The following is a 230,686-nucleotide window of genomic DNA, read 5'->3' as shown; positions in this document are numbered from 1 at the left end:
TCGGTACTGGCAAACAGGTGCTGCATCAGCACTTCGTGGTCGACCCGGCTGTTGGTCGGGATGATCACGATGCGGCATGGGTTCTCGTGGTCGGACTCGTCACGCAGGTCAGCGACTTGCGGCAGTTTCGACGGTTTGGCCTGCATCAGCGCGGCGATCTGTTCCAGCACCTTGGCGCCGGACACCTGGTGCGGCAGCGCGGTGACAATAATGTCGCCGTCTTCGATGTGGTACACGGCGCGCATGCGCACCGAGCCCTTGCCGGTTTCGTACATCTTCAACAAGTCGGCGCGCGGCGTGATGATTTCCGCTTCGGTCGGGTAGTCCGGGCCCTGGATATGTTCGCAGAGCTGCTCGACCGTGGCCTTGGGTTCATCCAGCAAGCGTACGCAGGCGGTGGCCACTTCGCGCAGGTTATGCGGCGGCACGTCGGTGGCCATGCCGACCGCGATGCCGGTGGTGCCATTGAGCAGGATATTCGGCAAACGGGCCGGCAACACCAAGGGTTCGTCCAGGGTACCGTCGAAGTTCGGGCCCCAGTTCGCGGTACCCTGGCCCAACTCGCTGAGCAGCACTTCGGAGTAACGCGACAGGCGTGCCTCGGTGTATCGCATGGCGGCGAAGGACTTGGGATCATCCGGCGCACCCCAGTTACCCTGGCCGTCTACCAGCGTGTAGCGGTAGCTGAACGGCTGGGCCATCAGCACCATGGCTTCGTAGCACGCCGAGTCGCCGTGTGGGTGGAACTTGCCGAGCACGTCACCGACGGTACGCGCCGACTTCTTGTGCTTGGAATCAGCGTCCAGCCCCAACTCACTCATGGCGTAGATGATGCGCCGTTGTACCGGTTTCAGGCCGTCGCCGATATGCGGCAAGGCACGGTCCATGATCACGTACATGGAGTAGTTGAGGTAGGCATTTTCGGTGAAGTCAGCCAGCGACCGGCGTTCTACGCCATCTAAGCTGTCTGCGAGGATGTCACTCATGCGGGCCTCATCATTGTTTGGTCTGGCGCAGCAGCAATGTGCCGCTGCGCTGGGTAAATTCAAGTTGTTTCAATGCGCTCATGCCCAGCAGCACCTGTTCCCCGTCCAAGCCCGGCGCCACGATCGCGCGGACGTCCTGCAGGACGATATCGCCCAGCTTCAGGCGGTCGAGGTGGGTGCGGTAGCCCTGAACACGGCCGTTGGCGGTGCTCAAGGTCACCGGCAGGCCACGTTTAAGCCCGAGGCGGTCGGCCAATTCGGCCGGCACCGCCACATCGGTCGCGCCGGTATCGAGCATAAACTCCACCGGCTGACCATTGATCTGGCCACTGGCAACAAAATGCCCTTGGCCGTTGCCCAGCAATTTCACCTCGATGTACCCCGCGTGTTGCTGCGAGGTCACCACCGCATTGGGATTTTCCTGACGTGCTTCCCACTGCCCAAAAAACCGTGTGGCCAAAAACAGCCCGGCGCCCCATGCCACAAACATCAGCACACGTCCGGCGCGCTTGCCAGGCGGCTGCCCGCTCATGGCTGGGCGCTCCAGCCGCCGGCAGGCGCGGCGAAACGATAGACCACAGGGCGTTTTTCACCATCGGCACGCGGGCCAAAATTGTTGTCGATCCCAAGCCAGGCGCCGTCTGCATCCACCACCAGGGCTTCGGCCAGGCCGTAGGGCTGGGCATAGCGCCGTTTCGGCATCAGGGTTTCGTCGGCAAACGACCAGCACAGCTCGACTTTGGCGGTGACCGCATCGCGCCGGCAAATCTGGAACGCATTGCGCTCCAGGGTAAACAGCTTGCCGTCAAACAGCGCCAGGTCGGCAAAATCCTTGGACACAGCCTTGGCGTTGGTGAACTGCGCCGGTTGCACTTCCTGACCAGCCTCGCTCAACAACACACAGGGACCGTCACAGTCCCATACGCTCTGCCCGCGCTTGATCGAGATTAAGCCACGCCGCTCACGCTCGGCCGCCAGCCAAATCTGATTACCGGCAGGATTCACCGCCAGGCCTTCGAATAAAGCGTTGAAGTGCAGCAACATGCCACTGGCGCGGGCTTCACGCACCATGCCAGGGGCGATTTTCAACCATTCAGGGGCGCCCGCCATCGGCACTTGCAACACCGCAGCGTGGGCTTCGCTGACAATGTAGCGGTTGCCGGCGGCATCGCAGGTAATGCCTTCAAAATCCAGGTCGCCACCGCGGATGAACGACGCCGCCTTGGTGCGCGAGCGCAACCCCCAGGGCAACCCGGACTCGGGCACCGGCGGCACGTCAATTTTCACGGTTTCGGCCTGCCAGGTCTGCGCACTGATGTCGAGCCGGTAAATCTGGTCGTCATCGCGATCGGACACCGTCCACAGCTCCTGGCCACATACCGCCAGGCCCGAGAGGTTACCGCCGCGCATGCCGTCCACCGGATGCTCGGATATCAGCTTTAGCTCAGCCACGGGCTCGGCGACCACTTCGGCCGCCGCCAACCCGCTCAACATCAGGATCGCCAGGGCGAAACCTGTGCGCATCAGCCCAGAACCTCGGCCAGGTTGCCTTTGGACTCCAGCCAGGCCTTGCGATCCGGTGCACGTTTTTTCGCCAGCAACATGTCCATCATTTCCGAGGTGCCGGCGAAGTCTTCCAGGGTCAACTGCACCAGGCGCCGCGTGTTCGGGTCCATGGTGGTTTCGCGCAGCTGCGGTGGGTTCATTTCACCCAGGCCTTTGAATCGCGTGACCTGTGGCTTGCCGCGTTTCTTCTCGGCGACCAGGCGGTCGAGGATGCCATCGCGCTCGGCTTCGTCGAGCGCGTAGAAAATCTCCTTGCCCAAATCGATACGGTACAGCGGCGGCATGGCAACGTAGACGTGACCGGCATCCACCAATGGGCGGAAGTGCTGGACGAACAGCGCGCACAGCAGCGTGGCGATGTGCAAACCGTCGGAGTCGGCGTCGGCGAGGATACAGATCTTGCCGTAGCGCAGCTGGCTCATGTCTGCCGCGCCCGGGTCGACGCCGATGGCCACGGCGATGTTGTGCACCTCTTGGCTGGCGAGGACTTCGCTGCCATCGACTTCCCAGGTGTTGAGGATCTTGCCGCGCAACGGCAGGATCGCCTGGAACTCCTTGTCTCGCGCTTGCTTGGCAGAACCGCCGGCGGAGTCACCTTCGACCAGAAACAGCTCGGAACGCATCGGGTCTTGCCCGGCGCAGTCGGCCAGCTTGCCCGGCAGTGCCGGCCCTTGGGTAATGCGCTTGCGCTCGACCTTTTTGCTGGCCTTCAAACGGCGGCCGGCGTTATTGATCGCCAACTCCGCCAGGGCCAGGCCCAGCTCCGGGTGCTCGTTGAGCCACAGGCTGAACGCATCTTTGACCACGCCGGAGACAAACGCCGCCGCTTCACGCGACGACAGGCGTTCCTTGGTTTGACCGGAGAATTGCGGCTCCTGCATCTTCATCGACAGCACGAACGCGATGCGCTCCCACACGTCTTCCGGCGCCAGCTTCACGCCACGTGGCAACAGGCTGCGGTATTCGCAGAATTCGCGCATGGCGTCCAGCAAACCCTGGCGCAAACCGTTGACGTGGGTGCCGCCCTGGGCGGTGGGGATCAGGTTGACGTAGCTTTCCTGCACGCTGTCGCCGCCTTCAGGCAACCACAGCAGCGCCCAGTCAACGGCTTCTTTATTACCGGCCAGGCTGCCGCAGAACGGCTCGTTGGGCAGGCGTTCGAAGTCGCTGACAGAGTCTTCGAGGTAGGAACGCAGGCCGTCTTCGTAATGCCACTCGACCTTCTCGCCGGTGCCTTTGTCTTCAAAGCTGACCAGCAAACCGGGGCACAGAACGGCCTTGGCCTTGAGCACATGCTTGAGGCGGCTGATGGAGAACTTGGGTGAATCGAAGTATTTCGGGTCCGGCGCGAAGTACACGCTGGTGCCGGTGTTGCGCTTGCCAACGCTGCCGATCACTTCCAGGTCGGTGGCTTTGTAGCCATCGGCGAAGGTCATCTGGTACTCGTTACCGTCGCGCTTGACCTTGACCCTGACCTGCGTGGACAGGGCGTTGACCACGGAAATACCCACACCGTGCAAGCCACCGGAAAACTGGTAGTTCTTGTTGGAGAACTTGCCGCCGGCGTGCAGCTTGGTGAGGATCAGCTCGACGCCCGACACTCCCTCTTCGGGGTGGATGTCCACCGGCATGCCGCGACCATCGTCGGACACTTCCAGGGAATGGTCGGCGTGCAAGATGACTTGTACCGACTTGGCATGCCCGGCCAAGGCTTCGTCGACGCTGTTGTCGATGACTTCCTGGGCAAGGTGGTTCGGCCGGCTGGTGTCGGTGTACATGCCTGGGCGTTTACGCACCGGGTCGAGGCCCGAGAGGACTTCGATGGCGTCGGCGTTATAAGAGCTAGCGCTGGGAGTGGCCATGGGGTCTCGTCGTGAGTCGTTCGATTAAAAAGTAACCTGCGGCTTTACAGGGCTGCAAAGTCGAAGGATTGATACTGATCTGCACCAATACCGGCAAAGCTCAACATCGCCGGCAGTTGCTGGGCGAACCCTTGGTAGCCATGGTCGCCACCGGCCTGGATGCGCAAGGCACAGGCCCGGTAATACTGTTGGGCGAGGCGATAATCCAGGGTTTCATCCCCGGTCTGCAACCACACCTGATAACGCGCGGCGTCCTGCGGGGCTGGCACTTCCAGTTCGGCCAGGGCCGCGACGTGGTCGTGGGTCAGCTCCCAGGTTTCATCGGTGTAGAGGTTCTTCTGGGTCCCCAGGTAACCGTCAAACATCCGATGCGGGCTGACCGCCGGGTTGACCAGCAGCGCCTTGAGGCCATGGCGTTCGGCAAGATGGGTTGCATAGTAGCCGCCGAGTGAGCTGCCGACCAGCAGCGGCCGACCCAGCTGCGCAATCGCTTCTTCCAATTGAACAATTGCCTGGCGCGGGTGGTGATGCAGGGCCGGCACGCGCAATTGGTCGGCCAGGCCGAGGCTGTCCATCACGGTCATCAACTGACTGGCCTTGTTGGAGGCCGGCGCACTGTTGAAACCGTGGATATACAAGATCGAAGCAGACATGCCGGGCTCTCCGTGCGTCAGCCAAAGAGGCGCAGTTTACAGGGATCGGGGTGGTGTGTGAGGCCCTCTATCCAAAGGACACAGAAGATCCACTGTGGGAGCTGGCTTGCCTGCGATGACGGTGTATCAGTCACACATTTATCAACCGGTATACCGCTATCGCAGGCAAGCCAGCTCCCACACTTTTAACCAGCGTTTACAGCTTTTAGTAGCCGTTGCTGCCGTAATCGATGGTAAACGCGAAACCTTCGACCCGCTCTACGCCGGTCTCCAACCGCCCGTCGGCGTGCAGGCGCAGCCAGCGGTAACCCGGCGCTTGCTCGCTGACCTTGAAGTCTTCGCTGCCCGGCGCGAACTGAATGCAGGTAGACGGCGACGCCAGCAAGCGCACGCCGTTGCGATCACGGTCGATTTCCTGATGCACATGGCCCCAGAGCAGCGCCTTGACCTGTGGAAAGCGGTCGAGCACCGCAAACAAAGCCTCCGGGTTGCGCAGGCCGATGGGCTCCATCCACGCACAGCCAATGGGCACCGGATGATGGTGAAAACACACCAGATGATGACGGGAAGGCGCCTCGCTCAAGGCCTGGGCAAGCAATTGCAGTTGCTGATCTTGCAAGTAACCGGGCACCGAGCCTGGAACAGCCGAATCCAGCAAGGTGACGCGCCAGTTGCCGATGTCGACGACCGGCTCCAGCAAATCACTGTGTTCGGCGGCGTGGGCCATGATCTGCGGCTCGTCGTGATTGCCGGGAATCCAGCGCGCCGGAGCGTCGATCTGTCGGGTCAGGTCGCGAAACTGTTGATAGGACTCAAGCGTGCCGTCCTGGGACAGGTCGCCGGTGGCCAGCAGCAAATCGATCTGCGGCTGTTGCGAGCGCACCAACCCGATCACTCGCTGCAGGCTTTCGCGGGTGTTCATGCCCAGCAGCGCGCCGTCGGCCTCGGCATACAGGTGGCTGTCGGACAGCTGCACCAGCAGCGCTGGCGCATCAGGGTTCACGGTGGATACGCTCGGCAAGGCGCTCTCCCAAGGCAATCACAGAAAAGGACATGTGGGCGATTATGCTAGGGCAGGACGCAAAGAGGAAAGACGCAGTTCACATCTACCGCACGACTTCAAACTCATGGCCCAGGGCCAGGCAGTGGCTCAGCCATTCACCGAGGAACACATTGAGCTGTGCTTTCTCATCGGGTTGGTGCATGAACACGTTCGGGTAAGGATAGATGCTGCGAAAGCGTCGCGCATGTTCGGCGCTGATCACTTCGGCCATGCGCGCATCGTGGTACACCTGCACCTCCAGTTGCGGCACCGGCAGCCACGGCAGGCTGTGCTCCTGGCGCACGCGCAGGGTGGTGGTGTACGGGCAGTTGACGATGACTTCAAGGGTCAGCACGCCAAGCATCTGGTCGCCGTGGGTCACGGCAATACGCCGCGCCTCGGGGGTGTGACGCATGTCGGGCAGCAAGCGCATCAGCCGCGCATAGTTGGCCTCGCAGGCGGCTTGCAACCCGATCAGGTCAACGCGATATCGTTCCCGTGCCTTTACTGCCATAACCCCCTCACTTCCGCGCGATTAAGCGCAAGCCATTGCAGGGCGATAATGCTGGCTGCGTTGGAAATTTTGCCGTCACGCACCGCTTGCAAGGCATCTTCAAAGGCCCAGGTGGTGACGCGGATATCTTCTGCCTCTTCTTCCAGTCCATGGACGCCACCGGCCCCGGTGCTGTCGCAACGGCCCAGGTACAAGTGGACAAATTCGGTACTGCCACCGGGCGATGGGAAATATTGGGTGATTGGCCACAGCGCAGAGAATGTCAGCCCAGCTTCCTCCTCGGCTTCGCGGTGTGCAACCTCCTCCGGCGCTTCATCCTTGTCGATCAGGCCGGCAACCATTTCTATCAGCCACGGGTTGTCGGTACGGCCCATGGCGCCCACGCGGAACTGCTCGATCAGCACCACTTCATCGCGCTGCGGGTCATATGGCAACACGCACACCGCGTCGTGCCGAACAAAGACTTCACGGTTGATCACCCGGCTCATGCCGCCGTCGAATTTCTCGTGGCGCAGCTGCACGCGATCAAGCTTGTAGAAGCCCTTGTAGGCATTGTCGCGCTGAACAATTTCGATTTTGTTCGGCGTCGATTTGGCAATGTCCGTCATATTCTTCCTCGTTTACGCGGGTGCAATTCGCGCCATCCTAACGCGCCCTTGCCACTTGATGCAGCCCCTTTCCAGTTGCCGGGATAGACGGCGGAGGTCAAACTCACTCTAATCAGCTTAGTGGCGAACTGACGGCTCTGTTCGCAGTCGAAGCGCTACTCTTTTTCGCTTTCCATCGATTTCCGAAGGACGCACATGTCGCTTTTAAAAATCGCCTCCGTGGCTTGTATTGCCTTGACCCTGGGTGCCTGCCAGAGCCTGTTCCAGCCCAGCTACCTGAAGCCGCTGGACACTAAATCGGACGCCTCCGAACAGATCAAACCCGGCTGCGGCAGCCCTGACTGCCCGCTGGTGAACATTGACACCGTGCACTTCCCCAGCGAGCCGCAGCTCGACACGATTGTGGAGCAACGCCTGCTGCAAATGACCCGCACCACGCCCGGCGCCAGCGTGCCGCCGACGCTGAATGCCTACCGGGACAAGTTCCTGCGCGAATCGCCGGACCGCAACAGCATGTACTTGCAGGCCAAGGTACGTGACCAGCATGACGGACTGGTGATCATTGAAGTTTCGAGCTACCTGGACACCGGAGCCGCCCACGGTGAACCCGGCCGCGGCTTCATCAACTACTCACGCCTGCAGCACAAAGAGCTGAGCCTGACCGACATGCTGCTGCCGGGCCAGGAACAAGCGCTCTGGAACACCGCGAAAGTCGCCCACAACAGCTGGCTGATCAATTCGCAGATGGACCGCGATCCGGAGTTCGTCAAGAACTGGCCGTTCCAGAAAACCCCAAACGTGGCCTTGACCAGCGACGGCGTGGTGCTCAAGTACAACGTGGCCACCATCGGCCCTTACGCATTGGGGCTGATCGAAATGACCATCCCCTATGCGCGTCTGACGGGCGTGCTCAAGCCTGAACTGATGCCCGCGCGCCACTGAAGACCCGGCCCAATATCAACTGCAACAGCCCTGCCAGCACCAGTGCCGGCAGGGTCGCGCCGATATCCGGATACAGGTTGGCCAGCACGTGATACGTGGCGATGCCACCCAGCCAGGCCACCAGCGCCGTCCAGTGCAGGTTGCCAACTGAACCCTGACCACGGCGGCGCAGGATAAAGTGATCCACCAGCACCACGCCGAACAGCGGCGCGAACACCGAGCCGATCAGCAACAGGAAGTTCTGGTACTGCGCCAACGGCGCGAAGCAGGCGATCAGCGTGCAGATAACGCCGATGGCCAACGCCAGGTGTTCGACCTTCCAACGCAGCAAAATCCCGCTGGAGACTGCCGCCGAGTGAATATCGGCAAAGGCGTTTTCCGACTCGTCCAACAGGATCAGCAACAGCGGAATGCCCAGACCTGCACCGGCCAGCGCCAGCAACAGCGCATTCACCTCACCACTGGGCGCAAACGCCAGGGTATAGGCCACGCCCAAACTCATCAGCCAGAAATTGCCGATAAAAAAGCCCAGCGCCGTGCCGCCGAATACATTTTTTGCGCGTTTGCCGAAGCGCGAGTAATCGGCAATCAACGGCAGCCACGACAGCGGCATGGCGATGGCGATATCAAAACCCACCGCGAACGGCATCGAGCCGTCACCGGGTGTTGCCCACAACGCGGCGAGGTCGGCCTTGGCGAACAGGTTCCAGGTCAGCCACAGGCAGGCGGCCAGCAGCAGCCAGATGCCCCACTTGCGCAGGATCTGGCGCACAAAAGTCAGCGGGCCACTGACGGCCAGTAACGTCGCCAAACCACCGAAAAACAGCGTCCACAGCAAAGGATTCGCCAGCAGGCTACCCTCGCTGAATGCTCGCGTGCCCAGCAAACTGGCGGCATCGCGCATCACGATGATTTCGAATGAGCCCCAGCCGACCAGCTGCAGCAGGTTCAGCAATGCCGGCAGGCTGGCGCCCTTGGCGCCGAGGCTGAGTTTGAGCGCGGCCATGGCGGACAAGCCAGTGTCGCTGCCGATAACGCCGACGGCGGCCAGCAACAGCACGCCCACCAGCGTGCCGAGAAAAATCGCCAGCAGCGAACCGGACAAGCCCAGGCCCGGAGCGAGCAACGCGCCGGTTTGCAGGACCATCAGGCCGATGCCGAGGGAAAACCACAGGGAAAACAGGTCGCGGGCGCCGAAGACGCGTTTGTCGCTCGGCACCGCGATATCAGGGGAGTAGGTACTCGATTGAATGCTCAAGGGTGTTATCTCTGAGGGACATGTGTTGTTTGAGAGATTGCATTCGCGGGCAAGCCCGCTCCCACATTCGACCGCATTCCAAAGGCGGAACCCGATCAAATGTGGGAGCCGGGCTTGCCCGCGATGACGGCAGTGCAGTCACCACCGTCTCTGGATCAGACCTTTTTGTACAACTGACTACCTCCCACATTCGACCGCATTCCAAAGGTGAAACCCGATCAAATGTGGGAGCCGGGCTTGCCCGCGAAGAAGCCCTTACAGGCGCCCGCAATCCCGGATCAAACCTTGTTGTACAGCTGACTACCTCCCACATTCGACCGCACTCCAAAGGTGGAACCCGATCAAATGTGGGAGCGGGCTTGCCCGCGAAGAAGCCCTTACAGGCGCCCGCAATCCCGGATCAAACCTTGTTGTACAGCTGACTACCTCCCACATTCGACCGCACTCCAAAGGTGGAACCCGATCAAATGTGGGAGCGGGCTTGCCCGCGAAGAGGCCCTTACAGGCGCCCACAACCCCGGATCAGACCTTTTTTGTACAGCTGACCGCCTCCCACATCCGACCGCACTCCAAAGGTGGAACCCGATCAATGTAGGAGCGGGCTTGCCCGCGAAGAGGCCCTTACAGGCGCCCGCAATCCCGGATCAGACCTTTTTGTACAACTGACTACCTCCCACATCCGACCGCATTCCAAAGGTGAAACCCGATCAAATGTGGAAGCGGGCTTGCCCGCGAAGAGGCCCTTACAGGCGCCCGCAACCCCGGATCAGACCTTTTTGTACAACTGACTACCTCCCACATCCGACCGCATTCCAAAGGTGAAACCCGATCAATGTGGGAGCCGGGCTTGCCCGCGATGACGGCAGTGCAGGCACCACCGTCTCTGGATCAGACCTTTTTGTACAGCTGACTGCCTTCCTGCTTGAACCGCTCTGCCTGCTCGGCCAAGCCCTTGGCCACGTCCACATCCACCGCTTCAATGCGCTGGTTGGCGGCGTACTCACGCACTTCCTGGGTGATCTTCATCGAGCAGAATTTCGGCCCGCACATCGAGCAGAAGTGCGCGACCTTGGCCGAGTCTTTCGGCAAGGTTTCGTCGTGATACGAGCGCGCGGTGTCCGGGTCCAGGCCGAGGTTGAACTGGTCTTCCCAGCGGAACTCGAACCGCGCCTTGCTCAAGGCGTTATCGCGGATCTGCGCCCCCGGATGGCCCTTGGCCAAATCCGCAGCATGCGCCGCGATCTTGTAGGTGATGATCCCGGTCTTCACGTCATCCTTGTTCGGCAGCCCCAAGTGTTCCTTGGGCGTGACATAGCAAAGCATCGCGCAACCGAACCAGCCGATCATCGCCGCGCCGATGCCCGAGGTGATGTGGTCGTAGCCTGGCGCGATGTCTGTAGTCAGTGGGCCGAGGGTGTAGAACGGCGCCTCGTCGCAGCATTCGAGCTGCTTGTCCATGTTCTCTTTGATCAGTTGCATCGGCACGTGGCCGGGGCCTTCGATCATGGTTTGCACGTCGTGCTTCCAGGCGATCTTGGTCAGTTCGCCCAATGTCTCCAGCTCACCGAATTGCGCGGCGTCGTTGGCGTCGGCAATCGAGCCAGGACGCAGGCCGTCGCCAAGGGAGAAGCTGACGTCATAGGCCTTCATGATTTCGCAAATTTCATCGAAATGCGTGTAGGTGAAGTTCTCTTTGTGGTGCGCCAGGCACCACTTGGCCATGATCGAACCGCCACGCGAGACGATGCCGGTGACGCGCTTGGCCGTCAGCGGCACGTAGCGCAGCAGCACGCCGGCGTGGATGGTGAAGTAGTCGACGCCCTGCTCGGCCTGTTCGATCAGGGTGTCGCGGAACAGCTCCCAGGTCAGGTCTTCAGCAGCGCCGCCGACTTTTTCCAGGGCCTGGTAGATCGGCACGGTACCGATCGGCACCGGCGAGTTGCGGATGATCCATTCGCGGGTTTCGTGGATGTGTTTGCCGGTGGACAAGTCCATGACGGTGTCCGAACCCCAGCGAATGCCCCAGGTCAGTTTCGCCACTTCTTCTTCGATGGACGAACCCAAGGCGCTGTTGCCGATATTGCCGTTGATCTTCACCAGGAAGTTACGGCCGATGATCATCGGTTCCAGTTCGGTGTGGTTGATGTTGGCCGGGATGATCGCGCGGCCACGGGCGATTTCTTCGCGCACAAATTCGGGGGTGATGATTTTCGGCACGCTGGCGCCGAAGCTGTGGCCGGCGTGTTGCTGATCAAGCAGGCCGCTGGCGCGGGCTTCTTCAAGCTTCATGTTTTCGCGGATGGCGACGTATTCCATCTCGGCGGTGATGATGCCTTTGCGCGCGTAGTGCATCTGCGTGACGTTGGCGCCGGCCTTGGCGCGGCGCGGGTTTTTCACGTGGGCAAAACGCAGCGCGGTGAGTTCGGCGTCGCTCAGGCGCTGTTGGCCAAAGTGCGAGCTCAAGCCCGACAGACGCTCGGTGTCGCCACGCGACTCGATCCACGGCGAGCGCACATCGCCCAGGCCTTTGCGCACATCGATGATCACATTCGGGTCGGTGTACGGGCCGGAGGTGTCGTAGACCACCACGGGCGCGTTGATTTCGCCGCCGAAGTCGGTGGGGGTCACGTCCAGGCTGACCTCGCGCATCGGCACACGAATGTCCGGACGAGTGCCTTGCACGTAGATTTTTTGCGAGCGGGTAAACGGCTGCACGGAGCCGGAGTCGACCTTGGCCGATTCACTCAAGTGCACGGTGTTTTTCAGTTTTGTACTTTTTATGTCTGTGCTCATCACGGGCTCTCCAACTATCCAGGCGGTGGATTTTTGTCGGAGCGAACCTGTGACGGATGGACGCACTGAAACCAGTGCTGTGCAAGGCACGAGGGCTGTTCGATTGTCGAACAACATCCCGGACGAAGCACAAGAGGACTCGCCGGGTGACGAGAAATCTTGTTCCCTACGCAGGCGCTAACCTGATCAGGTTCAACGGGATCCGGTATTTACCGATCTCAGCCTTCCAACAAGGCACCCCGACAAGAACACGGCCAGTCTAGACCATGGCGTGGGCAAATTGCCAATGGCGGTGCATTCAGCGTGATGAATGGCGTGATTGCGGGATTGTTGCGCCGGGTCAGCAACACTACACTCGGTTGCCGCCACAATGGCTTGACGCCAGAAATGGCCAGCCTTAGCCTTGGGCGCTAAATTATCGCCGTAATATTCACACTAGGGATCGCCTCATGCTGCGCAAACTCTCACTGGCTCTTGCCGTGTCTTGTGCGACCAATGGAATGGTCTGGGCAGCTGAAGCGCCCTTGTCCGCCAAAACCGATTTGGTCAGCGTCTACCAGGAAGCGGTGAACAACAACGCCGACCTGGCCGCCGCCCGCGCCCAATACGGCGCGCAGAAAGAAGTGGTGCCCCAGGCCCGTGCCGGCTTGCTGCCGAACCTGTCGGCCGGTGCCGACAGCAATAACGTGCGCACCCAGATCGACCAGCCGGCGGCCACCGCCAACCGTGATGCGCACTCCTGGCGCGCAACCTTGAGTCAGCCGCTGTTCCGTGCCGACCGCTGGTTCCAGCTGCAAGCCGCCGAAGCCGTCAACGAGCAGGCCTCGCTGCAGCTCTCGGCCACCGAACAGAACCTGATCCTGCAAAGCGCCGAGAACTACTTCGCCGTGCTGCGCGCCCAGGACAACCTGGCGTCGACCAAGGCTGAAGAAAATGCCTTCAAGCGCCAGCTCGATCAGTCCAACGAACGCTTTGACGTGGGCCTGTCGGACAAGACCGACGTGCTGCAATCCCAGGCCAGCTACGACACCGCCCGCGCCAACCGCATCGTCGCCCAACGCCAGGTAGACGACGCCTTCGAAGCGCTGATCACCCTGACCAACCGTGAGTACAACGCCATCCAGGGCATCGTGCACACGCTGCCGGTGTTGCCACCGGCGCCGAATGACGCCAAGGCCTGGGTCGAAACCGCCGGCCGCCAAAACCTCAACCTGCTGGCCAGCAACTACGCGGTCACGGCCGCCGAAGAAACCCTGCGCCAGCGCAAGGCCGGCCACTTGCCGACCCTCGATGCCGTGGCGCAATACGAAAAGGGTGACAACGACGCGCTGGGTTTCAGCAACCCGAACCAACTGCCCATCCCTTACGGCGGTGATGTGTCGCAACGCACCATCGGCCTGCGCCTGAACATCCCGATCTACAGCGGCGGCCTCACCAGCTCGCAAGTGCGCGAATCCTATTCACGCCTCGACCAAAGCGAGCAACAACGCGAAGGCCTGCGCCGCCAAGTGGTGGAAAACACCCGCAACCTGCACCGCGCGGTGAACACCGACGTGGAACAGGTGCAGGCACGCCGCCAGTCGATCATCTCCAACCAGAGCGCGGTGGAAGCCACGGAAATCGGGTATCAGGTGGGCACGCGCAACATCGTCGACGTGCTGGATGCACAGCGCCAGCTCTACTCGTCCGTGCGCAACTACAACAACAGCCGCTACGACTACATCCTCGACAACCTGCGCTTGAAGCAGGCGGCGGGCACGCTCAGCCCCGGCGATTTGCAGGACCTGACGCGCTACCTCAAGGCTGACTACAACCCGGACAAGGACTTCCTGCCACCGGACCTGGCCAAGGCCGCTGCCGAACAGCTAAAGGCTCGCCCCGGTTACTGAGCACAGCACAAAACCACTGTGGGCGCTGGCTTGCCTGCGATAGCATCACCTCGGTCTACCTGATGGACCGAGGCGTTTGCATCGCAGGCAAGCCAGCTCACACCTTTGGATCAGCGTTGAATCAGTCTGTCCAACCCATCCAGCAGGCGCTTCAGTGCGCCCTGGTTGGCCTGCATCACTGCCAGCCCCGCCTGCGCCATCTTGCGCGCATCCTGCGGCAGCTCGAACAGCTGCCGCACCGCCTCGGCCAAGCCCTGGGCGTCATCCACCTCCCGCAACGCCCCGGCCTCGCGCATCATTGCGCTGATTTCGAGGAAGTTGAACAGGTGCGGCCCCATGATTACAGGCTTGGCCAGCGCTGCCGGCTCCAGCGGGTTATGCCCGCCCGTCGGCACCAGGCTGCCGCCGACAAACGCGCTGTCGGCCAGGGCGTAGAGAAACAGCAACTCGCCCATGGTGTCGCCGAGCAGTACCGACGTTTGCGTCGTCACAGGCTCGCCACTGGAGCGGCGCACCGTGGTGAATCCTTGCTGCCCGCACAGCTCGAACATCGGGCCGAAGCGCTCCTGATGACGCGGCACCAGAATCAACAATGCATTGGGATAACTTTCGAGCAGCTGGCGATGCGCAGCCAGGACCACGTCGTCTTCGCCTTCGTGGGTGCTGGCGGCGATCCACACCGGGCGTTCGCTGGCGCCCCATTGCTCGCGCAAGGCGGCAGCGCGCGCCGGCAGCTCGGGGTCAATGGTCAGGTCGAACTTGATCGAGCCGGTCACCTCGACGGTTTCCGGGCGCGCGCCCAGGCTCAGGAAGCGCTGGGCTTCGGTGTGTGTCTGCACGGCGAACAGGCTCATTTGCGCCAGCATCGGTGCGGTGAGCTTGGCGAATCGTGCATAGCCTTTGGCCGAACGTGCCGACAACCGCGCATTGGCCAGCGCCACCGGAATACCGCGTTGGGCGCAGGCGTGAATATGGTTGGGCCACAACTCGGTTTCCATGATCACGGCGAGCTTAGGCTGCACGCGATCTAGAAAACGCTTGGCCGCGCGCGGCAAGTCATACGGCAAGTAGCAATGCTGTACGCGCGGTTCATTGGCGAACAGCGCCTGGATGCGCTCGGAACCGGTGGGCGTCATGCAGGTGACGGTGATCGGCAGCGTCGGATGCCGCGCCATCAACCCGCGAATCATCGGCGCGGCGGCGATGCTTTCACCTACCGATACCGCATGCACCCAGATCCCGCCCGGCTGCATCACCGGCAGGCCATAGGAGAACCGCTCGCCGACGCGCTTGGCGTAGGCCGGCGCCTTGCGCGCACGCAGCCACAAACGTAAAGCCACCAACGGCAGCGCCAGGTAAAACAGACAGGTGTAGAGAGTTCTATTCATGGCGGCGGAGTTTATCGGCTTTTTCAGTCGATCGCCTGCAAGCACTCGGCAAATCGTGCGGCCAGGAAGCGCGCTGCGGGACCGAGGTGTTCGTCACGGCGCCAGACCAGTTCCACCACCAGCGCGGGCGGTGTCCATTCGCTGTCCAGCTCAACCATTTGTTGTTGATAAGTCGGGTACTGCACGATGTGCCGCGGCAGCCAGGCCCAGCCCAGGCCACTCATCAGCCATTCGGCCAACACGTAAAAGCTGTCGGCGCGCCACACCAGAGGGCTGGCGGCTTCACTGCCGGGGTAGACGCTGGTCTGGGTCGACATCAACAGTTGGCGAAACTGCGCCAGATGCTGGCAGGTCACGTACGGTTGCTTGGCCAGCGGATGATTCACACCGCACACGGTGACCATTTCCACACTGCCCACCACCCGCCGCTCAAGCGCCTCAGGGATTTGGTCGTGGTAAAATAACAGGCCCAGGTCGGCCTTGCGCTCCACCAACTTGCGCGCCACATCGCCTTGAGCGGCGCTGGAAAGCTGCACCTCCAGCTGCGGGTATTGCCCGGCCAGCGCCTCAAGGCTGTCGAGTACCGGCTGGAACAACATGGCCTCGTCCTGGGCCAGGCGCAGGCAGGCTTCCTCGCCACGCGTCAGTGACAGCGCGCGGCCATTGAGCCGTTCACACTGGCGCAATACCTCACGGGCTTCCTCCAGCAACACACTGCCGGCTTCGGTCAGGCGCGGCTGGCGGCCACTGCTACGCTCAAACAGGCTCAGCCCCAGGTCCGCTTCCAACAGGGCGATACCGTTGCTCACCGCCGATTGCGCCTTGCGCTGGTCGCGGGCCACCGCCGAAAACGAACGCTGTTCGGCAACGCTGACAAACAGGCGCATCTGGTCCAGGTTCCACTGCACGCTCATGGCTCAACCCATCTTGAATTCGGATAGGTAATGACTTTATCCCATCTGCCGAAGCGTTAGAATGCTGACCTTATTCAAGTACGTCACACACCGAGGATTACCCCATGAATGCCGCCTACCTCTACCTGGCCATCGCCATTTGCTCGGAAGTGATCGCAACCGTGTCCATGAAAGCCGTCAAGGGCTGGAGCACACCGCTTCCACTGGCGCTGGTCATCGTCGGCTACGGCATTGCGTTCTGGATGTTGACCCTGGTGGTGCGCACCGTGCCGGTGGGCGTGGCGTATGCGGTGTGGGCCGGCATGGGCATTGTGATGGTCAGTGTCGCCGCGCTGTTCATCTATGGGCAAAAGCTCGACCTGCCGGCGATGCTGGGCATGGGCCTGATTGTGCTGGGCGTGGTGGTGATTCAGCTGTTCTCGAAAACCGCCGGGCACTGACCGCCACTCAACAGCCTGTATACTGCGCCTCTTGTCTTGAACACTGAGGTCGCCGATGCCATCCGTTATTTCCACCGACGTTCTGATTGTCGGCGCCGGGGTTGCCGGCCTCTGGCTTAACGCGCGCCTGCGCCGCCAGGGGTTTTCCACGGTGTTGGTGGAAAGCGCCACGCTGGGCGGCGGGCAAAGCGTGAAGTCCCAGGGGATCATCCACGGCGGCGCGAAATACGCCCTGCACGGCTCGCTCACCGGCGCGTCCGAAGCGATTGCCGACATGCCGCGCCGCTGGCGCGAGGCGTTGGCGGGTGATGGCGAACTCGACCTGTCCGGCGTGCGCCTGCTGTCCGAAGCCCATTACCTGTGGTCGCCCGGCACACTCGCCGGCAACCTCACCAGCTTCTTCGCCAGCAAGGCCGTGCGTGGCCGTGTCGACCAGGTCAAGGGCGACGAATTGCCGCCGGCCCTGCAGGACCGTCGCTTCAAGGGCAAGGTCTACCGCCTGGCCGAGCTGGTGGTCGACGTGCCGAGCCTGATCGAGCGTCTGGCCCAACTGGCGGGTGACGGTTTGCTCGCCGGCCAGCACATCGAACCGCTGCGCGATGGCGATAGCCTGGTGGGTTTGAAGGTTGACGGCCGTGAGATTCGTGCCCAGCGCATCGTGCTCAGTGCCGGTGGCGGCACGGCTGATTTGCTCAGCGCCCTGGGCCTGAGCCAGCCCGCCATGCAAAAGCGCCCGCTGCATATGATCATCGCCAAGGGCCCGGGCTTGAAGCCGCTGTATGCGCACTGCCTGGGCGGCGGCACCAAGCCACGCCTGACCATCACCACTCACCCGGCCGCCGATGGCAACTGGGTGTGGTACATGGGCGGCGATATCGCCGAGGCCGATGGCGTGGCGCGCACACCTGAAGAACAGATCGCCACTGCGCAAAAAGAACTGGCGCAGTTGCTGCCGTGGATCGACATGAGCCAGACGCAATGGGCGACCTTGCGCGTGGACCGCGCCGAGCCGCTGCAATCGGGCCTGACCCGACCAGACAATGCGTTCCTTGCCGAAGAGGGCCGCCTGCTGGTGGGTTGGCCGACCAAACTGGCGCTGGCGCCAGACTTCGCTGACCGCGTACTCAACGCCCTGCAACGCGACGGTATCCAGCCGAGCACCAACAACGACGCCCTGCCCGAGCTGCCAAAACCAGCCCTCGGCCAACCTGCCTGGGAGCACCTGTTGCCATGAGCCTGCCCACCCTGCACGACCTGCATCGCCCCTTGGGCAGCACCGGCCTGCTGGTGTCGCCACTGGGTCTTGGCACAGTAAAACTGGGCCGCGACCAAGGGGTGAAATACCCCAACGGCTTCCAGATTCCTGATGATGACGAGGCGCGCATGCTGCTGCGCCAGGCACGCCAGCTGGGCATCAACCTGATCGACACCGCGCCGGCTTACGGCCGCAGCGAAGAACGCCTGGGGCCGCTATTACGCGGCCAACGCAATGACTGGGTGATTGTCAGCAAGGTGGGTGAAGAGTTTGCCGATGGCGTGTCGCAGCATGATTTCAGTGCGGCCCATACGCGGATGTCGATCGAGCGCAGCTTGAAACGACTTGAAACGGATTTTATCGACCTGGTGCTGGTGCACTCCGATGGCAATGACCTGCATATCCTCAATGATTGCGAGGTGTACCAGACCCTCGCAGCGCTGAAAAAAGAGGGCAAGATTCGCGGTTTCGGCTTCTCCGGCAAAACCGTCGAAGGCGGCGTGAAGGCTCTGGAACAAGGTGATTGCGCAATGGTCACCTACAATCTGAACGAACAGAGCGAGAAAACCGTCATTGATTACGCCGCTGCCCATGGCAAAGGCATCCTGGTGAAAAAAGCCCTGGCCAGCGGCCACGTGTGCCTGAAGCCTGGAATGGATCCAATTCACGCCAGTTTCATGTTGTTGTTTGCGCAAACGGGCGTCGCCAGTGCTATTGTCGGGACCATTAATCCGCTGCACCTGGCCCATAACGTGGCGACCGCTGCCAAGGTCATTCGTCAACTCTGATGCCGCCGACGCGGCCGACCCCGTCGCAAGAAGGAGCCGACATGCCGCGCACGCTTATTAGAAAAAACCCCAGCAACTTTAAAACACTGCCGCTGCACGTCGAAGCCACCCCCGAAGGCCTGAGTTACCAGAGCGTGGGCATGCCGCTCAACTTCGCCCAGACCCTGCAACGGCGCAAGCCGGTGGAGGTGGCGGACCCGGAGCGTTTCGCCCTGGAACTGGCGAATCTCGGTGTGTCGGTGCGACTGACCCTGCACTGGCAAAACAAGGATTACTGGGTATTGGTCCGCCAACGCCGCCAGGACCGTGGCGACGTGGTGCTCAAGCTGATCTCGGGCTATGTGCCGGCCCACGAACTGAACCTGCCGCTGCACACCGCCATCCAGGAAATTGCCGAAGAATGCCTGCTGGAGACGCCTGAAGGCTGGCTCGGCGGACGCTTCAACGACACCTGGCTGCCGGCGCCCTACTCCACCGCCCTGCATTACCGTGAAGCACTGCCATTTCGGTTGAGCCCTTTGTCGGGCGCCGCCCGCCCGGTGCGCTGCGCGACTACGCAATTGATCGAGCGCCCACGGGCCTACGTGCACCTGCCGACGGCGTCGCTGCAATTGATTTATGACTTGCGCCTTGAGGTGCCGAAGGAAGCCAAATCCCTCAGCCTGTTTCATGTGGATGAGCGACTTGAAGGCGACCAGTTGGTAGCCCGGCTGGACCGCAAGCGCCCGGATTTGTACCTGATGCCGCTCAAAGATGGCCAACCTGTAGCAGAGCTGTACACCGTCAAGAAAGACCAGCTGTATCCGGCCAGCACACGCGGTTTATACCTGGCCGAAAGCTTTGCTCAGCAAGACGGCTGGTTGGTACGTGATGAGCGGATTCGCTGGAAGGATTGGCTCAGGCAGCAAGGCCTGGCTCAGCCTGAAAAAGAGTCGAAACTGAAGCGATTGACCGGCAAGGCGCGGCAGATGCTGCGCAAGATTGTGCCGAAGAAAAAAGCCAAGGGGTGAAACCGCTCTGATCCGGGCGCTGGCTTGCCCGGCTCCCAGATAAAGCGGCTCCTACAGTTGACGGTTCAGCCCGTGAGCAACCGCTCCAGGCCCACCTTCAACGGCGTGGGCTCAGGCAGCGTGAAACTCGCCAACAGCCGCTGGTTATTGGCCCGCGAATGCCGAATATCCCCCGAGCGTGCCGGGCCGTAAGTGATCGTCGGCAACTGACCCACCACTTCTTCCAGCGCCTGCAACACCTGCTTGAGCGTGGTGGTGCGGTTCCAGCCTACGTTGATCGCACCCAGCGGCGCGTCGGGCGCTTCGATGGCCTGTACCAGCACATCGACCAAATCTTCCACGTACATGAAATCGCGGGTTTGCTCGCCATCACCAAACACGTTGATTGGCACACCCTGCTGCACACGCTCGCTGAAAATACTGATCACCCCGGAATACGGCGAGGACGGATCCTGGCGTGGCCCGAAGATGTTGAAGAAGCGGAAGATCACCGGCTCAAGGCCATGCTGGCGGCGGTAGAAATCGAAGTAATGCTCACCGGCCAATTTGTCCGAGGCATAAGGTGTCAGCGGCGCCTTGGTGGTCTCTTCGTCAATCGACGCGCCCTCACCATTGTTGCCATACACCGCCGCGCTGGACGCAAACACCACGCGCTTGACCCCGGCCTTGCGCATCGCTTCGCAGACATTCAGGGTACCGACGAAGTTGCTCTGGTGAGTGCTCACCGGATCATCCACCGACGCCTGCACCGAGGCCACCGCGGCCAGGTGCACCACGGCGCTCACGCCAACGGCGGCTTGCGCCACCAGCTCGGCATTGGCCACATCACCCTCAATCAGTTGCACACGCGGGTTGCCCAACGCCAGGTTGCTGCGCTTGCCGGTGGACAGGTCATCCAGCACCCGCACGGCATAGCCTTTGGCAAGCAACGCATCAACCAGATGCGAACCGATAAAACCGGCACCGCCGGTGATCAGGACCCACTTATCAGCGTTACTCATTGTTGCGGATCTTCTCGACAATGGCGGTGGTCGAGCTGTTCTCGACCAGGCCCAGCACCTTCACCGTGCCGCCGTAAGCGCCGACGATATCGGCACCCACGACCTGATCGACGGAGTAGTCGCCGCCCTTGACCAATACATCGGGCTTGACCTGGGCCAACAGGTTTTCCGGAGTGCCTTCAGAGAAGCTGATCACCCAGTCCACCGCGCCCAGACCGGCCAATACCGCCATGCGCCGATCAACACTGTTGATCGGACGGCCAGGGCCTTTCAGGCGGCTGACCGAAGCGTCGTCGTTGACCGCAACGATCAGGCGATCGCCTTGGGCTCGGGCCTGCTCAAGATAGGTCACGTGACCGGCGTGCAGGATGTCGAAACAGCCGTTGGTGAACACAATGCTTTCGTTGTGGGCCCGCGCATCGTCAATCGCCAGCAGCAATTGCTCGATGGTCAGCACACCGCGCTCGGAGCCTTCGGAGCGCTGGATAGCCCGGCGCAATTCTGGCGCGCTGATGGCCGCGGTGCCCAGCTTGCCGACCACAATGCCCGCCGCCAGATTGGCCAGGGCCACGGCGTGGGGCAATTCCTCACCGGCTGCAATCGAGGCAGCCAGGGTGGAGATCACGGTGTCGCCGGCGCCGGTAACGTCGAACACTTCACGCGCACGCGCCGGCAAGTGCATCGCCGGGTGGCCCGGACGCAGCAGCGTCATGCCATGCTCGCCACGGGTCACCAGCAAGGCGCCCAGGTCGAGGTCGGCCATCAACGTGGCGCCCTTGGTCACCAGCTCGTGCTCGTCGGCGCAACCGCCGACGATGGCTTCGAACTCGCTGAGGTTTGGCGTGATCAGGCTGGCGCCCCGATAAATCGAGAAGTCCTTGCCCTTGGGGTCGGCCAGTACCGGAATGTTGCGGGCCTTGGCGGCCTGGATCAGCATCTGGTGGTTCTTAAGGGCGCCTTTGCCGTAGTCGGACAAGACCAGCACCTTGATGCCTTCGAGCAGCGTGTCGACTTGCTCGCTCAGCGCCAAGGCGTCGGTGGCGAAGGGTTCTTCAAAATCAATACGCAGCAATTGCTGGTGACGGCTCATGACCCGCAGCTTGACGGTGGTCGGCTGATGGGCGATGCGCTGGAACAGTGCGCGCACGCCGGCACCGCGCAGGCTGTTGGCCAGGCTGTCGGCGGCTTCGTCGTCGCCGGTCACACCCACCAGGGAGGCCGGGGCGCCGAGCGCGGCAATATTGAGGGCAACGTTGGCAGCGCCACCTGGACGGTCTTCGATTTGCTCGACCTTGACTACCGGTACCGGTGCCTCAGGGGAAATCCGTGAGGTACCGCCATGCCAGTAACGGTCGAGCATGACATCGCCGACCACCAAGACAGGGGCTTGATCGAATCGCGGCATGGACAACTTCATGGAGCAACCCACATACAAAATGAACAGGGGCGCGATATTAGCACAGGGTTACAGGAGGCTTGTGGAGGGCGTGACAGAAGATGGTACGGGAGACGGAGAGCGAATCCGCTGATGAAACAAATATGGGAGCGGGCTTGCCCGCGAAGACGGCGTGTCAGTCGACATCTCTATGACTGATCTACCGCATTCGCGAGCAAGCCCGCTCCCACGCTGGGCCGGTGGCCCCTGACTCAGGTGATGTCGGCCGGTACCGGCGCATCCAGGCCCATGGCATGCAAGCGGGCGTAATAGCCGTTCTGGGCCAGCAGCTCGGCGTGAGTGCCGCGCTCGACAATCCGGCCGTCGTCCATCACCAGGATCAGGTCGGCCTTCTCAATGGTAGAGAGGCGATGCGCAATCACTAACGTCGTGCGGCCCTGCATGACTTTGTCCAGTGCGGCCTGGATGTGCCGCTCGGATTCGGTGTCGAGGGCCGAGGTGGCCTCGTCGAGAATCAGCAACGGCGCGTTCTTGAGCAACGCCCGCGCGATCGCCAGGCGCTGACGCTGGCCGCCGGACAACAGCACGCCGTTCTCGCCAACCTGGGTGTCGAAACCCTTCGGCAATTGGTCGATGAAGTCTTTGGCATAGGCATCCGCCGCCGCCGCTTCAACGTCCGCACGTGGCGCGCCGGCCAGGTCGCCGTAGGCGATGTTGTTGGTGACGGTGTCGCTGAACAAGGTCACATGCTGGGTCACCTGGGCGATGTGCCGGCGCAGGTTAAGCAGTTTGTAATCTTCGATCTCTACGCCGTCGAGCAGGATTTCACCGCTCTCGTGGTGGTAGAAACGCGGAATCAGGCTGGCCAGGGTCGACTTGCCGCTGCCGGAACGCCCCACCAGCGCGATCATCTGCCCAGGCTCGGCGGTGAAGCTGATGTCCTTGAGCACATGGCGCTCAGTGCCTGGGTAGGTGAAGTTCAGGTGACGCACTTCCAGGCGGCCGCTGACCTTGTCGCGCTCAACGGTGCCGCGGTCGATTTCCTGCTCTTCGTCCAACTGCTCGAAAATGCTCTCGGCGCCGGCCACACCTTTCTGGATGGTCGAGCTGACTTCCGACAATTGACGGATCGGCTTGGGCAACAGCCCGGCCAATGTGATGTAGGCCACCATGTCACCCGCCGACGCATCACCGCGAAGGTAAAGCACCAGGAACATCAGCACCGCCATGGCGGTGTAGATCACCAGTTGCAGCAACGGAGTGTAGATCGCCCCAGTGCGGGTCATGCGCAGTTGCTTGTCGGTGTTGCCCTGGCTGGCCTTGAGGAAACGCTTCTCCTCGTAGACTTCGCCGCCGAAGCTGCGCACCACACGGTAGCCCTGAATGGTTTCCGAGGCCACGTGGGTCACGTCACCCATGGCAACCTGGATCTTCTTGCTCTGCTTGCGGAATTTCTTGCTGGCCGTGCTGACCATCACCGCAATCAACGGCAGGATGGCGATCATCACCAGCGTCAGGCGCCAGTTCATGAACAGCAGCGAGGCGAACAGGAAGATCACCGTCATGCCTTCGCGGATCACCACTTTAATGGCATCGGTCGCCGCACCCGTGACCATGGTCACGTTAAAGGTGATGCGCGAAATCAGGTGCCCGGAGTTGTGGTTGTCGAAGTAGCGGTTGGGCAGCGTCAGCAGGTTGTTGAACAACTGCACGCGCAGGTCGTGGACCAGGCCCAGGGAAACCTTGGCCAACAGGTAGTTGCCCAGGAACGAACCCAGGCCCTGCCACGCTGCGATCAGAATGATCAACAACGGCACGGCTTGCAGCAATTGCAGGTCACGCAGGAACGGTACGCTGGGAAACAGCACCGCTTCAGGGTTGGACAAACCGTCGACGAAGTACTTGAGGATGTACCCCAGCATGGGCTGGGTCGACGCGAAAATCAGAAATCCGACAATACTCAACGCGAACAAGCCGGCGTAGGGCTTAACGTACATGAGCAGGCGGAAGTATATTTTCAAGCTCGAAGGGCTTGCGCTCGGACTGGAGTCGGTCATATCACGCGGCGTTTTGAAAAAGGAGGCTGACTTTAGCACAGCTTCTCTGTTGTACTTGCACCCGGTATGACCCTCGGCCTGGTTGGATCCAGCCGACGACATTATATAGCCACTACTTTAAGATGGTCGGCTTTCTCTATTCTGGAATGGCTTTTCTGTATGCACTCCAAGCGCCTTATTTATGGCTCAAATCGCGTTTTCGACTTCCTGGTCCTATGGATTTTGCCCATTGGCTTGTTGTTGCTTCTGAGTTCATTGTTCTACGTCACCAACCGCAACGTCATGCACCGTCTCTACTACGGCTTTTTCAGTGTGCCGACCTTGTTCCTGCTGTGCCTGCGCCCGCGGGAAATCAAAGAACTGCTGCGCGAACCTTTGATCATCGCGCTTCTGGCATTTTGCGCCTGGGCGCTGATCACCGTGCTGTGGAGCCCGCAACCCACCGGCGATTCCAACCTGTTCAAGGTGCCGCTGCAAACCTTCATGCTGTTTGCCGGCTGTGGGCTGTTGCTGCACTACCGCAGCGAGCTATTCAAACCGATCTTTTTCAGCGCCGCCGTGATTGCCCTGGTGGTGTGCCTGTTCAACCTGGCGGCGTTCGCCAAAGGCTTCGTGCCCGGCGTGAGCATGCGCATGATCGGCGGCCTGGGCGCTCTCGATAACCCGCTGCTCAGCTCCCATCTGTTCGGCTTTTTCTGCATCTATTGGCTGTATGTCTGCATCACCACCCAGCGCTTGCAGGTGTTGTTGTTCAGCGCGCCTGCGCTGGCGGTCATGACGCTCGCAGTCCTGGCCACCGGCTCTCGCACGCCACTGGTTGCGCTGACGCTGGCCGCCGTGTGGATCGCCTTCGTCAGCCGCAATCGCCGCTCAGCACTGATGATCGCGGCCCTGGTGCTTGGCGCTGCAGCGCTGCTGCTGTTTTATCCTGAAGCGATTACCGAGCGTGGCAGTTCGTACCGTTTTGAATTGTGGGGCATGACGCTGCAGCGTATCGCCGACCATCCGCTGATCGGCCACAGCTACGACTCCGAACTGTCCTTGATCGTGGACGGTTACGAACTGATGGAACCGCACAGCTTTGCCCTCGGCGTGCTCTATTACGTCGGCATCATCGGCTTTATCCCGTGGATCTTCATGCTCGGCTGGGGCCTGTACAAAGGTTTCAAAGAGCGCGCACAACCGCTGTTTCTGCTGGCGTCCGCCCTGCTGGCCTATGGCATCGGCGCCGGCCTGACTGAAGGCGGCGGGATCCTGTCGCGCCCTAAAGAGCATTGGTTCCTGCTGTGGATTCCGCTGGCGCTGATCGCCGGCCTGAGTATCGCCAAGCGCCGTCGCAGCCTGCTCGGCATGCGTGTGCAAACGCCCACACCGCTGGCGTTCGACGCCCTGCGTAAAGGCGCTGCCGTCATCGAGGAAGATGGTCTTGGGCCCAAGGTCCTGCGCCTTGAGGACGGCAGCTTCCTCAAGCTGTTCAGGGCGCGCCGCTGGTACACCTCCGGGGGTTTCAATCCGTATTCGGAACGCTTCGCCAGCAACAGCGAACACCTGCAGCAACTGGGTATCGCGTCACCGCGGATTCTGGATGTGTACAGCTTGCGCGATGGCAGCAGTGCCGTGCGCTATCAGCCCCTGCCCGGCCTGACCCTGCGCCAGGCGCTGCAGAGCCTGGACAGCAGCCTGCGAGAATCGCTGATCGAACGCTTTGGCAGGTTCATGGCCCAGCTGCATGAGCGCGGCGTGTACTTCCGCTCGCTGCACTTGGGCAACGTTCTGCTGATGGACGATGGTGAGTTCGGCCTGATCGACGTGGCCGACATGCGCATTTATCCGTCGCCGCTGCGCAACACGCTGCGCCAGCGCAACGTGAAGCACATGCAACGCTACACGCAGGACCGCAACTGGTTGTTCGAAGCTCACTTTGAACAGTTGGCCAGTGGCTATGCGTTGGTTGCGTCGCCGCAAGCCACGGTCAAACTCCGTGAGCACGTGCTGACCCTGGCACGCCCCGCCGCTTGAAACACGCCAAGTGCGCCCCGGCGAGGGGCGCACACTGGCGTGTTAGTCTTTTTCCAGCGGCGAAAAATACAGCCGCGCCAAACCCCGCCAGGTTTTCTTGTTCCAGGCCCGAAACGGGATCTGCGCCAACAACTCTCGCGCCAACGCGCGATTGCGGTTGGAGGTCTTGAGGAACATGGAGCTGAGAAACTTGTAACGCACCTCGTCATAGAGCGGGTGGTCACTGAACAACGCGTAAGAGCGCAGGATATTGTCGATCATGAATCGGTGGTTCTTGTACGAGTTGGTGGCGTGCTTGCGGTAGCGGGCCATGACCACGTTCAGACCATCGATGAAGTACCCGGCATGGGTGATCTTCAACTCGATCAACAAGTCTTCCAGGCGAATCTCGGGGTCAAACCCACCGACCTTTTCCAGCGCCTCACGCCGAATCATCAGCGTGGGTGCCGGCGGATAGGGTTTGCGCTCCAGGAACATGTCGTCGAAGTCCAGGCGCCGAAACGGCACGTCGCGGCGCTGGCGCTTCTCGGGAAGCAGTTCGCCTCGCGAATCGATCAGCTCGATGTTACCCGCACAGATACCCACTTCCGGCTTGCCGTCCATGTAAGCCACCTGAATCGCAATGCGCTCTGGCTTCATGATGTCGTCGGAGCCAAACGGCACGATCAGCGGGCCTTGGGAGCGTGCAATAGCGCCATTGAGCGTATTCGTCAGGCCTTGATTCTGCTGGACGCGAAAGTCGAAGGTGTGGCGCTCCTGCAGGCGGCGGATGCGCTCGACACTGTCGTCTGTCGAGCCGTCATCAATCACCAGCAGTTCGATGTTGGGGTAGGTTTGGTTCAGCACACTGAGGATGCTTTCCTCGATGTACGGGCCATGGTTGTACGAGGCAATGATCACCGTGACCAAGGGCTGACTTGGGTTCATACATTGTTCCTGCGTGCTTGGGCCAACCCGGATTCGATCAGCTCCAGGTATTGCTGGCGGAACACCTCAATGTCATGTTGCGCCTGAAGGTACTGGTAAGCCTGCTCGCCCTTTTGCGCGAGCGCTTCATCGGACAGCGCCAGATACGTGTCCAGCGCCTGGGTCAATGCGGGCACGTTGGCCGGCTCCACCGCCAGGCCACCGGCGCCTTCAATCAGTGGCAGCATGGCCGGCACACTGGAGGCGATCACCGGCAGGCGACCGCTCATGCCTTCGAGCAGCGCCAGGCCCAAGCCTTCTGCCAGCGAGGGCATGGCCCAGATATCGAAAGCGCGCACGTACTGCAGGGCGTTTTCCTTGAAGCCCAGCAAGTGCACCCGCCCATCAAGGCCAAGGCTGTGGATCTGCGCGGCCAGGTTGGCCTGCTCACGCCCCGCGCCAATGATGGCGAGTTGCGCCGCAGGGTATTTATCCTTGAGCGCTGCAAACGCCTGCAGCAAATAGGTGTGCCCCTTGACTGGAACCAGACGGCCCAGGGCGCCGATCAATCGCACCGAAGGGTCGATGCCCAGTAACTCACGCGCGCGTTCGCGCGAATGCTGCAAGCCTTCGGCCTGCTCGATGTCGATGGCGTTGGTAATCGCGTAGGTATTGCTGTCGGTAAACCCGCACTTGCAGTCCAGCAAGTACTGTTTGACCGCCGGCGACACCCCGACAAACCGCCAATGCTCGTCGATCCAGCGCTGCGCCTGTTTACGGCGGTAGAGACGGTCATACTCGCCAAAGCCGTGGGAGATCCCGATACACAGTGGAATCTTCAACCAGCGGTTGAGTTGCAACATCATGTTGACCGGCTTGAAGCGGTTGCACACCACCACGTCAAACTGTTCCTTGCGACAGAACTTATACATCTGCCACATGGCGCGCAGCCTCAAGCCCTTGAGCGCCTTGTCGGAGAAATCGAAGTAGACCGACGTTGCCGCCCGGCTGACCGGGTCCGCGGGCCCGGGTCGGCCACGCAAAAACGCGGCGGTGACTTCATAGCGGTCCGCAGGCAATGCCTTGACGATCTGTTCGGCCAGGTCGGCAAAATCATGGGATTTAACATTGTAGTCAGGCTGCAATTGCAGGACCTTGAAACGCCGACTCATAACTCTCCTCGATGGAAACCTGTGGCATCAACGACCCACGACGGTTCAGCCGCCAGCGCCTCGACGTACTCGCTGTCGGGCTCCGGTAACCGTGGCCACTGATTACGCTTCCAGCAGACAAAATGGAAATAGGGAAATTCGCGCTCGCCATCCCTGTCATTGGTCAGACGACCGTTATTCCAGAACCACTGATGCGGGAAGCGATCACTGCCGTCGTGCCATTTGATCACACCGCCCGGCGTACTGAACGCCTCGGTGAACTCACTGCGGCGGCGCCAGGGATTGAGCTTGCCGACCAACTCGAACAACGGTTTCGGAAAATTCTTGCGCCACAGGAAAATCCTGCTGAACGCGCCTTCATCCAGCGCATGATGCGCCTGATCAGTGAAACGCGCCTCCCAATCCTTGATCTGCATGAACACCTGGCGCTTTCTGGCCGTGTTGCGCATCAGGCACAAATGGCCGGCGACCCGTCGTTCGTGGGTCGAAAACAAATCATAGCCAGCCAGTCGATCGGGCGTGAAATAGCGGCGCAGGTTGCCGTAAATCAGGTCCAGGTCGCCAAACGCCCAGAAGTCGTAACCCTGGAGGCGATCAGCATGGATATGCCCCAGCGCAGGCTTGATGTCACACAACTTGTAAGCCGCTTGCGGGGCAAACGGGATGTTCAACCGTTGCGAAACCAACGCGCAGTAATCGGCGAAGGTAATGCTTTCAATCCTGACGTTGTCCGGCACGTTGCTCGGTATCGGGCAGTCGCTGAATAACAGCCAGTCAATATCGGCATTGTGTCGGCAGCTTTCGAGAAAAAACGGCATCCAGAATGGCCAGCGGCCAAAGTAAGGAATGAGGAAGAGGATGCGGGGGCACTGATTGATCAAAACGGACTCACTGTCATTTTTTGCGGGAGCGCACTGCGCCCCTCCACGTTACGTAACCTTACTTGTGCTTGATGAACCAAAAAAGTTCATGTCGCCTTACAGCCTTGCGGTAAAACTCATTTTCCCCCCAGAGTGAAATGGCCCTTGCGGCCAGCAACCGTTGGATCGCACGCCGCACGCGCCGCTTGAACGGCATCATGGGCTGCAAGTCATGCATCATGCCCAGCGACATGGCCTTGTCACGCTGTTGTTCGGCAGACAACGGCACGCAGAAAGGCTGCAAGGTGATGGTCGAATCAAAACAGGGCGGCAACGCGATGCCGTTGCCCGAATCGCCCATCGGCCAGCGGTCGTTGTCATGCAGGTGATTGGCATAGCCGAGCAGCGTGGTCGGCTGCCACTCCAGCCCTTGCAGGGCTTGCAGCACGGCGTGCTGTGCGCAGACATGGTCAGGGTGCGGGTCGAGCACCGGATGCGGCAGCACGATAACGTCAGGACGCGCCATCAGCAGCACCGCGCGCAGATCTGCCAGCAGATTGTTCCAGGTCGGCCGGCCATCGGCATCCGCAGGCAAGGGGAACGGGTTGAATTGGCGAAACACGCGAATGTCGCTCAACTCGGCTTCTCGTGACGCCACCGCGCGATCAGGCTCGGCCCTCATCGCCGCCAGCTGCAGGCAGAAGTACCCCAGCTGCACGCAATTTTCCTGCGGTACACCCGCCCAACGCGGCACGGCGATACTGTCCCAGGCGCGCAACCGGCCCTTGAGGCGTGCAGCCTCGGGCTTGCCCAGGCCCATCTGTTGATAATGCTCGGCTTCGATTTCGCCGGCCGTCAACGTCACGATCCAGGGCTGCGCCGCCTGACTGTACAGGCCAAAGGCGGCAAGCTCGGCATCATCGGCATGGGGCGCAATCACCATCACCCGCTGCTGACGCACGTCGGGCTGGCGAAATACCGACAACACCGGCGTGCCTTGCACACGGCAGAACCGGCCGCTCAGGCGCAGTTGCCCAGCGAGCAGCGCTTGCGCCTGGCCGGTGAGGTTCAAGTAGCGCACGCCGTTGACGCCGCGCTCGAACACCTGCCGATCGCCCTGTGGCAAGGCGATAAACGGATCAATAAAGCGCCCCGGCAAGCCGCTCTTGAGCCGCAGCGCAAGGATCAGCGTCTCGTCGCCCGACAGCTCCAGCGTCTGCTCCAGCAGCAATCGGCCGTTATCCAGAACAACCTTGGGTTGCTCGGTCTCCGCCGCAAAGGCGTACTGATAGTCGTCGCCGGGCGAGTAAAACAGATGGTCGGCAAACCAGGCTTCATGGGCCACCCAGGCCAAAACTGCCAGCAGCAGCGGCAGCCACCAGGCCACCGCCACGCCGACGCCGATCAACACCAGCAGACCGACCAGCAGCGCCATACGCTTGTTGCGGCGATGGCGCTTGAGCAGGGCTTGCTTGCGGCTGGGAGAATCACTCATACCTTGAACACCGGCACCGGGTTGCACCAACGGTCTTTGTACTCGCGGTCTGCCCGGCCAAACGAAAATCGCAGCGGCTTGCCGGCTTCCCGCGCCTGTTCCCAGGCACTTTGCGTGTTGAGGAAACTCAGCACGCTGCCGGGGCTGAACTCACGCGTCTGAGGGTCTACGCCGCCATTGACGTACTCGACGCTGACCCACTCTGGCGCTTCAACGCGGTAAACCAGCTGAATCGCGATCGGCGCATCGTTGAGGAAAATCACCGAACCGATCAACCATTCACGCAGCAGTTCGATCACCTGCGCCATGCGCTCGGCGCCGGTGGCGGGAAAGCCCCAGCGGCGTTGGAACAAATCACAGTAAATTGCCGCCAGCTCGGCACTGGTGAACGTATGGACCGCACGCACAACACCGCCCGCCTCTTCCAGCAGACGCAACTCGCGGCGCTGGTTATAGCGAAATTTCTTCGACAGTTCTTCCGGGGTACGCGCCATGGCCAACTGCTCGGTCTGCAGCTTGATGCCGGCAAAACGGCCTTCATTCAGCGCCGACAGGTAGCGCGCGCGATGACGCAAAGGGGCTTGAGCATCGGCGGCGGCCGGCAGAATCAACTCGGCATTGCCCAAGTCGAACAAGCCCTTCTTGCCTTTGCGCTTGAGCACATCCTTGGATAACGCCAAGTCCTGGCCCCAGGTCGCAATACAGGCCTTGAGTTCGCCGCCGTGTTCCCACGCCAGGTAGCGCACAGGAATCTCGGCCAGCCCGGCAAGACGCTCAACCACCTGCGGATGGGTGGCAACACTGCCACCGTAACGCTGCCAGGCGTCGCTGTAGGTGGACGCGTCAACGACGGACCAGCCACGCTCGCGCCAGCCTTGGAATCGATTGAGCATCACGCCCTCGCGGTCAGTTCAGTAACGTGCGGCAGCTGCCAGAAGGCAGCGCGAACCGCCTGGTCCGAGAACTGCTCGTGCAAGCGCTCCAGCATCATCTGGGCGCATTGCGCGTGCTGCTGACGATCCATTGCCGCCAGGTGCCGAAGCCCCTGGCCCAAGTGTTCGGCATCGCCGAAGGGAAACAGGATCCCCACGCCTTCGACCACTTCCCGGGCGCCACCACACGCTGTTGCCAACAGCGGCACGCCGGCGGCCATCGCCTCCAGCAGTACCATGCCGAAAGGCTCGTGATCGGAACTCAGGGCAAAGGCGTCGAAGGCTCGGAAGTAACGGCGCGCATCCGGCACCTGGCCGAGGAACAGCACCTGCTCGGCAATCCCAAGCTCACGGGCCAAGGCCTTGAGGTCTTTCTCCAAGCGGCCGGTGCCGAGGATGGCCAGACGACTTTGTGCCGGCAAATGCGGCAGCGCCAGGGCAAACCCTTTGAGCAAGGTCGCCTGGTCCTTGTCCGGGTGCAGGCGGCCAACGTTGCCGACCACCCACTCATCCGGCGACAGCCCCAGCGCATCACGTGCTGCTTCGGCCGGAACCTGCAGGGCCTGCATGGCGTCGACGTCAATGCGGTTGTACAGCGTTTGAATCCGCGCTGCCGGCCAGGCCGGCAAGCAACGGCGCATGTCGTCACGCACCGCATCGGACACACCAAGCAGGCTCAAACGCTTGCGGAAAATCGACGCAAACAGCTTGCGGCTGCGGCGCTGATAATCACCAAAAGCGTGATGCACACCGATCACCGGCAAGCGCGTGCCGAGCAAGGCGATATAGATCGGCTTGAACCGGTGAGCAATGCAGAAACTGAAATTGCGTGACGCCGCGATCTTGCGCAGCTCACCGATGGCGCCCAGCTTCAGGCCACGAATGGCCTTGGAGCTGAATTCCATGAACAACACTTCATCAGAGGCACAACCGGCCGCCACATCGGGGTCGGCGACCCCGGTGAGAAACACCGTGGTCACCTTGTAGCCCGAGCCTGCAAACAGGCTGGCATACTGCCGCGCGCAATCGAGGAACGGCCCGTCATAGCCGTGGCAGAACTGCAGGACGTGGCGATCAGCCGACCGAGTCATAAGGGTCCACGCCGTCTTTGACGACCAGGATGTCTTCCATGATCAGGTACTGCAGGTCGGAGCCGAAGAACATGTTCAGCGCGTCGGTCGGCGAGCAGATCATTGCTTCGCCACGACGGTTGAGCGAGGTGTTCAGGGACACGCCGTTGCCGGTCAGTACTTCCAGCTCTTTCATCATGTCGTAGTAACGCGGGTTGTATTCGCGCTTGAGCACCTGGGCACGGGAAGTGCCGTCTTCGTGCACCACTTCCGGCACACGGGTTTTCCATTCTTCCGACACTTCAAAGGTGAAGGTCATGAACGGCGCCGGGTGATCGACCTTGATCATCTGTGGCGCAACGGTGTCGAGCATCGACGGGCAGAAAGGCCTCCAGCGCTCGCGGAACTTGATCTGGTGGTTGATGCGATCCGCCACGCCGGTGGCGCTTGGGCAACCAATGATCGAACGACCGCCCAACGCGCGCGGGCCAAACTCCATGCGGCCCTGGAACCAGGCCACCGGGTTGCCGTCGACCATGATCTTGGCGATGCGCTTGGGCATGTTCTCGATCTTGCGCCACACCGGTTTGCTTGCGTGCTTGGCGCACGCGGCGATCACGTCTTCGTTGCTGTAGGACGGGCCGAGGTAGACGTGTTCCATCTTCTCGACCGGTACACCACGGGCGTGGGACACGTAGGCGGCGGCACCCACCGCGGTGCCGGCATCGCCGGACGCCGGCTGCACGAACAGCTCCTTGACGTCATCGCGGGCAATGATCTTCTGGTTCAGCTTGACGTTCAGCGCGCAGCCGCCGGCGAAGGCCAGCTTGCCGGTGTCTTTGAGGATGTCGCCCAGGTAGTGGTCGATCATCTGCAGGGCCAGCTTCTCGAACAGCGCTTGCATGCTGGCCGCGTAGTGGATGTACGGCTCGTCGGCGATATCGCCTTCGCGCTTGGGACCCAGCCACTCGATCAGTTTTGGCGAGAAGTAGAACCCCTTGCCCTTCTCTTTGTAGCGACGCAGGCCGATGACGTTGGCGTAGTCGGTGTTGATCACCAGCTCGCCGTTCTCAAACGAGGCCAGGCGCGAGAAATCGTACTTGCTGGCATCGCCATACGGCGCCATGCCCATGACCTTGAACTCGCCGTCGAGCATCTCGAAACCGAGGAACTCGGTGATCGCGCCATACAGGCCGCCGAGGGAGTCCGGGTCGTAGAATTCCTTGATCTTGTGGATCTTGCCGTTTTCGCCGTAGCCGAAAAAGGTGGTGGCGTACTCGCCCTTGCCGTCGATCCCGAGGATCGCGGTTTTCTCCTGGAAGCCGGAGCAGTGGTAAGCGCTGGAGGCGTGGGCCAGGTGGTGTTCAACCGGTTCGATCTTGATTTTCTTCGGATCGAAGCCCAGTTGCTCCAGGCACCAGACGATCTTGTTGCGGTAGCGCTTGTAGCGACGGTTGCCCATCAGGATCGCGTCAAGGGCGCGGTCCGGGGCGTACCAGTAACGCTTGGCATAGTGCCAGCGCGCCTCACCGAACAGGCTGATCGGGGCGAACGGAATCGCCACCACGTCAACGTCGGAAGGCTTGATACCGGCTTGTTCCAGGCAGAACTTCGCCGACTCGTAGGGCATGCGGTTCTTTGCATGTTTGTCGCGTACGAAGCGCTCTTCTTCGGCGGCCGCGATCAGCTTGCCGTCGATATACAAGGCTGCGGAAGGATCATGGCTAAGGGCGCCGGACAGGCCAAGAATCGTCAATGCCACAGGGGTCTAGCCTCTTTTAGTCTGCATGCAGGCGGGTTGCGCCTGAAAAAAGTGTGCCTCTCGCCTGGACGAGAAACAGCTAAAGGGCGGGATTATAGCGTAAACACGCCACGTGATGATCTAGGGAATGTGGCGACCGGTTGTCACTGCGCCTAGCGGTAGATCTCAATGCTGCCGTCCTTGTTCTGGCGGTAGATCGTGTAGGGCAGCACCAGCGTGTCCATTACACCGGAGGCAATCGCCTCAATGGCAATGACCGGGAACGCATTGCTTTCGCGCGGTGGAAAGGTTGGGTTGTTGATGCCTTTTTCAGGCTGGGGCTCGCTGTTCAAGTAACAAAACCCGTAGATCACGCCGCTGTAGATACGCGGCACGTTTTCGCAGTGGCTGTGCGCATCCTTGAGGCTCTGGCTGGCCACAGCGTCAGGGCGAAACACGGTATTGATGGTGCCGCAGCCGGTGAGCAGTGCGAGCGTCAGCATCCATGGAAGGGTGAAACCACGATTCATAGACAACTCCATTTGTCATGGCCAGCTTATGCACAGCCTCGTTCAAGAACCGCCAGGGCGCCAATAGACGCTGATGTTGCCGTCGTTTGCCTGGCGATAAATCGTGTAGGGCAACACAACGGTATCGGCAACGCCGGACGCTGCAATGTCCAGCAGCACGAAGGGTATCAGTATGCCGGTCGGATCGGGAGCCGCGTGCAGCGCGCAGAAATCAAAGGCCACGCCACTGTAAACGCGGGGTATGGACTGGCAGTACGTTTTGATAAGCCGCAGCTCACGCGCGGTGTCGCCGTCTTTGCGAATGACGCTGTTGACGGTCCCACAACCGCCCACCAGCAGTGCGGCAATACCCATTGCAGCCGTGATTTTCATTGTGATTGTCCTGTGATCGCCAACGGTCGGCCACGCTATCAGCGAAAGGTCGGATCCCCCACCCAAGCGCATCGCCAAATTGCGTGCGAAAAATCCGAAATGGCAAAAACTCAGCATTTCACTAAACTCGCGCCCTTTTGCGCGTTTATGTCTTATGCGCCACGGATTCTGGCTGCCCCATGAAAACCCTTGCTCGCCTCACCCTATTGCTGCCAAGCCTGTTCACCTTGTGCGACACCGTCCGGGCTGAAGACGCAGCCCTGATCCTCGACCCCAGCGTGGTAACCGGTTCACGCAGCGCCAGCCCAACGTTCGACCTTCCGTATTCGGTCGACAGCATCAGCCGCGAGCAGATCAGCGAGGGCCAACTCGGCATCAATGCCTCCGAAGCCCTGTCCCGCGTGCCTGGCCTGGTGGTGCAGAACCGTCAGAACTACGCGCAGGACCTGCAGATTTCCTCACGCGGCTTCGGTGCGCGCTCGGCGTTTGGCGTGCGCGGCATCAAGCTGATCGCCGACGGCATCCCCGCCAGCACTCCGGATGGCCAGGGCCAGGCCGCCACGTTCAACCTCGACACCGCCGAACGCATCGAAGTGCTGCGCGGCCCGGCCGCCACGTTGTATGGCAGCAATGCCGGCGGCGTGATCCAGATGTTCTCGCGCGATGGCGAAGGCCCGCCGCGCATCGGCGCCGAAACGCTGGTGGGCAGTGACGGCCTGAACAAGAACCACCTGACGGCCGAAGGCGCGGCGAATGGCGCCGGTTTTGTACTCGACGCCTCGCGCATGGACACCGACGGCTACCGCGACCACAGCAGCGCCCGTCGTGACCAGACCTTTGCCAAGCTGAATATCCAACCCGATGACGACAGCAAACTGGCGCTGATCTACAGCAGCCTGGAGCAAAACGGCACGCAAGACCCGCTGGGCCAGACCTGGGCCGCGTACAAGGCGGACCCGCGCTCGGTAGCGCCGGCCGCGCTGCAGTACAACACGCGAAAAAGTATTGATCATCAGCAATTGGGCCTGAATTACGAGCGCTATATCGGTGATGCCACGCTGCAGGTGAATGCGTATACAGGGCGGCGCAGTGTGATTCAGTACCTGTCGATCCCGGACAAGTTCGCCAGTGGCGCCCCCAACCCGGCCAATGCCCGCGGCGGCGTGGTGAACTTCGACCGCACATTCTACGGCGGCTCCGTCCACTGGTTGCAGCCGATCACCAGCGTTCCCGGCGACCTGACCCTGATCACCGGCCTCGACTACGACCGCAGCCAGGATGATCGCCAAGGCTACTCCAACACCCTCAACGGCGTGCACGGCGTCAAAGGCGCGCTGGGCCGCGACGAAATCGACACCGCCACCAGCCTCGACCCGTTCGTGCAGGCCAACTGGCTGCTGGGCGACTGGACCCTGCAAGCCGGCCTGCGTCACAGCACCATGAAGATGGACGTGGACGACCACTTCCTCAGCGACGGCGACGACAGCGGCAACAAGACCTACCAGAAGAACACCCCGTCAGTGAGCGTGATGTATGCGTTCACACCGGACCTGCATGGCTATGTAAGCGCAGGCAAAGGGTTTGAAACCCCGACCCAAGCGGAGTCGGCGTATTCCAGCAGCTCGAACGGCTTCAATTTCGCGCTCAAGCCGTCGGTCAGCAAGCAGTATGAAATGGGGCTCAAGGCCCGGATCGGCCAGGACACACGCGTGAATGCTGCGGTGTTCCAGATCACCACCGATGACGAACTGGTCGTGCAGCAATCCAGCGGCGGTCGCACCACCTACCAGAACGCCGGTCGCACCTTGCGCCGTGGTTTCGAACTGGGCCTGGAAAGCCAATTGACCGAACAGTGGAGCACCCACCTCGCCTACACCCGCCTGCAAGCCACCTATGACAGCGACTTCGTCAGCGGCACCAGCACGGCGGTCGACAAAGGCAACTACCTGCCCGGCGTCCCCCAGACCACGCTCTTCGCCGAGCTGAACTGGAAACCACGCGACTGGGTCAGCACGGCCCTCGAAGGCATGTACCGCAGCAAAGTCTACGTGGAAGACACCAACCAGCAACGCGCCGCGCCGGCCTACAGCGTGTTCAACTGGCGTGCGCGCTTCGAGCAGAAGGTCGAGCACTGGACCTTCCACCAGACCCTGCGCCTGGATAACTTGCTGGATCGCCAGTACGTGGGTTCGGTGATCGTCGGGGACGGCAACTTCCGCTATTACGAAGCGGCGCCGGGAAGGTCGTGGTACGCGGGGGCGGGGGCTGAATATCAGTTTTGATCAGCCAGCGCGGCGCCTGGGCGCCCGTCATCGCGGGCCAGCCCGCGCCCACATCAACCTGTAGGAGCGGGCTTGCCCGCGATAGAGCCGAAGGCCCGTCTTAACCGGCGGCGCCGATCGCTTTGGGCAAACGCTGATCGATCAGCTGGTACAGCGCGCTGCTCTCGGGCCAGTTGCGCATAAACCGCGCGCGGTCCTTGGCATACGCCGGCGCGAAGCTGGCGAGTGAACTGTGCTGACACATGGCGTCCAGGTCGATCAAGGCCCAGCGGTCTGCATGCCAGAACAGGTTATGGCCTTTGAAGTCACCATGACTGATGCGCTCACGAATCAGCTCGGCAAACAGATGATCCAGCGCCAGCAGCTCATTCTCTGGCGCATCACCGCGCTCAACGTACGGCGCAAAACGCTCGATGATGTCCGGCCCCGGCAAGTATTCAGTCACCAGGTACGCCCGGCTGCGCAGCCACAAAAACCGCTTCTCCAACACCGCCAGCGGCTTGGGCGTAGCAATCCCGAGAAACGCCAGACGGTTGCCTTCGCGCCACGAATGCCAGGCGCGGCTCGGGCGCCAGAAGCGCTTGAGCCAATGGGCAAAACCCTTGATGTTGTAGCGCTTGATCACCAGCGGCCGACCGCCCACCTCGACCTTGCCCACGCTGGCGGCCCCGCCGGTTTTGTACAGGTGGCCCTGATCCAGCAATGCATCGGCCTGCTCCAGCACCGGCAGCATGGCGGCCTCTTCCTCACGGCGAATGGCGCGCAAGGCAAAGGCGCCATGCACGACACTGAACAGCGTGCAGTCGCGGCCAACCTTGTTCAAAAAGTCCTTCAAGCGCCAGGCGCTGACCTTGCGCACCTGCTTTTCGAGCGCTTCCAGCGGCACGGCGTGCTCGCCATTGCTCAGCAGGTAATAGACCAATAATTCTTCGGTAAAGGGTTCGAGGCTTTTCGGCAACTGCGCAAAAAACACCCCGAGGTTTTCCAGTACCCGGTTGCGCGACAGCGGTTTGCCTGCGGCTTCGACACGAATGCCGGCGCCGTCAATCAGGTACAGCTTGCCGTCCTGACGCAGCAGGTTGTCCAGGTGCAGGTCTTCCTGCCACAGCCCTTTGGCATGCATGTGAGCAATCGCCCCCAGCGCCTCGGCGAGCACGGCTGTTTGTTCGTCCGCCAGCGGCGGCAAGCCTTCAACTGCTTGCCAGGCATCGGCGAGGCTCTGGGCGCCTTCAATGAAGTCGAACAGCAGCCAGCCGCCCTCGCCTTCCTGCAAGCCATCGGCCAACAGCTGCGGCGTGGTCAGGCCTTGCTGGGCGAGCAAGCGTACGCCGCCGAGTTCGCGCTGAAAATGCCGTGCCGCCTTGCTGCCCACCAATAACTTGGCCAGCACCGTACGCCCGCGCCAGACGCCGGCGCCCACATAACGCTCGCCCGGCAACACACGCAACAGACTGAGCAGTTGCAACTGCCCTGGGCCGGCGGCATCTGCCAGTTCGATGGTCAGCGGCAGGCTGGGCGTGCGGCCGGCTTTTTTCAGCTCGGACAAACGCATCAGCGGTTCTCCTTGTGGCTGCGACGCGCCGTCAGCCGTTCAAACCAGGCACCCACCTTTGCGCTGTTTTCAGGCTCTGCCAGGTAGGCCGCCAGCAACTGCCGCACTTGCGCGTCCGTCCACTGCGGCGCGCGGCGCAGCAGCGGCTCCAGGTCTTTGACCCGGTCACGCTGGCCGAACAACAGCGGGCGGGTTTTCTCCAGGTCGATCAGCTGCGCGGCGTAACCGTCGCCCAGGGTCTGCAGAAAAATATGCTTGGGATAAAAACAGCCATGTACCTGGCCTACGCTGTGCAGATGACGGGCCAATTGACCGCAGGCCAGCAGAATTGCGCGGTGCTGGGCGTCAGTCAGTTGCGACCACTGCTCCAGCAACGAATCCAGGTCGCTCCAACCGTCCAGGGCACGGGTCAGCAACATCGCGCGGTGCTCGCCGTTGACCTTGCGCTCACCGAAAAAAGCGGCCTGCAACGCCGGAATACCGAGTTTCTGATAACGGCTGATATTGCGAAATTCGCGCGCAAAGGTGGGCTCGCCAAACGGCCTGTGCAACGTGCGTGTCCGGTAGTTGCTCTGGCGCTTGAGGTAGTAACCCTGCCCTTCAAGCTCCAGGCGAAACACGCTGCTCCAGCCACCCTTGCTGGTATTGGGCTCATCCACCGCGTCCAGTTGCCTGGCCCACAGGGCGTCAAAGGTTGCCAGACCGTGGCGCTCCAGCAGAGCGCGGTCTTCGGCCGCCAGGAAATCACTCATTCGCGTCCCTCGAAAAACTTCACCACGTGGCGAATTCGCTGTTTGTCTGACGCCGTCAGGTGCGTGCGTTGGCGGTATTGCATGTAGAAGCGCAGGCGCTGCGTGGCCGACAAGTGATACTTGGCGACCTTGTCCAGGCAGGCCAGGTCCTTGGTAATTCGGTACTTGAGCCAGAAACCGCGCCAGAAATCACCGTTGGGGCAATCGATGAGGTACAGGGTCTGCTGGTCGTCGACCAGCAGGTTGCGCCACTTCAAATCGTTATGGGTGAAGCGGTGCTCATGCATGGTGCGCGTGTATTCGGCGAGCTGGCGACTGATCACGCTGACCCAGTTGGGGTCTTTCAAGCGCGGATCTTTGCGATCAGCCAGCACCGACAAGTCTTCAGTCTTGGGCAATTCGCGGGTGATCATCGCGCCCCGCGCGTAGGCCAGGCCTTTGCGTTCCAGCCCCCAGGCCACCACGTCGGCGGTGGGAATGCCCCACTTGGCGAAACGCTTGAGGTTCTGCCATTCGGACTTCACCCGAGGCTTGCCCAAGTAGCGGCGCAGCCCCTTGCCGGCACCGACGTAGCGCTTGACGTAGTAATTGATCCCGCCGCGCGCCACCCGAATCACTTCCGACAACGGGTCGCGGGTCAGGCGCTCGCCTTGCAGGGCGAAGACCGCTTCAAGGCTGCCGAAATCATCCGCCAGGGCGGCGTAAGCAGGTTCCAGGTTCCAACCCGCCATCAGAGCGCATCCCCGTAGCGTTGTTTACGTGCATACAGCTTGTCGGCCTTGGTTTGCAGCCACTGCAACAAGGCATTTTCTTCAGCCAGGATCTGGCGCAACGGCTGCTGGAAGTAGCCTTTGAGGAAGCGCAGCTTGTCACGACGCGTCAAGCCAATGTCCAGCGCCGAGAAGTACAACGCGGCCAGGTCTTTGTCGCGCCAGCGATGACTGATTTTGTCGCGGGTCTGGGCGCGGTGCAGGTCGATCACCGACAACTTGAAGGTGTCAGCCGTCACCGGCGTATCGGTGTGCAACAGGAAGTGGCAGATGTAGCAATCGCGATGGTTGACCCCACCGCGATGCATCATGCCGGTCATGCGCGCCACTTCGGCGATCAGCGCGTGCTTGAGGCGCGGCGCGGGCGGCTGCTTGAGCCAGTCGATGCTGAAATCTTCCAGGCTGACAGTCGGCGCCAGTTCTTCAGTGATGATGAACGAGTGCTGGTCGGCCGGGTTGCTGCCGCGCTCGCCGTACGCCACCGCGGTCATGGTCGGCACGCCGATCTCCTGCAAGCGCTGGATGGCCTGCCACTCCTGGCCCGCACCGAGCACCGGCAGCTTGGCGGTGACCAGATTCTTGACGATCTCGCCCCAGCCGATGCCACGGTGGATCTTCACGAAATAGCCACGCCCATCCACCTCGGTGCGCAAGGTGCGCCGGGCTTCAAGTTCGCGGTACACCTCGCCTTCCAGCCGCTCGACTTCGGCGAAGGCATCACGCCCGGCCCAGAGGGTCTTGAACGGTTCGGCAAGCATCAACTTCATCGTTTTGGCTCCGCCAGAATCACATCCGCCGCGTGCTGCGGCATGCTGTAGAGGTCGGCCGTCTCGGCGTACGCCAACCCATTGCGGCCCCAGGCCGCACGCTGTGCAGTGTCGGTAAGCATGCGTGTCAGGTAGTGGTTGAGCTGCGTTTGATCGAACGGCTCGTCCAGCACCAACCCACTGTCGGCCTCGCTGATGTAATGGGCGTAACCACACACCGCCGAGACCAGCACCGGCAACCCGGCCACCAGGGCTTCGAGCAACACGGTGCCGGTGTTTTCGTTGTACGCCGGGTGGATCAACAGGTCGGCGCCCAGCAGGAAACGCGGAATATCGCTGCGCCCTTTGAGGAACTGCACGTTATCGCCCAGCCCCAACGCAGCACTCTGCAATTGGAATACTTTGGGGTCGTCCTGGCCAATTACAAACAGACGCGTGCGTTTTTTCAGTTCCGCCGGTAAGGCGGCCAGGGCCTTGAGGCTGCGATCAACGCCCTTGGTCTTGAAGCCCGAACCGATTTGCACCAGCAGCAAGTCGTCGTCGGCGAGGTTGAATTCCTGGCGGAAACCTTCGCGGATTTCGGCGGCATTCGGCGGCGCGCGGCGGTCCTGGGCGATGCCCGGCGGCAGCAGGTGGAAACGTTCCAGCGGGGTGTCGTAATGCTTGATGAACAGCGGTTGCTGCACTTCAGAGATCATCAGGATTTCAGTCTTGGCGTCCCTGGCGAACACCGCGCGCTCGTACTCGGCAAAGTGGCGGTAACGGCCAAAGCTTTTGTACAGCGAATGACGCAGGTTTTGCGCCTTGTCTTCAAAGCAGCCATCGGCGGCGTAGTACACGTCCAGGCCGGGCATTTTGTTGAAGCCGATCAGACGGTCCACCGGGCGTTTGGCCAGGTCGGCTTCCATCCAGGCGCTGAGCTTTTCATTGCGCCGATGGTTGAAGAACGCCTTGACCGGCGCCACCAGCACTTCGAAGCCCGGCGGAATGTCGCCTTCCCAGATCAGCGTGTAGACACGAATCTGATGGCCGCGCTGCTGGCACTCCAGGGCGATGCGCATGAAGTCGCGCTGCAGGCCACCGAAGGGGAAATATTTGTACAGAACAAAAGCCAGTTGCATCAGTGCAGCTCCTCAGCCAGTAACAACGTGCTCAGTCGGCTTGCCACACGCTCAGGGTTCAGGCGCGTGAAGCACAGGGGCGACTCGCGCTTGATGTCGAACCGACGCAGGTCGTCGGCCGTTGGTTGATAGGTACAGTGTTTTTGCAGGCACGGCGCGCACGGGAAGTCGCTGGCCAGGTGAATCTGGCCCTTGCCATAGGCGCCGGTCAGGCCGGGGTTGGTGGGGCCGAACAGGGAAATGGTCGGCACGTCCAACGCAGCGGCCAGATGGCCAAGGCCAGTGTCCACCGCCACACAGGCGCGGGCGCCGGCCAGCACGCGGGCCACGCCGGCCAGGTTGAGCTTGGGCAGCACTTCGGCGTTTTGCAGGCCATGGGCCAGGCGCTCGGCACGGGCTTTTTCGTCAGCATTGCCCCACGGCAACTTCACGTCCACACCCAGGCGGCCCATGCGCTCGGCCAGCTCGCGCCAATAGGCTTCGGGCCAGTGCTTGGTGTCCCAGGTGGTGCCGTGCAGCAGCAGCACAAAGGGTTTTTTCGGCGGCAGGCCGAGCAGCTTGTCGGTGCTCAGGCCGTAGTCGCCCAACCCCTTGGGCAGGTCGTAGCCCAGCGCAACGGCGAACAGCTGGCGCAAACGCTCTACCGCATGCTGCCCACGGGCCACGGCCAGGCGGCGCGAGTAGAAACGCGCAGCGATGGGTTCGCGTGCAGAATGCTTGTCGAAACCCGCTACCGGAGCGCGCACGTAGCGCGTCAGCCAGGCACTTTTCAGCAGGCCTTGGGCGTCAATCACCAAGTCATATTTGGTTGACTGAACACGCTGCTTGAACCGTCGCCACTCGCCGCTCTTGATGGTTTGCCAGATGTTTTTGCGCCAGCGACGAATCGCCACCGGAATCACCTGGTCCACCGCCGGGTGCCAGGTGGGGATCTCGGCAAAGCCTTCTTCCACCACCCAGTCAAAGCGAATGCCGGGGATCGCCCGCGCCGCGTCGGTCAGTGCCGGCAAGGCGTGGATCACGTCGCCCAGGGATGAGGTCTTGACTACCAGTACTCGCAAACTAACGGACCTCGACCACAGAGCCTTGCAACCGCTGCAACGCGTCGCTGACCGGTTGCGGCAGCAGTTGGCGCAGGCAATTGTAGTGGCCGAAACGGCAGGTACGCTCAAAACACGGGCTGCAATCCAGGCCCAGGCGCACCACTTCGACCTTGTCGGCCAACGGCGGTGTGAAGCCAGGCGAGGTCGAGCCGTACACCGCCACGAGTGGGCGATTCAACGCGGCAGCCACGTGCATCAGGCCGGAGTCGTTGGACACCACCGAGTCGGCGCAGGACAGCAGGTCGATGGCTTCGGCCAGTGACGTGTCGCCGCTGAGGTTCACCGCTTCTTCGCGCAGCCCAGGGATCAGGCGCTGGCGGATGTCCTCGCCCACCGAGTGATCGTTTTTCGAACCGAACAACCACACTTGCCAGCCTTCGCGAATCTTCATCTCGGCGACTTTGGCGTAATGCTCCGACGGCCAGCGCTTGGACTCGCCAAACTCCGCGCCTGGGCACAGCGCCAGCACCGGACGGTCGAGCATCAGGCCGAACTTGGCCAGGGCCGCGTCACGGGTCACCGGGTCGATCTGCAAGCTGGGGCGCGGGTACGGCGTCGGCAGGTCGGCACCTGGCTCGTAGGCCAGGGCCATGAAGCGCTCGATCATCAGCGGGTAGCGTGCTTTGTCGAGGGTGCGCACATCGTTGAGCAAGACGTAGCGAAACTCGCCGCGCCAGCCGGTGCGTTTGGGGATGCCGGCGAAATACGGCACCAGCGCCGACTTGAGCGAGTTGGGCAACAGGATCGCCTGGTCGTACTGGCCAACCATGGATTTGCCGATGCGCCGGCGCGTCGCCAATTCGAGGGCACCGTGGCCGAGCGGGAAGCTCAAGGCCTTGCGCACCTGGGGCATGCGCTCGAGGATCGGCCGGCTCCACTCGGGGGCGAGCACGTCGATTTGGCAGTCGGGATGACGCTGTTTCAGGCACTGGAACAGTGTCTGCGCCATCACCATGTCACCGACCCAACTGGGCCCAACGATCAGAATATTCATGTAGTTTCCACAAACGATGCGGGGAGGCTTATGCCTCCCCGCATCGATAATTATCCCAGGTTGCGGTAGCCACGGAACCGCTTTGTGTGAGAGCGGGCTTGCTCGCGAAAGCATCACCGCGGTCCGCCAGACAGACCGCAGCGTCTGCTTCGCGAGCAAGCCCGCTCCCACACAAGGCTGGTTTCCACATTAGATTGGCATCGCTCAATTAATCGAGTATCAGCTTAACCCCAGCGCCTGCCAGATTCGCATCACCTGGCGCCGTTCGTCGGCGAACTGATCCCCGGCTACCGTGCCAGCCTCGTTTTGCAAGGCCTGGCGGTGCGCGGCGGAACGGTAGGCTTTATACACCTCGCGCAGCAGATGGGCATCGGCGGCGGGCATCAGCCCGACCTGCTCCAGGCCCTCCAGAATGCGGATATTGTCGGTGTAGCGCAGCAACGATGGATGTTGCGCAGACCACGCCAAAGCCGCGTATTGCACCATAAATTCAATATCGACGATACCTCCGGCGTCCTGCTTGAGGTCGAACACCACCGTGGGCTCAAAGGCATTGGCGCCGGTGCCGGCCGCCGTAGACCGGGTGCCCAGGTTGTCGCGCATCTTGGCGCGCATCTCGCTGACCTCCTGGCGCAGCTTGGCCAGGTCACGCTCACGCCCCAATACCCTGGCGCGTACGTGCTCGAACGCCTGGCCCACATCCTGACTGCCCACCAGCACCCGCGCGCGGATCAGCGCCTGATGTTCCCAGGTCCAGGCCTCATTTTGCTGATAGCGCTCGAAGGCTCCGAGTGAACTCACCAGCAAGCCGGACGCGCCGGATGGGCGCAGGCGCATGTCGACCTCATACAGCTGGCCGGAGTTGGTCTGGGTGGTCAGCAAGTGGATGATGCGCTGGCCCAGGCGCGTGAAGAACTGCGCGCCGTCGATCGGCTTGGCGCCGTCAGTCTCGGCCTGCGGGTCACCGTCGTGGATAAACACCAGGTCCAGGTCAGAACCATGCCCCAGCTCGATGCCGCCCACCTTGCCATAACCGACAATGATGAACCCCGGGTCGCACAGCGTACCGTCAAGCCGCTGCGGCGAGCCGTGGCGGGCCACGGTCTGGCGCCACGCCAGGGCCAGTACTTGTTCGAGAATGGCTTCGGCAAGCCAGGTCAGGTAGTCGCTGACTTTCATCAGCGGCAGGCTGCCGGCGATTTCCGAGGCAGCCACGCGCAGACGGTGAGCCAGCTTGAAGTGGCGCAGCGCCTCCATCTGCTGCTCAAGGTCATCCTCAGGGATGCGCGTGAGGCGCTCGCGCAGCTCGGCGGCGAGTTCCGGCGCCAACGGCGGTTTGAACAGGCGGCCTTCGTTAAGCAGTTCGTCGAGCAACAGCGGGAAGCGCGTGATCTGTTCGGCGATCCACGGGCTGGCGGCGCACAGCGTGAGCAGACGGCGCAAAGCGTCGGGGTTTTCCGTGAGCAGCACCAGATAAGCGGAACGGCGGGCGACGGCTTCGACCAGCGGCAGTACACGTTCAAGCACCAAATCCGGGTTGGCGTGTTCGACGGCCTGGGCCAGCAGACGCGGAATAAAGGCATCCAGCCGCTCCCGCCCCAGGCGCTGCATGGCACGCAATTGCGGGCTGCCGCGCAAGCCGGCCAGGGCTTTGAGGGCTTTGGGCGCGTCGGTAAAGCCACCTTCCTGCAACTGCAGGCGAGCGGCGTCTTCGTCCTGAGACTCTTCCCACAGTGGCAGCCACTCGCCGCCTACGACCAACTCACTCTCTGCGCCTTCTTCTTCGTCGGGGTCGGCGATGACCTGGCGGAAGTGCCAATCCACCCGACCACGCCAATACATCAGGCGCTCATGGAACGCGGACCAATCGGCAAAGCCCAGCATAAAGGCAATGCGCGCCTGATCTTGCGGGGTGTCCGGGAGCATTTGCGTCTGGCGGTCGGCGATCGCCTGGATCGCATGCTCGGTGTAACGCAAGAATTCGTAGCCGTTGCGTAACTCGGTAATCACTGTCGCAGGCAAATAACCCTGCCCTTCGAGCGTGCCGAGCACCTTGAGCAATGGCCGTTGTTGCAGGCTCAGGTCGCGGCCGCCGTGGATCAACTGGAACGCCTGGGCGATAAATTCCACTTCGCGGATGCCGCCCGAGCCCAGCTTGATGTTGTCGGCCATGCCTTTGCGCCGCACTTCCTGCTGGATCAGCTGCTTCATGGTGCGCAGCGCTTCGATGGCCGAAAAGTCCAGGTAACGCCGATAGACGAACGGGCGCAGCATATCCAGCAGTTGCGCACCGGCCACCTGGTCACCGGCAACCACGCGCGCCTTGATCATGGCGTAGCGTTCCCAATCACGGCCCTGGTCCTGGTAGTACTGTTCCAGCGCGTTGAAGCTGAGCACCAGGGCGCCAGCCGAACCGTAGGGACGCAGGCGCATGTCGACGCGGAACACAAACCCGTCGACCGTCATCGGGTCGAGCGCCTTGATCAGTTTTTGACCAAGCCGGATAAAAAACTCCTGGTTATCCAGCGCGCGCTTCACGCCCACCGTCTCGCCGCCTTCGGGGTAGGCGAAGATCAGGTCGATATCAGAGGACAGGTTCAGCTCCACGGCGCCGAGCTTGCCCATGCCGAGGATGACCATGTGCTGGGCTTCGCCGCTGCGTCGGCCGGTGGGTGTGCCAAATTGCACGCAATGGCGTTGGTACAGCCATTGGTAGGCTTGGTCGATGCTGGCGTCGGCCATGTCGGAAAGGTCGCGACAGGTTTGCACCAGGTCGGCCTGGCGCGTCAGGTCGCGCCAGATGATGCGCACTTGCTGGCGGGTGCGCTGGCGACGCAGCACGCGACCCAGCTCATCTTCTGTTTCTGCCTGTTGCACGGCGCCGGCGATCTGACCGCACAGCTCGCCGGGCGCAAAGCCGCGGTCCAGCTCGCCCCAGGCCACCAGCTCGAGCAACATCAAAGGGTCACGCAGGCTCTGTTCAATGACAAAATCACTGGCGGCGCACACGCGGGCGAAGTCAGCCCACCGTTGCGGCGTCCATGCAGAAAGTCCATGATCGTCGTCCAGCGCGGCCACTGCGTCACGAAATGACTGCTCGGCCCGCTGGGCAAAAGGCAAGAGAATGGCCGGTAATGGGGCCAGTGTTGGAAGGCTCATGGTCTATCCTTGATCGGCGCGTAAAAGGCTTGTTGCTGTGAACGCAAGAACCACGCTCGGTGAAGGACTGTCGAACAAAGGTTATAAATAGCTGAAATTAAATTAATCTTGGCAGGCAACATCAAACTTTCACCTTTTCTTGTTCGCAAAAGATCAACAATAACGATTATGCTCACCAGCCAGACCGAGCAATCCACTCGGTCTTGTGTAGTTTTACTACTCGTATATACATTCGAAAGGCTGAAATGGCCGACGATTTGTAGTAAAACTACAGGACGCCGAAGCAACCTTCGGCCATCCAAGAATTTATGTCGTCTGCCCACAAGGCCAGTCGCAAACTTCAGGCAACCGATTCTGGTAGCCTTTCCGCCCTGGAGCAAGCCATGCAAGACCTCGATCCCGTCGAAACCCAGGAATGGCTGGACGCCCTGGAATCGGTTCTCGACAAAGAAGGCGAAGACCGTGCTCACTACCTGATGACCCGTATGGGCGAACTCGCGACCCGCAGCGGCTCGCAATTGCCTTACGCCATCACCACGCCATACCGCAACACCATCCCCGTTACCCACGAAGCACGCATGCCTGGCGACCTGTTCATGGAACGCCGCATTCGCTCGCTGGTACGTTGGAACGCCATGGCGATGGTAATGCGCACGAACTTGAAAGATTCTGACCTGGGCGGTCACATCTCCAGCTTCGCTTCCAGCGCAACCCTGTATGACATCGGCTTCAACTACTTCTTCCAGGCCCCGACCGACGAACACGGCGGCGACCTGATCTACTTCCAGGGCCACACTTCTCCAGGCGTTTACGCCCGTGCGTTCATGGAAGGCCGCATCACCGAAGAACACATGAACAACTTCCGCCAGGAAGTGGACGGTAACGGCCTGTCGTCGTACCCGCACCCTTGGCTGATGCCTGATTTCTGGCAGTTCCCGACTGTGTCGATGGGCCTTGGCCCGATCCAGGCGATCTACCAGGCACGTTTCATGAAGTACCTGGAAGCGCGTGGCTTCATCCCTGAAGGCAAGCAGAAAGTCTGGTGCTTCCTGGGCGACGGCGAGTGTGACGAGCCGGAATCCCTGGGCGCCATCTCCCTGGCCGGCCGCGAGAAGCTCGACAACCTGATCTTCGTCATCAACTGCAACCTGCAGCGCCTCGACGGCCCGGTTCGCGGCAACGGCAAGATCATCCAGGAACTCGAAGGCGTGTTCCGCGGTGCTCAGTGGAACGTGACCAAAGTGATCTGGGGCCGTTTCTGGGACCCACTGCTGGCCAAAGACGTCGACGGTATCCTGCAACGTCGCATGGACGAAGTCATCGACGGCGAGTACCAGAACTACAAAGCCAAAGACGGCGCGTTCGTCCGTGAACATTTCTTCAACACGCCTGAACTCAAGGCAATGGTTGCAGACCTGTCCGACGACGAGATCTGGAAACTCAACCGTGGCGGCCACGACCCGTACAAGGTCTACGCGGCGTACCACGAAGCGGTCAACCACAAAGAACAACCGACCGTCATCCTGGCCAAGACCATCAAGGGTTATGGCACCGGTGCCGGCGAAGCGAAGAACACCGCGCACAACACCAAGAAGGTTGATGTTGAAAGCCTGAAGCTGTTCCGCGACCGCTTCGACATCCCGGTCAAGGACGAAGAGCTGGAGAACCTGCCGTTCTTCAAGCCGGAGCCAAACAGCGCCGAAGCCCGCTACCTCAGCGAGCGTCGCACTGCACTGGGCGGTTTCGTGCCACAGCGCCGCGCCAAGAGCTTCAACATTCCGACGCCGCCACTCGATACCCTCAAGGCTATCCTGGACGGCTCGGGCGACCGTGAAATCTCCACCACCATGGCCTTCGTGCGCATCCTGGCGCAGCTGGTCAAGGACAAGGAAATCGGTTCGCGTATCGTCCCGATCATCCCGGACGAAGCCCGTACCTTCGGTATGGAAGGCATGTTCCGTCAGTTGGGCATCTACTCCTCCGTCGGCCAGCTCTACGAGCCAGTCGATAAAGACCAGGTGATGTTCTACAAGGAAGACAAAAAGGGCCAGATCCTCGAAGAAGGCATCAACGAAGCGGGCGCCATGAGCTCCTTCATCGCTGCCGGTACCTCGTACTCCAGCCACAACCAGCCGATGCTGCCGTTCTACATCTTCTACTCGATGTTCGGCTTCCAGCGTATCGGCGACCTGGCGTGGGCAGCAGGCGACAGCCGTACCCGTGGCTTCCTGATCGGCGGTACTGCCGGGCGGACCACGCTGAACGGCGAAGGCCTGCAACACGAAGACGGTCACAGCCACATCCTGGCTGCCACCATCCCGAACTGCCGCACCTTTGATCCAACCTACGGCTATGAGCTGGCGGTGATCATCCAGGACGGCATGAAGAAGATGACCGAAGAGCAGCAGGACGTTTTCTACTACATCACCGTGATGAACGAGTCCTACCAGCAGCCAGCCATGCCGGCCGGTGTCGAGGAAGGCATCATCAAGGGCATGTACCTGCTCGAAGAAGACACCAAGGAAGCGGCGCACCACGTACAGCTGATGGGCTCCGGCACCATCCTGCGCGAAGTGCGTGAAGCGGCCAAGATCCTGCGTGAAGAGTTCAACGTCGGCGCTGACGTGTGGAGCGTTACCAGCTTCAACGAACTGCGTCGCGACGGCCTGGCAGTGGAGCGTAACAACCGCCTGCACCCAGGTCAGAAGCCAGCGAAAAGCTACGTCGAAGAGTGCCTGGCCGGCCGTAAAGGTCCAGTCATTGCCTCTACCGACTACATGAAGCTGTTTGCTGAACAGATTCGCCAGTGGGTCCCGTCCAAGGAATTCAAAGTCCTGGGCACCGACGGTTTCGGCCGCAGTGACAGCCGCAAGAAGCTGCGTCACTTCTTCGAAGTTGACCGTCACTTCGTGGTGTTGGCAGCCCTGGAAGCCTTGGCTGACCGTGGTGAGATCGAACCTAAGGTGGTGGCTGACGCTATCGTCAAGTTCGGGATCAACCCGGAAAAACGCAACCCACTGGACTGCTGAGGAGACTTTTTGTGAGCGAACTCATTCGCGTACCTGACATCGGCAGCGGTGAAGGTGAAGTAATCGAGCTGTTTGTGAAGGTCGGCGACACCGTCGAAGCCGACCAGAGCATCCTGACCCTGGAATCGGACAAGGCGAGCATGGAAATCCCTGCTCCCAAGGCCGGTGTGGTCAAGAGCCTGAAAGTGAAGCTGGGCGACCGCCTGAAAGAAGGCGACGAACTGCTGGAACTGGAAATCGAAGGTGCCGCTGACGCGGCCCCTGCGCCAGCGCCTGCTGCCGCTGCTGCACCCGCACCGGCTGCTGAAAAGCCTGCCGCCGCTGCCGAGGCGCCTGCAGCCCCGGCCGCTGCTCCGGCTGAGGCCTCTGTTCAGGACATTCACGTCCCGGACATCGGCTCGTCGGGCAAGGCCAAGATCATCGAGCTGCTGGTCAAGGTCGGCGACACCGTCGAAGCCGACCAGTCGCTGATCACCCTGGAGTCCGACAAGGCCTCCATGGAAATCCCATCGCCGGCGGCCGGCGTGGTGGAAAGCATCGCGGTCAAGCTCGAAGACGAAGTCGGCACTGGCGACTTCATCCTCAAGCTGAAAGTACAAGGCGCTGCGCCGGCTGCTGCTCCAGCACCGGCTGCGGCCGCTCCTGCTGCAAAAGCTGACGCGGCTCCGGCTCCGGCTGCTGCCGCCCCTGCACCTGCTGCAAAAGCCGAGGCCGCTCCGGCCCCTGCTGCTGCCGCACCTGCGCCAAGCGGTGCCAAGGTTCACGCCGGCCCAGCCGTGCGTCAGCTGGCCCGTGAGTTCGGCGTTGAGTTGAACGCTGTGTCGGCCACCGGCCCGCACGGTCGCGTGCTCAAGGAAGACGTGCAGGTTTACGTCAAGGCCATGATGCAGAAGGCCAAGGAAGCTCCGGCTGCCGGCGCTGCTACCGGTGGCGCTGGTATTCCGCCGATCCCGGTCGTGGACTTCAGCCGCTTCGGCGAAACCGAAGAAGTGCCGATGACTCGCCTGATGCAAATCGGCGCGTCGAGCCTGCACCGCAGCTGGCTGAACATTCCGCACGTGACCCAGTTCGACCAGGCCGACATCACCGACCTGGAAGCTTTCCGCGTTGCGCAGAAAGCCGTGGCCGAGAAAGCTGGCGTGAAACTGACCGTGCTGCCTCTGCTGCTCAAGGCCTGCGCGCACCTGCTCAAGGAACTGCCGGACTTCAACAGTTCGCTGGCGCCAAGCGGTAAAGCGATCATTCGCAAGAAATACGTGCACATCGGTTTTGCAGTTGATACCCCGGACGGCCTGCTGGTGCCTGTGATCAAGAACGTTGATCAGAAGAGCCTGCTGCAACTGGCTGCTGAAGCTGCTGCACTGGCCGCCAAGGCCCGTGACAAGAAGCTGACCGCAGACGATATGCAGGGCGCCTGCTTCACCATCTCCAGCCTCGGGCACATTGGCGGCACTGGCTTCACGCCAATCGTCAACGCGCCGGAAGTGGCGATCCTGGGTGTGTCCAAGGCCACTATCCAGCCTGTGTGGGACGGTAAAGCGTTCCAGCCGAAGCTGATGCTGCCGCTGTCGTTGTCCTACGATCACCGTGTGATCAACGGCGCCGCCGCTGCACGCTTCACGCAGCGTCTGAGCCAACTGCTGAACGACATCCGCACCATCCTGCTGTAAGCCTCAAACGGGCCTCCCTTTTACCGGGGAGGCCTGGCTGCACCGATTTCCGAGCGCCACGCTCGTACCTCAACCCCGCCAACTGGCGGGGCTTTTTTTGGCCTGCTTTTTTGTCGGGGCAAGGGCGTAGCGCCTGCGTCAATGCGCCACCCATCACCTGGATTGTAGAAACCGCTACCGCGGCCGATAACAGCCATATAGCACTTAGCCTTCATCCTCTCTTGTCAGTGCGTGCTGCATGATGCAACCTTGCCGCAGGCGACAGTAAAGAGGGCGTGAGCCCGGCGCCGTGCGCATTTTTCCAAGCGAGTTTCCCCATGAAAAGCCAACCCGATGTCGCCCGTATGGCGGCCGAGGTAGTGACGCAGTTACCGGTGCCTTCGCGCCTCGGCATGCTGCGTTTCGAACGGCTTAATGAGGCAAGCTGGGCGCTGCTGTACCTCGACCCCAATTGCGAGCGCCAATTTGGTCTGCCGGCAGTCGAGCTGTGCGCCCTGGTCGGCACGCCCTATGCCAGCCTGATGGAACCGCAGGCGCGCTACCAACTGCACGACGCCATCCAGCAACAACTGACCCAGAGCCCGCATTACCTGGTGCGCTACACCTTGCATACCAGCGACGGGCCTTTGAGCCTGCTGGAGATGGGCGAGGCCTACAAACAACACAATCGTCACCTGCTGCGCGGCTACCTGATGGTGGTTGACGGGCTGTTCAGCGAAATCCCCACTGCCGCCCCGACCGCAGACCTGGAAAACCAGAACAGCCGCCTGCAGATCGCCCTGGAACTCAACCAGCGTGCCCAGCAGGAACAGTTGCAGCATCTGGAGCGTGTGCGCGCCCAACAGGAGCTGATCCTGCTGCTGGCACGCCAGCGCTACACCACGCCCAACTCGCTGCAGGAAGCCGCCGAGCTGATCACCCGCAGCGCGTGCGACATCTACCAGATCGATTGCGCGAGCATCTGGAACCTTGAAGGCCAGCGCCTGGTGCCGATCTCGGCGTACCACCGCGACGACCAACAGCATCACTTGCCTGAAGCGATCGACGCCAGCGGCTTCCCGGACTACCTGGAAGCCTTGCACTCGAGCCGCGCCATCGACGCCACCCACGCGTTGCGCGACCCGCGCACCCGGGAGATGGCCGAAAGCCTGCGCGCCAAGGACGTGCACGCGATGCTCGACGCGAGCATCCGTGTGGACGGCCAAGTCATCGGCGTGTTGTGCCTGGAACAAAGCGGCAGCTCGCGTGCCTGGCAGGCGGATGAGATCGCCTTCGCCGGCGAGTTGGCGGACCAGTTCGCGCAAGTGATCAACAACCACAACCGGCGCACCGCCACCAGCGCGCTGCACTTGTTCCAGCGGGCTGTGGAGCAAAGCGCCAACGCGTTTCTGCTGGTCAATTGCGACGGCGTGGTCGAGTACGTCAACCCAAGCTTTACCGCGATCACCCAGTACAGCGCCGAAGAAGTCCACGGCCATCGACTGGCGCAGTTGCCAGCCCTGGAAAACCTCAGCGAGTTGCTCTTCGACGCACCGTCGAGCCTGGCCAAAAGCAACAGCTGGCAGGGTGAGTTCAAGAGCCGACGCAAAAACCTCGAACCCTACTGGGGCCAGCTGTCGATTTCCAAGGTGTATGGCGACAACCGTGAGTTGACGCACTACATCGGCATCTACGAAGACATCACCCAGACCAAGCTGGCCCAGCAGCGCATCGAGCGCCTGGCCTACACCGACAACCTGACCAACCTGGGCAACCGCCCGGCGTTTATCCGCAACCTGGATGAGCGCTTCGCGCGCGACAGCGACAGCCCGATCAGCCTGTTGCTGGTGGACATCGACAATTTCAAGCGGATCAACGACAGCCTCGGCCACCAGACCGGCGACAAGTTGCTGATCAGCTTGGCCCGGCGCCTGCGCAACAGCCTGAGTGCCAGTGGCAGCCTGGCGCGGTTTGCCAGTAACGAGTTCGCGGTGTTGCTCGACGACACCGACCTGGAGAGTGGCCAACAGGTTGCCAGCCAGTTGCTGGCAACCCTCGACAAACCGATGTTTGTCGACAACCAACTGATCAGCGTCACCGGCTCCGTGGGCCTGGCCTGTGCGCCGTTGCACGGTCGTGATCCGCAAACCCTGATGCGTAACGCCGGGCTGGCCCTGCACAAGGCCAAGGCCAACGGTAAACACCAGGTACAGGTGTTTACCGAGGCGCTGAACGCCGAGGCCAGTTACAAACTGTTCGTGGAAAACAACCTGCGCCGCGCCCTGACCCAAAACGAGCTGGACGTGTTCTACCAGCCCAAGCTGTGCCTGCGCAGCGGCCGGCTGTTGGGCATGGAAGCGCTGTTGCGCTGGAACCACCCGGAAAAGGGCATGATCCGTCCCGACCAGTTCATCAGCGTGGCGGAAGAAACCGGGCTGATCATCCCCATCGGCAAATGGATCGCGCGCCAGGCCTGCCGCATGAGCAAGCAATTGAGCGCCGCCGGCATGGGCAATTTGCAGGTGGCGATCAACCTGTCGCCCAAGCAATTCTCCGATCCGGACCTGGTGGCCTCGATTGCCACCATCCTCAAGGAAGAACAGTTGCCCGCGAACCTGCTGGAGCTGGAGCTGACCGAAGGTTTGCTGCTGGAAGCCACCGAAGACACGCGCCTTCAGCTGGACCAGCTGAAGAGCTTTGGCCTGACCCTGGCCATGGATGACTTCGGCACCGGCTATTCGTCGCTGAGCTACCTGAAGAAATTCCCCATCGACATCATCAAGATCGATCGCAGCTTTATCCACGAAATCCCGGACAACCAGGACGACATGGAAATCACCTCGGCAGTGATCGCCATGGCCCACAACCTCAAGCTCAAAGTGGTGGCCGAGGGCGTCGAAACCTCCGAGCAACTGGCCTTCCTGCGCCGGCATCGTTGCGATGTGGGCCAGGGCTATTTGTTCGACCGGCCGATCCCCGGTTCAGAGCTGCTCGAGAAGCTTAAACGGTACCCGCGCGGGCCAATCGCCTGACAGCGCTGTAACACTCGGGCACACTGGCTGTCTGAATCTTTACCGCTAACTCAACCTGACGAGAGGACTGATCATGGTCTTGCGCTCGGAAATTCTGGTGAACAAAAACGTGTTGCCCACTCAAGAACAAGCTTTGCCTGGCCGTGAAACCCCGATGGCGCTGCCAGAGACGCATTTCGTCAACGGCAACCCGCTGCTCGGCCCCTTTGTCGACAACGTCGAGTTCGCGATCTTCGGTCTCGGTTGTTTCTGGGGTGCCGAACGCCGGTTCTGGCAGCGCGACGGTGTGGTCAGCACCGTGGTCGGCTATGCCGGCGGCTACACGCCGAACCCAACTTACGAAGAAGTTTGCTCGGGCCTGACCGGCCATAGCGAAGTGGTACTGGTGGTGTTCGACCAAGACAAGATCAGCTACGAAGAGCTGCTGAAAATGTTCTGGGAGCTGCACAACCCGACCCAGGGCATGCGCCAGGGCAACGACATCGGCAGCCAGTACCGTTCGGTGATCTACGCGGTGAAGCCTGAGCACCTGGAAGCGGCCAAGGCCAGCGCCGAGGCGTATCAGGGCGAACTGACCAAGGCCGGCCTGGGCACCATCACCACAGAAATCGAAGAGGCACCGACGGTGTACTTCGCCGAGGCGTATCACCAGCAATACCTGGCGAAGAACCCGCAGGGCTATTGCGGGATCGGCGGCACAGGCGTGACCTGCCCGATCTAAGCACAACGCAGATCAAAAAATGTGGGAGCGGGCTTGCTCGCGAATGCGGTATATCAGTCGACATATCTGTTAACTGACACTCCGCTTTCGCGAGCAAGCCCGCTCCCACATTTAGTGTTGTGCTTGGCTTGAGATCTGATTACTCAGCGATGAGCCAATCCATCTGCCACCCACCCTGGGTCTGGCCAAGTTTCTTGGACAGCCACGGCAGCAGCTCACGCAACTCCTCTTCCAACCCCCACGGCGGGTTGGCAATCGCCAGGCCCGAGCCGGTCAGGGTGTTGGGCGTGTCCAGCGGATGCACCAGCAACTCCACCCGCAGCAACTTCGGCGCACCCGTGCCGGCCAGGTCCTGGTAGAAGCGGCGCAGCATGCGCTGGTCTTTCACCGGGTACCAGATCGCCGCAACGGTCTGGCGCATGCGGCTGACTGCTTCCTTGAGGGACGCTGCGCAGCGCTGCATCTCGTCGAGCTTTTCAAACGGCGGATCGATCAGCATCAACGCACGTTTTTCCGGCACCGGCAGCAAGGCTCGCGGCACATGCCAGCCTTCGCCCAAATGTACTTTGACGCGGCGATCGCCCTTCATGTTGTCTTTGAGCAGCACGCCGTCTTCCGGGTGTTTTTCATTCAGCAGCACACGGTCCTGAGGCCGCGTAAGGCGGCGCGCCAGCTCCGGCGAGCCCGGGTAGTAGCGCAACTGGCCATCCGGGTTCATCTCATGCAACACGCGCATGTAGTCGGCGGTCAGCGGCGGCAGGTCGCTCTCGCCCCACAGGCGCGCAATGCCTTCCAGGTATTCACCGGTACGGTTGGCCTGATCACCTTGCAGGTCGTACAGCCCGATCCCGGCGTGGGTGTCGAGGTAGGCGAACGGCTGCTCCTTGCGCGACATCAGGGCGATGAGGCGGGTCAAGGTCAGGTGTTTGAAGACATCGGCGTGGTTGCCGGCGTGAAAGGCGTGACGATAATTCATGGTTGCTCCTGCGCAGGGGGCGAAGTTTACCTTCTACAGGCGCAAAGGGGCAGAGTGTGGCGAACGGGCTCACCTCGCGTTGGGCTGCGCAGCAGCCCTGATACGTTCACCGCGTTCTTTTTTGCCAGAACTCATTGGCAGGTTTTGGGGCCACTACGCAGCCCGACGCAGGGCAAGCCTGCTCGCCACAACCACCCCTCACACCTATGACTGTTTCCAGCAGGCGCTGCGTCAACTCAACTCTGAGGCCAGATAGTCGGCAAGCGCCCCATGGCTGATATCCGCCCCGCGCGCAAAGCAGGCGACCTTGTGGCGCAAGATCGCAGGCGTGAAAGCGGTATGCAGGTCGGGGCGCTGCTCTTCGAGCCATTGCAGCAAGTTGTCGATCAGCACGTGGGGTGATTGCGCTGCCAGATGCTCCAGCAACGAGGCAGGCACTTGCCACCATGGGCTGGTGTTGGCGGCAGTGACCGGGCCAGTCGCAACCGTCAGCGGTTTGCCGTTGATCAGGTAACGCTGAAATACCGGCAACACCTTCCCCGCCTCATCGCCGATGTTTTGCACAATCGGCAGAAATTGACCGCCATCCCAGAAGCGCAAAAACACTTCCTGCCCCTCGGGCAACAGCACCTTGGTCAAGCTTTGCAGGTGCGCTACCACTGTTTCCAGTGGGCTGGACGATACCGCCAGCCAACCCCAGTCCGTAGACACGGTGGTTGCTATCCAGTCGAGGAATGGGCTGTCGGGCTCGATGATGGCGACATAAGGCATGACCTCAGTCCACTCAGCATAGGCCGTGCTTGCCCAGACGGGCTGGGGCGGCATGCCAGCTGCCATTTTTCGCCAGACATCTACCGGCTTCGCGTCGCTGGCGTTACTGAGAATGACGAACGCATTCTCAGTCGTCCGAAGGGGACAATGGGTTAACCAAGTTTTTGGTAACAACTGATTCGGCATTAGGTACATTCCATTCAAAGGAGGACGCAAGCAATGATTCGTTTTTCATAACAATTGCTGTCACAAACAAAGCGTCAACAATTTCATTTTGAAAAGCTCTCGCCTAATCTAGAACCAATCAACATCCTCCCATCCCACAAGCTCTCCTATTACAAGCAAAATAAAAATGCCAAGGACGGAGGCCACTGAACAGACACCTAGACCTTTCAAAATAAATTTGAGCATCTTCGGAAACTCAGCGTAGTCCTCAGCACTAAGACATCCGTGTTTTATAGAGTGTGCGGGAAAGGCGAAAGCACCGATCACAGCCCTTATCGCCCACGATCTACTTATAGGATCCCAACCGACACTTCCATCCGAACTTATAACATACCAACTACGCTTAAGTTCTTCCGTATCTTTTCCTTCTTAAAATAAGAAAGTTACAAAGCCCACACAGGAACAGTCACAATAAATAAAAAAACACGCAACCATTAAGCTTCAGCAAATAATTCTTGCACCTTCAAAGGACAAAGTTGAGGCAACAAAGCTAAACATGTCACAACCCCCCATGAGCCAATGTACAACCTCATAGATATTTTCGCCTAACTTTTCGCCCCCATTGCCAGACAATGCACTTACACTTGCCAACGCCTTTACGCACGAGAGGTCCGAGACAGTTATTCAATTGACTCAGTAAATTTTATCGCTACGCGATAAAATTTTAAGTACTCTAGGTAGGCCACCCTAGAAAATTAATTACCAAGGCCATCAGCACACCACCTAATGTGAGCACAATTGCTGCTGTCGCAGAGGATACAATCCAAAACTTTAAGGGCTTCGGAAACCGCCTATAGTCATCCGGGTCAAGTTCACCTCTTTCAATTGATTTTTTAGGAAAAACCAACACACCCGAGACACCACTTAGAATATGAAACTTACCGACCAGCCCAGCGTTCAAAAGCGAGCTCCTATTTTGAACAACTAATGATCGCCCCAAACATCCGACAATTTCTGACATTCTAAAAAAAACCATATAAAACCAAATACCAATAATAAAAATACCGGACAAAAACAAGCCTAAGGAGGACATCAAAAAAATGATTTCCGAGTCACTTATCATCGGACAACCTTATAAACAATTTCCCCAATAGTTTCACCCACTTTAGAAAATGCGTTACCCCCTACAGCAGATCCCAACCCCGCGACTACAACCGCGCAAACCGCTCCACCCACCCCGACGGTAGCAACGCCAATACCGACACATATGGCCCCACTTCCCATAGCACCAACCACCCCACCAGTTACCATTCCAACGAATGCCCCACTTTCGGTGAACTTGACCTGCTGACACTCATCCCTGCTTCCAACTCGACACGTTTCCTTCACCTTCAATGCGGACGCTGATCCCCCTGGCCCAATACCGATAAACCCGCCCACCGTCATATACTGACTCGCCCGCGCGACACTTTGAATATGCGTCGCATATCCAGGAATCCACCCCTGACACACCCGCTTTGCTCCAATGATGAACCAAACTACGACTGGAAATCCCCAATGCTTTTTTGAGCTTCGGGTGATCGGCAATGCTAACTCCTTTGCGTACCAGAGGCCCGAGGCTGTTATCCAGTTGAGTTAACAGCTTCTGACGTTTAGCGAAAAATTCTGCACCTTGCAAATTGCCATGAGCCTGGAAGGTTTTGACGTGCAACTTTTCAAGATCCACGAGGACGGACGTGGTCCGCGTTAAATGATTTTCCACCATGCTTGATCCCACCCCCAACGCCATCAACTCTGCGCCAAAAAAGCACCAACCTCTTGCTGGTGCTCAACCATAAACGCCGCCTCTTCATCGCTCATCGGCGTCAGTGCATCGTTCACTTCTTTCGCCGCCTCCATCAGCAATGCCTCTTCACGCGTGCATTGGCTGTTAAGCGGGTCGCTGAGGACGAGCATTTGCCCCGGCCTCGCGTACTGCGTGAGTTGTGGATTGAGGCTGCGAAACCGCTCCAGCACGATCGCACTGGGCGATTCGAACAGCGACTTTTCCAAGGCATCCCGAGACATTGCGCGCTGCACGATATGAAACCCCGGCTCGACGCCAGCAGCTTTCCCGGCAGAGGGTCCCGGACCTTTATTCCCATGCTGCGGGAGGTCGCACTGGCCGTTCTTGCAGCGCTCGCACTCTTCGCAAAAAGGTGCACTACGTTTCAGGCTGGCCACTTGCACGCGGCTTAACGGGGCAGGAACAACCGCCAGCAGCTTTTCCTTTATTCCCGGCATTAACGGCGCAGTCGCGGCAGCCGGCGCGCCGCCAAGCTGGATCGGCACGCTGCTGAAAATTCCACCCGCCGACAGCGTGATCGACTGCCCTCCGGCCTGGATTGTCACGCTCGCACCGGCGTCGATGACAATGCTCTGCCCCGCTCCGATCTGGATGGTGCGACCTGCACGCATCTGCTGCGAACCACCAACTGTCAGGTGGTCATCCTGCTTGAGTTCGGTGAGGCGATTGCCATGGGTAATGCGCTGCTCTTCGCCTTGCAGCTCGTGATGCGACTCGCCGCCCACCTTCACCCGGCGCCCGTTATCGACCTGCACCTGCTGGTCATTCAGCACGTGCTGGGTCCAGTCACGCTGGGCACGCAAGTAGATTTCCTCGGCGCCTTTGCGGTCCTCAATGCGTAGCTCGTTGTAGCCGCCACCGCCCGGGCTGCTCTGGCTGCGAAAGATACTGCGGGTCTTGTCCGCTGGCAGATCGAGGGGCACCGGCGTTGCCGCGTTGGGCAGGCAGCCCATCACCAGTGGCATGTCCAGGTCACCATTGGCGAATCCCACCAGCACTTCCATACCGACTCTGGGTATCAGCACCGAGCCGTAACGATCATGCGCCCAGCCACTGGCGACACGCAGCCAGCAGCTGGAGTGCTCGTTGTGTTGCCCGTCACGGTCCCAGGCCAGTTGCACCTTGACCCGGCCGTATTCATCGCAATGGATTTCACTGTCGGCAGGCCCGGTAACCACCGCGTGTTGATAACCGCCGATGCTCGGGCGCGGCAGTTCAGCCAAGGGTGGGCGGAAAATCACATCCCATGGCACGGCGATAAACGTGTTGTGATAACCCTGACGTAAACCCTCACCTGAAGCCTCGGTAACAGCCTCTTCCAGCACCTGGGGTTGTTTGCCCTCATGGGAAACCTGGGTGACCAGCCACAAATCATTCCAGCTTTCTCGCGGGTGCCCGCCAAGCCTGAGGAACCGACCACTGGCCAAGGCAGGATCATCGCCTTCACCCCGGGCGGCTCTCGAGTCTGTGCGCAGGCGCTCCAAGCCTCGCTGCGCAAGGTATTTGCCATGGGGGCGATCGGAAAAGTGGCCGGGATACTGCTGCATTTCAAGGCTCGGAAGCTGCTCGCCAGCCACGGCACTTTCCAGCGTCAGGCGCGGCTTGCGAAAATCATAATCGCGCAGGTTTATCCCTGTTGTGCGGGTTTCCAGTTGCATCGCAAAGCGCTTGATCGCCGGAGTCGCCGCCACCATCCCGGAGCCGGGGCTGTAGGGAGTGGGCTGTTCGGCCCGGGCGAACACGGTCTGGTCATCACCGAATACCAGCAGGTGCCCGTCGGGCGAATGCTGGAAGTGGTAGTGGATGCCCACCTCGGCGCACAGACGTTGAATGAACGCCAGATCAGTCTCGCCGAACTGCACGCAGTACTCGCGCAGTGGATAAGTACCGCTCAGGCGAAACTCAAAGCGGTCGCTCAGGATGCCTTGCCCGACCAACACCAGCGCCACAATCTGCGGCACACTCTTGTGCTGAAAAATACGCTGATGACTGCTGTGCGCCAGGTACTTCAGATGCGGCACAAGACGGATCTGATAACGCGTCAGGCGCCGCCCCGACTCGCCCTGCCCGACTCGATAGACCAGGCCATGCACACCATGCCCCTGCTCATCGAAACCCAGATAGGCCTGGCGATGCAGCAAGCTTTCCAAATCGAGATCGGGCTGTTCGCTGACCAGTTCAAGGTCGATACAGTAAGGCTGACTCAGCGCCTCCTCACCCTGGAAGCTGTAGACCTTGAGGTCGCTGGCAACCCCATCCAGGGTCAGGTTAAACGCACTTTGATTGGCAGGAGCGAACATCCGGTGTTTCTCTGCGAAGGGTAGGCGGCCGATTCTGCACTACGGGTGCGCCCTGCTGAGCACGCCCCAGACAAATCAGTAAATCCCTACACGCTCGCATCAGAATCTTCTTCGGACCAACCCGAATCACACGCAAAAAAAGGCCCGCCATCCGTAGGACGCGGGCCTTTTTCTAATTCAACGGGCGCTTATCACCCGACGAATTATTTGTTGAGGTTGTAGTCTTTTTCCGCCGCGTCAAAACGCTCGACCATACCGGCAGTCGGTGCGCCCAGCTTGCTGACGAAGTAGATCGCCAGGCTGGCGAAGATAAAGCCCGGAATGATTTCGTACAGGCCCAGCAGCTCGAAGTGCTTCCACACAATCACAGTGACCGCGCCGACCAGGATGCCGGCCAGTGCGCCGTTGCGCGTCATCTGTTTCCAGATCACCGAGATCAGCACCACAGGCCCGAACGCGGCGCCGAAACCGGCCCAGGCGTAGCTCACCAGGCCCAGTACGCGGTTGTTCGGGTTGGCTGCCATGGCAATCGCGATCAGGGCAACCAGCAGCACCATCGCGCGGCCGACCCACACCAGCTCAACCTGGGAGGCGTTTTTGCGCAGGAAGGTTTTGTAGAAGTCTTCAGTCAGCGCGCTCGAGCACACCAGCAGTTGGCAGCTCAGGGTGCTCATGACGGCAGCCAGAATGGCCGACAACAGCACGCCCGCGATCCATGGATTGAACAGCAGTTTGGCCAGTTCGATGAACACACGTTCGTGGTTCTCGTTGACCGGGCCGGCCACTTCCGGGTGCGCCGAGAAGTAAGCGATGCCGAAGAAGCCCACCGCCACGGTGCCGCCCAGGCACAGGATCATCCAGGTCATGGAGATGCGACGCGCCTTGGCAATCGACTTCACCGAATCCGCCGCCATGAACCGCGCGAGGATGTGCGGCTGGCCGAAGTAACCCAGGCCCCAGCCCATCAGCGAAATGATGCCGATAAAGGTGGTGTTTTTCAGCATGTTGAAGTTGTCAGGGTTCTTGGCTTCGATCGCCAGGAACGTGGTGTCGATACCTCCGGTGGCCAGCAACACGATGATCGGCGTCAGGATCAGCGCAAAGATCATCAGCGTGGCTTGTACGGTATCTGTCCAGCTGACCGCCAGGAAACCACCGACGAAGGTGTAGGCAATTGTCGCGGCAGCACCGGCCCACAGCGCGGTCTCGTAGGACATGCCGAAGGTGCTTTCAAACAGACGGGCGCCGGCCACGATGCCGGAAGCGCAATAAATGGTGAAGAACACCAGAATCACCACCGCAGAGATGATTCGCAGCAGGCCGCTTTTGTCTTCGAAACGGCTGGAGAAGTAATCCGGCAGCGTCAGGGCGTCGCCGTTGTGTTCGGTCTGCACCCGCAGGCGGCCGGCCACGAACAACCAATTCAGGTACGCGCCGACGATCAGGCCGATGGCGATCCAGCTTTCCGACAGACCGGACATATAGATGGCGCCCGGCAGGCCCATCAACAACCAGCCGCTCATATCGGAAGCACCGGCGGACAATGCGGTGACCACGCTGCCGAGGCTGCGACCGCCGAGGATGTAGTCAGAGAGGTTGTTGGTGGAGCGATAGGCCATGAAGCCGATCAACACCATTGCTGCGATGTAGATCACAAATGTGATCAGGGTGGGATTACTAACGCTCATAAGAGTGACGCCCTGGCTTTGTTTTTATGTAGCGACGGTCTGTGTCAGACGGCCACCCGTTGATAAGCGGATAGACGAGACTGCGTGCCGCGCATTTATGACTGACGTTTCCCCAGGAAAGCCGCCAGCCGATGAACCAAACCTTGCAGGCGGTTGCACCTTGGGCGCGAATGCTATTCAACAAAGCAAATAAGGTGCAACCAGTTTCTTGAGAATAAGTTGCACCTAGGCGTGTTTACGCCCAAACAAAGGCTTTTTGCTTCTTTTCGGAGCAAGAACGGCCGACCTCAGAAGCAAACACACCAAGGGAGAGCGGATTTTGTTGAAGGCCGGATTTTTTCCCGATCACGATCAAAAATTTCCTGGACAATTTGGGTTGCACCCGGTTGCACCTCTGCATGCGCAAAGCTAATCTTGCCGCCAGCAGATGCCACGCAGTAGTGGCACCCATGAGGATAAAAAGATGGCAACGACCACCCTTGGGGTCAAACTCGACGACCCGACCCGCGAACGCCTCAAGGCCGCCGCGACCTCCATTGATCGCACGCCGCACTGGCTGATCAAGCAGGCGATTTTCAATTACCTGGAGAAACTGGAGGGTGGTGCAACCCTGAACGAGATTAATGGCTTGGGCAGCAAGGACGCGGAGGACGCTGGAGAAATTCAGCCAGACCACGCCCACCAGTGCTTCCTGGAGTTCGCCGAAAGCATCCTGCCGCAGTCCGTACTGCGCGCCTCGATCACCGCCGCCTACCGCCGCCCGGAACCGGAAGTGGTGCCGATGCTGATCGAGCAGGCCCGCCTGCCGCAGCAGATGGCCGAAGCCACCAACAAGCTGGCCGCCTCGATTGCCGAGAAGTTGCGCAATCAAAAGAGCGCCGGCGGCCGTGCCGGTATTGTTCAAGGCCTGCTGCAAGAATTTTCCCTGTCGTCTCAGGAAGGCGTGGCCCTGATGTGCCTGGCCGAAGCGCTGCTGCGCATCCCGGACAAGGGCACGCGCGATGCACTGATCCGCGACAAAATCAGCACCGGCAACTGGCAGCCCCATCTGGGCAACAGCCCATCGCTGTTCGTCAACGCCGCCACCTGGGGCCTGCTGCTGACCGGCAAACTGGTCGCCACGCACAATGAAGCCGGCCTCACCTCGTCCCTGAGCCGCATCATCGGCAAGAGCGGCGAGCCGATGATCCGCAAGGGCGTCGACATGGCCATGCGCCTGATGGGCGAGCAGTTCGTCACCGGCGAAACCATCGCCGAAGCCCTGGCCAATGCGAGCAAGTTCGAAGCCAAGGGTTTCCGCTATTCCTACGACATGCTCGGCGAAGCCGCGCTGACCGAACACGACGCCCAGAAGTACCTGGCCTCGTACGAACAAGCCATTCACTCCATCGGCAAAGCCTCTCACGGCCGTGGGATTTATGAAGGCCCGGGCATTTCCATCAAGCTCTCGGCACTGCACCCGCGTTACAGCCGTGCGCAATACGAGCGTGTGATGGACGAGCTGTACCCGCGCCTGCTATCGCTGACCTTGCTGGCCAAGCAATACGACATCGGCCTGAACATCGACGCCGAAGAAGCCGACCGCCTGGAGCTGTCGCTCGACCTGCTCGAACGCCTGTGCTTCGAGCCGCAACTGACCGGTTGGAACGGCATCGGTTTCGTGATCCAGGCCTATCAGAAACGCTGCCCGTATGTGATCGACTACGTCATCGACCTGGCCCGCCGCAGCCGCCATCGTCTGATGATCCGCCTGGTAAAAGGCGCGTACTGGGACAGCGAGATCAAGCGCGCCCAAGTTGAAGGCCTGGAAGGCTACCCGGTGTACACCCGCAAGGTGTACACCGACGTTTCCTACATTGCCTGCGCACGCAAACTGCTGTCGGTGCCGGAAGCCATCTACCCGCAGTTCGCCACGCACAACGCCCACACCCTGTCGGCCATTTACCACATCGCCGGCCAGAACTATTACCCCGGCCAGTACGAGTTCCAATGCCTGCACGGCATGGGCGAGCCGCTGTACGAGCAGGTTGTAGGCAAAGTTTCCGAGGGCAAGCTGAACCGTCCGTGCCGCGTGTACGCCCCGGTCGGTACCCACGAAACATTGCTGGCTTACCTGGTGCGTCGCCTGCTGGAAAACGGCGCCAACACCTCGTTCGTCAACCGTATCGCCGACCACACTATTTCGATCCAGGAACTGGTGGCCGACCCAGTGGCCAGCATCGAGCAGATGGCCACGCTGGAAGGCGGCTTCGGCCTGCCGCACCCGCGTATTCCACTGCCGCGTGACCTGTATGGCAGCGACCGCGCCAACTCGGCCGGTATCGACCTGGCCAACGAACACCGCCTGGCGTCGCTGTCTTGCGCGCTGCTGGCCACCGCGCACAACGACTGGAAAGCCGCGCCGATGCTGGGCTGCGCCTCCAGCAATGAGCCGGCCGCACCTGTGCTGAACCCCTCCGACCTGCGTGACGTGGTCGGCCATGTACAGGAAGCCACCGTCGAAGACGTCGACAACGCCATTCAATGCGCGATCAATGCCGGCCCGATCTGGCAGGCCACCCCGCCCGCCGAGCGCGCCGCGATCCTGGAGCGTGCCGCCGACTTGATGGAAGGCGAGATCCAGCCGTTGATGGGCCTGCTGGCCCGCGAGGCCGGCAAGACCTTCGCCAACGCCATCGCCGAAGTGCGCGAAGCCGTGGACTTCCTGCGCTATTACGCGGTACAGGCCCGTAACGATTTCACCAACGACGCCCACCGCCCATTGGGCCCCGTGGTGTGCATCAGCCCGTGGAACTTCCCGCTGGCAATCTTCAGCGGTCAAGTGGCTGCGGCACTGGCTGCCGGTAACCCGGTATTGGCCAAGCCTGCCGAGCAAACCCCGCTGGTGGCGGCACAAGCCGTGCGCATGTTGCTCGAAGCCGGTATTCCGGAAGGCGTGCTGCAACTGCTGCCGGGCCAGGGCGAAAGCGTCGGTGCCCGCCTGGTGGGTGATGATCGCGTCAAAGGCGTGATGTTCACCGGTTCCACCGAAGTGGCGCGCCTGCTGCAACGCAGCGTCGCCGGTCGCCTGGATGCCCAGGGCCGCCCAATTCCGCTGATCGCCGAAACCGGTGGCCAGAACGCAATGATCGTCGACTCTTCGGCGCTGACCGAGCAAGTGGTCATCGACGTTGTGTCCTCGGCCTTCGACAGCGCCGGCCAGCGCTGCTCGGCGCTGCGCGTTCTGTGCCTGCAGGAAGATTCGGCAGACCGTGTGATCGAAATGCTCAAGGGCGCCATGGCTGAATGCCGTCTGGGCAACCCGGAGCGCCTGTCGGTAGACATCGGCCCGGTGATCGACGCCGAAGCCAAGGCTGGCATCGAAAAACACATCCAGGCCATGCGCGACAAAGGCCGCAATGTGTACCAAGTGGCGATTGCCGACGGCGAAGAGATCAAGCGCGGCACCTTCGTGATGCCCACCCTGATCGAACTCGAAAGCTTCGACGAACTGCAACGCGAGATCTTCGGCCCGGTGCTGCACGTGGTGCGTTACAAGCGTAAAGAGATCGACCAGCTCATTGCGCAGATCAATGCCTCCGGCTACGGCCTGACGCTGGGCGTGCACACCCGCATCGATGAGACCATCGCCAAGGTGATCGACAATGTTCACGCCGGTAACGTCTATGTGAACCGCAACATCGTGGGCGCCGTGGTTGGGGTGCAGCCCTTCGGCGGCGAAGGCCTGTCGGGCACTGGCCCGAAAGCCGGTGGGCCGCTGTACCTGTACCGTCTGCTGTCGACTCGTCCTACCGATGCGATCGAACAATCCTTCGTGCGCGGCGACAAGCTGACCGCGCCGGACGTGCGTCTGCGCGATGCCATGAGCCAACCGCTGACCGCCCTGAAAACCTGGGCCGACAGCAGCAAGTTCAGCGAACTGAGCGCCCTGTGCAGCCAGTTCGCCGCGCAGTCGCAAAGCGGTATTACCCGCCAACTGGCCGGCCCGACCGGCGAGCGCAACAGCTACGCAATCCTGCCCCGCGAGCACGTGCTGTGTCTGGCGGACGTGGAAGGTGATCTGCTGACGCAACTGGCGGCAATATTGGCCGTCGGCGGTTCGGCGGTATGGCCGGAAACTGACCTGACTAAAGCGGTGTTCCCACGCCTGCCGAGGGAAGTTCAGGCGAAGATCAAGCGCGTGGCTGACTGGACCAAGGATGACGTGGTATTCGACGCCGTCCTGCACCACGGTGATTCCGACCAATTGCGTGCGGTGTGCCAGCAAGTGGCGCAGCGTGGTGGTGCGATTGTCGGGGTGCATGGTTTGTCGCAAGGTGAGACGGCGATTGCGCTGGAGCGTCTGGTGATCGAGCGGGCGTTGAGTGTTAACACCGCTGCGGCGGGCGGTAACGCCAGCCTGATGACCATCGGTTAACTGGCTAAATGCAGTAAAAATGTGGGAGCTGGCTTGCCTGCGATAGCGGCGGGTCAGTGACAGAAATGTCGGCTGGCACCGCCTCATCGCAGGCAAGCCCGCTCCCACACTGACCGCACCCCACCTTCGGCCCTTGTTCTGCCCTTCCATCACGCAAATCAATCTTGCTATCCAGCCTCTATTGGCGCACTTAGACTCCGGCCATTCCCTTAACAGGTAAGCCGCCATGTCCGAGACGCTGCTCAGTTCCCGCAATCTGGCTTTCGAGCTGTACGAAGTCCTCGATGCCGAGGGCCTGACCCAGCGCGAGCGGTTTGCCGAGCACAACCGCGAAACGTTCGATGCCGCCATCAGCACCGCGCGCAGCATTGCCGAAAAGTACTTCGCGCCGCACAACCGCAAGAACGACGAAAACGAACCGCGCTATGAAGATGGCAAGGCGATCCTGATCCCGGACGTCAAACCTGCCGTGGACGCCTTCCTCGAAGCCGGCTTTCTGAACGCCGCACGCAGTTTCGACGCCGGCGGCATGCAGTTGCCGACCCTGCTGTCGCAAGCCTGCTTTGCGCACTTCCAGTCGGCCAACGCGGCCTCGACCTCCTACCCGTTCCTGACCATGGGCGCCGCCAACCTGATCGAAAGCTTCGGCACCGAGGCGCAGAAGCAGCGCTTCCTGCAGCCAATGATCGAGGGCCGCTTTTTCGGCACCATGGCACTGACCGAGCCGCATGCCGGTTCATCCCTGTCGGATATTCGTACGCGGGCAGAGCCAGCGGCTGACGGCAGTTATCGCCTCAAGGGCAACAAGATCTTTATCTCCGGGGGCGACCACCCGCTGTCGGAAAACATCGTGCACATGGTGCTGGCCAAGCTGCCGGACGCGCCGGCCGGGGTGAAGGGCATTTCACTGTTTATCGTGCCCAAGTTCCTGGTCAATGAGGATGGCAGCCTGGGCGCGCGCAACGATGTGCTGCTGGCCGGGTTGTTTCACAAGATGGGCTGGCGCGGCACCACGTCCACGGCGCTTAACTTCGGCGATAACGACAATTGCGTCGGCTATCTGGTAGGCAAGCCGCATCAGGGTCTGAGTTGCATGTTCCAGATGATGAACGAGGCGCGCATCGGCGTGGGCATGGGCGCAGTCATGCTCGGTTACGCCGGCTACCTCTACTCGCTGGAATACGCGCGCGAACGCCCGCAAGGTCGCCTGCCCGACAGCAAAGACCCAGGCACCGCGCCGGTTTCGATCATCCAGCACGCCGATATCAAGCGCATGCTGCTGACACAAAAAGCCTATGTCGAAGGCGCTTTCGACCTCGGCCTGTATGCCGCGCGACTGTTCGACGACACCACCACGCTGGAAACCGACACCGAGCGCAAGCAAGCCCACGAACTGCTCGACCTGCTCACGCCCATCGTCAAATCCTGGCCGTCGGAGTTCTGCCTCAAGGCCAACGAGCTGGCGATTCAGATTCTCGGCGGCCACGGCTACACCCGCGAATACCCGGTGGAGCAGTACTACCGCGACAACCGCCTGAACCCTATCCACGAAGGCACCCACGGCATCCAGTCCCTGGACCTGCTCGGGCGCAAGCTGGCGCAGAATGGCGGCGCGGGCCTCAAGCAACTGATCCGCCTGATCGCCGAGACGGGCGCTCGAGCACAGCAATACCCATCGCTGACCGCACTGCGAGAACCACTGGAAGAATTAGTGACCAACCTGCAGCGCGTCACACTCGGCCTGCTGACCGATCTCGCCCAAGGCAAGGTCAACAGCAGCCTGGCGAATTCGGCACTGTATTTGAAGGTGTTCGGGCACACGGTGATTGGCTGGCGCTGGCTGGAACAGGCAATTCGCGCCGAGGAAGGCCTGGCCAAGGGCAATGCGGCGGATGTTGCCTTCTATAAAGGCAAGCTCCAGGCCGCTCGGTACTTCCTGACCTGGGAAGTGCCGAGCTGCCATCATGAACTGGCGATTCTGGAGGCACGCGATGACACGTGCCTGGGGATGCAGGATGCGTGGTTCTAAGGCGTTCCGATCGCCTTGGAAATCACTTCGACCGTGGCGCTGACTTGCTCTTGGTAACGGTCGAGTTCCTGCTGGTGGTGCTTTTGCATTTCGATCTGCTCGGCGCACAGGTTCAGCGCAGCCAGTACCAATAATTTGTCACCGATTAACGTCGGGTACTTTTTCTTGGTGGTGGCCAGGGAGGCCTTGAGCATGGTCACGGCGTGCATCAGGGTTTGATCTTCCCCGTCCGGCGCCTTGATCGAGTAATCCTCTCCGAGAATCGAAACGACCTTTATGCCTTCATTCATGCGCCGACAGGACCTGCGCTCACACGCTCAACCAGGGCCTGGATGCGCGCGGCGGTTGCGCCGTGCTTTTCTTCCTGTTCCATCAGGTTCAGTTGCAGGCTGTCGTTTTCATCCTTGGCGCGGGCCAGTTCGGCCTTGAGGGATTCGTTGCTGCCCAGTAGGTCCTGATTTTGCTGTACCAGGTCGCTGACCAGTTGTTCGAGTTGGCTGAGGGATGCTTCTAACATTTTGATTTCTCGGGCTTTTTCAAAGGGCGGTGACGATAAAGAAAATTCACCTCGGATGCCAGGGTTATCCCAGGCGCGCAGCCCGATATTTAAGGGCCGGGCCGCACTTTCGAGCCTTAGTGACTGCATTTACCCCATCTGGTTCCTGAATCCGCCCAACCCCTCGTCTGATGCGACAAAAGCGCGCGCCCCCTTAAGACTTTAGTCGCATGGCCGATAGCTGATGCACACCCCGTCTCATGGCCGCACGGATCGCGCTTCTCCCCAGGACTTCAGCATGTCTCTTCGTAATATGAATATCGCGCCGCGCGCCTTTCTTGGCTTCGCGTTTATTGGTGCGCTCATGTTGTTTCTCGGTGTGTTCGCCTTGAACCAAATGAGCAAGATCCGTGCTGCCACCGAAGACATCACACTGTCCAGCGTACCGAGCATTCGCGCTCTCGACGAGTTCACCCAGCTGACCCTGCGCCTGCGGGTGTTGTCGTATCGCTTGCTGACCAACCGTGAGCCAGACGTGCAGCAAAAGACCCTGGAAGCCTTTGAACTGCGCAACCAGCAGATCCGCACCGCCCAGAGCGTCTACGAAAAACTCATCGAGAGTGGCGAAGAACGCTCGACCTACGACGAATACGTGCGCTTGCTCGGTCAGTACCGCCAGATCGAAGAGCGCATGAAGAGTTTGTCTCGCGCCAACCAGATCGACGACCTGCGCAACTTGCTCAACACCGAATTGCTGAGCAACTCCGAGCAAGTCAACGCGGTGCTGACGCGCCTGCTGGACATCAACAACAAGATGGCCAATGCCACCAATCAGCAAGCCAAAGACCAATACGACATGGCCTTTGACCTGGTGGTGGGCCTGCTGATCATTGCTACGGCGCTGACCCTGCTGTTTGCGTGGCTGCTGACCCGCAGCATCACCCTGCCAATCGCCCAGGCACTGGAAGCGGCCGAAGAAGTCGCCGAAGGCAACCTCACGCGCCCGATCAAGGTCGACGGCAACGACGAAGCCGGCCGCCTGCTGGCCGCCATGGCCAAGATGCAGGAAAAATTGCGCGACACGCTGCAACGCATCGCCGGTTCCGCCACGCAGCTGGCCTCCGCCGCCGAGGAGCTGAATGCCGTCACCGACGAAAGCGCCCGCGGTCTGACCCAGCAAAACAACGAAATCGAACAAGCCGCCACCGCCGTCAACGAGATGACCAGCGCCGTCGAAGAGGTGGCGCGCAATGCGGTCAGCACCTCCGAGGCCTCGCGCAATGCCACCACGTCAGCGGGTGACGGCCGTGACCTGGTGCAGGAAACCGTCAGCGCCATCGAGCGCATGAGCGGTGACGTACAGGCCACCGCCACACTGATTGGCGACCTGGCCAATGAATCGCGTGACATCGGCAAGGTGCTGGACGTGATTCGCGGCCTGGCCGACCAGACCAACCTGCTGGCGCTGAACGCCGCAATTGAAGCCGCACGCGCCGGTGAAGCCGGTCGCGGGTTTGCTGTGGTGGCTGATGAAGTGCGCGCTCTGGCCCATCGCACCCAGCAGTCGACCAGCGAGATCGAGCGGATGATTGGCAGCATTCAGGCCGGCACCGAACACGCAGTGGATTCGATGCGTAACAGCACCGAACGCGCGGAGTCGACACTCAACATCGCCAAAGGCGCGGGCCTGTCGCTGGATACCATCAACACCGCGATTGTCGAGATCAACGAACGCAACCTGGTGATCGCCAGCGCGGCAGAAGAGCAGGCGCAGGTGGCGCGGGAAGTGGACCGCAACCTGGTGAACATTCGTGATCTGTCGGTGCAGTCAGCCACCGGTGCCAGCCAGACCAGTGCGGCGAGTAGTGAGTTGTCGCGCCTGGCGGTGGATTTGAATGGGATGGTGGGGCGCTTCAGGCTGTAAGTCGATTCCTGTGGGAGCTGGCTTGCCTGCGATAGCATCTCCTCGGTGAACCTGACCCACCGAGTTGCCTGCATCGCAGGCAAGCCAGCTCCCACATTGGATTGATGTAGGCCGGCAAAAGCTTTTTGACAGCACAGCAATTCAACAGGTTAGAATCGCTGGCACGCAGACTGCATGGTCAGTTTGCGCCCTGTCTTCCCCGTTCTGGAGTACTGCCTTTGAATGCGACGACCATCAACAGCCTGTTCTTGATCGGCGCGTTGCTGGTGGGTGCGAGCATTCTGGTGAGTTCTCTTTCGTCCCGCCTGGGTATCCCGATTCTGGTGATCATCCTGGCCGTGGGCATGATCGCCGGCGTCGATGGCGGCGGCATCATCTTCGACAATTACCCGACCGCCTACCTGGTGGGCAACCTTGCCTTGGCAGTGATCCTGCTCGACGGCGGCTTGCGCACACGGGTGGCGAGTTTTCGCGTGGCACTCTGGCCGGCGTTGTCGCTGGCCACGGTGGGGGTGTTGATCACCACCGGCCTCACCGGCATGGCCGCAGCCTGGCTGTTCGACCTCAATATCATTCAAGGCTTGCTGATCGGCGCCATCGTCGGCTCCACGGATGCTGCGGCTGTGTTCTCGCTGCTCGGCGGCAAAGGCCTGAATGAGCGGGTTACCGCCAGTCTTGAAATCGAATCCGGCAGTAACGACCCAATGGCGGTGTTCCTCACCGTTACCCTGATCGACATGCTTGCCAGCGGCCAGACCGGCCTGCACTGGAGCTTGCTGACCCACCTGATCCGCGAATTCGGCATCGGCGGCATCGTCGGCCTGGGCGGCGGCTGGCTGATGCTGCAGATGGTCAACCGCATCAACCTGGCCACTGGCTTGTACCCGATCCTGGTGATCGCCGGTGGCCTGGTGGTGTTCGCCCTGACCAACGCCTTGCACGGCAGCGGCTTCCTCGCGGTGTACCTGTGCGGCCTGGTGATTGGCAACCGCCCGGTGCGCAGCCGTCATGGCATTTTGCATATGCTCGACGGCATGGCCTGGCTGGCGCAGATCGGCATGTTCCTGGTGCTGGGCCTGCTGGTCACGCCGCATGACTTGCTGCCCATCGCCCTGCCGGCACTGGGCCTGGCGCTGTGGATGATCCTGTTTGCACGGCCGCTGTCAGTCATGGTCGGCCTGCTGCCGTTCAAGGCGTTCCACGGGCGCGAAAAAGCCTTTATCGCCTGGGTCGGCCTGCGCGGTGCGGTACCGATCATTCTGGCGGTGTTCCCGCTGATGGCCGGCCTGCCTCACGCGCAGCTGTACTTCAACCTCGCGTTCTTTATCGTGCTGGTCTCGCTGCTGGTGCAGGGCACCAGCCTGCCATGGGTGGCCAAACTGCTCAAAGTCACCGTACCGCCGGACCCCGCGCCGATTTCCCGCGCGGCCCTGGAAGTGCACGTCACCAGCGAGTGGGAGCTGTTCGTTTACCGTCTGGGCGCGGAAAAATGGTGCATTGGCGCAGCCCTGCGCGAACTGAAAATGCCCGAGGGCACGCGGATCGCCGCGTTGTTCCGTGGCCAGCAACTGCTCCATCCGTCGGGTAGTACGGTGCTGGAAGTCGACGATCTGCTCTGCGTGATCGGCCACGAACACAACCTGCCGGCCCTCGGCAAATTGTTCAGCCAGGCGCCGCAACGTGGCCTCGACCTGCGTTTCTTCGGCGACTTCGTTCTCGAAGGCGACGCCCAGCTGGGTGCGGTGTCGGCCCTGTACGGCCTCAAGCTCGAAGGCATCGACCCGGATATGCCACTGAGCCGCTTCATTACCCAGAAGGTCGGCGGCGCGCCAGTGGTAGGCGACCAAGTGGAATGGAACAACACGTTGTGGACCGTCGCGGTCATGGACGGGAACAGAATCGGAAAAGTCGGCGTCAAATTCCCCGAAGGAAGTCGTCCAGGCCCTGGACTCTTCCTCTAAACTGCGGGGCTACGGCGCCACGCCCCCACCTTTTTTACCTTGCTCGACCGGTATCCATGACAACTCTGCGCACCTTTTTAGCCACTGCCCTGCTGGGCCTGACCCTCTGTGTCGGCAGCGTTTACGCCGCCGACCCGCCCAGCGCCGAGTCCATCCAGCAAACCCTGGACAAACTGCCCGACCGCAAGCTGCCTGACGCCGACATGAAGGCGCTGCAAACCATCCTGCAACAGACCCTGACCTACCTGGGCAACAAGCAGGATTACGAGCAGCGCCTTGTCGACCTCAAGCGCCAGCTCGAAGACGCCCCGCGCCAGACCACTGAAAACCAGCGCGAACTGGTACGGCTCAAGGCCACCAAAATCATCCCGGTGGCGCAGCGCTACGCCACCCTGCCGGTGCCGCAGCTTGAGCAGTTGCTGGTGCAACGCACCACCCAGCAAGGCGATCTGCAAAAAACCGTGGCCGACGCCAACAGCATGTCCGTTGCCGCCCAGACCCGTCCCGAACGCGCTCAGACCGAAATCAGCAACAGCCAGACCCGCATCCAGCAGATCAACTCGATCCTCAAGGCGGGCAAAGACAACGGCAAGACCCTCACCGGCGACCAGCGCAACCAACTGAATGCCGAACTGGCCGCCCTCAATGCCCTGATTCCACTGCGCCGCCAGGAACTGGCCGGCAACAGCCAACTGCAAGACCTGGGCAATAGCCAGCGCGACCTGGCAACCGAGAAAACCAGCCGCCTGGAGCAGGAAATCCAGGACCTGCAAACGCTGATCAACCAGAAACGCCTGGCCCAGTCCCAGCAGACCGTGACCCAACAGTCCATCGAAGCGCAGAAGGCCGGCGGCAGCAGCCTGCTGGCCTCGGAAAGCGCGGCCAACCTTAAACTGTCCGACTACCTGCTCAAGAGTACCGACCGCCTCAACGAGTTGACCCAGACCAACCTCAAGACCAAGCAGCAACTGGACGCAGTGACGCAAAGCGACTCGGCCCTGGACGAGCAAATCAACGTGCTCAAGGGCAGCCTGCTGCTCTCCAAGATCCTCTACAAGCAGAAACAGGCGCTGCCCCGTCTCACGGTCGACCGCGACCTGGCAGACGATATCGCCAACATCCGCCTGTACCAGTTCGAGATCAACCAGCAGCGTGAGCTGATCAACTCGCCCAGTGCGTATGTGGATAACTTGCTGGCCAACCAGCCGCCGGAAGACGTGACGCCGCAACTGCGCCGCACCTTGCTGGAGTTGGCGATCACCCGCAGCGACTTGCTTGAGCGCCTGAGCCGTGAGCTGAGTGCACTGCTGAACGAATCGATCACCCTGCAACTGAACCAGAAACAACTGCTCAGCACCGCCACCACCCTGCGCGCGACGCTGGACGAGCAAATGTTCTGGATCCCCAGCAACAAGCCGCTGGACACCGAGTGGCTGGAAACCGTACCGGCGCACCTGAACAAACAGATCACCACCCTGCCGTGGGCCTCAAGCGTCAGCGAACTCTACGACGGCCTGACCCAGCGCCCGCTGTTGTTCCTGCCACTGCTGCTGTTGATCGGTGCATTGTTGTGGCGCCGTAAAGCGCTGTACCAGCGCCTGAACAAGGTTCACCTGGACATCGGCCACTTCAAGCGCGACAGCCAGTGGCACACGCCGCAGGCCATCCTGATCAACATCCTGCTGGCGATGCCGGTGTCCCTGGGCCTGGCGCTGTGCGGCTACGCGCTGCAGATCGACGCCCGCGGGCAAAACGCCAACCTTGGCGATGCACTGCTGCAGATCGCCCAAGCGTGGCTGGTGTTCTACACCGCCTACCGCATCCTGGCGCCGGGCGGCGTGGCGGAACTGCACTTTCGCTGGGAGAAACCCCAGGTTGAATTCCTGCAAGGCTGGGTGCGCAAACTTGGCCTGGTAGTGCTGGCATTGGTGGCCGTAGTGGCCATCGCCGAGCACCAACCCGAGGCGCTGGCCGACGACGTGCTGGGCATCGGTGTGGTACTGACGTGCTACGCGCTGATGGCCTGGCTGCTGGGCCGCCTGCTGCTGAACAGCCCGACCCACGAGAAAGCTTCACTGTTTCGTAAAGCCGTGGGCCTGGTGTTCACCGCCCTGCCCGTCGCCCTGTTTCTGGCGGTGTGCTTTGGCTATTACTACACCGCGCTCAAACTCAGCGACCGCTTGATCAATACCCTGTACCTGCTGATGTTCTGGCTGGTGATCGAAGCCACCTTCGTGCGCGGCCTCGGCGTCGCCGCACGGCGCCTGGCCTACGCGCGTGCACTGGCCAAACGCCAGGCCGCCAAGGAAGCCGGTGATGGCGAAGCGGTGATCGAAGAACCGACCCTGGACATCGAACAGGTCAACGAACAGTCCATGCGCCTGATTCGCCTGGCCTTGCTCGGCGGCTTTATCGCGGCGCTGTACTGGGTGTGGAAAGACCTGATCACTGTGTTCTCCTACCTCGACAACATCACTCTGTACGAGTACACCAGCGGCACCGGCGCCAACATCAGCATGGTGCCGATCAGCTTCGGCGACTTGCTGGGTGCGTCGATCATCGTCGGCATCACCTTCGCCCTGGCGCGCAACTTGCCGGGTTTGCTGGAAGTGCTGGTGCTGTCCAAGCTGGACCTGGCTCAAGGCAGCGCCTACGCCACAACCACCTTGCTGTCTTATGTGATTGCCGGGGTCGGCTTCGTCTCCACCCTGTCCACGCTCGGCGTGAGCTGGGACAAGTTGCAATGGCTGGTGGCAGCGCTCTCGGTGGGGTTGGGCTTCGGGATGCAGGAGATCTTCGCCAACTTTATCTCCGGCATCATGATCCTGTTCGAACGCCCGGTGCGTATCGGCGACACCATCACCATCGGCAACCTGTCGGGCACCGTCAGCAAGATCCGCATCCGTGCGACGACCATTACCGACTTTGACCGCAAAGACATCATTGTCCCGAACAAGACGTTTATTACCGGGCAACTGATCAACTGGTCGCTGACCGACACCATCACCCGCGTCACGCTGAAACTGGGTGTGGACTACGGCTCCGACCTGGACCTGGTGAAGGAACTGCTGCTCAAGGCCGCGCGAGAAAACCCACGCGTGCTGAAAGAGCCGGAACCCCACGTGTACTTCCTCAACTTCGGCGAAAGCACCCTCGACCACGAATTGCGCATGCACGTGCGCGACCTCGGTGACCGCAACCCGGTGATCGACGAGGTGAACCGCTTTATCAACCGCGAGTTCAAGAACCACCACATCAACATCTCGTTCCGCCAGATGGAGGTTTACCTCAAGAACCTTCACGGCCAGGAATACAAACTGGTGGAAGTCGACACCCCGGCCAAACCCGCCAACGACGGCGGCGTGCAAGAACCACCGCCGAGCAAACTCGACTAACGCGTCTATCCCCAGCAGAATGCTCGGACATTCTGCTGGAGATGGCCGGTGAAAGCCCTCGACGAACTGACCTTCGACAACCGCTTCGCACGCCTGGGCGACGCGTTCTCAACCCACGTATTGCCTGAGCCGCTCGACGAGCCGCGCCTTGTGGTCGCAAGCAATGCCGCCATGGCCCTGCTCGACCTCGACCCGGCAGTGGCCGACACGCCGGTGTTTGCCGAGCTGTTCAGCGGGCACAAGCTGTGGGCCGAAGCGGAGCCGCGGGCGATGGTCTATTCCGGCCACCAGTTTGGTGGCTACACCCCACAACTGGGCGACGGCCGCGGGCTGCTGCTGGGCGAGGTGTACAACGAGGCCGGCGAACACTGGGACCTGCACCTCAAAGGCGCCGGGATGACGCCTTATTCGCGCATGGGCGACGGCCGCGCGGTGCTGCGCTCTTCGATCCGTGAGTTTCTCGCCTCCGAGGCGTTGCATGCGCTGGGCATCCCCAGCAGCCGCGCCTTGTGCGTGATTGGCTCCAGCACACCCGTGTGGCGCGAGAAACAGGAGCGCGGCGCCATGGTGCTGCGCCTTGCGCACAGCCATATCCGCTTCGGGCATTTCGAATATTTTTACTACACCAAAAAGCCCGAGCAGCAGGCTGAACTGGCCGAACACGTGTTGAACCTGCACTACCCCGAGTGCCGCGAGCAGCCCGAGCCGTACCTGGCGATGTTCCGCGAAATCGTCGAGCGCAATGCCGAGATGATCGCCAAATGGCAGGCCTACGGTTTCTGTCACGGCGTGATGAACACCGACAACATGTCGATCCTGGGCATCACCTTCGACTTCGGGCCGTTTGCGTTCCTCGATGACTTTGACGCGCACTTCATCTGCAACCACTCCGATCACGAAGGGCGCTATTCCTTCAGCAATCAGGTGCCCATTGGGCAGTGGAACCTCAGCGCGCTGGCCCAGGCGCTCACGCCGTTTATCAGCGTTGACGCCTTGAAAGAGGCGCTTGGCCTTTACCTACCGCTGTACCAGGCCCATTACCTGGACCTGATGCGCCGTCGGCTTGGGTTGACCACGGCTGAAGACGATGACCAAAAGCTGGTGGAGCAGTTGCTCAAGCTGATGCAAAACAGCGGCGTGGACTACACGCTGTTCTTCCGCCGCCTGGGTGATGAGCCCGCAGCGCAAGCTGTGGCGCGGCTGCGCGATGACTTCGTCGACCTTGCAGGGTTTGATGCCTGGGCCGAAGTGTACACAGCCCGAGTTGCGCGCGACGGGGACTACAGCGAAGCGCAGCGCCGTGAGCGCATGCACGCGGTAAACCCGCTGTACATCCTGCGCAACTATCTGGCACAAAACGCCATCGCCGCCGCCGAGTCAGGCGACTACAGCGAAGTACGTCGATTGCATGAAGTGCTGAGCAATCCGTTTGAAGAGCAGGCGGGGATGGAGCAATACGCCCAGCGGCCGCCGGATTGGGGCAAGCATTTGGAGATCAGTTGTTCGTCGTAAGTTCGCAAAAGCGATACGTTCACGGTGGCGAGCAGGCTTGCCCCGCACTGGGCTGCGCAGCAGCCGCAAAATCTGCAATGAAGATCCGCCTGATACAACTCGGTTACTTTACTGGGGGCTGCTCCGCAGCCCAACGTGGGGCAAGCCCGTTCGCCACAGTTATGTATTTGCCTTGATAAATAGCGGCGCTGGCTCCAGATAGAAACCATTGGCCATCTCCAGGAGCCCTCCATGTCCGAACCTCTCGTCATTCCCTGCCCCCATTGCAACGGCCTCAACCGCATCCCCGGCGAACGCCTGGGTGATGCGCCAAAGTGCGGGCGCTGTAAACAGCCGGTGTTGTTGAACAAGCCTTTTGAATTGAAACAGGGCGACTACTCAAGCCAGATAAAAGGCGACCTGCCTTTGTTGGTGGATGTGTGGGCTGAGTGGTGCGGGCCGTGCAAGTCGTTTGCGCCGGTGTTCGAGCAGGCGGCTGGGCAGTTGGAGGGCAAGTGCCGGTTGGCCAAGCTCGACAGCGAGGCCAATCAGCAGCTGTCGGCGCAATTGGGGATTCGCTCGATTCCCAGCCTGATTCTGTTCAAGAACGGCCGCGAAGTAGCGCGCCAGAGTGGGGCATTCCCGTTGCCGCAGTTGATGAGTTGGTTGCGTAGCCAAGGCGTGTAATCCAAACCCGATATCAACTCGGTCAAATGTGGGAGCTGGCTTGCCTGCGATGGCATCACCACGGCTTGCCTGACAGACCGAGTTGTCTGCATAGCAGGCAAGCCAGCTCCCACACTGACCGCGTTTCAGGCTTCGGCTACGGGAGTTTCGCGGTCCATCATCTGGCCTACGAGCTGTACGCCGAGTTCGCTTAATTGATGGATGGCCAGGGCGATGTCGCGGTGTTCGCCGGTGAGGTCGTTGGACAGCTTGAGTAATAGCGCGCGCACGGAAGAGAAGGTTTCGTAGCTGTTGAGCACGACGGTTTCGGTGGGGAGGTTGGGTGATACGCAGAACAGGTTGGTGGCGTTTGGCATAATCGACTTTTCCTGAATTTGGCTGCTATCACACCGCTACTAAACGGAGGGGTGGCAGCTGCACGCAGGTTAGTAGACCGGTGGAAAGCCGAAGACCGGCGCACCCGAGGGTGCCCTACGCACAGCCACCATCATGCTCAGACCAGAAGGTCCGATAGACGACACTTGTACGTTCGGCGATCACACTCGGGCTACTAAACCCGACCACTGAGAATTCAGCGGTCCGAGAACCTTAGAGACGCCCATCCAGACGCACAAGCCGGCGGATTCTGGCTTATCTGTAGGCAGCGAGACAAGGCGCAACCCCGCTTGCCAGACCCTTCCTACAGCCTCTGTGGGAACAATCCAATTCCCCCTGCAGCAATGCAAAACAAATGTGGGAGCTGGCTTGCCTGCGATGCAGGCAACTCGGTTTGCCAGTTAAACCGAGGTGATGCTATCGCAGGCAAGCCAGCTCCCACAGGGCTAAGCGGTGCCGGCAAGGATCACGCGCTTTCCAGCAAGTTATGCAACTCCACAAACTGCTGCGTTAGCTTGTGCCGTGGGTCCAGGTGGATCAGCGGCTTGCTCTCCTGGTGCGACTCGCGCATGCGCACGGAGCTGGCCAGGTACACCGGCAGCACCGGCAGGCCTTCGGCGATCAGCTCATCGAGCATCTGCTGCGGCAGGCTTGCGCGCGCCTGGAATTGGTTGACCACGATGCCTTCCACTTCCAGGCCTTCGTTGTGGTCTTCCTTCAATTCTTCGATTTCCGCCAGCAGGCCATACAGCGCCTGGCGTGAAAAACTGTCGCAATCGAACGGAATCAATACACGATCAGCGGCAATCAGCGCCGAAACCGCATAAAAATTCAGTGCCGGCGGCGTGTCCAGGTAGATCCGGTCGTAGTCCTCGCTCAGTTCATCGAGCAGCTTTCGCAGCTTGTTGATCTTGTGCTTGGCCTCAAGCTTGGGCTGCAGGTCGGCAAGCTCGGCCGTCGCGGTAATGACGTGCAGGTTGTCGAACGGCGTTTCGTAAATGTCTACGCGGTTTTTCTTGGAAAACGGCCCGGATGACAGGGTTTGCTTGAAGAATTCGGCGATGCCCATCGGGATATCGTCGCCGGTCAGCCCGGTGAGGTACTGAGTCGAGTTGGCTTGCGCATCGAGGTCCACCAACAGGGTTCGATAGCCTTCACTGGCGCTGACCGCCGCCAGGTTGCAGGCAATGCTGGACTTGCCAACGCCGCCTTTCTGATTGAACACCACACGCCGCATGGAAAAACCTCCGTGTATCAATGAATGTCCGAGTGTAGAGGGCAAAAGCGCCTGTTAGCTACCTCGTTCATCCATGCACTGGCGCATTGCGCGGCCGGATGCGCGATACCCGTAATCCAGCGCTCACAAACTAAAAGGAATACTCCGACAACCCCGCCAGTCCTCGGGTAAAGGACAATCTGCAAATCTTTCCCAGTAAATTGTAATCAGCCGTGAACAATTCTTTACCAAAGTTTGCTAGAAGCCCACAGCACCGGGATAATGCGCGCCATTCGGCCTGTGTTCCCTGTCCCGGTATTCGGGGCCAACGGCCGCACATGGAAGCCCGCAGGGGCGGGATAACTTCTCAGTGATCACTTTCAACATCGCCCAATGGCGCGCCTGGGCTCCCGGCCTGGAGAGTGCGCACGACTGGCACGCCTGGTGCCAGGCCCCAGTGGCGCTGCCTGGCAGCGATGCTTCGCCTGACGTGTCCTTTTTGCCTGCCATGCAGCGCCGACGCCTGAGTCGCCTGGCACGCATGGCGTTCAGTGTCGGTTGGCCCCTGGCCGAAGGCCTGCAAGACCTGCCGCTGGTGTTTATTTCCCGGCACGGCGAAACCCCGCGCACCCTCGACATCCTCAGTGATCTGGCCGATGGCCAACCCCTGTCGCCGACCCAGTTCAGCCTATCGGTGCATAACGCGGTGATCGGCCTGTGGTCGATCCTGCGCAATGAAACCAGCGAAATGACCGCACTCGCCGCCGCAGGCGACGGCCTGGAGCACGGCATGCTCGAAGCCGCTGCGCTGCTCAACGAAGGTGCCCCGGCGGTGTTGCTGGTGATCACCGAGGAGCAGCCCCCGGAAGCCTATGCTCGCTGGATTCATGACGTGCCCTTCCCTTACGCCCTCGGCCTGCTGCTGACACCGGGCGACGAGTGGCGATTGGAACTAAACAGCGGCGCTGTCCAACTCACTCAAACCCAGTGGCCCCACGCCCTGAACCTGCTACGCACCCTGCTCACCGAACAGGTTGCCTGCCAACATGCCTGGAAGAACCGTGTATGGAACTGGCAACGCAAGCCCTGACCGAAAAACCCCGGGACGCCTATTACTGGCGCCTGTTCGCCACCGCCGCGAGCTTTTTCTTCTTCGGCGTCGGCGGGTTGTGCCTTCGTTTGCTGGTGTTTCCGCTGCTCAGTTGCCTGCCAGGCAGCGCTGAAAAACACCAGCGCCGCGCCCGCCACACCATCAGCAAACTGTTCTGGTTCTTTATCCGCCTGATGCAGCGCGCCGGCGTGCTGACCTACAGCGTCGAAGGCGCAGAAAAACTCGGTCGCCCAGGCCAGATGATCATTGCCAACCACCCGTCGCTGATCGACGTAGTGTTCCTGATCGGCCTGATGCGCCAGACCAACTGCGTGGTCAAGCAGAGCCTGTTTCAAAACCCGTTCACCCGTGGGCCGGTGCGCGATGCAGGCTATATCAGCAATGACGGCAGCGCCGACATGCTCGACGCCGCCGCCGAGGCGTTGCGCCAGGGCCAGACCCTGATCATTTTCCCCGAGGGCACCCGCACCACACCCGGCGCGGCACCCGCCTTTCATCGCGGTGGCGCCGCCATCGCGCTGCGCGGTGCGACAATCATCACCCCCGTGGTGATCAAGGTCAGCCCCACGACGTTGACCAAGGCAGAACCCTGGTACCGCATTCCCAAACGTCGATTTCATTTCAGTTTGCGCGTGGGTGCCGATATAGAACCACACACCTTTGCCGCACTCGGGCCCGCGCCCCAGGCTTCACGCAAGCTCAACGATTACCTGCACCACTATTTCATTAAGGAGCTCGCCGAAGATGAGCGACCAACACCGCCTTGAGCACGACATAAAGATGCTGATCATCGAGGCCCTGGGCCTGGAAGACATCAGCGTCGACGACATCGGCAGCGAGCAGACCCTGTTCGGCGAAGGCCTGGGCCTGGATTCGGTAGACGCCCTGGAATTGGGCCTGGCGATCCAGAAAAAGTACGGCATCAAGATCGATGCCGACGCCAAAGACACGCGCAATCACTTCACCAACGTGGCCAGCCTTGCGGCGTTCGTCACGGCCAGACAGGCAGCTTGAGACCGGACCATGCAAACTCGTGACGATATTTTCAACACCCTGCGCGACGCCTTGGTGGAACTCTTTGAACTGGAGCCTTCGCGCGTCACCCTCGACGCCAACCTGTACCAGGACCTGGAAATCGACAGCATCGACGCCGTGGACTTGATCGATCACATCAAGCGCCAGACTGGCAAGAAGATCGCCGCCGAGGAATTCAAGGCAGTGCGCACCGTAAACGACGTGGTTGAGGCGGTGTACCGTCTGGTCGCACCTGCCGCATGAGCCGGCTGATCGGCCTTGGCCTGTTGCTGGCGGGGCTGTTGTACCCTTTTGCGGTGTATTACGGCACCGAGCACTTTGCGCCGTGGCAATTCGGCCTGCTGCTGGGCAGCCTGTGGTTGCTGCGCGCGCTGACCGGCGCACGCCGCCCGGGCAGCCGCTGGATGGCAATGGCGGTGATCGTGTTTTGCCTGCTGCTGGCCTGGTTCGACAACCCGCAGCTGCTGCGCTGGTACCCCAGCCTGGTCAGCGCATTCATGCTGGCGCTGTTCGGCTTGAGCCTGAAATACGGCCCGCCGATGGTCGAGCGCCTGGCACGCATCACTGAACCGCAACTGCCGCCCGAGGCCATCCGCTATACGCGCCAGGTCACCGTGGTGTGGAGTGTGTTTTTTCTGTGTAATGGCCTGCTCGCCGCCGCCCTCACCCTGTGGGCGCCGCTGAGCTGGTGGACGTTGTACAACGGCCTGATCGCCTATGGGCTGATGGGGTTGTTGTTTGCCGTGGAATGGCTGGTACGACAAAGGGTTCGAGGCCGCGTATGAATGGGTTGAAACTTGAGCACCTGCTGCTTGAGCCGCTGCAACAGCGCTTGGTCACCACCGAGCCTGAAATGAACCATGCCCAACTGTGGGCGCACGCCCTGAGCCTGGCGGCGGGCCTGCAAGCGCGCGGCATCCGGCGTTTGGCCGTGCACTTGGAAGACGCCGGCCTGCTGGCCATTGCCCTGCTGGGCGCCTGGCGGGCCGGGGTCAGCGTGCTGCTGCCGGCCGACCTGCAACCCCAGACCCGCCAGCGCTGGGACGACGCTGTAGATGCCTGGCTGGTGGAAGCCGCTGACCTCGACGCGCTGTACCAGGCGCCGTTGAGCGCTGCCGCACTCGACCTGGACGCCTGCCACTTGAGCCTGTGCACCTCCGGCTCCAGCGGCGAGCCCAAGCGCATCGACAAGACCCTGCGCCAACTTGCCAACGAAGTGGAAGCGCTGGAAGCCTTGTGGGGCGCGGACCTTAACGACGCCTGCATCATCGGCAGCGTCGCCACCCAGCACATCTACGGGTTGCTGTTTCGGGTGTTGTGGCCGCTGTGCGCCGGGCGCACGTTTGTACGCAAACAACTGGCCTTCCCCGAAGACCTGCAGCGCGCCAGCCGCGAACACTCAACATTTGCCTGGGTCGCCAGCCCCGCGCTGCTCAAACGCATGGGCGACAACCTCGACTGGCCCGCCCTGAGCCACGTGTCGCGGGTGTTTTCGTCCGGTGGCGCGCTGCCCATCGAGGCTGCCGGCAGCCTGTACGACCGCCTGCAGCAATGGCCGACCGAAATCCTTGGCAGCTCGGAAACCGGCGGCATTGCCTGGCGCCAGGGCGCGCAGCCGTGGCAGCCGTTTGCCGAGGTAGAACTGAGCCAGGATGCCGACGGCGCCCTGCGCATTGCCTCACCTTATCTACCGGCCGGACACATTGAACAGACCGCCGACGCTGCCCGCATCCACTCCGACGGGCGCTTCGAGCTGCTCGGCCGCCTGGACCGCATTGTCAAGCTGGAAGAGAAACGCATCTCTCTGCCGATGCTCGAACAGGCGCTGATGGCCCACGCCTGGGTCGCCGAAACCCGCCTGGGCGTGGTGCAGGAAAACCGCGCCTCGCTCGGCGCGCTGGTGGTGTTGAGCGCCGATGGCCTGCATGCCCTGCGCAATCAAGGCCGCCGCGCCGTCACCCAAACCCTGCGCCAGCATCTGAGCCAACATTGCGAAGCCCTGGCGCTGCCGCGGCGCTGGCGGTTGCTGCGCCAGTTGCCGCTGAATGCCCAGGGCAAACTGCCTCAAGCCGACGTCACAGCGCTGTTACTCGCCCCACGGCCCAAAGCGCCGGACGTGCTGGAGCAAGTGCAAGCCAACGGCGAATGGACCGTGCAACTGAGCATCCCGCCAGACCTGGCCTATTTCAGCGGCCACTTCCCTGTCACGCCCGTGTTGCCAGGCGTGGTGCAGGTCGAATGGGCCTTTAACCTCGGCCAGCAGTTGCTCGACCTGCCCGCGACCTTTGCCGGCATGGAAGTGCTCAAGTTCCAGCAACTGGTGCGCCCCGGCGATCAGGTTGAACTGCACCTGCGCTTCGACCAGGAACGCGGCAAGCTGTATTTTGCCTACCGCAATGGCGTCGCCGCCTGCTCCAGTGGCCGCATAGTGCTGGAGGCGCCAAGTGCATAACCGTCGATGGCCAGCGGGCCTGGTGTGTCGAGCGGGCTTCCTGTGGCGAGCGGGCTTGCCCCGCGTTGGGCTGCGCAGCAGCCCCAAAACCTGCCAACTCGGTATGCCTGAGACACCTCGGTTACCTTACGGGGGCCGCTTCGCAGCCCTACGCGGGGCAAGCCCGCTCGTCACAACAAGCGCGCTTACCACCGTAAGCCCGCTACCAGTCGGTTGGGTCAGCCATGCATAACCCCTGCGCCCTGATCCCGGTCTACAACCATGAAGCCGCCGTACCGGCCGTGGTTCACAGCCTGTTGAACAGCGGCTTGCCGTGCCTGCTGGTCGACGACGGCAGCAGCCCGGCTTGCGCGGCGGTGCTGGCGCAACTGGCGACACTCGACAACGTCACGCTGCTGACCTTGCCCAACAACCAAGGCAAAGGCGGCGCGGTCATGGCCGGTTTCCGCGAAGCCGCGCGCCGGGGCTTCACGCATGCCCTGCAAGTGGACGCCGACGGCCAGCACGACCTGCGCGAAGTCGAGGATTTTCTCGATACCTCACGCAGGCACCCCGACGCGGTGATCTGCGGCTACCCCGAATACGACGACAGCGTGCCCAAGGGCCGCTTGTACGCGCGCTACCTGACCCACGTGTGGGTGTGGATCAACACCCTGTCGCTGCAGATACGCGACTCGATGTGCGGCTTTCGCGTGTACCCGCTGGCGCCTACGCTAGCGCTGATGAACTCGGCCTACATCGGCACGCGCATGGATTTCGATTCCGACATCCTGGTGCGCCTGGCCTGGCGTAACCAGCCGATGCGCTGGCTGCCGACCCAGGTGCATTACCCCGCCGACGGCTTGTCGCACTTTCGCCTGTTTCGCGACAACGTGCGCATCTCGGCCATGCACACGCGGCTGTTTTTCGGCATGTTGGTGCGCGCGCCGATGATTCTGTGGCGACGGTGGCAGGCATGAGCGAGCGCACCAAACATTGGGCCGACCGCGAGGAGCGCGGCAGTTTCTGGCTGATGAAGCTCACTGCCGTCGCCGCCAGGGTCCTCGGCCGCCGCCTGCTGAGCCCGTTGCTGTACAGCATCGTGCTGTACTTCTTCCTGTTCGGCCGCACCGCCCGCCACAGCGCATGGGAATACCAACAGCGCCTGGCCGACTGGAGCGGGCGCGATGAGCTGCGGCCCACACATAAAAAAGTCTTCGGTCAGTTCATGGCGTTTGCCGACTCACTGCTCGACAAACTCGACGTGTGGAACGGCAAGCTGCGCCTGGAGCAGATCGAAATCAACGACCCGGCGCAATTGCGCGGGCAACTGCGCGGCGAGCGCGGGCAGATGCTGGTCGGCGCGCACCTGGGCAACCTCGAAGTGTGCCGCGCGCTGGCCGAGATCGGTGAACAAGTCACCATGAACGTGCTGGTGCACACCAAGCACGCCGAGCGTTTCAATCGCCTGCTGGGCGAAGCCGGGGCCACGCATCTGCGCCTGATCCAGGTCAGCGAACTGGACCCGGCGACCATGCTGCTGCTCAGCCAGCGCCTGGACGACGGCGAGTGGCTGGCGATTGCCGGCGACCGCGTGCCGTTGCACGGCGGGCGCAAGGTGCGCGTGGATTTCCTCGGCGTTGACGCGGCGTTCCCGCAGGGCCCGTGGCTGCTGGCCGGGCTGCTCAAATGCCCGGTCAACCTGCTGATGTGCCTGAAACACAACGGTCGCTATCGCCTGACCATCGAGCCGTTCGCGCAATTGATCGAATGGAAGCGCAGCACCCGCGAGCAGGTCATCGCCCTGTGGACCGCGCGCTACGCCGCACGCCTGGGCCAGTTCTGCCTGGAAGCGCCCCAACAATGGTTCAACTTTTACCCTTTCTGGAAAACCGATGACGACGCATCTTGAGCCAGTAACCTTTGGCGAACGCGCTTTGCGCATTGAAGACGTGCTGGCCTTGGCCAACCGTCAGGCGCCCACGCAGTTGCAGGGCGACGCAGCGTATCGCCAGCGCATAGCCAAAGGCGCGCAGTTCCTCGACTCGCTGCTGGACAAGGAAGGCGTGATCTACGGCGTGACCACCGGCTACGGCGACTCGTGCGTGGTGGCGGTGCCATTGCAGCACGTCGAGGCGCTGCCGCGTCACCTGTACACCTTCCACGGTTGCGGGCTGGGCAAGTTGCTTGACGCGCAAGCCACCCGCGCGGTGCTGGCGGCGCGTTTGCAGTCGCTGTGCCACGGCGTGTCCGGGGTGCGTGTGGAATTGCTCGAGCGCCTGCATGCGTTTCTGCAACACGATGTGCTGCCGCTGATTCCGGAAGAAGGCTCGGTAGGCGCCAGCGGTGATTTGACGCCGCTGTCCTACGTGGCCGCGACCTTGTCCGGCGAGCGTGAAGTGATGTTCCGTGGCGAGCGTCGCCAGGCGGCTGACGTGCACCGCGAACTCGGGTGGGAACCGCTGGTACTGCGCCCCAAAGAAGCCCTGGCCTTGATGAATGGCACTGCCGTAATGACCGGCCTGGCCTGCCTGGCCTTCGCCCGCGCCGACTACCTGCTGCAACTGGCCACGCGCATCACTGCAATGAACGTCGTGGCGCTGCAAGGCAACCCGGAACACTTCGACGAGCGCCTGTTCGCCGCCAAGCCGCACCCGGGGCAGATGCAAGTCGCTGCGTGGCTGCGCAAAGACCTTGCGATTGATGCGCCGACCGCGCCGCTGCACCGCCTGCAGGACCGCTACTCGCTGCGCTGCGCACCGCACGTACTTGGCGTGCTGGCCGACAGCCTGAACTGGCTGCGCTCGTTTATCGAAATCGAACTGAACAGCGCCAACGACAACCCGATCATCGACGCCGAAGAAGAGCGCGTGCTGCACGGCGGGCACTTCTACGGCGGGCACATCGCCTTTGCCATGGACAGCCTCAAGACCCTGGTGGCCAACGTCGCCGACCTGCTCGACCGCCAGCTCGCGCTGCTGGTGGACGTGCGTTACAACCACGGCCTGCCGAGCAACCTGTCCGGCGCGCCGGCCGACCGCGCGATGATCAACCACGGTTTCAAGGCCGTGCAGATCGGCACCAGCGCGTGGACCGCCGAAGCGTTGAAAAACACCATGCCGGCCAGCGTGTTCTCGCGCTCCACCGAGTGCCATAACCAGGACAAAGTCAGCATGGGCACCATTGCCGCACGTGATGCTATCCGCGTGCTGGAATTGACCGAACAAGTGGCGGCCGCCACGTTGCTCGCGGCCAACCAGGGTGTGTGGCTGCGCGCCCGGGCGGACGATGCGCGCCCCCTGCCACCGGCGCTGGCAGCCATGCATGAAGCGCTGGGTAAAGACTTCCCGCCGGTCATCGAAGACCGTGCGCTGGAGGGCGAGCTGCGCCTGTGCCTCAAGCGTATTGCCGAGCAACACTGGAGGCTGCATGCGTAGCCAGGGCGTGTTGCATTGCGACACTGAAATCCTCGTGCCGTTTTTCGACATCGACACCATGCACGTGGTGTGGCACGGGCATTACGTGAAGTACCTTGAAGTGGCGCGCTGCGCGCTGCTGGACAAGATCGGCCATAACTACACGGCGATGCTGGAGTCCGGCTACGCGTGGCCAGTGATCGACATGCAGCTGCGCTACGTACGCGGCGCGGTGTTCGGCCAGAGGATCAATGTGCGCGCCAGCTTGGTGGAGTGGGAGAACCGTTTGAAGGTCAATTACCTGATCACAGACCTCGCCAGCGGCGAACGCCTGACCCGCGCCAGCACCGTGCAAGTGGCGGTAGAAATCACCAGCCGCGAGATGCAGCTGGCCTCCCCCAACATCTTCACCGACGCCGTAGAAAGGGCCCTGAAATGCTGACCCCTGTGGGAGCGGGCTTGCCCGCGAAGGACGTTAACGATAACGCGAACCGCCTGACACTGCGCAGCGCCCTCAGGTTCTTCGCGGGCAAGCCCGCTACCACATTGATCGGGTTGTTGCTGAGCTTCAGCGCCCATGCTTTTGATCTGCAACAGCTCAGCGATCAGTTGGCCAAGCCCTCGGTGATCCACGGCAACTTCATCCAGGAAAAACACTTGCGCGCCCTGCCCCAACCCTTGGTCAGCAAAGGCACCTTCGTGCTCGCCAAAGACCACGGCCTGTTGTGGCTGTTGAAAACCCCGCTGCAGCAGGACTACCGCATCAGCGCCCAAGGCATTGCGCGCCGTGACGCCAATGGCTGGCAACTGCTGCCGAACAAGAGCGCCGGGGCCGAGCAGAACCGCCTGTTTCTCGCCGTACTCCAAGGCGACAGCAGCGGCCTGCAACGCGACTTCGAACTGCAGCTGCAAGGCGAAGCCAAGCAGTGGAAGCTGACGCTGATCCCGCGCTCATTGCTGCTCAAGCAGGTTTTCACCCAGATCAATATCGACGGCGGCGAATTGGTGCAGACCATCCAACTGCTGGAAACCCAAGGCGACAGCACCGTACTGCGCATGCAGGACAGCACCGCCGCCCAACCGTTAAGCGATGCGGAGCAACACGACTTTGCCCAGTGAGCGCCTGCTGCCGCGCCTGTTCCTGATCCTGCTGGTGGCCGTGCTGGCGCTGGCCGGCTGGCAGTGGCGCCATGGCGCGCCGCTGTCGGCCAACCTCATGGAGCTGGTGCCGGGCAGCACGCCGGATGCGCTTGAGCTAAAAGCCGAACAACGCATGCAGGAGCCGCTGAACCGCGAAATGCTGGTATTGGTCGGGCATGCGGATCGGCAAAAAGCCGTGGCGGTGGCGCAGCAATTGGGCGAGCGCTGGCAAGCCAGCGGGCTGTTCGAAAAAGTGCAGTGGAACCTGCAGGCCGACTTGCCGGCCCTGCGCGAGCAATTGCTGCGCGGGCGCCTGGCGATGCTCTCGGCCAGGGACCGCGAACAACTGATCGAGCACCCCGACGCGTTCATCCAACAACGCGTGCAAGCCCTGTTCGATCCCTTCACCGGGTTCAGCCTGGTGCCGAGCCAGGACGACTGGCTGGGCCTGACCGGGCGTATCCAGAACAGCCAGCCACAACACGGCTCGGTGCAATTGGATATCGGCAGCGGCGCCTTGATCGCCGATGCCGACGGCAAAAGCTGGGTGCTGCTGCGTGCGCGCACCACCGGCAATGCCTTTGATATGAAACTGCCGGTGCAAGTGGCGGATCTGCTCCAGGCCAGCCGCGCGCAGGCCGGCGAGCAAGGCGCGCAACTGCTCGCCGCCAGTGGCTTGCTCTACGCGGCCAATGGGCAGCAGCAGGCGACCCGTGAAATTACCTGGGTGGGCGGCGGCGCCACGCTGGGCATCCTGTTATTGCTGTTGCTCGCCTTCCGCCGCTGGCGTGTGCTGCTGGCCTTTGTGCCGGTGCTGGTGGGCATGTTGTTTGGCGCGGTGGCCTGTGTGGCGCTGTTCGGCCATATGCATGTGATGACCTTGGTGCTCGGCTCCAGCCTGATCGGCGTGGCGGTGGATTACCCGCTGCATTACCTGTCCAAAAGCTGGAGCCTGCAGCCGTGGCGCAGTTGGCCGGCGTTGCGCCTGACCCTGCCGGGGCTGAGCCTGAGCCTGGCGACCAGTTGCATCGGCTACCTGGCGCTGGCCTGGACGCCATTCCCGGCGCTCACCCAGATCGCGGTGTTCTCTGCCGCCGGTCTGGTCGGCGCCTACCTGTCAGCCGTGTGCCTGCTGCCCGCGCTGCTCCAAGGCGTGGACCTGCGCCCGGCGCAATGGCCGCTGCGCATCGCTGAAGGCCTGTGGGTGCTGCGGGCCACCTTGATCAAACACTTACCAAGCCCGCTGCTCCTGGCGCTGGTGCTGCTGTTTTGCGCCGGCGGCCTGTGGCACCTGAACAGCAAGAACGATCTGCGCCAATGGATCGGCGCCCCGCCGCAATTGCTGCAGGAAGCCCAGGCCGTGGCGCGCATCACCGGGTTCCAGCCCACCAGCCAGTTCTTTCTGGTGCGCGCCGACAATCAGCAGCAGTTGCTCGAACGTCAGGCAGCCCTGGGCCAGCGCCTGGATCAACTGGTGAACATGGACAAGCTGCAGGGCTACCTGGCGCTTAACCAACTGGTCAATTTGCCCGCCGAGCAGCAACGGCTGCGCGACGCGCTGAACCAATTGCCGCAACACTGGCAGCCGCTGTTGGACCTGGGCGTGCCCGCCAGCGCCCTGCACGCCGAAATCGCGCAACTGCAAGGCTTGCCCATCGAAGACATCGACGCGGCGCTGGTCGGCCCGCTCGCCGAGCCTTGGCGCACGCTGTGGCTGGGGCCGGTGGACGGCGGCGTCGCGGCGATGGTCAGCCTGCAAGGCCTGAACAACCCGGCGCTGCTACGGGTGCAGGCGCTGGACTTGCCTGGCGTACAGCTGGTGGATCGCCTGGGCGACTTGAACCGGGTGTTCGCCGACACGCAGATCAGCGCCGCTGAATTGAAATTGATGTCGTGCGTGCTGATCGTGCTGTTGCTGATCCTGCCGTTCGGTGTCGGCGGCGCCTTGCGCATCGTCGCCCTGCCGCTGCTCGCAGCGCTGTGCAGCCTGGCCAGCCTGGGTTGGCTGGGCCAGCCACTGACCTTGTTCAGCCTGTTCGGCCTGCTGCTGGTCACAGCGATCAGCGTTGACTACGCGATCTTGATGCGCGAACAGATCGGCGGCCCTGCCGTGAGTCTTTTAGGTACGCTGCTGGCGGCGCTGACGACCTGGTTGTCGTTCGGCCTGCTGGCGGTGTCGAGTACACCGGCCGTGAGCAATTTCGGCCTGTCGGTCAGCCTGGGCCTGGCCTTCAGCTTTATGCTGGCGCCCTGGGCCGGCCATCAGAAGCACGCCTTATGAATGTGATTATCGCCATAGCGGCAAGGAGCCCTCGTGCCCACAGTTGAAATGGAACGTCGCCAGGTGGTGGTGATCGGTGCCGGCCCGTCCGGTGCCATCGCCGCCGCGCTGTTAAAGCGCAACGGGCATGATGTATTGATTATCGAGCGCCAGCATTTTCCACGCTTCTCGATTGGCGAAAGCCTGCTGTCGCACTGCATCGACTTTATCGAAGAAGCCGGCATGCTCGAGGCCGTGCAGGCAGCGGGTTTCCAGGTAAAAACCGGCGCTGCGTTTGCCTGGGGCGAGCGCTACAGCGCGTTTGATTTTGGCGACACGTTCAGCCACGGCAAACCCACCACCTTCCAGGTGCAGCGCGGTGAATTCGACAAACTTTTGGCCGACCAGGCCGCCTTGCAAGGCGTCGACATTCGCTACGGCGAAAGCGTCGTCGGTGTGGATTTTGCCGGCGACAGCCGCTACCTGCATGTGCGCCGCGAGAATGGCAGCGAGTACCACCTCAAGGCCAAATTTATCCTCGACGCCAGCGGCTACGGCCGTGTGTTGCCGCGCCTGCTGGACCTTGAGGCGCCATCGGATTTCCCGGTGCGCCAGGCGGTGTTCACTCACGTCGAAGACCGCATCGAACACCCCGGTTTCGACCGCACCAAAATCCTCGTGACCACCCACCCGACCCAGCGTGACATCTGGTTCTGGACCATCCCGTTCAGCAATGGCCGCTGCTCGGTGGGCGTGGTCGCGGCGAAGGCGCATTTCGACGGCCGCGACAGCGACCTCGACGCGTGCCTGCGCGGCTTTATCGCGGAAACGCCGAGCCTGGCCGGCGTGCTGCAAAACGCCGTATGGGACACGCCTGCGCGCACCATCGGCGGCTACTCGGCCAACGTCAAAACCCTGCACGGTCCGGGCTTTGCGCTGCTGGGCAACGCGGCGGAATTCCTCGACCCGGTATTTTCCTCCGGCGTGACCATCGCCATGCGCTCGGCGAGCATGGCGGCGGGCTTGCTGCACCGCCAACTCAAGGGCGAAACAGTGGACTGGCAAACCGAGTTTGCCGAGCCATTGAAACGCGGCGTCGACACCTTCCGCTGCTACGTCGAAGGCTGGTACGCCGGCACCTTCCAGGATGTGATTTTCCATCCGGGCAGCTCGCCGGACATTCGCCGGATGATCAGCTCGATCCTCGCCGGCTACGCGTGGGATGAGCGCAACCCGTTTGTCAGCGAGCCCAAACGGCGGTTGCGGATGTTGTCGGAGATTTGCGCGGGTGAGCCGGTATGAGCAGTCCAGCGCTGGAAAAAAACTACCTGAGTAAAAACTACGTCGAAGAAACCAGGTTCGGTTTCTGGTTCCTGCGCAGCCACACTTGGCAGCACCACGTGTTGCGCGTGGCGATCAACGACCTGCGCGGCTTGTTCACCGAGCCATTGCCGGTCGCGCCGGTGCTGCTGGACGCCGGTTGCGGCCAGGGCAAGTCGTTCCAGTATTTGCAGCAGGTGTTCGCGCCGCAGCGCCTGATCGGTGTGGATGCCGACCCGCATAGCCTGGCGCTGAGCAAGGCTGAAGCCGCGCGCCAGGGCCTGGCCGTCGAGCTGATCGGCAGTGACTGCGCCACCCTTGTGGTGCCCGACGCCAGCGTCGATGTCGTGTTCTGCCACCAGACCTTCCATCATCTGGTCGAACAGCATCGCGCCTTGAAGGAGTTCTACCGCGTGCTCAAGCCGGGCGGCTACCTGCTGTTTGCCGAGTCCACCGAAGCCTATATCGATACCTGGGTGATTCGCTGGCTGTTCCGCCACCCGATGCACGTGCAGAAAAGCGCCGACCAATACCTGGAGATGCTGCGCGAGCAGGGTTTTGAATTCGCCCCGCAGAATGTCTCGTACCCGTATCTGTGGTGGAGCCGTTCCAGCGATTTTGGCCTGCTCGAACGCTGGGGCCTGCGCAACCCGCCACCGGTGGGCCAGCGCGAAGAGACGCTGGTCAACTGTGTGGCGCGTAAACCTTTCGCGAGCGCCGCACCATGATCCGTCTGCTGTTGATCGGTTGCCTGTTGCTGCTGAGCGCCTGCGCCAGCCAACCGCCGCTGCCCGCAAAAACCCCGGCGCTGGCCTTGCCGATGCAATTGCATGTGCAGCGCCTTTCGGGTGGCCAGAGCCAGGACTGGCTGTTGGTGATCCAGCGTGAAGGCGCGGCCCTTCGTTGGTCGATGATGGACCCGCTGGGCATTCCCCAGGCCCGGCAAAAACTGCTCGATGGCCAGTGGCAGGCCGATGGTCTGCTGCCGCCCAACCCGGCGGCGCGCGAACTGTTTGCCGCCTTGCTGTTTGCCCTGACTTCATCGGATGACGTGCGCGCGCTTTACCCGAGCGCCCAGGCCATGGACCTCACGCGCACGCTGCCGGGTCATTGGCAAATCGTCTATCAGTCTTCAGAGGTGTTCAGCGTGAACATGACGGGCCAACCGCTGAGCTATCGCATCACCCCGCTGGGGGCCGCTCGATGACGGCTTATCTGAATGCGCTGGGCGTGATTTGCGCCCTGGGGCGCGGCCAGGCCGAGGTCAGCCGCAGCCTGTTTGCCGGCGACTGCTCAGGCATGCGCGCCGAGAGCGGCTGGGTGCCGGAGCGCGTATTGCCGGTCGGCGGCGTGCGCGGCGAGCTGGTGACTATTCCGGCCGAACTGAACCAGCAAAGCAGCCGCAACAACCAGTTGTTGCTGGAAGCAGCGTTGCAGATCGAGGGCGAGATCCGCCACGCCATTCACACCTATGGCGCCTCGCGAGTCGGCGTGGTGCTGGGCACCAGCACCTCGGGCATCGACGAGGCCAGCCGTGGCATCGCCAATTACCTGCGCGACAGGCAGTTTCCCGGCGACTACGACTACCAGCAACAGGAACTCAGCGCCCCCGCCAACTTCCTCGCCGACTGGCTGCAACTGAGCGGCCCGGCCTATGTGATTTCTACCGCCTGCACCTCCAGCGCCCGCGCGTTGATGAGCGCCCAACGCCTGTTGGACCTGGGGGTGTGCGACGCGGTGATCTGCGGCGGTGTCGACAGCCTGTGCAAGCTGACGCTCAACGGTTTTACCGCGCTGGAGGCGGTCTCCAGCGAGCGCTGCAATCCGTTTTCAGTGAACCGCAATGGCATCAATATCGGCGAAGCGGCCGTGCTGTTTCTGATGACCCAACACCCTGCGCCGATTGCCCTGCTGGGCAGTGGCGCCAGTTGCGACGCGCACCATATTTCTGCGCCCGAGCCTACCGGCAAAGGCGCATTGCAGGCGATGCGCAAGGCCTTGGCCAGCGCGAAGCTGGTGCCCGAGCAGATCGGTTACTTGAACCTGCACGGCACCGCGACCCAGCACAACGACGCCATGGAAAGCCTGGCCGTCGCCAGCCTGTTTCCCCACGGCGTGGCCTGTTCGTCGACCAAACCCATGAGCGGCCACACCCTCGGTGCAGCTGGCGCGCTGGAAGCGGCGCTCTGCTGGCTGAGCCTGACGCACGGCCGCGTGCCGCCGCATGTGTGGGACGGCCAGGCCGACCCGGCGCTGCCCGCCCTGCAATGGGCGCAGACCGGCGACACCTTGGAAAAACGCTGCCTGATGAGCAACTCGTTTGCCTTCGGCGGTAACAACGTCAGCCTGATAATCGCAGAGGCCCCATGATTGATTGGCCACTCGCCCAATTGCTGCCCCACGCGGGCGACATGATCCTGATCGACCAGGTGCTGTCGTTCGATGAAGAGCAGATTCACACACGCCTTACCGTCAAGCCCGGTGGCCTGTTCAACCGCCCGGACGGCAGCCTGCCGGCCTGGGTCGGGATCGAGCTGATGGCCCAGAGCGTCGCCGCGTATGCCGGGTGCCGCGCGCGCCAGAACGGCGAGGCCGTGGAGCTGGGCTTCCTGCTCGGCACGCGTAAGTTCGAGTGCAACGTGGAACACTTCCCGGCAGGCGCCGAGCTGCGCATCCACGGCCTGCGCTCGCTGGAAGACGACAACGGCATGGGTGTGTTCGAATGCCACCTCACCGGCGACGGTATCCAGGCCAGCGCGCGCTTGAACGTATTTCGACCGCCCCAGGCGGCCACCTATTTAGATGAACCGAAGGACGAAACGCCATGACTGAATCCGTACTGGTCACCGGCTCCAGCCGTGGCATCGGCCGCGCCATTGCCCTGCGTCTGGCGCAGGCCGGGCATGACATCGTGCTGCATTGCCGCAGCGGCCGCGCGCAAGCGGACGCGGTGCAGGTCGAGATTGAAGCCCTGGGCCGCAAGGCGCGGGTGCTGCAGTTTGACGTGGCCGATCGCGCCAGCTGCAAGCAAATCCTTGAAGCGGACGTGGAGCAGCATGGCGCCTACTACGGCGTGGTGCTCAATGCCGGCCTGACCCGTGACGGCGCGTTCCCGGCCTTGTCCGAAGACGATTGGGACGTGGTGATGCGCACCAATCTCGACGGTTTCTACAACGTGCTGCACCCGGTGATGATGCCGATGATTCGTCGTCGCGCCGCCGGCCGCATTGTGTGCATCACCTCGGTGTCGGGGCTGATCGGCAACCGTGGGCAGGTCAATTACAGCGCGTCGAAGGCCGGTCTGATTGGCGCGGCCAAGGCGCTGGCCATCGAGCTGGGCAAGCGCAAGATCACCGTCAATTGTGTAGCGCCCGGCTTGATCGACACCGCGATGCTGGACGAAAACGTGCCGGTCGAAGAGCTGATGAAAATGATCCCGGCGCAGCGCATGGGCACCCCGGAAGAAGTGGCCGGTGCAGTGAATTTCCTGATGTCGGCCGAAGCCGGCTACATCACGCGCCAGGTGCTGGCCGTGAACGGAGGCCTGTGCTGATGAAACGCGTCGTCGTCACCGGCATGGCCGGCATGACCTCCCTGGGCAGCGACTGGGACACCATCGCCGCCAACTTTCGCGCCAACCGCAGCGGCATTCGGCGCATGGACGAGTGGGACCGCTTCACCGAACTGAACACGCGCCTGGCCGGGCCGATTGACGATTTCGTGGTGCCCGCCCACTGGACCCGCAAGCAACTGCGCAGCATGGGCCGCGTGTCGCGCCTGGCGGTGTGGGCGGCGGAACAGGCGTTGCAGGACGCCGGCTTGCTCGGCGACGAGTCGATCAAGGACGGGCGCATGGGCGTGGCCTGTGGTTCGTCCACCGGCAGCACCGACGAGATCAAGGCATTCGGCAACATGCTGCTGAACTCGGTGGCCGAGGGGCTGAATGCCAACTCCTATGTGCGCATGATGCCGCACACCACGGCGGCGAATATCAGCATCTTTTTTGGCCTTACCGGACGGCTGATCCCGACGTCCAGCGCCTGCACCAGCGGCAGCCAGGGCATCGGTTATGCGTATGAAGCGATCAAGTTCGGACGCCTGCCGTTGATGCTCGCCGGCGGCGCCGAAGAGCTGTGCCCCACCGAAGCCATGGTGTTTGATGCGCTCTACGCCACCAGCCTGAAAAACGACGCGCCGCAGACCAGCCCACGTCCTTACGACAGCGGCCGTGATGGCCTGGTGATTGGTGAAGGCGGCGGCATGCTGGTGCTCGAAGAACTGGAACATGCGTTGGCGCGCGGTGCGCACATCCACGCCGAACTGGTCGGTTTCGGCAGTAACGCCGACGGCCAGCACACCACCCGCCCGGAGCAGAAAACCATGCGCCGCGCGATGGAGTTGGCCCTGGAAGATGCCGGGCTTGAGCCTTCTGCCATTGGCTACGTGAACGGTCACGGTACCGCCACCGACCAAGGCGACATCGCTGAAACCCTGGCCACCAGCAGCCTGTTCGGCAGCCGCATGCCTATCAGTTCGCAGAAAAGCTTTCTTGGCCACACCCTGGGCGCATGCGGCGCGCTGGAGTCGTGGTTCAGCATCGAAATGATGAACCGCGACCAGTACGTACACACCTTCAACCTGGATGTGGTCGACCCGCAATGTGGCGAGCTGGATTACCTGCAGGGCGGCTTTCGCGAGATGCACCACGATTACGTGATGAACAACAACTTTGCGTTTGGCGGCGTCAACACCTCGCTGATTTTCCGTCGCTGGGCCTGATTTTTTAATTGATTGGAGAAAATGGAATGTCTTCCTTGCTACGCGCCACCCTGATCACCCTGGCCTTGCTGACCGCCGGCGGTTGCACCAGCAAACCCGTGCTCAACACCCAGCACGCGCTGCCGGCCGGCACTCAGGTGAGCGAAGAAACCATGAAGCAGGTCATCATCACGGCCCTGCAAAAACGCGAGTGGACCATGCAGCGTTTCAGCCCACAACTCGTGCAGGCCGAGATCACCGTGCGCAACCAGTTCTACGCAGCCATCGACATCCGTTACAGCCGCAACAGCTACGCCATCACCTACCGCGACAGCCGCGACCTGGGCTACAAGGACGGCAAGATCCATCGCAACTACAACCGCTGGGTGAGCATGCTCGATCGCGACATCATGGCGGCGCTGCGCAGCAATGGCGTGGGTAACGCACCCGGATCGGCGGCGCAGTCGTTTGAGCAGACAGGGGCGTCGAAGCAGAACTGAGGATCGCGGTCCGTCAGAAACGACAAAGGGCGCCTTTCGGCGCCCTTTTCACAAACAGGTTGGCTTGTCATCGCCGCTTCCTGCCTGGCTCTGCGATGGCTGGTTACCCAGGATCCTCAGAGTCTCACAAGCCCCTTTCGGGAACTCGGCGAGTATGCCTGAAAACAACTCGGCTGCAATCGGTGGCAAAGCGCCGCTTGTTCTTTACCCACTTCATCGCAACCCCAGCGCACTGCGTACCGCTGCTTTTATCGCTGAAAACTGATCATTGGTGAGCTCCGCGATTGTGTAAGTTCGTTTTCCATGACGGTCTTTGCTTTTAATCCGATCCAGTCGCCCCAGGCTTACGGTCGCCACAACTTCGCACTTCGCCCAGCAGATGGGGTTCGCGCCCTGCAGATGACTGTCTAGCTGCAAATGATGCGCCAGCAGCATTTGCGGGGCGGTGGTACTCAAAGGCACGACCGTCACCAGCAGCTTATTGGTTCGGTATTTGCGTATCACAATCACGGGTCGAACCTTGATGATTTCCGGAACCTCATAGCCTCGAAAATCACACATCAACACGCTGCCCTCCTTGGGCTGATAGAGCAGTGCCATCCATATCGCTCGCTTGAAAAAGAGCGATTCTGCGCAGGTTTCTGGCTAATCACTAAGGCAGTTCCGTTACCTGATATGTGACTTCGCCTACACCACGGCCTTGCGCGTCAACAACTCCACAAACGCCTTCGCCCTCGGCGACTGCGCGCCCTTGCGCTGCACCAGCCACACCGCCGTGACCGCCTCCTGATCGAGCAGCGTGCGATACACCACGCCATCAATGCGTATGCGCTGGTAAGACGCCGGCAGTACCGACACGCCCAAGCCCGCCGCCACCAACCCGATAATCGTCATCGCCTCCCCCGCTTCCTGGGCGAAGTGCGGGCTGAAGCCTGCGTCACGGGCCAGGCTGAGCAATTGGGCATAAAGGCCGCTGCCATAGCTGCGCGGGAAGAATACAAACGGCTCCTGCGCCAATTGCGCCAGGTGCAAACCGCGTTCGCTGCCTTCCGCCAGCGGGTGGCCGGCGTTGAGTACGGCTACCAGCGGTTCGCGCATCAGCTCGATGACACTCAGCGAATCCGGCAACGGCAGCGGGCGCATCAGGCCGACCTGGATCGATTGATCCACCAACGATTCGGCCACTTCGGTGCTGCTCATTTCCTGCAGGTTCAAGTGCACCGCCGGGAAGGCCTGGCGAAACGCAAAGATCGCCTGCGGAATGCTCGAATTGAAGGGTGCGGACGAGGTGAAACCAATCTTCAGCTCCCCCAGCTCTCCCAACTGCGCACGCCGAGCGACATCCGCGGCCTTATCGACCTGCGCCAGCACCAGTCGCGCCTCTTGCAGGAACAACCGCCCGGCTTCACTGAGCTCGACCCGACGATTGGTGCGCTCAAACAAACGCGCGCCCACCTCTTGTTCCAGGGCCTGGATCTGCTGGCTCAGCGGCGGCTGCGAGATGCCCAGCACCTGTGCAGCGCGGCCAAAATGCAGTTCTTCGGCGACGGCGATGAAGTACCGCAGGTGACGCAATTCCATGCAAACCTCATTAGGTCGTAAAAGCTATCAAACAGGTCGAACAATATATTGGAAAGAATCATTAGCCAGCTATATTCTTTTTTGCACTGCCAGTCCTGGCAGGCTTTCCCTCGCCGAGGTCCCCGTGAAATCTGCTGTCGCTTCATCCGCTCAAGAAATCCCGCCTACCGCCCTGGATGAGGTGGTGGCCCAGCTCAACGAGCAGTTCATCGAAAAAGGCACGCCGATGTTCATGCGCACCGTGCTGGCGCTGTTCTCCGGTGGCTTTGCCACCTTTGCCCTGCTGTATTGCGTGCAGCCGATGATGCCCGCGCTGTCCCACGAGTTTTCCATCAACGCGGCGCAGAGCAGCCTGATCCTGTCAGTTGCCACCGCCATGCTCGCGTTTGGCCTGCTGATCACCGGACCGATTTCCGACACCCTCGGGCGTAAACCGGTGATGGTCGCCGCGCTGTTTTGCGCCGCCCTGGCCACCATCGCCAGCGGCCTGATGCCGTCCTGGGAAGGCATCCTGCTGATGCGTGCGCTGGTCGGCCTGTCCCTGAGCGGCCTGGCAGCCGTTGCGATGACCTACTTGAGCGAAGAGATCCACCCGCAACACATCGGCCTGGCCATGGGCTTGTACATCGGCGGCAACGCGATTGGCGGCATGAGCGGGCGCCTGATCATGGGCGTGCTGATCGACTTCGTCAGTTGGCACACCGCCACGCTGATCATCGGCGCCCTGGCGCTGATCGCTGCCACCGTGTTCTGGAAGATCCTCCCCGAGTCGCGCAACTTCCGCGCCAGCAGCCTCAAACCGCGCAGCCTGGTGGACGGCTTCGTGATGCACTTCAAGGATGCAGGCCTGCCCTGGCTTTTTCTCGAAGCCTTCCTGCTGATGGGCGCGTTCGTGACGATGTTCAACTACATCGGCTATCGCCTGCTGGCGTCGCCTTACGCGTTGAGCCAGGCCGTGGTCGGACTGCTGTCGCTGGTGTACCTCTCGGGCATCTACAGCTCGGCGAAAATCGGCTCGCTGGCCGACCGCCTTGGCCGGCGGCGCGTGTTGTGGGGCACGATAGTATTGATGCTTTCGGGCATGTTACTGACCCTGTTCACCCCGCTGTGGCTGGTGGTGCCGGGCATGCTGATCTTTACCTTCGGCTTCTTCGGCGCGCACTCGGTGGCCAGCAGCTGGATCGGCCGGCGCGCGGTCAAGGCCAAGGGGCAGGCGTCGTCGCTGTACCTGTTCTGCTACTACGTGGGCTCAAGCATTGCGGGGACGGCGGGCGGGTTCTTCTGGCACTTTGCCGGGTGGAACGGGATTGGCGGGTTTATCGTGGCGCTGTTGATTGGCGCGCTGCTGGTGGCCCTGAAGCTGGCGAAGTTGCCACCGCTGGGGAATGTGCAGGCCTGAGGCTTTCTCGCTTTTAATGTGGGAGGGGGCTTGCCCCCGATTGCAGTGTCTCAGCCAATGAATGTGGTGGCTGATACACCGCTATCGGGGGCAAGCCCCCTCCCACATTTGTTGCGCGTGTTATTCGTGGTACTGCGCCGACAGATCGTGCACCGCGCGCAAGAACGCGCCGGCATGCTCCGGATTCACTTCCGGGGTGATGCCATGGCCGAGGTTGAACACGTGCCCCGTGCCCTTGCCGTAGCTGGCCAGGATGCGGCCGACTTCGGTGCGGATCGCTTCCGGCTTGGCGTAGAGCACGGTCGGGTCCATGTTGCCTTGCAGCGCGACCTGGTTGCCAACGCGACGGCGAGCTTCGCCAATGTCGCAGGTCCAGTCCAGGCCGAGTGCATCGGCGCCGGCATCGGCGATGCTTTCCAGCCACAGGCCGCCGCCTTTGGTGAACAGGATGACCGGCACTTTGCGGCCTTCGTGTTCGCGGATCAGGCCGCTGACGATCTTGCGCATGTAGGCCAGGGAGAATTCCTGATACGCCGCCGCCGACAAGTTGCCACCCCAGGTATCGAAAATCTGTACCGCTTGCGCGCCGGCCATGATCTGGCCGTTGAGGTAGGCGGTAACCGACTGCGCCAATTTATCCAGCAGCAGGTGCATGGCCTGTGGGTTGTCGTAGAGCATGGCTTTGGTCTTGCGGAAGTCTTTCGACGAGCCGCCTTCGACCATGTAGGTGGCCAGTGTCCACGGGCTGCCGGAGAAGCCGATCAGCGGCACGCGGCCGTTCAGCTCGCGGCGGATGGTGCTCACGGCGTCCATCACGTAGCCCAGGTCTTTGTGCGGATCGGGGATCGGCAGTGCTTCGATGTCGGCCAGGGTGCTGACGACTTTCTTGAAACGCGGGCCTTCGCCGGTTTCGAAGTACAGGCCTTGGCCCATGGCGTCAGGGATGGTCAAAATATCGGAGAACAGGATGGCCGCGTCCAGTTGTGGGTAGCGGTCCAGCGGCTGCATCGTGACTTCGCAGGCGAACTCCGGGTTCATGCACAGGCTCATGAAGTCGCCGGCGTGGGCGCGACTGGCGCGGTATTCCGGCAGGTAGCGACCGGCCTGACGCATCATCCACACGGGCGTGACGTCTACGGGTTGCTTGAGCAGGGCACGAAGGAAACGGTCGTTCTTGAGGGCAGTCATGTCGGCATCCGCAAAAAAAGTGCGGGCATTTTCTCAGAGCGCGACGCAAAAGGCACGGAGTGAGCCGTGCCTTTTGTCTATCGGGTCAATTTGTCGCGGATATCAAAGCGCTGCAAAACCAATGTGGGAGGGGGCTTGCCCCCGATTGCAGTGTGTCGGTTTCAGTATCTGTAACTGAACCACCGCTATCGGGGGCAAGCCCCCTCCCACATTTTGATCCCATTTAAACCTGGGATCAGGGGTCAGACCTGCAAGTAATCCAGGATACCTTCGGCGGCGTTGCGGCCTTCGAAGATCGCGGTTACCACCAGGTCAGAGCCGCGCACCATATCGCCACCGGCGAAGATTTTCGGGTTGCTGGTCTGGTGCTTGTACTGGCCTTGTTCCGGGGCTACAACGCGGCCCTGGCTGTCGGTCTGGATTTCGAACTGCTCGAACCACGGCGCCGGGCTTGGGCGGAAACCAAAGGCGATGACCACGGCGTCGGCCGGGATGATTTCTTCGGAACCCGGGATCGGCTCAGGGCTGCGACGGCCACGGGCGTCCGGCTCGCCGAGACGGGTCTCGACCACTTTCACGCCTTCCACACGGTCCTCACCCACAATGGCGATCGGCTGGCGGTTGTAGAGGAATTTCACGCCTTCTTCCTTGGCGTTCTTCACCTCTTTGCGCGAGCCGGGCATGTTGGCTTCGTCACGACGGTACGCACAGGTGACCGACTTGGCGCCCTGGCGGATCGAGGTACGGTTGCAGTCCATCGCGGTGTCGCCACCACCCAGCACCACAACTTTCTTGCCTTTCATGTCGACGAAATCTTCCGGCGACTTTTCAAAGCCCAGGTTGCGGTTGACGTTGGCGATCAGGAAGTCGAGCGCGTCATACACGCCCGGCAGGTCCTCACCGGCAAAGCCGCCTTTCATGTAGGTGTAGGTGCCCATGCCCATGAACACGGCATCGTATTCGGCGAGCAGTTGCTCCATGGTGATGTCTTTGCCGATTTCGGTATTGAGACGGAACTCGATACCCATGCCGGTGAACACTTCACGACGGTTGCTCAGTACAGTTTTTTCCAGCTTGAACTCGGGAATGCCGAAGGTCAGCAAGCCACCGATTTCAGGGTTCTTGTCGAACACCACCGGGGTCACGCCACCACGCACCAGCACGTCGGCACAGCCCAGGCCCGCCGGGCCCGCGCCGATGATCGCAACGCGCTTGCCGGTTGGCTTGACCTTGGACATGTCCGGGCGCCAGCCCATGGCGAACGCGGTGTCGGTGATGTACTTCTCCACCGAACCGATGGTCACCGCGCCAAAGCCGTCGTTGAGGGTGCAGGCACCCTCGCACAGACGGTCTTGCGGGCACACCCGACCGCACACTTCCGGCAAGGTGTTGGTCTGGTGCGACAGCTCGGCGGCGGCGAGGATGTTGCCCTCGGCCACCAGTTTGAGCCAGTTGGGAATGAAGTTGTGCACCGGGCACTTCCATTCGCAATACGGGTTACCGCAACCCAGGCAGCGGTGGGCCTGGTCGGCCGAGTGCTGGGGTTTGAAGGGCTCGTAGATTTCCACGAACTCTTTCTTGCGTTGACGCAACAGTTTCTTCTTCGGATCTTTGCGCCCGACATCGATGAACTGGAAGTCGTTATTCAGACGTTCAGCCATGTTAAAACCTCATCAAACTCTTCAGGCGCATATCACTGCGGGTTGGCACGGATGCTGGAAAGCAACGATTTCAGGTTGGCAGCCTTGGGCTTGACCAGCCAGAAACGACGCAGGTAATCATCGAGGTTTTCGGCGAGGTTGCGACCCCATTCGCTGCCGGTCTCCTCGACGTACTCGTCCAGCACGTGCTGCAAGTGGTTCCGGTAGGATTCCATGGCTTCGCCGCTGATCCGCTGGATCTCGACCAACTCGTGGTTGACCTTGTCGACGAAGGTGTTGTCCTGGTCGAGCACGTAGGCGAAACCGCCGGTCATGCCCGAACCGAAGTTGTAACCGGTCTTGCCCAGTACCGCGACAAAGCCCCCGGTCATGTACTCGCAGCAGTGATCGCCTGTGCCTTCCACCACGGTGTGGGCACCGGAGTTACGCACAGCGAAACGCTCACCGGCAGTGCCGGCGGCGAACAGCTTGCCACCGGTGGCGCCGTACAGGCAGGTGTTGCCGATGATCGCGCTTTCCTGCGACTTGTAGACGCTGCCGATGGGCGGAACGATCACCAGCTTGCCGCCGGTCATGCCTTTGCCCACGTAGTCGTTGGCGTCGCCTTCGAGGTACATGTTCAGGCCACCGGCGTTCCACACGCCGAAGCTCTGGCCCGCAGTGCCTTTGAAGCGGAAGGTGATTGGCGCTTTCGCCATACCCTGGTTGCCGTGCTTGCGTGCGATTTCGCCGGAGACGCGTGCGCCGATGGAACGGTCGCAGTTGCAGATATCCAGCGCGAATTCGCCACCGCTGGCGTCGTTGATTGAGGAGCTGGCCATTTCGACCATCTTCTCGGCCAGCAGGCCCTTGTCGAACGGCGGGTTGCGGTCAACCTGGCAGAATTGTGGCTTGTCTGCCGGGATGTGGTCGCTGCCCAGCAGCGGCGTCAGGTCCAGGTGCTGTTGCTTGGCGGTCTGACCTTCGAGGATGTCGAGCAAGTCGGTACGCCCGATCAGCTCTTCCAGCGAGCGCACGCCCAGCTTGGCCAGCCACTCACGGGTTTCTTCGGCGACGTAGGTGAAGAAATTCACCACCATGTCGACGGTGCCGATGTAGTGATCCTTGCGCAGCTTCTCGTTCTGAGTGGCGACGCCGGTGGCGCAGTTGTTCAGGTGGCAGATGCGCAGGTATTTGCAGCCCAGGGCGATCATCGGCGCAGTGCCGAAGCCGAAGCTTTCGGCGCCGAGGATCGCAGCCTTGATCACGTCGAGGCCGGTTTTCAGGCCGCCGTCGGTCTGTACCCGAACTTTGCCACGCAGGTCGTTACCGCGCAGGGTCTGGTGAGTTTCCGCCAGGCCCAGTTCCCACGGCGCACCGGCGTACTTGATGGAGGTCAGCGGCGATGCGCCGGTGCCCCCGTCGTAGCCGGAGATGGTGATCAGGTCGGCATAGGCCTTGGCCACGCCGGCGGCAATGGTGCCCACGCCGGCTTCCGCGACCAGTTTCACCGAGACCAATGCCTGCGGGTTGACTTGTTTGAGGTCGAAAATCAGCTGCGACAAGTCTTCAATCGAGTAGATGTCGTGGTGCGGCGGTGGCGAAATCAGGGTCACGCCGGGCACTGCGTAACGCAGCTTGGCGATCAGACCGTTGACCTTGCCGCCGGGCAGTTGCCCGCCTTCACCCGGCTTGGCGCCCTGGGCGACTTTGATCTGCAGCACTTCGGCGTTGACCAGGTATTCCGGGGTCACACCGAAACGGCCGGTCGCGACCTGCTTGATTTTCGAGCTCTTGATGGTGCCGTAGCGCGCCGGGTCTTCACCGCCTTCGCCGGAGTTGGAACGCGCACCCAGGCGGTTCATGGCTTCGGCGAGGGCTTCGTGGGCCTCAGGCGACAACGCGCCGAGGGAAATACCGGCAGAGTCGAAACGCTTGAGGATAGATTCCAGCGGCTCGATCTCGCTGATGGCCAGCGGCGTGTCCAGGGTTTTCACCTTGAACAGGTCACGGATCATCGACACCGGGCGGTTATCCACCAGCGCGGTGTAGGCCTTGAACTTGGCGTAGTCGCCCTGCTGCACAGCGGCTTGCAGGGTGCTGACCACGTCCGGGTTGTAGGCGTGGTATTCGCCACCGTGCACGAACTTGAGCAGGCCACCTTGCTGGATCGGCTTGCGCGCGCTCCAGGCTTCGGCTGCCAAGGCTTTCTGTTCAGCTTCGATGTCGACGAAACGCGCGCCCTTGATGCGGCTCGGCACGCCACGGAAGCTAACCTCGCAGACTTCTTCGGACAGGCCGATGGCCTCGAACAGTTGCGCGCCGCGGTAGGACGTGACGGTGGAAATGCCCATCTTCGACAGGATCTTCAACAGGCCTTTGGTGATGCCTTTGCGGTAGTTCTTGAACACCTCGTAGAGGTCGCCCAGCACTTCACCTGTGCGGATCAGGTCACCGAGCACTTCGTACGCCAGGAACGGGTACACCGCCGACGCGCCGAAACCGATCAACACCGCAAAGTGGTGCGGGTCACGGGCGGTGGCGGTTTCGACGAGGATGTTGGAGTCGCAACGCAGGCCTTTTTCGGTCAGGCGGTGGTGCACCGCGCCAGTGGCCAACGAGGCGTGGATCGGCAGCTTGCCCGGCGCGATATGGCGGTCGGTCAACACGATCTGGGTACGGCCGGCGCGCACGGCTTCTTCGGCCTGATCGGCGACGTTACGCACCGCGGCTTCAAGGCCGAGGCTCTCGTCGTAGTTCAGGTCGATGATCTGGCGGTCGAAGCCTGGGCGTTCCAGGGTCATCAACGAGCGCCACTTGGCCGGAGACACCACCGGCGAGCTGAGGATCACGCGCGAGGCGTGCTCAGGCGATTCCTGGAAGATGTTGCGCTCGGCACCGAGGCACACTTCCAGCGACATCACGATGGCTTCACGCAGCGGGTCGATCGGCGGGTTGGTCACCTGGGCGAACTGCTGGCGGAAGTAGTCGTACGGCGTGCGCACGCGCTGGGACAGCACGGCCATTGGCGTGTCGTCACCCATGGAGCCGACAGCCTCATAGCCTTGCTCGCCCAACGGACGAAGCACTTGGTCACGTTCTTCGAACGTGACCTGGTACATCTTCATGTACTGCTTGAGCTGGTCCACATCGTAGAAAGCCGAACCGTGGTCGTTGTCTTCCATGGTCGCCTGGATGCGCAGGGCGTTCTTGCGCAGCCATTGCTTGTACGGGTGACGCGACTTCAAGCGGTTATCGATGGCATCGGTGTCGAGGATCTGCCCGGTTTCGGTGTCCACGGCCAGGATCTGGCCAGGGCCGACGCGGCCTTTGGCGATCACGTCTTCAGGCTTGTAGTCCCACACGCCGATTTCCGACGCCAGGGTGATGAAACCGTTGGTGGTGGTGACCCAACGCGCCGGGCGCAGACCGTTACGGTCGAGCAGGCACACCGCGTAGCGGCCGTCGGTCATGACCACGCCGGCCGGGCCGTCCCACGGCTCCATGTGCATCGAGTTGTACTCGTAGAACGCACGCAGGTCCGGGTCCATGGTCTCGACGTTCTGCCACGCAGGCGGAATGATCATGCGCACGCCACGGAACAGGTCGATGCCGCCGGTGACCATCAACTCAAGCATGTTGTCCATGCTGGAGGAGTCGGAACCCACGCGGTTGACCAGCGGGCCGAGCTCTTCGAGGTCCATCAAATCGTTGGCGAACTTGGTGCGACGGGCCACGGCCCAGTTGCGGTTGCCGGTGATGGTGTTGATCTCGCCGTTGTGGGCGAGGAAGCGGAATGGCTGGGCCAGCGGCCATTTCGGCAGGGTGTTGGTGGAGAAGCGCTGGTGGAACACGCAGATTGCGGTTTGCAGGCGCTCATCGCTCAGGTCCGGATAGAAGGCGGTCAAATCCGCCGGCATCATCAGGCCTTTATAAATGATGGTTTTGTGCGAAAAGCTGCAGATGTAGTGGTCGGTGTCGGCGGCGTTGGACACCGACGAACGACGACGCGAGGTGAACAGCTTGATCGCCATGTCCTGGTCGCTCAGGCCTTCGCCTGCGATGAACACTTGTTCGATCTGCGGCAGGCGCTCCAGAGCCAGGCGGCCGAGCACGCTGGTGTCAATTGGCACTTTGCGCCAGCCAACCAGTTGCAGGCCGGCAGCCAGGATCTCGCGGTTCATGTTCTCGCGAGCGGCCTCGGCTTTCACCGAGTCCTGGTTGAAAAACACCATGCCCACGGCGTATTGCTTGGGCAGGTCGACCGCAAATTGCTCTTTTGCGACAGCGCGCAGGAACTGGTCGGGCTTTTGAATCAGCAAGCCGCAACCGTCACCGGTCTTGCCATCGGCGTTGATCCCACCGCGGTGGGTCATGCAGGTCAGGGCCTCGATGGCCGTTTGCAAAAGGGTATGACTGGGCTCGCCCTGCATGTGGGCTATCAGGCCGAAACCGCAGTTATCCTTGAATTCATCGGGTTGGTACAGACCTGCTTTCATAGACACTTTCTCACCAGGCTACCTCTTATATCGAGGCAAATTTCTTTTCAATTCAACCGGTTACCTTCCACGCCGAACGTACGCCGGCTTAGCGGGGGCAAAAGGGAGGTCATTGTACACACCGACACGAACGCTCACAAATTTAACGACGAAATGTCGCAAATCTATGTCGCATTTATGAAAGGTTTAAAGCGATATGCTGTGCTAGTCAAAACTTTTTTAGTCTTGACTGCCACGACTCAAAAGCAACGTGCGCAGACACCACAAAGCGCGCGGCCTTCAGGGCTGCACGCTTTTGTAGTTTTTTGAGGTGCCGGGAGAGGCGGCCTGGGTAAGGCCGCCGAATCTTCAGCGAGTTGTTGCGAGTTCTTGTTGAACGCTGGCAACAGTGCGAGGCCAAGGTTTACCAGCCTGAACCTTCGCTGGCAAGGCCTTGATAGCGGATTCAGCTGCTGCACGGCTGGAGAAGTTGCCGTAGGTGATCACGTAGAGAGGCTTGCCGTTGAGCACTTTCTTGAAATAACGGTACTCACCGCCCTGCTCTTTCACGAACGCCTGAGCGTTGGCTTCGGAGCTGGTGCCGAGGATCTGCACCACGAAGTTGCCGGTTGGCTGGCTGGTGTACCAGCTGCTGCCGGTGCCGCCGGCCTTGGCGACGGTGGCGGCGGATTTCTCAGCAGGCTTGGCAGCCGGTGCTGGCGCTGGCTTGGCGGCTGGTGCGGGTGCGACAGGCTTGGTCACCGGCGCTGGCGCTGGCTTGGCAGTGGCGACAGTCGGTGCAGGGGTCGGCTTGGCAGCCGGAGCTGCTGGCTGACCGGCTGGCACGCCCGCAGGCGGCGCGGTAGTGGTCACGGTCGGCGGCGTGGCGCTGGAGCCCTCCACCGGCACACCGTCGTCACCTTCGGAAATGCCACCGGCTTCTTCGGCGAGCGGGCCGCGCATTACCGGCTGGCCAACCATCGGCAGGTTGGTCGGTTGGCCGGAGTTGGCGAATTCGACGTTTGGCGTGGGTTTGCCCAGTGGCAACTGCGCCTGTTCGGTTGGCGCGCCGGCCGTGGCGGGAGCCTTGCTACGACCTGGGATCAACCAGGCGGCGGCGACAGCGACCACGACAACGGCGGAAATAGCCAATACGTGCTTCTTAGGCATAGTAAACCCCATCTTTGGACGCTTAACCGCAGAGCGGCTTGCAATCATGGCTTCGATCAAGGCATCCCGGGCAACCTGGTTGATGGTGCCAGGCCAGCCGTCGGAGCTTTCGTGAATATCAGAGATCTGCGCAGCGGAGAAAAGTTCGATACCGGCCCCGGCGCCCTCAAGGCGTTGGGCCAGGTATTCGCGGGTTTCTTCCTCTTCGTACGGCTGCAATTCGATGACGTGAAACAGCTCCTGATCACCGCTGATCTGCTCCAGATCGGCGATCAACGACGACTCGCCAAACAGGAACACGTGCGGGCGGCCTTCAGGCGTACCCGCCGCCAGCGCCAGCAGCGCTTCCAGGGCAGATTCGTCGAGCTGCTCGGCGTCGTCGACCAGCAAGTAGACTTCCTGGCCGGTCAGGCCCAGTTGCACCACTTGCTTGAGAATCGCGTTCGGCTCGGCATTGGATACATTCAGCGCCTGGGCCACTTGGCGCAACACGCCCGCCGCGTCACCGGCACCACGGGCCGACACCACCACGCTCTGTACCGATTGCTTGTTGGTGCTGGCGACCAGTGCCTGGCGCAGCAGGGTCTTGCCGCTGCCCAACGGCCCGGTGACCACCAGCAACAGCTGGCTGTAGCGCGCCAGATGGTGCAACTGGCCAAGCACCGGCTTGCGCTGGGCAGGGAAAAATTTGAAGCCAGGTACCCGCGGAGCAAAAGGGTCGTGGCTTAACTGGTAATGGCCGAGGAACGCCTCGTCGGCATGCAAACTAGTCATCGGGATCTTATTAACCTTTAAGCTGGGCCAGGGCGCGGTAATCCGCTCCCAGCGTGGCCTGTAAAATCTCTTTCGGATAATCGTCGGTCACTACCGCTTCGCCCATGTGGCGCAGCAGCACCAGTCGTAGGCGACCGTCGATCACTTTCTTGTCTATTGCCATATGTTCGAGGAAATCCGCCTCGGTCATCTCCTGAGGAGGAATAACCGGCAAACCGGCGCGCTGGAACAGGCGAATACCCCGATCCCGCTCCTGGGCACTGATCCAGCCCAGGCGTTGCGACATCTCCAACGCCATCACTGTGCCAGCCGCTACGGCTTCCCCATGCAACCACACACCATAGCCCATGTGCGTTTCGATCGCATGGCCGAAGGTGTGACCCAGGTTCAAGGTAGCGCGTACGCCGGACTCCCGCTCGTCGGCATTTACCACCAGCGCCTTGGCGGCGCAGGAGCGCGAAATCGCTTCGGTCAGTGCCACCTGATCCAGAGCGCGCAGGGCGTCCATATGCTCTTCAAGCCAGGTCAGGAACGGCTCGTCGCAGATCAGCCCGTACTTGATGACTTCCGCCAGGCCCGCCGACAGCTCGCGCGGTGGCAGGGTGCTCAGCGTCGCGGTGTCGATCAGCACGGCCTGGGGCTGATAGAACGCACCCACCATGTTCTTGCCCAGCGGGTGGTTGATGCCGGTCTTGCCACCGACCGACGAATCGACCTGGGACAACAAGGTGGTTGGCACCTGGATAAAGTCCACGCCGCGCTGGTAACAGGCCGCCGCAAAGCCGGCCATGTCGCCGATCACACCGCCGCCCAGGGCGACTACGGTGGTCCGGCGGTCATGACGCGCAGTCAGCAGGCCATCAAAGATCAGTTGCAGGGTTTCCCAGTTCTTGTGGGCCTCGCCGTCAGGCAGGATCACCGAAATCACCGAGTACGCCGCAAGGCTGCGGCTCAGGCGCTCAAGATACAGCGGCGCGACCGTTTCATTGGAGATGATCGCCACTTGCCGACCGGCAATATGCGGGGCAAGCAACTCGGGCAGGTCCAACAAACCTTCGCCGATATGGATTGGGTAGCTGCGCTCGCCTAGATCGACCTTAAGTGTCTGCATGTGTCCCCGCGTGAAGATGGATATACGATCGGCAACGCTCAGATCTGACGCTGCCTGATGGCTCTACGCCACACCTCGAAGGCTGTTAGCGCGCCGCCGAGAATAGCGCATTTCGGGCCTGGCTTTAACGGGGTGGCAGCTGCTGTAAACGCTCAAGAATGTCGAGAACGACCATTCGCGGCGGCCGCTCATCGGTTTCCACCACCAGATCGGCAATTTCCCGATACAGCGGATCGCGCAGCGTCAGCAAATCCCGCAGGGTTTTTGCCGGGTCGGCAGTGCGTAACAACGGGCGATTCCGGTCGCGGGCGGTGCGGCCCACTTGCTGCTCGACCGACGCATGCAGGTAGACCACGCGCCCACCGGCATGCAGCGCCCGGCGGTTTTCATCGCGCATCACAGCGCCGCCGCCGGTGGCCAATACCACGCCGTCGCAACCGCACAGCTCGGCAATCATCGCCTGCTCGCGGTCGCGAAAGCCCAGTTCGCCTTCCTTATCGAAGATCCATGGGATATTGGCGCCCGTGCGCAATTCAATTTCCTTGTCGGAATCTTTGAATGGCAGGCGCAGCTCTTTGGCCAGCAAACGGCCGATGGTGCTTTTTCCAGCGCCCATCGGTCCTACAAGAATCAAATTTCGCACAGAATCAACGACTCACAGCAATCGCCTGGTTATTCATAATACGCGGAGTCAGGAATACCAGCAGCTCGGATTTTCTTTCCGCCATCACATCGCGCCGGAAAAGGCGGCCAAGATACGGCACATCGCCTAAAAATGGCACTTTATCTACCACTTTGCTCTGGGTATTGGAGAAAACGCCACCGATGACGATGGTCTCGCCATCCTTGACCAGCACCTTGGCGTTGACTTCGTTTTTCTTGATCGGTGGCACGTCATTGAGCTTGTTCAGGTAGTCGGGCTCATCCTTGGTCACCTTGACCTCCATGATCACCCAGCCATCAGGGGTGATTTGCGGGGTCACTTCCAGCGATAGCGAAGCTTCCTTGAACGACACTGAAGTGGCGCCACTGGAGCTGGATTCCTGATAGGGAATCTCGGTGCCCTTGAGGATCCGTGCCGTTTCCTTGTCGGAAGTGACCACCTTGGGCTGTGAGACGATTTCGCCGTTGCCGGTTTTCTCCATGGCCGTCAATTCAAGGTCCAGCAACAGGTTGTTGGTGATATAGGCGATGCCCAAGCCCGATGTACCGGTGAGCGCACCCATGTCGACAAATGGCGAACTGACAGGGTTCTGCGGTGGCTCGGCACCGGCGGCCAAGGGTTTGCTGATGCCCCCAGCGCCCCAATTGGCACGGTTGAGTCGCCCTCCCCAGCGCACGCCGAGGCTTTTGTCATAATCAACATTGGCCTCGACGATCCGCGCCTCGATCATCACTTGGCGCACCGGGACGTCCAGTTGCGCCACAATCCGGCGCAGCTCTTCGAGGCGCTCGCCAGTCTGGTAGGCAATGATGTTATTGGTGCGGTCATCCACTGCCACGGAACCGCGCTCATCGCCGGCGCCTTCAAGGCCTGTCACCGACTGGAACAGCTTGGCCAGGTCCGCCGCCTTGGCGTAGTTGACCTGCAACAGCTCGCGGCGCAAAGGCGCCAGCTCGGCCATCTGCCTGCGCGATTCCAGCGTGAGCAATTCACGCGCCGCCAGCTCATCGGCAGGTGCCACCAGCAAAACGCCGGCCTTCACGCGCTTATCCAGCCCCTTGGTCTGCAATACCAGGTCCAGCGCCTGGTCCCAGGGCACGTCCTTGAGCCGCAAGGTTATGGAGCCTTGCACTTCATCGCTGGCAACCAGGTTGAGCCCGGCAACATCGGCAATCTGCTGCAGTACCGCGCGCACATCGATGTTCTGGAAGTTGAGGTTCAGTTTGACGCCGTTATAGGTGCCTGGCGCCGCGCTGCCAGGCGGCGGCAGCTGGATAAGGTCCACACGATTGGGCACAGCGAATGCCGTCGGTGCCGTGAACGCTATCCATAGCGCCACACCGAAGGACGAGAAAGTCCATTTCATTGTTTGATTCCGTTATGAGTTGAGTTTCAACACGAGGGTTCGCGGGCGCTCCAGCCACGCGCCCTGTTTATCGGGGAACCGCTCTGCCAGCTCGATGGAGCCGTCATGAATCGCCGTGACCTTGCCGTGGTTCGGCCCCAGGTAGTCGCCAACGGCCAGCCGGTGCACCGTGGAGGCCACACGCAACAGCGCAAAGTTCTGCTCACCACGAGACAGCGTACCGACCATCTCGAACTGGTCGATGGCGACCTTTTCCAGGGCGCCGCGGACTCGGGCAAGGTCGGGCGCCAGCACCGGGCGTCCGGGCAGGTGATCAACCTGCAATGCAACCGGCTGGAACGGGTCGCGCAGGGAAGATGCGTCGTAGACGAATGCTGGCCCCGACTCGAAAACCGAGTCAGGTTCGCCGCGCAGCGACGTGCTGCGGTAGGTCTTCACCAACATGCCGAGGCGCAGCAACGACCCATCAGAACGAAGCGTGATGTCATGCACGGTAACGATCCGGGACAAGCCGCCCAACGCACTCACGAAGGTAGCCAGGTCGTGGTAGGCCCCAACCACATCGACCTGCACCGGCTCCTCGATGTAAAACGGCCGAGTTTGCTCGTCCAGCACCGTGACACCTTCGACCACCACGCCGTTGGCAGCCACCAGCCGCGCAATTTCATCCAGCAGGGCAGGCATGTCGGGTGTGCCAGACAAATGCCCTAAAGCCCCGCCGGTTTTTTCCTGCATCACCTGAGCCGGGTGGGCACCGCCCTCAAGCCCGGAGGCCAGATCGACTTTCTGCGCGAGCACCTGTTGTAAGACCTCTTCCTGCGCCTCCCGCTCGTGCAAACGCTCGCGTGACGGGCTCAAATAAACGCAATCGCCCACCACCAGCACCAAGCCTGCCAGCGCACAGCCCAGCAGAAGCTTGCCCGGCAAGGGCCATTTCGAAGCGTTGTGAGAGAAGGTGGAAAAGTCGAGCCTGGGCAGGCTCAAGGCTGAGCCTCGGTGGATTCCCCCTGGCGCACCATCAACTGGAATTCGTTACCGCCCCGCTCGCCCTCTGCTCGCACATGCTGCAGCCGAGTGGCGTGGGTGCCCTGCGAGGCTTCCAGGCGGCGCATCAGTTGAGCAATGTCCTGGCTGGACTCGGCACTGCCGCTGACGCTGATGGTGTCGCCATTCGCCACCACTTCATGCAGATGGACACCCTCGGGCACCGCGCGGGCCAGTTGATCAAACATCTGGGCGCTGGAAGAGCGGGCATCATGCAGGTCCTGCACGACTTTCATGCGCGCGGCCAGTTGCTGGCTTTGCTCCTGCAAGTCGCCGATGGTCTTGATGCGCGAATCGACGACTGTCACTTCTTTGCTCAGGTGGTTATTGCGTGCGCCCTGCCGGTCGATGGCCTGGTCGATCACCTGGTCCGCCAGCCATAACGCCGCGAAGGCCGCACAGGCAAACGCCAGCAAAAACATCAGAAAGTATTTGCGACGCCGGTCCGCCAGGGCTTGGCGCCAGGGCAAAAGGTTGATTCTTGTCATCAAGCGAAACTCCTCAGGGCCAACCCGCAAGCAATTCCCATCCCGTGGGCATCCACGGCCCATTGTGTGCCATCGACTTGATGACCCGGCGTGAAGCTGGCGAAATCCTGACTGCAAGCGCGCTCCAATGCAAACCCTTCGACATCCACCACCCGCGTCACGAGCCCCGCCAGGGCCAAAACCGCGGTGCGAGCCTCGACTTGCTCCCGCAGGCAGGCAGCCAGTAAAACCTCGACCCGGGCCGGATCCTGGGCCGAAGGGCCACGCACCTGAAAATCGATGGCCACCTCATCCAGCGGGTAAGGAATGTACTGGTCGGCTTCCATCTGGATCTTCCACACCATCTCCTCATCACTGAGCCCTGCCTCCATGTCGATGACCCGCGTGATGACCGACGGGCCCGCTACAGCAACCGCCGCCTGCCGTGCGGACGTGCGTAGCCGGGATAACGCCAGTTGCAAGGCTCGCCCTGCCTCTTCAAGGTCCAATAAAGTGCCATCGACCATCGCATTCGGCGGCAACATTTGGGTGCTGTAGCCCTGCACCTGGTAACCCGCGGCCGAACGGCCCAGTTCTATCAGCTTGATGCCCGTGTCATTGATGTCGACACCCAGCAGGGTGTCGGTTTTGCGCCTGAAAAATCCCTTTCTCATAAAACTCCCCAAAACTTTGCCTGTCATACCGCCTGATTACCGCCGGCCACCGTGCATTCGGTCGACTTGTTTGAGTGGCGTGAATGACGCCCCAAGCCGAAAAATGCTTTAATGCCCAGCGTTTTTTCCCGCTATTTATCTGCTGCTCGGGTCGATCCATCGTTTGCCATGCATGCCCCGACGCCTAACTCATTCTTTTCTCTGGAAATCCAAAAGCCTTGATTCGTCTGCTGAAGTTTTTCGGGTACTCCATTGTCGCGATCGTCTGCGGGCTGCTGCTCGTACTCAGCGGTGCCTACCTCTACCTTAGTCCGGGTTTGCCTTCCGTAGAGGCACTCAGAAGTATCCAGTTGCAGATTCCTTTGCGGGTCTACAGCAGCGACGAAAAACTGATCGCGGAGTTCGGCGAGATGCGCCGCACACCGATCCGTTTCGCCGACATTCCACCCAATTTCATCAATGCTCTGCTGTCGGCAGAAGACGATAATTTCGCCAATCACTACGGCGTTGACCCCAGCAGTCTGGTGCGTGCGGCTACCCAGCTGGTAAAAAGCGGACACATTCAATCCGGTGGCAGCACCATCACCATGCAGGTGGCGAAGAACTTCTTCCTCACCAGCGAGCGCAGTTTTTCGCGCAAGGCCACTGAAATCCTGCTGGCCCTGCAGATCGAACGCCAGCTGACCAAGGACGAGATCCTTGAGCTGTACGTGAACAAGATCTACCTGGGTAACCGCGCCTACGGCATCGAAGCGGCGTCGCAGGTCTACTATGGCAAGTCGATTCGTGATGCCAGCCTGGCGCAAATGGCAATGATTGCCGGCCTGCCCAAGGCCCCTTCGCGCTTTAACCCGCTGGCCAACCCGGCGCGCAGCAAAGAGCGCCGCGACTGGATCCTCGGCCGCATGTACAAGCTGGGCAAGATCGACCAGGCCGCCTATGAAAGCGCCGTGGCCGAACCGCTGAATGCCAGCTACCACGTGCCGACACCGGAAGTGAACGCACCGTATATCGCTGAAATGGCGCGCGCCGAGATGGTCGGCCGTTACGGCAGCGAGGCCTACACCGAAGGCTTCCGCGTGACCACGACCGTTCCCAGCAACTTGCAGGAAATTGCCAACAACTCGGTGCGCGATGGCCTCGTCACCTATGACCAGCGCCACGGCTACCGCGGCCCCGAATCCCGCCTGCCAGGCAAGACGCTGAGCGCCTGGACCACTGAACTGGGCAAACAGCGCCCGATCAGCGGCCTGGAACCCGCCATCGTCACCCAAGTGAAGAAAGATGGCGTGCAGGTGCTGACCCGCTCCGGCGAAGCGCATGTGCCGTGGGACAGCATGAAGTGGGCACGCCCCTTCCTGAACACCAACAGCATGGGCCCGATGCCCAAGCAGCCCTCGGACGTGGCGCAGGTGGGTGACTTGATCCGCGTGCAACGCCAGAAAGACGACAGCCTGAAATTCAGCCAGGTCCCTGTGGCCCAAGGCGCGCTGGTGTCCCTGGACCCGCAGAACGGTGCGATCCGCGCCCTGGTCGGCGGTTTTGCCTTCGAGCAGAGCAACTACAACCGTGCGACCCAGGCCAAGCGCCAGCCGGGCTCGAGCTTCAAGCCGTTCGTCTACAGCGCCGCACTGGATAACGGCTACACCGCCGCCAGCCTGGTCAACGACGCCCCGATCGTGTTTGTCGACGAGTACCTGGACAAGGTCTGGCGCCCGAAGAACGACACCAACACCTTCCTCGGCCCGATCCGCATCCGCGAGGCGCTGTACAAGTCGCGCAACCTGGTGTCGATCCGCCTGCTGCAGGCAATGGGCGTCGGCAAAACCATCGACTACATGACGCGTTTCGGCTTCAACAAGTCGGACCTGCCGCCCAACCTGTCCCTGGCGCTGGGCACCGCGACTCTCACGCCGATGGAAATCGCCACGGGCTGGAGCACCTTTGCCAACGGCGGCTACAAGATCTCACCGTACCTGATCGACAAAATCGAAAGCCGCAATGGCGACACCCTGTTTACCGCCAACCCTCCGCGCGTACCGGGTGACGTAGTCAACGGCGTGGCGGCGCCTGATGGCATCGCGGCGCCCAGCAACGGCGGCATCACCATCGAGCCGACACCGGGCGCAGCGCCAGCCACACCGAACACCGCCGCCGCAAACGAGCCACAAACGCCCGCAGTCGCTGAACGCGTAGTGGATGGCCGCACCACGTATATCCTCAACAGCATCCTGGAAGACGTGATCAAGAAAGGCACCGGCCGTCGCGCCCTGGCGCTGGGCCGTGCGGACATTGCCGGCAAGACCGGTACCACCAACGACTCCAAGGACGCCTGGTTCTCCGGCTACAACGCCGACTACGTGACCACCGTGTGGACCGGCTACGACCAGCCGGAAAGCCTGGGTCGCCGCGAGTTTGGTGGCACCGTCGCGTTGCCGATCTGGATGAGCTACATGGGCGCGGCCTTGAAGGACAAGCCGTTGCACACCCAGCCTGAGCCGGAAGGCATTCTCAGCCTGCGCATTGACCCGGTGAGTGGCCGTGCGGCTTCGCCAAGCACGCCGAACGCGTACTTCGAGCTGTTCAAGAGCGAAGACACGCCGCCGTCGGTCAACGAACTGGGCAATGGTGTTGCACCGGGCAGCCCGCTGCCGGCGGATGAAGGGGCGCCGATCGATTTGTTCTGATCGCGACCGCGAGCTGACGGGGTGCAAAATGTGGGAGGGGGCTTGCCCCCGATAGCGAACTTCCAGCCAATGAAGCTGCTGACTGATACACCGCAATCGGGGGCAAGCCCCCTCCCACATCTGGATTCCTACGCAGCTCCAGTTAATCGCAGGCAATAAAAAAGCCCCGACTCGCAAGAGCCGGGGCTTTTTGTTGGTGCGCTACAACGGCTTAGCCGTTGAACACATCATCCACGCTTTGCAGCGGGTAGTGCTTCGGATACGGCAGGGTCGCCACACCGGTCTCGATAGCGGCTTTGGCCACGGCATCGGAGATCAGGGTGATCAGGCGCTTATCCATTGGTTTCGGAATGATGTACTCACGGCCGAATTCCAGCTTGATGCCACCGTAGGCGTCGCACACTTCCTGAGGCACCGGCAGCTTGGCCAGTTCACGCAGGGCGTTGGCGGCAGCGACTTTCATCTCTTCGTTGATGCGCTTGGCGCGAACGTCCAGGGCACCGCGGAAGATGAATGGGAAGCCCAGTACGTTGTTGACCTGGTTCGGGTAGTCCGAACGGCCGGTGGCCATGATCACGTCGTTACGGGTGGCGTGTGCCAGTTCCGGGGAGATTTCCGGATCAGGGTTGGAGCAGGCGAACACGATCGGGTTGGCCGCCATGGACTTGAGGCCTTCGGCGCTCAGCAGGTTCGGGCCAGACAGGCCGACGAACACGTCTGCACCGTCAAGGGCGTCAGCCAGGGTGCGCTTGTCGGTCGCGTGGGCAAACATCGCCTTGTACTGGTTCAGGTCGGTACGCTCGGACTGAACAACGCCCTTGCTGTCGACCATGAAGATGTTTTCCAGCTTGGCGCCCATGCTCACCAGCAATTTCATGCAGGAGATGGCTGCAGCGCCGGCACCCAGGCAGACGATCTGCGCGTCAGCCAGGGTTTTGCCAGCGATTTCCAGGGCGTTGATCATGCCGGCCGCGGTAACGATCGCGGTGCCGTGCTGGTCATCGTGGAATACCGGAATGTCGCACTGCTCGATCAAGGCCTTTTCGATCTCGAAGCACTCAGGTGCCTTGATGTCTTCCAGGTTGATGCCACCGAACGTGATGGAAATGCGCTTTACGGTGTCGATGAAAGCCTGCGGGCTTTCGGAGTCGACTTCGATGTCGAAAACGTCGATGCCGGCAAAGCGCTTGAACAGCACGCCTTTACCTTCCATGACTGGCTTGGAAGCCAATGGGCCAAGGTTGCCCAGGCCGAGAATCGCGGTGCCATCGGAAATCACTGCAACCAGGTTGCCTTTGCCGGTGTACTTGTACGCCAGTTCAGGGTCGCGGGCGATTTCACGTACGGGCTCGGCAACGCCAGGGCTGTAGGCCAGCGACAGGTCGCGGGCGGTGGCAGTGGCTTTGGTGAGCTCTACACTCAGCTTTCCTGGACGAGGATGGGCATGATATTCGAGAGCGGCAGTTTTCAAATCAGACATATCGGCATTCCGCTTTTACTGTTGGTCGACGGACCGCCGAGGATACGCGTGTCGCAAAGTCCCTACAAGACTGGGCAGTCACAGGTGTCAAGGGCCCTGCGCTACGACTTTTGGCCAAGAGCCACGGGATACAAGGGCTCAACTGTTCACAATCGCACTAAAAAATGTCTACAATTTTTTTATTAAAATCGATTTGAATCACGCGCAGCCAAATTGCAGGCACAAAAAAGGCGTCCCAAAGGACGCCTTCTTCAACAGCTGACAAAAACCCGGAGGGCTTTTGAGCCTTACTCTGCTGGAGTAGCAGGCTTCTTGCCGAAAGCACCAAAGCGATCTGCGAAGCGCTGTACACGGCCGCCGGTGTCCAGAGTTTTCTGCTTACCGGTGTAGAACGGGTGGCACTCGTTGCATACGTCAGTACCCAGTGGCTTGCACAGGTTCGAACGTGTTTCGAACTTGTTGCCGCAGCTGCAGGTTACTTCGATGGTTTCGTACGCTGGATGGATATCGGCTTTCATGGTGACTTCCTCGGGCTAGCGTGCCGCCACTCGACACTATTGTCGAATACCGCACGTAATTAGGCCGCGGATTCTACCAGACCTTTTTAAACGCGCAAGCGGCGCTTCCGGCCGATTTCCCACATATGAGCCCCTTTCATCAGAAAAACTGCCGGTTCACCACGATCAATGTGGGAGCCGGGCATGTTGTGGCGAGCAGGCTTGCCCTGCGCTGGGCTGCAAAGCAGCCCCAATAGGCCAATGGTGTTTTTGCAGTTAAAACTCGTTGTAGGCATCGGGGCCGCTGCGCACCTCAATGCAGGGCAAGCCTGCTCGCCACGATAGGCCCGGTTCCCACAGAAGTGCTGGCTGCTGCAGCAGAGACGGGACACCTCTACCGCAGGTCTGCTAGGCTCCCGCCCCTGCGCCACCGCCTGCCTTTATATGAGATTCCCCGCGTGCCCGACGCCATTTTGCGCCTAGCCCTGCCCTCGCCCCTGCGCCGTCTGTTCGACTACCGAGCCCCCGCCGGCGTGCTGCGGGCGCAGTTGCAGCCAGGCATGCGCGTGCGCGTGCCGTTCGGGCGCCGAGAAATGATCGGCATTCTGGTCGAAGTCGCCGACCACAGCGAAGTGCCCGCAGAAAAGCTCAAGCCCGCCATAGCCATCCTCGACACCACTGCGGCGCTGCCACCGGCCCTGTTCAAGCTGTGCCTGTGGACCGCTCAGTATTATCAGCACAGCCTGGGCGATACGTTGAGCTGGGCGCTGCCGGTGCTGCTGCGTCAGGGCGAGCTGGCCGAAGCACGCCAGGAGCGCTTCTGGTCGATGGTGCCCGGCGCGCGCCTCGATGACCCGCGCATCGCCCGCGCGCCGCGCCAGCGTGAAGCCCTGGCCACGCTGGCGCAGCATCCCCACGGCGTGGCGCATCAGCTATTGAGCAAGCTGATGCTGAGCAAGGACAGCCTCGACCTGCTGCTGGCCAAGGGCTTGGTGCAGGTGGAAATCCGCAAGCACGCTCCCGACCCACGCCACGAACACTGGCTGGCCCAGCCCGAACTGCCGCTGAACACCGAGCAACGTGCTGCTTATGAAGCGATCCGCGCAGGCTTCGACAGTTTCCACGCGTTCCTGCTGGCGGGCGTGACGGGCAGCGGCAAGACCGAAGTCTATCTGCAGCTCATCCGCGAAACCCTGCAGGCCGGCAAGCAGGCGCTGGTGCTGATCCCCGAGATCAACCTGGGCCCGCAAACCCTGGCGCGTTTCGAGCAGCGCTTCAACGCGCGCATCGCCCTGGTGCACTCGGCGGTCAACGACCGCGAACGCCTGGAGTCCTGGTTGGCCGCGCGGGACGGCGAAGCCGACATTATTATCGGCACCCGCTCGGCGCTGTTCACGCCGATGAAGAACCCCGGGCTGATCATCATCGACGAGGAGCACGACGGCTCCTATAAACAGCAGGAAGGCCTGCGCTACCACGCCCGCGATCTGGCGCTGGTGCGCGCACGCCAGGAAGACATCCCGATTGTGCTGGGCTCGGCCACGCCGTCCCTGGAAAGCCTGCACAACGCCTACACCGGCCGGTACGGACTCCTTCGTTTGAATGAGCGTGCAGGCGGCGCCAAGCAGCCGCGCTTCCTGCGCCTGGATGTAAAAAGCCGTCCACTGGACAGCGGCATTTCCGGACCGATGCAGCAAGCCATCGGCCAGACCCTCGCCGCCGGCCAGCAAGTGCTGGTGTTTCTCAACCGCCGAGGGTTTGCGCCGACGTTGCTGTGCCATGACTGCGGCTGGATGTCCGAGTGCGAGCGCTGCGATGCGCGCATGACCGTGCACCAGCGCCACGGCGAGCTGCGCTGCCATCATTGCGGCCATGTGGAGCGGGTGCCGCGCCACTGCCCGCAGTGCGGCAAAGTGGATTTGCGCCCAGTGGGTGCGGGCACCGAGCGCGCCGAAGAGCGCCTGGGCATTCTGTTCCCGGACTACCCGGTGCTGCGGGTCGACCGCGACAGCACTTCGCGCAAAGACGCGATGAACCAGCTGTTCGCGACCATCCAGAAAGGCCAGCCGTGCATCCTGATCGGCACGCAGATGCTTGCCAAAGGGCACCATTTTCCGCGGGTGACGCTGGTGTCGATCCTGGATGCCGACGGCGGCCTGTTCTCCGGTGATTTTCGCGCCAGCGAGCGCATGGCGCAGCTGATCGTGCAGGTCGCAGGCCGCGCCGGGCGCGCTGAAGAGCCGGGCAAAGTGATTATCCAGACCCACCTGGCCGACCATCCGCTGCTGATCCAGCTGACAGAACAAGGCTATTTCGCCTTCGCCGAGCAGGCGCTGAGTGAACGCCGCTCTGCCGGCTTGCCGCCCTTCTCTCACCTTGCCCTGCTGCGGGCCGAGGCCCATAAACCGGGGCAGGCGGAAGGTTTTCTGGATGAGGCATGCAGCGCCGCCGAACGTTTGCTCGGCGAACTGGGTCTGACCGGCATCGAATTGCTCGGCCCGGTGCCTGCACCTATGGAACGCCGCGCCGGGCGTTATCGCGCTCAGCTACTCTTGCAGGCAACCTCCCGCGCGCCCCTGCATCGGCTATTAAGTAGCTGGTTGCTTGCTCTGGAGCAAATGCCCAGTGGCCGCCAGGTGCGATGGTCGTTGGATGTGGACCCGGTAGATTTGTATTGATAGCAAAACCGCTATCGCAGGCAAGCCAGCGCCCACATTTTGAAATGTGAATACCCTTAAATGTGGGAGCGGGCTTGCCCGCGACGAGGCCCGCAGGTCTACCAACCCGTCTGAACGGTTGGCAAGCCTGCCCTCGCCACGGATAATGCCCAGTTTTTCCACCTGCGCATCGCGCGCCGCCGCTTGCGGTCGAAAGAGAACACCATGAAAGACACCATTCGCCAGCTGATCCAACAAGCCCTCACCCAACTCGTCAACGAAGGTGTGTTGCCTGAAGGCCTGACGCCGGCGATCCAGGTGGAAAACACCCGCGACAAGACCCACGGTGACTTCGCCAGCAATATTGCGATGATGCTGTCCAAGCCTGCGGGCATGAAACCGCGCGACCTGGCGGAAAAAATCATTGCCGCGCTGCCGGCTGACGACAGCGTCACCAAGGCCGAAATTGCCGGCCCTGGCTTCATCAACTTCTTCCAGAACACCCAGGCCCTGGCCTCGCGCCTGGACGCCGCCCTGGCCGACGCCAGGATCGGCGTGCGCAAGGCCGGCCCGCTGCAGCGCGTGGCCATCGACCTGTCGGCACCCAACCTGGCCAAAGAGATGCACGTCGGCCACTTGCGTTCGACCATCATCGGCGACGGCGTGGCGCGGGTGCTGGAGTTCCTCGGCGACACCGTGATCCGTCAGAACCACGTGGGCGACTGGGGCACCCAGTTCGGCATGCTGATGGCCTACCTGCAGGAAAACCCGATCACCAGCAACGAGCTGGCCGACCTGGAAAACTTCTACCGCGCCGCCAAAAAGCGTTTTGACGAATCCGAAGAATTCGCCGACCGCGCCCGTGGCCTGGTGGTCAAGCTGCAAGCCGGTGACGAGGAATGCCTGGCGTTGTGGGGCCGCTTCCGCGAGATCTCGCTGTCGCACTGCCAGGAAATCTACGAGTTGCTCAACGTGAAGTTGACCATGGCCGACGTGATGGGCGAAAGCGCCTATAACGACGACCTGATCAACGTGGTCAACGACCTCAAGGCCAAAGGCCTGCTGGTCGAGAGCAACGGCGCGCAGTGCGTGTTCCTCGAAGAATTCAAGACCGCCGACGGCGAGCCGCTGCCGGTGATCATCGTCAAGGCCGATGGCGGCTACCTCTACGCCACCACTGACCTGGCGGCCGTGCGCTACCGCAGCGGCGTGCTCAAAGCCGACCGCGCGCTGTATTTCGTCGACCAACGCCAGGCCCTGCACTTCCAGCAAGTGTTTGAAGTGGCACGCCGCGCAGGTTTCGTCACGCACCCGATGCACATGGAACACATGGGCTTCGGCACCATGAACGGCGCCGATGGCCGCCCGTTCAAGACCCGCGACGGCGGCACCGTGAAGCTGATCGACCTGTTGAACGAAGCCCAGGAACGTGCCTACAACCTGGTGAAGGAAAAGAACCCGGAACTGGCCGAAGCCGAGCTGCGCAACATCGCCCGCGTGGTGGGCATTGGCGCGGTGAAATACGCCGACCTGTCCAAGCACCGCACCAGCGACTACAGCTTCAACTTCGAACTGATGCTCAACTTCGAAGGCAACACCGCGCCGTACCTGCTGTACGCCTACACTCGCGTCGCCGGTGTGTTCCGCAAACTGGGCAAGGACTTCAGCGAAGTTGAAGGCCGGATCGTGCTGGATGCCCCGCATGAACAGGAACTGGCGGCCAAACTGGCGCAATTCGGCGAAGTGCTGAACAGCGTCGGTGAGAAAGGCACGCCCCATATCCTGTGCACCTATTTGTACGAAGTCGCCGGCCTGTTCTCCAGCTTCTACGAGAACTGCCCGATCCTCACCGCCGACGACGAAGCCCAAAAGCAAAGTCGCCTGCGCCTCGCCGCACTGGCTGGACGGACCCTCAAGCAAGGCCTGGAACTGTTAGGCCTGGAAACCCTGGAGCGTATGTAAGTTGGCTGCCAAGAAAAAACCTGCACCCAAGCGCGGCGCCAGCCGCTATCAAGCCCCGGCAAAGAAGCCTATACCGGGCTGGTTGTGGATGGCCATCGGCCTGGCGGTCGGTGCGTTCGTCGTGATCCTGATGAAGCTGGAGCCGGGCAAGGGCGATGACGTCAAGCGCGTCAAGCAAGAGCAGCAGAAGGCCACGAAAATGGCCGAAGCCAACAAGACGGCGCCAAGCCCGACTGCACCGGTGAAGCCGAAATACGACTTCTACACGCTGCTGCCGGAATCGGAAGTGATCGTGCCGCCCGACGCCGTGCCGGAGAAAACCCTGCCGACGCCGCAAGTGCCGACCACGCCGGTGACGCCAGCGGAAGCGGCGAAAATCGACACCGCGCGGGCGCAAGCTGCGCTGGCCGGGATCACCCCGCCGCCACCGCCGCCCGTGGCCACCACCAAGGCTGCGCCGGTGACCAAGTTCTTCCTGCAAGCGGGCTCGTTCCCGAAACAGGCGGACGCGGATCGCGTGCGTGCGCAGATCATCCTGCTGGGCCAGGCGGTGACGGTGGAGTCCGGCACGGTGAAGGATGCGACGTGGTATCGCGTGCTGGTGGGGCCATTCAGCAACCGTGAACAGCTGACCGTGGCGCAGAAGCAGCTGGCCGGCGCAGGGTTTAGCAACCTGTTGTTACAACAACGCCAGAGCCGTTGATTCAGAGTCAACGCGGATCAAAATGTGGGAGGGGGCTTGCCCCCGATAGCGGTAGATCAGTCACTATGTTTGGCGACTGAAGCGCCGCCATCGGGGGCAAGCTCCCTCCCACATTTGGTTTTGAGGTGTGCTTGAGAAAGTGTAAGACTTATAAACACCGCCCGTCCGCCATAACCCTCTACGGTTGAAATCCCTCCCGCCACCCCCATATGAGATTCCATCAGGGCATTTTCGCCCCGCTGCGTGGAGACTCTCCCCTTGACCACCATCGTTTCAGTACGTCGCCACGGCAAAGTCGTCATGGGCGGCGACGGCCAGGTTTCCCTTGGCAACACCGTGATGAAAGGCAACGCCAAAAAGGTGCGTCGTCTATACCACGGGCAGGTTCTCGCGGGCTTTGCCGGCGCTACCGCCGACGCCTTCACCCTCTTCGAGCGTTTCGAGGGCCAGCTGGAAAAACACCAGGGCCACCTCGTTCGCGCCGCGGTCGAACTCGCCAAAGAATGGCGTACCGATCGCTCCCTCAGCCGCCTGGAAGCCATGTTGGCCGTCGCCAACAAAGACGCGTCCTTGATCATCACCGGTAACGGCGACGTGGTTGAGCCTGAACATGGCCTGATCGCCATGGGTTCCGGCGGTGGTTATGCCCAAGCGGCGGCCAGCGCCTTGCTGAAGAAAACCGATCTGTCGGCCCGTGAAATCGTCGAGACTGCCTTGGGCATTGCCGGCGACATCTGCGTGTTCACCAACCACAACTTCACCATTGAGGAGCAGGACCTCGCCGAGTAAGCCGTAGGCTTATTCCCGCTTGAGGCCGCCAAACACTATGTCCATGACTCCCCGCGAAATCGTCCATGAACTTAATCGCCATATCATCGGCCAGGACGATGCCAAGCGCGCCGTTGCCATTGCGCTGCGTAACCGCTGGCGCCGGATGCAATTGCCGGAAGAATTGCGCGTTGAAGTAACGCCGAAGAACATCCTGATGATCGGCCCGACCGGCGTCGGTAAAACCGAAATCGCCCGGCGCCTGGCCAAATTGGCCAACGCCCCGTTCATCAAAGTCGAAGCCACCAAGTTCACCGAAGTGGGCTATGTGGGCCGCGACGTCGAGTCGATCATTCGTGACCTGGCCGACGCCGCACTGAAGTTGCTGCGCGAACAGGAAATGACCAAGGTCAGCCACCGCGCCGAAGACGCCGCCGAAGAACGCATCCTCGACGCCCTGCTGCCACCGGCGCGCATGGGCTTTAACGAAGATGCCGCGCCGTCGTCCGATTCCAATACCCGTCAGCTGTTCCGCAAGCGCCTGCGTGAAGGCCAGCTGGACGACAAGGAAATCGAGATCGAAGTCGCCGAAGTGGCTGGCGTGGATATTTCCGCACCGCCTGGCATGGAAGAAATGACCAGCCAGCTGCAGAACCTGTTCGCCAACATGGGCAAGGGCAAGAAGAAAAGCCGCAAGCTCAAGGTGAAGGAGGCGCTGAAACTGGTGCGCGACGAGGAAGCCGGGCGCCTGGTGAATGAGGAAGAACTCAAGGCCAAGGCGCTGGAAGCGGTCGAGCAGCACGGCATCGTGTTTATCGACGAGATCGACAAGGTGGCCAAGCGCGGTAACTCCGGTGGCGTCGACGTGTCCCGCGAGGGCGTACAGCGTGACCTGCTGCCGCTGATCGAAGGCTGCACCGTGAACACCAAGCTGGGCATGGTCAAGACCGACCACATCCTGTTTATCGCCTCCGGTGCGTTCCACCTGAGCAAACCAAGCGATCTGGTGCCGGAGCTGCAAGGCCGTCTGCCGATTCGTGTGGAACTCAAGGCGCTGACCCCAGGCGACTTCGAACGCATCCTCAGCGAGCCGCATGCGTCGCTTACCGAGCAGTACCGTGAGCTGCTGAAAACCGAAGGCTTGGCGATCGAGTTCCTGCCGGACGGTATCAAGCGCCTGGCGGAGATTGCCTGGCAGGTCAACGAGAAGACCGAAAACATCGGTGCGCGTCGCCTGCACACCTTGCTTGAGCGCCTGCTGGAGGAAGTGTCTTTCAGCGCCGGTGACATGGCCGGTGCGCAAAATGGCGAAGCGATCAAGATCGACGCCGACTACGTCAACAGCCACCTGGGCGAATTGGCGCAGAACGAAGACCTGTCTCGTTATATCCTGTAAGCCTCACTCAGGACCGCTTTGCTTTACTGTGGGAGCGGGCTTGCTCGCGAATGCGGTGTCTCAGTATCAGATCTGCTGACTGACACACCGCATTCGCGAGCAAGCCCGCTCCCACATTTTGAAGCCGGTTCCTTCAGGATTATTATCGATGTCGAAATTCCCTACCGCTGTAAACCTGCACAAAACCTCCAACACCCTCGGCCTCACCTACGGGCCCGATGAGGCCTACCAGCTCAGCGCCGAGCTGCTGCGCACCCACTCGCCTTCCGCCGAGGTCCAGGGCCACGGCAAACCCATCCTGCAATTCGGCAAGATCAACGTCAGGCTGATCAAGATAGAACCGGCCGGTCAGTACGCACTGAAATTGACCTTCGACGACGGCCATGACAGCGGCCTGTTCACCTGGGATTACCTCTACCAGTTGGCCGTGCGCCAGGAAGCCCTGTGGGCCGACTATCTTGCCGAGCTCAAAGCAGCCGGTAAAACCCGCGACCCGAGCGAGTCGGTCGTGCGGCTGATGCTCTAACTCAGGCGTCTTGCTCTTTAGAGGGCATTTTCTAATTTCATCTGCTTGAATGCCCTGTCGCGTGGTCAACGATTGGCCCGCTTGCGAAAAAAATTAAACTCGGGTAACCAATGGAACTGGCAAGTTCCCTGCATTTGACGATGCGGTATCAACGGTCACCCGAGTCGCAGTACCAGGCTGGTGTCGTGTATCGAAATTGGGTGCGCAGCAATCGCCGGTACTCGTCTTTCGGACAATGGAGCGTCGTAGATGAGTAACAAGAATAACGATGACTTGAAACGCCAGGCCTCTGAAAACACCCTGGGGCTGAACCCGATCATCGCGTTACGAAAAAAGGACTTATTAGCTTCGGCGAAGATGGTGCTGACCCAAGCCATCAAGCAACCGTTACACAGCGTCAAACACGTCGCGCATTTTGGTGTCGAGTTGAAGAACGTGATGTTCGGCAAATCCGCGCTGGTGCCCGAAGGCGATGACCGTCGCTTCAACGACCCGGCGTGGAGCCAGAACCCGCTCTACAAACGTTACCTGCAAACCTACCTGGCGTGGCGCAAGGAACTGCACGACTGGATCGGCGACAGCAACCTGTCGGAACAAGACATCAGCCGCGGCCACTTCGTGATCAACCTGATGACCGAAGCCATGGCCCCCACCAACAGCGCGGCCAACCCGGCGGCGGTCAAACGCTTCTTTGAAACCGGCGGCAAAAGCCTGCTTGATGGTTTGTCCCATCTGGCCAAGGACATGGTGCACAACGGCGGCATGCCGAGCCAGGTCAACATGGGTGCCTTCGAAGTGGGCAAGACCCTGGGCACCACCGAAGGCGCCGTGGTTTTTCGCAACGACGTGCTGGAGCTGATCCAGTACAAGCCGATCACCGAACAGGTGCACGAGCGCCCACTGCTGGTGGTGCCGCCGCAGATCAACAAATTCTATGTATTCGACCTGAGCCCGGAAAAGAGCCTGGCGCGCTTCTGCCTGCGTAATGGCCAGCAGACGTTTATCGTCAGCTGGCGCAACCCGACCAAGGCCCAGCGCGAGTGGGGCCTGTCGACCTATATCGAGGCGCTCAAGGAAGCAGTCGATGTGGTTACGGCGATTACCGGCAGCAAAGACATCAACATGCTCGGCGCCTGCTCCGGCGGTATCACCTGCACCGCGCTGCTGGGCCACTACGCGGCGCTGGGGGAGAAGAAGGTCAACGCCCTGACCTTGCTGGTGAGCGTGCTGGACACCACGCTGGACACCCAGGTAGCGCTGTTCGTCGACGAGCAGACCCTGGAGGCAGCCAAGCGCCACTCCTACCAGGCCGGTGTGCTGGAAGGCCGCGACATGGCCAAGGTGTTTGCCTGGATGCGCCCCAACGACCTGATCTGGAACTACTGGGTCAATAACTACCTGCTGGGCAACGAGCCGCCGGTGTTCGACATCCTCTTCTGGAACAACGACACCACGCGTTTACCGGCCGCCTTTCACGGTGACCTGATCGAGCTGTTCAAGAACAACCCGCTGGTGCGTGCCAACGCCCTGGAAGTGTGCGGCACGCCGATCGACCTCAAGCAGGTTACCGCCGACATCTACTCACTGGCCGGCACCAACGACCACATCACGCCGTGGCAGTCCTGCTACAAGTCGGCGCAGCTGTTTGGCGGCAAGGTCGAGTTTGTGTTGTCCAGCAGTGGGCATATCCAGAGCATCCTCAACCCGCCGGGCAACCCCAAGGCGCGCTACCAAACCAGCGATGGCCTGGCGGGCAAGGCGCTGGAATGGCAGGAAAATGCGACCAAGCACACTGACTCGTGGTGGCTGCATTGGCAGGTGTGGCAGGCAGAGCGGGCGGGTAAGTTGAAGAAAGCACCTACGAGTCTGGGTAACAAAACCTATGCGGCCGCTGAGGCGGCGCCGGGCACATACGTTCACGAAAGGTAGGCTGGAATGGGATCAAATGTGGGAGCTGGCTTGCCTGCGATGGCATCCACTCGGTAGGCCTGATACACCGCAGCGCCTGCATCGCAGGCAAGCCAGCTCCCACATTGACCGTGTTCCCGCAGGGAAATAGCGCCATTTTGCAGGGTAAGCCCATGCCGCAACCGTTCATCTTCCGTACCATCGACCTGGATGGCCAGGCCATCCGCACGGCGGTACGCCCGGGCAAGCCTCACTTGACGCCGCTGCTGATTTTCAACGGCATCGGCGCCAACCTTGAGCTGGTGTTTCCGTTCGTCCAGGCGCTGGACCCGGACCTGGAAGTAATCGCCTTCGATGTACCGGGCGTCGGTGGCTCCTCGACGCCGAGTCGGCCCTATCGCTTTCCTGGCCTGGCCAAACTCACCGCGCGCATGCTCGATTACCTCGACTATGGCCAAGTGAATGCCGTGGGCGTGTCATGGGGTGGCGCGCTCGCGCAGCAGTTCGCCTACGACTACCCGGAGCGCTGCAAAAAACTCATTCTCGCCGCCACCGCTGCCGGTGCGTTCATGGTGCCGGGCAAGCCCAAGGTGCTGTGGCTGATGGCAAGCCCACGGCGCTACATCCAACCGTCCCACGTGGTGCGCATTGCGCCGATGATTTATGGCGGCTCGTTCCGGCGCGACGCGAAACTGGCCGCCGAGCACGCGAGCAAAGTGCGCTCGGCCGGCAAGCTCGGCTATTACTGGCAGCTGTTCGCCGGGCTGGGTTGGACCAGCATTCACTGGCTGCACAAGATCCGCCAACCCACGCTGGTGCTGGCGGGTGACGACGACCCGCTGATTCCGCTGATCAATATGCGCATGCTCGCCTGGCGTATTCCCAACGCGCAGTTGCACATCATCGATGACGGTCACCTGTTCCTGATCACCCGGGCCGAAGCCGTGGCGCCGATCATCATGAAGTTTCTCGAAGAGGAGCGCCTGCGGGCCGTGATTCACCCGCGACCGGCCGTGTAAGGACCGCACTGCCGCGCAACTTGCCGAGAACCGACTATGGTTCTGAATTGGCGTGCCTGTTGTTGCCTTGACGAAGGAGTGTTGGCTCATGCGAGAAAGACCCGTGACGAACCCGGCGCCCACCCCTGCCGTGTTCATCAACGCGCAAAATGCAATCACCGGCCTGCGCGGTCGGGATTTGCTGGCGACCCTGCGCAGCGTCGCCGCCCACGGCTTGCGCAACCCGGTGCACACCGCGCGCCACGCCCTGGCGCTGAGTGGTCAGCTGGGCCGCGTGCTGCTGGGCGAAACCGTGCATGAGCCCAACCCCAACGACGCGCGCTTCATCGACCCGACCTGGAAGCTCAACCCGCTGTACCGCCGCAGCCTGCAAGCCTATTTGAGCTGGCAGAAACAGACCCGCCACTGGATCGACGACAGCAGTCTCAACACTGACGATCGCGCCCGCGCGCACTTTGCGTTCTCGCTGCTCAACGATGCGGTGTCGCCCTCCAACACCTTGCTCAACCCGCTGGCCGTCAAGGAACTGCTCAACTCCGGCGGCAACAGCGTGGTGCGTGGCGTGAGCAACCTGTTTGATGATCTGCTGCACAACAACGGCCTGCCCCGCCAGGTCAGCAAACACGCTTTCGAAGTCGGCAAGACAGTGGCGACTACCCCCGGCTCAGTGGTGTTTCGCAACGAACTGCTGGAGCTGATCCAGTACAAGCCCATGAGCGAAAAACAGTACGCCAAGCCGCTGCTGATCGTGCCGCCGCAAATCAACAAGTACTACATTTTTGACCTCAGCCCGGCCAACAGCTTTGTGCAGTACGCACTGAAAAACGGCCTGCAGACGTTTATGGTCAGCTGGCGCAACCCGGATGTGCGTCATCGCGAATGGGGCCTGTCCACCTACGTCGCCGCGCTGGAGGAAGCGCTGAACGTGTGCCGCGCGATCACCGGTGCCCGCGAAGTCAACCTGATGGGCGCCTGCGCGGGTGGCCTGACCATCGCCGCACTGCAAGGCCATCTGCAAGCCAAGCGCCAGTTGCGACGCATCTCCAGCGCCAGCTACCTGGTGAGCCTGCTGGACAGCCAGATCGACAGCCCCGCCACCCTGTTTGCCGATGAGCAGACCCTGGAAGCCGCCAAGCGCCGTTCCTACCAGCAAGGCGTGCTCGACGGCCGGGACATGGCCAAGGTGTTTGCCTGGATGCGTCCCAACGACCTGATCTGGAACTACTGGATCAACAATTACCTGCTGGGCAAGGAACCGCCGGCGTTCGATATCCTGTACTGGAACAACGACAACACACGCCTGCCTGCCGCGCTGCATGGCGACTTGCTGGACTTCTTCAAGCACAACCCGTTGAGCCATCCCGGTGGCCTGGAAGTGTGCGGCACGCCTATCGACTTGCAGAAGGTCACGGTGGACAGCTTCAGCGTGGCTGGCATCAACGACCACATCACGCCGTGGGATGCGGTGTATCGCTCCACGCAATTGCTGGGCGGTGAGCGGCGCTTCGTGCTGTCCAACAGCGGGCATGTGCAGAGCATCCTCAACCCGCCGGGGAACCCCAAGGCCAATTACGTCGAAAACCTCAAGCTGAGCAGTGACCCGCGTGCCTGGTACTACGACGCCCACCACGTCGAAGGCAGCTGGTGGCCACAGTGGCTGGAGTGGATTCAACAACGCTCCGGCGTGCAGCGCGAAACCCTGACCGCCCTGGGCAACCAGAATTACCCACCGATGGAAGCGGCGCCGGGCACTTACGTGCGTGTGCGCTGAGCTCAACGATCACATTAAGAAGACTGGATGAAGACCCGCGACCGTATCCTTGAATGTGCCTTGCAGTTGTTCAACCACAAGGGCGAACCGAACGTGTCGACCATGGAGGTAGCCAATGAAATGGGGATCAGCCCCGGCAACCTCTACTACCACTTCCATGGCAAGGAGCCGTTGGTGCTTGGGCTGTTCGAGCGCTTTCAGAATGAACTGGCGCCGCTGCTTGACCCGCCGGCGGATGCGCAACTCAGGGCCGAGGATTACTGGCTGTTCCTGCACCTGATCGTCGAGCGAATGGCCCATTACCGGTTCCTGTTTCAGGACCTGTCAAACCTGGCGGGGCGCCTGCCAAAGCTGGCCAAGGGCATTCGCACCTTGCTCACGGCGCTCAAGCGCACGCTGGCGTCGCTGCTCGCGCGCTTGAAGGCGGCGGGGCAACTGGTCAGTGATACCCAGGCACTGGGCCAATTGGTGGAGCAGATCACCCTGACGCTGCTGTTTTCGCTGGACTACCAGCGCATCCTCGACCGAGAAGGCGAAGTGCGCGTGGTGGTGTACCAGATCATGATGCTGGTGGCGCCGCATCTGTTGCTGCCGGCACGACAGGCGACCGAAAAATTTGCCCTCAAGTACCTGGATGACACGGATTAAAACCTGTGGGAGCGGGCTTGCCCACGATAACGCCAGATCAGTTGGCACCTATGTCATCGATTCACCGCCATCGCGGGCAAGCCTGCTCCCACAGTGGACATGAGGGGGTCATAAAATCGCCAATAAAAAACGCCCGACCTTCACAGGCCGGGCGTTTTTTGTGCCCTGAAAAAATCAGGACTGACTGGATGGCGTCGGGGTTGCCGGCGATGCAGTCGGGGCAGTAGCAGCGTGCGTCGGTGCGGACACCGAGTTGGCTGTCGAAGCGGTAGGCGCCGGCGTTGCAGGCTTGGCCGCAACCGCTGGTTTTGCCGCTGCGGGTTTTTTCGCTGCAGCAGGCTTCTTGGCGGCGGCTGGTTTTGCCGCTGGCTTGGCAGCCACAGCTTTGGCAGCCGGTTTTGCCGCGGCTGGCTTGGCCGCAGATTTCGCCGCAGGCTTGGCAGCCGGTTTTGCAGCAGCCTTTTTAACCGCAGGTTTCGCGGCCGCCTTGGCAGCAGGTTTAGCCGCTGGCTTGGCAGCTGCTTTAGCGGCCACGGGTTTAGCAGCAGACTTGGCGGCAGGTTTGGCAGCGGCTGTTTTAGCGGCAGGCTTGGCAGCCGGTTTAGCCGCCGATTTGCCCGGAGCCTTCGCCGCAGGTTTGGCAGCGGTTTTTGCCGCCGCTTTAACCAGAGGCTTGGCTGCAGTTTTCACAGCAGGTTTTGCCGCAGCCGTTTTAGCGGCAGGCTTGGCAGCTGGTTTGGCCGCTGCGGTTTTAGCCGGAGCCACTTTTGCGCCCGTGAGTTTTTCGATTTGACGGGTCAGCGTATCGACCTTGCCGTGCAGCGTCTTCAGCTCAGCCTTGCTCGGCACGCCCAGTCGCGAAATGGCACTGTTAAGGCGCTTGTCGAAAGTTTCTTCCAACTTGCCCCACGTGTCAGAAATGCTCGACTTGGCAGAACCCGCACTCGCCTTTGCCGCTTCTACTTTCTTACCGACTGTAGTCTTGGTCAACTTCTCGGCCTTTTCGCCGTCCTTGACCAAAGTCTCGAAGTACTTACCGCCGTCACTGCTAACCTTCGAGTACACGCCTAAACCAGCAAGCCAGATCTTACGGGAATATTTTTCAACTTCCCCGATCCACGAGCTGCCTTCTTTCTGAGTAGTCTTTTTAACAGCCATCCCGATGTCTCCTTAGTGTTTACGCGCGACACGTTCTAGCAATGCCGTCAGCTCTTCGAGCTTAGCAGAGAGTGTCTCAACGTCATGTTTAGACGCAATGCCGATCCGATTCAAGGCACTGGCAACACGCGTGTCAAAAGCTTTTTCAACTTTATCCAGTTGAACTTCAACCACACCTTTGACGCTTGAGACATTACTCTTGACTTGATCAATCTGACTGTTGGCAGCATCAAGTTGTTCAACGACAACTTTTTTGCCTTTACTTTCAACATGTTGACCAGTCTTAACCAGCTCTTTGAAGTACTCGCTGCCTTCACTGCCGACCTTGGCGTAGGCACCAAGACCTGCCAGCCAGATCTTGCGGGCGTAGCTTTTAACGTCACTCAGGGCGGTGGTCTGAATGTCGATTTTTTTCTTCAAAATAACTTTGGCCATGGTGCACCTCACGCAAATTAGGGTCGAGGAACGGCCCACAGGAGTTGAGGGCTTGGGCACAAAGTAGGGTGAAAAATTAGAATCGGCACCCTAAGCGCACTCGAATCAGGCCAACGCCTTATCCACGGCTTTCTCGATTTCGGATTTGATAGTGCCACTCATGGCCGACATCAACAGGCCCAGTTCCACATCAATGCGCAGCGAATCATCCGCCACAAGTACCGTGCCTTTAACCCCGGACCGTTTGAGCATCAGGGTGTCGCCGGACCACGTGGGCTCGAGGCCATATTGCTCTTTGAGTTTGTGCGCCAACTTCTCGGCCTTCGCCCGCGCGCCTTCTTTACCCAGGGAATGTGCACGCTCTACGGTAATACGGGCCATTGCAATGACTCCTCTTTATAACGACTCAGAACACCTGCCATGCGGCAAAAGGTCTCGGTGACCGTCTATCTTACCTTCAGCCTTGCCAAGACAAAGCAAGCCTTGGGGATTATCATGTCCCGCATTCTCTTTTGGTGACAGCGATATGACTGATCAGCGCAAAGGCAGCGATGCCGAACCCACCACTCACTTCGGCTTCAAGAACGTTCCGGAAAGCCAGAAAGCGGAAAAAGTCGCTGAGGTGTTCCACTCCGTAGCCGCCAAGTACGACCTGATGAACGACGTGCTGTCGGGCGGCATGCACCGCCTGTGGAAGCGCTTCACTATCGAGTTGTCGGGTGTACGCACCGGCAACCGCGTGCTGGACATCGCCGGCGGTACGGGCGACCTGGCGGCCAAGTTCTCCAAGCTGGTTGGCCCTACCGGTCAAGTAGTGCTGGCGGATATCAACGGTTCGATGCTCAAGGTTGGCCGTGATCGCCTGCTGGATAAAGGCGTGGCCGGCAACATCGAATTCGTCCAGGCCGACGCTGAAAAGCTGCCGTTCCCGGATAACCATTTCGACTGCGTGACCATCGCCTTCGGCCTTCGCAACGTAACGCACAAAGAAGACGCTATCCGCTCGATGCTGCGTGTGCTCAAGCCGGGTGGCCGCCTGCTGGTGCTGGAGTTCTCCAAGCCGACCAATGCGCTGATGTCCAAGGTCTACGACACCTACTCGTTCGCCTTCATGCCGTTGATGGGCAAGCTGATCACCAATGACGCCGAGAGCTACCGCTACCTGGCCGAATCGATCCGCATGCACCCCGACCAGGAGACCCTGAAGTCGATGATGGTAGACGCCGGCTTCGACCGCGTGACCTACCACAACATGACCTCGGGCATCGTCGCCCTGCACCGCGGCATCAAACCCTGATGCTGTTCGCAGGCCTTCTCGCCAGCGTTGAACACGGCCTCAATCGTGTTCTGCGCCTGGACAGCACCGCCCTGGCGCGGCTCGCGCACTTGAACGGCAAAGTCATTGCCGTCGACTGCACGAGCCCCGCCTTGCAGCTGTTTATCCTGCCCAGCGATGAAGGCGTGCTGCTCGCCAGCCAATGGGCCGCCGAAGCCGACTGCACCCTGCGCGCACCGGCGTCGAGCCTCTTGCACCTGGCACTGAGCCGCAACAAGACCGCCATCCTCCACGGCCCCGACGTGGAACTGGAGGGCGACAGCGCGGTGCTGATGGACCTGGCCGCCGTGCTGCAAGACCTGGAACTGGACTGGGAATACGAGCTGTCACGCTGGATCGGCCCCGTCGCCACCCAGTTGATCAGCGGGCACCTGCGCAGCCGCTCGCGCTGGTACCAGCAAGGGTTCGCCGCCCTCAACCAGAACCTTGCCGAATACCTGAGCGAAGAATCGCGCACCCTGGTCGGGGAACGGGAAGCGCAAGCGCGCTTTCGCGAACTCGACAAGGCCAAAATCGACCTGGAACGCCTCGAGGCGCGCGTTGAGCGCCTGAGCCGTTCCCTTGATCCAAGCGATAACGCATGAAGCTGCTCGCCGTCCGCCGTCTGTTTCGTATCCAGCGCGTCGTAATCCGCTACCGCCTCGATGACCTGCTGTTCGCCCTGCCCTTGCCGTGGTTTCTGCTGGCGGTGCGCTATGTACTGCCGTGGCGTTGGTTCCCGCGCAAACCGCTGGAGCTGAGCCGCGGCGCGCGCCTGCGCCTGGCGTTGCAGGATTTGGGGCCGATTTTTATCAAGTTCGGGCAGATCCTCTCCACCCGCCGCGACCTGTTGCCCGAAGACATCGCCGATGAGTTGATGCTGCTGCAGGACCGCGTGCCGCCGTTTGATTCCCAACAGTCGATGAAGCTGATCGAAGAGCAGTTGGGCAAGAAGATCAGCGACGTATTCAGCCGTTTCGACGTCGACCCGCTGGCCTCGGCCTCGGTCGCACAAGTGCACGCCGCGCAGCTCAAGACTGGCGAAGAAGTGGTGGTGAAGGTGATTCGCCCCGGCCTCAAGCCGATCATCGGCCAGGACCTGGCGTGGCTGTTCATTCTTGCGCGCGCCGCCGAGCGCTTCTCCGCCGACGCGCGCCTGCTGCACCCGGTGGACGTGGTCGCCGATTACGAAAAAACCATCTACGACGAACTCGACCTGCTGCGCGAGGCCGCCAACGCCAGCCAGCTCAAGCGCAACTTCGAAGGCTCGCAGCTGCTGTACGTGCCGCAAGTGTATTGGGACTGGTGCCGCCCCAAAGTGCTGGTGATGGAGCGCATCTACGGCGTGCAGGTCACCGACCTCGCCACCCTGGCCGACCAGCGCACCGACATGAAAATGCTCGCCGAGCGCGGCGTGGAGATCTTCTTCACCCAGGTATTCCGTGACAGTTTCTTCCACGCCGACATGCACCCGGGCAACATCTTCGTCAGCACCGTCAACCCGTGGAGCCCGCAGTACATTGCGATCGACTGCGGCATCGTCGGCAGCCTGACCCCGGAAGACCAGGACTACCTGGCGCGCAACCTGTTCGCCTTCTTCAAGCGTGACTACCGCCGCGTGGCGCAACTGCACATCGATTCGGGCTGGGTGCCGGCAGAAACCAAGCTCAACGAATTCGAAGCGGCCATCCGCACCGTGTGCGAACCGATCTTCGAAAAACCGTTAAAAGATATTTCATTCGGCCAGGTACTGATGCGCCTGTTCCAGACCGCGCGGCGCTTCAATATGGAAGTGCAGCCGCAGCTTGTTCTTTTGCAGAAAACCCTGCTCAACATCGAAGGCCTGGGCCGTCAGCTGTACCCGGACCTCGACCTGTGGAACACCGCGCAGCCGTTCCTGGAGCGCTGGATGCGTGAGCGGGTCAGCCCGAAAACCTTGCTGGGCAACCTGCAAAGCCAGGTCGAGCAGCTGCCGCATCTGGCCAACATGACGCGCGACCTGCTGGAGCGCATGTCCCAGCCCCATGCCAAAGACCCCGCGCCGCCCTGGCAGAAGCGCAAGGACGATTGGTTCCTGCGCCTGCTGGGCGCCGCGCACCTGGTGGGCGGCGTGATGCTGGCCATCGGTGGGCCGTTGAACCAACTGGGCCACTGGCCGGCCGGCATCATGGTCGCCGTGGGTGTTTATCTGATCGTGCGCCGATAGCCGATCCGGTTATACACTGTCGCAAATTGCCGGAGCGGAACATGAAAGACTGGCTGGACGAGATCAAATGGGACAGTGACGGCCTGGTGCCGGCCATTGCCCAGGACTACAAGACCGGGCGCGTGCTGATGATGGCCTGGATGAACCGTGAGGCCCTGAGCCTCACTGCCACTGAGCAGCGCGCCATTTACTGGTCACGTTCGCGTGGCAAACTGTGGCGCAAGGGCGAAGAGTCCGGGCACGTGCAAACCCTGCACGAGATGCGCATCGACTGCGACGCCGACGTGGTGATCCTCAAAGTCGAGCAGATCGGCGACATCGCCTGCCACACCGGCCGTCACAGCTGCTTCTATCGCGTGTTCGAGAATGGCGAATGGAAGGTGGTCGAACCGGTGCTCAAAGACCCGCACGCCATTTACTCGGCAGGACACTAGACATGAGCGATACCCTCAACCGCGTGGCCCAGGTGCTGGAAGACCGCAAAGGCGCGGACGCCGACAGCTCCTATGTCGCCAGCCTGTACCACAAGGGTTTGAACAAGATTCTGGAAAAACTCGGCGAGGAATCCGTCGAAACCATCATTGCTGCCAAAGACGCACAGATCAGCGGCGACTGCAGCGATGTCATCTACGAAACCGCTGACCTATGGTTCCACAGCCTGGTCATGCTCGCCCAACTGGGGCAGCATCCACAGGCCGTGCTGGACGAACTGGACCGTCGCTTCGGCTTGTCCGGGCACGCCGAAAAGGCCTCGCGCCCGTCCGCCTGAATAACTTTTACAGAGGAATTGCAGCATGGGCATTTTTGACTGGAAACACTGGATCGTCATTCTGGTGGTGGTGGTACTGGTGTTCGGCACCAAGAAACTCAAAAACCTGGGCACCGACGTGGGCGAGTCGATCAAGGGCTTTCGCAAAGCCATGAACGATGACGAAAAGCCAGCCGACCCCGTGGTCAACCCTGTCGTTAACCCAGCGCCGCCGGTCCAGCCTGTGCACCCGCAGGCCACCCAGCCCATCACCGAGCGTCGTACCTTCGACGTGCAGGCTGAAAAAGTCCAAGAGCCGACCCGCAAAGACTCGTGAGGACTGACTAATGTTTGGTATCAGCTTCTCTGAACTGCTCCTCGTCGGCCTCGTCGCCCTGCTGGTATTGGGGCCGGAACGCCTGCCCGGCGCCGCGCGCACGGCCGGCCTATGGATCGGGCGCCTGAAACGCAGTTTCAACGCCATCAAACAGGAAGTTGAACGGGAAATCGGCGCCGACGAGATTCGCCGCCAACTGCACAACGAACATATCCTTTCGCTGGAGCAGGAAGCGCGCAAGATTCTGTCGCCGGTCAATGAGCCGAGCAAACCGGCAGAGCCCGTGGCCGAGCACAGCATCGCGCCGCCGCCTGTGGCCGAAGCTGCACTGGTGTTGGAACACACCCCGGCACCCACCGCACCTGCCCCGACAGCGCCAGCGCCGACGCCCGTTGCGTCGCCCGCTCCCCATGACCCTACATTGCCGCCGCGAGCCCCATGAGCGCTGATAAACCGGAAAACGACCAGCACATGCCGCTGGTCTCGCACCTCACCGAGCTGCGTACCCGCCTGCTGCGTTGCGTAGCGGCCATCTTCATCATCTTTGCCGGGCTGTTCGCCTTCACCCAGCAGATCTACACCTTCGTTTCGACACCGCTGCGCCAGTACCTGCCGGCCGGCGCAACGATGATCGCCACCGACGTGTCGTCACCGTTCCTGACGCCATTGAAGCTGACCATGATGGTTTCGCTGTTCCTGGCGATTCCGGTGATCCTGCATCAGATCTGGGGCTTTATCGCGCCGGGCCTGTACAAGCACGAGAAGCGCATCGCAGTGCCATTGCTGGTGTCGAGCATCCTGTTGTTCTACACCGGCATGGCCTTCGCCTATTTCCTGGTGTTCCCGCTGATCTTCAAGTTCTTCGCCGCCGCCACTCCGGCCGGCGTGGAGATGATGACCGACATCACCAGTTACCTCGACTTCGTGATGACGCTGTTCTTCGCCTTTGGCGTCGCCTTCGAAATCCCGGTCGCCGTGGTGCTGCTGGTATGGATCGGCGTGGTTGACGTCAAGTACCTGAAGAAAGTGCGCCCGTACGTGATCATCGGTTGCTTTGTGGTGGGCATGATCCTGACGCCACCGGACATCTTCTCGCAGACCCTGTTGGCTGTGCCGATGTGGATGCTGTTCGAGATCGGCATCCTGTTTGGCAGTTTGATCAGCAAGCGTGGCGAGCACCCGGACGACCAACCCGCCGACGACGATCAGCCGCCAGCGACCCAGTCGTGAACCTGCTGCTGCTTGAGGAGGCCGACTTTATCGCGGCCGACCGGGTGATCCTGCGTGATCGCCGCCTGGTGCATATGCAGGACGTCCACCGCGCTGCGGTGGGCGACAACCTGCGTGTGGGGCGCATTGGCGGGCTGATGGGCAATGCCCAACTGCTGCGCCTGGAACCCGGCGAAGCCGAGCTGCAAGTCAGCTTCGACCTGCAGCCGCCGGCCAAACTGCCGCTGACCCTGCTGCTGGCCCTGCCGCGCCCGAAGATGCTGCGCCGGGTGTTGCAAACCGTTGCAGCCATGGGCGTGCCCAAAGTGGTGCTGCTCAACAGCTACCGCGTGGAGAAGAGCTTCTGGCAAACCCCGTTCCTTGAGCCCGAGGCGATTCGCGAGCAGCTGGTTCTGGGTCTGGAGCAGGCGCGCGATACGGTGCTGCCCGAGATCGTTATCGAAAAGCGCTTCAAGCCGTTCGTCGAAGATCGCCTGCCGGCCATGACCGCAGGCACCCTCGGCCTGATCGGCCACCCCGGCGACTACCCGGCCTGCCCGCGGGCGCTGGATGAGCCGGTAACGCTGGCCATCGGCCCGGAAGGTGGCTGGATACCCTACGAAGTGGACCTGCTGACCAAAGCCGGACTGCAACCCGTGCAGCTTGGTGCGCGAATCCTGCGCGTAGAAACCGCCGTCACCGCCCTGCTCGCCCGCTTGTTCTAAACCTCACCGCCCGCCAACAACACTGCCATCGGTAGCAGCGCGCCTGTTATGGCGGGCGGGCTTGCCCCGCGTTGGGGCGCGAAGCGATCCCAAAACGGTCAGCTCGTTACGCCTGACAGACGCGGCGTTGCTCTGACTGGGGCTGCTGCGCAGCCCAACGCGGGGCAAGCCCGCTCGCCACAACAAGCCCGCGGGCCACGGCCAGCCCGCCCACCACACCAAGCCTGCCCGCCTCAAGACGCGCCACATGATCCATCGCGCCTACAGAATAATCCTGCCCAGCCGATAGCCTCTGAATAAGTCCAAGCCTTGTTCAAAGGGAGTTCGCAGCATGTATCGTTGGTTAGCCGAAAAACTGGGGAATGTGAGCGTCAACCGCAAGCTAAGCATTGGCTTTGGCTTGGTGTTAGTCCTGACGTTGTTGACCACCTTCACCGGCTGGACCGGCCTGGGCGATGTGATCAGTCGCGGTGACAAACTGGGCTTTATCTCCAGCCTCAACGGCCTGACCAAAGATCTGCGTCTGGCGCGCCTGGACTTTGAAATGCGTCGCGGCGAACAAGGCACGGATGCGGTCAACAGCCTGCTCACCCAGCTGGACAACGGCCTTAAAACTGCACAAACCCTGATAGAGCAGCCCGACGACAAGGCCCTGGTGGAGCAACAACAGGAGGCCTTGAACCAGTACAAAAAAGCCTTCGCCACCATGGTCCAGGCCGGTCTGAAGCGCGAAGGCGCGCGCAGCAAGCTCGGCGACACCGCCGACAACGCCGTGGCCAAGACCAATGAGGTCGAGAAGGCACTGCTGCAAGGTGACAGCGTCACCCAGTTCAACAGCGTGGTCGACTTGAGCAAGCTGATCCAGCAATCACGCTTCCAGGTGCGCGGCTACACCTACAGCGCCAAGGCGGAAGCCGAGCAGCCGGCCCTGGATGCCATCGACAACGCCCTCAAGAAAATCACCGACCTGCAAGGCCAATTGCCTGCCCAGTATCAGGCCAACCTGCAAGAAGCCGGCGTGTCGCTGCAAGCCTATCGCGCCGCCGTCAGCCAGTACCGCGATTCCCAGGTCGCCAGCGCTGCGGCCCTGAAAATCATGACCGAGCAAGGCGATATCCTGCTGGGCCACAGCGAAAAACTCACCCTCTCGCAAACCGCAGTACGCGATGCCGACGCGGCGCAGGCCAAACAGCTGTTGCTGCTGGCCACCGTACTGGCGCTGATCTTCGGCATGGTCGCCGCCTGGGCCATCACGCGCCAAATCGTCATTCCGCTGAACCAGACCCTCAACGTCGCTGAGCAAGTCGCCTCTGGCGACCTGAGCCACAACCTCAACTCTGCGCGCCAGGATGAGTTGGGGCAGCTGCAACGCGCCATGCAAAGCATGACCGTCGGCCTGCGCGAGTTGATCGGCGGCATCAGCGATGGCGTCACTCAGATCGCCAGCGCTGCCGAGCAACTGTCGGCCGTCACCGAGCAGACCAGCGCGGGGGTCAATAGCCAGAAGGTCGAGACCGACCAGGTGGCCACTGCCATGAATGAGATGGCAGCCACCGTGCAGGAAGTAGCGCGTAACGCCGAAGAAGCCTCTGAAGCCGCCGTGGCCGCTGACCAGCAGGCCCGCGAAGGCGACAAAGTCGTGGGTGAGGCCATCGCCCAGATCGAGCGCCTGGCCACTGAGGTGGGCAACTCCACCGAAGCCATGGGCCATCTGAAACGCGAGAGCGACAAAATCGGCAGCGTGCTCGACGTGATCAAGTCGGTGGCCCAGCAAACCAACCTGCTGGCGCTTAACGCCGCGATCGAGGCTGCGCGTGCCGGTGAAGCCGGACGTGGCTTTGCCGTGGTCGCCGATGAGGTGCGCAGCCTGGCCCAGCGTACGCAGAAGTCCACTGAAGAGATCGAAGAGCTGATCGTCGGCCTGCAAAGCGGCACCCAGCAGGTGGCGACCATCATGGACAACAGCCGTGGCCTCACCGACAGCAGTGTCGAGCTGACCCGTCGGGCCGGCAACGCGCTGGGCAATATCACACGCACGGTCTCGACCATCCAGGCGATGAACTCGCAGATCGCCACCGCCGCCGAGCAGCAGAGTGCCGTGGCCGAAGAGATCAACCGCAGCGTGCTGAATGTACGCGATGTGTCTGAACAGACCTCTTCGGCCAGTGAGGAAACCGCCGCCTCCAGTGCCGAACTGGCGCGCCTGGGGATTTACCTGCAAACCCTGGTTGGCCGCTTCCGCATCTGAGCCGCCTTGCACGGCGGCCGACCCGGGCCGCCGAATCCCTTGAGCGTTTCAGCGCGTTGGCGCTGAACCGCTTGCAGGCACCGCACAATGCAGTGCCGGAGCAAATCAATCGCAGTGTGATGAGGGTGCGGTGCGTGTCGCCACGCACTGCGGCGGCCGGTGCTCAGTTGACCTCGTCGGGCCCGGCCGTGAGGTTTACAGGACCTGGCGCAGGAAGGCCTGGGCCCGCGGGTCTTTCGGCGCGTCAAAGAACGCAGCAGGGGACGCGTCTTCCAGCAATTTGCCATGATCGAAAAACAGCACACGGTCGGCCACTTCGCGGGCAAAACCCATTTCGTGGGTGACGCAGACCATGGTCATGCCTTCCAGGGCGAGGGTCTTCATCACGTCCAGCACTTCACCGACCATTTCCGGGTCCAGCGCCGAAGTGGGCTCGTCAAACAGCATGACCTTGGGTTCCATTGCCAACGCTCGGGCGATGGCCACACGCTGTTGCTGTCCACCAGACAAACGTGACGGAAACTCGTTGGCCTTTTGCGCAATACCGACCTTTTCGAGCAGCGCCAGCGCCTTGGCCTCGCGCTCTTGTTTGCCGCGCTTGCGCACGACTTTTTGCGCCAGGCACAGGTTTTCCAGCACGGTCATGTGCGGGAACAAGTTGAAATGCTGGAACACCATGCCAACTTCGCGGCGGTAGGCGTTCACGTCGGTTTTCGGGTCAGCCAGTTGCAAGCCGTCAATGCTGACGGAGCCCGAGTCAAATGCTTCCAACCCATTCAGGCAACGCAGGAAGGTGGATTTGCCGGAACCCGACGGGCCGATCACCACCAGCACTTCGCCCTTGGCGACGTGAGTGGTGACGTGGTCCACCGCGCGCACCACGTGACCACGGGTGTCGAAGACTTTTACCAGATCGCGGACTTCAATCACTTTGCGCGAGCCTCCGCTCAAGCCGGCTGGCCATTTTTGACAGCGGCAGGTTGATCAGCAGGTACAGGCCTGCCACACAGAACAGGATTTCAAACGGCGAGAACGAGGTGGTGATCACTTCGCGACCACTTTTGAGCAGCTCGGTAATCGCGATTACCGACACCAGCGACGTGTCCTTGACCAGGCTGATAAATTGCCCGGCCAAAGGCGGCAGCACGCGTTTGAACGCTTGCGGCAATACCACATGGCGCATCGACTGGCTGGCACTGAGGCCCAGCGAACGCGCGGCTTCATTCTGGCCACGGGTGATCGACTGCACACCGGCGCGCACGATTTCCGCCACATAAGCGCCAGTGAACAGCGACAGTGCCGCGATCCCGGCAAACTCCCGCGACAGGTTGAGCACCGTGCCGATGAAGAAATAGAAAATGAATATCTGCACCAACAGCGGCGTCCCGCGCACCAGCTCGACGTAGATAGTCGACAGGTCGCGCAAGGTCGGGTTATTGGACAGACGGCACAGGCCGGTTGCCAAGCCGATCGCCAGGCCGAGAATGCCGGACACCACCGAGAGCCACAATGTGGTCCACAGGCCCCACATCAACGGCCCCAGCGCCCAATACCGGTTCACGCCCACCACGTCGCCTTCGGCGACATCATCGCCACGCGACACTTGCAGGCTGTTGTCGGCTACGGTGAGCTTTTGCTCGGTGCCGGCGTCGTTGCGCAGGGTCACTTCAGCGACGCCGCCTTTGCGCACCAGTTCCACCACGGTGGAAATGTCGGCGGCGCGCTGGGACGTTTCGGCTTGATAGGCGAAGTACTGCGGCACGCGGTTCCAGCGCCACTCGTAAGACATCAGCGAAGTGGCGTAGTACAACGCGCCAGCCAGGCCAACCAGCACGACCACGGTCAGCAGGTGCCAAGGCCATTGGGCTTTTTTCTGTTTCATTTCACTTTCCGAAGATGTATCGCCTGGCATGCCGTCATCGCGGGCAAGCCCGCTCCCACAAGGGAACGCATTTCAACTGTGGGAGCGGGCTTGCCTGCGATGAAGTCGACTGGGTGTCAGCCCTTATTCCATGTCCTTGAGCCACTCGGCGCTCTTGAACCACTTGTCATGGATGCGATCGTAGGTGCCGTCGTTGCGGATCTGGTGCAGGAAGTTATTGATGTAGTTGAGGCTGTCGTAATCGCCTTTTTTCAGGCCAAACGCCAACGGCTCGAACGTGAAGGGTTCTTCCAGGAACACCAATTTGCCGTTGCCGACCTTTTTCTCGGCAACCACGTTGTACGGCGCGTCATACACAAAGGCATCTGCCTTGCCGTTGACCACGTCGAGCACGCCTTCCTGCTCGTTGTCGTAGCCGTGGTACTTGGCTTTGGAGATCAGCTTTTTGGCGACCATCTCGCCGGTGGTGCCCAGCTTGGAGGTCAGGCGGTATTTCTCATCGTTGAGGTCTTTGTAGGTCTTGATGGTGCCTTCCAGGTCCTTGCGAATCAGCAGCGTCTGGCCGACCACGATGAAAGGTTCGCTGAAATTGAGTCGCAGGTTGCGCTCTTGAGTCAGGGTCATGCCGCTGCCGATCATGTCGAACTTGCCGGTCAGGAAGGCCGGGATGATGCCGTCGTAACCGGTCGACACCAGCTCCAGTTTGACGCCCATCGATTTAGCCATTGCCTTGAGGATGTCGACTTCAAAGCCGATGATTTCACCGCGCTTGTCTGTCATTTCGAACGGCATGTAGGTCGGGTCCATGCCGACTTTCAGCGTGCCGCGCTTGACCGCATCATCGATGGCGCCAGCGTGAGCCGCAGTGGCCGCGACCAGCGCGGTGACGCCGAGCATCAGCATCGAAAGATACTTTTTCATCATCAAGTCCCCTGAACGGTTCTTATAAAGTCGGCGCGCAAAAGGGCTGCACCAATTCGGGGTGCGATCCTACCCCACTCGCTGCCCGTCACAAAGGTTTCGCGGGTAAATGTTCCCTGCGTATGTCGGAAAAGCCCCACAACGGTGCAGCGACGCGCTGGGTTAGACAGGTTCAGCGGGCGAGCGCGGCAACGTCTTGATAGATAAGTGGTTATGACGATCAGTCGATCTCGGCCATCCAGGCGGTGTCCTTGAACCACTTGTCGTGCAGGCGATCGTAGGTCCCGTCCTGGGCCACCTGGCTGAGGAAGTGGTTGATCCAATTGAGGCTGTCGTAATCACCCTTTTTCAACCCGAACGCCAGAGGCTCAAAGGTAAACGGCTGTTCAAGTGCCAACAGTGTGCGGTTTTCCGGCCGGGCCATTGCGATCAGGTTGTAGGGCGCGTCATGAATGAAGGCATCGGCCTTACCCTCCACCACCTGCCGCACGCCCTCTTGCGCGGTGGCGAAACTGCTCAATCGGGCCGCCCCGAGCAAACGTCGCGCCGCTGCCTCTCCGGTCGTACCTGCCGTGGCGGCGATCCGGTAACCCGCCTCATCCAGGTCTTCGATACTGGAAATTTTGCCGGCCAGGCTCGGATGCAGCAGCGCGGTTTGGCCAACCACGATGAAGGAGTCGCTGAAATTCAGCTTCAGATTGCGCTCTTGCGTGACCGTCATGCCGCTGCCGATCAGATCGAACTTCTTCGCCATCAATCCCGGTACCAGGTCGGCATAGGGCATCGTGACCAATTCAAGTTGGACGCCCAGGGCATGGCTCATGGCCTGGAGCAAGTCGATCTCGAAGCCAACGATGCGCCCCTGCTTGTCCTTCATCTCGAAGGGCACATAGGCGGGCGTGGTACCGACTTTGAGCACGCCACGGCGCACGGCGTCATCCAGGGCGCCGGCACTCAACAGGCCCGCGTACACCCATGCGACAGCGCCTGCCAGCCACGCCCAACAATAGCTCTTGCTCATGATTCCCCCTGTGACCTCGTCAATTCGAGGGGGCGATGCTAACCCAGCCACAGGCACGGCAATACGTCGCGAACAAAGGACTTTTGTTTCGAAATAACGAGGCGTTAGTGCTTAGAGGAAGAAGCGCGAAACGCTGTAGGACCAGCGCTTCAAACGCCCCCGAGGTGGGCCCTCGGGGGCGTATGAATCAGGCCGGTTGAGCCTGGGACGACAGCGGTTGCAGCGGCAGCAAAGGCGCGTGCGGGTCTGCCTTGATCGATGCACGCCAGGCGTCCAGCCACTCGGCGTGGCCTTCGCTCCAGACTTGCTGGTGCAGACGAGCCAGGGCGACCGGATCGCTGAGCAGCGCCACGCGTTCGCCGTTGTTGAGGCCGGCAGGGCCGACTTTCAATGCGTGGCGGACACGCTCCTGACGCAGATGCTCGATCGGCTCCGCTTCACGGTGACGCGAGGTCGCCAGGGCGCAGGCCAGCGCATTCTGCTGCGGGTCGACGACCGAACGCACAAACCCGTCGTTCAGCGCGTGCCAACGATTTTCGTGGGTGTACTTCTCGGTCGACAGCAAGGCTTGCGGCGGATTGTATTCCTCAGGGATCAGGAACAGGCTCTCGTCGCGGGACTTGAGGCCCAGTTTCACGCGGCTGGAAATCACCGACACCGGAATCGACAGCATCAGCGAGCCGACAATCGGGATCAGCCACCACAGGAAGCTTGGGTTCAGCCACACCACCAACAACGCCCAGAGGAAGCCGAGCAATGTTTGCGGGCCGTGACGCTTGACCGCCTCGCTCCACGGCGTGGAGTCGTCGTCACGCTGCGGCGAGTTCCAGGTCGCAGCCCAGCCGAGGAACGCGGCGAGCACGAAACGGGTGTGGAAGATCATCCGCACCGGCGCCAGCAGCATCGAGAACAGCATCTCCAGCAGCATCGACAAGGTCACCTTGAACTTGCCGCCGAACTCTTTCGCGCCCTTGGCCCAGATCAGGATGATGCTCAGCAGTTTGGGCAGGAACAACAGCACGATGGTGGTGGAGAACAGCGCCACCGCCTTGTCCGGATGCCATTGCGGCCACAGCGGGTACAACTGGCGTGGTGCCATGAAGTACTGCGGCTCCATCAGGGTGTTCACCGCCAGCAACGCCGTCGACAGCACCAGGAAGAAGAACCACAACGGCGCCGACAGGTACGACATCACGCCGGTCAGGAACACCGCGCGGTGCACCGGGTGCATGCCTTTTACCAGGAACAGGCGGAAGTTCATCAGGTTACCGTGACACCAGCGACGGTCACGCTTGAGTTCGTCCAGCAGGTTCGGCGGCAGTTCTTCGTAGCTGCCCGGCAAGTCGTAGGCAATCCACACGCCCCAGCCGGCACGGCGCATCAGCGCTGCTTCAACGAAGTCGTGAGAGAGGATCGCACCGGCAAACGCGCCTTTACCCGGCAACGGCGCCAGGGCGCAGTGCTCGATAAACGGCTTCATGCGGATGATCGCGTTGTGGCCCCAGTAGTGGGATTCACCCAACTGCCAGAAGTGCAGGCCGGCGGTAAACAGCGGGCCGTACACACGGGTGGCGAACTGTTGCATGCGCGCATACAGGGTGTCCATGCCCGACGCACGCGGCGCGGTCTGGATAATCCCGGCATCCGGCGTGGCTTCCATCAGGCGCACCAGGCTGGTCAGGCATTCGCCGCTCATCACGCTGTCGGCGTCGAGGACCACCATGTACTTGTAGTCACCGCCCCAGCGACGGCAGAAGTCGTCGAGGTTGCCGCTTTTGCGTTTGACGCGACGGCGACGGCGGCGATAGAAGATCTTGCCGAAACCCCCGGCTTCGCGGCACACGTCAAGCCAGGCTTGCTGTTCGGCGATGCAGATATCGGCTTCGTTACTGTCGCTGAGTACGAAGAAATCGAAACGGTCCAGGTCGCCTGTGGCGGCCACCGACTCGAAGGTGGCGCGCAGACCGGCAAACACCCGCGGCACGTCTTCGTTGCAGATGGGCATCACCAGCGCGGTACGCGCATCCTTCGGGATCGGCTCGTCACCGGCACTCTTACCGGAAATCCGGTATTTATCGTGACCGGTCAGCAGTTCCAGAAAGCCCATCAGCGCGGTCCAGAAACCGGCCGAGACCCAGCAGAACAAGATCCCGAACATGATCAGGATGCTGGTTTGCAGGGCGTAAGGCAGGACTTGGGTCGCGGTTTGCAGCAAGGTCTGGTTGCGCACTTCGTCGAAGTCGACCAGTGACCAGCCCTGGTACGGCATGATGCCTTTCATGTACCAGCCGGCAACGATGGTCTGACCGAGCATCAAAATCAGCAGGATGTAGCGGCGGATCGAACCGACGGTACGCCAGCGCGCGGCCGGCAGTACACGCTCGTCTTTGGGCGGCTTCGGCGGGTTGGTGCGACCGGTCATCCGGCGCCAACCGCGCACCAGAATGTTGGTGCGCCAAGGCTCAGGCACCACTTTGGTCCGACGAATCGGCGGCGTAGCCTTCAGGCAAACCCGGCCACTGGCGTCGAGCGCAAGCATTTCTGCGTCTTGCAGCTCTTCGGCGGTGTTGAGGGTCAGCCGACGGCCGACCGACGCTTGGGCAGCGTCGGCTGGTGCGTCGAAGGTCGCCGACGAAAGCCGCTCATGCAGCTCGCTGAAGGACGTGCAGCCCGCCAGTTCGGCGCGCTGCTCGGCGGTCATCGGGAGGTGCGCCAGGTACTCGGACAGAGTCTCGGGCGTGGCTTGAGAATTACTCATCGGCAGGCAACTGATAGCTCCAGGTTTCGGTCAGGACGTGTTCTGTCTTGGCCGGCTCCGGATTAGAGAGTGGCGTGGCCGGGGCAGCTTCTGGCTGCTTGGCTTCCTTGTCTTTGGCTTCTTTCGCGTCTTTTGCTTCTTTTGCTTCTTTAGCTTCTTTCTTGGCCTGTTTCTCGTGTTGCTTGGCCAGGAGCTTGTCGGCCTTGATCACTTGGGTCGACGCTTTCTCAGGCTCCGGCTGCGGGATCTCCTGGACCAGGGCTGCACGCATTTCAGTCGGTTTGCCTGCGTCCTTGATCTTCATCCGCAGGGTCAAGCGCCAGCCTTTGGTGTGTTCGTTGTAACGCACGCTGTTTTCAACGATTTCGGCATTGTCGCCGACACTCACCTGGCTGCGCACCGCGGCGTCTGCCGGCAGGGCTTTGAGGGACGGGCCCTCGAAGTCAACCAGGTAGGCCACGCTGCCGTCCGGCTGACGGATCAGGTTGGACTGCTTCACGTCACCGGTGGAGCGCAAGGTTTGCTTGACCCAGGCGCTGTCGGCCGGGTGCAGGGCTTTCTCGTCCATGGTCCAGTGCAAGCGGTAGCTGATGTCCAGCGGCTCGCCGACTTTTGGCAGCTCGGCCGGGCTCCAGAACGCAACGATGTTGTCGTTGGTTTCATCGGCGGTAGGAATCTCTACCAAATCGACGGAACCCTTGCCCCAGTCGCCTTCAGGCTCGATCCAGGCGCTTGGGCGCTTGTCGTAGTTGTCGTCCAGGTCTTCGTAGTGGCTGAAGTCGCGGCCGCGTTGCAGCAGGCCGAAACCACGCGGGTTTTCGATGGTGAAGTTGCTGACCGACAGATGTTTAGGGTTGTTCAGAGGGCGCCAGATCCACTCACCGTTGCCGGCATGGATCGACAGACCGCTGGAATCGTGCAGTTCACGACGGTAGTTGAGCACCTTCGACGGCTGGTTCGCGCCAAACAGGAACATGCTGGTCAGCGGGGCAACGCCCAGTTTGCTGACCTTGTCGCGCAGGAACATCTGGGACTTGACGTCGACAACGGTGTCGGTGCCAGGGCGCAGGGTCAGGCGATAGGCGCCGGTGGCGCGTGGGGAGTCCAGCAAGGCGAAAATCACCAACTGCTTTTCACCCGGTTTTGGACGCTCGATCCAGAATTCGGTGAAACGCGGAAACTCTTCACCGGACGGCAATGCAGTGTCGATCGCCATGCCACGGGCCGACAGGCCATACGACTGGCCTTTGCCGACGACGCGGAAGTAGCTGGCGCCGAGCATGGTCATGATTTCGTCTTGCTTGTCAGGCGTGTTGATCGGGTACAGCACACGGAAACCGGCATAACCCAGCTGTTCAGTGGACTTGGGATCGTATTTCACGTCGCCGAAATCGAAACGCGTCGGGTCGTATTTGATTTCCTGAACGGTGTCGGCGGTGACTTCGTTGATTTTCACCGGCGTGTCGAAATGCATGCCCTGGTGATAGAAGGACAGCTTGAACGGCGTGTTTTGATCGGCCCACTCGGCTTTTTCGTTACGGAAACGAATCTTCTGATAGTCGGCGAATTTCATTTCGCGAAATTCGTTCGGCAGATTGCTGCGCGGAGCTTCGTATTTCTGCCCGGCCAGCTCTTTTGCCTTGGCCGACACATCATCCAGACTGAATGCCCACAGTTGACCCGCGCCGAACAGGCAAAACAGGGCGGAGCCCGTCACCAGTGCGTTTCGTAACCGTTTGGCAGACAATTTTGGTGCATTACAGGGACTAACAATCACGAGCAACCCTCGCCGAAAACAGATCAAAAAACCAACGGCCAGCTATCTATATGCCAGGTTGGCGAGCATTGTTCCGACTCCCTTGGGTCAAAATGATTCCCCATTGGTTTGTCGGACAAGTCTCTACCTAAGTCAAAAATGGACCAAACAACGCTGATCCCCGTAGCGCGCGATTATCTAGTAGCCCGCGAAACAACGCATCAGGGACAACGAAGTATTTGTAGCGAAACCCTGCGTTTTTAGGCATTAACGTCGTTTTTAATACATTCATGTCTGTAAGAGGAAGGTCACAGGGCCATCATTGACCAAATGCACCTGCATATCCGCCCCAAAACGCCCTGACGCCACCTTGCCATGCAATTGTTGCGCTTGTAACAGCAAGTGCTCAAAAAGCGTTGCTCCCAGCGCCGGAGGGGCCGCGGTGGAGAAGCTCGGCCGCAGGCCGCTTTTGGTATCCGCCGCCAGGGTGAACTGCGACACCAGCAGCAAACCACCGCCAATGTCCTTCAAGGACAGGTTCATCTTGCCCTCGTCATCACTGAATACCCGGTAGTTAAGCAGCTTGTGTAACAGTTTGTCGGCGCTCTCTGGGGTATCTGAAGGCTCAACGGCGACAAGCACCAGCAAACCCTGGTCAATTGCGCCTACGACCTCGCCCGCCACCTCGACGCGGGCGCCACGCACCCGTTGCAACAGGCCCTTCATGCTTCTTCTGGCGGCAGATCAAGCAGGCGCCGTGCCATTTCGCCGGTTGCACGCACCAACGCATCGGTGATGCCGGGCTCGGACGCGGCATGCCCGGCCTCGCGGATCACCTGCAGCTCACTGTTGGGCCACGCCTGATGCAGCTCCCAGGCATTGTCCAGCGGGCAGATCATATCGTAGCGCCCGTGAATGATTACGCCAGGCAAGTGGGCGATCTTGTGCATATCGCGAATCAGCTGGTTGGGCTCCAGGAAGGAGTTGTTGGTGAAGTAGTGGCACTCGATACGTGCGATCGACAGCGCGCGCTGCGGCTCGGAAAACCGCTCGACATGCTGCGGGCTCGGGCACAGGCCCAGCATGCGGCCTTCCCAGCCGGACCACGCCTTGGCAGCGTGCATCTGGGCGATCTGGTCGTTGCCGGTCAGGCGTTTGTGGTACGCGGCGACCAAGTCGTGACGCTCATCCGCCGGGATCGGTGCCAGGTAGTCCTGCCAGTAATCCGGGAACATGCGGCTCGCGCCTTCCTGGTAAAACCAGTGAATGTCCTGGTCGCGAGCCAGGAAGATTCCGCGCAGGATCAGGCCATGCACGCGCTCGGGATGGGTTTGCGCGTAAGCCAGCGACAGGGTCGAGCCCCAGGAGCCGCCAAACAGCACCCACTTTTCGATGCCCAGGTGCTCGCGAATGCGCTCAAGGTCGGCGACCAGGTCCCAGGTGGTGTTGTTTTCCAGGCTGGCGCGAGGCGTGGAGCGTCCGCAGCCGCGCTGGTCGAAGGTGACAATGCGGTACAGGTTCGGATCAAAGTAGCAGCGGCTCTGGGCGTCGCAGCCGGAGCCTGGGCCACCGTGGATAAAGACGACGGGCAAGCCTTCGGGGGAGCCACTTTCATCGACGTACAGCGTGTGGGTGTCATCGACGGCCAGATCGTGCCGGGCGTAGGGTTTGATCTGCGGGTACCAAGTCTGCATTGCGCGCTCCGTAGGGTGTCGGGTTCATCCCTGAGGGGACGTCTATTATTTTTGCCGTCTGGCATCATAAACCCGAATTGTGCAATGAGCATGTCCTTGAGCACTTAGACCTGTGTCAGCCCTTCGCTCCCCAGACAGCGCCGCACGTACCCCAGCAGATAGTCGTAGAGCTGATCCACCTGCGCCACGTGGCCGCGCGCGCGCAAACAGCCGTGGACCAGGCCTTTGCCGGGGTACAACACAGCCTCCACAGTCGCCGCCCGCAGGCGTTCGGCATACAGCATGCCGTCATCGCGCAGCGGGTCGAACTGGGCCACGGCGATCAGCGCCTTGGGTAAACCGCTGAAGTCCTTGGCCAGCAGTGGCATGGCATAGGCCGAAGGCGTGTCTGCGCCCGGCAAGTAGAGCGCCAGGTAGCAGTCGGTGTCGGCGGTACTGAGCAAGGGCGCATCCCTGCAGTCGCGGCGCGACGGCAGGTCCGCCGCGCCGCCCAAACCTGGGTAAATCAGCACTTGGGCGCGGGGCAGCGGTTGGCCGTCATCGCGCAAACCCAGGCACAACGCCGCGGCCAGATTGCCGCCCGCGCTGTCGCCCATCACCACCAGGCGCTGCAGGTTGATCGCGTGCGGCCCCTGCCCGGCCTGGATGGCCTGCCACACTGCGCGGCAGTCCTGGTACGCCGCCGGGAACGGGTGTTCCGGCGCCAGGCGGTAGTCGATGGCGATCACCAGTACTTCAAGCGTGCTGGCCAGTTCGAAGCAAATGAAGTCATGGGAATCCAGCCCGCCGACCACCCAGCCGCCGCCGTGCATATAAAGGAGGCATGGCCAGCCTTCGGTTGGCGAGGGCGCCGAAGGGAGATAGCTGCGCACGCCGACTGCACCGAGGGCAAAGTCAGAGACTTGCAGCCCTTCTGGCTTCGGCGGGGTGAATGCCTGGCACATGCGGTCGTAGTTGCGGCGTAAACCTGCGAGCGACGAGTCGTCGCTGCTGAAAGATTCGGTTTTAGTGACGAAGGCCGCAAGCTGCGGAGAAATCGGATACATGCGCAAATATCCCTAATCGCTGTAGATCAAGTGCGGGAGCGGGCTTGCCTGCGACAGCGGTGTGTCAGCCACTTGTGTATGACCTGATACACCGCCATCGCGGGCAAGCCCGCTCCCACATTTGCCCTGTGTTGTTTGAGCTACCGTGCCTGGCTTAGGGTTTGAGGCTGGCCTTGACGGCCGCGACGCCATCGCCGCCATCAAACGCTGCTACCCCAGCCAGCCAGCGCTGCAAATCCTCCGGGTGGTCGCGCAACCATTGCTTGGCCACGTCCTGCGGCGATTGGCGCTCCATGATCGGCACCATCAACTGACTTTCCTGCGCGGCGGTGAAGGTCAGATTTTCCAACAGGCGGTTGGCGTTCGGGCAACGCTGGGCGAAATCCGGCGCGGTCACGGTGGACACCGTGGCCCGGCCTTCGTCAGCCCCAAATACATCCTCGCTGCCGGTGAGGTAAGCCATTTTCATGTTGATGTTCATCGGGTGCGGGGTCCAACCGACAAACACGACAAACTCTTTGCGGTTTACCGCACGCTGCACGGCCGCGAGCATGCCCGCTTCACCGGAGGCAACCAGCTTGAAGCCGCCCAGGCCGAAGTGGTTGGTGTCGATCATTTTCTGGATATCGGTATTCGCGCCGCTGCCGGGCTCGATGCCGTAGATCTTGGCGCCCAGCTTGTCCTTGAAGCGCGCAATGTCGGCGAAGGTTTTCAGCCCGGCATCGGCCACGTATTGCGGCACCGCCAGAGTGGCCTGGGCGTCAGACAAGCTGGGCGTATCGAAGACCTTGACCTGCTTGGCGGCCAGGAATGGCGCGATGTTGTTGTCCATCGCCGGTTTCCAGTAGCCGAGGAAAATATCCAGGCGCTTGTCGCGGATGCCGGCAAAAATGATCTGTTGCACAGCGCTGGTCTGTTTGCTGTCGTAGCCCAGGCCATTGAGCAACACGTCGGCCATGCCGGAGGTGGCGACCACGTCAGTCCAACTGACCACGCCCATGCGCACGGTTTTGCAGGAGGCCGGTTCCGCAGCCATGGCGTGCGCACTGAGCAGTGCGGCGCCGGTGAGGGTCAACAGGTAACGGTTGAACAGTCTTTTCATGAAAAGAGGTCTCACTCGGCAGCGTTATTGTGGGAAGTGGCGTCTGACGCGCCCTATCCACAACATTACCCAGCGGGGCTTTGGTGAAAGCGACCTGTGGCGACCGGCAATTGCACTGCGGCGACTGTGAGGCCTCATCGCAGGCAAGCCAGCTCCCACCTTTACACCGCATTCTCATGTTGGAACGCGGCCAAATGTGGGAGCGGGCTTGCTCGCGAAAGCTATTTCAGCAGTACCGAAAGTTTAACGGTAGTGCTTCTGTCCCCAGGCCAACACCCCTTGCAGCAACTGCTTCAATACCACCTGGGTCGGTTCAGCCAAGTCAGGGCGATACCGAAACGGCTCGATCTCTTCCATGTACGTGCTCTGGCACAACTCCAGCTGCACCGCGTGGATGTCTTGCGCCGGGTCGCCGTAATGCCGGGTGATGTGCCCACCCTTGAAGCGCCCGTTGAGCACATGGGTGTACTGCGGATGCGCGGCGCAAATCGCCTCCAGCTGGCTGGCCAGCTCAGGATCACAGGCGGCGCCGTTGAAAGTGCCGAGGTTGAAGTCCGGCAGCTTGCCTTCAAACAGGTGCGGGATCACCGAGCGAATCGAGTGCGCATCAAACAGCAGCGCGTAGCCGAACTCGGCCTTGAGCCGCGCCAGTTCCTCTTGCAGGGCGCGGTGGTACGGCCCCCAAATCTTCTGCAGGTAGGTCGCGCGCTCCTCGGCGGAAGGCTCCAGGCCTTCGCGGAATAACGGCACGCCGTCGAATAGCGTCGCCGGGTACAGCCCGGTAGTGGCGCCGACATACAACGGCTTATCGTCCGATGGCCGGTTCAGGTCGATCACAAACCGTGAGTACTCTGCCGACAAGGTGCTGGCGCCCAGGTCTTCGGCAAAGTCATACAGCGTGGGAATGTGCCAGTCGGTGTCCGGCAGGCTTTGTGCCTCGGGGATCAATCCGGCTTCCACCGCAGGCGTCAGGCGCAGGCCCGCGTGGGGCATGCTGATCAGCAGTGGCACTCGACCTTGTTTGAAGTTCAGAACCTTATCCACAGCAGTGCTCCTTAAACAGTGACATCGACGCCGTGGCGCACGACGCGTTTATCCAGTTCGCCGCCCAGCCAGTAGGCCAGGTCGGCGGGGCGATCAATCTGCCAGGCGACAAAGTCGGCGACCTTGCCCACTTGCAGCGAACCGTGGGTGTCGCCCATGCCCAGCGCGGTAGCCGCGTGTTGCGTGGCGCCGGCCAAAGCTTCTTCCGGAGTCATGCGGAACAGCGTGCAGGCCATGTTCAGCATCAGGCGCACCGACAGCGCCGGCGAGGTGCCTGGGTTGAGGTCGCTGGCGATGGCAATCTTCACGCCGTGCTTGCGCAGCGCATCCATCGGCGGCAGCTGGGTTTCACGCAGGAAGTAGAACGCGCCCGGCAGCAACACGGCGACGGTGCCCGACGCGGCCATGGCGATGGCGTCGTCTTCGGTCATGAATTCCAGATGGTCCGCCGACAGCGCGTGGTAACGCGCGGCCAGGCTTGAGCCATGCAACGAAGAGAGTTGCTCGGCGTGCAGCTTCACCGGCAGGCCAAGCTGCTGGGCGACCTTGAACACACGCTCGACCTGTTCCGGGGAAAACGCCAGGTATTCGCAGAAGGCGTCTACCGCGTCCACCAGCCCTTCGGCTGCCAGGGCCGGCAGCATCTCGTCGCAGATGTGGTCGATGTAATCGTCGGCGCGGTCCTTGTACTCCGGCGGCAACGCATGCGCCGCCAGGCACGTGGCGCGCACGCTGACCGGCAGTGCCTCGCCGAGGCGCCGTGCCACGCGCAACATCTTGCGCTCGTTGACCAGGTCCAGGCCGTAGCCGGATTTGATCTCCACCGTGGTCACGCCGTCACGCAGCAAACTGCGCAGGCGCTTGTGCGCGCTGGCAAACAGTTCATCTTCAGTGGCCGCGCGGGTGGCGCGCACCGTGCTGGCAATACCGCCGCCCTGGGCCGCGATGTCGGCGTAGCTCACGCCTTGAAGGCGCTGCTCGAATTCGCCGCTGCGATTGCCGCCGAACACCGTGTGGGTGTGGCAGTCGATCAGCCCGGGGGTGACCCACGCGCCTTGCAGGTCATGCACCTGGGCGTAATCCGCCGTCGGCGCCTGGCTGCGGGGGCCGATCCACTCGATGAGCGAATGGGCGGTGACCATGGCGGCATCCTCGATGATCGAGTACTTGCCGTCTGCCATGGTTGCGACGTGGCAGTGTTGCCAAAGCGTTTTCATCAACGCCTCCCTAAGTTAACGATGAGACAAAGCCGGGTCGTAATGAACCGTGGCCGCTTGCCCGGCAGCAGGTTTGACCCACAGCAGGTAAGCGACGACGAGCAGCACGATCCACACGGCGCCGACCAGCAAAGCGGCCTGGGTGTCCGGGAAGTAACCCAGCACGCCAAACACGAACAACATGAACACGATGGCCGCTGCGGGCGCATAGGGCCAGAACGGCACCGGGAATTTCAGCTCGGCGACCTGCTCCCTGGTCATCGAGCGGCGCATCGCGACCTGAGTGAACAGAATCATCAGCCACACCCACACCGTGGCAAAGGTGGCAATCGAGGCGATCACCAGAAACACGTTTTCCGGGATCAGGTAATTGAGCACGACGCCGCCGAGCAACGCCGCGCCCATCACCACCACGGTCATCCACGGCACGCCCTGTTTGGACAGCTGGGCAAAGCCCTTGGGCGCCTGCCCCTGCTGGGCCAGGCCGTACATCATGCGGCCGGCGCCAAAGATGTCGCTGTTGATGGCCGAGACGGCCGCCGAGATCACCACGATATTAAGGAGGGTCGCCGCCGAGCCGATGCCGAGGTTGCTGAAGATCTGCACGAACGGGCTGCCCTGGCTGCCGATCTGCGGCCACGGGTAGATCGCCATCAACACAAATAGCGTCAGCACGTAGAACAGCAGGATGCGCAACGGCACCGCGTTGATCGCCTTGGGGATCACGCGTTGCGGGTCTTTGGCTTCACCGGCGGTGATGCCGATGATTTCGATGCCGCCGAACGCAAACATCACCACCGCGAACGAGGCGATCAGGCCGCCAACGCCGTTGGGCATGAAGCCGCCATGGGCCCACAGGTTGCTGATGCCGCTGGCCTGGGTGTCGCCGGCCGAATGGATGCCAAACAGCATGATGCCCAAGCCACCGAGGATCATCGCCACAATGGCGCCGACCTTGAGCAGCGACAGCCAGAACTCCATCTCGCCAAACACTTTGACGTTGCACAGGTTCAGGCCGCCGATTAAAAACACAATGCCGAGCACCCACACCCAGCGTGCGACCTCGGGAAACCAGAAGCCCATGTAGATGCCGAACGCGGTGACGTCGGCGAGGCAGACAATGATCATTTCAAACGCATAGGTCCAGCCGAGGATAAACCCGGCCATTGGGCCCAGGTAGGTGCTGGCGTACTGGCCGAAGGAGCCTGCAACCGGATTGTGCACAGCCATCTCGCCGAGGGCGCGCATCACCATGAATACGGCGGCGCCGCCGATCAGGTAAGCGAGCAGCACGGCGGGGCCGGCCATCTGTATGGCGGAGGCAGAGCCATAGAACAGCCCGGTGCCGATCGCGGAACCGAGTGCCATGAAGCGAATATGTCGGGCGTTCAGCCCGCGTTTCAAACCCTTTTCTTGCTGGTGCATTTCTCTTCCCTAGTTATTGTTATCCCGAGAAAATTCAAAGCTATCGCAACTTAAATGTGGGAGCTGTCGAGCTTTGGCGAGGCTGCGAAGGGGCTCGACAGCTCCCACATTGGACAGCAGCGAGCTTAGAGGCTCGGCAGCAACTTGGCCGGCACCAGCTCGTTCAGGCAGCGGCTGCCGAGCAGTTCGCTGGCGGCATTGATGTCCGGGGCGAAGAAGCGGTCCTTGTCGTAGAAGCCGACTTTGGCGCGCAGGATGCCACGGGCTTGCTCCAGCTTCGGCGAGGTTTTCAGGCCGTCGCGCAGGTCCAGGCCCTGGCACGCGGCCAGCCATTCCACTGCGAGGATGCCACGGGTGTTCTCAGCCATTTCCCACAGGCGTTTGCCCGCAGCCGGGGCCATGGACACGTGGTCTTCCTGGTTCGCCGAGGTCGGCAGGCTATCCACGCTGTGCGGATGGGACAGCGCCTTGTTCTCGCTGGCGAGGGCAGCAGCAGTCACCTGGGCGATCATGAAGCCGGAGTTGACCCCGCCATTGCCCACCAAAAACGGCGGCAATTGCGACATGTGTTTGTCCATCATCAACGAGATACGGCGCTCGCTCAGGGAGCCGATTTCGGCGATGGCCAACGCCATGTTGTCAGCCGCCATGGCCACCGGTTCGGCGTGGAAGTTGCCACCGGAAATCACGTCGCCTTCGGCGGCAAACACCAGCGGGTTATCCGACACGGCGTTGGCTTCTACCACCAGCACGTCGGCGGCCTGGCGGAACTGGGTCAGGCAGGCGCCCATGACTTGTGGCTGGCAGCGCAGGGAGTACGGGTCTTGCACCTTGTCGCAGTTCTGGTGCGACTGGGAGACCTGGCTGCTTTCGCCGAGCAGGTCGCGATAGGCCGCAGCCGAATCGATCTGCCCACGCTGGCCACGCGCGGCGTGAATACGCGCGTCGAACGGCGAGCGCGAGCCGAGCACGGCTTCCACGGTCAGGCCGCCGCACGCCAGTGCAGCGGCGAACAAGTCTTCCCCCTCGAACAGGCCGCGCAGCGCATAGGCGGTGGACACCTGAGTGCCGTTGAGCAGGGCCAGGCCTTCTTTGGCGGCAAGGGTCAACGGCGTCAGGCCGGCGACTTTCAGTGCCTCGGTGGCTTCCAGCCATTCGCCTTTGTAGCGCGCCTTGCCTTCGCCCAGCAGCACCAGCGACATGTGCGCCAACGGCGCCAGATCGCCCGAAGCGCCGACCGAACCTTTGAGTGGGATGTGCGGGTACACCTCGGCGTTGATCAGTGCGATCAGTGCGTCGATCACCTGGCGGCGAATCCCGGAGAAACCGCGGCTCAGGCTGTTGACCTTGAGCACCATGACCAGCCGCACCAGCGCGTCGCTGATCGGCTCACCAACGCCGGCGGCGTGGGACAGCACCAGCGAACGCTGGAGGTTTTCCAGGTCTTCGCTTGCGATGCGGGTCGAGGCCAGCAGGCCGAAACCGGTGTTGATGCCATAGGCGGTGCGATTCTCGGCGAGAATCTGCTCCACGCAGGCAACACTGGCTTCGATCTGCGCCGTGGCGCTGTCATCCAGACTGAGGGTTACCGGCTGCTGGTAGATGGCCCGCAGTTGGGCAAGGCTCAGTTGGCCTGGAATCAGATTTAGCGCAGTCACATTCATGCTCCTTTGAATTGTTCTTCTGAATATTTGTGAATAAGTAATCAGTGCAAATGGGGTAATACGTGGTGCAGCAAAGCGGTGTCCTTGAGCAACGCGGCAGCGCTGGCGATGTCCGGCGCCAGCCAGCGGTCTTGCTCGTAAGGTGGGACTTTTTCACGTAGCAGGCGCAAGGCGCTGTCGGTGCCCGCGCCGAAACGCTGGTCCTTGAGAAACTCGAAGGCCTGGGCCGCCAGCAGGTACTCGATGGCGAGAATCTGGGTAACGTTGGCCAGTAACTGGTGCAGCTTGAGCGCGGCGTTGGTGCCCATGCTCAGGTGATCTTCCTGCAGGCCGGAGGTGACGAAATTGTCGAGCACCGCCGGTTGCGCCAGCTGGCGGTTCTGCCCGCACAGCGAGGCGGCGACGTATTGCACAATCATCATCCCGGAGTTGACCCCAGGGTTGCTGACCAGGAACGCCGGCAAGCCGCTGACGTGCGGGTTGATCAGGCGGTCCATGCGGCGCTCGGCCACCGAGCCGATTTCCGCCATGGCGATGGCGAGCATGTCGGCCGCCAAGGCCACGGACTGCCCGTGCGGGTTGGCCTGGGACACCACGCGGTAGGTGTCCGGCGTGCCGAGCACCAGCGGGTTGTCAGTGGCGCTGTTGAGTTCGGTCTCGATCTGGCGCGTGGCGTGTTCGACCTGGTCGCGCGCTGCGCCGTGAATGTGCGGGATCGAGCGGATGCTCAAAGCGTCCTGGGTGCGAATGCCTTGGCTGCTGGCGATCACTTCACTGCCGTCGAGCAAGGCGCGCAGGTTGATGCCGACTTGCTGCATGCCCGGGTGCGGCTTGAGGGCGATGATGGCTTCGTCGAACGCGTCGATCTGGCCGCGCTGGGCTTCGAAACTCATGGCGCCGATCACGTCGGCCCATTGCAGCAAATGATGTGCGTCGGCCAGGGCCAGGCAGCTCAGGCCGGTCATGCACGGCGTGCCATTGACCAGGCACAGGCCGTCTTTGGCGCCGAGTACCACCGGCTGCAAACCTTCTGCCTGTAATGCTTCTTGCGCTGTCACGATCTGACCGCGATAGCTCACCGTGCCGACACCGAGCAATGCCACGCCGACGTGGGCCATGTGAGTCAAGTAACCCACCGAACCCTGGGACGGCACCTGCGGCGTGATGCCGTGGTTGAGCAGCGCCAGCAGCGAATGCACCACCTGTGGGTGCAAGCCGGATTTGCCGTGGCTGTAGTTGATGATCGCCGCGCAAATAATCGCGCGGGTTTGCTCGTCACTCAGTACCGGGCCGACGCCGCAGGCGTGGCTCAGCAAGGTATTGCGCGACAGCTGGCTGAGTTGCTCGCCCTTGAGCGACACATTGCACAGCGCGCCCAGGCCGGTGTTCACGCCATAGGCGCGCTCGCCGCTGGTGACGATGCGCTGCACGATGGCCTGGGCATTGTCGATGCGCGCCCAGGCGTGGCCCGAGAGTTCGAGCTGCGCACCAAAGCGGGCGACGGCGACCACGTCCTGCCAGCGCAGGGGAGCGTCGGCGATGATGATTTTTGCTGCCTGGGACATCTTCATACCTTCTTCAATTCTTGTGCAGCCTTACCGGCCTCTTCGGGGGCAAGCCCCCTCCCACCTTTGAAGGTGTTCACAGTTGCACATGTGGGAGGGGGCTTGCCCCCGATAGGGCCCGCAGCCTCACCACACAATCCGGCTCAAACCACCGCAGCGCGGCGCTGAACAAACCGGTCCACATACTCATCCGCTGGCGAATGCAGAATCTCGCGCGGCGTGCCGACCTGGATCAGCTTGCCGTCCTTGAGGATCGCGATGCGGTTGCCGATGCGCACGGCTTCGTCGAGGTCGTGAGTGATGAACACGATGGTTTTGTGCAGGGTCTTTTGCAGCTCCAGCAACTGGTCCTGCATCTCGGCGCGGATCAACGGATCGAGGGCGCTGAAGGCTTCGTCCATCAGGATGATGTCGGTGTCGGCCGCCAAGGCGCGGGCCAGGCCCACACGCTGGCGCATGCCGCCGGACAGCTGGTGCGGGTATTTGTTTTCGTAGCCTTTGAGGCCCACGGTTTCGATCCAGTGCAGCGCGCGTTCGGCGCACACCTGCTTGGTTTCGCCACGCACTTTCAGGCCGTAGGCGACGTTGTCGAGCACGCTCTTGTGGGGCAGCAGGCCGAAGCTCTGGAACACCATGCTGATCTTGTGCCGACGGAATTGGCGCAGGGCTTCCATGTCCAGTTGCAGGATGTCTTCGCCGTCCACCAGGATCGCGCCGCTGGTAGGGTCGATCAGGCGGTTGAAGTGGCGCACCAGCGTGGATTTGCCGGAGCCCGACAGGCCCATGATCACGAAGATCTCGCCGGTGCCGATGCTCAGGGACAAGTCGTTGACGCCGACCACGCAACCGGTCTCGGCCAGTACCTGGTCCTTGGTCTTGCCTTGGCCAACCATGGCCAGGGCGTCCTTGGAACGGTTGCCGAAAATCTTGAAGACGTTTTTAACTTCAATTTTGCTGACAGTAGTCATTTGCTCGCCTCATGCCGTGGACGACCATAGGCCTGGGTAATGCGGTCGATGACCACTGCGAGAATCACAATCGCCAGCCCGGCTTCGAGGCCACGACCAACATTGAGGGTCTGGATGCCGACGAGCACGTCTTCACCCAAGCCACGCGCGCCGATCATCGAGGCGATGACCACCATCGACAACGCCATCATGGTGGTCTGGTTGATACCGGCCATGATGCTTGGCAGCGCCAGCGGCAGTTGCACGCCGAACAGCTGCTGCCAGCGGTTGGCGCCAAAGGCGTTGATGGCTTCCATGACTTCGCCGTCGACTTGGCGAATGCCCAGGTCGGTGAGGCGAATCAGCGGCGGCGCGGCGTAGATCACCGTGGCGAAAATCGCCGGCACCTTGCCCAGGCCGAACAGCATCAGCACCGGAATCAGGTACACGAAGCTCGGCATGGTTTGCATGATGTCCAGCAACGGCATCAGCACCGAGCGCAGGCGATTGCTGCGCGCCGACAAGATGCCCAGCGGAATGCCGATCAGCACCGAGATCACCGTGGCGACCATCATCAGCGCCAGGGTTTGCATCAGCTTGTCCCACAGGCCAACCGCGCCCACCAGGAACAGCAGGCCGACGATCACCGCGGTGGTCAGCACCTTGCGGGTAGCATGCCAGGCGATGCCGCCGACGATGGCCAGCATCAGCCACCAGGGCGCCGCGCGCAGCAACCCTTCCAGGTTGACGATGGCCCACAGCAGGGTGTCGGAGATGTGCCGGAACACATCGCCGTAGTTGGTGACCAGTGAGTCCACCCAACCGTTGACCCAGTCGGCGATGGAAAACGTAAAACTCTCAGGAAACATATCGTGCTCTCGATCCAGTGGGTTGTGGCCGGGTGTCCGACCAGCCCCTCAGGGTAGTCGGACACGCTTGACCTACAAGGCCGCGTCGATTTTCTTGGCTGCGTCGTCGCTCACCCATGCGTGCCAGACTTCAGGATGTTCCTTGAGGAAAATTTTCGCCAGTTTTGGCGACTCAATTCGCTCTTTGGCCATGCGGCCCAGGTTCTGGTTCAACAAGTCGATAGGCAGGTTGACCTTCTCCAGCACGGCCACCAGCTCTGGCGCTTGCTCGTGAAAGGTCTTGGACAAGCCGACCTTGATGCTCACGCTTTTATCCACACCAGGCTTTTCTTCCAGTTTGACCAGGTCGACCTGGCCCATCAGCGGCGTCGGCGACCAGTAGTAGAACAGGATCGGCTCGCCACGCTTGTAGCTCGACAGCACCGCCGCATCCAGCGCCGGGCCGGTGCCTGGGCGGAAGTTGGTGTAGGTGCTTTCCAGGCCGTAGCTTTTGAGCATTTCGCTGTTGTCCAGCTCACAGGTCCAGCCGGCCGGGCAGTTGTAGAAACGGCCTTTGGACGGTTCTTCCTGGTCCTTGAACACCGCGGCGTATTTGGCCAGGTCGGCGATGGTTTTCAGGTCCGGCGCCTTGGGTTCCAACTTGCGCTTGGCGTCGCCTTCAATCACGTAGCGCGGCACGTACCAACCTTCCACCGCGCCGACGACCGGCGCACCGACGCCAACGACTTTGCCGGCCTTCTCGGCCTTGTTCCAGACTTCGCTGCGGCCGACCCATTCTTCGGCAAACACTTGGATGTCGTTGCTGCTCAGGGCGTTTTCCATGGTGATGGAGTTACCCGGCAGGCTGTCGGTTTTGCAGTCGTAGCCTTTTTCCAGCACGGTTTGCAGGATGTCGGTGAGCAACATGCCGCTTTCCCAATTCAGGCCCGCAAACTTCACCGGTTTGCCGGATTCACACCAACCAGCCGCCTGGGCGCCGGCACTCGCCAGCACGCTTGCAGAGAACAACGTGGCCAGCAGGGTCTTATTCATCTTCATTGTTGTGACGCTCCCAATCTTGAAATGGATTACGGCAGTCAGTAGGCATCCTGCCCTGTCCACGTCCCATCAGGCCTGTGCAGCCAGCCCGTTTGTCGTTGGTATAGCGCCCTGCTCTACCGGCAGGATCAGTCGTTCAGGAATTGCGCTGTGCCACTTTTTCGCGGCCCAGTAATACAGCGCGGCGGGCACCACCAGGCCGATGATCCAGGAGATATCGGTGTCGCCAAGGCTGGCAACCAATGGGCCGGTGTAGAAATGCGTGGAGATGAACGGCATCTGGATCAGCACGCCCAGCACGTAGATGCTGATGCCCATCCAGTTCCAGCGGCCGTAGCGACCATTGGGGTTGGAGAGTGCCGGGATGTCGTAACGCTCTTTGGTGATGCAGTAGAAATCCACCAGGTTGATCGCGCTCCACGGCGTGAAAAACGCCAGCAGAAACAGGATGAACGCGGAGAAATCCTTGAGGAACGAGTCCTTGCCCAGCAGCGCCAGCGCGGCGGCAATCGACACCATCAGGAAGATGTACAGCAGGCGCACCGCACTCGAAATGTGCCGGCTGCCACGAAAGCCGCTGATGATCGTCGCGATGGACATAAAACTGCCGTAGGCATTAAGCGTGGTCACCGTGACCTTGCCGAAGGCGATGCTGAAATACAGCAGCGCCGCGACAATGCCGGTGCCGCCCAGGCCGACGATAAACGACACTTCGTGGTGGGCGAATTGCGCACCGGCCAGGGCCGCCGCGAACACACCGAACACCATCGACGCCTGCGCCCCGATCACCGAGCCCAGGCCAACCGCCCAGAAGGTTTTCGACGCCTGCGTGCTGCGTGGCAAGTAGCGGGAGTAGTCCGCCACATATGGGCCGAACGCAATCTGCCAGGACGCCGACAACGAAATCGCCAGCAGGAAACTGCTCAGCGAAAAATGCTTGTTGCCCAGCAGCGCACCGACATCGTTACCGGCGAGCAATTTGTAGAACAGGTAGATGAAGGCAACCACGCCAAGCACGCTGGCGACGCGACCAATACCGTGGATCACGCGGTAACCGAAGACGGTGAACACCATGATCAGCCCGGCGAACAGCACAATGCCGACCCAGTCTTCCACGTGCAGCAGCTGCGCCACCGCCTGCCCCGCCAGCAGCGAGCCGCTGGCCGAAAAACCGATGTACATCAGGCACACCAGCACCAGCGGGATCACCGCGCCATACACGCCAAACTGCACGCGGCTGGAAATCATCTGCGGCAAGCCCAGTTGCGGGCCTTGCGCCGCATGCAGCGCCATCACGCCGCCGCCCAGCAGTTGGCCGATCAACAGGCCGATCAACGACCAGAACACATCGCCGCCCAGCACCACGGCCAAGGCCCCGGTGACAATCGCAGTGATTTGCAGGTTGGCACCCAGCCACAGGGTGAACTGACTCAATAGACGACCGTGTCTTTCCGCTTCCGGGATGTAGTCGATCGAACGCCTTTCGATCAACGGGGTGGTGCTTGCACGTGCGTCATTTGCAGCCATGTGTGTTCAACCTCTGATGGATTGTTCTGTATGCGGATTGCTCTTCTGTGGGAGCTGGCTTGCCTGCGATGGCATCACCTCGGTTTTACTGAAAAACCGAGTCGTCTGCATCGCGGGCAAGCCCGGCTCCCACAGGACCGAGCCAGTCTTTACTTGATCATCGGCAGATTAAGGCCCTGCTCTTTGGCGCAGTCGATGGCGATCTGGTAACCGGCATCGGCGTGACGCATCACCCCGGTGGCCGGGTCGTTGTGCAGTACGCGAGCAATGCGCTCAGCCGCTTCGTCGGTGCCGTCGCAGACGATCACCATGCCCGAATGCTGCGAGAAGCCCATGCCCACGCCGCCGCCGTGGTGCAGCGAGACCCAGGTTGCGCCGCTGGCGGTGTTGAGCAAGGCGTTGAGCAGTGGCCAGTCGGACACGGCGTCGGAGCCGTCCTGCATGGCTTCGGTTTCGCGGTTCGGGCTGGCTACCGAGCCGGAGTCGAGGTGGTCACGGCCGATCACCACCGGCGCCGACAGCTCGCCGCTGCGCACCATTTCGTTGAACGCCAGGCCCAGCTTGGCGCGCTGGCCCAAGCCAACCCAGCAGATGCGTGCCGGCAGGCCCTGGAAGCTGATGCGCTCGCGCGCCATGTCCAGCCAGTTGTGCAGGTGGGCGTCGTCGGGGATCAGCTCTTTGACTTTGGCGTCGGTCTTGTAGATGTCTTGCGGGTCGCCGGACAGTGCAGCCCAACGGAACGGGCCGATGCCACGGCAGAACAGTGGGCGGATGTAGGCCGGTACGAAACCCGGGAAGGCGAAGGCATCTTCCACGCCTTCTTCCTGGGCCATCTGGCGAATGTTGTTGCCGTAGTCGAAGGTCGGGATGCCTTGCTTCTGGAACTCGAGCATGGCTCTGACGTGCACGGCCATCGACTGCTTGGCGGCCTTGATTACAGCAGCCGGTTCGGTCTTGGCGCGGGCGCGGTATTCGTCCCAGGTCCAGCCGGCCGGCAGGTAGCCGTTGAGCGGGTCGTGGGCGCTGGTCTGGTCGGTGACCATGTCCGGGCGCACGCCGCGCTTGACCAGTTCCGGCAGGATTTCCGCCGCGTTACCCAGCAGGGCGATGGAGATGGCCTTGCCTTCCTTGGTGTATTTGGCGATGCGCGCCAGGGCGTCGTCGAGGTCGGTGGCTTGCTCGTCGACATAGCGGCTGCTCAGGCGGAAGTCGATGCTGACCTGCTGGCACTCGATGTTCAGCGAGCAGGCGCCAGCCAGGGTTGCTGCCAATGGCTGCGCGCCGCCCATGCCGCCGAGGCCGGCGGTGAGAACCCAGCGGCCGGTCAGGTCGCTGTTGTAATGCTGACGACCGGCTTCGACGAAGGTTTCGTAGGTGCCTTGGACGATGCCCTGGCTGCCGATGTAGATCCAGCTGCCGGCGGTCATCTGGCCGTACATGGCCAGGCCCTTGGCATCCAGCTCGTTGAAGTGTTCCCAGCTGGCCCAGTGCGGCACCAGGTTGGAGTTGGCGATCAGCACGCGCGGGGCGTTGCTGTGGGTCTTGAACACGCCGACCGGCTTGCCGGATTGCACCAGCAGGGTCTCGTCGTCATTCAGGTTGGTGAGGCTTTCGACGATCTGGTCGTAGCACTCCCAGTTACGCGCTGCACGGCCGATACCGCCGTACACCACCAATTCTTTCGGGTTCTCGGCCACTTGCGGGTCGAGGTTGTTCATCAACATGCGCAGCGGCGCTTCAGTCAGCCAGCTTTTGGCGGTGAGCTTGTTACCGCGAGCGGCACGGATTTCGACGTCACGGTACTTTGTAGGCTTGGTCACAACAGACTCCTCGGCGATCGATGCGCGAACATTGATGGTGCGAAGGAGAGTCTTACGCACACATCTTTACTTGTACATACAAGCATATGCAATCGAGCGGCCAACTTTGCGCGTGAGCTGTTGAGATTTTTTTGGAAGGCGTGTGTAAGCCTTGAAAATTAAGGCTTGGAGGTTTGGTGAAATTTCTTACAGAGGCGTTTTTCAGCGAGGGAGATTGTTCATAACAACGCGGCATTGCGCCACGCTGGGGCATTCGGTAACAAATTGGTGCGGGACCTGGAAACACATGCTGTAAGCGCCACAGAAGCAAATGTGGGAGGGGGCTTGCCCCCGATTGCGGTGTATCAGCCAGCCCATCTGGTACTGATACACCCTAATCGGGGGCAAGCCCCCTCCCACATTTTTTAACCGCGTGCGGTCAGTTCGATGACGCAGCAGCGGCCACTGACCGAGAGGTCCAACAGGCCGGTGTTACCGTCCACCTGCAGACAATCGTGATGCCCCAGCTTCTGGTCCAGCACCTTCACTTCGTCTGCCACGCTGAACACCAGCACCGTCTGCGCCGTGGTGAAAAACCGCTGCACGCCATCAATCCACTGAAAGCGCGCCTGATAACGCTGCGGCGAATAAATCAGGTTGAAATCGCGGATCGGTCCGGTGATCAAGCGGCACGAAACCTCGCTTTCACCGCTGAACGCAAAGGGCTGCAGCGGCAACAAACCACGCTGCTCTTCGCCATCCACGGTCAGGACCATGCCTGCACCCTTGATCACAGTGATCACGCGCTGATAGCCGGCGAAGGTGGAAAACCCACCCGACTCGGCGATATCGGCAATCGACAGGCGCCAGCCAAAGCCATCCAGGCCGGTGCCTGCGTCACGGGTGATTTCTTCGGTGCTGCCGCCGCCGTTTTTCCACGGCATGCGGATGTAATCGGTGGCGCGCCAGACTTTTACTGCACTCATTTACTGAAACGTCCTTCCAGGCTATGACGGGAACCGGGGTGGATCAAACGCGCGGCGGTCACCGGCTGGCGCCCGGACCACGTACGCCGGCGAATCAGCAGGCACGGCTCGCTCGGCTCGATCTGCAGCAGCTTGCACTCCTCGGCATCGGCGAGGATCGCTTCAACCACGTGCTCGCCTTCGGTCAGCGGTGCAACCTGGTTGAGGTAGGCGTACGGCGTTTGCTGGGTGAAATCCTGCTGCAGGTAATCCGGCGCGACGAGGGCATTGACGAAACGGTCTTCGATTTGCACCGGAATGTCGTTTTCGAAGTGCACGATCAGCGAGTGGAACACCCGCCCGCCTTCGCGCATTTCTAGGGCGACGGCGCGCTCGGAGCCTGCGGCCTCTTCGCACAAATGGATGACCTGGCAGGTATGCCGGTGACCGCGGGAGGCGATCTCATCGGCAATGTTGTGCACTTCAAACAGCGCCGACTGGCTCTTGGGCTCGGCGACGAACGTGCCGACGCCTTGCATGCGCACCAGCAACCCTTCGGCGGTGAGTTCGCGCAGGGCGCGGTTGATGGTCATGCGGCTGAAACCCAGCTGGCTGACCAGCTCGCTCTCGGACGGCACGCGGTAATGCGGCGGCCAGTTGCCGTTGAGGATCTGCTGGCTGATCATCTGTTTGACGCGGGCATACAAGGGCGCCGGACTTTCGTCCATGTGGGCAGCCAGCGAAGACTTGGCAGGCGGAGTCGGCACAGGGAATCCTTGCAGGGGGAAAAGATGCATAGATTGCCGGAGTTTACCGAGCAGGCAAACGTCTGTATATGTATATACAAATAAACACACGACCGGGGTGCCTTGATCATGTCCGCTTTCTTTGCCGAACGCGCGCTGCTGCCTAATGGATGGGCCAACGATGTACGCTTTGATGTCAGCGCCGATGGCGTACTGACCCACGTTGAGCCCAACGCCACGGCAGACGGCGCCGAGCGGCTCAGAGGCCCGGTGTTGGCGGGCATGCCGAACCTGCATTCGCATGCATTCCAGCGCGCCATGGCGGGCCTGGCCGAAGTGGCCGGCAACCCTAATGACAGCTTCTGGACGTGGCGCGATCTGATGTACCGCATGGTCGGCAAGATCAACCCGGAGCAACTCCAGATCATCGCGCGCCAGCTGTATGTCGAGATGCTCAAGGCCGGTTACACCTCGGTGGCCGAATTTCACTACGTGCATCACGACGTCAGCGGCCAGCCCTATGCCGATCGCACGGAGCTGTCGCGGCAGATCAGCCAGGCAGCCGCCAGCAGCGGGATCGGCCTGACGCTGGTGCCGGTGCTTTACACCCATTCCGGGTTTGGTGGCCAGGCGCCGAACGAAGGCCAGCGCCGATTTATCAACAGCACCGAAAATTACCTGGACCTCCAAGCGCGCCTCAAGCCGATCCTCGCCGCGCAACCGGCGCAGCAGTTGGGCCTGTGCTTTCACTCCTTGCGCGCTGTCACGCCGCAACAAATCAATGACGTCCTGGCCGCCAGCGACAAGACGTGCCCGGTGCATATCCACATCGCCGAGCAGCAAAAAGAGGTCGATGACTGCCTGGCCTGGAGCGGCAAGCGTCCGTTGCAATGGCTGTATGACAATGTCGACGTCGATGAGCGCTGGTGCCTGGTGCACGCTACTCATGCTGATGCTGATGAAGTGGCGCGCATGGCCAAGAGCCGCGCGATTGCCGGTCTGTGCCTGACCACCGAAGCCAACCTGGGCGACGGGATTTTCCCCGCCGTCGATTTCCTCGCTCAAGGCGGGCGCATGGGCATTGGTTCCGACAGCCATGTGTCGTTGAGTGTGGTGGAAGAATTACGATGGCTGGAATACGGCCAGCGCCTGCGCGATCAACGGCGCAACCGCTTATACCGCAGTGACCAACCGATGGTCGGCCGCACGCTGTTTGATGCCGCGCTGGACGGCGGTGCCCAGGCGCTGGGCCAGCCGATTGGTCGATTGGAAGTGGGGAAACGCGCGGATTGGATTGTGCTGGACGGTGATGACCCGTACCTGGCCACGGCCAGCGAAGACGGCATTCTCAACCGCTGGCTGTTCGCCGGTGGTGACCGGCAAGTGCGTGATGTGCTGGTCAACGGCAAGTGGGTGGTGCGCGATGGCCGCCATGCCGGTGAAGAAGAAAGCAACCGGGCATTCACGCACGTGCTGAGAGATTTGCTGGGCTAACCAACAATGCAAAACCAATGTGGGAGCGGGCTTGCTCGCGAATGCGGTGTATCAGTCATTACCTCTGTCGACTGACACTGCGTATTCGCGAGCAAGCCCGCTCCCACATTTTTCATCGGCGCGGGTCCAGGTTTACTGCGAGGTCTTCGCCATCTGCCTGTCCGACGTACGCCAGATCAATCGCGTGGTGTCATACCCTTGCTGGCGCGCCCTGCTCAGCAGGTCTTCGCGAGTGTCGGCGCTCACCGTCGGCGTACGGGACAATATCCACATGTAACGCCGGCTTGGGCTGCCGACGATGGCGGTCTTGTAGTCGTCGCTGACATACAGCACCCAGTAATCGCCCTTGGCGACGCCCGGTAGCAGCGCCGTGAACCAGTTATTGAATTCCACCCAAAGCTTGTCGGTCTTGCCCGGCACTTGCGGCGTGGCCGTGCCCTTGGCTTCTTCCCACTTCCATTCAGGTGTCAGGCAGCGGTTGAACACCGACATGTCGCCATCGGGCAGCAACGTGTAGCGGGCTTCGGACTGCGCGCAGTTGCGCTGGAAGTACATGGGCAATCGGGCCAACTCATACCAGGTGCCCTGGTAACGCTTGAGGTTGACGTTGCTTGCTGTCTTGGGTTGCAGATCATCGCCAGAATGGCTGGCGCAGCCTGCCAAAAACAGGCTGGCACAAAGGCACAAAACAAAACGCATCATTCTTCTTCTCCCGCAGGCTCGCGCCCCGGTTTACTTCAGGCCTTGCCCGGAAAACATCAAAACTTTGTCACCGGCATATTGAACGCTGATAAAGCTGTTTTTATCGCCCCAGGTGCAACTGGACATGCCCAGTGCGCCAGAACAATCGGTCGGCTTGCCCAGCAGCGACTCCACCTCAGCCTTGGCCATGCCAGCCGACAACTTCGCGTAGTTTTCTTGGTTGACCTTGCTGCAAGCGGCCAATAGCACGCAAAAAGCCAGCAGGGCGAGACGGCGTAACGACATGGAAAAACTCCTGGAGGGACGAAGCAGCTTGGGTATCTGCCAGAAGCTTAGAAGGGAAAAGAGGTGTCTGGTTCCCGATGAGCAAAAACAAAAAAGCCCCGAAAACGCTGAAACGTTTCGGGGCTTTTTCAAGAGTGAACAGCCTCACAACATCGCGGATAAGTGATCGCCGCGTCTTACTTCTTGTGGTAACCGGTCACACGCTCAACTTCTTCTTTGGAACCCAGGAACACCGCCACGCGCTGGTGCAGGCCTTCGGGCTGGATGTCGAGGATGCGCTGGTGGCCGTCGGTGGACGCGCCGCCCGCTTGCTCAACCAGGAAGGACATCGGGTTGGCTTCGTACATCAAACGCAGCTTGCCCGGCTTGGACGGCTCGCGGCTGTCACGCGGGTACATGAACAAGCCACCACGGGTCAGGATACGGTGCACGTCAGCCACCATCGCGGCGACCCAGCGCATGTTGAAGTTCTTCTTCAACGGGCCTTCCTCACCTGCCATCAACTCGCCGACGTAGCGAGTCACCGGCTCTTCCCAGTGACGCTGGTTGGACATGTTGATCGCGAATTCCTGGGTAGAAGCAGGAATAGTGATGTCTTCGTGGGTCAGCACGAAGCTGCCCATTTCGCGGTCCAGGGTGAAGCCTTTGACGCCATCGCCCAGGGTCAGCACCAGCATGGTCTGTGGGCCGTAGATCGCGTAGCCGGCAGCCACTTGCTCGGTGCCTGGCTGCAGGAAGGCCTTTTCGTTCAGCGCTTCGTTCTGGCTCAGGTATTCGTTCGGGCAACGCAGTACCGAGAAGATGGTGCCGACCGGAGCGTTGATGTCGATGTTGGACGAACCGTCCAGTGGGTCGAACACCAGCAGGTAGGCGCCTTTCGGGTATTTGCCCGGGATCTGGTAGGCATTGTCCATTTCTTCGGACGCCATGCCGGCCAGGTGACCGCCCCATTCGTTGGCTTCGAGCAGGATCTCGTTGGAAATCACGTCGAGCTTCTTCTGCACTTCGCCTTGGACGTTTTCAGTGCCCATGCTGCCCAGAACACCACCCAGTGCGCCTTTGGACACGGCGTGGCTGATTTCCTTGCAAGCACGCGCCACCACTTCGATAAGGAAGCGCAGATCGGCAGGCGTGTTGTTGCTGCGGGTCTGCTCGATCAAATAGCGACTCAGGGTAACGCGGGACATGTAAGGCTCCGGAGAATGGGGGGCTTAAAAACCCGCGCAGTTTAACGCGAGTCGAGGGTTATTTCCTCTAATCAGAGGATTTAACGCCAATAGAGTTCACGGTTTGGCCGCAGGCGCACGCAACAAACTGTAGGCCATCGCCCCCAGCGCCGCCACACCCAACAGGAGCACGGCCCACAGGCCGAGTTTCTTCCAATCGGTGCCCACTTCGGGCGATGCGGCAACGGTGGCGCTTTTAACCACAGCGTCACCGGTGACCCTGGCCTGGCCCAGCGTCTTGAGGCGCTCGGCGCTGTAGTCGGGAATCAAGGTCGACAAGGGCAGGTTCGCCGCCTTGACCCCGCCATTGCCCAACGCCAGGGTAAACGGCGGCTCACCCCGCGCCAGAAACACCAACTGCGTGGCGCGCACGGCAAAACGCAGGGCTGGCGCCTCAACGCCCAGGCCACCGCCGCGCTCGTCCACCTGCAATTTAAGCTCGCCGACGGCCACTCCCGGCAGTTGCAACTCATCCTGCACCACATCCTGGCCATTCTGGGTCAAGCGGTACAACACACCAGTGCTCAGCGGCTGCCAGGCTTGATTGGCATCACGGCGGCCCGCCAAGGTGACGGGCGCCAGCGTGTTCGGCTGCTTCAGCTCGATGCGCAAACGCTCGACATGCAGCCCCGTCGGCAACTGCCAGCTGTACTCTCCTGCCTTGAGCCGCGCGCCCGACAAGGGCTGCGACCACACCAACGGCATCGGCAGGCTGCTGCTGGTGGCGCTCACCAGCTTGGCCGAGGTCAGCGTCGGCGCGACCTGGCCCTGCCACACCAGGCGCAGGTAACGCGCCGATTGCCCCGGCAAACTCACCTCATGTTGCTCGACACGCTCGTCGGCAAACGACAGACGTGCCACCTGGCCATCGCCCCACGACGCCCAGTGCTGCAAGTCGTCGCTGGCCTCAATGCTGAAACGCTGGAAACCGTCCTGTTCGCGGCTCCAGTCCAGGCTCAGTTGCTGCAACGGCGCCTTGATCGCACTGGCGTCCAGCACCCAACCGCGCAGCACTTGCTTGCCCGCCCTGGACGGGCGCACTTCGAGCAACGTGCCTTCGGCCGTGGATTTCATCACCACATCCGGCACGCTTTCGCGCGTGTCGGCGGCGTACAGCGGGAACCACTTCACGTCGGTCACAGTGCGGCTTTCGGTGCGTTGCGCAGATTGGCGTGACAGCGCATAGGCCTGAGGTTCACCGGCGGCGTTGAACACGCGCACATCGCCGAGATCCGCCTGGCGCGCGCTCAGTTGCACAGACAGCGGCAACTCCAGGCGATACCAAGGGCCGTTGCCACTCACCGCCAGCGGCACTTGCGTGGTGAAGTCGGCAGGCGTTTCCTGCGCCCACACCGACGACGTCATACACACGCCCACCGCGATCACGCTCAACTTACCGATCAAGAGGATGCTCCTTCAGTTTCCAACACAGGTTCGGCACGCTTGGGCGGCAGCGGCGCAAAGTAACCCACCACCAGCAGCAACCCACCCACGCCGATAAACGACACGATCCGCGCCAGCCCGCCGCGGTTGCTCAGCTCGACGAAGAACAGCTTGGCGACCACCACCGCAATCAGCGCCGCACCGATCAACCACACTTCGCGACGATGGCGCAGATGGCCGCCGATCATCAGCCCGAGGGCGATGAGGGTCCAGACAATCGACAGGCCGGCCTGAACCAGCATCGACTCCAGCAACGCCTCCGGATGGAACGGCACGCCTGCCCAATGGTGGGCAGCGCGCATCACCAGGGCCGTGAAAAAGGCAAACAGCGAAACACCCGCAACACCTTGGGCGATCAGCTCGGCACGTAGACCGCGCTGCGGCGCGATGCTGCGCGACCACAGGTAAATACCCAGCAACGCGAACAACAGGCCCAGGTCGAGGGGGCTGAGCAGCGGCACATATGGCAGCGGTTTGGCCGTGCCATCGCTGAAGATATTGGCCAACCAGAACCAGCCGAGCATCAACACCGCCAGCGGCAGCGCGGCGAGCACACGGTATTCACGTGGATACGCCGACACCGGCCATGGCCAGCGGCGTGGCGCAGCCGCCAACACCAGGTACAGACTTGGCAGGATCGCCCAACCCAGCCAGCGCCAAGCGTTGTACTCGCTCGACAGCAGCAACAGGCCGTAACGCAGCTCGAGCGCCAGCACGCCGATCAGCATCCAGCAGCCGAGTACGTGAGCGATGCTCAGCACGTTGCTCGGCACGTTGCTCGGCACCACCGCCGCCAAACGCCGTAGCGAAATGAAATGCACCACAAACACTGCCAACCATGCCAGCCAGCCGTACTGCGCCGCCGGGTGGTAATAATCATCGGCTGAGGCCAGCAACACCACGCCCGCCGCCGGCATCAGCAACGCGCATAACATGCCCAGCGACGCCCAGCGCAAACGTTCGGCCAGCAGCGCCCAGATCGCCACGCTCACCGCCGCGATGCCGAGCAAATAGGCGCCTTGCTGCGCCTGCGCGATAAACCGCAACACTTCACCGATCAGCGCCAGCGTCCACCAGGCCGCGCCCCACACCAGCAGCAGGTCAGACAGGCGTTGCAGTTTCAACACGGCAAACACCGGCGCATGCGGCTCACGCTGCAAGCGCCAGGCGCCGACCAAGGCAGCCAGGCCCAACACCATTGGCGTCCAGAAACCGCTGTGCGCCAAGGGGCGCAAGCCTTCGCTGCTCAACGGCCCGAGCAGCTGTGGCACCGCCAACAGGAACGAGGCGCCGCCGATCAGTTGCAGCAGTAACCCAAACACGAAGCTCACACGCTGTTGCAGGTACAGGCTCAGCCAGATGATCAGCAAACCGCTGGCCGCCCACACGCCGCTGGCGCTTTGCCACGGCAGTACAAACAGTACCGCGAGGTTGATCAGTACCAGACCGGCGAGCAGCACCACTGACAGACCGCGCAGCAGGCCGACGTCGCTGCGCACTGTGTCGTCGCGCACGGCCAGCAGCATGCCGCCAACCAACGCCAAACCGATCAGCGAGGCGGTCAACAAACCGCTCCAGCCCGCACTGAATACCGCCGTCCCGTCGCCGCCCTGCAGGCGCAGGAGGAACAACGCCCCGCCGAGCAACTGCACGCCAAACGCAGTGAACAGGAAGGTGCGCGAGCCGATGCGCAGGCCGACAAACAACGTCACAAGACCCGCGATTGCCCAACTGATGGCGGTGCCTTGGGTCAGCAGCAGCAACGGTGCAAGCAGGTACAAAAAGCTCAGGCCCAGGCTCGCCAGCACGGGCAGGCCTTTGCGCTCCCAGTCCGCCGCCTGCTCGGTTGACGCCCTGCGCAACTGATCGAAGCTGAACAACAGCGCAGCCCCCAGCAACAGCGCGCCCAGCGGTGCACCATCAAGCAAGGCCAGTTCGCCTACGCGCAGTTCGCTGAGGAAGGTCAGCGCCGAACCCAATTGCAACAACAGGCCAAATGCACGGGCCAGCGGCCGCTGCTGACGCAAGCCGAGCCAGAAGATCCCGGCGCCCTCCACCGCCCAGGCCGCGGCCGTCCAGCGTGCGTCGAGGCCCAGCGGAATCGCCAAACTGGCAAAGATCACGCCCAACGCCAGGCAGGTTTCCGCCAGCAACAAAGCCCGCCCGCCACGCAGCCCTTGCGCCAGCCCCATGTACAGGATGCCAAGGCCCAGCGCACTGAATGCGGCGGCAAATTCCAGGTGCTGCACCAGCGCGAACTGCAAACCAAAGCCCACCAACGGCGGGCCGAACAGCATGCTGCCATCGACATAATCACCCTTGGTCGCCGACCAGCGCAGCAGCGCACCCCGACTGTCGTCTTCGGGTGCGTCGCTCATCTCAAGCAATGTGCGCCGGGCGAACAACAGGCCGATGGCCAGGTACATCAGGAAAAACACGATCAGGAACGGCTCGGTGCTCCACAGCAGTTCCGGTGTGTAGGAACGCATGCCCCAAGCGAAACCGATGCCGAAGGTGCCGACAAAACCGATCAGGTTAAGCAAGCGCCAGGCCTTGAACCAGGCGATGGCGAGGATGCCCGCGTTCAGCAATGCGAAGTAGCTGAACAACGCCACGTGATTGCCGGCGCCGGTTGACGTGAGAATCGGCGCGGCAAAACCACCCAACGCCGCCGCGCAAGCCAGGCCGAGGGCATCCTGGGTGATCGCCAGGATCGCGGAGAACACCGTGACCGCCACCAGCAGGCCCAGCGCGGCGCCCGGATCGATCAACGGGTGCAAGCGCATCGCGGCGAACACCGTCAGGTACAACACGGCAATGCCGGTGCCTTGCAGCATCAGGCCGTAATTGCTGTTACGCAGCCGCAACCACCAACCCAAGCCCAACAGGCCGATGGCGGCAGCGGCAACCCCGGCGTAACGCAACTCGATCGGCACCACCACGCCTTCGGTGGCATAGCGCAGCAAAAAGGCCAGGCCCAGGAACAACAGCACCACGCCGACGCGCAGCACGGTGTTACCGCCAAACAGCCAATTGCGTGCGCCACTGATGGCGCGCTCGATCAGGTTGGGGCCGCGGGGCGCGGCAGGCGCTTTGGGAGTTGGCGCTGCGACCCAGGCGTCATCGGGCAGCGGCTGACTGGCTTGGGCGGCCACAGCCACAGGCGCCAGTTCGGCGGGTAGCTCCCAGACAAGTTCGGGCTTTGCAACGACAGGAGGGGGTTCAGGCACGGAGGGTTCGACAATCACGCTGTTTGTCGGCGCGGGCACCTCCAGTTGCCGCAGGCGCTCACCCAGCGCAATCAGCGCCTTCTGCGTGGTTTCCAACTGACGGGCCTGCTGGTCCGCCTGCGCCGACAGCTTCGCCAGGCGAATGGCCTGGCCAATGCCCAAGCCCAGCAGCGCACCGATACCCGCATCACTGAACGACTCATCGAGTGTCCAGCCGAGCACCAGGCCAATCAGCATGAAAATCCATTGCATGGTCGATATCCCTAAGCAGCCCGAGGCGGGCAAACCGGGGCCTAGTATATCGACGCGGGGTGAATGTGGGAGGGGGCTTGCCCCCGATAGCGGTGTGCCAGTCGACATATCTGCAAACTGGCATTCCGCTGTCGGGGGCAAGCCCCCTCTCACATTTAGTATTGCGGTGATTAGTCGAGCGCTTTCCAGATTTCGGTCGCGTACTCCCTGATGGTGCGGTCCGAGGAGAACCAGCCCATGCGCGCCGTGTTCAGCACCGCCGAGCGCCACCATGCCTTGGAGTCATGCCAATGCGCCTCGACCCGCGCCTGAGCGTCCCAGTAGGAGTCGAAGTCGGCACACACCAGGAAGCGGTCGTAGTCGATCAGCCCGTCGATCAGGCCCACATAGCGGCCGGGATCATCCGGCGAGAACACCCCGCCCCGAATCGCTTGCAACACGTCGTTGAGACGATGGGAGGCAGCAATTTCCGGCCCGGCGTTGAATTCGCCTGCGTGCTTGCGGGCTTCAACCTGCTGAGCACTGAGGCCAAAAATGAACATGTGATCGGCGCCCACGCGCTCGTGCATTTCCACGTTGGCGCCGTCCATGGTGCCGATGGTCAGCGCGCCGTTGAGGCCGAACTTCATGTTGCTGGTGCCCGAGGCTTCAAAGCCGGCCGTGGATATCTGCTCGGACAAATCCGCCGCCGGAATAATGCTTTCCGCCAGGCTGACGTTGTAGTTGGGCAGGAACACCACCTTGAGCAAACCGCGCACGGTCGGGTCGTTGTTCACGGTGCGGGCGATGTCGTTGGTCAACTTGATGATCAACTTGGCCTGGTGATAACTCGCTGCTGCCTTGCCGGCGAAGATCTTCACCCGTGGCACCCAGTCGGTGCCAGGCTCGGCGCGGATCGCCTGGTACAGCGCCACGGTGTGCAGCAGGTTGAGCAGTTGGCGTTTGTACTCGTGGATGCGCTTGACCTGCACGTCGAACATCGCCGCCGGGTTGACTGAAATACCCAGGCGCTCGTGGATGATCTCGGCCAGTGCACGTTTGCTGTGCAGGCGCTGGTCGGCGAAGGCTTTGCGGAAGGATTGCTTCTCGGCGAAGGTTTCCAGCTCCGTCAGGCGGGTTTCCATGGTGTCGAGAATATCCGGGCCCAGCGCCTCCACCAGCATCTCGGTGAGCTTGGGGTTGGCCTGGTACAGCCAGCGGCGGAAGGTGATGCCGTTGGTTTTGTTGTTGATGCGCTCCGGGTACAGCTTGTGCAGCTCGGAGAACACTGTGCTGCGCATCAGTTGGGTATGCAGGCCAGACACGCCGTTGACGCTATGCGAGCCGAGGAACGCCAGGTTACCCATACGCACGCGGCGGCCGTTGTCTTCTTCGATCAGCGACACGGCGCGCAGCACGTCGAAGTCGTGAATGCCTTTGGCCCGCAGCGAGTCGATGTGCTGGGCGTTGATCAAGTAGATGATTTGCATGTGCCGCGGCAGCATGCGTTCCATCAAGCCTACGGGCCAGGTCTCCAGGGCTTCGGGCAGCAGGGTGTGGTTGGTGTAGGAAAGGGTTTCAACCGTCACGTCCCACGCCGCTTCCCACGGAATGTCATGCAGGTCGACCAGTTGGCGCATCAGCTCGGCGACGGCAATCGAGGGGTGAGTGTCGTTGAGCTGGATGGCGGCGTGCTCGCCCAGGCTCAATACCGAGCCGTGCATGTTCTTGTGGCGACGCAGCAAATCTTGCAGCGAGGCGGAGACGAAGAAGTATTCCTGGCGCAGGCGCAGTTCCTGCCCTGCTTCGGTGCTGTCGGCCGGGTAAAGCACACGGGAGATGCTTTCGGCGCGGGCGACTTCGGCGACGGCGCCCAGGTGGTCACCGGCGTTGAAACGCTCCAGGTGCAAGTCTTCCACGGCCCGTGCACGCCACAGGCGCAGGGTGTTGACGCTGGCGCCGCGCCAGCCGACGACGGGGGTGTCATAAGCCACCGCGCGCACGGTTTCATTCGGCGACCACACCTGGATCATCTTGCCGGAAGCGTCCGCCAGGGTTTCGACGCTGCCGCCAAAACCGATGGGGTAAATCACCTCGGCCCGTTCGAATTCCCACGGGTTGCCAAAGTCCAGCCAGCGCTCGGTCTGTTCCTGTTGCCAGCCATCGACGATCGCCTGGCGGAACAAACCGTGCTCGTAACGAATGCCATAACCGTGGCCGGCAATGCCCAAGGTCGACATGCTTTCCATAAAGCATGCGGCCAGGCGGCCCAGGCCACCGTTGCCAAGCGCCGCGTCGGGCTCCAGCAGGCGGATGCGCTCCAGGTCCACACCGAGTTCGGACAGCGCTTCGCGCGCGATCTCCAGCACGCCGAGGTTGCTCAGGCTGTCGTAGAGCAAACGGCCGATAAGAAATTCCAGCGAAAGGTAATAAACCCGCTTCTGGCCTTTGCGGTAAATACGCCGCGTGTGGTCCATCCAGTGATCGACCATCTGGTCGCGGGCGGCCAGCGCAATGGCTTCAAACCAGTCGTGGTCGAAAGCGTGGTCGGGGTCCTTGCCCACCGCGTAGGTGAGTTTGGTCAAGACAGCATCGCGGAATGCGGCTACCTCTGCTTCTCGTGCAAGCGGTTCCTGAGACATCGGTGCGACCTCGGGCGAGATTGAAGGAGTTGCTAGAGCCTAGTCGGTCTGACAGACGGTAGACGCTCTGGTTCGGCAGTTTTTTAACTCATTCACCGTTGCGCAAAATTGATGCAGGGGTCGTGCCCAATCGGTGCGTGAGTCGCCTTCGGGCTGAAAACCGCAAAATATTGTTCAAAAAACCATCAATCCCGGTATTATCGCGCGCCCGGATATAGCCCCACCTTGGAACCCTGATGAAGCCTCAACTGATCGCCGCCGCGGAACTCGACCGTCTCGAGACCTGGCAGAAATATTCCGCCCACATGTGCGGTGGCTGCGTGTCCAGCTGCTGCACGCTGCCGGTTGAGGTGAAGATCAAGGACCTGATCCGCATTGGCATCGTCGATGAGTTCGAGCGCGGCGACCCGCCCAAGAACATCGCCAAGCGCTTGCAGAAAGAAGGCATCGTCGAGCGCTTCAATTCCAAATCCGAGATTTTTACCCTGCAGCGCATGAGCAATAACGATTGCCTGTACCTGGATCGTAAGACGCGCTTCTGCACTATTTATGACAAGCGCCCGGATACGTGCCGCAACCACCCGAAAATCGGGCCGCGGCCGGGGTATTGCGCGTACAAGCCCAAGGAAGTGGTGCGCGAGACGAAATTCAAGACGCTCGATAAGTTCTGATTCGATTTTTGTGGGGCTATTGACGGCCCTATCGGGGGCAAGCCCCCTCCCACCTTTGATCTGTGAGCACATTCAAGTGTGGGAGGGGGCTTGCCCCCGATGAGGCCGGTATATTCACCACAAATTCTGCAGGCACAAAAAAACGCCCCCGGCCTTTCAACCGGGGGCGTTTTTCATTCAGCCTGAGTTAACTCAGTTCTTGGCTTTCTTGGCAGCGCGGGTACGCTCGCCTTCGTCCAGGATCTTCTTACGCAGGCGGATCGACTTAGGCGTGACTTCGCACAGCTCGTCGTCCTGGATGAATTCCAGGGCCTGTTCCAGGGTGAAGCGAACAGGTGGAACCAGAGCGATGGTTTCGTCTTTACCCGAAGCACGCATGTTGTCGAGCTTCTTGCCTTTGGTTGGGTTGACGCCCATGTCGTTGTCACGGCTGTTCAGACCAACGATCTGACCGTTGTAGATCTCTTGACCGTGTTCAACGAACAGCTTGCCACGCGCCTGCAGAGTTTCCAGGGAGTAGGTCAGTGCCTTACCGGTTTCTACCGATACCAGAACACCGTTCTGACGGCCGGACATGTCGCCGGACTTCATGGTGTCGTAGCGATCGAAGATCGAGGTCAGGATGCCAGCACCGTTGGTCAGGGTCAGGAACTGGTTACGGAAACCGATCAGACCACGAGCAGGGATGTTGTATTCCAGACGCACACGGCCTTTGCCATCCGGCACCATGTTGGTCAGGTCGCCCTTACGCAGGCCCATCTCTTCCATGACCTTGCCCTGGGATTCTTCAGGGGTGTCGATGGTGACGTTTTCAAACGGTTCCTGCTTCACGCCGTCAACCTGACGGATGATCACTTCTGGACGACCAACGCCCATTTCGAAGCCTTCGCGACGCATGGTTTCGATCAGTACCGAGAGGTGCAGCTCACCACGGCCGGAAACCTTGAACTTGTCAGCCGAGTCGCCTTCTTCAACGCGCAGAGCAACGTTGTACAGCAGCTCTTTGTCCAGACGTTCCTTGATGTTACGGGAAGTCACGAACTTGCCTTCTTTACCGCAGAAAGGCGAGTCGTTTACCTGGAAGGTCATGGAAACGGTTGGCTCGTCAACGGTCAGAGGCTTCATCGCCTCGACGTTGTCCGGCTGGCACAGGGTGTCGGAGATGAACAGCGAGTCCATACCGCTCACGCACACGATGTCACCGGCAAACGCTTCTTCAACGTCGATACGGTGCAGACCGTGGTGACCCATCAGCTTCAGGATACGGCCGTTGCGTTTCTTGCCGTCGGCGCCGATGGCGACAACCGGAGTGTTCGGCTTGACGCTACCACGAGCGATACGGCCAACACCGATAACACCCAGGAAGCTGTTGTAGTCCAGTGCCGAGATTTGCATCTGGAACGGGCCTTCACGGTCAACTTTTGGCGCCGGTACGTTGTCGACGATCGACTGGTACAGCGGGGTCATGTCTTCAGCCATGTCGGTGTGTTCCAGACCGGCAATGCCGTTCAGGGCCGAGGCGTAGACGACTTTGAAGTCCAGCTGTTCTTCGGTAGCACCCAGGTTGTCGAACAGGTCGAAGATCTGGTCCAGAACCCAGTCCGGACGCGCGCCTGGACGGTCAACCTTGTTGATGCACACGATCGGACGCAGGCCGGCTTCGAACGCCTTCTTGGTCACGAAACGGGTTTGCGGCATAGGGCCGTCTTGAGCGTCGACCAGCAGCAGAACGGAGTCAACCATCGACATTACACGTTCAACTTCGCCGCCGAAGTCGGCGTGGCCCGGGGTGTCCACGATGTTGATGTGGTAGCCGTTCCAGTTGATAGCGGTGTTTTTAGCCAGGATGGTAATACCGCGCTCTTTTTCCTGGTCGTTGGAGTCCATCACGCGCTCGTCGTTGAGCTCGTTGCGCTCCAGGGTGCCGGATTGACGCAGGAGTTTGTCTACCAGGGTGGTTTTACCATGGTCAACGTGAGCAATGATGGCGATGTTACGTAGATTTTCGATCACTTGTGTATCTCGATCAGAGGATTCGGTGTGCTGACAGGTCGTGGCAGCGATTAACAGTAGAGTCAGGCCTTGCCGTTACAGCTTGACGGCAGAGTCGGGGGGCCGGTGACGCAGGCCACAGGCAAACAGCCCCGGGCTCTTAGCTCGGTCGATAAACGCGCACATTGGCATGCCCCTCACTGAGCAAATGGTGGGCATGCAGGCGACTCATCACGCCTTTGTCGCAATACAGCAGGTACTGACGGCTGTTATCCAGTTCCTTGAAACGCGCGTTCAATGCGTAGAACGGCAGCGTTTGCACGTCGATGCCAGCGATTTCCAGCGGCTCATCTTCGGCAGCATCCGGGTGACGGATATCGACGACAATCTGGCCGGCCAGGACTTCGCTGACTTCTTCGATTTGCACATCCTGGCCCAGTTCGTCGATTACGCGATCGATCGGGACCATTTTGGCGTTCTCGAGCGCACGCTCCAGAATCGCCATGTCGAACTGTTGTTCTTCGTACTCCACGCGGTTGCGCTTGGCGTGGGTCTTGGGGTTCACCGAGATGACCCCGCAATATTCAGGCATGTGCTTGGCAAACGCTGCCGTGCCGATTTCTTCGGCCTGGTCGATGATGTCCTGCTTGTGACTGGCAATCAGCGGGCGCAGCACCAGCTTCTCGGTCACGCAGTCGATCAGCGACAGGTTCGGCAGCGTCTGGCTGGAGACCTGGGAAATCGCTTCACCGGTCACCAGCGCGTCGATCTGCAACTGATCGGCAATCCGCGACGCAGCGCGCAACATCATACGCTTCAATACTACGCCCATATGACTGTTATCGACTTTGCCGAGAATTTCGCCCAGCACTTCCTCAAACGGCACGCTTACGAATAGCACGCGCTGGGAGCTGCCGTACTTCTTCCAGATAAAGTGCGCGACTTCCATCACGCCCAATTCGTGTGCACGCCCGCCCAGATTAAAGAAGCAGAAGTGGCTCATCAGGCCGCGGCGCATGATCTGGTAGGCCGCCACCGTGGAATCGAAACCGCCGGACATCAATACCAGGGTCTGTTCCAGGGCACCCAGCGGGTAGCCGCCGATGCTGTTGTGCTGGCTGTGGATCACAAACAACCGTTGGTCGCGAATTTCCATGCGCACTTCAATTTGCGGCGCTTTCAGGGAAATTCCGGCAGCGCCGCACTCGCGACGCAGCTTGCTGCCGACGTATTTCTCGACGTCCATGGAGCTGAAGGTGTGCTTGCCGGCGCGCTTGCAGCGCACCGAAAAAATCTTGCCCTCAAGCTCGCTACCGTAGTGCTGCTTGCACTTTTCGGTGATGTCGTCGAAGTCGCCCAGCGGGTACTCATCCACCTGCAGGAAATGCGCGATGCCCGGCATGCAGCTCAGGCGCTCAGTCATGTCCTTCAAGGCTTTGCCGTCGGTGACACGGGTTTCCAGCTCGAGGTTGTCCCACACGCCGTTCACCACCACAGCCGGGTCCAGGTCACGGAGCACGGCACGGATGTTCTTGGCCAACTGACGGATGAAACGCGTCCGTACCGGTCGGCTTTTGATGGTGATCTCGGGGAACACTTTAACGATTAATTTCATGGAAACAGCGCGCGCCGGGCCTGCTGAAAAAGGGGGGCGCGGATTATAGCGGAAATCGCTCAAGGTTTAACCAGTTAATATGCATCAGACACAACGCGCACCAAAACGGGTCATTTGCGCAAATTAACGCTACATTGCAGTGCGTTATTTATTCCGCTTCAGCGGATTGCACCTTTATAGGGGCCATTTTGAGGCAAAAAGGCCATGTTGGCGCACTGGCATGCAATTTGCTCTCTTGTGAGGCAGGTTGCCTTGGTCGAGTATTCGCGCCGGCATCACCCACATTCTAAGGGCTAACTCCACTACCCCAGCCCGAAGCCACCCGGAGGACACCATGTCGAAGTCGGTTCAACTCATCAAAGATCATGACGTTAAATGGATTGATCTGCGCTTCACGGACACTAAAGGTACTCAGCACCACGTGACCATGCCGGCTCGCGACGCGCTGGATGATGCTTTCTTCGAAGAAGGCAAAATGTTCGACGGTTCCTCCATTGCTGGCTGGAAAGGCATCGAAGCCTCCGACATGATCCTGATGCCGGACGACAGCACTGCCGTTCTCGACCCGTTCACCGAAGACCCAACCCTGATCATCGTCTGCGACGTGATCGAGCCTTCGACCATGCAAGGCTACGACCGCGACCCACGTGCGATCGCCAAGCGTGCCGAGGAATACCTGAAGTCGACCGGTATCGGCGACACCGTATTCGTAGGCCCAGAGCCAGAATTCTTCATCTTTGATTCGGTCAAGTTCAAGTCCGACATCTCCGGCTCCATGTTCAAGATCTTCTCCGAACAAGGTTCGTGGATGTCCGACCAGGACATCGAAGGCGGCAACAAAGGCCACCGTCCAGGCATCAAAGGTGGCTACTTCCCGGTTCCGCCGTTCGACCACGACCACGAAATCCGTACCTCCATGTGCAACGCCATGGAAGAAATGGGCCTGGTCATCGAAGTTCACCACCACGAAGTGGCGACTGCCGGCCAGAACGAAATCGGCGTGAAGTTCAACACCCTGGTTGCCAAGGCTGACGAAGTTCAGACCCTCAAGTACTGCGTACACAACGTGGCTGATGCCTACGGCCGTACCGCTACTTTCATGCCTAAGCCGCTGTACGGCGATAACGGCTCGGGTATGCACGTTCACCTGTCCATCGCTAAAGAAGGCAAGAACACCTTCGCTGGCGAAGGTTATGCCGGCCTGTCCGACACCGCCCTGTACTTCATCGGCGGCATCATCAAGCACGGTAAGGCCCTGAACGGTTTCACCAACCCGTCGACCAACTCCTACAAGCGTCTGGTCCCAGGTTTCGAAGCACCAGTAATGCTGGCTTACTCGGCACGTAACCGTTCCGCCTCGATCCGTATTCCTTACGTGTCCAGCCCTCGCGCTCGCCGTATCGAAGCGCGCTTCCCGGATCCGGCAGCCAACCCGTACCTGGCCTTCGCTGCCCTGGTAATGGCCGGCCTGGACGGTATCCAGAACAAGATCCACCCTGGCGACGCCGCCGACAAAAACTTGTACGACCTGCCGCCTGAAGAGGCCAAAGAGATCCCACAAGTGTGCGGCAGCCTGAAAGAAGCCCTGGAAGAGCTGGACAAGGGCCGTGCGTTCCTGACCAAAGGCGGCGTATTCAGCGACGACTTCATCGATGCCTACATCGAGCTGAAAAGCGAAGAAGAAATCAAAGTACGCACCTTCGTACACCCACTGGAATACGAGCTGTACTACAGCTGCTGATCCGGTAGCGCCGCTTAAAGCAGCGTGACAAAAAAGGCCTCCTTCGGGAGGCCTTTTTTATGCCTGAAAAAATATCGAAGCTACCCGCGCGGCGCGGCAGAAGGCGGCGGTCGATGCCAATCAGGGCCATCGTGTTTCTGGCGGCGCTGCGGCACCTACCACGCCCACCTCTTACATCACGCAGGCAGATAACTGCGCAGACTTACCGCCTCGCCCGACATCCATCCCGACCGCACGCCCGTAGCCTGAAGCACTACTCTGCTCAACGGATCAAATCATGGACAACCGCTCGCTCGCGCTCATCGCCTGCCTGTTCCTGCACGGGTGTGGCACCCCGCCCAACGCCCTTGCGCCAATCGAAAGGCAAATCCTGCTGCAAAGCAGCGCATCCTGGGACGGTACGCCTTATACCGGCTACCCCCAAAGCGCCCCGGAGCTGACACTGCTAAAGCTCAAGATTGCGCCACACACCACCCTCGCCTGGCACACACACCCGATGCCCAACGCGGCTTACATACTCCGTGGAGAACTCACCGTGCAAAGCCGCGACAGCGGTCACGCTCAGGTTTTCAAACAAGGGCAGACACTCGCCGAGATGGTCAACATCGTCCATCGAGGCGTCACAGGGGATACACCGGTGGAATTACTGGTGTTTTATGCCGGCAGCCCGGGCATGCCGCTCTCCCACACCGATTGATGCCGCCCGGCGCCAATAACCACCGGGCAACGGCGGCGCGCAAAAAATCTCATGCGTGCCGCGCGCCTTCAATAATTACGCGTTATCGTTGGCGACCTTCGAACACGCTCGTGCCTACAGGGGATCGCCTTTGAAACATCGACTCGTACTTGCCTTGCTGTTCGCCAGCGCCACGGCCAGCGCCGCGCCGCCGACACTCGAACCGCTGCTCAACAGCATCGCCGAGCGCCTGACCATCGCCGACCAGGTCGCACTGAGCAAATGGGACAGCCACAAGGCCGTGGAAGACCGACCTCGCGAACAGGCTGTGATCGCCAGCGCGAGAGCCCAGGCCCCCGACTACAAAGTCTCGCCCGAGGCGGCGGAGCAATTTTTCTCCGCGCAGATAGAGGCGAATAAACTGGTGCAATACACCCGACTGTCCGACTGGCAGTTTAAAGGCAAGGCGCCCGATACGCCGCGCCCGGACCTGACCGGCAAGATTCGCCCCCAACTGGACCAACTGCAAAGGCGCATGCTGCAACAATTAGCCGACTTCGGCCCCGAGCGCAGCAACCCGCAGTGCCCGCACTGGGTAGCCCTGGCCGTGCATCAACCGCTGAACGATCCCTTGGTGCAGATCGCAATGACCCGCGCCACAGCCGAGTTGTGCGTCTACGCGCCTTGAAGGATAAGGGCCTGCTTCATTGAAGGCCCTTTCCCGAACCTTGGTTAAATCGCGGAAATGTCTGATACATCCCAGGCCATCGACCCCCTACGATGCAGCGTCCTGCCGCCACTCGCCGATGTCTTCGCGATGAACCTTATCTGTAAGACCCTCTGTTCACTGACGCTCGCGCTCAGCCCAATCGCCGCAGCGCAAAAAACCACACCGCCTACGCCCCTCGACCTTGAGCCCACGGCGTGGACGGTAGAGGCGCCTTACCCTCAAAGCACGATTATCAATGCCCGCATCAATGGCACCGCCGCCCACGACGGCAATTCCAGCATGGCGATCCTGCATGTGGCCTGCTACAGCGCGCCCTTGCGCCCAATGATCTCGCTGCTCACCCACACCGACCAGTTGCATTTCAAACCCGGCATTTATGAAGGCCCGGATGCTCGCTCCACCGGGCCGCTCAGCCTCACCACCGGCGTGCTTCCACCCCGCACTTACCGCGTAAACGGCTATTACAGCGCCGAGCCCACGCAGCAGCACGGCGTGCTGTTCAAACTCACCATGCCCGCCAACCGCCAGGAGCTGCGCGAGTGGATCACCGACGACATGGGTGGCCAGCTCATCAGGATGACCATTCCCTCCGCGATTCCGGGTGATTCGCCACTGAGCGCCGAGTTCATCCTGCCCAAAGACAGCAAAGGCTTGCGCGAGGTCATCAAGCCCTGCCTGAACAATCGTAAAAGCACGCCTAAAAAACCTTCCTGAACAGACCTCGCAAAACTGCACTATATTGGTGCGTAGTGCCGCACCCTTCCCACCCTGACAGCCCATTTTGGTTCGAATCTTCCCGAGTGAGCTGGCAGAACGCCACAGTTTCGCGCCTTAAATCCCTATTTCAGGGCTTTAACGCTTCTTTTCGGAGCCTTGGTTTGGTTTTTGCATTTTCCTTGTATCAGCGTGTGCCTCAAGCCCGCGCCTTGCTCCAAAAGAGGTCCTGATGACCATCAGCGATGCACTGCACCGTTTGTTACTCGACAACCTGACCACCGCGACCATTCTGCTCAATGACGACCTGCGTCTTGAGTACATGAACCCGGCGGCGGAGATGCTCCTGGCCATCAGCGGCCAGCGCAGCCATGGGCAGTTCATCAGCGAATTGTTCACCGAGTCGGCCGAAGCCTTGAGCTCGTTGCGCCAGGCGGTGGAGCAGGCACACCCGTTCACCAAGCGCGAAGCGATGCTCACCGCCCTCACCGGCCAGACCCTGACCGTCGACTACGCCGTGACCCCGATCCTGAGCAACGGCGCCACCTTGCTGCTGCTCGAAGTGCACCCGCGCGACCGCTTGCTGCGTATCACTAAAGAAGAAGCGCAGCTGTCCAAGCAGGAAACCAGCAAGATGCTGGTGCGCGGCCTGGCCCATGAGATCAAGAACCCGCTGGGCGGGATTCGCGGCGCCGCGCAATTGCTGGCCCGCGAGCTGCCGGACGAGAACCTCAAGGACTACACCAACGTCATCATCGAAGAAGCCGACCGCCTGCGTAACCTGGTGGACCGCATGCTCGGCTCCAACAAATTGCCGTCGCTGGCGATGACCAACGTGCACGAAGTGCTGGAGCGCGTTTGCCAGTTGGTCGAGGCCGAAAGCCAAGGCTGCATCACCCTGGTACGCGACTACGACCCAAGCATTCCGGACGTGTTGATCGACCGCGAACAGATGATCCAGGCCGTGCTCAATATCGTGCGCAACGCCATGCAGGCCATCAGCAGCCAGAACGAGCTGCGCCTGGGCCGCATCAGCCTGCGCACCCGTGCCCTGCGCCAGTTCACCATCGGCCATGTGCGCCACCGCCTGGTCACCAAGGTCGAGATCATCGACAACGGTCCGGGCATTCCTGCAGAACTGCAGGAAACCATCTTCTTTCCCATGGTCAGCGGCCGCCCGGACGGTACCGGGCTGGGCCTGGCCATTACCCAGAACATCATCAGCCAGCACCAGGGTTTGATCGAGTGTGAGAGCCATCCCGGCCACACCACCTTCTCGATCTTTCTGCCTCTGGAACAAGGAGCCCCATCGACATGAGCCGTAGTGAAACTGTCTGGATCGTCGATGACGACCGTTCTATCCGCTGGGTCCTCGAGAAAGCCTTGCAACAGGAAGGCATGACCACCCAGAGCTTCGACAGCGCCGACGGGGTGATGAGCCGCCTGGCGCGCCAGCAGCCGGACGTGATCATCTCCGACATCCGCATGCCCGGCGCCAGTGGCCTGGACTTGCTGGCGCGCATCCGCGAGCAGCACCCGCGCCTGCCGGTGATCATCATGACCGCGCACTCGGACCTGGACAGCGCTGTCGCGTCCTACCAGGGCGGCGCGTTTGAATACTTGCCCAAGCCGTTCGACGTGGACGAGGCGGTGGCGCTGGTCAAGCGCGCTAACCAGCACGCCCAGGAACAGCAGAGCCAGGAAGCCCCACCGGCCCTGACTCGCACCCCGGAAATCATCGGTGAAGCGCCGGCGATGCAGGAAGTGTTTCGCGCCATCGGGCGCTTGAGCCACTCCAACATCACCGTGCTGATCAACGGTGAGTCTGGCACCGGTAAAGAGCTTGTGGCCCATGCGTTGCACCGCCACAGCCCGCGGGCGGCTTCGCCGTTCATCGCGCTGAACATGGCGGCGATTCCCAAGGACTTGATGGAGTCCGAGCTGTTCGGCCATGAAAAAGGCGCGTTTACCGGCGCGGCCAACCTGCGTCGTGGGCGCTTTGAACAGGCGGACGGCGGCACGTTGTTCCTCGATGAAATCGGCGACATGCCGGCCGACACCCAAACCCGCTTGCTGCGCGTATTGGCCGACGGTGAGTTCTATCGCGTGGGCGGGCACACGCCGGTCAAGGTCGATGTGCGCATCATCGCAGCGACGCACCAGAACCTCGAAACCCTGGTGCACGCGGGCAAATTCCGTGAGGACTTGTTCCACCGCCTGAACGTTATCCGCATTCACATCCCACGCATGTCGGATCGCCGCGAAGACATTCCGACGCTGGCTCGCCACTTCCTCAGCCGCGCCGCTCAAGAGCTGGCCGTCGAGCCGAAGTTGCTTAAAAGCGAGACCGAGGAGTACCTGAAAAACCTGCCATGGCCAGGCAACGTGCGTCAGCTGGAGAACACCTGCCGCTGGATCACCGTGATGGCATCGGGTCGCGAAGTGCATATCAGCGACCTGCCGCCGGAGCTGCTGAGCCTGCCGCAGGACTCGGCACCCGTGACCAACTGGGAACAGGCGCTGCGCCAGTGGGCTGATCAGGCCTTGGCACGCGGCCAGTCGAACCTGCTCGACAGCGCCGTACCGGCGTTCGAGCGGATCATGATCGAAACCGCCTTGAAGCACACCGCCGGCCGCCGCCGCGACGCCGCCGTGCTGCTGGGTTGGGGCCGCAATACCCTGACGCGCAAGATCAAGGAGCTGGGGATGAAGGTCGATGGCGGCGACGATGATGAGGGTGATGAAGGCTGATCACAGCCTTCTCATCCACTGAATATCAAATGTGGGAGGGGGCTTGCCCCCGATTACGGTGTATCAGCCACACACTCGCTGACTGACACACCGCTATCGGGGGCAAGCCCCCTCCCACATTTTGATCGTCTGCACGTTCGGATCGCCACAAGGTTGCGTGACCGTGCACCGCTTCAATGCACCATGAACCGGCATCGGGCACGTATCTAACGCCTGAAACCTCAACCTCGTTGAAAAAATCTTGCACATCGAAAACGCCAAAGCCCCGTATTTCGGGGCTTTGAGCTTTCTGGAAATTTTTTTTGCACCCATTGCAAGTTCTGGCACGCGCCCTGCAATAACCCTTGTACTACCCAGTTTCGGGGACCTTGGTACAGGCAGGCCGAGAATCCCCTCTTTACACCCGGGGTGCTTGATGCGGATCGCGTCGCGCCCCACACCCGTTTCGGGAACCTCGGTACAGGCAGGCCGGGGATTCCCTCTTTAATACCGAAGCCGTTGGCTTCACCCCGTTTTGGGAGCCCTGGTACAGGCAGGCCGGGAACTCCCTTCTTTACACCCGGGGCTTATGTGGCACAGCGCCCGTAGCCCCAGCCCGTTTTGGGAACCTTGGTACAGGCAGGCCGGGGATTCCCTCTTTTATTCCTCGCGCAGATGGATCTGCAACCGCCAACGGCCATCGGCCTTCTCTCCCTTCCACTCCCCGCGCAACGGCCGAGCCGCCACCAGGTTCAGCAGCAGGCCGCCATCAGTCTTGCGGATGCGCCAGTTCACGTCCTTGTCATTGACCTTGAGTTGCCCGCTGGCAGCTTTGCCCAGCGCGTCAAACAGCAGCGCCACGGTGCCGTCGATATGTTCGCCGTGCAGCTTGGGTTCGCTGTTGAACCACACCACCAGGCCGTCCGCCGCGGTCTCGACGTGTTGCAGCTCGACCGGGTCCGGCGTGGTGAGGCGGCCGATCATCAGGCCGATCATCAACCCGACAATCGCCAATGAGCCCAAAACCCTGGGCAATAGCTTCGGTCTTGGGTCGTCTTCGGGGGTAGAATGCAGCGCATCTTTGCCTTCGGAGCCGTGCATGTTTCACGTCATCCTTTTTCAACCAGAAATTCCGCCGAATACCGGCAACGTTATCAGGCTGTGCGCCAACAGTGGCTGCCACCTGCATTTGATCGAGCCTCTGGGCTTCGACATGGACGACAAGCGCCTGCGCCGCGCCGGGCTGGACTACCACGAGTACGCCACGCTCAAGCGCCATGCGGACCTGGCCAGTTGCCTGGAAAGCCTGGGCCACCCGCGGCTGTTCGCGTTCACCACCAAGGGTTCGCGGCCGTTTCATGACGCCAGCTTTGCCGAAGGCGACGCCTTCCTGTTCGGCCCGGAAAGCCGTGGCCTGCCGGCCGAGGTGCTCGACGCCCTGCCCGACGGCCACCGCCTGCGCTTGCCGATGCGTGAGGGCTGCCGCAGCTTGAACCTGTCCAACACCGTGGCCGTCGCCGTCTATGAAGGCTGGCGCCAGCTCGGTTTTAAATAACACACAAAGCAAAATGTGGGAGGGGGCTTGCCCCCGATGGCAGAGTGTCAGTCGACAACTATGTGACTGATCCACCGCTATCGGGGGCAAGCCCCCTCCCACATTGGGTACTGCGTCGGGCCCATTACTGAACGGTCGACGAACCTTCTGTTTGCATGCGCTGCAGCTCTTGCGAGTACAAGGCATCGAAGTTCACCGGAGCCAGCATCAGCGCCGGGAACGAGCCACGGGTGACCAGGCTGTCCAGGGTCTCACGGGCATACGGGAACAGAATGTTCGGGCAGAACGCGCCCAGGGTGTGGCTCATCGAAGCCTCGTCCAGGCCCTGGATCAGGAAGATGCCGGCCTGTTGCACTTCAGCGATGAAGGCCACTTCTTCGCCGTTCTTGACGGTGACCGACAGGGTCAGCACGACTTCGTGGAAGTCGCCTTCCAGTGCCTTTTGACGGGTGTTCAGATCCAGCGCAACGCTTGGGGTCCATTCCTGGCGGAAGATGGCCGGGCTTTTCGGCGCTTCGAACGACAGGTCACGCACGTAGATCCGCTGTAGCGAGAATTGTGGGCCTTGGTCTTGCGCTGCTTCGGTGTTCTGTTGGTCAGTCATCGCAGATCCTTCTTGATCTTGGGGTCTTTTAGGGGTTAGGAGTCAGACGAGCAGCAGCGCATCAAGCTTACCGGCGCGCTCCAGGGCGAACAGGTCATCGCAACCACCGACATGCTTGTCGCCGATCCAGATCTGCGGCACGGACGTGCGTCCCGCTTTCTTGGTCATCTCGGCGCGCACCTGGGGCTTGCCATCGACCTTGATCTCTTCGAAGGCAACGCCCTTTTTCTCCAGCAGAGCCTTGGCTCGCATGCAGTAAGGGCAATAATCGCTGGAATAAACGACAACCTGGCTCATATCACTTCACCAGCGGCAGGTTATCGGCCTTCCAGCTGCCGATACCGCCGGACAGTTTGGCGGCGGTGAAACCGGTCTTGAGCATCTCGCGGGCGTGGGTGCCGGCGTGCTGGCCTTGGGCGTCGACCAGAATGATGGTCTTGGCTTTGTATTTTTCCAGCTCGGGCAAGCGTGCGATCAGCTTGTCCTGCGGAATGTTCAGGGCGCCGACGATATGGCCGGCGGCAAAATCCTTGGCCGGGCGAATATCCACGACAACGGCCTCATCCTTGTTGACCAGCGCGGTCAGCTCCGACGTGCTCAGGCTGCGGCCACCGCGGCTCATTTCATGAGCGATCAGCAGCGCCAGCAGGATGACGAAGGCACCCGCGAGCAGGTAGTGGGCAGTGGCAAATGCAATCAGGTGATCAACCATCAAGGAGGTTCCAGGGCGTTAAAATGGCGGTAAGTATACACAGCCGTCAGGGGGGGCCAACCCCCGTAAAGCGGTGACGTGGTCGGAACTTCGCTTTAAACTGCTACTCCCTTTTAGATTGCCTTCCTTTATTACCGCCGCGAGAGGATCTATGACTACTACGCCTAAACCTTTGGTCCTGATAATTCTCGATGGCTTCGGACACAGTGAAAGCCACCACGACAACGCCGTGTACTCGGCCAAGAAGCCGGTACTCGACCGCCTGACCGCCACAGTACCCAACGGATTGATCTCCGGTTCCGGTATGGACGTAGGCCTGCCGGACGGCCAGATGGGCAACTCGGAAGTCGGCCACATGAACCTCGGCGCCGGACGAGTGGTATACCAAGACTTCACACGCGTGACCAAATCGATCCGTGACGGCGAGTTCTTCGAGAACCCGGCCATTTGCGCGGCGGTGGATAAAGCAGTTGCGGCCGGCAAGGCCGTGCACTTCATGGGCCTGCTGTCCGACGGCGGTGTACACAGCCACCAGGACCACCTGGTCGCCATGGCCGAGCTGGCGTTCAAGCGCGGCGCCGACAAAATTTACCTGCACGCTTTCCTCGACGGCCGCGACACCCCGCCAAAAAGCGCCCAGTCGTCCATTGAACTGCTCGACGCCACCTTCGCCGCCCTCGGCAAAGGCCGCATCGCCAGCCTGGTCGGCCGTTACTTCGCGATGGACCGCGATAACCGCTGGGACCGCGTGGCCCAGGCCTACAACCTGATCGTCGACGGCCAGGCCGAATTCAACGCGGCTACCGCCCAGGAAGGCTTGCAAGCCGCCTACGCCCGAGGCGAGAGCGATGAATTCGTCAAAGCCACCACCATCGGCGAGCCAGTGAAAGTCGAAGACGGCGACGCCGTGGTATTCATGAACTTCCGCGCCGACCGTGCCCGTGAGCTGAGCCATGTATTCGTCGATGCCGGCTTCAAGGACTTCGAGCGCGCACGTCAGCCAAAGGCCGAGTTCGTGATGCTCACCCAATACGCTGCCAACATCCCGGCCCCGTCAGCGTTCGCACCGGGCAGCCTGGAAAACGTGTTGGGCGATTACCTGGCCAAGAACGGCAAGACCCAGCTGCGCATCGCCGAAACCGAAAAATACGCTCACGTCACCTTCTTCTTCTCCGGCGGGCGTGAAGAACCGTTCCCGGGCGAAGAACGCATCCTCATTCCATCGCCAAAAGTCGCCACCTACGACCTGCAGCCGGAAATGAGCGCGCCGGAAGTGACCGACAAGATCGTCGATGCCATCGAACACCAGCGTTACGACGTGATCGTGGTCAACTACGCCAACGGCGACATGGTTGGCCACAGCGGCAACCTGGAAGCGGCCGTAAAAGCCGTGGAATGCCTGGACCTGTGCGTCGGCCGCATCGTCGACGCCCTGGACAAAGTCGGCGGCGAAGCGCTGATCACCGCTGACCACGGTAACTGCGAGCAGATGTCGGATGAATCCACCGGCCAGGCCCACACCGCGCACACCACCGAGCCCGTGCCGTTCATCTATGTCGGCAAGCGCGACTTCAAAGTGCGGCACGGCGGCGTGCTGGCCGATGTGGCGCCGACCATGTTGATGCTGATGGGGCTGGAGAAGCCGAAGGAAATGACCGGCACTTCGATTCTGGTTTGATCCCCAGCATCACCGCTAAACAGTGTGGGAGGGGGCTTGCCCCCGATTACGGTGGGTCAGCTGACACCTAGGTGGCTTATACACCGCTATCGGGGGCAAGCCCCCTCCCACATTGGATCTCCTGTGTTTGGTCGATATCTTTTCGCCATACCACCGCCACTCGGCACCTATCTTGCCTTCCAGCCCGAATTGGGCGTTTTTTTTGCGGCGCTTGGCGGGCATACTAGGCCGTCCCTTTCCCTGGTGTCGCCCGCCTCTATGCTTCGCGCCTTGATTACCCTCGCTCTAGTCTGCCTGCTCCAACCGGCATTTGCCGATGAGCGCGCACAAACCCAACAACAGTTGGACGCTACGCGTCAGGACATTACCGAGCTGAAGAAACTGCTCGGCAAGCTCCAGGAAGAGAAATCCGGGGTGCAGAAAGACCTGCGCGGTACCGAAACCGAGATGGGCAAGCTCGAGAAGCAGGTCCAGGAGCTACAAAAAGAATTAAAGAAGAGCGAGTCGGAACTGGAGCGACTCGACGCTGAGAAAAAAAAACTCCAGAGCGCACGCGTTGAACAGCAACGCCTGATTGCGATCCAGGCCCGCGCCGCGTACCAGAGCGGCCGCCAGGAATACCTCAAGCTGCTGCTCAACCAGCAGAACCCGGAAAAATTCGCGCGTACCCTTACCTATTACGACTACCTGAGCAAGGCACGCCTGGCGCAATTGAGGGGCTTTAACGAAACCCTGCGCCAGCTGGCCAACGTCGAGCAGGAAATCGCCGACCAGCAGTCGCAACTGCTCGACCAGAAAACCGCCCTCGATACCCAGCGCGACCAGCTGGACAAGGTACGCAAAGAGCGCCAGCTAGCCCTGGCCAAGCTCAACGACGATGTGAAAGCCCGCGACGCCAAGCTGCAGGCCCGCGAGCAAGACCAGGCTGACCTGGGCAAAGTGCTCAAAACCATCGAGGAAACCCTGGCTCGCCAGGCACGTGAGGCCGAAGAAGCGCGGCAGAAAGCGCTGATCGCCCAGCAGGAAGCGGAAAAAAAGCGTCAGCGTGAAGCCGAACTGGCCGCCACCACCGACGCTCCGGCCCCACGCAAACCGGCGCACGCAGCGCCTGGCCCGCTGGTTTCCAGCGCCGGCGAGTCGTTCGGCGGACCTTTTGCTTCAGCGCGTGGAAAACTTCCATGGCCTGTTGATGGTCGACTACTGGCACGCTTCGGTGAAACCCGAGGTGACGATACCCGCGCCAAATGGGACGGGGTCATGATCAGCGCTGCCGCCGGCAGCCAGGTTCATGCCGTTCACGGTGGGCGCGTGGTGTTTGCCGATTGGCTGCGCGGTGCCGGTTTGTTGGTGATTCTTGACCACGGTAATGGCTATTTGAGTCTTTACGGCCACAATCAGACTTTACTCAAGTCGGCAGGTGATGTTGTAAAAGCCGGTGAATCCATCTCCACTGTCGGTAACAGTGGTGGCCAGGACACGCCGGCGCTGTACTTCGCTATTCGTCAGCAGGGCCGCCCGAGCGACCCTGCACAATGGTGCCGTTCCCAAGGATAGGGCCGCATCTACATTAGGAGTTCGTTCGACATGCTGCATTTGTCCCGCCTCACATCGCTGGCCCTGACGATCGCCCTGGTGATCGGCGCGCCTCTGGCTTTTGCCGACCAGGCCGCCGGGGCTGCACCCGCTGCCACGGCTGCGACCACCAAGGCCCCGCTGCCGCTGGACGAGCTGCGTACCTTTGCCGAGGTCATGGACCGGATCAAGGCAGCCTATGTCGAACCCGTAGACGATAAAACCCTGCTGGAAAATGCCATTAAAGGCATGCTCAGCAACCTCGACCCGCACTCCGCTTACCTGGGCCCGGAAGATTTTGCCGAGTTGCAGGAAAGCACCAGCGGCGAGTTCGGCGGCCTGGGCATCGAAGTCGGCTCCGAAGACGGCCAGATCAAAGTGGTCTCGCCGATTGACGACACCCCGGCGTCCAAGGCCGGCATCCAGGCCGGCGACCTGATCGTGAAGATCAACGGTCAGCCGACACGCGGCCAAACCATGACCGAAGCGGTCGACAAGATGCGTGGCAAGCTCGGCCAGAAAATCACCCTGACCCTGGTGCGCGACGGCGGCAACCCGTTTGACGTGACGCTGGCCCGCGCGACCATCACGGTCAAGAGCGTGAAGAGCCAACTGCTGGAGTCCGGCTACGGCTACATCCGCATCACCCAGTTCCAGGTCAAGACCGGCGACGAAGTGGCCAAGGCCCTGGCCAAGCTGCGCAAAGACAACGGCAAGAAACTCAACGGCATCGTGCTCGACCTGCGTAACAACCCAGGCGGCGTGTTGCAGTCTGCGGTGGAAGTGGTCGACCACTTCATCACCAAGGGCCTGATCGTTTACACCAAAGGCCGCATCGCCAACTCCGAGTTGCGCTTCTCGGCCACCGGCAATGACTTGAGCGAAGGCGTGCCATTGGCTGTATTGATCAACGGCGGCAGTGCCTCGGCGTCGGAAATCGTCGCCGGTGCCCTGCAAGACCAGAAACGCGGCGTGCTGATGGGCACCACCAGCTTCGGCAAAGGCTCGGTACAAACCGTATTGCCGCTGAATAATGACCGCGCATTGAAGATCACCACAGCGCTGTACTACACGCCGAACGGCCGTTCGATTCAGGCGCAGGGCATCGTCCCGGACATCGAAGTGCGTAAAGCCAAGATCACCAACGAGATCGACAGCGAATACTACAAAGAGGCCGACCTGCAAGGTCACCTGGGCAATGGCAACGGCGGTGCCGACCAGCCAACCGGCAGCGGCGCCAAAGCCAAGCCGATGCCGCAGGACGACGATTACCAACTGGCCCAGGCGCTGAGCCTGCTGAAAGGCCTGAGCATCACGCGCAGCCGTTGATATGCGCTTTGCCCTGATCATCGCCCTGCTGTGCAGCCTGGCAGGCGTCGCCCACGCGACGCCTGACGGCGAGCCACACAAAGCCTACCTGACCCTCATCATCGACGACTTGGGGCAAAACCTGCCCCGGGATCGTCGCGTGCTGGCCCTGCCCGGGCCGGTGACCACCGCGGTGATGCCGGACACGCCCCACGCCGCCGAATTCGCCCGCGAAGCGCACAAGGCCGGCAAGATTGTGATCCTGCACATGCCCATGGACCCGGCCACCGGCCCGTTCGCCTGGCACCCCGAGTTGCCGATCGAAGAACTTGGCAAGCGCCTGGACGCCGCGTTCAAGGCAGTGCCCTACACCGCTGGCATCAACAACCATATGGGCAGCCGCATGACTGCCCAACGGGACGCCATGGCTTGGTTGATGGGCGAACTGCAGCGGCGTAACAAGTTCTTTGTCGACAGCCGCACCAGCGCGCAAACCGTCGCCGCCGCCGAAGCGCAAAAGATTGGTTTGGCGCATGTCTCGCGGGACGTATTCCTCGATGACGAGCGCACCGAGGCGGCCATTACCACGCAGCTGCAAACCGCGATCAAGCTGGCGCACAAGCAGGGCTCAGTGGTGATGATCGGCCACCCCTATCCGCAGACGCTGGCGGTGCTGGAGCGCGAGTTGCCCAAGCTCAAGGCTCAGGGAATCGACTGGATTGATATCAAGCTGATGATCAGCGTGCGCGGCAATCAGGCCATGGCCGGGCATGGCAAGAACGGTCAGTACCGTTAGATAAGGTGGCGACATTCCAGTGTGGGAGCGGGCTTGCTCGCGAAGGCGGTGGGTCAGTCAACCAATTGAGTGGCTGACACTCCGCTTTCGCGAGCAAGCCCGCTCCCACATTTTTGACCGTGGTTTTCCCGCTGATTGCAGTGCGCTGCATGGGTGCATTTGAAATGCAGTATTCGCGGTGGGAGCTGGCTTGCCTGCGATAGCAGTCTTTCAATGACACCTATTTCAGCTGAACCACCGCTATCGCAGGCAAGCCAGCTCCCACAGTAGTTCTTGCCAGTTAGAGGTAGCGCGCCATGATCTCGTCGATTACGCCGTCTTTGCGCAGCTGATCCAGCGCGGCCTGAAGCTTGGCGACCAGTTCGTCCGGCACGTCCTTGTTCAGCGCGAGGTAGAGTTGCGCGCTGTTGAAGCGCAACACGGTCTTGAGCCCCGTCACGCCTACCTGACGCGCCAGGTAGCGCCCAGCCGGATCGCCCGTCGCCCATAGATCGATCTGGCCATCCATGAGTTTTTGCGCGTTGTCCTGGTCGCGTAACACCACCAGCGGATTGAGGCCCTGCTTCTCCAAGGTTTCGGCAATGGCGTCGCCCTTGTAGGCGCCAATCTTGTAGCGACGGGCGTGTTCAAGATCCGCCAGCTCTATCTTGCTGTCGGCCTTGGCCAGCATCACCCAATCGTCCGGGCCGATCGGGCCGACCCACTTGAACAGGGCTTCACGGTCCGGCAGGCGCGCCATCACGAATACGCCATAGCCAGGTTTTTCCAGGGCGAGCTTGTAGATTCGCTCCCAAGGAAAACGCAGGGTCAGGTTGTAGGAAATGCCGGCACGCTTGAAGGTCTCGCGCACGATGTCCACGGCGATGCCTTCGATGTTCTCGTCCTTGGCGAAGTTCTTGCCGTTTTTTGCCATGTTGTACGGCGGGAAGTTTTCCGTCAGCAACACCAAAGAGGCGTCCGACGGTTCTTCGGCACGGGCCGAGCCTGCCAAAAGCATGGAAGAACTGGCGAGGGCGAGCAGCAGGTGTTTGAACATGAAAGTTACCGGAATCCATGGCAAGCGCAGAGAGTGCCGCGCGCTCGCCATGGTGTCCAGCAGCGTTTAGCGAACGACGATACCGCGCGCCGCCATGTAGGCCTTGGCCTCCGGAACGGTGTATTCGCCAAAATGGAAAATGCTTGCCGCCAGCACCGCACTGGCGTGGCCTTCGATCACGCCGTCGGCCAGGTGCTGCAGGTTGCCGACACCGCCGGACGCAATGACCGGAATGCCCAGCGCATCGCTGATGGCGCGGGTCACGCCGAGGTCGAAGCCGTTTTTCATGCCGTCCTGGTCCATGCTGGTCAGCAGGATTTCACCGGCGCCCAGGCCTTCCATCTTCATCGCCCACTCCACCGCGTCCAGCCCGGTAGGTTTGCGACCGCCGTGGGTGAAGATCTCCCAACGCGGGGTTTCGCCAGGCCCGGAGACTTTCTTGGCGTCGATGGCGACCACGATGCATTGTGAACCAAAGTGCTGCGCGGCTTCGCCGACAAACTCCGGGTTGAACACGGCGGCGGTGTTGATCGAGACCTTGTCCGCACCGGCATTGAGCAGGTTGCGGATGTCTTGCACGGTGCGCACGCCACCGCCCACGGTCAGCGGGATAAACACCTGGCTGGCCATGCGCTCCACGGTATGCAGCGTGGTGTCACGGCCATCGACGCTGGCGGTGATGTCGAGAAAGGTAATCTCGTCGGCACCTTGTTCATCGTAGCGACGGGCGATTTCCACCGGGTCGCCGGCGTCACGGATGTTCTCGAACTTGACGCCCTTGACCACGCGACCGTTGTCGACGTCCAGGCAAGGGATGATGCGTTTGGCCAGCGCCATGGTCAGTCCTCAGCCGTTGTAGGCATCGCAGTAAGCCTGGGCTTCGGCGACGTCCAGGGTACCTTCATAGATCGCACGGCCGGTGATGGCGCCGATGATGCCAGGCGCCTTGGCGTCCAGCAGCGATTTGATGTCGCCCAGGTTGTGGATACCACCGGAAGCGATCACTGGAATCTTGGTGGCGGCAGCCAACGCGGCGGTGAACGGCACGTTGCAGCCCTGCATCATGCCGTCTTTGGCGATGTCGGTATAAACGATGGCGGACACGCCGTCGGCCTCGAACTGCTTGGCCAGGTCGATCACTTGCACGGTGCTGATTTCAGCCCAGCCGTCGGTGGCGACGAAGCCGTCCTTGGCGTCCAGGCCGACAATCACCTTGCCCGGGAACGCGCGGCAGGCTTGGGCAACGAACGCCGGGTCTTTCACGGCCTTGGTGCCGATGATCACGTAGCTCACGCCAGCTTTGACGTAGTGCTCGATGGTTTCCAGGGAGCGAATGCCGCCGCCGATCTGGATCGGCAGGTTCGGGTAGCGCTTGGCAATGGCGGTCACCACCTCACCGTTGACCGGCTGGCCTTCGAAGGCGCCGTTCAAGTCCACCAGATGCAGACGACGGCAGCCACCTTCTACCCATTTGGCAGCCATGCTCACCGGGTCATCGGAGAACACGGTGGAGTCTTCCATGCGGCCTTGGCGCAGGCGTACACAAGCGCCGTCCTTGAGATCGATAGCGGGGATAATCAGCATCTGGCAAACCTTATTCGATATTCAGCAATGCTTGGGAAATCAGGGTTTCTCAAGCGACCACAAGTCGCTTTCGATGCTTTCGAACCTTTCTTTAAGGAGCGTCTGCGTGTCGAAAATCGCCCTGTTGTAATAGTGCGGCGCTACTTCGGTGGTGAACAGCTCAAGAAGCTCGGCGACCTCGAACGAGCCCAACTTGAGCTCAAAGCGGTCTTCCATGAAGCGCTTGATCTTGAGCGTCGCCTCACGCTCCTGTTCGGGCGTGAGGTTCAAGATCGGCACTTTCGGCTTCTTGGCCATTTACCACCGGCCATCCCACGCGGCGAAGTTCTGCAGCAATTGCAGGCCATGGGTATGGCTCTTCTCCGGGTGGAATTGCACGGCAAAACGCGAACCTTCGGCCAGCGCTGCGGCGAAGTCGACGCCGTAGTGCCCGCCACCGACCACCTGACGCGGGTTACCGGCGGCGATGTAGTAGCTGTGCACAAAGTAGAAACGCGCCATGTCCGGGATTTCGTGCCACAGCGGGTGGTCGACGGTGCGGCGCACCTCGTTCCAGCCCATGTGCGGGACTTTCAAGTGCTCGCCGTCTTCGTGCAGGTCCTTGCCAAAGAACTTCACCTGGCCTGGAAACAGGCCGATGCAGTCAACGCCGGCGTTCTCTTCACTGCGCTCAAGCAAGGCTTGCATGCCCACACAGATGCCGAGGAACGGGCGGTCCTGGCTGACTTCGCGCACCAGGCTGTCAAAGCCCAGGCGGCGGATCTCGGCCATGCAATCGCGAATCGCGCCAACCCCAGGAAATACCACCCGGTCGGCTTCGCGAATCACGTTGGCGTCACTGGTGATCAGCACCTTGCCGGCGCCTACGTGCTCGAGGGCCTTGGCCACCGAGTGCAGGTTACCCATGCCGTAATCGATAACCGCGACCGTCTGCATTACAGAACGCCCTTGGTCGAGGGCATTTGCCCGGCCATGCGGTCATCCAACTCCACGGCCATGCGCAGCGCGCGGCCGAAAGCCTTGAACACGGTTTCGATCTGGTGGTGGGTGTTGGTGCCGCGCAGGTTGTCGATGTGCAGGCTGACAAGGGCGTGGTTGACGAAGCCCTGGAAGAATTCCTGGAACAGGTCAACGTCGAAGCCGCCCACGGTGGCGCGGGTGTAGGGCACGTGCATCTGCAGGCCTGGGCGGCCGGAGAAGTCGATGACTACGCGCGACAGCGCTTCGTCCAGCGGGACATAGGCGTGGCCGTAGCGACGGATGCCTTTTTTGTCGCCGATGGCTTTGGCAAAAGCCTGGCCCAACGTGATACCGACGTCTTCCACCGTGTGGTGGTCGTCGATATGCAGGTCGCCCTTGCTGACGATATCCAGGTCGATCAGCCCGTGACGGGCGATCTGGTCCAGCATGTGCTCAAGAAAAGGTACACCGATATCAAATCGGGCCTTTCCGGTGCCATCCAGGTTGATCGAGGCTTTGATCTGGGTTTCCAGAGTGTCGCGCTCGACGGACGCCTTACGTTCGGCCATCACCAGCTCCGCAAAATCATTGGGCGAAAAAGGCAGCCATTATAGGGGCGCGGGCGCTAAACAGAAACATCGAAGGGGATAAGACTGATGGAGTGTCGGCGATAGACATGTGCGTACAAGTGCGTGCTCCAGGATGGTGCGCGCGGCATATTAGCCAAATGCCAGCGCCGGCTTCGCTGTAACATGAGCGCTACGTTTGAAACCTGATGAATACTGAACAGTGACGATACCCAGAGTCTTACGGCGCAGCGGCATTCTCCTCCTGTGGGCGCTGACCTACTACGTCACCGGCATGGCCTCGCTGGCCTTTGATGACCCCGTCTCGAAGATGGCGATTATCTGGTTTCCGGCGGGCGTCTCGGTGTCGGCCTTCCTGAGCTCGCGCCGTGCTCACTGGCCGATGCTGTTCCTTGTGTTGTTGATCGCGCGGGTGCTGCTCGGTGCGCACGGCTGGGAGGAGTCACCGGCCGCCATCGCGCTGTCGGCTGAGGCGCTGGCAGGTTCGATTGCCATTGCCTGGCTGGTACGGCGCTTCGCGCGCCGTGGCGACGACCTGCACGCCATCGTGCTGTGGTTGCTGGCGACCGTGGCCATTTGTGGCGTACAGGCGCTGATCAGGAAGGGTTGGCTGATGCTGGCCGGGGAAACATCACCCCATACGCTGATGACCAACTGGATGTCTGGCGTTAACGGTGTGTTCTTTGCGACCGTCGTGGTCATGAACGTGCTGAACAGCAACCTGCGCGAATTTCCCACCAGCGCGCGGGAGAAACTCGCCGGCGCAGGGTGGCTGCTGCTGCTCGCATTGAATACCTGGTACGTCTTCGGGGCCGCGCCGCACTGGCTCACCAGCATGCTGGACACCGATGCCGGCGCCGCGGTGTATTTCATCCTGGCCTGCCTGCCGATCGCCCTCGCCCTTGCTGTGTGCGTGACATGGCGCAGCCCTGGCGGCTCAATCGCGCTGCTGGTGCTGGGCAGCATCGTGGTCAATTACACCGATCAGAAGACCGGGCCGTTTTATGTGCCGGGCCTGCTCGAAGGCGAGCCTCTGCTGCTTGCGCAAAGCTACTTGTCCATTACCGCCCTGCTGGTGGTGGTGATACGCCTGATGACGCAATCGGCCAAGCCCTACGACCCGCAAACCGGGCGGCTGGGGGGCGACGGCGTGATGTACCAGTTGCATCCCGAAACAGGCGACATCCTCTGGGACGACAACCTTGATTCGCTACTGGATATCGGCACCCGGCCCCTGGGCACCATTGAGCAGGTGCTGGCGCGCGTGCACCCCGAAGACCGCGAAAAACTCAAACAGCACTGGTCGCCGGACACCCGTACCCACGCCTCATCGCTGGCCTTTCGCATCGACAAAGGTAACGGTGACTGGCTGACCCTTTACGACCAAAGCCCCGGCGCCATGCGCGATGCCAGGGGCCAAGTATTTGTCGGCAACTGGCAAAGCAGTCGCTATTGCTGAACCTTTGCCCTTTGCCGACCAGCGTCTACCTGTACGAGTACCTTCATGATTCAGATTGCTTTACTGCTGTTCGGCGTTGAATTCGTCCGATCCAAATTCTGGTTTCTCGGCCTGATCGGTATCGTATGGGGCGTGATGGGCGTTGGCGTGATGATCGACGGCCTGGATGGCGAGTTGTACTTTCCGCTGCGCGCGTTCGGCTTGCTGTTGCTGCTGGAAAGCATTGTCACCCTGAGCGTGGCCGCCAGCGGCGTAGGTACTCAGCGCGCCGTGCTGTATTTCAAGGGCGGGATTTGCTTTTTTGTCGCGGTATTGATCCTCGCCGACAAGGTCTACAGCAACCTGCTGCTGGCGATCATTTTTGGCTTTACCTATTTTGTGATCGGCCTGCTGACCATCACCTCGGCCTGGGTCGTCAGGTTCCCGCGCTGGCGATCATCCTTGATCAGCGGCGGCGCCCAAGTGGTATTCGCCGGGTTGCTGGTCAGCCCCTACCCCATCGCCAACAGTGCCACCGTGTCTTTTTTTCTTGGCGCGCTGATGATCGTCAGCGGCCTGAACACGGTACGCATTGCGCGTCGCGTCAGGCGATTGCGCCATGGCACCTCGACGTTCGAGCTGCTTGCGCCCAGGGATCTGCTATCGGATTTCAAGAAGCTGCCGCCGCAGGAACCGCCGCCGCAGCTTGAGCCGGAGCCTGCCTGCACCGATCCACTGGTGGTGCATATCTGGACGCCGGAAGGCACCGCCAGCGCAACCACCATTCCCCGCCCGATCATCAATCGCTACATCGCGGCCGTGGACGCACAAGGTGTGATTTCAACCGGGCACGCTGCCCTTGAACTGTCGCCATCGGTGTACCTGAGCCTGTATCCGGTGGCAGACATCGATCGCTCACCGTCAGAGTTTTTCCGTATCCTCAAGGCCACCCGCAACAATGACGTGCCGGGCACCTTCCAGCCGGACTACGCCACCGAAGTGGCCAACTGGTGCGATTCGGACCGCAAGATCATTTTTCACCGGTACAGCCGCAAGGCGTTGATTGAGTTTTCCAATAACTATCGCCAACAGGCCACTTACAACCTGACCTACCGCAACTGCTCGAGCAGCGTGGCATTTGCCTTGGAAGCCTCGATGGATGGGGTATTGGCGGAACGCTCGCGACGCTGGCGGTCGGTGTTGCAGACCCTGCTCATGCCGGAACTGTGGATTGCCGCGCAAGTACGCAAGCGCGCCATGACCATGGCCTGGACACCCGGCCTGGTGATGGATTACGCACGAGCCTTGCGGGTGATTGTGCATCCGGTGCCGCGGCCATGGTTTCAACGCATCCCATGGCGCGGTCAATCAACCAAAGCCTTGCCTGACAAGAAGCAGGATTAGCCCGCGCTGGCTGCCCGAGGCCCGCTCACCTTGCGTGAGCGGGCACTGGGGAACGGTCTGTCAGTGGAACAATACCGCAGTCTTCTGCAGGGTCACCCACACACCCCACGCCAACGGAATACCCACCGCCAGCCACGCCACGATGGCCAATGGCACGCTGGCGGAAGAGGCCTTCCACTCCAGCGAGGTAGAGGCAGTGGCGCCTTTGTCATGGCCCAGCGCCTGTTCGGCAGCCAGTTCCGCGTCGGTCATGAAGTACTTGTCGGCCACCGGGCGCACCAGCAGGTTGCAGATGAAACCCAGCACCAGCAGGCCGGCGAGGATGTACAAGGTGATGTCATACGCTGCGGCACGTTCAACGCCGATGCTCAGCTGATACTCACGCAGGTAGTTGACCAGCACCGGGCCCAACACGCCCGCCGCCGCCCAAGCGGTCAACAGGCGACCGTGGATCGCGCCGACCATCTGGGTGCCGAACAGGTCGGCCAGGTAGGCCGGAACGGTCGCAAAACCGCCGCCGTACATCGACAGGACGATGCAGAACGCCGCCACGAACAGCGCCACGTTGCCCAGGTGCCCCAGATTCGGGATCAGCGCGTAGAGGGCAAAGCCTAAGGCGAAGAACACGAAGTAGGTATTTTTACGGCCCAGGTAGTCGGAGAACGACGCCCAGAAGAACCGTCCACCGATGTTGAACAGGCTCAACAAGCCGGTGAAGCCTGCGGCGATGGCCGCGATGGACGCCAATTGCCCGGCATCCAGTTGGCCGAACGGCACATCCACACCCAGCAACTTGCCACCGAACACTTCCTGCAGCAGCGGCGACGCCATGCCGAGAATGCCGATACCGGCAGACACGTTCAGGCACAGCACCAGCCACACCAGGCGGAATTGCGGGGTTTTCCACGCCACGTTCACGTGAACGTGACGGTGGGTGATCATCGCATTGGCGGCTTTTTTTACCGGCGCGGTCCAGCCCTCAGGCTTCCAGCCGGTTGGCGGAACGCGGTAGGACAAGGCGCCGCCGATCATGAACACGAAGTAGATCACGGCCATGACCACGAAGCTCTGCCACACGCCAACGCTGGTCGGCGAAGCGAAGTGGCCCATCAGGGCGGCTGCCAACGGAGCACCAACCATCGCGCCGCCGCCGAAACCCATGATCGCCATGCCGGTAGCCATGCCGCGTTTGTCCGGGAACCATTTGATCAGGGTCGACACGGGCGAAATGTAGCCCAGGCCCAGGCCGATACCGCCGATCACGCCGGAGCCGATCCACATCAGCCAGATCTGGTGGGTATAGATGCCCAACGCCGAGATCAACAGACCGCCACACCAGCACAAGGCCGATACAACGCCGGCTTTACGTGGCCCGGCATGTTCCAGCCAGCCGCCCCAGATCGCTGCGGAGCAACCCAGGAAGATGAAGAACAGCGTGTAGATCCAGCCCAGCATGGAGATGGGCCAGTCGCATTGGGACGAGAACACTTGTGTGATGAAGCTCATGTCCGGCGCGCAGGCGACCGGTGCAGTGATACCCAGCGCCTTGGACAGCGGCAGCCAAAACACCGAGAACCCGTAGGCCATGCCGATGCAGAGGTGGATGGCCAGAGCGGCCGGTGGCACCAGCCAGCGGTTGAACCCTGGCTTGGCGATAATGCGTTCCTTGGACAGGAACGCAGGCTGTGCGGCATTACTACCCGCCGCAGTGCTTGTGCTCATTGGTGTTTCCCCCAGTTATTAGTATGTGTCCGTCAGGCGCTCTCTCCCTCGGCCTTGCACGCAGAGCGTTGGCCGTTGTTGTTGAGTAAAGCTCCTTTTGAGCGCGACGCTGTGTCGCAGACGACAGACGAACCCGCGCAGATTAGCACCAGTGGATGACAGAAAAACCAAACTGATATCACCTTTTTCACGCAACCTGCTCTGTTGGGCGGCAAAATCCGATTTTGCTGCGTCTAGATACAATGTAACGATGCATGAACTGACGCAGGCCGTCGGGCGTTATACTCTGCGGCTAAATTTTGAAATCGACATACAAGGACTCGCCCATGAAAGCGTTCGGCAAAATCCTGGGTCTGGTACTTCTCGGGCTGTTGCTGATCATTGTGGCCCTGGGCTTTGCCCTGACCCACCTCTTCGATCCCAACGATTACAAAGACGAGATCCGCCAGATTGCCCGCGACAAGGCCCACATCGAGCTGACGCTCAATGGCGATATCGGTTGGAGCCTGTTCCCCTGGCTGGGCCTGGAATTGCACGAAGCCAGCGTCGCGACCATGACCAACCCGACTCAGCCGTTTGCCGACCTGCAGATGCTCGGCTTGTCGGTGCGCGTGCTGCCGCTGCTGCGCCGTGAAGTGCAGATGAGCGATGTGCGTGTCGAAGGCCTGAACCTGCGCCTCAACCGTGACAAGCAAGGCCACGGCAACTGGGAGGACATCGGCAAGAACGTAACCGAGAAACCGGCCAATGCGCCGGTGCCTGCCCCCGAGCAAACGCCGGCCGAACCTGAACCGGAAAAGCCGCCAAAACCGATCCGTCTGGACATCGACAGCCTGACCATCAACAACGCCCGCGTTGAATACAACGATGAGCAGACCGGCAAGCAGTACAGCGCCGAAAGCATCCAGTTGAGCGCCGGTGCCGTGCACGAAGGCGCGAGCATTCCGCTCAAACTCACGGCATTTCTGGGCAGCAACCAGCCGCTGATGCGCGTCAAGACCGAGTTGAACGGCAACCTGCGCATCCAGCGTGCGCTCCAGCGCTACCAGTTCGAAGACATGAAGCTGAGCGGCGAAGCCACCGGCGAGCCACTGCTGGGCAAGACCGTAACGTTCTCCACCCAGGGCCAACTGCTGGTGGACCTGGCGGCCAACATTGCCGAATGGACCAACCTGAAACTCTCCGCCAACCAGCTGCGCGCCTTGGGTGAACTGAAGGTCAATGACCTGAACAAAACCCCACAGCTCAGCGGCGCCCTGTCCATTGCCCAGTTTGACCTGGCCAAGTTCCTCGACAGCGTCGGCCACCCGTTGCCGCCGATGGCGGCGGGCAGCCTCAGCAAGGTCGAACTGGTCAGCCGCCTCAAGGGCACGCCTACCAGCGCGGCACTGGAAGACTTGAACCTGAAACTCGACAGCAGCACCTTCACCGGCCGCATCGCTGTAGAGGATTTCGCCAAGCAATCCCTGCGCCTGCAACTCAAAGGCGATACCTTCAACGCCGACAACTACCTGCCGGCCAAGTCCGAAACCGCCAAAGGCGCAGCGGCCGCACGCCAGGCCGAAGTGCAGAACAGCGAGGCCGGCGCCATGGCCGCCGGTGGCACCACACCGCTGCCGGACGCACCGACCAAAGGCGCGTGGAGCACCGACAAGCTGTTGCCACTCACGCGTCTGCGCACGCTGGACGTGGACGCCGACCTGGCCTTCGGTCAACTGACCCTGAGCAAGTTGCCGATCCAGAACGCGGCACTCAAAGCCTCCGGCGTCGATGGCCAGCTCAAGCTTGATACCCTCAGCGGCGGTCTCTACAACGGCACCTTCCAGGCCAACGGCACACTCGATGTGCGCCAGGACATCCCGGTGCTGGCGCTGCAAACCCACATCAAGCAAGTGCCGGTTGAGCGCATCCTGCAAGCTCAGGGGCAAAACCCGCCGGTAAAAGGCCAGATCACCCTCGACAGCAACCTCAACGGCCGTGGCAACAGCCAGAAGGCGCTGATCGACAGCCTTAACGGCACCGCCAGCTTTGTGATCAATAACGGCGCGCTGCTCAACGCCAACATTGAACAGCAGCTGTGCACCGGCATCGCACTGCTCAACCGCAAGACCTTGAGCACCACGCCACAAGGCAAGGACACGCCGTTCCAGGAACTGCGCGGCAACCTGACCTTGCGCAACGGCGTGGCCAGCAACCCGGACCTGAAAGTGCGTATCCCGGGCCTGACGGTCAACGGCAACGGTGACATCGACCTGCGCGTGCTGGGCATGGATTACCGCGTCGGCATTATCGTCGAAGGCGATACACGCGACGTGCCGGACCCGGCCTGCCAGGTCGGCTCCAACTTCCAGGGCATCGAAGTTCCGCTGCGCTGCCGTGGCCCGCTGGAACTGGGCGCCAAAGCCTGCCGCCTGGACAAGGACGGCTTGACTCAGGTTGCGGTCAAAGCCGCCGGCAACAAACTCAGCGAGAAGCTCGAAGAGAAACTCGACAAGGTCAACCCGCAGTTGAAAGACGCCCTTAAAGGCTTGTTCAAACGATGAGAAACGAGCAGTTTTCACAGGCGGTGCTGGACTGGTACGACCGCCACGGCCGCCATGACCTGCCCTGGCAACAGGGCATTACGCCTTACCGGGTGTGGGTCTCGGAGATCATGCTGCAACAGACTCAGGTCAGCACCGTGCTCAACTACTTCGACCGGTTCATGGCTTCCCTGCCGACGGTCGAAGCCCTGGCCGCCGCGCCGGAAGACGAAGTGCTGCACCTGTGGACCGGCCTGGGTTACTACACCCGCGCACGCAACCTGCAGAAGACCGCCAAAATCGTCGTCGCCCAATACGGTGGCGAGTTTCCCAAGGACGTCGAAAAGCTCACTGAACTGCCCGGCATTGGCTTATCCACTGCCGGTGCGATCGCGAGCCTGAGCATGGGCCTGCGGGCGCCCATCCTCGACGGCAACGTCAAGCGCGTATTGGCGCGCTTTACCGCGCAAGAGGGCTACCCCGGCGAGCCCAAGGTCGCCAAGCAGCTCTGGGCCACCGCAGAGCGCTTTACGCCACACGATCGCGTCAACGCCTACACCCAGGCGATGATGGACATGGGCGCCACGCTCTGCACCCGTAGCAAACCCAGCTGCCTGCTGTGCCCGCTGGAAAAGGGCTGCGAGGCGCACATGCTCGGTCTGGAGACGCGCTACCCAATTCCCAAGCCGCGCAAGACCATCCCGCAAAAGCGCACGCTGATGCCGATGCTGGCTAACGCAGAGGGCGCGATTCTGCTTTACCGCCGCCCTTCGACGGGCCTGTGGGGCGGTTTGTGGAGTTTGCCCGAGCTGGACGACCTCCAAGACCTGGAACACCTGGCCAACCAGCACGCGCTCGCGCTGGGCACGCCGCATGAACTGCCGGGGCTGATCCACACCTTCAGCCATTTCCAGCTGGCCATCGAACCCTGGCTGGTCCAGGTGGAGGAATCCGCCCATCACGTGGCCGAGGCCGACTGGCTCTGGTATAACCTCGCCACCCCGCCGCGCCTGGGCCTTGCCGCCCCGGTAAAAAAACTGCTGAAGTGCGCGGCCGACGTATTGAACGCAGGAGTTCCGTCATGACCCGCACCATCATGTGCCGCAAGTACCACGAACAATTGCCTGCCCTGGAGCGTGCACCGTTCCCCGGCGCCAAAGGCCAGGACATCTTCGACAATGTCTCCGCCAAAGCCTGGGCTGACTGGCAAAAACACCAGACCCTGCTGATCAACGAAAAACGCCTGAACATGATGAACGCCGAAGACCGCAAATACCTGCAGGGCGAGATGGACAAGTTCTTTTCCGGCGAGGATTACGCCAAGGCCGACGGTTACGTGCCGCCTGCTCAATAATTGATCAAAAATCGGGGTCGGCACGTAAGCGACGGTAATAATTAAATATTTTTTGAAAACTTGCTTGACGACCCCCTGAAAAACCCGTTTAATGCGCCCCGTTGCCCAGATAGCTCAGTCGGTAGAGCAGGGGATTGAAAATCCCCGTGTCGGCGGTTCGATTCCGTCTCTGGGCACCACTAATTAGTTTCAGGTGGTGCAAACGTCATCTGAAACACACAAAAAACCCGCCAAGTGCGGGTTTTTTGTTGCCTGGATTTTATGTACACAACCCAGGGCGATCCACTATCGCCCCGAGCCTATGCAACGCCAGTAAGCCGCCCGCCTACTTCAGCAAAAACACCATCAGCGGATTATCGTTCAGCCGCCCTTCAAAGCTTGGCGCTTGCTGCTCCATCGACGTCCCTTTCAATAGCGCTGCCTCCTTGCGCGGCACAATCACCCAGGATGGCCGTGGCAACGTGGTTAATTGCTCAAGCTGATTACCAGCGACGAACAGCGGCTGTTCATCGTGATCCAGGTTCATCATGTAGCGCACCGCCCAGGTATCGCGCCCCAGATTGACGAACACCAAGGGGCCTGGCTCGGCCACACGCAGCGCTTCAACTTGGGTGACAAACTTGCGCGTATCAAATTGCAGATCCTTGGCGGGGTCTATCACCACCACCAACAGCAGCCATTGCGCCGCCAGTGCGACCACGCTAAGCCACACCAACCGCAATGGACGACGCCAGGCCATCAGCGCCGCCACTTGCAACACCAGCATCGCGCCAATCATCAGCGGTAACGAAACGTCCGGCCAGTAGCCGTGCTTTTGCCAGGCATGCCGACACACAAACAGCACGACCACGCACAACGCCGGTAGCACCGCGACAAGCCCTTCGTAGCAGCGGCGCACGCCAATCAGCCAATGTTGCGCCTGAAGCAGCCCATAGGCGGCGACAGCGGCAAACATCGGCACCATCGGCAAGATGTAATAAGCGCGTTTGAAGTGCGGCACCGAAAGCCCGAGCAAAATCATCAAGCCACAGGCGCCAAGCCGCACCACCAGCTCAATATCGTCATTGACCCAGCGCTCAGACCAGCGATGACGCAGCGCAATCATCGTGGCCAGCGCGAGCGGCACCACCGGGAAGTAGCGGTACAAACTGAGCTTGAAGTAGAAGTAAAACGGCTCGCCACTCTCATCGAGGCGCCCGCTGACCTGCATCCTGAACACCTCATCGGCAAAGGCGTCGCCCCCGCTGAACCGCGCCAGCTTCATCAACACCCACCAGCACGCCACCAGCAACACCAACCCCACAACACCGTGAATCAGCACCTGCTTGACGCGCTCCCCCGGCCGGCCGAGCGCCCAGTACACGCACACCACGCCACACACCTCGATCAACCCAAGCGGCCCACGAATCGCGAACGCCAGAATAAATAACGGGAACACAGCAAGCTGCCTCAACCGCGACCCCATGCGCTCGCCGCTGTGCAGCAGGTAGAAACTGCCCACACATAGCAATGCGATCATCAGGTCCAGGCACACCGAGCGCGACTTGTCGAGCAATTGGGTGGTGAGCAGCGTCAGCAATACCGTCAGCCACGCCCAAGGTCGGCTAAATGGCACCAGCAAGCGATAGATCAGCGCAATCATGCCCGCCGAGGCAAGCGCCGTCGGCAGCACATTCGCGAGGTGGTTGGGCGCCCCGAACACGCCGGCAAACACGAAGCTGAAAAAGGTCGCGGTGCCCGGGTAGTCAGGGTAAGGCTGACCGTAGGTAGTAGGAAAAAGACTCGCGCCATTGCGAAACATTTCCTGCAGGAACAGTGCCCAACGCCCGTCAAACCCTTGGGGCTGCTCATCCCAGATGCCCAAGGTGAACAGCAATAAAGCGATCAGAAACAGGCCCAGGGACTCCAGGCGAAAACGGCTGCGGTGATCCATCGAATATCCTTTCAGTAGGCTGCTCCGACGCCATGGTGCCGACTCGGCCCCTGAATAGCGCCTGAACAAACCCGAACATTTATGGATTTATCGACCAGCGCGCCACACCAGTACCGGAATCAGCCGGATGTAGACTAGCTCGCCCATCAACTCAACGAGGGTTTGCAGAATCACCGCCGTTGCAGCCAGCCCGCGCACGTCTTCCGGCAAAGCCAGCGCAAGGGGCAAGACCACCAGAGAATTGCGGGTCGAGGCACTGAACGTGACCGCCCGCGCGGTCACGGCAGGCAACGCAAACAACCGCGCAGCCAGCGCGCCCATCAACGGCGCCAGCAACAAGAAGCCCACGTACACCGGCATCAGCGGCAACAGCACACCGATATCGCGCACCACCGAGGTAATCTGCGAGCCGATGACCACAAACAGCACCAGCGCCATCGCGGGCACCGGCAGCCAGGCCCAGGCGTCGTTCCACGCATTGATCACACTGGAGCGCCGCGCCAGGAACGTCGTCAGTACCGCCAGCATCATCGGCAGCACAATCAACAGCACAAACGCCTCCACGAACGGCTCTACTGCCACGACGACAGCGGATTGCGCGCCCAGCATGAAACCCAGGTACACCGGCAGCAGTACCAGTTGCAGCAGTAACAGCACTGGTGTTGCCGCCAACATCAGCCGCGAATCGCCTTTACCGATGTGGGTAAACACCACCACGTAGTCGATGCACGGCGTCAGCAACACCAGCAACGCCCCCACCAACAGCGCCGGGCGCTCCACCAGGCCACGGGTCAACGCCCACACCAGCAAGGGCACCAGGATGAAATTGGCCAACAGCAGCGCCGAAATAAAGCGCTTGTTGCCCAAGCCCTGGCGCAGGTCCAGAAACGGGATTTGCAGGAACATCGCGTACATCAGCACCGCGATGGCAGGCGTCACCAGTACGCCAAGACCGTGGGCTGCAAGCGGCGCAAGCACGCCGAATGCGGCCGCCAGCAGGACGGCGACGGAGTAGATGAGGATCTGATTGTGTTCGAGGGTGTCGCGGGTCATGGACTGACTTTGGCTGATGAACAGATCGCAAGCCTAAGCACTCAGGGGGCCGAGGTCGAGCATCGCGATATTTGTTACGCCCCTGCCGCGCTAAATTTGTTAATTTCGGTTTCTTATAAAAGCGCGTGGCCCTACAGCCCACACCAAAAGCGCAAGGATCAAGCCGCCCTATGAACCTGCCCACTCGACCAGCCCCAGAAGCATTCCGTGAGCCCGCCACCGACGGCTATCCCATCGGCGGCTTCACCTGGCGCCATATCAGAACCGACCCGACACGCCCGGTTGTCATCATCAACGCCGCCACCTCCGTGCGCTGCCGGCACTACTCACGCTTCGCCGACTACCTGTTTGCCAACGGCTTGGACGTCATCACGTACGACTACCGAGGCATAGGCGAATCCCGCAGTGGCTCGCTGCGCGGCTTCAAGGCGACGTGGTCGGATTGGGGCGTGCTGGATTTCGAGGCGATGCTGCAGCGCGCGCAACGGGAGTTTCCAGGGCAGCCGATTGACGTGGTCGGTCATAGCTTTGGAGGCTGTGCGGCGGGGCTTGGCGCTTCCGGCGCGGTGATCCGACGCATCGTCACCGTCGGCGCGCAGTTTGCGTACTGGCGCGACTATGAGGCCAGCGGGCGCTGGCGCATGTTTGCCAAGTGGCATGTGGTGATGCCGCTGGTAACTGCGCTGTATGGCTACTTCCCCGGTAAACGCCTGGGCTGGCTGGAGGACACACCGGCCGGCGTGGTGCACGACTGGGGCACGCCAACCCCCAGGTATGAGACGCGCCCCAGCGGGCGGGCGCTGAATGAGCTGCCGTTTGCCCGCGTGAAGGTGCAATTGCTGGCGATCAGCATCACCGATGACCCGTTTGGCACAGTGGCGGCCATTGAGCGTCTGCTGGGCTATTTTGAACACAGCGAGCGCACGCATCTGCGCATAGCACCTGAAGATATTGGCGAAAAAGCCGTCGGGCATTTCGCTTTTTTCCGCAGTGAATATCAGGACCGGCTGTGGCCGATTGCACTGGCGTGGATGCAACACGGTGAGTTGATGCAAGGCGCTCCCGGCCTGCGCGTTTAGAATCCCTTGGGATTTACCCCCAACCTGCGCTTCAATACCCACCCAGACCCAGTACCCAAGGACGTTGAGCCCATGGCCTCGCCGAACAAGCAGCAAAAACGTGCCCACCGGGCAAAGGCCAAGGCCAAGCAAAACCGTACCCAACGCAGCGTGGCGACCAAGCCGGATGCGTTCGCCGGCGATGACAGCCGCATCGACCTTGAGTCGGTGGATTTGACCGAGTTGTTTATGGAGATGCGCACCGCGGGCGAAACCAGCCTGCAGGCGCTGTGTGCAGTATTCCTGGCGCATCCGTTGTTGGCGTTGGTGCTGGAGCAGGAAGGCGAAGAAGAGGCTACCGACTTCATTCTCGCGGCACTGATCGAGTACCGGCAGTGGGCGACGGACAGTGACGATGAGGCGGCAGCGCTGGCGTGGATCGAGTCGCCGGAGTTTCAGGCCGATTACGTGGCGGCGTCCCAAGCGCTCACCAACTCGCCAGACTGACACAAAACCAAATGTGGGAGCGGGCTTGCCCGCGAAAAGCGGTGGATCAGTCGCCAGATGTGCTGGCTGATCTACCGTAATCGCGGGCAAGCCCGCTCCCACATTTGCATTGCGGTGCATTGAGCACCGCATTTCATTACATCAATTGAGTACGGCAGCGCCTACCCTCTGCGCCTTGCGACGGCTCGCCACAAACAACCCCGCCAGCACCACCAGCAAGCTCAAAATCCCGGTCGCAATAATCTCGACCCGGTGCGCTTCCTGAAACAGCATGATGGTCAGCGTACCGACGATGAACACCATTACCGCGTACGTCAGGCCAGGGAACAGCCACATCTTGAACACAATCTTCTCGCCCGCAGCCGTGCGCTTCTGGCGCATGCGCAGTTGCGACACCGCGATCACCAGGTACACCAGCAACGCGATGGCACCGGAGCTAGCCAACAGGAACTCGAACACCGCCGCCGGGGCGACGTAGTTGGCGAACACGGCCAGGAACGCCGCGCCAGTGGACAACAGCACCGCACAGTAAGGCGTGCCGCTTTTGTTGGTACGCTTGGACATCGCCGGTGCATCACCGCGACGACCCAGGGAGAACAGCATGCGCGAGGCGGTGTACAACGCCGAATTCAGGCAGCTGGTCACGGCAACCAATACCACCAGGTCGACGATCAGCTTGGCGTTCGGAATGCCCATGCGTTCCAGCACAGTCTGGTAGGAACCTACGGCAGCCAGCGTCGGATCGTTCCATGGCACCAGCGACACAACAATGAAGATCGACAGCAGGTAGAACAAACCAATCCGCCAGATCACCGAGTTGGTGGCCTTGGTGATTTGCTGGCCAGGGTTCTTCGATTCGGCCGCAGCGATGGTGACAATCTCGGTACCCATGAACGAGAACATGGTGGTCAGGATGGCCGCCAACACCGCGCCCATGCCATTAGGCATAAAGCCTTGGGTGTCGAACAGGTGGGACACACCGCTGACCTGACTGGTCGGCAGGAAGCCGAAAATTGCCGCCAGGCCGAGGATCACAAAGCCCACAATCGCCACGACTTTGATCAGCGCAAACCAGAACTCGAACTCACCGTAGTTCTTCACGCTGAACAAGTTGGTTGCCGTGAGCAGCAACGTGATGATCAAGGTAAAGGCCCAGATCGCCACATCGGGGAACCATGCATTAAGGATGGTCGCAGCGGCGTTGGCTTCCAACGGAATCACCAGCACCCAGAACCACCAGTACAACCAGCCAATGGTGAAACCGGCCCAGTGGCCAATCGCGCGGTCGGCATAGGTGGAGAACGAACCGGTATCCGGCGAAGCCACGGCCATTTCGGCGAGCATGCGCATCACCAATACCACCAGCGTACCCGCAGCGGCGTAAGCCAGCAGTACGGCCGGGCCGGCGGCAGCAATCGCGTGGCCGGAGCCAACAAACAAACCGGCACCAATGACGCCGGCAATCGACAGCATGGTGACGTGACGCGGTTTGAGCCCCTGTTCGAGGTCATTGGAGCTTTGCGTACTACTCATTGACACACCTTTACGAGGAATTGCGAAAACGGTCCGCCCGGCCTGCGATCTTTCTCGTGAAAAGAAACCAACGGGGCGTTCTTTATTTTTTACGCAAGATTTGCGCCAAAATGTTACAGAGCCGCGATTGACGCGGGCTGTAGGACAATTCAACGTGAGCTGCAAGTCATTGAGAACAATGGCATTCCGCTATAGCGTTACCGTGCGACCCACATTCAAGACGCTCGGGCGCACCAAAAACACACACAAAAAGTGCGTGACGCCCCACAAAGGGGCTGATATGGACCGTTTGCCCGGTTAACCCTTCCAACACCCGCCCAAAGCTGGCACCATCGCGCCCTTTTTTACGCAAAGCCTGTGGATTTCTCGGGTTCAAACGTCTGTAGGTTGTTGATGGCGCGACACGCTGCTGCGCCGATGCGACACCCTGCCGCAGGCCACCCGTTAACCGTCCGCAGCGCTGTTGGCTGCCATCCGAACGCTATGCTAGCTTGGCGCCTCGCCAGGAAGGCGGCCCAACAGCAGGAATGCAATGAACACAATGAGGACCGCACATGGCCGAGGCCGCGCCCGCGCTTGAAATCCGCAACTTGCATAAACGCTATGGTGAGCTTGAGGTACTTAAAGGTATCTCGCTGACCGCCCGCGACGGCGACGTGATCTCGATCCTGGGTTCCTCCGGTTCCGGCAAGTCCACCTTCCTGCGCTGCATCAATCTGCTGGAAAACCCGCATCAGGGGCAGATCCTGGTCGCCGGCGAAGAGCTCAAGCTCAAGGCCGCGAAAAACGGCGAGCTGATGGCCGCCGACGGCAAACAGATCAACCGCCTGCGCAGCGAAATCGGTTTTGTGTTTCAAAACTTTAATCTGTGGCCGCACATGAGCATCCTCGACAACATCATCGAGGCGCCCCGCCGTGTGCTCGGCCAAAGCAAAGCCGAAGCCACAGAAGTGGCCGAAGCCTTGCTGGCCAAGGTCGGCATCGCTGACAAGCGCCACGCCTACCCTGCGCAACTGTCCGGTGGCCAGCAGCAACGGGCGGCCATTGCGCGCACCCTGGCGATGCAGCCCAAGGTCATCCTGTTCGACGAGCCGACATCGGCGCTTGACCCGGAAATGGTCCAGGAAGTACTTAATGTGATCCGCGCGCTGGCCGAAGAAGGCCGCACCATGCTGTTGGTCACCCATGAAATGGGCTTTGCCCGTCAGGTGTCCAGTGAAGTGGTGTTCCTGCACCAGGGCCTGGTCGAAGAGCAAGGATCGCCACAGCAGGTGTTTGAAAACCCGCTTTCGGCGCGCTGCAAACAATTCATGTCCAGCAACCGCTAACGGAGCAACATGCATGCAGAACTATAAAAAATTCCTTCTGGCCGCGGCCGTTTCGATGGCGTTCAGCGCCACGGCCATGGCAGAAACCTTGAAAATGGGGATCGAAGCGGCCTACCCGCCCTTCAACAATAAAGACGCCAGCGGCAACGTCGTCGGCTTCGACAAAGACATCGGCGACGCCCTGTGCGCGAAGATGAAAGTCGAGAAGTGCGAAGTGTATGTGTCCGACTGGGACGGCATCATCCCGGCCCTGAACGCCAAGAAGTTCGACTTCCTGGTGTCCTCGCTGTCGATCACCGATGAGCGCAAGCAGGCCGTCGACTTCACCGACCCGTACTACTCCAACAAGCTGCAATTCATCGCGCCTAAAGCGACTGCGGACTTCAAGACCGACGCCGCCTACCTGAAGGGCAAGGTCATCGGTGCACAGCGCGCGACGTTGGCCGGTACCTACCTGGAAGACAAGCTGCCGGACACCGAGGCCAAGCTTTACGACACCCAGGAAAACGCCTACCTCGACCTGACGTCCGGCCGCCTTGACGGCATCCTCGCCGACAAATACGTGCAGTACGAATGGCTCAAGAGCAAAGACGGTTCGGCCTATGAATTCAAGGGCGACCCCGTTGTAGAAAGCGACAAGATCGGGATCGCCGTGCGCAAGGGCGACCCGCTGCGCGAGCGCCTGAACAAAGCTTTGGCAGAGATCAAGGCAGACGGCACCTACAAAAAGATCAACGACAAGTACTTCCCGTTCAGCATCGAATGATCTGAACGGCCTGCCCGACGCGCTGCTTGAGCGCGTCGGCTTTTAGCAATGCCTGCCGCGATATGAAAACACCATGAATTTCGATCTCTACGGATTCGGCCCGGCGCTCGCCGCCGGCGCGCTGATGACCGTCAAACTGGCACTCACGGCTTTATGCCTGGGGCTGGTGCTGGGCCTTGCCGGCGCCTTGGCCAAGACGTCCCCGTACAAGCCGTTGCAATGGCTTGGCGGCGTTTACTCGACCATCGTTCGCGGCGTGCCGGAACTGTTGTGGGTGTTGCTGATTTATTTCGGCACGATCAATGCGATGCGCAGCCTGGGTGAAATGCTCGACATCCCCGACCTGTCGCTCAGCGCTTTCGCGGCCGGCGTGATCGCCTTGGGCCTGTGTTTCGGGGCTTATGCCACCGAGGTGTTACGTGGCGCGATCATCGCTATTCCCAAGGGCCATCGCGAAGCCGGTGTGGCATTGGGCCTGTCGAAGTTTCGCATCTTCACCCGTCTGATCATGCCGCAAATGTGGCGCATCGCCCTGCCGGGCCTGGGCAACTTGTTCCTGATCCTGATGAAAGACACCGCGCTGGTCACCGTCATCGGCCTGGAAGAAATCATGCGCCACGCCCAGATCGCGGTCACCGTCACCAAACAGCCGTTCACCTTCTATCTGGTCGCCGCGTTCATTTACCTGGGGCTGACGTCGCTGTCGATGGTCGCTATGCACGTGCTGGAAAAACGCGCCGCCCGCGGCTTCGTGAGGACGACGTAATGGAATGGGAAGTCATCTATAAGTGGCTGCCGAAGTTTATCCAGGGCGCCATTCTGACCCTGGAGCTGGTGGGCATTGCCGTGATTCTCGGGCTGATCCTGGCGATCCCACTGGGTATCGCTCGCTCGTCCAAGCGCTGGTATGTGCGTTCGCTGCCCTACGCGTATATCTTCTTTTTTCGCGGCACCCCGTTGCTGGTGCAGTTGTTCTTGGTCTATTACGGCCTGGCCCAATTCGACGCCGTGCGCGCAAGCTTCATGTGGACGTATCTGCGCGACCCTTTCTGGTGTGCCACGGCCACCATGACCCTGCACACGGCGGCTTATATCGCCGAGATATTGCGCGGCGCCATCCAGGCTATCCCGCCGGGCGAAATCGAAGCGGCGCGCGCGCTGGGCATGTCCAAGCCGAAAACGCTGTTCTATATCATCCTGCCGCGTGCGGCCCGCATCGGCCTGCCGGCCTACAGCAACGAAGTCATTTTGATGCTCAAGGCCAGCTCGCTCGCGAGCACTGTGACCTTGCTGGAGCTGACCGGCATGGCCAGGACCATCATTGCGCGCAACTACCTGACAGTTGAGATGTTCTTCACCGCCGGCGTGTTCTACCTGCTGATTTCCTACATCCTGGTACGCGGCTTCAAACTGCTCGAACGCTGGTTGCGCGTCGATGCTTGCCAGGGACGTTGAGGCGCGCTTCGCGGCGCTGGATGCGTTCCTGATCGAGCACCAAGGGCTGTGGCGACCACGGCCCTTTACGCATTCGCAATTACCCTGGGAACGCGAGTATCCCGAGCTTGCCCAGTGGTTACGCCAGCGCACTTTGGCCGATGCCGAAAGCTGTCACAACTGGCCTCACGACCTGCCGGCGCCCGCGCCTTTTCCACAGCTGGCCGAACAGGCGCTGCAGCTCAGTGCCGTGGACAGGTTACCGACACGGGCGCTGGAGCCGGCGCGTCATCGATTGAATGTCGACGTGCCGGGTCGCAAATGGCAACAGATAGAAGCTTTCGGCGCAGCACTCAACTTTACCCACACGCCCGGCCATTGGCTGGACTGGTGCGCCGGCAAAGGCCACCTTGGCCGCCGCCTGCTGCAACCCGGCCAACAGCTGACATGCCTGGAACACGACCCGGCGCTGATCGCCTCCGGCCAGGCATTAAGCGACCACCACCGCTTGCCCGTCACCCATTGCCTGCAAGACGTGATGGCCCAGGTGGCACTCAGCCCCGAACACACACCCGTCGCCCTGCATGCCTGCGGCGACCTGCACGTGCGCCTGCTGCAACTGGCCAGCGCGGCCGGTTGCAAGCAACTGGCACTGGCGCCCTGCTGTTACAACCGCATCAACGCCGACAGCTATCAAGCTGTATCCGGCACCGCACGCGCGTCGCAATTGCGGCTGTCGATTGATGACCTGGGCCTGCCGTTGAGCGAAACCGTCACTGCCGGCAACCGCGTACGCCAACAGCGGGATATCTCCATGGCCCGACGCCTGGGCTTCGATCAGCTACAGCGGCAATTGCGCAACTGCGATGACTATTTGCCCACGCCTTCCTTGCCCGCCCGCTGGCTGGATCAACCTTTCGCAGACTATTGCCAAGCACTGGCGAGCCTTAAAGGCTTATCCACAGGTGAACAGGATTGGCAGGCGCTGGAAGCGCAGGGCTGGCGCCGGCTGGCCGAGGTCAGAAACCTGGAGTTGGTCCGTGGGTTGTTTCGGCGCCCATTGGAGATGTGGCTGGTGCTGGACCGGGCACTTTTTCTGCTCGAACAGGGCTACAACGTTGAGATAGGCAGCTTCTGCGAAGCCACGCTGACCCCGCGCAATTTGATGGTGGTGGCTGAGCGCGATTAAAGGGCAAATTTTCCTACACGCGCCCTGTGGATAAGTCTGTTGATGAATTCTTTACGAGCGCTGTAACTATCAGCGCTACAGGCCAAAAGCCAAGCTGGTCATTTTTTGTTCACATTATAAAATGCACGCAAAACAGGCAGTTGCAGCGTGTTGAGAACGGCTCCACAAAATGGCTGTTTCGTGACACCCACGACCAACCGATTGTGCATAAGCATCGGGCGTAAAGCATATAAACCACGCTTAAGCCGTTCTTTTGGGCGCCTTCAACAACCGGCAAATTTCGTTGATATCGTCGCTGGCCAGGTGTTTCGCAACGTTATCCAACGGGTCGGCGGCAAACGCCAGCGCCTCGTTGATCGCCACGTCACGGTGAACCTCCAGCGGAGCCTTGCCGAGGTGCTGTTTGAAGGCCTCAACCATGTCCAGGCTGAATGCATTGCTCTCATCCACCTGATTGACCACCACATGCACGGCAGACGGGCGCTCACCGGCAAGGTGCGGCGCAAGCAATACATCCAAGTGATCGAGCGTGCCAAGGCACGCGGCATCCGCCTGCACAATCACCAACACCACGTCGGCAACGTTCAGCGCTTGATGAAAGTAGACGTTGTTGCCAGCCGGCGTATCGATGATCACCGTTTGCCGCTCGCTCAGGCCCAGCGACAAGAGGCGTTGAGCCAGCCAGGTCGGCTCGTGCTTGAGCCAGCGCTCGAGATTTTCCTGCTGCTGGACATCGATATCGCCAAAGGTGAGCACTTGGCAACCGGCGAAACCGAGCTGTTGCAACGGGCTCCACTGCCCATGCTCCAGGCTGGTGCGGCCGATACCGGGGAGCGCCGCGCTGACGCCGAAGTGATGGTGCAAGGCGTTCTGCGGGTCCAGGTCCAGCGCCACCACCGATTCGCCGTGGCGCTGCAGACCGCTGCTCAAGGCTGTGGCCAATGTGCTTCGGCCGACACCTCCATTCATCGACACCAGCGCGACGATTTTCGGGCGCAGTGCTGCCAGATCAATGGCTTGAGCGTGTGCGTGGGGGGATGGGTCGGTAGGCACGCTGCCGAAAAAGTGCATGCGCGCATTGATGCCTTGGGCATCGTGGGTGACGTTTTTGCCGAACAACGTCAAAAGCTCTTCACTCAGGCTCATGGCCTACTCCTCACGACGCAGCGTAAAGACGTGAAGGTCGGCAAGCAGGCACTTACCGCAGGTCTTATTATTGGCGTCTTAGTGACGCATTCTGTGACAGGTGCGGCGAAGTGTCATTATTTTGATGTTTTGACTGGTTGTTTTTTAGACAAACGGTAAATAGTCAAATTAATGGCCGCGCACGTTTTAACGCATTCTCGCGCTCAACGCACGACACAGCGCATTTACGTCCTGGCATCCGGCGCTATCAAGCACCGGGTCGAGCGGGTCTCGACCGTAAGCCTGCGCCTCTCTGAACGAGGGATCGCGTTGAACCGTGCCCAACACGGCATCACCCAGGCGCAATTTGAAAACGCCCGCCATGTCCTGGCTGAACGCGTGAGCGCCGTCGACCTGATTGATCACGTAAAACCGTTGAGGCGGCGATTCACTTGCAAGGTAGGGCGCGAGCACTTCGTCCATCTTGGCCAATCGGCGAAACGAAGCCGCGTCGGGCTGAACGACCACCAGCACCGCATCCGCCACCGACATTGCCTGGCCGAGATACACCGTGTTGCCCGCAGGGACGTCGATGACCACCGTGTCCTGGCCATTGAGCCCGAGGCCGGCCAAACGCTTGCCGAGAAAATCGAGGTCCTGCCCCAGCCAACGATTCAGGCTTTGTTGCTGCACGGCGTCGGTTTCACCAAAGCTGACCAGCCGGCACCCGGCAAACCCTCGTTTGGGCAAGGCGTGCCAGGTTTGATTGAGCAAGCTGGTCGCCCCCAGGCCAGGTAGATCAAACCCCGGGCACAAGTGATGACGCAGCGCGTTTTGCGGGTCCAGGTCCAGCGCCAGCGCTGGATGCCCCTGGCGCTGCAAACCGCTGGCAAGCGCGGCGGCCAACGTGCTGCGCCCAACGCCGCCGGTAGCAGAAACCACCACCACGACCTTGGGCGCCGAGGCGTGCGAGTACACCTCGCCACGCGGGCCTTCGACTACGTGGGGCGGGTGAGCAGAAGCGGCCGTCCCTTGGTTCAATTGATCCAGCAAACGCTGCAAGGGCTCGGCCACCGAGGGCTCGCGCAAAGAGGGTTCAGCCAGCGCGGTGTAAAGTTTTGAAATGTGATCTGCACGCCCCACTGACTGCTCCTCCCGTTCTCATCGCTGATCAATTAAGGCGCGCATTGTGTGATATCACACTGATGGTGTCAGTATTTTGGTGTTTGTAACGAATTCCTTTCAGATGAGCGGCATGGCGCCATTTTTATGGCTGCAAGCCAATACCTAAATATTATGTTTTAAATCAACACACTAAGTATTATTTGTGTGTTTTTTGACCAGCTCGTGATTCATGACAACCGCTCTCAAACCTCTTTCGTATCAGCAAGTACATAAATCTCAGGCCAACACATAACGAGACAAAACCGAGTCTGCGAGACACAGCCCAGATACCTGCAAGGCATTCAATGACCTCACCCCACCATTGACGCCCCAGAGGACAGCACCATGAACCCGAACAACTGGAAACATTGCATTGCCTTAGGCCTGCTTGCCTTGACCCTCGGCACCCATGCCGAGGCAAGCCAAAAGCCGGACATCCAGCGCGTACTGTCAACCACCGAAGGCGCCCGCTCGGGCTGCGGCGTGGTGAATGCGCGAATGACCTACCTGGATTCGAAGGGCCAGACACAGGTGTTGGACTACATGAAATTTACCGACACTTGCGGGGACGGAAATTGAGGCCGATTTGAGGCCCCGGAGACGACGAAAAAGCAGTGATCGCAAAAAAACCTTCGCCTCTGCAAAAATAGTCAGAATTCAGGGGTTTACAGATGCTTGCCAATCGCTATAATCGTCGCCCTAACACGCCGGTATAGCTCAGTTGGTAGAGCAACTGACTTGTAATCAGTAGGTCCCGGGTTCGACTCCTGGTGCCGGCACCATATAAGACGAAGCCCTCACAGCAATGTGAGGGCTTTGTTGTTTCTGGCGTAAGCATCAGCTCCCTCGGTTCACCCGCAGCTGTTCACATCGACTGTGATGTCGTTCGTCTCTGCGCTCATTTGCGCCCCCTCCCTCAGCTGAGGCCTCATCCCCTATCAATAGCTTCTGGTCCGGCTGAAAAACGACTTTGCCCTACCGAATGATTGATGGAGAATGCGCCACGGCAAGGAGCGCTGCACTTGAGCGGCTCGTCATGCACACATTTCATCATTCAATTACCAACGGAGCGGTGCGTGATTAATCGCGACAATTCATTCGACCTGATCAGGCACCTAGCGGCGCTGGCAGTTCTTGTAAGCCACCACTACGTACTTTCCGGCCAGCAAGAACCCATGTTGCAGGGCTACAACTCGTTAGGGGCGATTGCCGTATTGGCATTCTTCGCCATATCCGGCTTCCTCATCACTCAAAGCTTTCTAAATACTCGCAGCTTCTACCACTACATGGAGAAGCGAATCGCGCGAATTTTTCCTGCCTTGATCGCCTGCGCATTTGTGATGGTGTACTTCTGCGGGCCTGCATTCAGCAAAAACGGTTTGGGCTATGCATTCAGCCTGGAGTCGTTGACAGACTTCTTGAAAGTGTCGGCGTTTGGCCGCGCAGACATAGGCGACATCACCCGCACCTTCATATTTAAAGATTCGTTCAACGGAAGCTTGTGGTCGCTGAAAATTGAGTTTGGTTGCTACGTGCTGCTCGCGCTGGCGCTGCTGGTAATGCGCAGGGCAGCCGTACCGCAGATCATCGCACTCGCCT

General features: G+C 61.2%; 190 protein-coding genes, 2 tRNA genes, 5 pseudogenes and 1 riboswitch (2 of these 198 only partly in view). Of the genes and pseudogenes, 92 read left to right on the top strand and 105 right to left on the bottom strand.

The window, feature by feature from the left end; translation table 11 throughout:
• The 8 genes from parC to C4J83_RS02460 form a co-directional block, all read right to left on the bottom strand.
• Positions 1-986, bottom strand: the 5' portion of a protein-coding gene (gene parC, locus C4J83_RS02495; protein WP_106577610.1) for a DNA topoisomerase IV subunit A. The gene continues 1,279 nt to the left of window position 1, outside the view; the window shows 986 of its 2,265 coding nt (coding positions 1-986); its start codon is at positions 984-986; its stop codon lies off the left edge, out of view.
• Between the two features lie 10 nt (positions 987-996).
• On the bottom strand, positions 997-1,518 hold the full coding sequence (locus C4J83_RS02490) for a retropepsin-like aspartic protease family protein (RefSeq protein WP_106577609.1): 522 nt from the start codon (positions 1,516-1,518) through the stop codon (positions 997-999).
• Positions 1,515-2,510, bottom strand: coding sequence for an esterase-like activity of phytase family protein (locus C4J83_RS02485; RefSeq protein ID WP_124416278.1), 996 nt, complete (start codon positions 2,508-2,510; stop codon positions 1,515-1,517). Before C4J83_RS02485 ends, C4J83_RS02490 begins: the two co-directional genes overlap by 4 nt.
• Positions 2,510-4,414: a DNA topoisomerase IV subunit B gene (parE, locus tag C4J83_RS02480; RefSeq protein ID WP_106577607.1), complete on the bottom strand. Its 1,905-nt coding sequence runs from the start codon at positions 4,412-4,414 to the stop codon at positions 2,510-2,512. Before parE ends, C4J83_RS02485 begins: the two co-directional genes overlap by 1 nt.
• Positions 4,415-4,458: 44 nt before the next feature.
• On the bottom strand, positions 4,459-5,067 hold the full coding sequence (locus C4J83_RS02475; RefSeq protein ID WP_124416277.1) for a YqiA/YcfP family alpha/beta fold hydrolase: 609 nt from the start codon (positions 5,065-5,067) through the stop codon (positions 4,459-4,461).
• Between the two features lie 205 nt (positions 5,068-5,272).
• Entirely contained in the window at positions 5,273-6,088 is an 816-nt protein-coding gene (gene cpdA / locus C4J83_RS02470; protein ID WP_106577605.1) for a 3',5'-cyclic-AMP phosphodiesterase, read from the bottom strand.
• An 85-nt stretch (positions 6,089-6,173) separates the two neighbouring features.
• The gene (locus C4J83_RS02465; protein WP_003209507.1) at positions 6,174-6,623 is read right to left on the bottom strand and encodes a DUF1249 domain-containing protein; all 450 of its coding nucleotides are present in this window, start codon (positions 6,621-6,623) and stop codon (positions 6,174-6,176) included.
• Positions 6,614-7,231 carry an NUDIX domain-containing protein gene (locus C4J83_RS02460; protein WP_119737947.1) on the bottom strand — a complete coding sequence of 206 codons (618 nt, stop codon included), beginning with the start codon at positions 7,229-7,231 and terminating at the stop codon, positions 6,614-6,616. The genes C4J83_RS02465 and C4J83_RS02460 overlap by 10 nt, the downstream gene beginning before the upstream one ends.
• Before the next feature lie 195 nt (positions 7,232-7,426).
• On the opposite strand from C4J83_RS02460, the gene C4J83_RS02455 reads away from it, so the two are divergent.
• Entirely contained in the window at positions 7,427-8,173 is a 747-nt protein-coding gene (locus tag C4J83_RS02455; protein WP_124416276.1) for an RsiV family protein, read from the top strand.
• Here the strand turns inward: C4J83_RS02455 and cytX are convergent.
• Together cytX and thiC are read right to left on the bottom strand one after the other, a co-directional pair.
• Positions 8,142-9,431 carry a putative hydroxymethylpyrimidine transporter CytX gene (gene cytX / locus C4J83_RS02450; RefSeq protein WP_124416275.1) on the bottom strand — a complete coding sequence of 430 codons (1,290 nt, stop codon included), beginning with the start codon at positions 9,429-9,431 and terminating at the stop codon, positions 8,142-8,144. The two genes, C4J83_RS02455 and cytX, sit on opposite strands and share 32 nt — an antisense overlap.
• 888 nt (positions 9,432-10,319) lie before the next feature.
• The gene (thiC, locus tag C4J83_RS02445; RefSeq protein ID WP_106577601.1) at positions 10,320-12,224 is read right to left on the bottom strand and encodes a phosphomethylpyrimidine synthase ThiC; all 1,905 of its coding nucleotides are present in this window, start codon (positions 12,222-12,224) and stop codon (positions 10,320-10,322) included.
• A 146-nt stretch (positions 12,225-12,370) separates the two neighbouring features.
• Positions 12,371-12,476: riboswitch (TPP riboswitch) on the bottom strand.
• Between the two features lie 197 nt (positions 12,477-12,673).
• On the opposite strand from thiC, the gene C4J83_RS02440 reads away from it, so the two are divergent.
• Positions 12,674-14,113, top strand: a complete 1,440-nt coding sequence (locus tag C4J83_RS02440; protein WP_106577600.1) for a TolC family outer membrane protein — start codon at positions 12,674-12,676, stop codon at positions 14,111-14,113.
• A 110-nt stretch (positions 14,114-14,223) separates the two neighbouring features.
• Here the strand turns inward: C4J83_RS02440 and waaA are convergent, their stop codons facing one another.
• On the bottom strand, positions 14,224-15,501 hold the full coding sequence (waaA, locus tag C4J83_RS02435) for a lipid IV(A) 3-deoxy-D-manno-octulosonic acid transferase (RefSeq protein WP_124416274.1): 1,278 nt from the start codon (positions 15,499-15,501) through the stop codon (positions 14,224-14,226).
• Between the two features lie 23 nt (positions 15,502-15,524).
• Positions 15,525-16,415: a LysR family transcriptional regulator gene (locus C4J83_RS02430; RefSeq protein WP_106577598.1), complete on the bottom strand. Its 891-nt coding sequence runs from the start codon at positions 16,413-16,415 to the stop codon at positions 15,525-15,527.
• Positions 16,416-16,519: 104 nt separating this feature from the next.
• Here C4J83_RS02430 and C4J83_RS02425 point away from each other — a divergent pair, with 104 nt between their 5' ends.
• Genes C4J83_RS02425 through C4J83_RS02410 form a run of 4 tightly spaced genes read left to right on the top strand, consistent with a single transcriptional unit; the run spans position 16,520 to position 19,908 of the window.
• Entirely contained in the window at positions 16,520-16,855 is a 336-nt protein-coding gene (locus C4J83_RS02425) for a DMT family transporter (RefSeq protein ID WP_106577597.1), read from the top strand.
• Positions 16,856-16,910: 55 nt separating this feature from the next.
• A complete protein-coding gene (locus tag C4J83_RS02420; protein ID WP_124416273.1) occupies positions 16,911-18,089 on the top strand; it encodes an NAD(P)/FAD-dependent oxidoreductase in 1,179 nt (392 codons plus the stop codon).
• On the top strand, positions 18,086-18,898 hold the full coding sequence (locus C4J83_RS02415) for an aldo/keto reductase (RefSeq protein ID WP_124416272.1): 813 nt from the start codon (positions 18,086-18,088) through the stop codon (positions 18,896-18,898). The genes C4J83_RS02420 and C4J83_RS02415 overlap by 4 nt, the downstream gene beginning before the upstream one ends.
• A gap of 41 nt (positions 18,899-18,939) precedes the next feature.
• On the top strand, positions 18,940-19,908 hold the full coding sequence (locus C4J83_RS02410) for a metal ABC transporter ATPase (RefSeq protein ID WP_106577594.1): 969 nt from the start codon (positions 18,940-18,942) through the stop codon (positions 19,906-19,908).
• A gap of 65 nt (positions 19,909-19,973) precedes the next feature.
• On the opposite strand, the gene C4J83_RS02405 is transcribed toward C4J83_RS02410, so the two are convergent.
• The 3 genes from C4J83_RS02405 to msbA all read right to left on the bottom strand — a co-directional run bounded on the left by C4J83_RS02405 (position 19,974) and on the right by msbA (position 24,362).
• The gene (locus tag C4J83_RS02405) at positions 19,974-20,909 is read right to left on the bottom strand and encodes an NAD-dependent epimerase/dehydratase family protein (protein WP_124416271.1); all 936 of its coding nucleotides are present in this window, start codon (positions 20,907-20,909) and stop codon (positions 19,974-19,976) included.
• Positions 20,902-22,326, bottom strand: a complete 1,425-nt coding sequence (gene hldE / locus C4J83_RS02400; protein ID WP_106577765.1) for a bifunctional D-glycero-beta-D-manno-heptose-7-phosphate kinase/D-glycero-beta-D-manno-heptose 1-phosphate adenylyltransferase HldE — start codon at positions 22,324-22,326, stop codon at positions 20,902-20,904. The genes C4J83_RS02405 and hldE overlap by 8 nt, the downstream gene beginning before the upstream one ends.
• 230 nt (positions 22,327-22,556) lie before the next feature.
• The gene (gene msbA, locus C4J83_RS02395; RefSeq protein WP_106577592.1) at positions 22,557-24,362 is read right to left on the bottom strand and encodes a lipid A export permease/ATP-binding protein MsbA; all 1,806 of its coding nucleotides are present in this window, start codon (positions 24,360-24,362) and stop codon (positions 22,557-22,559) included.
• Between the two features lie 159 nt (positions 24,363-24,521).
• Between msbA and C4J83_RS02390 the strand changes: the two genes are divergently transcribed.
• Entirely contained in the window at positions 24,522-26,381 is a 1,860-nt protein-coding gene (locus tag C4J83_RS02390) for a bifunctional O-antigen ligase/aminoglycoside phosphotransferase family protein (protein WP_124416270.1), read from the top strand.
• A 42-nt stretch (positions 26,382-26,423) separates the two neighbouring features.
• Here the strand turns inward: C4J83_RS02390 and C4J83_RS02385 are convergent, their stop codons facing one another.
• The 9 genes from C4J83_RS02385 to C4J83_RS02345 all read right to left on the bottom strand — a co-directional run bounded on the left by C4J83_RS02385 (position 26,424) and on the right by C4J83_RS02345 (position 35,459).
• Positions 26,424-27,308: a glycosyltransferase gene (locus C4J83_RS02385; protein ID WP_106577590.1), complete on the bottom strand. Its 885-nt coding sequence runs from the start codon at positions 27,306-27,308 to the stop codon at positions 26,424-26,426.
• Positions 27,305-28,459, bottom strand: a complete 1,155-nt coding sequence (locus tag C4J83_RS02380) for a glycosyltransferase family 4 protein (protein WP_124416269.1) — start codon at positions 28,457-28,459, stop codon at positions 27,305-27,307. The genes C4J83_RS02385 and C4J83_RS02380 overlap by 4 nt, the downstream gene beginning before the upstream one ends.
• On the bottom strand, positions 28,456-29,340 hold the full coding sequence (locus C4J83_RS02375) for a DUF6625 family protein (protein WP_124416268.1): 885 nt from the start codon (positions 29,338-29,340) through the stop codon (positions 28,456-28,458). Before C4J83_RS02375 ends, C4J83_RS02380 begins: the two co-directional genes overlap by 4 nt.
• A gap of 58 nt (positions 29,341-29,398) precedes the next feature.
• On the bottom strand, positions 29,399-30,814 hold the full coding sequence (locus C4J83_RS02370) for a PIG-L deacetylase family protein (RefSeq protein ID WP_124416267.1): 1,416 nt from the start codon (positions 30,812-30,814) through the stop codon (positions 29,399-29,401).
• The gene (locus C4J83_RS02365) at positions 30,811-31,707 is read right to left on the bottom strand and encodes an antimicrobial resistance protein Mig-14 (protein ID WP_124416266.1); all 897 of its coding nucleotides are present in this window, start codon (positions 31,705-31,707) and stop codon (positions 30,811-30,813) included. The genes C4J83_RS02370 and C4J83_RS02365 overlap by 4 nt, the downstream gene beginning before the upstream one ends.
• Positions 31,707-32,837 (bottom strand): glycosyltransferase, encoded by a 1,131-nt coding sequence (locus C4J83_RS02360; protein WP_106577585.1) that lies wholly within the window; start codon positions 32,835-32,837, stop codon positions 31,707-31,709. The genes C4J83_RS02365 and C4J83_RS02360 overlap by 1 nt, the downstream gene beginning before the upstream one ends.
• On the bottom strand, positions 32,821-34,578 hold the full coding sequence (locus C4J83_RS02355; RefSeq protein ID WP_119737974.1) for a carbamoyltransferase family protein: 1,758 nt from the start codon (positions 34,576-34,578) through the stop codon (positions 32,821-32,823). Before C4J83_RS02355 ends, C4J83_RS02360 begins: the two co-directional genes overlap by 17 nt.
• Before the next feature lie 152 nt (positions 34,579-34,730).
• Positions 34,731-35,087, bottom strand: a complete 357-nt coding sequence (locus C4J83_RS02350) for a YceK/YidQ family lipoprotein (RefSeq protein WP_119737976.1) — start codon at positions 35,085-35,087, stop codon at positions 34,731-34,733.
• A 42-nt stretch (positions 35,088-35,129) separates the two neighbouring features.
• The gene (locus C4J83_RS02345) at positions 35,130-35,459 is read right to left on the bottom strand and encodes a YceK/YidQ family lipoprotein (protein ID WP_119737978.1); all 330 of its coding nucleotides are present in this window, start codon (positions 35,457-35,459) and stop codon (positions 35,130-35,132) included.
• A gap of 179 nt (positions 35,460-35,638) precedes the next feature.
• Here C4J83_RS02345 and C4J83_RS02340 point away from each other — a divergent pair, with 179 nt between their 5' ends.
• Positions 35,639-37,741 carry a TonB-dependent receptor family protein gene (locus tag C4J83_RS02340; RefSeq protein ID WP_124416265.1) on the top strand — a complete coding sequence of 701 codons (2,103 nt, stop codon included), beginning with the start codon at positions 35,639-35,641 and terminating at the stop codon, positions 37,739-37,741.
• Positions 37,742-37,841: 100 nt separating this feature from the next.
• On the opposite strand, the gene C4J83_RS02335 is transcribed toward C4J83_RS02340, so the two are convergent.
• From C4J83_RS02335 to glnE, 8 genes are all read right to left on the bottom strand, one after another.
• The gene (locus C4J83_RS02335) at positions 37,842-39,293 is read right to left on the bottom strand and encodes a lipopolysaccharide kinase InaA family protein (protein WP_124416264.1); all 1,452 of its coding nucleotides are present in this window, start codon (positions 39,291-39,293) and stop codon (positions 37,842-37,844) included.
• Positions 39,293-40,045, bottom strand: a complete 753-nt coding sequence (locus C4J83_RS02330; RefSeq protein ID WP_124416263.1) for a lipopolysaccharide kinase InaA family protein — start codon at positions 40,043-40,045, stop codon at positions 39,293-39,295. The genes C4J83_RS02335 and C4J83_RS02330 overlap by 1 nt, the downstream gene beginning before the upstream one ends.
• On the bottom strand, positions 40,042-40,776 hold the full coding sequence (locus C4J83_RS02325; RefSeq protein WP_119737986.1) for a lipopolysaccharide kinase InaA family protein: 735 nt from the start codon (positions 40,774-40,776) through the stop codon (positions 40,042-40,044). Before C4J83_RS02325 ends, C4J83_RS02330 begins: the two co-directional genes overlap by 4 nt.
• Positions 40,776-41,582 (bottom strand): lipopolysaccharide core heptose(I) kinase RfaP, encoded by an 807-nt coding sequence (gene rfaP, locus C4J83_RS02320; protein WP_106577577.1) that lies wholly within the window; start codon positions 41,580-41,582, stop codon positions 40,776-40,778. Before rfaP ends, C4J83_RS02325 begins: the two co-directional genes overlap by 1 nt.
• On the bottom strand, positions 41,579-42,703 hold the full coding sequence (locus C4J83_RS02315) for a glycosyltransferase family 4 protein (RefSeq protein ID WP_124416262.1): 1,125 nt from the start codon (positions 42,701-42,703) through the stop codon (positions 41,579-41,581). The genes rfaP and C4J83_RS02315 overlap by 4 nt, the downstream gene beginning before the upstream one ends.
• On the bottom strand, positions 42,703-43,764 hold the full coding sequence (gene waaC, locus C4J83_RS02310; protein WP_106577575.1) for a lipopolysaccharide heptosyltransferase I: 1,062 nt from the start codon (positions 43,762-43,764) through the stop codon (positions 42,703-42,705). Before waaC ends, C4J83_RS02315 begins: the two co-directional genes overlap by 1 nt.
• A 1-nt stretch (position 43,765) precedes the next feature.
• Positions 43,766-44,800 carry a lipopolysaccharide heptosyltransferase II gene (gene waaF, locus C4J83_RS02305; protein WP_106577574.1) on the bottom strand — a complete coding sequence of 345 codons (1,035 nt, stop codon included), beginning with the start codon at positions 44,798-44,800 and terminating at the stop codon, positions 43,766-43,768.
• A gap of 219 nt (positions 44,801-45,019) precedes the next feature.
• Positions 45,020-47,959, bottom strand: a complete 2,940-nt coding sequence (gene glnE / locus C4J83_RS02295; protein ID WP_124416261.1) for a bifunctional [glutamate--ammonia ligase]-adenylyl-L-tyrosine phosphorylase/[glutamate--ammonia-ligase] adenylyltransferase — start codon at positions 47,957-47,959, stop codon at positions 45,020-45,022.
• 383 nt (positions 47,960-48,342) lie between these two features.
• Here glnE and aceE point away from each other — a divergent pair, with 383 nt between their 5' ends.
• From aceE to msrA, 4 genes are all read left to right on the top strand, one after another.
• Positions 48,343-50,988, top strand: coding sequence for a pyruvate dehydrogenase (acetyl-transferring), homodimeric type (gene aceE / locus C4J83_RS02290; protein WP_124416260.1), 2,646 nt, complete (start codon positions 48,343-48,345; stop codon positions 50,986-50,988).
• An 11-nt stretch (positions 50,989-50,999) separates the two neighbouring features.
• Positions 51,000-52,658, top strand: coding sequence for a dihydrolipoyllysine-residue acetyltransferase (gene aceF, locus C4J83_RS02285; protein ID WP_119737998.1), 1,659 nt, complete (start codon positions 51,000-51,002; stop codon positions 52,656-52,658).
• A gap of 317 nt (positions 52,659-52,975) precedes the next feature.
• Positions 52,976-55,669: a putative bifunctional diguanylate cyclase/phosphodiesterase gene (locus C4J83_RS02280; RefSeq protein ID WP_124416259.1), complete on the top strand. Its 2,694-nt coding sequence runs from the start codon at positions 52,976-52,978 to the stop codon at positions 55,667-55,669.
• Positions 55,670-55,742: 73 nt separating this feature from the next.
• Complete coding sequence (gene msrA / locus C4J83_RS02275; RefSeq protein WP_106577569.1) at positions 55,743-56,390, top strand: peptide-methionine (S)-S-oxide reductase MsrA; 648 nt, start codon at positions 55,743-55,745, stop codon at positions 56,388-56,390.
• A gap of 139 nt (positions 56,391-56,529) precedes the next feature.
• Here msrA and C4J83_RS02265 read toward each other — a convergent pair whose 3' ends face one another.
• The 6 genes and pseudogenes from C4J83_RS02265 to putP all read right to left on the bottom strand — a co-directional run bounded on the left by C4J83_RS02265 (position 56,530) and on the right by putP (position 64,136).
• Positions 56,530-57,366: a 23S rRNA (adenine(2030)-N(6))-methyltransferase RlmJ gene (locus tag C4J83_RS02265; RefSeq protein ID WP_016975658.1), complete on the bottom strand. Its 837-nt coding sequence runs from the start codon at positions 57,364-57,366 to the stop codon at positions 56,530-56,532.
• A 231-nt stretch (positions 57,367-57,597) separates the two neighbouring features.
• Complete coding sequence (locus tag C4J83_RS02260) at positions 57,598-58,323, bottom strand: DUF4123 domain-containing protein (RefSeq protein WP_124416258.1); 726 nt, start codon at positions 58,321-58,323, stop codon at positions 57,598-57,600.
• Positions 58,324-59,035: 712 nt separating this feature from the next.
• A complete protein-coding gene (locus C4J83_RS02255) occupies positions 59,036-59,425 on the bottom strand; it encodes a hypothetical protein (RefSeq protein WP_124416257.1) in 390 nt (129 codons plus the stop codon).
• Between the two features lie 231 nt (positions 59,426-59,656).
• Positions 59,657-60,067: a hypothetical protein gene (locus C4J83_RS30615; RefSeq protein WP_124416256.1), complete on the bottom strand. Its 411-nt coding sequence runs from the start codon at positions 60,065-60,067 to the stop codon at positions 59,657-59,659.
• A 377-nt stretch (positions 60,068-60,444) separates the two neighbouring features.
• A pseudogene (locus C4J83_RS02245) lies at positions 60,445-62,448 on the bottom strand (type VI secretion system Vgr family protein); the annotation flags it as partial.
• Positions 62,449-62,651: 203 nt separating this feature from the next.
• Positions 62,652-64,136, bottom strand: coding sequence for a sodium/proline symporter PutP (putP, locus tag C4J83_RS02240; protein ID WP_106577565.1), 1,485 nt, complete (start codon positions 64,134-64,136; stop codon positions 62,652-62,654).
• Positions 64,137-64,599: 463 nt separating this feature from the next.
• Here putP and putA point away from each other — a divergent pair, with 463 nt between their 5' ends.
• Both putA and C4J83_RS02230 read left to right on the top strand, forming a co-directional pair.
• Positions 64,600-68,553, top strand: a complete 3,954-nt coding sequence (gene putA, locus C4J83_RS02235; protein WP_124416255.1) for a trifunctional transcriptional regulator/proline dehydrogenase/L-glutamate gamma-semialdehyde dehydrogenase — start codon at positions 64,600-64,602, stop codon at positions 68,551-68,553.
• 226 nt (positions 68,554-68,779) lie between these two features.
• On the top strand, positions 68,780-70,582 hold the full coding sequence (locus C4J83_RS02230) for an acyl-CoA dehydrogenase (RefSeq protein ID WP_124416254.1): 1,803 nt from the start codon (positions 68,780-68,782) through the stop codon (positions 70,580-70,582).
• On the opposite strand, the gene C4J83_RS02225 is transcribed toward C4J83_RS02230, so the two are convergent.
• Together C4J83_RS02225 and C4J83_RS02220 are read right to left on the bottom strand one after the other, a co-directional pair.
• On the bottom strand, positions 70,579-70,872 hold the full coding sequence (locus tag C4J83_RS02225) for a cell division protein ZapA (protein WP_119738009.1): 294 nt from the start codon (positions 70,870-70,872) through the stop codon (positions 70,579-70,581). The genes C4J83_RS02230 and C4J83_RS02225 overlap by 4 nt on opposite strands.
• Positions 70,869-71,099 carry a hypothetical protein gene (locus C4J83_RS02220; protein ID WP_038844376.1) on the bottom strand — a complete coding sequence of 77 codons (231 nt, stop codon included), beginning with the start codon at positions 71,097-71,099 and terminating at the stop codon, positions 70,869-70,871. Before C4J83_RS02220 ends, C4J83_RS02225 begins: the two co-directional genes overlap by 4 nt.
• A gap of 223 nt (positions 71,100-71,322) precedes the next feature.
• Here C4J83_RS02220 and C4J83_RS30980 point away from each other — a divergent pair.
• The 6 genes and pseudogenes from C4J83_RS30980 to trxC form a co-directional block, all read left to right on the top strand.
• Positions 71,323-72,099 (top strand): annotated as a pseudogene (locus C4J83_RS30980) (MCP four helix bundle domain-containing protein); the annotation flags it as partial.
• Positions 72,100-72,129: 30 nt separating this feature from the next.
• Positions 72,130-73,002, top strand: coding sequence for a methyl-accepting chemotaxis protein (locus C4J83_RS30975; protein WP_371924132.1), 873 nt, complete (start codon positions 72,130-72,132; stop codon positions 73,000-73,002).
• A 218-nt stretch (positions 73,003-73,220) separates the two neighbouring features.
• Positions 73,221-74,963 carry a potassium/proton antiporter gene (locus tag C4J83_RS02210; RefSeq protein ID WP_124416252.1) on the top strand — a complete coding sequence of 581 codons (1,743 nt, stop codon included), beginning with the start codon at positions 73,221-73,223 and terminating at the stop codon, positions 74,961-74,963.
• Between the two features lie 56 nt (positions 74,964-75,019).
• Positions 75,020-78,358 carry a mechanosensitive channel MscK gene (gene mscK / locus C4J83_RS02205; protein ID WP_106577558.1) on the top strand — a complete coding sequence of 1,113 codons (3,339 nt, stop codon included), beginning with the start codon at positions 75,020-75,022 and terminating at the stop codon, positions 78,356-78,358.
• Between the two features lie 48 nt (positions 78,359-78,406).
• Positions 78,407-79,870, top strand: a complete 1,464-nt coding sequence (selO, locus tag C4J83_RS02200; protein ID WP_119738013.1) for a protein adenylyltransferase SelO — start codon at positions 78,407-78,409, stop codon at positions 79,868-79,870.
• A 231-nt stretch (positions 79,871-80,101) separates the two neighbouring features.
• Positions 80,102-80,536 (top strand): thioredoxin TrxC, encoded by a 435-nt coding sequence (trxC, locus tag C4J83_RS02195; RefSeq protein ID WP_119738016.1) that lies wholly within the window; start codon positions 80,102-80,104, stop codon positions 80,534-80,536.
• A gap of 125 nt (positions 80,537-80,661) precedes the next feature.
• Here trxC and C4J83_RS02190 read toward each other — a convergent pair whose 3' ends face one another.
• The gene (locus tag C4J83_RS02190; RefSeq protein WP_124416251.1) at positions 80,662-80,892 is read right to left on the bottom strand and encodes a DUF6124 family protein; all 231 of its coding nucleotides are present in this window, start codon (positions 80,890-80,892) and stop codon (positions 80,662-80,664) included.
• A gap of 485 nt (positions 80,893-81,377) precedes the next feature.
• Complete coding sequence (locus C4J83_RS02185; protein WP_106577554.1) at positions 81,378-82,148, bottom strand: ParA family protein; 771 nt, start codon at positions 82,146-82,148, stop codon at positions 81,378-81,380.
• Positions 82,149-82,497: 349 nt separating this feature from the next.
• On the opposite strand from C4J83_RS02185, the gene C4J83_RS02180 reads away from it, so the two are divergent.
• From C4J83_RS02180 to C4J83_RS02085, 20 genes are all read left to right on the top strand, one after another.
• Positions 82,498-83,217, top strand: coding sequence for a beta-ketoacyl synthase chain length factor (locus C4J83_RS02180; RefSeq protein WP_106577553.1), 720 nt, complete (start codon positions 82,498-82,500; stop codon positions 83,215-83,217).
• Positions 83,193-84,005, top strand: a complete 813-nt coding sequence (locus C4J83_RS02175; RefSeq protein WP_106577552.1) for a lysophospholipid acyltransferase family protein — start codon at positions 83,193-83,195, stop codon at positions 84,003-84,005. Before C4J83_RS02180 ends, C4J83_RS02175 begins: the two co-directional genes overlap by 25 nt.
• Positions 83,983-84,252, top strand: a complete 270-nt coding sequence (locus C4J83_RS02170; protein WP_010213712.1) for a phosphopantetheine-binding protein — start codon at positions 83,983-83,985, stop codon at positions 84,250-84,252. Before C4J83_RS02175 ends, C4J83_RS02170 begins: the two co-directional genes overlap by 23 nt.
• Before the next feature lie 9 nt (positions 84,253-84,261).
• On the top strand, positions 84,262-84,516 hold the full coding sequence (locus C4J83_RS02165; protein WP_106577551.1) for an acyl carrier protein: 255 nt from the start codon (positions 84,262-84,264) through the stop codon (positions 84,514-84,516).
• Positions 84,513-85,058, top strand: coding sequence for a COG4648 family protein (locus tag C4J83_RS02160; RefSeq protein WP_106577550.1), 546 nt, complete (start codon positions 84,513-84,515; stop codon positions 85,056-85,058). Before C4J83_RS02165 ends, C4J83_RS02160 begins: the two co-directional genes overlap by 4 nt.
• Positions 85,055-86,725, top strand: a complete 1,671-nt coding sequence (locus tag C4J83_RS02155; protein WP_124416250.1) for an acyl-CoA synthetase family protein — start codon at positions 85,055-85,057, stop codon at positions 86,723-86,725. The genes C4J83_RS02160 and C4J83_RS02155 overlap by 4 nt, the downstream gene beginning before the upstream one ends.
• Positions 86,726-86,949: 224 nt before the next feature.
• Positions 86,950-87,684, top strand: a complete 735-nt coding sequence (locus C4J83_RS02150) for a glycosyltransferase family 2 protein (RefSeq protein ID WP_124416249.1) — start codon at positions 86,950-86,952, stop codon at positions 87,682-87,684.
• Positions 87,681-88,616 carry a lysophospholipid acyltransferase family protein gene (locus tag C4J83_RS02145; protein ID WP_124416248.1) on the top strand — a complete coding sequence of 312 codons (936 nt, stop codon included), beginning with the start codon at positions 87,681-87,683 and terminating at the stop codon, positions 88,614-88,616. The genes C4J83_RS02150 and C4J83_RS02145 overlap by 4 nt, the downstream gene beginning before the upstream one ends.
• Entirely contained in the window at positions 88,600-90,141 is a 1,542-nt protein-coding gene (locus C4J83_RS02140; RefSeq protein ID WP_124416247.1) for an HAL/PAL/TAL family ammonia-lyase, read from the top strand. Before C4J83_RS02145 ends, C4J83_RS02140 begins: the two co-directional genes overlap by 17 nt.
• Complete coding sequence (locus tag C4J83_RS02135; protein WP_119738026.1) at positions 90,134-90,562, top strand: acyl-CoA thioesterase; 429 nt, start codon at positions 90,134-90,136, stop codon at positions 90,560-90,562. The genes C4J83_RS02140 and C4J83_RS02135 overlap by 8 nt, the downstream gene beginning before the upstream one ends.
• On the top strand, positions 90,556-91,239 hold the full coding sequence (locus tag C4J83_RS02130; protein ID WP_124416246.1) for an outer membrane lipoprotein carrier protein LolA: 684 nt from the start codon (positions 90,556-90,558) through the stop codon (positions 91,237-91,239). The genes C4J83_RS02135 and C4J83_RS02130 overlap by 7 nt, the downstream gene beginning before the upstream one ends.
• Complete coding sequence (locus tag C4J83_RS02125) at positions 91,229-93,541, top strand: MMPL family transporter (protein ID WP_124416245.1); 2,313 nt, start codon at positions 91,229-91,231, stop codon at positions 93,539-93,541. The genes C4J83_RS02130 and C4J83_RS02125 overlap by 11 nt, the downstream gene beginning before the upstream one ends.
• A 33-nt stretch (positions 93,542-93,574) precedes the next feature.
• Entirely contained in the window at positions 93,575-94,822 is a 1,248-nt protein-coding gene (locus C4J83_RS02120; protein ID WP_124416244.1) for an NAD(P)/FAD-dependent oxidoreductase, read from the top strand.
• Positions 94,823-94,833: 11 nt separating this feature from the next.
• Positions 94,834-95,568: a class I SAM-dependent methyltransferase gene (locus C4J83_RS02115; protein ID WP_177416164.1), complete on the top strand. Its 735-nt coding sequence runs from the start codon at positions 94,834-94,836 to the stop codon at positions 95,566-95,568.
• Positions 95,565-96,047 (top strand): hypothetical protein, encoded by a 483-nt coding sequence (locus C4J83_RS02110; protein ID WP_106577541.1) that lies wholly within the window; start codon positions 95,565-95,567, stop codon positions 96,045-96,047. The genes C4J83_RS02115 and C4J83_RS02110 overlap by 4 nt, the downstream gene beginning before the upstream one ends.
• Entirely contained in the window at positions 96,044-97,210 is a 1,167-nt protein-coding gene (locus C4J83_RS02105) for a beta-ketoacyl-[acyl-carrier-protein] synthase family protein (protein WP_124416242.1), read from the top strand. The genes C4J83_RS02110 and C4J83_RS02105 overlap by 4 nt, the downstream gene beginning before the upstream one ends.
• Positions 97,207-97,668 (top strand): hotdog family protein, encoded by a 462-nt coding sequence (locus C4J83_RS02100; RefSeq protein WP_119738035.1) that lies wholly within the window; start codon positions 97,207-97,209, stop codon positions 97,666-97,668. Before C4J83_RS02105 ends, C4J83_RS02100 begins: the two co-directional genes overlap by 4 nt.
• Positions 97,665-98,393, top strand: coding sequence for a 3-oxoacyl-ACP reductase FabG (gene fabG, locus C4J83_RS02095; RefSeq protein WP_106577538.1), 729 nt, complete (start codon positions 97,665-97,667; stop codon positions 98,391-98,393). Before C4J83_RS02100 ends, fabG begins: the two co-directional genes overlap by 4 nt.
• Positions 98,393-99,619, top strand: coding sequence for a beta-ketoacyl-ACP synthase (locus C4J83_RS02090; RefSeq protein WP_119738037.1), 1,227 nt, complete (start codon positions 98,393-98,395; stop codon positions 99,617-99,619). Before fabG ends, C4J83_RS02090 begins: the two co-directional genes overlap by 1 nt.
• 26 nt (positions 99,620-99,645) lie before the next feature.
• A complete protein-coding gene (locus tag C4J83_RS02085) occupies positions 99,646-100,098 on the top strand; it encodes a hypothetical protein (RefSeq protein ID WP_124416241.1) in 453 nt (150 codons plus the stop codon).
• 213 nt (positions 100,099-100,311) lie between these two features.
• Here the strand turns inward: C4J83_RS02085 and C4J83_RS02080 are convergent, their stop codons facing one another.
• Both C4J83_RS02080 and C4J83_RS02075 read right to left on the bottom strand, forming a co-directional pair.
• Positions 100,312-100,698 (bottom strand): type II toxin-antitoxin system PemK/MazF family toxin, encoded by a 387-nt coding sequence (locus tag C4J83_RS02080; protein WP_124416240.1) that lies wholly within the window; start codon positions 100,696-100,698, stop codon positions 100,312-100,314.
• A gap of 87 nt (positions 100,699-100,785) precedes the next feature.
• A complete protein-coding gene (locus tag C4J83_RS02075) occupies positions 100,786-101,679 on the bottom strand; it encodes a LysR family transcriptional regulator (RefSeq protein ID WP_119738043.1) in 894 nt (297 codons plus the stop codon).
• 124 nt (positions 101,680-101,803) lie between these two features.
• Between C4J83_RS02075 and C4J83_RS02070 the strand changes: the two genes are divergently transcribed.
• The gene (locus tag C4J83_RS02070; protein WP_119738045.1) at positions 101,804-103,078 is read left to right on the top strand and encodes an MFS transporter; all 1,275 of its coding nucleotides are present in this window, start codon (positions 101,804-101,806) and stop codon (positions 103,076-103,078) included.
• Between the two features lie 120 nt (positions 103,079-103,198).
• Here C4J83_RS02070 and hemE read toward each other — a convergent pair whose 3' ends face one another.
• From hemE to pilM, 10 genes and pseudogenes are all read right to left on the bottom strand, one after another.
• On the bottom strand, positions 103,199-104,266 hold the full coding sequence (gene hemE, locus C4J83_RS02065; protein ID WP_124416239.1) for a uroporphyrinogen decarboxylase: 1,068 nt from the start codon (positions 104,264-104,266) through the stop codon (positions 103,199-103,201).
• 242 nt (positions 104,267-104,508) lie between these two features.
• Complete coding sequence (locus C4J83_RS02060; RefSeq protein ID WP_003171228.1) at positions 104,509-105,927, bottom strand: FAD-dependent oxidoreductase; 1,419 nt, start codon at positions 105,925-105,927, stop codon at positions 104,509-104,511.
• Between the two features lie 32 nt (positions 105,928-105,959).
• Complete coding sequence (gltB, locus tag C4J83_RS02055; protein ID WP_124416238.1) at positions 105,960-110,405, bottom strand: glutamate synthase large subunit; 4,446 nt, start codon at positions 110,403-110,405, stop codon at positions 105,960-105,962.
• 348 nt (positions 110,406-110,753) lie between these two features.
• Positions 110,754-112,328 (bottom strand): SPOR domain-containing protein, encoded by a 1,575-nt coding sequence (locus C4J83_RS02045; protein WP_124416237.1) that lies wholly within the window; start codon positions 112,326-112,328, stop codon positions 110,754-110,756.
• Between the two features lie 10 nt (positions 112,329-112,338).
• A complete protein-coding gene (gene aroB / locus C4J83_RS02040) occupies positions 112,339-113,439 on the bottom strand; it encodes a 3-dehydroquinate synthase (RefSeq protein WP_124416236.1) in 1,101 nt (366 codons plus the stop codon).
• 124 nt (positions 113,440-113,563) lie between these two features.
• Positions 113,564-114,082, bottom strand: a complete 519-nt coding sequence (aroK, locus tag C4J83_RS02035; RefSeq protein WP_017138567.1) for a shikimate kinase AroK — start codon at positions 114,080-114,082, stop codon at positions 113,564-113,566.
• Between the two features lie 4 nt (positions 114,083-114,086).
• A pseudogene (locus C4J83_RS02030) lies at positions 114,087-115,340 on the bottom strand (type IV pilus secretin PilQ); the annotation flags it as partial.
• A gap of 141 nt (positions 115,341-115,481) precedes the next feature.
• Positions 115,482-116,453 (bottom strand): pilus assembly protein PilP, encoded by a 972-nt coding sequence (locus C4J83_RS02025; RefSeq protein ID WP_124416234.1) that lies wholly within the window; start codon positions 116,451-116,453, stop codon positions 115,482-115,484.
• On the bottom strand, positions 116,450-117,001 hold the full coding sequence (locus C4J83_RS02020) for a PilN domain-containing protein (protein WP_106577526.1): 552 nt from the start codon (positions 116,999-117,001) through the stop codon (positions 116,450-116,452). The genes C4J83_RS02025 and C4J83_RS02020 overlap by 4 nt, the downstream gene beginning before the upstream one ends.
• Positions 117,001-117,654 (bottom strand): type IV pilus assembly protein PilM, encoded by a 654-nt coding sequence (gene pilM / locus C4J83_RS02015; RefSeq protein ID WP_124416233.1) that lies wholly within the window; start codon positions 117,652-117,654, stop codon positions 117,001-117,003. Before pilM ends, C4J83_RS02020 begins: the two co-directional genes overlap by 1 nt.
• A gap of 221 nt (positions 117,655-117,875) precedes the next feature.
• Between pilM and C4J83_RS02010 the strand changes: the two genes are divergently transcribed.
• Positions 117,876-120,341 (top strand): penicillin-binding protein 1A, encoded by a 2,466-nt coding sequence (locus C4J83_RS02010; protein WP_372239314.1) that lies wholly within the window; start codon positions 117,876-117,878, stop codon positions 120,339-120,341.
• Positions 120,342-120,552: 211 nt separating this feature from the next.
• Here the strand turns inward: C4J83_RS02010 and C4J83_RS02005 are convergent, their stop codons facing one another.
• Both C4J83_RS02005 and rpmE read right to left on the bottom strand, forming a co-directional pair.
• Positions 120,553-121,821, bottom strand: a complete 1,269-nt coding sequence (locus tag C4J83_RS02005; protein WP_071497103.1) for a malic enzyme-like NAD(P)-binding protein — start codon at positions 121,819-121,821, stop codon at positions 120,553-120,555.
• Between the two features lie 287 nt (positions 121,822-122,108).
• A complete protein-coding gene (rpmE, locus tag C4J83_RS02000) occupies positions 122,109-122,339 on the bottom strand; it encodes a 50S ribosomal protein L31 (RefSeq protein ID WP_049710411.1) in 231 nt (76 codons plus the stop codon).
• Between the two features lie 437 nt (positions 122,340-122,776).
• Here rpmE and C4J83_RS01995 point away from each other — a divergent pair, with 437 nt between their 5' ends.
• The 10 genes from C4J83_RS01995 (at position 122,777) to C4J83_RS01945 (ending at position 135,676) form a co-directional block, all read left to right on the top strand.
• Positions 122,777-124,996 carry a primosomal protein N' gene (locus C4J83_RS01995; RefSeq protein WP_124416231.1) on the top strand — a complete coding sequence of 740 codons (2,220 nt, stop codon included), beginning with the start codon at positions 122,777-122,779 and terminating at the stop codon, positions 124,994-124,996.
• Between the two features lie 204 nt (positions 124,997-125,200).
• Complete coding sequence (gene argS, locus C4J83_RS01990; RefSeq protein ID WP_119738059.1) at positions 125,201-126,937, top strand: arginine--tRNA ligase; 1,737 nt, start codon at positions 125,201-125,203, stop codon at positions 126,935-126,937.
• A gap of 1 nt (position 126,938) precedes the next feature.
• The gene (locus tag C4J83_RS01985) at positions 126,939-127,640 is read left to right on the top strand and encodes an SPOR domain-containing protein (protein WP_053253947.1); all 702 of its coding nucleotides are present in this window, start codon (positions 126,939-126,941) and stop codon (positions 127,638-127,640) included.
• 258 nt (positions 127,641-127,898) lie between these two features.
• Positions 127,899-128,429: an ATP-dependent protease subunit HslV gene (gene hslV / locus C4J83_RS01980; protein ID WP_010563201.1), complete on the top strand. Its 531-nt coding sequence runs from the start codon at positions 127,899-127,901 to the stop codon at positions 128,427-128,429.
• Between the two features lie 37 nt (positions 128,430-128,466).
• Entirely contained in the window at positions 128,467-129,804 is a 1,338-nt protein-coding gene (gene hslU / locus C4J83_RS01975; RefSeq protein WP_119738061.1) for an ATP-dependent protease ATPase subunit HslU, read from the top strand.
• 148 nt (positions 129,805-129,952) lie between these two features.
• Entirely contained in the window at positions 129,953-130,330 is a 378-nt protein-coding gene (locus C4J83_RS01970) for a gamma-butyrobetaine hydroxylase family protein (RefSeq protein ID WP_124416230.1), read from the top strand.
• A 249-nt stretch (positions 130,331-130,579) separates the two neighbouring features.
• A complete protein-coding gene (gene phaC / locus C4J83_RS01965; RefSeq protein WP_106577521.1) occupies positions 130,580-132,259 on the top strand; it encodes a class II poly(R)-hydroxyalkanoic acid synthase in 1,680 nt (559 codons plus the stop codon).
• 152 nt (positions 132,260-132,411) lie between these two features.
• Complete coding sequence (phaZ, locus tag C4J83_RS01955) at positions 132,412-133,257, top strand: poly(3-hydroxyalkanoate) depolymerase (protein WP_106577519.1); 846 nt, start codon at positions 132,412-132,414, stop codon at positions 133,255-133,257.
• A gap of 88 nt (positions 133,258-133,345) precedes the next feature.
• Positions 133,346-135,028: a class II poly(R)-hydroxyalkanoic acid synthase gene (gene phaC, locus C4J83_RS01950; RefSeq protein ID WP_124416228.1), complete on the top strand. Its 1,683-nt coding sequence runs from the start codon at positions 133,346-133,348 to the stop codon at positions 135,026-135,028.
• A 27-nt stretch (positions 135,029-135,055) separates the two neighbouring features.
• Complete coding sequence (locus C4J83_RS01945) at positions 135,056-135,676, top strand: TetR/AcrR family transcriptional regulator (RefSeq protein ID WP_119738067.1); 621 nt, start codon at positions 135,056-135,058, stop codon at positions 135,674-135,676.
• Between the two features lie 174 nt (positions 135,677-135,850).
• Here C4J83_RS01945 and C4J83_RS01940 read toward each other — a convergent pair whose 3' ends face one another.
• The 3 genes from C4J83_RS01940 to C4J83_RS01930 all read right to left on the bottom strand — a co-directional run bounded on the left by C4J83_RS01940 (position 135,851) and on the right by C4J83_RS01930 (position 137,650).
• On the bottom strand, positions 135,851-136,834 hold the full coding sequence (locus C4J83_RS01940) for a phasin family protein (protein ID WP_124416227.1): 984 nt from the start codon (positions 136,832-136,834) through the stop codon (positions 135,851-135,853).
• Between the two features lie 12 nt (positions 136,835-136,846).
• The gene (locus C4J83_RS01935) at positions 136,847-137,269 is read right to left on the bottom strand and encodes a phasin family protein (RefSeq protein WP_106577515.1); all 423 of its coding nucleotides are present in this window, start codon (positions 137,267-137,269) and stop codon (positions 136,847-136,849) included.
• Between the two features lie 105 nt (positions 137,270-137,374).
• Positions 137,375-137,650 (bottom strand): polyhydroxyalkanoic acid system family protein, encoded by a 276-nt coding sequence (locus tag C4J83_RS01930; protein WP_106577514.1) that lies wholly within the window; start codon positions 137,648-137,650, stop codon positions 137,375-137,377.
• Between the two features lie 145 nt (positions 137,651-137,795).
• Here C4J83_RS01930 and ubiE point away from each other — a divergent pair, with 145 nt between their 5' ends.
• The 11 genes and pseudogenes from ubiE to C4J83_RS30965 all read left to right on the top strand — a co-directional run bounded on the left by ubiE (position 137,796) and on the right by C4J83_RS30965 (position 146,057).
• Complete coding sequence (ubiE, locus tag C4J83_RS01925; protein WP_106577513.1) at positions 137,796-138,566, top strand: bifunctional demethylmenaquinone methyltransferase/2-methoxy-6-polyprenyl-1,4-benzoquinol methylase UbiE; 771 nt, start codon at positions 137,796-137,798, stop codon at positions 138,564-138,566.
• On the top strand, positions 138,566-139,189 hold the full coding sequence (locus C4J83_RS01920; RefSeq protein WP_106577512.1) for a ubiquinone biosynthesis accessory factor UbiJ: 624 nt from the start codon (positions 138,566-138,568) through the stop codon (positions 139,187-139,189). The genes ubiE and C4J83_RS01920 overlap by 1 nt, the downstream gene beginning before the upstream one ends.
• Positions 139,186-140,790 (top strand): ubiquinone biosynthesis regulatory protein kinase UbiB, encoded by a 1,605-nt coding sequence (gene ubiB / locus C4J83_RS01915; protein WP_106577511.1) that lies wholly within the window; start codon positions 139,186-139,188, stop codon positions 140,788-140,790. Before C4J83_RS01920 ends, ubiB begins: the two co-directional genes overlap by 4 nt.
• A gap of 41 nt (positions 140,791-140,831) precedes the next feature.
• Positions 140,832-141,224 (top strand): phosphoribosyl-AMP cyclohydrolase, encoded by a 393-nt coding sequence (hisI, locus tag C4J83_RS01910; protein WP_012721796.1) that lies wholly within the window; start codon positions 140,832-140,834, stop codon positions 141,222-141,224.
• 2 nt (positions 141,225-141,226) lie between these two features.
• A complete protein-coding gene (locus C4J83_RS01905) occupies positions 141,227-141,559 on the top strand; it encodes a phosphoribosyl-ATP diphosphatase (protein ID WP_003209299.1) in 333 nt (110 codons plus the stop codon).
• Between the two features lie 25 nt (positions 141,560-141,584).
• Positions 141,585-141,875 carry a twin-arginine translocase TatA/TatE family subunit gene (locus tag C4J83_RS01900; protein ID WP_106577509.1) on the top strand — a complete coding sequence of 97 codons (291 nt, stop codon included), beginning with the start codon at positions 141,585-141,587 and terminating at the stop codon, positions 141,873-141,875.
• A gap of 10 nt (positions 141,876-141,885) precedes the next feature.
• Positions 141,886-142,317, top strand: a complete 432-nt coding sequence (tatB, locus tag C4J83_RS01895) for a Sec-independent protein translocase protein TatB (RefSeq protein ID WP_124416226.1) — start codon at positions 141,886-141,888, stop codon at positions 142,315-142,317.
• On the top strand, positions 142,314-143,105 hold the full coding sequence (gene tatC / locus C4J83_RS01890; protein WP_124416225.1) for a twin-arginine translocase subunit TatC: 792 nt from the start codon (positions 142,314-142,316) through the stop codon (positions 143,103-143,105). Before tatB ends, tatC begins: the two co-directional genes overlap by 4 nt.
• Entirely contained in the window at positions 143,102-143,809 is a 708-nt protein-coding gene (locus C4J83_RS01885; protein WP_119738074.1) for a 16S rRNA (uracil(1498)-N(3))-methyltransferase, read from the top strand. Before tatC ends, C4J83_RS01885 begins: the two co-directional genes overlap by 4 nt.
• A 331-nt stretch (positions 143,810-144,140) precedes the next feature.
• Positions 144,141-145,151: pseudogene (locus C4J83_RS30970) on the top strand (methyl-accepting chemotaxis protein); the annotation flags it as partial.
• Between the two features lie 33 nt (positions 145,152-145,184).
• Positions 145,185-146,057 (top strand): methyl-accepting chemotaxis protein, encoded by an 873-nt coding sequence (locus C4J83_RS30965; RefSeq protein WP_372239313.1) that lies wholly within the window; start codon positions 145,185-145,187, stop codon positions 146,055-146,057.
• 195 nt (positions 146,058-146,252) lie between these two features.
• Here the strand turns inward: C4J83_RS30965 and C4J83_RS01875 are convergent, their stop codons facing one another.
• The 22 genes and pseudogenes from C4J83_RS01875 to hutC form a co-directional block, all read right to left on the bottom strand.
• Positions 146,253-146,987 carry an amino acid ABC transporter ATP-binding protein gene (locus tag C4J83_RS01875; RefSeq protein WP_106577504.1) on the bottom strand — a complete coding sequence of 245 codons (735 nt, stop codon included), beginning with the start codon at positions 146,985-146,987 and terminating at the stop codon, positions 146,253-146,255.
• A complete protein-coding gene (locus tag C4J83_RS01870) occupies positions 146,980-147,939 on the bottom strand; it encodes an amino acid ABC transporter permease (protein WP_124416223.1) in 960 nt (319 codons plus the stop codon). The genes C4J83_RS01875 and C4J83_RS01870 overlap by 8 nt, the downstream gene beginning before the upstream one ends.
• A gap of 123 nt (positions 147,940-148,062) precedes the next feature.
• The gene (locus C4J83_RS01865; RefSeq protein ID WP_106577502.1) at positions 148,063-148,860 is read right to left on the bottom strand and encodes a transporter substrate-binding domain-containing protein; all 798 of its coding nucleotides are present in this window, start codon (positions 148,858-148,860) and stop codon (positions 148,063-148,065) included.
• Positions 148,861-149,080: 220 nt separating this feature from the next.
• A complete protein-coding gene (locus C4J83_RS01860) occupies positions 149,081-149,881 on the bottom strand; it encodes a transporter substrate-binding domain-containing protein (RefSeq protein ID WP_124416222.1) in 801 nt (266 codons plus the stop codon).
• 149 nt (positions 149,882-150,030) lie between these two features.
• Positions 150,031-152,639: pseudogene (gene mdoH / locus C4J83_RS01855) on the bottom strand (glucans biosynthesis glucosyltransferase MdoH).
• A complete protein-coding gene (locus C4J83_RS01850; protein WP_124416221.1) occupies positions 152,632-154,416 on the bottom strand; it encodes a glucan biosynthesis protein G in 1,785 nt (594 codons plus the stop codon). The pseudogene mdoH and the gene C4J83_RS01850 overlap by 8 nt, the downstream one beginning before the upstream one ends.
• A gap of 267 nt (positions 154,417-154,683) precedes the next feature.
• On the bottom strand, positions 154,684-155,121 hold the full coding sequence (dtd, locus tag C4J83_RS01845; RefSeq protein WP_124416220.1) for a D-aminoacyl-tRNA deacylase: 438 nt from the start codon (positions 155,119-155,121) through the stop codon (positions 154,684-154,686).
• The gene (gene pip, locus C4J83_RS01840; protein WP_119738084.1) at positions 155,118-156,089 is read right to left on the bottom strand and encodes a prolyl aminopeptidase; all 972 of its coding nucleotides are present in this window, start codon (positions 156,087-156,089) and stop codon (positions 155,118-155,120) included. Before pip ends, dtd begins: the two co-directional genes overlap by 4 nt.
• A gap of 104 nt (positions 156,090-156,193) precedes the next feature.
• Positions 156,194-157,135 (bottom strand): alpha/beta hydrolase, encoded by a 942-nt coding sequence (locus tag C4J83_RS01835; RefSeq protein ID WP_124416219.1) that lies wholly within the window; start codon positions 157,133-157,135, stop codon positions 156,194-156,196.
• Positions 157,136-157,289: 154 nt separating this feature from the next.
• On the bottom strand, positions 157,290-158,237 hold the full coding sequence (locus tag C4J83_RS01830) for a choline ABC transporter substrate-binding protein (RefSeq protein WP_124416218.1): 948 nt from the start codon (positions 158,235-158,237) through the stop codon (positions 157,290-157,292).
• A 243-nt stretch (positions 158,238-158,480) separates the two neighbouring features.
• Positions 158,481-159,281 carry an N-formylglutamate deformylase gene (gene hutG / locus C4J83_RS01825; protein ID WP_124416217.1) on the bottom strand — a complete coding sequence of 267 codons (801 nt, stop codon included), beginning with the start codon at positions 159,279-159,281 and terminating at the stop codon, positions 158,481-158,483.
• 11 nt (positions 159,282-159,292) lie between these two features.
• Entirely contained in the window at positions 159,293-160,498 is a 1,206-nt protein-coding gene (gene hutI, locus C4J83_RS01820) for an imidazolonepropionase (protein ID WP_124416216.1), read from the bottom strand.
• Between the two features lie 15 nt (positions 160,499-160,513).
• Entirely contained in the window at positions 160,514-161,923 is a 1,410-nt protein-coding gene (locus tag C4J83_RS01815) for an amino acid permease (protein WP_119738095.1), read from the bottom strand.
• Between the two features lie 125 nt (positions 161,924-162,048).
• Entirely contained in the window at positions 162,049-163,587 is a 1,539-nt protein-coding gene (gene hutH / locus C4J83_RS01810) for a histidine ammonia-lyase (RefSeq protein WP_124416215.1), read from the bottom strand.
• 41 nt (positions 163,588-163,628) lie between these two features.
• Entirely contained in the window at positions 163,629-165,152 is a 1,524-nt protein-coding gene (locus tag C4J83_RS01805; protein WP_124418826.1) for an HAL/PAL/TAL family ammonia-lyase, read from the bottom strand.
• Between the two features lie 143 nt (positions 165,153-165,295).
• On the bottom strand, positions 165,296-166,120 hold the full coding sequence (locus tag C4J83_RS01800) for a quaternary amine ABC transporter ATP-binding protein (protein ID WP_106577492.1): 825 nt from the start codon (positions 166,118-166,120) through the stop codon (positions 165,296-165,298).
• A complete protein-coding gene (locus C4J83_RS01795) occupies positions 166,117-166,968 on the bottom strand; it encodes an ABC transporter permease (protein ID WP_058411854.1) in 852 nt (283 codons plus the stop codon). The genes C4J83_RS01800 and C4J83_RS01795 overlap by 4 nt, the downstream gene beginning before the upstream one ends.
• A 72-nt stretch (positions 166,969-167,040) precedes the next feature.
• Complete coding sequence (locus tag C4J83_RS01790; RefSeq protein ID WP_124416214.1) at positions 167,041-168,006, bottom strand: ABC transporter substrate-binding protein; 966 nt, start codon at positions 168,004-168,006, stop codon at positions 167,041-167,043.
• A 69-nt stretch (positions 168,007-168,075) separates the two neighbouring features.
• Complete coding sequence (locus C4J83_RS01785) at positions 168,076-169,533, bottom strand: purine-cytosine permease family protein (protein ID WP_124416213.1); 1,458 nt, start codon at positions 169,531-169,533, stop codon at positions 168,076-168,078.
• A 149-nt stretch (positions 169,534-169,682) separates the two neighbouring features.
• Positions 169,683-171,353, bottom strand: a complete 1,671-nt coding sequence (hutU, locus tag C4J83_RS01780; RefSeq protein WP_119738101.1) for a urocanate hydratase — start codon at positions 171,351-171,353, stop codon at positions 169,683-169,685.
• A gap of 404 nt (positions 171,354-171,757) precedes the next feature.
• Positions 171,758-172,318 carry a HutD/Ves family protein gene (locus C4J83_RS01775; RefSeq protein ID WP_106577489.1) on the bottom strand — a complete coding sequence of 187 codons (561 nt, stop codon included), beginning with the start codon at positions 172,316-172,318 and terminating at the stop codon, positions 171,758-171,760.
• The gene (hutC, locus tag C4J83_RS01770; RefSeq protein WP_232000148.1) at positions 172,315-173,025 is read right to left on the bottom strand and encodes a histidine utilization transcriptional repressor HutC; all 711 of its coding nucleotides are present in this window, start codon (positions 173,023-173,025) and stop codon (positions 172,315-172,317) included. The genes C4J83_RS01775 and hutC overlap by 4 nt, the downstream gene beginning before the upstream one ends.
• A 147-nt stretch (positions 173,026-173,172) precedes the next feature.
• Here hutC and C4J83_RS01765 point away from each other — a divergent pair, with 147 nt between their 5' ends.
• On the top strand, positions 173,173-174,537 hold the full coding sequence (locus C4J83_RS01765; protein WP_124416212.1) for a formimidoylglutamate deiminase: 1,365 nt from the start codon (positions 173,173-173,175) through the stop codon (positions 174,535-174,537).
• A gap of 132 nt (positions 174,538-174,669) precedes the next feature.
• Here C4J83_RS01765 and C4J83_RS01760 read toward each other — a convergent pair whose 3' ends face one another.
• From C4J83_RS01760 to C4J83_RS01735, 6 genes are all read right to left on the bottom strand, one after another.
• The gene (locus C4J83_RS01760) at positions 174,670-175,239 is read right to left on the bottom strand and encodes a lipocalin family protein (protein ID WP_124416211.1); all 570 of its coding nucleotides are present in this window, start codon (positions 175,237-175,239) and stop codon (positions 174,670-174,672) included.
• A gap of 30 nt (positions 175,240-175,269) precedes the next feature.
• Entirely contained in the window at positions 175,270-175,524 is a 255-nt protein-coding gene (locus C4J83_RS01755; RefSeq protein ID WP_017849914.1) for a hypothetical protein, read from the bottom strand.
• 176 nt (positions 175,525-175,700) lie between these two features.
• Positions 175,701-176,711 carry a class 1 fructose-bisphosphatase gene (locus C4J83_RS01750; RefSeq protein WP_053253909.1) on the bottom strand — a complete coding sequence of 337 codons (1,011 nt, stop codon included), beginning with the start codon at positions 176,709-176,711 and terminating at the stop codon, positions 175,701-175,703.
• Between the two features lie 96 nt (positions 176,712-176,807).
• Positions 176,808-178,151, bottom strand: coding sequence for a DUF3999 domain-containing protein (locus tag C4J83_RS01745; protein ID WP_124418825.1), 1,344 nt, complete (start codon positions 178,149-178,151; stop codon positions 176,808-176,810).
• Positions 178,151-181,675, bottom strand: a complete 3,525-nt coding sequence (locus C4J83_RS01740) for a DUF2339 domain-containing protein (RefSeq protein WP_124416210.1) — start codon at positions 181,673-181,675, stop codon at positions 178,151-178,153. Before C4J83_RS01740 ends, C4J83_RS01745 begins: the two co-directional genes overlap by 1 nt.
• A gap of 170 nt (positions 181,676-181,845) precedes the next feature.
• Positions 181,846-184,296, bottom strand: a complete 2,451-nt coding sequence (locus C4J83_RS01735) for a glycogen/starch/alpha-glucan phosphorylase (protein ID WP_106577485.1) — start codon at positions 184,294-184,296, stop codon at positions 181,846-181,848.
• A 236-nt stretch (positions 184,297-184,532) separates the two neighbouring features.
• On the opposite strand from C4J83_RS01735, the gene C4J83_RS01730 reads away from it, so the two are divergent.
• On the top strand, positions 184,533-184,967 hold the full coding sequence (locus C4J83_RS01730) for a YkgJ family cysteine cluster protein (protein WP_017529542.1): 435 nt from the start codon (positions 184,533-184,535) through the stop codon (positions 184,965-184,967).
• Between the two features lie 192 nt (positions 184,968-185,159).
• On the opposite strand, the gene typA is transcribed toward C4J83_RS01730, so the two are convergent.
• Both typA and thiI read right to left on the bottom strand, forming a co-directional pair.
• Entirely contained in the window at positions 185,160-186,980 is a 1,821-nt protein-coding gene (typA, locus tag C4J83_RS01725; RefSeq protein WP_003217997.1) for a translational GTPase TypA, read from the bottom strand.
• Positions 186,981-187,119: 139 nt separating this feature from the next.
• The gene (gene thiI, locus C4J83_RS01720; protein ID WP_124416209.1) at positions 187,120-188,574 is read right to left on the bottom strand and encodes a tRNA uracil 4-sulfurtransferase ThiI; all 1,455 of its coding nucleotides are present in this window, start codon (positions 188,572-188,574) and stop codon (positions 187,120-187,122) included.
• A 334-nt stretch (positions 188,575-188,908) separates the two neighbouring features.
• On the opposite strand from thiI, the gene glnA reads away from it, so the two are divergent.
• From glnA to ntrC, 6 genes are all read left to right on the top strand, one after another.
• Positions 188,909-190,315 (top strand): glutamate--ammonia ligase, encoded by a 1,407-nt coding sequence (gene glnA / locus C4J83_RS01710; RefSeq protein WP_034117297.1) that lies wholly within the window; start codon positions 188,909-188,911, stop codon positions 190,313-190,315.
• 277 nt (positions 190,316-190,592) lie between these two features.
• Positions 190,593-191,012, top strand: a complete 420-nt coding sequence (locus C4J83_RS01705) for a cupin domain-containing protein (RefSeq protein WP_119738108.1) — start codon at positions 190,593-190,595, stop codon at positions 191,010-191,012.
• A 130-nt stretch (positions 191,013-191,142) separates the two neighbouring features.
• The gene (locus C4J83_RS01700; protein WP_124416208.1) at positions 191,143-191,679 is read left to right on the top strand and encodes a chorismate mutase; all 537 of its coding nucleotides are present in this window, start codon (positions 191,143-191,145) and stop codon (positions 191,677-191,679) included.
• A 129-nt stretch (positions 191,680-191,808) separates the two neighbouring features.
• Positions 191,809-192,435, top strand: coding sequence for a hypothetical protein (locus tag C4J83_RS01695; protein WP_124416207.1), 627 nt, complete (start codon positions 191,809-191,811; stop codon positions 192,433-192,435).
• 232 nt (positions 192,436-192,667) lie between these two features.
• Positions 192,668-193,753 (top strand): nitrogen regulation protein NR(II), encoded by a 1,086-nt coding sequence (gene glnL / locus C4J83_RS01690; protein WP_016979130.1) that lies wholly within the window; start codon positions 192,668-192,670, stop codon positions 193,751-193,753.
• Complete coding sequence (gene ntrC / locus C4J83_RS01685; protein ID WP_016979129.1) at positions 193,750-195,186, top strand: nitrogen regulation protein NR(I); 1,437 nt, start codon at positions 193,750-193,752, stop codon at positions 195,184-195,186. The genes glnL and ntrC overlap by 4 nt, the downstream gene beginning before the upstream one ends.
• A 639-nt stretch (positions 195,187-195,825) precedes the next feature.
• On the opposite strand, the gene C4J83_RS01675 is transcribed toward ntrC, so the two are convergent.
• Positions 195,826-196,266: a hypothetical protein gene (locus C4J83_RS01675; protein WP_106577479.1), complete on the bottom strand. Its 441-nt coding sequence runs from the start codon at positions 196,264-196,266 to the stop codon at positions 195,826-195,828.
• Here C4J83_RS01675 and C4J83_RS01670 point away from each other — a divergent pair.
• Positions 196,265-196,720 (top strand): tRNA (cytidine(34)-2'-O)-methyltransferase, encoded by a 456-nt coding sequence (locus C4J83_RS01670; protein ID WP_003171120.1) that lies wholly within the window; start codon positions 196,265-196,267, stop codon positions 196,718-196,720. The genes C4J83_RS01675 and C4J83_RS01670 overlap by 2 nt on opposite strands.
• Positions 196,721-196,844: 124 nt before the next feature.
• Here C4J83_RS01670 and secB read toward each other — a convergent pair whose 3' ends face one another.
• Genes secB through C4J83_RS01655 form a run of 3 tightly spaced genes read right to left on the bottom strand, consistent with a single transcriptional unit; the run spans position 196,845 to position 198,036 of the window.
• The gene (gene secB, locus C4J83_RS01665; protein WP_124416206.1) at positions 196,845-197,324 is read right to left on the bottom strand and encodes a protein-export chaperone SecB; all 480 of its coding nucleotides are present in this window, start codon (positions 197,322-197,324) and stop codon (positions 196,845-196,847) included.
• A 42-nt stretch (positions 197,325-197,366) separates the two neighbouring features.
• The gene (gene grxC / locus C4J83_RS01660) at positions 197,367-197,621 is read right to left on the bottom strand and encodes a glutaredoxin 3 (protein ID WP_053253893.1); all 255 of its coding nucleotides are present in this window, start codon (positions 197,619-197,621) and stop codon (positions 197,367-197,369) included.
• 1 nt (position 197,622) lies between these two features.
• Positions 197,623-198,036 carry a rhodanese-like domain-containing protein gene (locus tag C4J83_RS01655; protein ID WP_078740246.1) on the bottom strand — a complete coding sequence of 138 codons (414 nt, stop codon included), beginning with the start codon at positions 198,034-198,036 and terminating at the stop codon, positions 197,623-197,625.
• A 151-nt stretch (positions 198,037-198,187) separates the two neighbouring features.
• Here C4J83_RS01655 and gpmI point away from each other — a divergent pair, with 151 nt between their 5' ends.
• From gpmI to C4J83_RS01635, 4 genes are all read left to right on the top strand, one after another.
• Positions 198,188-199,714: a 2,3-bisphosphoglycerate-independent phosphoglycerate mutase gene (gene gpmI, locus C4J83_RS01650; RefSeq protein WP_106577476.1), complete on the top strand. Its 1,527-nt coding sequence runs from the start codon at positions 198,188-198,190 to the stop codon at positions 199,712-199,714.
• Between the two features lie 258 nt (positions 199,715-199,972).
• On the top strand, positions 199,973-201,268 hold the full coding sequence (locus C4J83_RS01645) for a murein hydrolase activator EnvC family protein (protein ID WP_124416205.1): 1,296 nt from the start codon (positions 199,973-199,975) through the stop codon (positions 201,266-201,268).
• Positions 201,269-201,298: 30 nt separating this feature from the next.
• The gene (locus C4J83_RS01640) at positions 201,299-202,615 is read left to right on the top strand and encodes a S41 family peptidase (RefSeq protein ID WP_106577474.1); all 1,317 of its coding nucleotides are present in this window, start codon (positions 201,299-201,301) and stop codon (positions 202,613-202,615) included.
• A gap of 1 nt (position 202,616) precedes the next feature.
• Positions 202,617-203,390: a divergent polysaccharide deacetylase family protein gene (locus C4J83_RS01635; protein ID WP_106577473.1), complete on the top strand. Its 774-nt coding sequence runs from the start codon at positions 202,617-202,619 to the stop codon at positions 203,388-203,390.
• 280 nt (positions 203,391-203,670) lie between these two features.
• On the opposite strand, the gene C4J83_RS01630 is transcribed toward C4J83_RS01635, so the two are convergent.
• From C4J83_RS01630 to hisB, 6 genes are all read right to left on the bottom strand, one after another.
• Positions 203,671-204,426 carry a substrate-binding periplasmic protein gene (locus C4J83_RS01630; RefSeq protein WP_106577472.1) on the bottom strand — a complete coding sequence of 252 codons (756 nt, stop codon included), beginning with the start codon at positions 204,424-204,426 and terminating at the stop codon, positions 203,671-203,673.
• 66 nt (positions 204,427-204,492) lie between these two features.
• Complete coding sequence (gene hisF, locus C4J83_RS01625) at positions 204,493-205,263, bottom strand: imidazole glycerol phosphate synthase subunit HisF (protein ID WP_003171107.1); 771 nt, start codon at positions 205,261-205,263, stop codon at positions 204,493-204,495.
• Positions 205,264-205,272: 9 nt separating this feature from the next.
• Positions 205,273-206,010 carry a 1-(5-phosphoribosyl)-5-[(5-phosphoribosylamino)methylideneamino]imidazole-4-carboxamide isomerase gene (gene hisA / locus C4J83_RS01620; protein ID WP_057025453.1) on the bottom strand — a complete coding sequence of 246 codons (738 nt, stop codon included), beginning with the start codon at positions 206,008-206,010 and terminating at the stop codon, positions 205,273-205,275.
• Positions 206,011-206,049: 39 nt separating this feature from the next.
• Entirely contained in the window at positions 206,050-206,307 is a 258-nt protein-coding gene (locus tag C4J83_RS01615; RefSeq protein ID WP_106577470.1) for a DUF2164 domain-containing protein, read from the bottom strand.
• A complete protein-coding gene (gene hisH, locus C4J83_RS01610; RefSeq protein WP_106577469.1) occupies positions 206,308-206,946 on the bottom strand; it encodes an imidazole glycerol phosphate synthase subunit HisH in 639 nt (212 codons plus the stop codon). It abuts the gene before it with no gap.
• Positions 206,946-207,539, bottom strand: a complete 594-nt coding sequence (gene hisB / locus C4J83_RS01605) for an imidazoleglycerol-phosphate dehydratase HisB (protein WP_003218037.1) — start codon at positions 207,537-207,539, stop codon at positions 206,946-206,948. Before hisB ends, hisH begins: the two co-directional genes overlap by 1 nt.
• Positions 207,540-207,759: 220 nt before the next feature.
• Between hisB and C4J83_RS01600 the strand changes: the two genes are divergently transcribed.
• Together C4J83_RS01600 and C4J83_RS01595 are read left to right on the top strand one after the other, a co-directional pair.
• Positions 207,760-209,016, top strand: a complete 1,257-nt coding sequence (locus C4J83_RS01600; protein ID WP_106577468.1) for an MASE1 domain-containing protein — start codon at positions 207,760-207,762, stop codon at positions 209,014-209,016.
• Between the two features lie 45 nt (positions 209,017-209,061).
• Positions 209,062-210,399, top strand: a complete 1,338-nt coding sequence (locus C4J83_RS01595) for an HdeD family acid-resistance protein (RefSeq protein WP_119738120.1) — start codon at positions 209,062-209,064, stop codon at positions 210,397-210,399.
• Positions 210,400-210,459: 60 nt separating this feature from the next.
• On the opposite strand, the gene C4J83_RS01590 is transcribed toward C4J83_RS01595, so the two are convergent.
• Positions 210,460-212,121: an OFA family MFS transporter gene (locus C4J83_RS01590; protein WP_106577466.1), complete on the bottom strand. Its 1,662-nt coding sequence runs from the start codon at positions 212,119-212,121 to the stop codon at positions 210,460-210,462.
• 326 nt (positions 212,122-212,447) lie between these two features.
• Here C4J83_RS01590 and C4J83_RS01585 point away from each other — a divergent pair, with 326 nt between their 5' ends.
• The 4 genes from C4J83_RS01585 to C4J83_RS01570 all read left to right on the top strand — a co-directional run bounded on the left by C4J83_RS01585 (position 212,448) and on the right by C4J83_RS01570 (position 216,176).
• Complete coding sequence (locus tag C4J83_RS01585; protein ID WP_106577465.1) at positions 212,448-214,664, top strand: AsmA family protein; 2,217 nt, start codon at positions 212,448-212,450, stop codon at positions 214,662-214,664.
• Positions 214,661-215,728, top strand: a complete 1,068-nt coding sequence (mutY, locus tag C4J83_RS01580) for an A/G-specific adenine glycosylase (RefSeq protein WP_124416204.1) — start codon at positions 214,661-214,663, stop codon at positions 215,726-215,728. Before C4J83_RS01585 ends, mutY begins: the two co-directional genes overlap by 4 nt.
• The gene (locus C4J83_RS01575) at positions 215,725-215,997 is read left to right on the top strand and encodes an oxidative damage protection protein (RefSeq protein ID WP_124416203.1); all 273 of its coding nucleotides are present in this window, start codon (positions 215,725-215,727) and stop codon (positions 215,995-215,997) included. Before mutY ends, C4J83_RS01575 begins: the two co-directional genes overlap by 4 nt.
• Positions 215,998-216,100: 103 nt before the next feature.
• A tRNA-Phe gene (locus C4J83_RS01570) sits at positions 216,101-216,176 on the top strand.
• A 146-nt stretch (positions 216,177-216,322) separates the two neighbouring features.
• Here the strand turns inward: C4J83_RS01570 and C4J83_RS01565 are convergent.
• Both C4J83_RS01565 and C4J83_RS01560 read right to left on the bottom strand, forming a co-directional pair.
• On the bottom strand, positions 216,323-217,930 hold the full coding sequence (locus tag C4J83_RS01565; RefSeq protein ID WP_124416202.1) for an ArnT family glycosyltransferase: 1,608 nt from the start codon (positions 217,928-217,930) through the stop codon (positions 216,323-216,325).
• 87 nt (positions 217,931-218,017) lie between these two features.
• Entirely contained in the window at positions 218,018-218,983 is a 966-nt protein-coding gene (locus tag C4J83_RS01560; protein ID WP_124416201.1) for an arsenic resistance protein, read from the bottom strand.
• A gap of 170 nt (positions 218,984-219,153) precedes the next feature.
• Here C4J83_RS01560 and C4J83_RS01555 point away from each other — a divergent pair, with 170 nt between their 5' ends.
• Positions 219,154-220,062 (top strand): alpha/beta hydrolase family protein, encoded by a 909-nt coding sequence (locus C4J83_RS01555; RefSeq protein ID WP_124416200.1) that lies wholly within the window; start codon positions 219,154-219,156, stop codon positions 220,060-220,062.
• A gap of 72 nt (positions 220,063-220,134) precedes the next feature.
• On the top strand, positions 220,135-220,548 hold the full coding sequence (locus C4J83_RS01550; RefSeq protein ID WP_124416199.1) for a hypothetical protein: 414 nt from the start codon (positions 220,135-220,137) through the stop codon (positions 220,546-220,548).
• A 141-nt stretch (positions 220,549-220,689) separates the two neighbouring features.
• On the opposite strand, the gene gabP is transcribed toward C4J83_RS01550, so the two are convergent.
• On the bottom strand, positions 220,690-222,081 hold the full coding sequence (gene gabP / locus C4J83_RS01545) for a GABA permease (RefSeq protein ID WP_119738131.1): 1,392 nt from the start codon (positions 222,079-222,081) through the stop codon (positions 220,690-220,692).
• 554 nt (positions 222,082-222,635) lie between these two features.
• On the opposite strand from gabP, the gene C4J83_RS01540 reads away from it, so the two are divergent.
• From C4J83_RS01540 to C4J83_RS01520, 5 genes are all read left to right on the top strand, one after another.
• Complete coding sequence (locus C4J83_RS01540; RefSeq protein ID WP_106577457.1) at positions 222,636-223,409, top strand: ABC transporter ATP-binding protein; 774 nt, start codon at positions 222,636-222,638, stop codon at positions 223,407-223,409.
• A 13-nt stretch (positions 223,410-223,422) separates the two neighbouring features.
• The gene (locus tag C4J83_RS01535; protein WP_003187758.1) at positions 223,423-224,175 is read left to right on the top strand and encodes an ABC transporter substrate-binding protein; all 753 of its coding nucleotides are present in this window, start codon (positions 223,423-223,425) and stop codon (positions 224,173-224,175) included.
• Between the two features lie 73 nt (positions 224,176-224,248).
• Positions 224,249-224,941, top strand: coding sequence for an ABC transporter permease (locus C4J83_RS01530; protein ID WP_119738133.1), 693 nt, complete (start codon positions 224,249-224,251; stop codon positions 224,939-224,941).
• The gene (locus tag C4J83_RS01525; protein ID WP_106577455.1) at positions 224,941-225,630 is read left to right on the top strand and encodes an ABC transporter permease; all 690 of its coding nucleotides are present in this window, start codon (positions 224,941-224,943) and stop codon (positions 225,628-225,630) included. The genes C4J83_RS01530 and C4J83_RS01525 overlap by 1 nt, the downstream gene beginning before the upstream one ends.
• A complete protein-coding gene (locus C4J83_RS01520) occupies positions 225,611-226,798 on the top strand; it encodes a methyltransferase (RefSeq protein ID WP_124416198.1) in 1,188 nt (395 codons plus the stop codon). The genes C4J83_RS01525 and C4J83_RS01520 overlap by 20 nt, the downstream gene beginning before the upstream one ends.
• A 240-nt stretch (positions 226,799-227,038) precedes the next feature.
• Here C4J83_RS01520 and bcsQ (C4J83_RS01515) read toward each other — a convergent pair whose 3' ends face one another.
• Together bcsQ (C4J83_RS01515) and bcsQ (C4J83_RS01510) are read right to left on the bottom strand one after the other, a co-directional pair.
• Complete coding sequence (gene bcsQ, locus C4J83_RS01515) at positions 227,039-227,944, bottom strand: cellulose biosynthesis protein BcsQ (RefSeq protein ID WP_124416197.1); 906 nt, start codon at positions 227,942-227,944, stop codon at positions 227,039-227,041.
• 186 nt (positions 227,945-228,130) lie between these two features.
• Positions 228,131-229,027: a cellulose biosynthesis protein BcsQ gene (gene bcsQ, locus C4J83_RS01510; protein ID WP_372239312.1), complete on the bottom strand. Its 897-nt coding sequence runs from the start codon at positions 229,025-229,027 to the stop codon at positions 228,131-228,133.
• Between the two features lie 405 nt (positions 229,028-229,432).
• Between bcsQ (C4J83_RS01510) and C4J83_RS01505 the strand changes: the two genes are divergently transcribed.
• The 3 genes from C4J83_RS01505 to C4J83_RS01495 form a co-directional block, all read left to right on the top strand.
• Positions 229,433-229,666, top strand: a complete 234-nt coding sequence (locus C4J83_RS01505; RefSeq protein WP_124416195.1) for a DUF2790 domain-containing protein — start codon at positions 229,433-229,435, stop codon at positions 229,664-229,666.
• Between the two features lie 127 nt (positions 229,667-229,793).
• Positions 229,794-229,869, top strand: a tRNA-Thr gene (locus C4J83_RS01500).
• A 294-nt stretch (positions 229,870-230,163) separates the two neighbouring features.
• Positions 230,164-230,686: the 5' portion of an acyltransferase family protein gene (locus C4J83_RS01495; protein ID WP_256660640.1), read on the top strand. The gene runs 497 nt beyond the window's last position; the window shows 523 of its 1,020 coding nt (coding positions 1-523); the start codon lies at positions 230,164-230,166; the stop codon falls past the right edge of the window.

Origin of the sequence: Pseudomonas sp. LBUM920, assembly GCF_003852315.1 — a bacterium.
In the GTDB taxonomy this organism is placed as follows: domain Bacteria; phylum Pseudomonadota; class Gammaproteobacteria; order Pseudomonadales; family Pseudomonadaceae; genus Aquipseudomonas.
The sequence above is the reverse complement of the archived record's forward strand: the minus strand, read 5'-3'. Positions and strand labels throughout refer to the sequence as shown.

What these genes read in the sequence shown, in the direction of transcription:
- C4J83_RS02490 (WP_106577609.1), bottom strand. Translation starts at nt 1,518, where the DNA reads ATGAGCGGGCAGCCGCCTGGCAAGCGCGCCGGACGTGTGCTGATGTTT.
- C4J83_RS02485 (WP_124416278.1), bottom strand. Translation starts at nt 2,510, where the DNA reads ATGCGCACAGGTTTCGCCCTGGCGATCCTGATGTTGAGCGGGTTGGCG.
- parE (WP_106577607.1), bottom strand. Translation starts at nt 4,414, where the DNA reads ATGGCCACTCCCAGCGCTAGCTCTTATAACGCCGACGCCATCGAAGTC.
- C4J83_RS02475 (WP_124416277.1), bottom strand. Translation starts at nt 5,067, where the DNA reads ATGTCTGCTTCGATCTTGTATATCCACGGTTTCAACAGTGCGCCGGCC.
- C4J83_RS02465 (WP_003209507.1), bottom strand. Translation starts at nt 6,623, where the DNA reads ATGGCAGTAAAGGCACGGGAACGATATCGCGTTGACCTGATCGGGTTG.
- C4J83_RS02460 (WP_119737947.1), bottom strand. Translation starts at nt 7,231, where the DNA reads ATGACGGACATTGCCAAATCGACGCCGAACAAAATCGAAATTGTTCAG.
- C4J83_RS02455 (WP_124416276.1), top strand. Translation starts at nt 7,427, where the DNA reads ATGTCGCTTTTAAAAATCGCCTCCGTGGCTTGTATTGCCTTGACCCTG.
- thiC (WP_106577601.1), bottom strand. Translation starts at nt 12,224, where the DNA reads ATGAGCACAGACATAAAAAGTACAAAACTGAAAAACACCGTGCACTTG.
- C4J83_RS02440 (WP_106577600.1), top strand. Translation starts at nt 12,674, where the DNA reads ATGCTGCGCAAACTCTCACTGGCTCTTGCCGTGTCTTGTGCGACCAAT.
- waaA (WP_124416274.1), bottom strand. Translation starts at nt 15,501, where the DNA reads ATGAATAGAACTCTCTACACCTGTCTGTTTTACCTGGCGCTGCCGTTG.
- C4J83_RS02430 (WP_106577598.1), bottom strand. Translation starts at nt 16,415, where the DNA reads ATGAGCGTGCAGTGGAACCTGGACCAGATGCGCCTGTTTGTCAGCGTT.
- C4J83_RS02425 (WP_106577597.1), top strand. Translation starts at nt 16,520, where the DNA reads ATGAATGCCGCCTACCTCTACCTGGCCATCGCCATTTGCTCGGAAGTG.
- C4J83_RS02420 (WP_124416273.1), top strand. Translation starts at nt 16,911, where the DNA reads ATGCCATCCGTTATTTCCACCGACGTTCTGATTGTCGGCGCCGGGGTT.
- C4J83_RS02415 (WP_124416272.1), top strand. Translation starts at nt 18,086, where the DNA reads ATGAGCCTGCCCACCCTGCACGACCTGCATCGCCCCTTGGGCAGCACC.
- C4J83_RS02410 (WP_106577594.1), top strand. Translation starts at nt 18,940, where the DNA reads ATGCCGCGCACGCTTATTAGAAAAAACCCCAGCAACTTTAAAACACTG.
- C4J83_RS02405 (WP_124416271.1), bottom strand. Translation starts at nt 20,909, where the DNA reads ATGAGTAACGCTGATAAGTGGGTCCTGATCACCGGCGGTGCCGGTTTT.
- hldE (WP_106577765.1), bottom strand. Translation starts at nt 22,326, where the DNA reads ATGAAGTTGTCCATGCCGCGATTCGATCAAGCCCCTGTCTTGGTGGTC.
- msbA (WP_106577592.1), bottom strand. Translation starts at nt 24,362, where the DNA reads ATGACCGACTCCAGTCCGAGCGCAAGCCCTTCGAGCTTGAAAATATAC.
- C4J83_RS02390 (WP_124416270.1), top strand. Translation starts at nt 24,522, where the DNA reads ATGCACTCCAAGCGCCTTATTTATGGCTCAAATCGCGTTTTCGACTTC.
- C4J83_RS02385 (WP_106577590.1), bottom strand. Translation starts at nt 27,308, where the DNA reads ATGAACCCAAGTCAGCCCTTGGTCACGGTGATCATTGCCTCGTACAAC.
- C4J83_RS02380 (WP_124416269.1), bottom strand. Translation starts at nt 28,459, where the DNA reads ATGAGTCGGCGTTTCAAGGTCCTGCAATTGCAGCCTGACTACAATGTT.
- C4J83_RS02370 (WP_124416267.1), bottom strand. Translation starts at nt 30,814, where the DNA reads ATGAGTGATTCTCCCAGCCGCAAGCAAGCCCTGCTCAAGCGCCATCGC.
- C4J83_RS02365 (WP_124416266.1), bottom strand. Translation starts at nt 31,707, where the DNA reads ATGCTCAATCGATTCCAAGGCTGGCGCGAGCGTGGCTGGTCCGTCGTT.
- C4J83_RS02360 (WP_106577585.1), bottom strand. Translation starts at nt 32,837, where the DNA reads ATGACTCGGTCGGCTGATCGCCACGTCCTGCAGTTCTGCCACGGCTAT.
- C4J83_RS02350 (WP_119737976.1), bottom strand. Translation starts at nt 35,087, where the DNA reads ATGAATCGTGGTTTCACCCTTCCATGGATGCTGACGCTCGCACTGCTC.
- C4J83_RS02345 (WP_119737978.1), bottom strand. Translation starts at nt 35,459, where the DNA reads ATGAAAATCACGGCTGCAATGGGTATTGCCGCACTGCTGGTGGGCGGT.
- C4J83_RS02340 (WP_124416265.1), top strand. Translation starts at nt 35,639, where the DNA reads ATGAAAACCCTTGCTCGCCTCACCCTATTGCTGCCAAGCCTGTTCACC.
- C4J83_RS02335 (WP_124416264.1), bottom strand. Translation starts at nt 39,293, where the DNA reads ATGCGTTTGTCCGAGCTGAAAAAAGCCGGCCGCACGCCCAGCCTGCCG.
- C4J83_RS02330 (WP_124416263.1), bottom strand. Translation starts at nt 40,045, where the DNA reads ATGAGTGATTTCCTGGCGGCCGAAGACCGCGCTCTGCTGGAGCGCCAC.
- C4J83_RS02325 (WP_119737986.1), bottom strand. Translation starts at nt 40,776, where the DNA reads ATGGCGGGTTGGAACCTGGAACCTGCTTACGCCGCCCTGGCGGATGAT.
- rfaP (WP_106577577.1), bottom strand. Translation starts at nt 41,582, where the DNA reads ATGAAGTTGATGCTTGCCGAACCGTTCAAGACCCTCTGGGCCGGGCGT.
- C4J83_RS02315 (WP_124416262.1), bottom strand. Translation starts at nt 42,703, where the DNA reads ATGCAACTGGCTTTTGTTCTGTACAAATATTTCCCCTTCGGTGGCCTG.
- waaF (WP_106577574.1), bottom strand. Translation starts at nt 44,800, where the DNA reads ATGAATATTCTGATCGTTGGGCCCAGTTGGGTCGGTGACATGGTGATG.
- glnE (WP_124416261.1), bottom strand. Translation starts at nt 47,959, where the DNA reads ATGAGCCTTCCAACACTGGCCCCATTACCGGCCATTCTCTTGCCTTTT.
- aceE (WP_124416260.1), top strand. Translation starts at nt 48,343, where the DNA reads ATGCAAGACCTCGATCCCGTCGAAACCCAGGAATGGCTGGACGCCCTG.
- C4J83_RS02280 (WP_124416259.1), top strand. Translation starts at nt 52,976, where the DNA reads ATGAAAAGCCAACCCGATGTCGCCCGTATGGCGGCCGAGGTAGTGACG.
- msrA (WP_106577569.1), top strand. Translation starts at nt 55,743, where the DNA reads ATGGTCTTGCGCTCGGAAATTCTGGTGAACAAAAACGTGTTGCCCACT.
- C4J83_RS02265 (WP_016975658.1), bottom strand. Translation starts at nt 57,366, where the DNA reads ATGAATTATCGTCACGCCTTTCACGCCGGCAACCACGCCGATGTCTTC.
- C4J83_RS02260 (WP_124416258.1), bottom strand. Translation starts at nt 58,323, where the DNA reads ATGCCGAATCAGTTGTTACCAAAAACTTGGTTAACCCATTGTCCCCTT.
- C4J83_RS02255 (WP_124416257.1), bottom strand. Translation starts at nt 59,425, where the DNA reads ATGATAAGTGACTCGGAAATCATTTTTTTGATGTCCTCCTTAGGCTTG.
- C4J83_RS30615 (WP_124416256.1), bottom strand. Translation starts at nt 60,067, where the DNA reads ATGGTGGAAAATCATTTAACGCGGACCACGTCCGTCCTCGTGGATCTT.
- putP (WP_106577565.1), bottom strand. Translation starts at nt 64,136, where the DNA reads ATGAGCGTTAGTAATCCCACCCTGATCACATTTGTGATCTACATCGCA.
- putA (WP_124416255.1), top strand. Translation starts at nt 64,600, where the DNA reads ATGGCAACGACCACCCTTGGGGTCAAACTCGACGACCCGACCCGCGAA.
- C4J83_RS02230 (WP_124416254.1), top strand. Translation starts at nt 68,780, where the DNA reads ATGTCCGAGACGCTGCTCAGTTCCCGCAATCTGGCTTTCGAGCTGTAC.
- C4J83_RS02225 (WP_119738009.1), bottom strand. Translation starts at nt 70,872, where the DNA reads ATGAATGAAGGCATAAAGGTCGTTTCGATTCTCGGAGAGGATTACTCG.
- C4J83_RS02220 (WP_038844376.1), bottom strand. Translation starts at nt 71,099, where the DNA reads ATGTTAGAAGCATCCCTCAGCCAACTCGAACAACTGGTCAGCGACCTG.
- C4J83_RS30975 (WP_371924132.1), top strand. Translation starts at nt 72,130, where the DNA reads ATGGCCAAGATGCAGGAAAAATTGCGCGACACGCTGCAACGCATCGCC.
- mscK (WP_106577558.1), top strand. Translation starts at nt 75,020, where the DNA reads ATGACAACTCTGCGCACCTTTTTAGCCACTGCCCTGCTGGGCCTGACC.
- trxC (WP_119738016.1), top strand. Translation starts at nt 80,102, where the DNA reads ATGTCCGAACCTCTCGTCATTCCCTGCCCCCATTGCAACGGCCTCAAC.
- C4J83_RS02190 (WP_124416251.1), bottom strand. Translation starts at nt 80,892, where the DNA reads ATGCCAAACGCCACCAACCTGTTCTGCGTATCACCCAACCTCCCCACC.
- C4J83_RS02185 (WP_106577554.1), bottom strand. Translation starts at nt 82,148, where the DNA reads ATGCGGCGTGTGGTGTTCAATCAGAAAGGCGGCGTTGGCAAGTCCAGC.
- C4J83_RS02175 (WP_106577552.1), top strand. Translation starts at nt 83,193, where the DNA reads ATGGAACTGGCAACGCAAGCCCTGACCGAAAAACCCCGGGACGCCTAT.
- C4J83_RS02170 (WP_010213712.1), top strand. Translation starts at nt 83,983, where the DNA reads ATGAGCGACCAACACCGCCTTGAGCACGACATAAAGATGCTGATCATC.
- C4J83_RS02165 (WP_106577551.1), top strand. Translation starts at nt 84,262, where the DNA reads ATGCAAACTCGTGACGATATTTTCAACACCCTGCGCGACGCCTTGGTG.
- C4J83_RS02160 (WP_106577550.1), top strand. Translation starts at nt 84,513, where the DNA reads ATGAGCCGGCTGATCGGCCTTGGCCTGTTGCTGGCGGGGCTGTTGTAC.
- C4J83_RS02155 (WP_124416250.1), top strand. Translation starts at nt 85,055, where the DNA reads ATGAATGGGTTGAAACTTGAGCACCTGCTGCTTGAGCCGCTGCAACAG.
- C4J83_RS02150 (WP_124416249.1), top strand. Translation starts at nt 86,950, where the DNA reads ATGCATAACCCCTGCGCCCTGATCCCGGTCTACAACCATGAAGCCGCC.
- C4J83_RS02145 (WP_124416248.1), top strand. Translation starts at nt 87,681, where the DNA reads ATGAGCGAGCGCACCAAACATTGGGCCGACCGCGAGGAGCGCGGCAGT.
- C4J83_RS02140 (WP_124416247.1), top strand. Translation starts at nt 88,600, where the DNA reads ATGACGACGCATCTTGAGCCAGTAACCTTTGGCGAACGCGCTTTGCGC.
- C4J83_RS02135 (WP_119738026.1), top strand. Translation starts at nt 90,134, where the DNA reads ATGCGTAGCCAGGGCGTGTTGCATTGCGACACTGAAATCCTCGTGCCG.
- C4J83_RS02130 (WP_124416246.1), top strand. Translation starts at nt 90,556, where the DNA reads ATGCTGACCCCTGTGGGAGCGGGCTTGCCCGCGAAGGACGTTAACGAT.
- C4J83_RS02110 (WP_106577541.1), top strand. Translation starts at nt 95,565, where the DNA reads ATGATCCGTCTGCTGTTGATCGGTTGCCTGTTGCTGCTGAGCGCCTGC.
- C4J83_RS02105 (WP_124416242.1), top strand. Translation starts at nt 96,044, where the DNA reads ATGACGGCTTATCTGAATGCGCTGGGCGTGATTTGCGCCCTGGGGCGC.
- C4J83_RS02100 (WP_119738035.1), top strand. Translation starts at nt 97,207, where the DNA reads ATGATTGATTGGCCACTCGCCCAATTGCTGCCCCACGCGGGCGACATG.
- fabG (WP_106577538.1), top strand. Translation starts at nt 97,665, where the DNA reads ATGACTGAATCCGTACTGGTCACCGGCTCCAGCCGTGGCATCGGCCGC.
- C4J83_RS02090 (WP_119738037.1), top strand. Translation starts at nt 98,393, where the DNA reads ATGAAACGCGTCGTCGTCACCGGCATGGCCGGCATGACCTCCCTGGGC.
- C4J83_RS02085 (WP_124416241.1), top strand. Translation starts at nt 99,646, where the DNA reads ATGTCTTCCTTGCTACGCGCCACCCTGATCACCCTGGCCTTGCTGACC.
- C4J83_RS02080 (WP_124416240.1), bottom strand. Translation starts at nt 100,698, where the DNA reads ATGGCACTGCTCTATCAGCCCAAGGAGGGCAGCGTGTTGATGTGTGAT.
- C4J83_RS02075 (WP_119738043.1), bottom strand. Translation starts at nt 101,679, where the DNA reads ATGGAATTGCGTCACCTGCGGTACTTCATCGCCGTCGCCGAAGAACTG.
- hemE (WP_124416239.1), bottom strand. Translation starts at nt 104,266, where the DNA reads ATGACTGCCCTCAAGAACGACCGTTTCCTTCGTGCCCTGCTCAAGCAA.
- C4J83_RS02060 (WP_003171228.1), bottom strand. Translation starts at nt 105,927, where the DNA reads ATGGCTGAACGTCTGAATAACGACTTCCAGTTCATCGATGTCGGGCGC.
- gltB (WP_124416238.1), bottom strand. Translation starts at nt 110,405, where the DNA reads ATGAAAGCAGGTCTGTACCAACCCGATGAATTCAAGGATAACTGCGGT.
- C4J83_RS02045 (WP_124416237.1), bottom strand. Translation starts at nt 112,328, where the DNA reads ATGACTAGTTTGCATGCCGACGAGGCGTTCCTCGGCCATTACCAGTTA.
- aroB (WP_124416236.1), bottom strand. Translation starts at nt 113,439, where the DNA reads ATGCAGACACTTAAGGTCGATCTAGGCGAGCGCAGCTACCCAATCCAT.
- C4J83_RS02020 (WP_106577526.1), bottom strand. Translation starts at nt 117,001, where the DNA reads ATGACAAGAATCAACCTTTTGCCCTGGCGCCAAGCCCTGGCGGACCGG.
- pilM (WP_124416233.1), bottom strand. Translation starts at nt 117,654, where the DNA reads ATGAGAAAGGGATTTTTCAGGCGCAAAACCGACACCCTGCTGGGTGTC.
- C4J83_RS02005 (WP_071497103.1), bottom strand. Translation starts at nt 121,821, where the DNA reads ATGTCTGATTTGAAAACTGCCGCTCTCGAATATCATGCCCATCCTCGT.
- rpmE (WP_049710411.1), bottom strand. Translation starts at nt 122,339, where the DNA reads ATGAAAGCCGATATCCATCCAGCGTACGAAACCATCGAAGTAACCTGC.
- argS (WP_119738059.1), top strand. Translation starts at nt 125,201, where the DNA reads ATGAAAGACACCATTCGCCAGCTGATCCAACAAGCCCTCACCCAACTC.
- hslU (WP_119738061.1), top strand. Translation starts at nt 128,467, where the DNA reads ATGTCCATGACTCCCCGCGAAATCGTCCATGAACTTAATCGCCATATC.
- C4J83_RS01970 (WP_124416230.1), top strand. Translation starts at nt 129,953, where the DNA reads ATGTCGAAATTCCCTACCGCTGTAAACCTGCACAAAACCTCCAACACC.
- phaC (WP_106577521.1), top strand. Translation starts at nt 130,580, where the DNA reads ATGAGTAACAAGAATAACGATGACTTGAAACGCCAGGCCTCTGAAAAC.
- phaZ (WP_106577519.1), top strand. Translation starts at nt 132,412, where the DNA reads ATGCCGCAACCGTTCATCTTCCGTACCATCGACCTGGATGGCCAGGCC.
- phaC (WP_124416228.1), top strand. Translation starts at nt 133,346, where the DNA reads ATGCGAGAAAGACCCGTGACGAACCCGGCGCCCACCCCTGCCGTGTTC.
- C4J83_RS01945 (WP_119738067.1), top strand. Translation starts at nt 135,056, where the DNA reads ATGAAGACCCGCGACCGTATCCTTGAATGTGCCTTGCAGTTGTTCAAC.
- C4J83_RS01940 (WP_124416227.1), bottom strand. Translation starts at nt 136,834, where the DNA reads ATGGCTGTTAAAAAGACTACTCAGAAAGAAGGCAGCTCGTGGATCGGG.
- C4J83_RS01935 (WP_106577515.1), bottom strand. Translation starts at nt 137,269, where the DNA reads ATGGCCAAAGTTATTTTGAAGAAAAAAATCGACATTCAGACCACCGCC.
- C4J83_RS01930 (WP_106577514.1), bottom strand. Translation starts at nt 137,650, where the DNA reads ATGGCCCGTATTACCGTAGAGCGTGCACATTCCCTGGGTAAAGAAGGC.
- ubiE (WP_106577513.1), top strand. Translation starts at nt 137,796, where the DNA reads ATGACTGATCAGCGCAAAGGCAGCGATGCCGAACCCACCACTCACTTC.
- C4J83_RS01920 (WP_106577512.1), top strand. Translation starts at nt 138,566, where the DNA reads ATGCTGTTCGCAGGCCTTCTCGCCAGCGTTGAACACGGCCTCAATCGT.
- ubiB (WP_106577511.1), top strand. Translation starts at nt 139,186, where the DNA reads ATGAAGCTGCTCGCCGTCCGCCGTCTGTTTCGTATCCAGCGCGTCGTA.
- hisI (WP_012721796.1), top strand. Translation starts at nt 140,832, where the DNA reads ATGAAAGACTGGCTGGACGAGATCAAATGGGACAGTGACGGCCTGGTG.
- C4J83_RS01905 (WP_003209299.1), top strand. Translation starts at nt 141,227, where the DNA reads ATGAGCGATACCCTCAACCGCGTGGCCCAGGTGCTGGAAGACCGCAAA.
- C4J83_RS01900 (WP_106577509.1), top strand. Translation starts at nt 141,585, where the DNA reads ATGGGCATTTTTGACTGGAAACACTGGATCGTCATTCTGGTGGTGGTG.
- tatB (WP_124416226.1), top strand. Translation starts at nt 141,886, where the DNA reads ATGTTTGGTATCAGCTTCTCTGAACTGCTCCTCGTCGGCCTCGTCGCC.
- tatC (WP_124416225.1), top strand. Translation starts at nt 142,314, where the DNA reads ATGAGCGCTGATAAACCGGAAAACGACCAGCACATGCCGCTGGTCTCG.
- C4J83_RS30965 (WP_372239313.1), top strand. Translation starts at nt 145,185, where the DNA reads ATGCAAAGCATGACCGTCGGCCTGCGCGAGTTGATCGGCGGCATCAGC.
- C4J83_RS01870 (WP_124416223.1), bottom strand. Translation starts at nt 147,939, where the DNA reads ATGAAACAGAAAAAAGCCCAATGGCCTTGGCACCTGCTGACCGTGGTC.
- C4J83_RS01865 (WP_106577502.1), bottom strand. Translation starts at nt 148,860, where the DNA reads ATGAAAAAGTATCTTTCGATGCTGATGCTCGGCGTCACCGCGCTGGTC.
- C4J83_RS01860 (WP_124416222.1), bottom strand. Translation starts at nt 149,881, where the DNA reads ATGAGCAAGAGCTATTGTTGGGCGTGGCTGGCAGGCGCTGTCGCATGG.
- dtd (WP_124416220.1), bottom strand. Translation starts at nt 155,121, where the DNA reads ATGAAGGGCCTGTTGCAACGGGTGCGTGGCGCCCGCGTCGAGGTGGCG.
- pip (WP_119738084.1), bottom strand. Translation starts at nt 156,089, where the DNA reads ATGCAGACTTGGTACCCGCAGATCAAACCCTACGCCCGGCACGATCTG.
- C4J83_RS01835 (WP_124416219.1), bottom strand. Translation starts at nt 157,135, where the DNA reads ATGTATCCGATTTCTCCGCAGCTTGCGGCCTTCGTCACTAAAACCGAA.
- C4J83_RS01830 (WP_124416218.1), bottom strand. Translation starts at nt 158,237, where the DNA reads ATGAAAAGACTGTTCAACCGTTACCTGTTGACCCTCACCGGCGCCGCA.
- hutI (WP_124416216.1), bottom strand. Translation starts at nt 160,498, where the DNA reads ATGAAAACGCTTTGGCAACACTGCCACGTCGCAACCATGGCAGACGGC.
- C4J83_RS01815 (WP_119738095.1), bottom strand. Translation starts at nt 161,923, where the DNA reads ATGCACCAGCAAGAAAAGGGTTTGAAACGCGGGCTGAACGCCCGACAT.
- hutH (WP_124416215.1), bottom strand. Translation starts at nt 163,587, where the DNA reads ATGAATGTGACTGCGCTAAATCTGATTCCAGGCCAACTGAGCCTTGCC.
- C4J83_RS01805 (WP_124418826.1), bottom strand. Translation starts at nt 165,152, where the DNA reads ATGTCCCAGGCAGCAAAAATCATCATCGCCGACGCTCCCCTGCGCTGG.
- C4J83_RS01800 (WP_106577492.1), bottom strand. Translation starts at nt 166,120, where the DNA reads ATGACTACTGTCAGCAAAATTGAAGTTAAAAACGTCTTCAAGATTTTC.
- C4J83_RS01795 (WP_058411854.1), bottom strand. Translation starts at nt 166,968, where the DNA reads ATGTTTCCTGAGAGTTTTACGTTTTCCATCGCCGACTGGGTCAACGGT.
- C4J83_RS01790 (WP_124416214.1), bottom strand. Translation starts at nt 168,006, where the DNA reads ATGAAGATGAATAAGACCCTGCTGGCCACGTTGTTCTCTGCAAGCGTG.
- C4J83_RS01785 (WP_124416213.1), bottom strand. Translation starts at nt 169,533, where the DNA reads ATGGCTGCAAATGACGCACGTGCAAGCACCACCCCGTTGATCGAAAGG.
- C4J83_RS01775 (WP_106577489.1), bottom strand. Translation starts at nt 172,318, where the DNA reads ATGAGTGCAGTAAAAGTCTGGCGCGCCACCGATTACATCCGCATGCCG.
- hutC (WP_232000148.1), bottom strand. Translation starts at nt 173,025, where the DNA reads ATGGACGAAAGTCCGGCGCCCTTGTATGCCCGCGTCAAACAGATGATC.
- C4J83_RS01765 (WP_124416212.1), top strand. Translation starts at nt 173,173, where the DNA reads ATGTCCGCTTTCTTTGCCGAACGCGCGCTGCTGCCTAATGGATGGGCC.
- C4J83_RS01760 (WP_124416211.1), bottom strand. Translation starts at nt 175,239, where the DNA reads ATGATGCGTTTTGTTTTGTGCCTTTGTGCCAGCCTGTTTTTGGCAGGC.
- C4J83_RS01755 (WP_017849914.1), bottom strand. Translation starts at nt 175,524, where the DNA reads ATGTCGTTACGCCGTCTCGCCCTGCTGGCTTTTTGCGTGCTATTGGCC.
- C4J83_RS01750 (WP_053253909.1), bottom strand. Translation starts at nt 176,711, where the DNA reads ATGTCCCGCGTTACCCTGAGTCGCTATTTGATCGAGCAGACCCGCAGC.
- C4J83_RS01740 (WP_124416210.1), bottom strand. Translation starts at nt 181,675, where the DNA reads ATGCAATGGATTTTCATGCTGATTGGCCTGGTGCTCGGCTGGACACTC.
- C4J83_RS01735 (WP_106577485.1), bottom strand. Translation starts at nt 184,296, where the DNA reads ATGTCTCAGGAACCGCTTGCACGAGAAGCAGAGGTAGCCGCATTCCGC.
- C4J83_RS01730 (WP_017529542.1), top strand. Translation starts at nt 184,533, where the DNA reads ATGAAGCCTCAACTGATCGCCGCCGCGGAACTCGACCGTCTCGAGACC.
- thiI (WP_124416209.1), bottom strand. Translation starts at nt 188,574, where the DNA reads ATGAAATTAATCGTTAAAGTGTTCCCCGAGATCACCATCAAAAGCCGA.
- glnA (WP_034117297.1), top strand. Translation starts at nt 188,909, where the DNA reads ATGTCGAAGTCGGTTCAACTCATCAAAGATCATGACGTTAAATGGATT.
- C4J83_RS01705 (WP_119738108.1), top strand. Translation starts at nt 190,593, where the DNA reads ATGGACAACCGCTCGCTCGCGCTCATCGCCTGCCTGTTCCTGCACGGG.
- C4J83_RS01695 (WP_124416207.1), top strand. Translation starts at nt 191,809, where the DNA reads ATGAACCTTATCTGTAAGACCCTCTGTTCACTGACGCTCGCGCTCAGC.
- glnL (WP_016979130.1), top strand. Translation starts at nt 192,668, where the DNA reads ATGACCATCAGCGATGCACTGCACCGTTTGTTACTCGACAACCTGACC.
- ntrC (WP_016979129.1), top strand. Translation starts at nt 193,750, where the DNA reads ATGAGCCGTAGTGAAACTGTCTGGATCGTCGATGACGACCGTTCTATC.
- C4J83_RS01670 (WP_003171120.1), top strand. Translation starts at nt 196,265, where the DNA reads ATGTTTCACGTCATCCTTTTTCAACCAGAAATTCCGCCGAATACCGGC.
- C4J83_RS01675 (WP_106577479.1), bottom strand. Translation starts at nt 196,266, where the DNA reads ATGCACGGCTCCGAAGGCAAAGATGCGCTGCATTCTACCCCCGAAGAC.
- secB (WP_124416206.1), bottom strand. Translation starts at nt 197,324, where the DNA reads ATGACTGACCAACAGAACACCGAAGCAGCGCAAGACCAAGGCCCACAA.
- grxC (WP_053253893.1), bottom strand. Translation starts at nt 197,621, where the DNA reads ATGAGCCAGGTTGTCGTTTATTCCAGCGATTATTGCCCTTACTGCATG.
- C4J83_RS01655 (WP_078740246.1), bottom strand. Translation starts at nt 198,036, where the DNA reads ATGGTTGATCACCTGATTGCATTTGCCACTGCCCACTACCTGCTCGCG.
- gpmI (WP_106577476.1), top strand. Translation starts at nt 198,188, where the DNA reads ATGACTACTACGCCTAAACCTTTGGTCCTGATAATTCTCGATGGCTTC.
- C4J83_RS01645 (WP_124416205.1), top strand. Translation starts at nt 199,973, where the DNA reads ATGCTTCGCGCCTTGATTACCCTCGCTCTAGTCTGCCTGCTCCAACCG.
- C4J83_RS01640 (WP_106577474.1), top strand. Translation starts at nt 201,299, where the DNA reads ATGCTGCATTTGTCCCGCCTCACATCGCTGGCCCTGACGATCGCCCTG.
- C4J83_RS01635 (WP_106577473.1), top strand. Translation starts at nt 202,617, where the DNA reads ATGCGCTTTGCCCTGATCATCGCCCTGCTGTGCAGCCTGGCAGGCGTC.
- C4J83_RS01630 (WP_106577472.1), bottom strand. Translation starts at nt 204,426, where the DNA reads ATGTTCAAACACCTGCTGCTCGCCCTCGCCAGTTCTTCCATGCTTTTG.
- hisF (WP_003171107.1), bottom strand. Translation starts at nt 205,263, where the DNA reads ATGGCGCTGGCCAAACGCATCATCCCTTGCCTGGACGTCGACAACGGT.
- hisA (WP_057025453.1), bottom strand. Translation starts at nt 206,010, where the DNA reads ATGCTGATTATCCCCGCTATCGATCTCAAGGACGGCGCTTGTGTACGC.
- C4J83_RS01615 (WP_106577470.1), bottom strand. Translation starts at nt 206,307, where the DNA reads ATGGCCAAGAAGCCGAAAGTGCCGATCTTGAACCTCACGCCCGAACAG.
- hisH (WP_106577469.1), bottom strand. Translation starts at nt 206,946, where the DNA reads ATGCAGACGGTCGCGGTTATCGATTACGGCATGGGTAACCTGCACTCG.
- hisB (WP_003218037.1), bottom strand. Translation starts at nt 207,539, where the DNA reads ATGGCCGAACGTAAGGCGTCCGTCGAGCGCGACACTCTGGAAACCCAG.
- C4J83_RS01595 (WP_119738120.1), top strand. Translation starts at nt 209,062, where the DNA reads ATGATTCAGATTGCTTTACTGCTGTTCGGCGTTGAATTCGTCCGATCC.
- C4J83_RS01590 (WP_106577466.1), bottom strand. Translation starts at nt 212,121, where the DNA reads ATGAGCACAAGCACTGCGGCGGGTAGTAATGCCGCACAGCCTGCGTTC.
- C4J83_RS01585 (WP_106577465.1), top strand. Translation starts at nt 212,448, where the DNA reads ATGAAAGCGTTCGGCAAAATCCTGGGTCTGGTACTTCTCGGGCTGTTG.
- mutY (WP_124416204.1), top strand. Translation starts at nt 214,661, where the DNA reads ATGAGAAACGAGCAGTTTTCACAGGCGGTGCTGGACTGGTACGACCGC.
- C4J83_RS01575 (WP_124416203.1), top strand. Translation starts at nt 215,725, where the DNA reads ATGACCCGCACCATCATGTGCCGCAAGTACCACGAACAATTGCCTGCC.
- C4J83_RS01565 (WP_124416202.1), bottom strand. Translation starts at nt 217,930, where the DNA reads ATGGATCACCGCAGCCGTTTTCGCCTGGAGTCCCTGGGCCTGTTTCTG.
- C4J83_RS01560 (WP_124416201.1), bottom strand. Translation starts at nt 218,983, where the DNA reads ATGACCCGCGACACCCTCGAACACAATCAGATCCTCATCTACTCCGTC.
- C4J83_RS01555 (WP_124416200.1), top strand. Translation starts at nt 219,154, where the DNA reads ATGAACCTGCCCACTCGACCAGCCCCAGAAGCATTCCGTGAGCCCGCC.
- C4J83_RS01550 (WP_124416199.1), top strand. Translation starts at nt 220,135, where the DNA reads ATGGCCTCGCCGAACAAGCAGCAAAAACGTGCCCACCGGGCAAAGGCC.
- gabP (WP_119738131.1), bottom strand. Translation starts at nt 222,081, where the DNA reads ATGAGTAGTACGCAAAGCTCCAATGACCTCGAACAGGGGCTCAAACCG.
- C4J83_RS01540 (WP_106577457.1), top strand. Translation starts at nt 222,636, where the DNA reads ATGGCCGAGGCCGCGCCCGCGCTTGAAATCCGCAACTTGCATAAACGC.
- C4J83_RS01535 (WP_003187758.1), top strand. Translation starts at nt 223,423, where the DNA reads ATGCAGAACTATAAAAAATTCCTTCTGGCCGCGGCCGTTTCGATGGCG.
- C4J83_RS01530 (WP_119738133.1), top strand. Translation starts at nt 224,249, where the DNA reads ATGAATTTCGATCTCTACGGATTCGGCCCGGCGCTCGCCGCCGGCGCG.
- C4J83_RS01525 (WP_106577455.1), top strand. Translation starts at nt 224,941, where the DNA reads ATGGAATGGGAAGTCATCTATAAGTGGCTGCCGAAGTTTATCCAGGGC.
- C4J83_RS01520 (WP_124416198.1), top strand. Translation starts at nt 225,611, where the DNA reads ATGCTTGCCAGGGACGTTGAGGCGCGCTTCGCGGCGCTGGATGCGTTC.
- bcsQ (WP_124416197.1), bottom strand. Translation starts at nt 227,944, where the DNA reads ATGAGCCTGAGTGAAGAGCTTTTGACGTTGTTCGGCAAAAACGTCACC.
- C4J83_RS01505 (WP_124416195.1), top strand. Translation starts at nt 229,433, where the DNA reads ATGAACCCGAACAACTGGAAACATTGCATTGCCTTAGGCCTGCTTGCC.